Origin of the sequence: Mesorhizobium ciceri biovar biserrulae WSM1271 (genome assembly GCF_000185905.1) — a bacterium.
Classification (GTDB): domain Bacteria; phylum Pseudomonadota; class Alphaproteobacteria; order Rhizobiales; family Rhizobiaceae; genus Mesorhizobium; species Mesorhizobium ciceri.
In genome coordinates this window covers 2,267,190-2,489,430 of the sequence record NC_014923.1, presented here as the reverse complement: position 1 = coordinate 2,489,430, position 222,241 = coordinate 2,267,190, and the positions used below count along the sequence as shown (strand labels likewise).

Sequence of the window (222,241 nt, the reverse complement as noted above, 5' to 3'; positions counted from 1 at the left end):
CGAACAGCGGCGCGCCTGACCAGCCGCGCGCCATCGCGGTTCAGCGCATAGACGGCATCTTCCATGCCGTAGTCGGCCTGGGCGATCGAGGTCGAGGAGAAAGTATTGGTCTCCAGGATGTCGGCGCCTGCGATGGCGTATTGATAATGGATCTCCTCGATCGCCCCGGGCTGGGTCAGGATCAGGAGGTCGTTGTTGCCCTGCTGATGGCAGGCGCAGCCGGCGAAAGCCTCGCCGCGGAATTGGTCCTCGTTAAACCCGAGGCCCTGGATCTGCGTGCCCATGGCGCCGTCGAGAATGAGAATGCGTTCGCGCGCCGCCGCGGTGAGTGCAGCAAGCACCTCCGAGCCGTCGGGTTTTGCCGTGACGGGGCCGAACAATGCGTCCAGCGAGGCAGAATTCTGCGACATTTTTTATCCCTTTGGCGACAGGCCTTTTCATGTCACATAAGGATATCTTTATGTCAATATACGACAGATGCGCGTGATTGTCACCCACCCAACGCGAAGGCGGGTCCGTGGCGCCGGTTTCCGACGGACCTACGCTCTGTCGACGCTTGCCAGGAAGCGGGCGAGGACCGGATTGAAGCGATCCGGCGAATCCCAGAACGGCGCGTGGCCGGATTTGTCGAGCAGATGGGTCTTGCCTTCCCATAGATTGGAGAATTTCACAGCCGAGACGAAATCGGTGTTGACGAATGGCTCGTCGATGCCGTTCAGAACGGCGATCGGCGGCGTCTTGCCGGCCACGATCTCGCGCTGGTTCCGGCCGGTGCCGGCCGCGAACTTTTCGAACATCAGGCGCCGCGCCCGTCCATCGGTGCGCGCCACCGTGTCGATGAGAAACGGCTCGAACGGCTCGCCGCAAGTGCTGCGCGCATAGGCCTCCACGTCGGCGCCGGTGAAGGTCTCCTGCCCGGCGAGATGCATATGCGGGCTCGGCTTGAATCCGCTGCCGACCTCCTCGGGCGAGACAGGCGGCGTGCCGGTGATCATCAAGCCAAGCAGGCCGGGAAAGCGGTCGATCATCTCAAGCCCGATATGGCCGCCGAGCGACCAGCCGAAGACGATGGCCTTGTCGATGCCGAGCAGCCCGAGCACTTCGGTCATGGCATCGGCATAGCCTTCCATGCTGTAGGAACGCTCTGGATCGATCGCATCGCCGGACGCTCCATGGCCGGGCAGGTCGGGAGCGATGAGATGATATCGCTCGCCCAACGGGCCGTCCAACTGGTTGCGGAAAACGGCACTGGAAGATGAATTGCCGTGGATCAGCATGACAGCGGTTCCCTGGCCGCTGGTCTCACGCACCGCGATCTTGCCGTGGCTGGTTTCAAGGGTCTTCTGCGAGATCGTCATTATCCGCTCCGTCGGGACTTGCCCTGTTTTAATGCAGTTGCGCAGCAAAGCGCCACGGCTTCCATACCTTTGCGGGAACCTTGTTCCCGGCCAGATTGCGTTGAAAAAACCTTTTCAAATAAGAACAATTATGCGTAGATTGTCAATTATCCAACTCCCGATGAACGGGAGGAAAACAGGGAACAGCACGATGAAGCCCAAATCCGCCGCAAGTCGAATCCGCCATATGCTGATGAGCACGACGTTGATCGGCATGTTTGCCGCATCAGCCGCCCCCGCCTTTGCCGACGTCGTCAAGATCGGCCTGCTTGCGCCGCTCACCGGCCCTGCCGCGGCGGACGGCCAGGAATTCCAGCGCGGCGTGCAGATGGCCATCGACGAAGCGAACGCAGCCGGCGGCGTTGCCGGGGATACGTTCGAACTGGTGGTCGGCGACGTCAAGGATCAGTCCGCCGGCAACGTCACCAGCGCCGTCGAACGCCTGCTTGGCGATCCGGGCGTGCACTTCATGCTGACCGGCTATGCCAGCCTGACCAATTTCGAGATCGACAACATGGCCGAGGCGGAAATGCCCTACATGCTGGCGGCCACCTCGCAGCAGACCAGGGACATCATCGCGCCGAGCCCCGACAAATACATGTGCTGCTGGTCACTGACGCCTTCCTTCGACGCCTACAACACCGACGTCACCCTGTTCGTCGAGAAGCTCGCGGCCGACGGCAAGATCACCCTGCCGGCCAAGAAGGTCGCCATCATCTCGTCCGACAACGCCTATTCGAAGACCATCTCCGAAGGCATGAAGAAGACCTTCAAGGACAAGGGCTGGACCATCACCGTCGACGAGATCGTACCCTTCGGCGAAGTGACCGACTGGCGTTCGATCCTCGCCAAGGTGCGCGAGAACGTTCCCGATGTCGTCATCAACACCGACTATCTGCCGGGCAATTCGGCGTCGTTCCTCAACCAGTTCCTCGAGCAGCCGACCAAGAGCCTCGTCTTCCTGCAATACGCGCCGAGCGTTCCGGAATTCGTCGAGCTGACCGGCAAGAAATCGGATGGCGTCATCTACAACCTGCTCGGCGGCGCGCTGACGACGCCGAAGAACCCGCGCGCCGATGAGGTGGCAGCCAAGTTCAAGGCAAAATACGGCGTCGAGAGCGGCACCTACGGCGTCGGCCTCTACGAAATGACCAATGTCTATTTCGACGCGGTCAAGAAGGTCGGGGGTGCATCCGACCATGCGGCGATCATGAAGGCGCTGTCGGAGACGGACAAGCAGGTCGCGGAAGGGCGGCTGAAATTCGATCCCGCCACCCACCTTGCCACGCAGGGCGACGACTATATTCCGATCACCTTCTTCCAGATCTGGGATGGCCAGCGCACGCTGATCTCGCCGGAGAAATATGCCACCGGCGCCTTCAAGCTCCAGCCTTGGATGAAGTAGGGAATGGCCCTGCTTGAACTGGACGGCGTGTCGAAGGCCTTCGGTTCGCTGAAGGCCGTCGATGGCGTGTCGTTCAAGGTCGAGGCCGGCGAGATCTTCGGCATCGCCGGCCCGAACGGCAGCGGCAAGAGCACGCTGTTCAACATCATCACCGGCATCCCGTTCGGGCCCGACCGGGGCCAGATCCGCTTTGACGGCATTGCCATAAACGGCAAATCGGGACACGCCATCGCGCGCCTCGGCCTTGCCCGGACCTTTCAGCGCGAGACCAGCTTCGACGGGCTGACCGTGTTCGAGAACGCGCTGATCGGCGCCAGCTACGGCAAGCAGGAAAAGACAGCGGCCACGGCCCGCAATGCCGCCGCCGAGGCGCTGGAGTTCGTCGGCCTGGGATCCCAGTCGTTCGGCCGGCTTGCCGGCGAATTGTCCGTGTTCGAGCGCAAATGCCTGATGCTTGCCACGGCGATCGCCATGCAGCCGCGCATGCTCTTGCTCGACGAGCCGGCATCGAGCCTGACCAAGCCCGAGATCGAGACGTCGATCGGCCTGATCCGCCGCACCGCCGAACGCGGCATCACCATCCTGTTGATCGAGCACGTGCTGACTTTCCTGATGAGCCTTTCGCAGCATCTGCTGGTGCTCAACAATGGCCGCGTCCTGGCCGCCGGCGATCCGGCAGGCGTGATCGCCGATCCGCACGTCATCGAGGCCTATCTCGGCACGAGGAGGTCGGCGGCGTGAATCCCATTCTCAGCGTCGAAGGCGTCACCGCCGGCTATGGCCGCGTCACCGTGCTGCACGATATCTCGCTGGAGGCCGGGCGTTTCGGCAATGTCGGCCTGTTCGGCCCCAACGGCCATGGCAAGACGACGCTGCTGCGTGCGATCTCCGGGCTTCTGCAACCGAAGAGCGGCCGCATCCTGTTCGACGGGCAAGACATTGTCGGCCACAGCGCACGCGCCATCGTCGGCGCCGGCCTGATCCATGTGCCGCAAGGCAACCGGCTGTTTCCCGATCTCTCGATCGCCGACTGCATGGCGCTCGGCGCCTATTCGCCGCGGGCCCGGCCGCATGAGGCGGAAAACCGCGAAAAGGTGGTCAAGCTGTTCCCGAAACTGGCGGAACGCTGGCGCCAGCGCGTGCGCACGCTGTCGGGCGGCGAGCGCCAGATGGTGTCGATCGGCACGGCGCTGATGAGCCATCCGCGCCTGCTGATCCTCGACGAGCCGACGCTGGGGCTGGCGCCCAAGATCAAGGACGAGCTCTGCGCCTCCGTCATGGACATTTCGCGCGGCGGCGTACCGCTCATCGTCGTCGAGCAGGACATCGAATTCCTGCTGGAGCTGACGCAGCAACTCTACCTCGTCAACCATGGCGCCGTTGCGACCGAGATCAAGCCGGGCGAAAGCCTCGACCACGGCGAGATCATGTCGATGTATTTTGGCCATTAGGAAAATCCGAAGATGAGCGCATTGGCGGAAATCCTGTTCGGCGGCCTGTTCCAAGGCTCGCTCTACGCCATGATGGCGGTCGGGCTGGCTCTGGTCTGGACGACGATCGGCGTGTTCAATTTCAGCCATGGCGTGTTCATGATGCTGGGCGCCTACATCGCCTGGCAGCTGGTCGAACTCGGCCTGCCGGCGGCGGTCGCCTTTCCCATCGCCGTCGTCGTCATGGCCGGCGTCGGCTGGATCCTGCAGGCGAGTGTCGTGCGGCCGCTGATCGGCCGACCCAACATCGTGCTGGTCGTCGTCATCACCACGCTGGCAGCCGGGTCGCTGATCGAGAACGGCGCGCTGACCATCTGGGGACCGCGCTCGAAGCAGATCCCGGCGCTGATCACCGGCAACACCACCGTCGGCGGCGTCGGCGTCTCCCTGCACCAGATCGCCATCATCGTCATCACGCCGCTGATCCTGGCCGCACTTTGTATGTTCCTCAACCGCACGCGGCTCGGGCTGGCGCTGCGCGCCGTGGCGCAGAATGAAGATGCCAGCCATCTGGTCGGGCTGAACGTCACCGCGCTCTATGGGCTGGCCTTCGCCATTGCCGCGTCGCTTGCAGGCCTCGCCGGCATCTTCATGGGTGGCTATCGTTTCATGTCGCCGGTGATGGGCAGCGACCCGCTGCTCAAGGCGCTGATCGTCGTCGTCTTCGGCGGCATATCGAGCATCTCGGGACCGATCTTCGCCGCCTATCTGATCGGCTTCTTCGAGGCCGCCTGCAGCTATTATTTCGGCCTGTACTGGACGCCGGCGCTGCTGTTCGGCGTGCTGATCCTGACCCTGATGGTGCGCCCCGAGGGCATCTTTGCCAGCCGCTCCCGAGGCCTAGCATGACCGATACGACATCGCCGGTTACCCTTAGCCACACAGCGGCGGCAACCCCGATTGCTCCCGGCCGTACGCCGTGGAAGCAGGAGGCCATCGGCTTCGTGCTCGGCTTCGCCTTGCTGGCACTGCTGCCGTTGATCTTCGGCGACACCTATGCCCGCCACATCCTAATCATGGCCTTCATCTATGCGATCGTCGCCTCGAACTGGGACCTCAGCCTCGGCTATGGCGGCGTCTTCAATTTCGGCCATCTGGCGCTGTTCGGCATCGGCGTCTATGCCTACAGCCTGCTCACCAAGCTGGCCGAATTCGACCCGTGGATCGCGCTGTTTGCCAGCGGTGTCATCGCCACCCTGGCGGCGATCCTGGTGACCATCCCGATCCTGCGGCTGAAGGGCATCTACATCATCCTGGTCACTTTCGGCTTCGCGCAGCTGGTGATGCAGGTAATCATCAGCCAGTCCGCCATCACCGGCGGCACGCAAGGGTTGGTGCGCATTCCCGGGCTATACGTGTTCGACCACAACATGGTCCGTGACGGCAAATCAGCCTATTTCTACATCGCGTTGGCGCTGCTGGTGGCGAGTACCCTGTTCCTGCGCGTGTTCGTGCGCTCGCGCACCGGGGCCAGCATCGTCGCCTTGCGCGACAATGAGGAATACGCCATCAGCCGCGGCGTCTCGATCGTGCGCCAGCGCATGCTGACGCTTGCCGCGAGCGCCTTCTTCACCGGCATCGCCGGCGCCTTCTACGCCGCCTACCAGCGCAATGCCTCGATCGACGTCTTCGGCATGAGCCTTGCGACCATCATCCTGTCGATGGTGCTGCTTGGCGGCACCAGCACTATTTACGGCGCCATCATCGCCTCTTTCGTGCTGACGATCTTCGCCGAATGGATGGCCGATTTCGGCGCGTGGCGGCCGATGATCACGGCGGTGCTGATCATCGGCGTGATGCTGGCCTACCCGAGCGGCTTGGTCGGCATGATCAAGGCTTCATGGGGCGCCGTCGCCGGACGCCTGAAGCGCCCCGCCTGATCGGCTCGGAGCGGCGGCTCCGCCTCAGCGGATGCCGCACCAATCGATGACGGACGCCGCGATCACCTTGGCGGTCTCGACCACCGATTCGACCTCGACATATTCGTCGGAACCGTGAAAGCCGTCGCCCGACGGGCCGAAGATGACACCGTCGACGCCGGCGCCGGCATAGTGCGCGGCATCGCACACGGCGACGAAGCCACGCGCCTGCGGCGCCTTGCCGACTACCGCCTTGCGCTTCATCAGCGATATCACCAGCGGATGGTCGACCGGCGTGTTCATCGGCGGAAAATGCAGCCCGCCGAGCTCCCATTGGATCGCAGGCGGGTTGTCGCGCAGCCACGCATCGGTCTGCGCGAAATGGTGGACGAACGCCTCGAAATCGCGGCGGTAGTCGGCCGAATTCTCGTCGGGCAGGAATTTCATGTCGAGATCGAGCACCGCGACATCGGGAATGATGGCCGGGTTGGTCATCACGGTCGGCAGGCCGTGCTCGCCAAGGCCGGTGCCGCCATGCATGACGCCGATGTTGATGGTGTTCATGCCGAGCGGCAGCAGCGGATGCGATTTTGCTCGCGTCCGGTCCAGCTCATACTGGCGCACGGCGGCAATGAAGCGGGCGGCGATCTCGATCGCATTGACGCCCGGCTCCAGCCGGTCCTTGTCGTGGCGCTGCGGATAGATCTCGTTGTAGCGCAGCGCCGAATGGGCGTTGCGGCCACGGATCGTCACCCGCGCCCATTCCAGCCCGCCTTCGACCGGCAGGACATCGCCCCAGGTCGGTTCGGCGACCAGCACCGCCTTGGCGAGCTTGCCCTTCTTCACCGCGTCCATGGCGCCGAAGCCGCCGGCTTCCTCGTCGACGACCGAGTGGATGGCGAGCCGGCCCTGCAGCGTGATGCCCGCCTTGCGGATCGCGCGCGCGGCGGCGATGCAAGCGGCGACGCCGCCCTTCATGTCGACGGCGCCGCGGCCATAGAGCCGGCCATTGGTGATTTCGCCGCCGAACGGATCGACCGACCAGTCCTTCATCGCGCCGACCGGCACGACGTCGATATGGCCGCACAGGATCAGGCTGCGGCTCTCGTCTCCCGCCCATTCGCCGACCAGATTGGGCCGCCCGGGCAAGGCATCCCATTGCTCTGTCCTGAACCCGTCCTGCTTGAGGATCGGTTCGAGCAGCGCCTGGACATCCGCCTCGCGGTTGATCGCCGGATTGGGCTCGAATTTGGGGTTGACCGAAGGGATGCGGACCATGTCACGGGTCAGGCCGATCAACCAGTCGCGATCGGTCTCGATCTCAGCCTGCACGGCGTCGATGATGGTCTGGTTGTCGGGCATTGTCGCTTCCTTTTCTGCGTCGCGGCGCTTTGCATCGCTGCACTGAGCGCAACGACACTATTTCCTTGTGGCTTTGGATTTGGCGGCGTCGTCGGCCGATGACGATAGGACGGTATCGAGCGTGACCGCGTTGGCGCTGCGGATCTTCTCGATGTCCTCGATGCGCTTGCGCACCCCGGCGCCATGGCCCTCCAGCGCGTGGGCAAAGACGGTTTCCATCTGGGCAACGGCCGTCGCCAGCGTGTCGAACGGCGAGTTGGCGTCGATCGCCGCGACCATGGTCAGGTCCGCGATGTCAGATATCGGCGACAGCCAGACATCGGTGAACAGCAGGATGGAGACGCCGCGCTCCTTGGCCTGCTGGGCAAAGCTCACCACGTCCGACTGGTAGCGCCGGTAATCGAACACGACGAGGAGGTCGCGCTTGCCAAGGTCGATCAACAGGTCGAAATCGGCGGGACTCAACGAACCGATGTCGCGCACGCCGGAGCGGAACTGCAGGAGATAGCCGGCCAGCATGGAGGCGATATGCCGGCTGAACCGGCCGCCCAGCAGCACGACCTGGCCCTTGCTCTCGAGCAGCATGTTGACAGCGCGCGTGTAGGCCTGCACCGGCACAGCCGTGCGCGTACGCTCCAGGCTGTCGGAAACCGAATGGAAATAGGCAAGTGCGGTGCCTTCGCTGGAGCCGCCCGGACGCTTGGCCTCCATCATCAAAAGCGGCGAATGCAGCCTGGATTCGACTTCGGTGAGCAGGCGTGCCTGGAAATCGGCAAAGCCGACATAGCCAAGCTTGGTCATCAGCCGCGTCACGCTCGGGTCGCTGACGCCGGCGCGCCGTGCCAGCCGGGTTGCGGTGCCCAGCCCCGACATCGGGTAATCGGCGAGCAGGACCTGGACGATCTTCTCTTCCGCGGAGGTGAACGCCACGGTCGTGTTGGCCAGTTCTTCGCGGATCGACATGGTCATCGCCTATCGCTGACGGAAGATGATTATCTTACAATTTTGTGAAATGGTGTCAAATCTGGAAAAAGTTTTACAGGATTGAATCTAGCCGCGTAGATCGCCCGCATCCGCCAGAATCCAATCCTTGCTCACTGCCATATGCACTTTCGATCTCGCTTGAGTATCTTGGCGGCGAGCCTGGTTCTCACGGACCCCGTTTCGGGGCCGGTTGTTACGGACGTGAAGTGAGGGTCATAACCTCAATCCAAAACCCCATCAAAGCGTCATTGGTGAACTGGTGCCCGCCGAACACGGATCGTGACGAAGCTGAACTGGCATTCGAACTTTTTCGCCAGTTGATGCATCTTAAGTCCATGGGCTACGAAACTCATATCGTGCCGAGTGATGCCGAACTGGCCCTTGCCGCTCGGGGCGGCGATTGTGGTTGCCTCGGCCTGCTGCTGGAACGTCATCGCGCACGGCTCTATGCGATAGCGCTGAACATGCTCGGCTATGGGTCGGACGCCGAAGATGCTGTGCATGAGACTTTCCTGATCGCGCTGAGGCGCATCGGCGAACTCAAGGATCCGCAAGCCGTCGGTGGCTGGCTTCGCACTGTGTTGCACCGCTGTTGCCTACAACAATTGCGTCGAAGACGACGCGAGATCTTGACCGCCGACATTCCAGACCGCCCAGACGAACGCGCAAGCATTGAGGAGCGGCTGGAGAAAGTCGCGCTTCGCGAATGGGTTTGGGACGCCCTACGCAAGCTTCCCGAGCCGCTGCAGGCTACCGCCATGTTGCGCTATTTCGGAAGCTATCAGTCTTACGAGGAACTGGCCGCCATTCTGGGTGTCCCGATTGGGACGGTTCGCAGTCGTTTGTCGCAAGCCAAACGCAAGCTTGCCGAGATGCTGCTGGAAACGGCGGGCCTTGCCGACACAGAGGCTCGCTCGCAGTCTCGCGAGCGCCAGCGATTCTACTCCGAAATTTTCAATGGGCTCAACCAGCATGGCGAGCGTGACCGCTTCCTTGGGCACTTTGCAGAGGACCTGCATCTTGTCCGCGGGACGAGCAAACCAGTGCTGGGTCGCTCATTCCTTGCCTGGGAAGTCGACGCCGACACGGAAGCCGGCGTCCGCCTGGAACCGCAGCGCATTCTCAGCGCCAGCCAGGTCACTGTGATCGAGGGACTATTCGTCAATCCGCCGGAAGACCCTTTCCACTGCCCGCCGGGTGTCGTCCTGGTGATCTTTCAGCGAGACGGCAAGGCCCGACGCTTGCATCTTCATCTTTCGCCGCGTCCGCCTAGAATCGACGACGACTGATCGAACTTTTTCTCCCGTCCGTGACTCCTTACAGCACGCGGGCATCATCTGGCCCGGATGCAAATGGTTCCAGAGAGGAGAGAGATCATGTTCGCCTTCGCAGTTCCCCATGTTGCTTCCATCGCACACCACGGCGAGCTCGGGCCCAGCCGCTCGCGCCGCCTCCTTCACACGGCGTTCGCATCGACTGTCGTCTGCGCCACATTGTTGTCATCAGGCTTAGGCTGGGCCGGTCAGGCTGAGGTCGACGCCACCTATAAGGACGTCGAGCGGACGCTCGGCTCGGTGCCGACCTTTCTCCATCAGGTTTCAAAAGCAGCGCTGCCGGGCGCCTGGGCAGAGGTGAAGGCTCTGCAGTTCTCCAGCGAAACCGCCCTGCCGCCGAAGGTCAAGGCTCTGATCTCGCTCGCCGTCTCCGCACAAATTCCCTGCCAGTATTGCATCTGGGAAGACACCGAGAGCGCAAAACAGGCGGGCGCAACGGAGGACGAGATCGAAGAGGCCGTCGCAATCGCCGCTCTGTCACGGCACTGGAGCACAATCTTCAACGGCATGCAGGTCGACTTTGAGACCTTCAAGAAGGATCTCGGCGGCGACGCTCAGGCTGCCGCGCCTGCCAAGTAGCGCGAGCCTTGTCGGCACATTGTCGGAATTGGGGCCAGGCCGCGGCAACCGTCGTCGGCATCCTCGGACCGGAATAGGGAGTGGAATTCTCATTTTACAGGGAGGTAAAGATGCCAGTAGTCTTCGGAGAAACCGTCAGCACAGTCAAAGATATCGTGTCCGTGCTAAAGAAACACGGTGACGCGGTGCGTGGCACCTATCGTGCCCGCTACCGCTTCGACCCGCAATCAGGCGATCCTTACACAACACCGCTACTGGAGCGACCGGCGAGCCTCAAGGACAATTCGCCGACCGCCGTCTTTCCCTGGGAGCAGATCTTTGCCGCGGCGGCTGTGTGCGCCGGCTCGGATTATCCGATGCTGGCAGCGCATGCGGGGGTCGATCTTCGTTCGGTCGATTTCATCGCGGAAGGCGTGTTCGACCCGCGTGGCGAGTTCGACGGACTTGATGGGCTCACGGCGCCCGTGGACGCCCGGCATTGCTACGTGTCCCTGCACCTCAGCGCAACCGTGTGTTCTTCGGCGCCCCGCGCCGATCTGGAGAAAATTCATGAGCGCGCGATCTCGCACAACATGGTGCTTGGCGCCCTTAGAGGAATTCCCATGACCAGCGAATTGGTGATTCACCAGGCGTGATCCTTTTCGCAGAACTCGCCCGCTGGGCGGCCTGTGGCTTAGTCCCGCCGGTTGCGGCCGGCGGGGCCAAATATGCCTCGTGCACGTTTGCGCCGCCACCACGATCCTGGCAAGTTCGCGGGGCGATCTGCTCGAAAGGCAACGGATGGCGGCCGACAGCAACGAGCCGACTGCCCGCTGCAGTAGCGCGCTGCTCGCCAAGTGTTATAGCGCGGAAGGGTTCGGCATTGCGAATCCCGTGACCGCCCCGGCCATCGATATGGCGCAACACATTTCGATACTGGATCGAACGGTGCTTTCGCCCTCTATTTGAAACTGGCGATGGGCAGGAATTTCACCGCGGAGCCGGTGAAGCGGCGGTGATCGGACGTCCGTCCCCGCGGTTGGAATCCATCGAGATAGACATGCTCCGGCGCCGTGCGGATGAAATTGGCGGCAATCATGGGCGCCCCTGTTGATGCGGCCCCACCGGCAACAGCGCGATCTGCCTCGGAATCGGGGCGCCGCTGGACACGGTCGGCCTTGGGGTTCGCCCTGACGCGATCTTCTGGCTTTGACGCAGGCGCCGCGATCCGCTCGCCGGCCAGCCCGTCGTCGGGGTGATGCATGGCCAGCAAGACACCGATGGCATCGCCAGATTTGGCTGCTTCCAACTGGCGCGTCGGGCTTGACTGGCTTTCCGGCCGCCATGTCGGCAATGGGACGTTGAGCGCCATCATCTCCGGCGCGACGCTCGTGGCAGCGGCATCGGCATTCGCGGCGTCCGGCTTGGCAACGGCCAGCTCGGCCTGCGCCGTGGACGCGCCGGCGATTGCCAACGGTGCGGTTTCCGGGGTGGGAACGGGTGCCGTGAACTCGGCTCGCGGTGCGAAGGCCGGCAGCGGCACTGAGCCCGGCGCCATCGCCATGACGATCGCTTCAGGCGTCTTCCCCTTCTGCCCGGCAAGCGGTTCTTCGCCTGGATCGCTGGCAGCAATCTGGATGTCCGCCCGCTGGGCATCCTGCGGCGGCACGATAGCGATACCCTGTCCGGCCGGTCTGGGTTCGACGGACCTCGCCGGTTTGCGTGGCGCCGGCACCGCTTCGGCGACATCATCGGACTCGTCTGCGCCGCCCCCGCCCAAGAGCGTCGCCAGCAGGCCACGCGGCCTGCGTTGGCCGCCGTCGACGCTTGCCAGCTCGATGTTGGGCGTGCCGGCGCCCTTGCGCGATTTGTAGGCGGCAAACGCCTGCTCATAGCCGGGCAGCGGTTTGCCGTCGCTCGGCACATGCAGTGTGTTGCCGTTCGGAAATACCCTGGCGAGTTCCTGGCGGCTGATGCCCGGCCAATGCCGCACATTGCCGACATCCATGTGTATGAAAGGCGAACCGGAGGTGGGATAATAACCCACGCCGCCGCCCTGCATTTTGAGGCCGATGTCGCGCAGTTTCTTCAGCGACACATCCGGCAGGAAGAAGTCCATCGCGCGGCCAACCATGTGTTGGCTCTCCCGGGCCACACCCTTCGAGCGGCTGCGCAGCATGGCGTTCGTCGCCGGCGAACGATAGGCGCTGACCACATGGATATAGGCTGTCGAGCCGCTGGCGCGATAGGCCTGCCAGACAAGATCGAGCAGGCGCGGATCCATCTTCGTCGGTTCGTTGCGACGCCAGTCGCGCAGCATGAGATTGATCTTCTTCAATCCCGCCGGATCATAGCGCCCATTGCGCTTGAAGACGATTTCAGCCTTCTCTCCCGTATGGAGATGTTGAATCTTCAAAGCACGCGTCTCCGCGAACGCGCCGGTAGCGCACAGGCAAAGGAACGCTGCGATGATGGCAGGCAGGGTCCAAAGACGGGAAGCACCGGGGGCGTTTTGCACGTTTTCGCTCACGTTCATGCCTTGCACGTTCTTTTGTTTCGGGCGATTTAGATTTTCCGCCCAGATCAGGAGCCTTTCGGCCCTCTTCCTGACAAGCATGGATCTGACCGGCGAAGACGGGCATCCATGCCACAATACGTCATGTCGATGAATAGCATCTTGGTTAATGAATCGTGTCTTGCCGGAATGCGCTTCGGCTGGATTTGCCTGTGGCAGCCATTTTCTGAAGCAATGAACCGCTGATCGGGTCCGTCAGCACGAGGGCCGCGCCATCCCATGTACCCGCCTCGCCCTCGCAAATGCAGAGGACGATCGTGCGGCAACAGGGATGTTGGAAACTGGTGCTGCGAGAGAGGATTGAACTCTCGACCTCTCCCTTACCAAGGGAGTGCTCTACCACTGAGCTACCGCAGCCGCTGATGGCGGGGCTTCTGCCATATCGAACCGGCAAGCGCAAGGCCAAGTGCAACGCTTCTGTGAAAGGCTTTGCCGGATGGCTTTTAATGACATGGCAGTGCCACAATGTTGGCTATCCCTGAACAGCAAGCTGGTGGGTCGCCGGCGGGATGGGGCGATGGACGACAAGACAATTCCAGTGAAAAAGGATGGTCCACCGAAAAGCAGCGCAACAATCCGCAAGGATCGGCTGGCCGAGCAATTGCGCGCCAATCTGCAGAAGCGCAAGGCGCAGTCGCGCTCGCGGCGGACCGGCGAGGCCGACCTGCGCCCGGACGGGCTCGCTGCATCGAAGAAAATACAAAAGGATTAACTCAAATAGGTCACTCTTGGCCTGGGGTGGGCGAAATCCTATTTCTTGAACCAGATTGGCCAATGGTCTAGACGGGCCGCTACTCAAACGATTGAACCGGCCCTTTTTTGGCCGAGAGGGACGTTCTTCCATGGATCGCATCAGAATTGTCGGGGGCAACAAGCTCTCCGGAAGCATTCCGATCTCGGGCGCGAAAAACGCGGCGCTGCCTTTGATGATCGCCTCGCTTTTGACCGACGACACGCTGACGCTGGAAAACGTGCCGCATCTGGCCGATGTCGAGCAGCTGATCCGCATCCTAGGCAACCACGGCGTCGATTATTCGGTCAATGGCCGCCGCGAGAAGCAGAATGAGGGCTATTCGCGCACCATCAACTTCTCCGCCCGCAACATCGTCGACACCACAGCGCCCTACGAGCTGGTGTCGAAGATGCGCGCCTCGTTCTGGGTGATCGGCCCGCTGCTGGCCCGCATGGGCGAAGCAAAAGTGTCGCTGCCGGGCGGTTGCGCCATCGGCACGCGGCCGGTCGATCTGTTCCTCGAGGGCCTCCAGGCGCTGGGCGCTGATATCGACGTCGACACCGGCTATGTCATCGCCAAGACCCGGAATGGCCGCCTTGTCGGCAACCGCTATATCTTCCCGAAGGTCTCGGTCGGCGCCACCCATGTGCTGATGATGGCCGCGGCACTCGCCAAGGGCGAGACGGTGCTGGAAAATGCCGCCTGCGAGCCCGAGATCGTCAATCTGGCCGAGTGCCTCAACGCCATGGGCGCGAAGATTTCCGGCGCCGGCACGCCAACCATTGCCATCGACGGCGTCGAATCGCTCTCCGGTGCGCGCGTGCGCGTCATTCCCGACCGCATCGAGACCGGCACCTATGCGATGGCCGTCGCCATGACCGGCGGCGACGTCGTGCTCGAAGGCGCGCGTGCGGACCTGCTGCAGACCGCACTGGACGTGATCGCCCAGACGGGTGCGGAGATCACGCCGACCAATTCCGGCATCCGGGTGAGGCGCAACGGCGCCGGCATTTCGCCGGTCGACGTGACGACAGCACCCTTCCCGGCCTTCCCGACCGATTTGCAGGCGCAGTTCATGGGCCTGATGACCATGGCCAAGGGTAAGTCGCGCATCACCGAGACGATCTTCGAGAACCGCTTCATGCATGTGCAGGAACTGGCGCGGCTCGGCGCTCACATCACGCTTTCGGGCCAGACGGCGATCGTCGACGGCGTGCCGAAGCTGAAGGGCGCGCCGGTCATGGCGACCGATCTTCGCGCCTCTGTCTCGCTGGTCATCGCCGGCCTGGCGGCGGAAGGCGAGACCACGGTCAACCGCGTCTACCACCTCGATCGCGGCTTCGAGCGGCTGGAAGAAAAGCTGTCCAACTGCGGCGCGGTGATCGAACGGATTTCGGCGTAGCCCGCGACCTCGGCTCCTCTCTAGCAGCGCAGGAGATTGGCGAAATCCTTCGCGGCAGCGTCCTTCTCCCCGTCACTATCCGGGGAGAAGTGCCCGGCAGGGCGATGAGGGGCAGCGCAGAGCTGCAGCTGTTGGTGCGGTTGCACCGATCGCCAAGACCGCCTAACAGAAGGCTGAACAATCAACCTTCAGGTGCGAAATCCGTATGACCGCCCTTAAGCTTATCGCGCTCGACGACCAGGATCTGAGCATCGTTTCGGCTCATGTCCAGGATGCCGTGCTGAAAGTCAGCGACCTCGAATTCCTCCCCGCGGCCAAGCGTTTCCTGCTGACCATGAACCGTTTCGTCTGGGAGGCAAAATCCGGCCTGTTTCGCCAGCATAATGAGCGACGGCAGGCCGTGCTGCATTTCGACCGCGTGCTCGGGGCCAAGACCAGCGGTATTGACCGCGACAAGCCTGCCGAAGTCCTGTCGCTGCTGGCGATCAGCTTCATCGAGATCAGCAAGCCGGCCGGCATCGTCGAGCTGATCTTCTCGGGCGGCGGTGCGATCATGCTCGATGTCGAGTGCATCGAGGCCCGTCTTGCCGACATCGGCGGCGCGTGGGAAGCCACCTCGCGCCCCATCCACAAGGCCTGAGCGTCCGATGGCCATCACGCTTCGTCAGTCCGATGCCGATTTCGAGCAACGTTTCGCCGCCTTCCTCACGACCAAGCGGGAGGTCTCCGCCGATGTCGATGCCGCGGTGCGCGACATCATCGCGCGCGTGCGCGCCGAGGGCGACGCGGCACTGATCGACTATACGCGGAAATTCGATCGCGCCGATTTGACCGGCCTCGGCATTGCCGTGTCTAAGGAAGACATCGCAACCGCCTACGAAACGGCCGACCCAAAGACGATCGAGGCGCTGGAGTTCGCGCGCGACCGCATCCGCTCGCATCATGAACGGCAGCGGCCGAAGGACGATCGTTATACGGATGCCGCCGGCGTCGAGCTCGGCTGGCGTTGGACGGCGATCGAGGCCGTCGGGCTCTATGTGCCGGGCGGTACGGCGAGCTATCCGAGCTCGGTGCTGATGAACGCCGTGCCGGCCAGAGTGGCCGGCGTCGAGCGCATCGTCATGGTCGTGCCGGCGCCGGGCGGCATCATCAATCCGCTGGTGCTGGTGGCAGCGGACATATCAGGCGTGTCCGAAATCTACCGCGTCGGCGGCGCGCAGGCGATCGCCGCCCTCGCCTATGGCACCGAGACAATCCGGCCGGTCGCCAAGATCGTCGGCCCGGGCAATGCCTATGTCGCGGCAGCCAAGCGCCAGGTTTTCGGCACCGTCGGCATCGACATGATCGCCGGGCCGTCGGAAGTGCTTGTCGTGGCCGACGGCAGCAACGATCCGAACTGGATCGCTGCCGACCTGCTGGCCCAGGCCGAACACGACGCTTCGGCACAGTCGATCCTGGTCACCGACGATCCGGCTTTCGGCATCGCGGTCGAACAGGCGGTCGAGCGCCAGTTGCAGAGCCTGCCACGCGCTGAAACGGCAGCGGCGAGCTGGCGCGATTTTGGTGCCGTGATCCAGGTGTCGACCATCGACGCCGCGCTGCCGCTGGTCGATCGCATCGCCGCCGAACATGTCGAACTGGCCATCGACGACGCCGAGGACTTCCTGTCGCGGATGCGCAATGCCGGTGCGGTCTTTCTCGGCCGCCACACGCCGGAAGCCATCGGCGACTATGTCGGCGGCTCCAACCATGTGCTGCCGACGGCGCGCTCGGCGCGTTTCTCGTCCGGCCTGTCCGTGCTCGATTTCGTCAAGCGCACGTCGATCCTCAAGCTTGGACCGGAGCAGTTGCGTATCTTGGCGCCGGCGGCGATTGCGCTGGCCAAGGCGGAGGGTCTTGACGCGCATGGACGCTCCGTCGCCATACGGTTGAACATGTAGGCGGCGATGTCTGGCCCCGATCAAACCCGCGCCAGGCTGATCGATGTCGAACTCGATGAATCGATCGGCCGGTCAACGCCGGATGTCGAGCATGAACGCGCGGTGGCGATCTTCGACCTGATCGAGGAGAACAGTTTCCAGCCCGTCAATGACAGCGGCGACGGCCCTTACCGGCTGAAACTGTCGCTGGCCGAGCAGCGCCTGGTGTTTGCCGTTGCGCGCGAGGATGGCACCGCCGTCGTCACCCATATCCTGTCGCTGACGCCGCTCCGGCGCATCGTCAAGGATTACTACATGATCTGCGAAAGCTACTACGACGCCATCCGTTCCTCGACGCCGAGCCATATCGAGGCGATCGACATGGGCCGCCGCGGCCTGCACAATGAAGGTTCGCAGACGTTGATGGACCGGCTGTCCGGCAAGATCGACATCGACTTCGACACGGCGCGCCGGCTGTTCACGCTGGTCTGCGTGCTGCACTGGCGGGGCTAGCCCTGTCGCCCGGCGCCCTGCCCCGTTCGATCCTGTTCCTGTGCGGCATGAATGCCGTGCGCTCGCCAATGGCGGAGCAGCTGGCGCGCCGGATGCTGCCCGCCACCGTCTTTGTCGCTTCGGCCGGCGTTCGCGCCGGCGAGCGCGATCCGTTCGTCGATGCGGTGCTGGCCGAAGAAGATCTCACGCTGGGCGAGCGCCACCCAAGGACGATGGACGATCTCGAGGACGACTATTTCGACCTCATCGTCACGCTGGCACCCGAAGCGCACCACGCCGCACTCGAACTCACCCGCTCGCTCGCCGTCGAGGTCGAATATTGGCCGACGCCGGACCCGACCGACGCCGGTGGCACGCGCGAACAGATCATGGCAGCGTACCGGGACGTCCGCGAGCGGCTGAAGGTGCGCATAGGCCGACGTTTCTTGCTTCCAGAGGCAAAAAACGCGACGGATTAAGCGTGTTCACAAGCGGACGATTATCATATAGGTTCCGCCGAAATTCCGGCCAGGGTGCTGGAACTACCATCCAAGCAAAGGTATCGAATGCCGAAGGAAGAAGTCCTCGAGTTTCCGGGTGTCGTGACGGAATTGTTGCCGAACGCGATGTTCCGGGTAAAGCTCGAAAACGAACACGAAATCATCGCCCATACGGCCGGCCGCATGCGCAAGAACCGCATCCGCGTGCTGACCGGCGACAAGGTTCTGGTCGAGATGACGCCATACGACCTGACCAAGGGCCGCATCACCTATCGTTTCAAGTAAGCAAAGCCCGACTGGTCCGCGATGAGCATTTTGCAGAAGCTGGTGCTTGCCTCGGGTTCGCCGCGCCGAATCGAGCTCTTGCAGCAGGCCGGCATCGAGCCGGACCGCGTGCTGCCGGCCGATATCGACGAAACGCCGCTGCGTGCCGAGCATCCGCGCTCGCTGGCCAAGCGGCTGTCGAAGGAAAAGGCCGAAAAGGCGTTTGCGTCACTGAAGACCGAAGCCGACTATGCGCCGGGTTTCGTGCTGGCCGCCGACACGGTGGTTGCCGTCGGGCGGCGCATCCTGCCCAAGGCAGAAACCCTCGACGACGCTGCCAACTGTCTCGGGCTGTTGTCGGGCCGTTCGCATCGGGTCTATTCCGGCATCTGCCTTATCACCCCGGGTGGCAAGCTGCGCCAGCGCCTGGTCGAGACGCGGGTGCGTTTCAAGCGGCTGCCGCGCGAAGAGATCGACGCCTATATCGCCTCGGGCGAATGGCGCGGCAAGGCGGGCGGCTACGCCGTCCAGGGCCTCGCCGGCGCCTTCGTCGTCAAGCTGGTCGGCTCCTACACCAACATCGTCGGGCTGCCGCTCTATGAGACCATCGCGCTGCTGAGCGGCGAAGGCTTCAAGGTGCATGGCGGCTGGCTGGCGGGAACCCGGCTGTGAATTCCGATCCCAAAGTAACGCCCTTGCGCCCAAAGCGCCCCTGCCCCGAATGCGGCAAGCCCTCGGCGCGCGACAGCTTTCCGTTCTGCTCGACGCGCTGCAAGGACATCGACCTCAACCGCTGGCTGAAGGGCGCCTATGTCATCAAGGCCCGCGATGACGAGGAAGAGACGGATCCCGACGCTCCGAAATGAGGTCGTCAGGCGGCCTCGGTCTTGCGCGCCACCCGCGCCCAGCCCGGCAGCCAGTCGCCGTGAGCGGCCAAGAGATCATCGACCAGTGACCAGATCTGGTCGAGATCGAGTTCGGCCGCGGTGTGCGGATCCATCATCGCCGCGTGGTAGATGTGCTCGCGGTTCTCGGTCATCAGAGCCCGCACCGTCAGTTCCTGCACGTTGATGTTGGTGCGGATCAGCGCAGTCAATTGCGGCGGCAGGTCGCCTATATAGGTCGGCTGGATGCCGGAGGCATCGACCAGGCACGGCACTTCGGCGGCGCAATCGCGGGGCAGCGAGGTGATGCAGCCATTGTTGCGGACATTGCCGTAGATCACCGACGGCTCGCCGGTCCAGACTGAATTCATGATCGAGGAGGCATATTCCCGGGACTGCTCTACCTCGATGCGATCGGCCGAGCGATAGGCTTCAGCCTGTCCCTTCCAGCGCTCGATCTGCTCGATGCAGCGCTTGGGATATTCATCCAGCGGGATGCCGTATTTCTCGATCAGGTCGGGGCGGCCCTCCTTGATGAAATAGGGCGTGTATTCGGCAAAGTGCTCCGAGCTCTCGGTGACGAAATAGCCGAGCCTGGTCAGCATCTCGTAGCGCACCTTGTTGGGACAGCGCGGGTTCCAGCCGGGCTTGGGCGCGCGGCCTTCGCGATAGGCGCGCACGAGATCTGGGTAGAGGTCGCGGTAGGAACCGTCCGGCTGGCGATGCTCGAACTTCAGATAAAACGCCATGTGGTTGATGCCGGCCGAGCGATAGCGGATCTCTTCGTAGGGAAGGTCGAGGTCTTCAGCCAGTTCCATTGCCGTGCCCTGCACCGAATGGCAGAGGCCGACCTGCCTGATCGCAGGGTATTTCTCTGCTATCGCCCAGGTGTTGATCGCCATCGGGTTGACATATTGCAGCATGATCGCCTGCGGGCAGACGGCGAGCATGTCTTCGCACACCTTCCACAGATGCGGCACGGTCCTTAAGCCCCGCATGATGCCGCCGACGCCGAGCGTGTCGGCGATCGTCTGGCGCAGGCCGTATTTCTTCGGCACCTCGAAGTCAGTGACGGTGCAGGGCTCGTAGCCGCCGATCTGGAAGGCGACGACGACGAAATCCGCGCCGGCCAGCGCCTTGCGCTGATCCGAATGGGTCTCGGTCTTCGCCTTGACGCCAAGCGTCGCGATCAGCTTGTTGACGACAATGGCGCTCTCTTCCAGCCGCTGCGGATTGATGTCCATCAGCGCGATCGTTGCGCCGGACAGCGACGGGCGCTGCAGCACGTCGCCGACAATGTTCTTCATGAACACCGTCGAGCCGGCGCCGATGAACGTGATCTTGGGATTTCTTGCCATGCTAACCTCCGGCATATGTTCAGGCCACATCGAAAGCGGCCCTGACGAGCCGTTCGGTGTAAGCGGTCTTGGGATTGGACAGGATGTCGTCGACGGGGCCCTGCTCGACGATCTTGCCGTTCTGCATGACGATCACGCGATGGCACAGCGCACGCACCACCTTGAGGTCGTGCGAGATGAAGAGGTAGCTGAGGCCGCGCTCGTCCTGCAGCTTGCGCAGGAGGTCGATGATCTGCGCCTGGACGGAGAGGTCCAGCGCCGATGTCGGCTCGTCGAGCAGGATGAATTCTGGTTCGAGCGCTATGGCGCGGGCGATCGCAATGCGTTGTCGCTGGCCGCCGGAGAATTCGTGCGGAAACCGCGACAGTATATCGCCCGGCATGCCGGCGCTGACCAGCGCGTCGCGCACCCGTTCGACCCGCTCGCGCCGCGTCGCCCCTATGCTGTTGACGATCAGCCCTTCCTCGATGATCTGGCCGATCGTCATGCGCGGGTTGAGCGAGGAGAACGGATCCTGGAAGACGATCTGCATGCGCGAGCGCAACGGCCGCATCTCGGCCCGCGACAGGCCGTGGATCGGCTTGCCGTCGAAACGGATCTCGCCGCGCTTGGCGTCGATCAACCGGAGCAGGGCCTGGCCGAAGGTGGTCTTGCCGGAGCCGGACTCGCCGACCAGCCCCAGCGTCTCATGACGACAGAGTTTCAGGCTGAGATCGTCGACGGCGACCAATTCGCGCCAGTCGGGTTTCAGAAAGGTGCCGTGGCGCAGCATGAATGAGACGCGCACGCCGCTGGCCTCGAGAATGGTGCCACAGCCCTCCGGCAGCGGCTTCGGCTGCCCGTGCGGCTCTGAAGCCAGCAGCCGCCTCGTATAGGGATGCCGCGGGTCGGCGAACAGCCGTTCGGTGACGTTGTGCTCGCACATTTCGCCATGCTGCATGACATAGACGTAGTCGGAGAACTGGCGCACCACGGTGAGATCGTGGGTGATCAGGATCACCGCCATGCGCAGCTCTTTCTGCAGGCTGCGGATCAGGTTCAGGATCTGCGCCTGGACGGTGACATCGAGCGCCGTGGTCGGCTCATCGGCGATCAGCACGTCGGGATTGTTGGCCAGCGCCATGGCGATCATCACCCGCTGGCGTTGCCCGCCCGAGAGCTGATGCGGGTATTGTCTGAGCCGCGCGGCAGGATCGGGAATCTGCACGTGCTGCAGAAGTTCGAGCGCTCGCGCCCAAGCCTGTTTGCGGCTGACCTTACGATGCACCCGGATCGCCTCGACGATCTGGCTGCCGATCGTATAGATCGGGTTGAGCGAACTCATCGGCTCCTGGAAGATCATCGAGATGCGGTTGCCGCGCAGCTTGCGCCGGGCGCTCTCGGGAAATTTCAGGATGTTTTGCCCGTCATAACAGACGCTCGAGCCGGGCGACACGGTGGCGCGCCGCGACAGCAGGCCCATGACGGTGCGCGCCGTCACCGACTTGCCCGAACCGGATTCGCCGACGATGGCGATCGTCTCGCCGCGATAGAGCTGGAACGAGATATCCTTGACCGCTTCGACGACGCCATGCTCGACCTTGAAGGCCACGGCGACGTTGCGGGCATCGATGATCGGCTGGTCCTGGCGTCCGTCATGGTCGTGACGGACGATCGGTGCGAAGGATTCGGCGAGCGCGACGGACATCTGTGCCACCTCAATAAGGGTCGACGGCGTCACGCAGGCCGTCGCCCAGCGCGTTGAAGGCAAAGACGGTGACCAGCACGAAACCGACCGGCGACAGGATCCAGGGATAGGTGCCGATGACGGAATAGGTCGCGGTGTCCTGCAGCATCAGGCCCCACGAGATCAGCGGCGGCTTGACGGCGAAGCCGAGGAAACCGAGGAAGGATTCGAGCAGCACCACGGTCGGGATCGCCAGCGTCACGGCGACGATCACATGGCTCATCACATTGGGGAAGATGTGCTGCATGATGATGCGCCGGTCGGTGGCGCCGACCGCCATGGCGGCGCGCACATACTCGATCCGCGCCAGCGCCAGCGTCTTGCCGCGCACTTCGCGCGACATCTGCGCCCAGCCCAAGGCCGACATGACGATGATGACGAAAGCGAGGAAGACGTTGGTGGGAGCGGTGACCGGGATCAGCGTCGTCAGCGCCAGATAGAGCGGCAGTTGCGGGAAGGCGAGCACCAGTTCGACGAAGCGCTGCATCCAGACATCGAACCTGCCGCCGAAATAGCCGGAAACCATGCCGACGGTGGTGCCGATGACGGTGATGATGAAGACGACCGTCAGGGCGATCATCAGCGAGACGCGCGAGCCGTGGATGGCGCGCGACAGCACGTCACGGCCGAACTTGTCGGTGCCCAGGAAATGCACCGGCTGGCCGTCCAGCGAGCCGAACAGATGCCGGTCCGCCGGCAGCAGCCCAAACAGCTTGTAGGGCGCGCCATGCACGAAGAAACCGAGCAGCCTAGGATGATCATAGTCGGGGCCGACGACGGGCTGGAAAGTGACCGGATCGAGGTCCGCCGAATCGGCCAGCGCATAGACCCTCGGCCGTGCGGTGAAACCGCCGTCTCTGTCATGGAAGCTTGGCACCTGCGGCGGAGCGAAGCCGACATCCGTGACCTTCGGGTCCATTGGCGCGATGAATTCGGCGAATACGGCCATCACCAGCAGCAGCACGACGAGCCAGAGCCCGGCCATGCCGGTCCAGGAGCGCTTCAGCCGGCGCCAGACAAGCGCGATGTAGCTTTCGTTGCCATGCGCCGGTTTGGCGACGATGGGCCCTTCGGCAGGCAGCGGTGGAGGGGATGGATCGCGCGCCAGCATCTCAACGCTCCCCGAACTGGCGCACGCGCGGATCGAGCAGCACGAGCAGCATGTCGGCGATGATGTTGCCGACGATGAGCGTCGCCGACAGGACCATCATGAAGGTGGCGGTGACATAGACGTCGCCGACAGCCATGGAGCCGACGATCGCCGGGCCGACGGTCGGCAGTGCGAAGATGATCGCCGTCTCGATCTCGCCGGTCAGCATATAGGGCAGCACCACGCCCTGATACATGATGAGCGGATGCAGCGCGTTGGGCACGGCGTGGCGCATGACGACGGCAGCACCCGTCAGCCCCTTGGCCCTTGCCGTCTCGACATATTGCGCGTTCAGCGTATCGAGCAGATTGCCGCGCATGACGCGCATATTGTAGGCGAGGCCGCCGAAAGTGGCGATCGCCACCACCGGCCAGACATGTTTGACGAGGTCGACGAATTTGGCCCACGACCACGGCGCACCACCATATTGCGGCGAGAAGAATGAGCCGATCTCAGACACGTTGAACTGGAAGACCAGGAGATAGACGATGATCAGCGCCATCAGGAAGCGCGGCACCGTCATGCCGAGGAAGGAGATGGCCGACAGTGTCGAGTCGATCCAGGTGTATTGCCTTGTCGCCGCCCATATGCCGAATGTGATGCCCAGCACCGAGGCCAGCAGATGGCAGACCAGCGCCAGAAGGAGCGTGCGCGGCAGGCGCTCTCCGACCACATCGGCGACCGGTTTGTTGTAGTACAGGCTGTAGCCGAAATCGCCGCGGGTGACGATGCCGACGATCCAGTTGAGATACTGCACGGGCAGCGGCTTATCGAGGCCATGCTCGATGCGATAGGCCTTTGCCTGCGCGTCGGCCTCGGCAAAGGAAGCTCCACCCTGGTTGATCGCCTGCGAGCGGATGTAGTCGGCATAGTCACCCGGCGGCGCCTGGATGATGGCAAAGGTGGCCAGGCTCAAGATGGCGAGGACCGGGATTGCCGACGCTATGCGCGTGAGCAGGAATCGCAGCATGGACGGTTCATTTCCTTGTCTCGCCGATCGCGCCCTTGGTTGCGTCCGGAGGTTGGTTTGTCCGGCCGCGCCAGCGGCGCGGCCGGAGGTCTCTCAGTCAGGGAGGTAAACCTAATTCATCAGCCCCTTCTCTCCGGGTTTGCCGGGCAGCTCATCGGGGAACAATTCATATTTCGCCTGCTTGTCTGCGGCGACAAATACCCGTTCGCGGATGATCGAATCCTCGGCCCAGTTGAACATGAAGATCGGCGTGCCCTGCGGAATGTTCGAGAATCGCTTGTTGACGATCAGCGCGCCGGGATATTCCGTCAGGCCGACATTGTAGACGTGCTCCGTCGAGATCTTCTGGAATTGTTTCATCAAGCTGGCGCGCTGGTCATTGTCCTGCGTGGAGACGAACTTGTTGACGATGTCGACGAGGTCCTTTTCGAACGGCATCACATCGACCTCGCCATTTTCCGGCGCACGATGGTCCCAGCTGGTGCGCGGGCCGACAGGGGCAAGCTGCACGGTGTTCTGCACCACCGAGGTCAGTTCCTGTTCGTTGCGCCGGACCAGCCAATCGAAGCGGCCGGAGTATTGCGAAGCGTCCCGCTGGGTGCCGTTGAGGCCGTTGAGCACGACCCGCAGCCCGAGCTTTTCCATCTGGGCGACGACGCCTTCGGCAAGGCTTTTGTCGGTCGTGTAGTCGTTGTTGACCAGCATCACGATCTCGACATTCTTGCCGCCGGCGGTGCCGGAAGGGAAATTCACGAAGCCGTCGCCGTCCGTATCCTTGAGGCCGGCCTTGGCGAGTTCAGCCTTGGCGCCATCGAGGTCGAAGGGGTAGTAGACCGTCGAATTGCGGTCGTAGAAGCTGGTTCCTGACGACAAGCCGCCGGGATAGATGGCGGTGAACGGCCCCTTGACCAGCGAGTCGCCGAGCGCCTTGCGGTCGAGCGCCATGGTGACGGCCTTGCGGAAATCCTCGTTGCGGTTCAGCTCGCGGATCGCCTGGCCGCGTTCGTCCGGATTGCCCCAGCCATTGGCGGAAAAATTAAAGCGCAGATTGTAGCCGATGAGCCGCGGGCCGAAAGCAAGACGGGCAGGCGCGTTCGCCTCCGCCGCACGCTTCAGCGAGGCGACGAAGTTTTCCGGCTGCTCCAGATTGGAAAAATCAGCCGCGCCGGCCACCGCCTGGACGTCGCGATCGGCCCAGGTCGACAGCTTGTAGTGCAGTTCGTTGAGATAGGGCAGTTGATTGCCCTTTTCGTCGACCTTCCAGTAATAGGGATTGCGGCGCATGACGATGATGTCGTCCGGCCGGTATTCGACCGGGACCCAGCCGCCCATCACCGGCATGTTCATGAATTCCGGCGGGAAGGCATTCTTGAACTGATCGTAGGTGTTCTTCGAATATTTCGGATGCTGCGGCTTCAGGATGTGCGCGGGACCAGGACAGAAGGTGCCGTAGGCCATGGCATACAGGTACTGCTTCGGGAAGGCGTCCTTGAAGGTCCATTCGACGGTGTAGTCGTCGATCTTCTTCAACGTCGTGCCGACGCCGAAGGTTTCCGGCGTGGCGCCGTTCAGCGGCGAGACGTTGGGATCGACGACCTCGTCGTCCCAGTAGAACATGACGTCGTCGGCATTGAACGGCACGCCGTCCGACCACTTCGCGCCTTCGATGAGGTGCATGGTCAGCTTGTGGCCATCGCTCGACCAATCCCAGCTCCTGGCCAGGTTCGGCAGCGGCTCGGTGTCCTTGGCCTCGACCTGGAACAGCGGGGCGGTGCGCGTCAGGCATTCGGAGAGGCCGATGTCGATGCCGCCCCAGCCTTGCGTCTGACCGGCGCCGTAGTTCCAGCCTTCCGGCCGCCCGCCGATGACGTGGCGCATCGTATCGCCATAGACGCCGATGCCGTCTTGCATATTGCCCGTTTTGAAGACCAGCGGCTCCTTCGGCAGCCTGTCTTTCACCGGCGGCAGCTTGCCGGTCTTGACGTATTTCTCGGTGACCCAGTCGGGCTCGTGATATTCGGGAAGCGCCTTGAACTCCAGAATGGAGTCGCGCGCGACATAATTGATCTTGCCTTCGGCGGGAAACGGTGTTGGCGCCGGCGGAACCGTCGGCTCGGAAGCGTAAGCACTGAGTGCCGAGACCGAGACGCTCAGCGCCAGTCCGGCAGCAAGGCCGATATTGCGTAAATTCCTCACTGTCTCTCTCCCTCTTGTTGGTCCGGAGCGTTTGCACCCGCTCCGCCTCTCCTCGAATTCAAACGGCTTCGTGGCAGTGGATCCGCCTCCCATGGATCCACCATCACCGCATGAATTTCCAGCCGGCCCGTTTCAGCCGGCCCGTTTCAGCCGGCTTGCTTCAGCGCGGCTTTTTCGGCGCGCAATTCCTCGATCGAGCGAACGCTGCGCCGTGCGGCGCCCGCCCACTCGCGGGTCTTCACCTTGGATGTCGACAGCCGCTCCCTGGCGGCCGGAACCGCATGGGCGTATTGCGGCAGCCAGGCTGCCTGGGCGACGACCATTTCGTCGACCATCTGCCAAACCTCCTCCGGCGTCGAAACCGCGCCGACCAACGGGTCATGCAGCACGGCGAGCTTCAGAAGATCGATGTCGCCCGATATCGCGGCATGCACCGACATGCGCTGGACGTTGATCGAAGCGATGCAGGTGGCGGCGCAAGCCTCCGGCAACGTGATGCTGGCGGCCATGTTGATGCCGAAACGGTCGACGAAGCCCGGCGACTCGATGATGGCATCGTGCGGCAGGTTGGTGATCACCCCATTGTTCTTGACGTTGAAGTGGCCGCGATAGACGCGGTTGGTCTCCAGCGCCTCCAATATGTGGCTGGCATGCTCGTTGGAGCGTTTCTCGCGGTCGATCGGCTTGGACGCCGCTTCGAGGAACTGCGGATATTCCGTCTCGAACCAGTTGCGGGTTTCGGTGGAGTAGCGGAGATAGCCGCCGGTCTCGCCGTGAATCCAGTCGGACATATCGATCCAGCGCGTGATCTCGTCGGGACGTTTGCGGTACCAGGGCAGATATTCGGAAAGATGACCGTTGCTTTCGGTCGAATAGACGCCGAAGCGCTTCAGGACGTCGATGCGCAGCTTCTCCTGCCTGGAATAGACCGGATGCGCCTCGAAAGCGGCCACCAGTTCATCCTTGCCAATGGGGCGGCCGTTGAGGCGCAGATCGATGAACCAGGTCTGGTGGTTGATGCCGGAACAGACATAGTCGAGCTCCTGCGTGGACTTCGCGCCAAGCACCTCGGCGATCTGCTCGGCGCCGTGCTGGACGCCGTGACAGAGCCCGACAGTGTCGACCTTGCCGTATTCGATCGCCGCCCAGGTGTTCATCGCCATCGGGTTGGCGTAGTTCAGGAATTTGACGTTCGTCTCGGCGACCTCGCGTATATCCTTGCAGAAATCCAGGATCACCGGAATGTTGCGCTGGCCATAGAGAATGCCGCCGGCACAGATCGTATCGCCGACGCACTGGTCGATGCCGTATTTCAAGGGAATGCGGATATCGTCGGCGTAGGCTTCGAGGCCGCCGACCCGCACGCAGCTGATGACGTAGCGAGCGCCTTCGAGCGCCTTGCGGCGGTCGGTGGTCGCCGTCACCCTGGTCGGCAACCTGTTCGCCTCGACGATCCTGTCGAGGATCGCCTTGATCATCTGAAGATTGTGCTCGCTGACGTCGGTCAGCGCGAATTCGATGTCCTTGAATTCGGGCACGCACAGGATGTCGGTGAACAATTTCTTGGTGAAGCCGACGCTGCCGGCACCGATGATAGCGATTTTGAAACTCATCAGCCGCACCTCATTCCATTTCGAATTGCAGGCAAGGAATGACAATGGGAGGCTGTAGCCACATGCCGCGACATGTATGCAGGACAAGCCGGAAACCGGCTCGCCAACCTCCCTGTCCGCTCCTTGACTGCGGATCTCTCTCGCTTTTCGATGGGGATTATGCGCTTATTCGCGAGCGCGACCAGAGAAGGATTATGCTTTCAGGGGTAATTTTGTGCTGCATGATTTGATAGAACACGGACAGTCCATGCGCACGATCTCGCTGCCGCGCGGCCGCCAGCGCCTGCACGCCATGCCGACGAGCACGGGCTACGAAGTGCGCGAGGACGAAATCTACGACTGGGACGGCCGCAAGCGCGGTCAGACACCGTTCACCGTGCTCCAGCACACGATCAGCGGGACTGGCCGGCTGCGCTACGAAAACCGCAACTACCGCTTGCAGAAGAACGACACATTGCTGGTGCTGGTGCCGCACAACCACCGCTACTGGCTGGCTGGAGATGAGCGCTGGGAATATTTCTGGATTTCGATGAACGGCGAGGAAGCGCTGCGCATCCACAAGTCGATCCTCAGCGTCTCGGGTCCTGTATTTCGGCTGCAGCCGGCGACAATCGATCATCTTGCCGATTGCAGCCTGCGCCTGATCAAAGGCGCCGCTTCGCCGGGTGCTGCTTCCGCGATAGCCTACGAGGCTGCGATGGCGCTCTATGACGATGTCTTCGGTTCCCATGCCTTCGCCGAAAAACTAAGCGCCATGCAGCCGGTCATCGATCACATCAACGCCAATCTCGACAAGCCGCTGCCGGTGGCGGACCTGGTCCAGATCAGCGGCCTCAGCCGAGCCCATTTCTCACGCTGTTTCGCCGAGAGCGAAGGCCTGCCTCCGGCCGAGTTCGTGCTGCAGCAGCGCCTGCAACGCGCGGCGAAGCTGCTGACCAAAGCGGATTTTTTGCCGGTGAAGGAAGTCGCCATCCTATGCGGCTTCGAGGAAGCGAACTATTTTTCAAAGGTCTTCCGCCGCTGCTACGGCATCACACCGAGCCAGTTCCGCACCACAGGCATGTACGCGAATTTGCGGACTCCGGCCAGGCGCGGCGTCAGGGCGTTCGATGACGAGGCCTGACGCCGCCACGGTTAAACAGGCGGCCAACTAGGCAGCGCGCAGGCTGCCGCCGTCCAGCCATTCGAGATCGGCTTGCGAAAGCGTGATGTCGAGAGCGCGCAGGCTGTCGTCCAGTTCATCCAACGTGCGTGGCCCGATCAGCGGGATGGAGGGGAAGGGCTGAGCGAGCACATAGGCCAGCGCAATATGGATCGGGCTCTTGCCCAGTCTCGCGGCAAGTTCGATCGCCCGGTCGCGGCGGCCGAAATTCCGCTCGGAGTACCAGACCCGCACCAGCTCCTCATTGTCTTGCTTGTCGCGACCCGCCCGATCGGTGAAGAAGCCGCGCCCTTGGCTCGACCAGGCGAAATTCGGCATCTGCCTGGATGTCAGCCAGGCCTTCCACGCGTCCGTGGAGGACGTGACGCAGCCAGCCCAGATCGGCTCCAGCATTTCGGCCAGCGAGAAATTGTTGGACAGCGCACCGGGCTTTTGCTTGCCGGTGCGTTCGGCGTAGGCAATTGCCTCATCCATGCGTTCCATCGTCCAGTTCGAACCGCCGAACGGGCCGCGGATGCGGCCGGCCTTGACCTCGCGATCCATCGCATCGACGAATTCGCCGACCGGCACATCCGGATTGTCGCGGTGCATGAAGTAGACATCGACATGATCGGTCTGCAGGCGTTCGAGCGTCTGGTCGAGCTGCTTGCCGATCACATCAGGATAGCACAGCGGCGAGTGCGCGCCCTTGGCGATGACCACCGATTGCGCGCGCACGCCACGGTTTTTCAACCATTCGCCAAGCAGCTTCTCGGTATAGCCGCCGCCATAGACATAGCCGGTATCGAAGAGATTGCCGCCGGCCTCGAAAAAGGCATCGAGCAGGATCGAACCTGAGGAAAACGTACGGAAATCCTCGAAGCCGAGCGCCACCACCGATGCCGGCTTCGACAGGCCAGGAATGGTGCGCTTGGCGACCGCCGTGCCGCCGGACAGCAGCGGCCGGCCGGAGATGGTGTTGGTGCGTTGCTCGGCCTTCTCGATCCCGTATTCGAGGCCGGCTGCCGCCCGCCATTTGTCCAGCACACGCAAGGTGCCGAGGCTTTCCGCCCACGCCATGCCCGGCCAGGCGAATTCTTGGCCGCCGGCGAGGATCGCCTCGCCGGCTGCGTCGACCTCGAAGGAATAGACATGGCGCTTCTCGTCGACGCTGATGGTCTGGCGCGTACCATCGGAGGCGATGACGTCTATCCGGCCGAGACCGACATCGCGGTTGCCGCCGGCGAACCAGAAGTCCGGCACTTCGATGCGGCCCTTAGTGCCCAGGATGCGCAGGACATTGTCCTGGCTGAGCGAGATGCTGCAGGAGACTTCAGCGACAATGCCACCGGGGAAATGCAGCAGCACGGAGGCCCATTCGTCGACGCCGGACTGGCCCAGATGGGCGGTGCCGACCACCTTGTCTGGCTCGCTGAAGGGCTTTCCGACGGCCGCACCGGCAATCAGCCGGACCATCGAGACGGGATAGCCGCCGACATCGAGAATACCGCCGCCGGCGAGATCGTTGGCATAGAGCCGGTGCTGCGGCATGAAGCCCGGCATGGCGAAACCGAAGCTCGACTTGATCATCCTGATCTCGCCGATGACGCCGGACCTGATCAGCTCCACCAGCTTCTTGGTCTGCGGGTGCAACCGGTACATGAAGGCTTCGCCGAGGAATGTGCCGGCCTTGCGCGCGGCATGCATCATGGCGTCGGCCTCGAAGGCGGTCAGCGCCAGCGGCTTTTCGCACAGCACATGCTTTCCGGCCTCGGCCGCCTTGATCGCCCATTGCGCATGGCCTGGATGCGGTATCGAAATGTAGACGGCGTCGATGTCGGGGTCGGCGAGCAGCGCGTCGTAGCCGTCGAGGATACGGGCACCGGGAAAACGCTCGGCAAGCCCCGGCTTGGCGGGATTGCGTGCGCCGATGGCGACCAGCTTGCCGGTGTCCGAAGCGGCCACGCCACCGGCAAAGGACTGGGCGATGCTGCCCGGGCCGAGAATGCCCCAGCGAATGGGCGTGGTTGCGGTCATTGTCATTCTCCTTGAAGGCTGGAAAGGGCTGGCGGTCAGCGCAGCCGCAGTCCTTTTTCGTCGAACAGGTAGGATTTGCGGATGGAAACGGTGATCTCGGACGTGTCAGGGACCTTTGCCGCGTCGCGCTGGATCACCACGTCGTCACCGTTGGCCGTTCTGGCATAGAGGAAACTTGTGCCGCCCAGGTGCTCGATCACGTCGATGGCAACCACAAGGTCGGCGTCGCCTTCTCCGGCATTGCCGAAATGTTCGGGCCGCACACCGACAATGACCTTGCTGCCGATTTTTGGGCTGCCTATTTCGGGCGCAGTGCCAGTCAGCGGTTGCGTGATGCGGGTCTTCTCCTGGCCCGCCAGTTCGACCACGACGCCAGGTGCATCGTGCCCGACAACCCGGCCTTTGATGAAATTCATCTTCGGCGAGCCGACAAAGCCGGCGACGAACTGATTGTCGGGGTTGTCGTAGAGATCGAGTGGCTGGCCGATCTGCTCGATATGGCCGGCGCGCATCACGACGATCCTGTCGGCGAGCGTCATCGCCTCGGTCTGGTCGTGGGTGACATAGATCATTGTCGTGCCCAGTTCCTTGTGAAGCCGGGAGATCTCGACGCGCATCTGGACGCGCAATTCGGCGTCCAGATTGGAGAGCGGCTCATCGAACAGGAACACCTGCGGTTCGCGCACGATGGCGCGGCCGATGGCGACGCGCTGGCGCTGGCCGCCTGAGAGTTTTTTCGGGCGTCTGTCCATCAATTCGCTGATGCGCAGGATCTCGGCCGCCCGCTTCACCCGCCGTTCGGTGTCGGCTTTTGGATTGCCGGTCATGCGCAGGCCGAAAGAGAGGTTCTGTTCGACGCTCATATGCGGATACAGCGCGTAGGACTGGAACACCATGGCGATGCCGCGGTCGGCCGCCTCGACATCATTGACCACCTTGCCGCCGATGGCGATCTCGCCGCCGCTGATGTCCTCGAGCCCGGCGATCATCCTGAGCAGCGTCGATTTTCCGCAGCCGGAGGGGCCGACGAAGACGACGAACTCGCCGTCCTTGATGTCCATGCTGGCGCCATGGACGACCTCGAAGACGCCGAAGCGCTTGACGACATTGGTGAGCGTGACCGTTGCCATGCTGCCCCTTACTTGACCGCGCCGGCGGCAATGCCGGCGATGAAATGGCGCTGCAGCAGCACGAAGACGACCAGCATCGGCACCGTCAGCATTACAGCGCCCGCCATGATGCCGCCCCATGACACCTTGGTGAGGCCGATCAGCGTGCCGAGCGCCACCGGCGCCGTCATCGAACCAGGCTGGCTGTTGATCAAAAGCGGCCACAGATAATTGTTCCAGGAGGCGAGGAACAGGATGATGGCGAGTGCGGCCAGCATCGGCCGCGCCAAAGGCAGCGCGACAAAGAGGAAGATGCGCCACTCCTTCACGCCCTCGACGCGCGCCGCATCGAAGAGGTCGTCCGGCATCATCGAAAAACTCTGCCGCATGAACAGCACGCCGAGCGAATTGAACAGCGGCGGAACGATCAGCGCCACCCAGGTGTTGGCGAGCTTGAAGTCGCGCGCCACCATGATGAACTGCGGGATCAGCACGACCGCATAGGGCAGCGTTATGGTGCCCAGTATGATGGCGACAACCGCGCCCTTGCCGAAGAACTGGTATCGGGCCAGCGCCCAGCCGGCCATCGACGTCAGCAGCACCGACAGGATGGTGTAGGTCACCGCCACCGAGACCGAAATGCCGATGGCGCCGACGAAGTTCGTGTCGCGCTGCAGATTGTTGAAATTGTCGATGAAATTGCCGTGCGGCAAAAGCTCGATGCCGGGGCTGAAGATGCCGTTGTCGGGCATGGTCGAGAACACCACCATCATCCACAGCGGAAACAGCCAGATCAGCGCCAGCGGCGTCAGGAACAGATGCAGAGCGATGCTGCGTCCCAGCCTGGCGGAGGAGCGCGAACTCATTTCGGTTCCCTCGTCAGCCACAGCTGCGCCAGCGTGATGGCGATCGCCAGCCCGGCCATGGTGTAGGCGACGGCCGAGGCGTAGCCGAAGTTGAGCGACCGAAAGCCCTGGCGGTAAAGCAGCAGGCCAAGCGTCTCCGTGCCGCCGCCCGGCCCACCGCGCTCGGTGATCAGGAACGGCTCGGTGAACAGCTGCATGGTGCCGATGATCGACAGCACGAGACAGAACACGATGACCGGCTTCAGCAGCGGCAGGGTGATGTAGAAGAACTGCTTGAGCTTGCTGACGCGGTCGAGCGTCGCCGCCTCGTAGACGTCTTCGGGAATGGACTGCATGCCGGCGAGCAGGATGATGGCGTTGTAACCGGCCCAGCGCCAGGTCACCGCGATCATGATCAGCGCCATCGCCGGCGTGACGTTGGAGAACCAGTCGATCTTGGGCAGGCCGACGCTGTTCAGGAGCTTGTTGATGATGCCGAAATCGAGGTTGAACATCAGCCGGAACACCGCCGAATAGGCAACCTCGCCGACCACGACCGGGGCGAAGAAGGCGAAGCGGTAGAGGCCACGCGCCTTCAAGAGCGGCGAGTTCAAAAGCACCGCCATGACGAGCGCCAGCGAGATCATCACCGGCACCTGGATGACCAGGATGAGCAGCGTGTTCTTCAGGGCGTTGAAGAAGGCCGGATCGCCGATCAACCGGCCCCAGTTGAAGCTCGGCGCGAACCGCCACGGCACGGTGCGCGTCGCCTGGAAGGAGATCATGAAGGAGCTGATGATCGGCCACACCCAGAAGATCGCGAAGATCAGCAGATAGGGCGTGAGGAAGCGATAGGCCGTGGCGTTACGATTGCGCATCTTGCTCCTCCTTCTACCGCTTGTTGTTTCACGCCGTCGCCTGGGTCTTCCCTTCTCCCCTTGTGGGAGAAGGTGTCGCCGAAGGCGACGGATGAGGGGTGTTCCAGGGAACGCAAACGTCTCACTCCGCTGGAGCACCCGTCATCCGTCTCGGCGCTATCGCGCCGATCCACCTTCTCCCACAAGGGGAGAAGGAGAAGCGGTGATCAAGATTTGACGGGCAGTCCGGTCGCCGCCGCGATCTGGCTTGCGGCATCGTCGAGCGCCGCCTTGGCGTCCGGATAGCCGCCGGTCAGATACTTGGTCTGCACGGCGCGGACGATGATTTCGGCGTCGCTCTGGAACTGCGTGCCGCGGCTCGGAACAACCTTCGGCAAGGTGCCGAGAATGTCCTTCCATACCGCCTGGCCCCCCCAGTAAGACAGGCCTTGTGCGACATAGGGATCGTCGAGTGCCGAGACCAGGGACGGTACCAGGCCGAACTCCTTCAGCATCGTGATCTGGCCTTCATTGGTTCCGAGCGTGTATTTCAGATAGGCGTAGGCAGCCTCCTTGTTCTTGGAAGCCGAGGTGATGGCCAGCGAGGACCCGCCGAGATTGGCGGCGCGCGGCCCGTCGGCGGTGAGGCTCGGCATCAGATAGACGCCCCATTTGCCGTTTTCGCCGGCAGATTCGGTGCGAATGGTGCCCTCATACCAGCCGCCATAGATCTGGGTGGCGACGGTGCCGGCGGTGTTGTTGGTGATCTTGGTGCCCCAGTCGGCCGACGAGATGATGCCGGCGTCCTTCATCTCCTTGACCTTGGTCATGGCATCGACGCATTTGGGCTGGTTGACCGTGATCGATTGTCCGTCCTCGGAGAAATAGGCGCAGCCCTGTTCGTTGGAGATCATGCGGAAGAATTCCGAGTCGCCGTTGAAATCGGCATTGGTCATCGAGACGCCAGGATTGGCGGACTGGATTTTCTTGCCGGCGGCGATGAAATCGTCCCAGGTCTTGATCGAAGCCGGATCGACGCCGGCCTTTTCGTAGAAGTCGCGGCGATAAAAGGCGGCCACCGGGCCGGAATCCCACGGCATCGCGTAGGCCTTGTCGCCCACTTCCAGCTCGGTGCGCTTGAAATCAGGGAATTTTTTCTGGTCGTCGGCTGTGTAACCGAGCGTATGCAGGTCGACGAAGCAGTCGGGGAACTGGCTCCAGTAATTCTCGGCCTCGCCGTTCTCGATGGTGACGACATCAGGCAGCCCGACGCCGCCGGCGGCGCAGCCGGCGATCGACTTGTCGTAAGTCGGCTGGTTGCCGAGATCCTGGACCGTGACCTTGACGTCGGGAAATTGCTTGTTGAAGCCGGCAATGGTCGCTTTCAGCGATGAAGCCGCGACATTCCAGCTCCAGATGGTGATTTCGCCGGATTGCGCGAAGGCCGGGGCTGAGCCCAGGGCAAGCGCGAGCGCGGCGCAGGTCATTGTGATGCGCATTGAAATCCTCCCATTTCATTTGCTCTCTCACTGTGAGCGTGGCTAGACTATGCACCGGGCAAGGCCTGTCGCCGTCAAAGGGAATATGAAATTGGCGGAAAGTAAGATGCCTGAACGGCCGTTCTACCAGCCTGGGGCCAGCAGCGTGGAAGGCCTGCCGCTGCTCCTGCAGATGTTTCACACCAATCCGTTGGTGATGCTCAAGCCGCATTGGCACGCCCAGGTCGAGGTTAATTTCATCGTGCGCGGCAGCGTGCATTACCGCATGAACGACCACGAGATTTCGCTTTCGGCCGGCGAGATGTGCCTGTTCTGGGGTGGCCTGCCGCACCAGATGGACGATTTGTCCGACGACGCCATCTATGCCGGAGCGCATCTGCCGCTGGTGCATTTCTTCCGGCTGCACCTGCCCACGGATATAAGGCATCGGCTGATGACGGGCGCAACACTGGTGACATCAGCCACCGACCAGTCCGACAACCATAATTTCGAGCGCTGGAACCGCTACGCCCGGTCCGGCGACCAGGCCAAGGCCGAACATGCCGTCAACGAATTGCTGCTGCGGCTGGAGCGAGTGCGGTTCGAGCCCTATCGGCTGGTATCCGCAACTCCGACCGACCAGGAAACAGGCAGCCCCTTTGACCAGCAATCGTCGCGGAATGTCGGACGCATGTGCGATTTCATCGCCGAAAACTTCCTCTATGACATCGATTGCGTGAACATCGCCGCGGCCGCCGACATCCATCCCAAATACGCCATGAGCCTGTTCAAGAAATCCACCGGCATGACGCTCAATGAGTATGTGAACCTGTTGCGGCTGAGCTATGCGCAGGCGCTTTTGATGCATCAGGACGCCAATGTGCTGCGTGTCGCCATGGATTCAGGTTTCGGCTCGCTCAGCGCCTTCAACAAGTCGTTCCGCAAGCTCGCCGGCATGTCGCCTTCCGATTTTCGCCGCGGCGTGACCGGCGCCAGATAGGCGATGGCGACTTGCGGGCGCCCAGTGCCGCGAGCATTGCTGCGCCTCGACCGCCGGCTAAAAGACATGTGACGGCGTTTCAGCCTGCAATAGCGGCACGGACAAGAATGGCGAAGGCCGGATAGTGCCATGCCGTGCGCGATTCCGGCCCGCAAGCGGCATGGAAACCGGGGCGCCGCACGGCATCGCTTTTCCTGCCTGAAATCGCCACCTAGGCGCTGGACAGGCCGAATTCCCGTGCTATAACCCACGCGCTTTCAAGGGGCGCCCACGGCGCCTCGATGAATCCCGGCCTGCGAGTTTTCGTTTGCCGGAACAGGCCCAGATAGCTCAGTTGGTAGAGCAGCGGACTGAAAATCCGCGTGTCGGTGGTTCGAATCCGCCTCTGGGCACCATCCCCTCTTTTCCCGACACTCCCTTTCGCCGAAGCTTCTACGCTTCTGTTTCGGCAATTGCATGAAATTGTTGAGGATTTTGGAGCGCAAGGCGCGGTTGGTCGGGTTTTGTGGAATTTCGGCGTAGTTGGTCCAACGAGGCAGAGGGCTGGTATTTTCGCTGGTATTGGAGATCCTGATGGTATCGATGAGCCAAATGGAGGTCCCGAAAATGGCCCTTTCCGACGTAAAATGCCGAAATGCCCGACCCGTTTCCAAGCTCGTGAAATTGACCGATGGTGGCGGGCTCCAGCTTTGGGTGCAGCCTACCGGATCTCGCCTATGGCGCCTCGCCTATCGTTTTGGCGGCAAGCAGAAGCTTCTGGCGTTGGGCAGCTATCCCCTCATCTCCCTCGCTGAGGCACGCGAGGCGCGCGATACCGCCAAACGTCTCCTCCTACGTGGCATCGACCCCGCACTGGAGCGTAAGTTGCAAAAGGCTTCGGCAGAGGACACCTTTCGATCAATCGCGGAGGATTATGTCGACAAGCTGAAGAAGGAGGGACGTGCCGACCGGACCATCACCAAGGTCAAATGGTTGCTCGACTTTGCCTATCCAGCGTTTGGGGACAAATGCGTTCGGGAGATCGATCCGGTTACAATTCTTGCCGCTCTCCGCAGCGTGGAGGATCGCGGTCGATACGAGTCGGCCAGGCGACTGCGCTCCACGATTGGCAGCGTGTTTCGATATGCAATCGCAACCGCACGCGCCGATCTAGATCCGACGGTCGCCCTCAGGGGCGCACTCGTCGGTCCGACGGTCACGCCGCGTGCCGCGGTTACCGATCCTATGGCCTTGGGAGGCTTGCTGAGGGCGATCAATGCCTTTGACGGACAGCCTACAACCCGAGCCGCCCTGAAGCTGATGGCCCTGCTGTTTCCCCGCCCCGGCGAGTTGCGTGCGGCCGGATGGGACGAGTTCGATTTCGAAAGCTCGGTGTGGAGCATCCCTGAAGGGCGCATGAAGATGAGACGGCCGCACCGCGTACCACTTTCCAGGCAGGCCGTCGGGGTCCTAACCTCACTTAGACGAATCTCTGGTGGTGGATCGCTGTTGTTTCCTAGTGTTCGATCGGGCTTGCGTCCGATTTCCGACAACACGCTTAACGCGGCCCTTCGCCGTATGGGGTACGGCAAGGAAGAAGCTACCGCGCACGGTTTTCGAGCAACCGCATCAACTCTGCTGAACGAATGCGGAAAGTGGCATCCGGACGCCATAGAGCGGCAGTTGGCCCATGTTGAGAACAACGACGTTCGTCGCGCCTACGCCCGGGCAGAGCACTGGGAAGAGCGCGTAAAGATGATGCAATGGTGGGCCGATTATCTGGAAGAACTTGCGAGCAAAAACGCGCGGGTGCAAATTGCCGGCGATCGGAGACCGCTAAAACTGGCCGACCTATGGTCTGGCGACCCATTGACCAGGGCGAAGAGTGATTGAAGCGCCATACCACTGCACTGAACCCTTGAGAGGGTGATTCCTCCCACCTTCGGGCGCATCAACACTGCCCAATTTCCAGTGGCGCCCAAGCATTCTGACCCGAATTCAGCCCGCATGGCGGGAGGTAAAAGTGAGCTTTGCGCCCTCTTACCGGTCATTTCGGACGGTCGGAACCTTCACCTGAAAGCGGACATACTCGCCACCTCCGCACAGGCTGAGTTGGAAAGAAAGTACCAGATTCCTGCCGGTTCCGGACGGGACGAGATTTATTCAACCGAGCAAGAATCTCCAGATCTTCCTTCTCAATACCCGAGAAGGCGAAATCAGCGATTGAATCGTTTAAATTGATATCGATCTTAGCTCCAAATCCTATCGTTAGTACATTGAAATAGCGATTGGCAGCTGCTAGGTGTCGGCGTAATTACTTGGAGCGTGTTTTCTCGAATCCTGTTGGTAGGCCATGAGCGGAAGGTCGCGCGTCGATACGACTAGTGCGGAAGATAAATCAATTGGTTTCGACTACCAGTACTATTATTTTCTAAATGAGCTGCTGAACCTAAAAATCGGCCAAGTTGTGGGCTTGGAGGTTTTAGATGACGTTCATATCGAGCGTCCAGACGGCACTAATCTACTTGTCCAGCTGAAGCACACAGTTCAGACGAGTGCACATGGCGCTCCTATCAACCTTACGACGTTGGACAGCGATCTTTGGAAATCGATTTCGAACTGGTGCAAATTGATCATCGACCCGGCGGATGGACGGGCGTCGGTGGATTCTCAGCTTGCATTTCTTAAAAAGACTAGCTTCCTGCTCGCATCCAACAAGTCAGAAAATGACAAAAATGCCTTTCTGATATCCATTGAAACCTTCAAGGCTAGCACCAAAAGTCATGCTGAGCTTGTCGCTGAGATCACGTTGCTCAAGGCGAAAAGCAAAGACCAGGTGATTCAAGGTTACATCGATGACGTGCTCTCACTCGACGCCGCCGTGTCAGAGAGCTTTTTTGAGCACCTGTCGTTCGCTTTGGGGAAGGACGAAATCATCAACCTATGCAGAGCGTCCATCGCCGAGAAGCAGATACACCAATCACGTATTGACGACGTTTTTCACGCCATCGACTCAGAGGTACGGCAAAATTCCTATGCCACCGTCAAGGCAGGGCAGAAAATCACGATCAGCTTTGACGAATTCACCCAGAAATACCGACGATATTTCGATAAAGCTCGGAGCGGCGGTCTGCTTTTCAGAAGATTTCCGCCTGTTTTGCCGGACAGTCTACTCGACCAGACGTTCATCAAGCAATTGGTGGATATCAATGACATCTCAGAGGATAACGTTGAGTTCCATACGAAGTTCACCACCAGGCGGTTGCACTTTCGCGATAATATGGAACGACTGATCCAAGACGGGGATATCACCCAATCCGATATTGACGATTTGGAGGAAGAGGCTTCCGTCATTTGGGAAGGCAAGTTCCTTCAGGCCTACTCAGCCCAACAGTCAACTGGTGATGAGGGCGCATCTGCCCGTGCGATTGTCGGAGATTTGCGGCAGAGAAAACTGACGCTTGCTTCGCAGGAGCTTCCGATACCCATGAGTCATGGCGGGTTCTACGATCTCTCTGATCGACCGGTGATTGGCTGGTTGAGCGACTGGAAAGACCGCTACAAGTGAAGTTCAGTTCATATTACAATAATCTCGGGATCAATGCGTTCGCGATCTCCTCTGTGCTGAAAGAGGCGGGATTTCTAACGATCCCCCAAATTGCGTTGATCTTGCCAGTTGTGGCGCATCGTCAGATGGTAACAAAGCTTGCCAACGGCCGATTCAGATTTGCAAGTTTTGAGCAGTATCTGATCGATAACATCGAATTCTTCTACAATTTTAATGAGCGATACCTTGCGTCGCTTACTCCGACCGTCAATGCCCTGCAATTTTTGTATGAGATGGGCGTGCTTCAATTGAAGGACGACGGTGCGGTGGTAGCGTCTGACTTACCCTTCGACGCATCAATGGGCAAACGCGCCGAGCGCGTTAAGCGCGCGTCATCAAACATAGCTGCCCTGATTTCTGGCAATGCTGAAATTTTCTACCTCAATGCGAGGATCGAGCTATGAAATTCTACATCGAAAGCCTGTACCTGTGGCTCAATACCGAACAAAGAAGGTCCGTTACGTTCTTGCCGAACAAGGTGAATGTGATCACCGGAGACAGCCACACTGGTAAAACCGCCATCCTGGATATCGTAGATTATTGCATGTTCGCGAGCAAGCATCGTATTTCTGAGAGCATTATCAACGAAAATGTCGCCTGGTACGGACTGCGTATTCATGTGAACGATAAGGTCTATACGCTGGCGAGACGCGCACCGGCAGGAAAGACCACATCGTCTGATTACTACTTCTCGTCAATAGGGGAGGTGCCGGACTCCGTGCCCATACCGAATATCAGCGAAAGCGTCTTGAAGAAGCAATTGAGCGCTGACTTCGGCATCGACCAAGACGTCAAAATTCCTTTTGGCGGGAGAACGTTGCAAACCGGCTCTAGGGTGTCGCTGCGATACTTCCTGCTCTTCAACACGATCTCTCAAGATATAATCACGCATAGCGATCAGTTTTTCGACAAGCAGAACGAGCCTCGTTACCAAGAGGCCTTACCGCGCATATTCGACATTGCTGTGGGGATCGACACGGTCGAGAACATACTGAAGCGAGAGAAGCGGACGGAGTTGGAGCGAAGCCTCGCCCGCCTTGAAAAACTGACCGCGAAAACGCAGGAAAAGCGCGATCAGTTTAACGCCCAATTGGCTGAAACCGTCGCGCGGGCGAAGGGGTATGGACTAGTCGCCGACAATACAGACGCGGATGCTTCAGTCACCGCGCTGAAGCGAATGGTGACGGAGCGGGAGAGTGGCCCCGATCTGTATGTGTCCGCGCAGTATGAGGAGATTTCTTCGCAGCTATACCGAGTTTCTCGAAAGATCAGGGGGCTTCGCAAATTCGCTTCGGAGTATGGAAATCATAAGGTGACCCTCAAGGAGACAGCGGATAGCCTCCAGCCCGTTGAATATCTGATGAGGAACTACGAGGAGACGGTTCGGACATCCGTATTCGACGACATCCTCAGGAACCTTTCCGAGGGTCTACAGCAGATTAAAGACGCTACTGCGAGAAAGACGCCGTTGGACAGCAACATCTCCGAAATTATCAAGGCATTGGAATCTCAGCGCGAGAAGCTCGAAAAAGACCTTCAAGCCCTTCCCGCCGAGATGGAGAGCTTCGAGACCGATAAAGATAAGTATATCTTCATCGGCGAAACGAAGGCCAAGCTTGAGTTGTACGGCGATCTAGAGTCAGAAAAGGTTACAGACAACAGCGAGTTGATCGCAAACCTGACAGCTGAAATCGAAGACCTCGCTGTGTCACCTGTCAACGATCGGCAAGAGCTGTTCACCAGCGCCCTTGATGAAGCAATCCAGGATTATATTTCTCTAACGAAGGCAGCGCTGGGGAACTATGGCGAATATCGTTCCGCCTTCAATTATTCGGAAAAGAAGCTTCATCTGCGCAAGCCCAGAACAGCATCGACCGAGAACGTGGGCAGCAGTTCCAACCACATGTTCCTTCACCTGTTTCTGTTCCTTGGCCTGCATGAACTAGTTATGCGGAACGACGGCATTCACGTGGCACCGTTCCTGATTATTGATCAGTTCTCGAGGCCTTACTGGGGCGAGGATGATCGGAAGGATGGGGAGGGCGAGAAGGACGTCGACCAAAGCGATGTCGCAAAGGTCAAGTTGGCACTGGAGCTTTTGGACCAGTTCATCTCCACCGCAAATGAAATGGGAAAAGAGTTCCAGATGATCGTCTTCGAGCACATAAATCCGCGATATTGGGACGGGCTCAAGAACGTGCACCTAGTTGAAATTTTCCGAGATGGAAACGCCCTGATCCCGGTTTCCAGGGCGGACTAGGGCGTATCGGGCGCGAACGCCTGCAAATGTCCGCAATTGATCTGAAATATCAGCAAGCCTATTCTGGTGGCCGTTTTTGGTGAGACCAGCGCTGCCGTCGACCGTAGGGAGGTCGGGAGCGGTATGGCTGCTAGCCCATGATCGCTCGCCAGAACCAATCAGTCCGCTCCCGGCCCCGAACGCGACGTCCCGAGTAGTGGGTCGTTGATCGCCAGCTCAGCGAAAACCCTCCGCCGACTTGCCTATGGATTGCGCTCCTGCCGGAATGCACCCCGTTCACACGTTGCTGCCAATTTACGCCGAACGAACTAGTCAGGCCGGTTCCGCTTGACGAGGGTTTTCTTATTTTAGCCCAACACGATCTCCTCGCTACGAATTGGCAACTAGGATGTGGCTTTTGCGCTTCGATACCAACTCGCCTGGATTGCCAGGACCGAGGCAGCGTCCATGAAGAGTGACGCAATCTCGTATGCCCCACGAGGGCTATCTCGTGAGGAAGCGGCTCGTTACATCGGTGTCGGATCGACGCTTTTTGACGAGATGGTCGCCGATGGTCGGATGCCCCAGCCCAAGCGCATCAACAGCCGCGCTGTCTGGGATCGTGTCGCACTGGATATTGCTTTCACCTCGTTGCCGGACAAAGATACCGGCCTTCAAGAGCTGTTGGAACGAAGCAAACGGGACGTTGAAAAACGATAATACGCTTGTTGCGTATACGCTGTAGACGTAGTACGCTGATAGCTCGTGCGGAAGGGATGACGTGAACGAGAATGAGAAACTTGCGCAAGAAGTCAAAGCCTGGCGGGCAAAGGGGGGGGTCACTGCCGAAGCCGCGGCCAAGGCGCTGGGAATACCAAAGCGCACCTTTGAAGGCATAGAGCAAGGCAGAGGGTTCCCCTACCCTCTGCTCCTGCGCGTTGCAATCGAAAGCAAAACCCTTTCGCTGCAAGCGATGCTGGAGAACTCCCCGCGAGCTGATCACCGGCGGAGAAAGTCTGGAAGGAACGTTGATGGCTAGGCCCTTTAAGGATGCGCGCTATCCTGGGATCTCTTCGCGTATCAAGAATGGCAAGCTAACTTACCGCTACCGTGCAAAAGGCATGCCTGAAATCCAACTTCCCGGTAAGCCAGGAGATCCCGAGTTCGAGGTGGCTTACGAGAATGCCACGCAGGGCCAACATAAGAATGCTGTTATTATCGATTTGCCCGGTCGGGCACTGCCAAAAACATTTGGCCATGCCGCGCGTCGACTTGAGACCACGATGGAGTGGCTGGATTTTGATGAAGCAACGCAGCGGAAGAATGCGCGACTGATCGAGCGCTTTCTCAGCCTGAAGGTCGATCCTGCCTATCCGCTGACGTGGCGCGAAACGCCAGTCGAACACCTCGACGCGGATCGGCTTCGCGCCATAATTGAAGGCATCTTCAGAACAAACCGTACGGTCGCCAAACACATGTTGGTGGCCATAAAGAAGCTTGTATGGGTCGCGACCGACATCGAAAAATGGATAAAGCCGCAGGACGATCCCTCGTTGTCCATCCGCGTGCGAGTGCCCAAATCGACCAAGAACCCGGCCTGGCCGATCGCGATGCGCGAAACGTTCGAGGAGCGACACCCCGTCGGGACAGCCGCACGCACCTGCTACGCACTCGGCTTCTGGCTTGGAAATCGTCGCGGCGATATCGCTGCGCTTGCGTGGGATGATCTTCTAACCGAAGAGATTGAACTGTTCGATGGCTCGCTGGTGCTAATCGAGGCCTTTGATTTCCGACAGAAGAAGAACCGCAACCGCCACGGCGGGCGCGAGATGTTCATCCCAGTCGTAGACAAGCTGGCGGCAGCGCTGGATCCGCTTGACCGCTCGAAGGGGGGAACCGTCTTGAAGAACGGCTATGGCAACCCGTTTTCAGAAAAGAGCCTGTCGGGCATGATGCAGCACTGGACGCGGCAGGCGGGAATTCCTAGCGGCTACACGCTCCATGGCCTGCGCCGCACCTTCGGCACTTACCTCGCTGAATGCAACATCCAAGCGCGGGCCATAATGGAGGCTATGGGCCATTCCTCCATGGCGGTAACGGATGACTACGTGCGCGAGGCCAACAAGAAGCGGATCGCAGTTGATATTGCCCGTGCCATCAACGAGCGCGAGGCCAAACGCGACGCGATGAAGCGGCGAGCAAACCTGCGCATCGTCAGATAATCAAATTGAGTCGGAACAAACCGGGACCGTGGTCTTTGCTTTGGGCCCATAATGGGCCCAAAACGTTTTGGGCCCAGGGCGATTTTTGTCAACAAAATCAACGGTTATGGTGGGCCCGGAGGGACTCGAACCCCCAACCAAGCGGTTATGAGCCGCCGGCTCTAACCATTGAGCTACAGGCCCCACGCGGGCTGGATTAATGTTTTTCGCATCGCGGCACAAGGCTTTCCCGACGGGCTTCCCCAGATCGCCCAAATCAACCCATAATCGCGCTCTACGCGACGTCTGCGACTTGATCGCAGACCAAGGAGATTTTCATGACCAGACATCTTTTGCCTCTCGCGCTCGCCGCTGCAATCGCTTTTCCGGCGATGGCTGGAGCCACCGATCTGCCGACGCCGCCCCGCATCATCGTGTCGGGCGAAGGCGAAGCAACCGTGGCCCCCGATCTGGCGGTCCTGACGCTGAGCGTCATGCGCGAGGCCAAGACCGCGCGCGCCGCGCTCGACGCCAACAATGACGCCATGGCCGCCGTGATCGCGGCGATGAAGTCCGCCGGCATCAAGGACCGGGACCTGCAGACCGCCGGCATCCAGATCAACCCGCGCTACAACTACACCAACAAGCCGGACGGCAGCCAGGAAGCCGAACTCGTCGCCTATCAGGTGACCAACACGCTTTCGGTGCGGGTGCGCGATGTCGACAAGACCGGCGAGATCCTCGACAAGGCGGTGTCGCTCGGCGTCAACCAGGGTGGCGGCATCGCCTTCACCAATGACAACCCGGCAGCCACGGTCACCGAGGCGCGCAAGAAGGCGGTCGCCAACGCCATGGCCAAGGCCAAGACGCTGGCCGAGGCCGCAGGCGCCAGCCTCGGCCGGGTGCTCGAGATATCAGATCAGAACATTGCGCCGGCGCCGATGCCGATCAACGCCAAGGCCTTCGATGCCGCGGCGGGTGGCGCGGCTCCCGTGCAGGCCGGCGAGAATTCCTACAATGTCCAGGTGACCGTCACCTTCGAACTGAAGTAAGCGGCTCTGAGGATCCGTGGCTGGTCTTGTCCAGCCACCGATGCATCACCAGCCAATAGCACGCATGAAAAACCCCGCGGGATTGCTCCCGCGGGGTTTTTTCGAGCCACACCCTTCAAACGGAAAGGGGCTCCGCTAGTCCCAGCTGATCTTGCTAAAGATCATGCTGCCAGGCTGCCCCTCAAAGAGGGTCGGCCTTAATTGTCGAACCTCAGCGATAGATAACCGGGCAGCCGCGCTCGTTGGCGAACACCACCACGACACGGTCGCCGTCCTGACGGCCCGCCACCTTCACCGTGCGCCGGTTGACGTCGACGATGCGGACCCGGTGGAGGCCCATGCGTTCGGCCTTGTCGAGGGCGCGGTCCGGCGAACAGCCACGGCGCCAGTCGCCGCGGCGTTCATCACGGCGATGGCGATAACCGTCGTCACCGGTATAGACGCCGAAACGCGGGTCGTTGTTGTTGCCGAAGCCGAGATAGAGGCTGTCGGCGTGGGCGGGAACGGCCGCCAGCGTGCCGAGACCGACCAGGGCCGAAAGGGCTGCCGTCTTGATCGTGTTGAACATCGTCTTCTCTCCTTTTTGCGGGCCTTCGCCCGTCCTCGTGAACCGATGGGGGGAGAATGCGCTTGCCTGTCTGAACTCTTTACGAACCTGCCGTTCATCTCCGGTTCATATGGCGGGAAAAAGGAAGTTCCGGCCATTCGCCACCGTCCCCAGCCTTGGTGAAGGCCGGAATGCCTGACTCGGCGCCCTATTCCGAGCCCGCGGATTGGCCGGAAGTCGTGGAACGTAAGGCTGTTGCTCGCCGCCGCTGGTCCTACGGCTCCTCGTCCAGCACATAGTCAAAATAGTCTTCCGGCTCGGCAAGATCGGTTTCACTCGCCTTGACCCGGCCGCGCATCGAGATGCCGGCTTCATGCACGGTCTCGGCGCTGCCAGACACCAGCCGGTGCCACCAGTAGAGGTCGCGGCCCTCGGCAACCAGCCGATAGGCACAGGTACTGGGCAGCCAACTGATGGTTCGCACATTCTGCGGCGTCAGCCCGACGCAGTCGGGAACGCGCGCCAGCCGGTTGGCGTAGTCCGAACAGCGGCAGGTCTCGGCGTCGAACAGCCGACAGCCGACGCTGGTCCAGTAGATCTCGCCGGTGTCCTCGTCCTCAAGCTTTGACAGGCAGCATTTACCGCAGCCGTCGCACAGCGATTCCCACTCGGCCGGGCTCATCGCCTCCAGCGCCTTGGTTTTCCAGAATGGCGTTTCCATTTCCCGGATGTGGCCCCGGCCGCGGGCAAGGTCAAGCGCGGCAATGGTCGCAATTGCGGCTATCGCCAGGTGAATGACATGAAGTTGCCTTCAAAAGGTCGGTCAATCGCCCCGTACGGCCTCTATCCGTGCCAGACTGGAACCAATCGGCACAAGATCGGTTTCGGCAAGGATGGGACCCCACAAGGAGAATTTCGATGAAACGCCAACCACGGATTCTGGCAGGCACCGCACTTGGCCTGTTGATGGCATCCGCGCCGTTGGGCGCGTTCCCGCTTCAGGGAAGTGTCGCGTCCGGTCTTGCCCAGCGCACGGCAACCCCATTCATCCTGGCGCAAGCAGCATGCGCCGAGGGCGAATCGGCCGAGGCCTGCGCGCAGAAGCAGCAGGCGGAACCCGAACAGAAACACGAGCGCAGGAAGGCCGAGCCTGAACAGCAGGCCGCGCCTGCCCAGAGCGAGCAGCCCGCCGAGGAGCAGCAGCCACGCCGGAAGAAGCGCGACCAGCAGCAGCAGGCCGAGCAGGCGCCCGCCGAACAGGCCGCTCCCGCCGAAGAACAGCAGCCGCGCAGGAAGAAGCGTGACCAGCAGCAGCAGACCGAGCAGGCGCCGGCCGAACAGGCAGCACCCGCAGAGGAACAGCAGCCGCGCAGGAAGAAGCGTGACCAGCAGCAGCAGACCGAGCAGGCGCCGGCCGAACAGGCAGCACCCGCAGAGGAACAGCAGCCGCGCAGGAAGAAGCGTGACCAGCAGCAGCAGACCGAGCAGGCGCCGGCCGAACAGGCAGCACCCGCAGAGGAACAGCAGCCGCGCAGAAAGAAGCGTGACCAGCAGCAGCAGACCGAGCAGGCGCCGGCCGAACAGGCAGCACCCGCAGGGGAACAGCAGCCGCGCAGGAAGAAGCGTGATCAGCAGCAGCAGACCGAGCAGACGCCGGCCGAACAGGTCGCGCCGGCCAACGACAATCAGCCCGGCGAGCAGGCCCAGCCGCGCAAGAAGAACAGGCAGGATCAGCAAGCCCAACCTGAAGTCGCCCCGACGCCGAAGGAAGCTCCCGCTGGAGAGGCGACGGCCCCTGCCGGCGAGCAGCCGGCGGCCCAAGGCGAGCAGCCCCAGGACACGACGAAGAAGCACGGCAGGAAACCTGTTGGCGAGCAGCCGGCGACGGCCGAACAACCCACCACCGGCGAACAACCGGCCAATGGTCAGACGGCAGCACCGGCACAGGGCGAAAACCCGGTGCAAGGCGAAGCACCGGCCGATCCAAACGCCGCTCCCATCCTGGACAGCCAGAAGGACGTCGAGCGCAGGGGCGGCGGCCGCAAACGTGGCGACAAGAATGCTCAGCAGGATGGCGAGCAGCAGAATGGCGGGCAAAATGCCCAGCAAGGTGGCGATCAGGGCCGCAAGCCGGTGGCTGCTCCCGTCGACCAGGGTCCGCCGCCCACCGACGACAGGGCCGCACAGCAGGAGATCAAGCCCGAGAAGATCGTCCCGGTGACCGAGGAGAAGGGCACGCGCGTAGAGCGTGCGCCCGATGAGATCGCCCGCGATCGTCGGCGTCCGAAAGGCGTCGACGTCGTCAGGAAACTCGGCGATCGCGTCATCCTGCAGTTCAACAACCAGACATTTGTCCAGAGCAATGATGCCCCGCGCGTCACCCGCGGTGCCAAAGAAGTCTACTATGAGGATCTGTCGGGCGATCGCACCCGGGAAATCGTCGAGCGCGACAACGGTGTCCGGATCGTCACCATCCGCAACCGCTATGGCGACGTTATCCAGCGTTCGCGCATTGCGCCGGATGGACGCGAATATGTGCTGAGCTATGTCGACGAGCGGCACTATGAGGATGACAGCGACTGGCGTGATCCCGGCGACGACCTGCCGCCGATGCGGCTGACCATCCCGCGCCGGGAATACATCCTCGATTCCGAGGACGTCGAGAGCCCCGATGACTACTACGAGTTCCTCGAACAGCCCCCGGTCGAGAAGGTCCAGCGCCTCTATTCGATCGACGAGGTCAAGCGTTCGGCCCGCGTGCGCGACATCGCACGTCGCGTCGATCTCGACACGCTCAACTTCGAATTCGGTTCGGCCTCCATCTCCGACACCGAGGTGCAGAAGCTCGAGGGCGTAGCGACGGCCATGGAGAAGCTGTTGAAGAAGAACCCGGCCGAGACCTTCCTGATCGAAGGTCACACCGACGCGGTCGGCACACCGGAGGCTAACCTCGCTCTTTCCGATCGCCGTGCGGAAGCGGTGGCGGAGGCTCTGACCAATGCCTTCGGCATCCCGCCGGAAAACCTGACGACACAGGGCTATGGCGAGGAGTATCTGAAGGTCAACACGGCGGCGCCCAACCGCGAGAACCGCCGCGTCGCCATCCGCCGCATCACCTCGCTGGTGGCACCGGTCGCCAGCAACAATTAGGTCATGATTTCAAAATCATGACCCGGTTTGTGGAATCGGCAAGAGAAGCATCCACCCCCGGCACAACCGGGGGTGGATGGATGTGTCGGGTTCAACAAGAATTGTACGGGCATTAGATACGGCTCATTGAATCGCGAGCGCAGCCACCCCAGATTCGGTGCTGGGCGTTCCCTGCCCCGTCCCGACTCCAGCGGGACGCATTGAGCCCCGCCGGACCTTGTTCGGCGGGGTTTTTTGTCTTGCAAACGGTGGCGGCCTCGTCGAATACGGCCATTGCTGAGAGATCAACCCGCCGGAATCATCCCATGAAGCGTCTCGAACTCGCCATCGAATCGATCATTCTCGCTTCACGCTGGCTGCTCGTCGTTTTCTATATAGGCCTGGCCCTGGCATTGGCCGTCTATGCGCTGTCCTTCGGCAAGAAGCTCTATGAGTTCATTAGCCTGGCGTTCACGCTCGGTGACACCGACACCATCCTGAAGATGCTCGGCCTGATCGATGCCGCGCTGGTTGCCTCGCTGGTGGTGATGGTCATCATCTCGGGCTACGAGAATTTCGTCAGCCGCTTCGACGACCAGGACGGCGGTGTGCACTGGCTGGGCACCATCGATGTCGGTTCGCTGAAGGTCAAGGTTGCCTCGACCATCGTCGCCATCTCGTCGATCCACCTCTTGCAGGTGTTCTTGAACTCATCGTCCTACACGACCGACCAGTTGATGTGGCTGACCATCATCCATCTCGCCTTCGTCGTCTCGGCGCTCATGCTCGCCTATATCGACCGGCTGATGGGCCTGAGCAAAGGCAAGAAGGACGAGGCGTGAGCCTGCGCCTGCCGGACGTTGAATCAATCCCGCAGGAACGATGCCCTACCGCCTTGTTCGAGCAGGGCTTTCCCACGACTCTGCTGGTGGCGAAGGTCTTGGCTCGACGCCCGTCGCGTCAAAACGAACAGCTCTAGTAAATATTCCTGATCTTGCTGTCCGTGCGGGCAAACACCTCGTCGGGGACAAAAAAGTCGCCGGCCAGCGGCCCGGTCGCATCAGGCGCATAGATCGAGAAATCGCTGACGCCCTCGGCGCGCAGCACCTCTTCGTCGATGTAGAAGTTGCCGGTCGCTTCGCGCGCTGGCCGCATGAAGATGGCATGCGCAGCATCGGCCATGATGTCGGGCAAACGGCTCATTGCCGCCACCGTCGCGCCGCCCAGCAGATTGCGCACGGCTGCCGTGTCGATGGTCGAAATCGGCCACAGTGAATTGACGGCGATGCCGTCCTTGGCGAACTCGGCGCTCATGCCCAGCGTGCACATCGACATGCCGAACTTGGCCATCGTGTAGGCGACATGGTTCTTGAACCACTTGGCCTTCATGTCGAGCGGCGGTGCCAGATTCAGGATGTGAGGATTGCTGGCCAACTTCAGGTGCGGAATGCACATTTTGGACACCAGGAAGGTGCCGCGTGTGTTGATCTGATGCATCAGGTCGTAGCGCTTCATGTCGGTTTCCAGCGTGCCGGTGAGCTGGATGGCGCTGGCATTGTTGACGCAGATATCGATGCCGCCGAACTTTTCCACGGTCCTGGCGACCGCCTCGGCCACCTGTGCCTCTTCACGGATGTCGCACAGCACGGGCAGCGCCTTGCCGCCGGCCTGCTCGATCTCTTCTGCCGCGCTATAGATTGTGCCGGGCAGCTTCGGATGCGGTTCGGCGGTTTTGGCCGCGATCGTCACATTGGCGCCGTCGCGCGCCGCGCGCAGCGCGATCGCCAGCCCGATGCCGCGCGATCCGCCGGAGATGAACAGCGTCTTTCCCTTGAGCGACATTTCCTTGCGCCTCCCTTGCAACACGTCAGGCGCGAAGCTTTGCGCGGCGGGCGACCACAGCGCAAGACCCGACACGCCGGACACCGCGTTACGCAGCGTAGGGTTTATGACTAAACCAGCACCAGGCCCTGCCGCATCGCAGTGGCAATCGCGTCGGTGCGGTTGGCGGCACCGAGCTTGATCAGGATTGCGGCGACATGGAACTTCGCGGTGTGCACGGAAATGTTCAGCCGCCGCGCGATCACCTTGTTGGGTGCGCCCTCGGCCAGCAGCGCCAGCACTTCCGCCTCGCGCGGCGACAGCGAAGGACGGACGGCATGCTCGTCGGAGGCTTCATCTTCGAACGGCTCGCCATCGCCAGTATGGAAATCCTCATGGCGTCCGGTTCTGCGCTCGCCCGATACCCGATAGCCGGCCGCCGCCAGCCGCGCCGCCGCAGCGATCAACAAATCGTCCGCGCCCGTTTGGAGGACGGCCAACACCTCGCCCGCGGGCCGTTCGCCAGCGCGTCCCGATAGCAGAACCCGGGGAATGGCGGCCGGCACGGCACCGCCGCTGCTGTCGTCAACGATGGCGACGTCAGCCCTGCCGGCCACCACCGGCAGCAGGTCATCGCTCGCGGCCAGCGAGGCCGCCAGGCGCTCGGCGCGCGACGCATCGCCAAGCGCAATCAGCACCGCCAGCCGCCGCGAGACGGCACCGTCATGCATGATCCGGTCGCTGGTGAGCGTGTCCATGGATGCCCTCAGCTCAGCGGCTTTTCGCCGATGGTCAGCCCGACATCGCGCTTTTCGCCGCCGCGCACCACGCCGAGCGTCACCGAAGCGCCCGCACTGTCTGGTCCGAGCCTGCGGATCAGGTCGCGCGGGCCATGCACCGCCTCACCGTTCCACGCCACGATGATATCGCCGAGAGAGAGACCGGCGGCCTTGGCGGGACCATCGTCATCGAGGCTCATCACCATCGCGCCATGCGCGTCGCGGTCGCGTACCGGATGCAGGCCGGCGCCGAGATAACCGCGCGCGACATGGCCCTTTTCGCGCAGCGTCGCAACCGCCCGCTCGATCGTCTCGTAAGGCATGACCAGCGCCCGGTGGCGCGGCCCGAACAGCAGCATGCCGATCAGCGCACCCTTGGCGTCGAGAACCGGGCCGCCCTCGAAACGGCCGCCGGCACCGACGGCCAGATTGATGCGCCGGTCGATGGTGCCGCCGCGCATCGAGCGCCAGGCCGGACCGACTTCGCCTACCGAGCCCGAAACGGCCAGAGCCGACCCGTTGCTATTGCCGATGGCGACGGCAATGTTGCCTGGCCGCACCGCGTCAGCCCTGGCCAACGGCACGGCGTTGATGGCCGTAGCCGGCTTCAGCAGGGCAACGCCAGTCGACGGATCGCGGCCGACCAGTTCTGCCTTCACCGCCTCACCCGAGGCCAGCGTCAGCTCGATCTCCTCGCCGGCCTCGACAGCCTCCTCGGCGGTGACGAAATAACCGTCACGCCAGTGGAAGGCGCTTGCCGTGCGGTGATGATGCGTGGCGAAGCCAGCCGTTGCCGGTGCCGCCTGGGCGGCGAGATCGGCGATGGCTTGCGAAAACGCACTCAGATTGAAATCGCTCATATTGGTCTCCTGGGTTCATCCATGCCCCAGATATCGCTCGACAGCGCGTTCAGAGGTACTCGCCTGACGGCTAGTTGCCGGTTTGACTGGCCATCTGGTCAGGTCGCGGCGGTTCCAGCCGCTCCGCACATATAGTGCGTGTCGCCCAAAAGTGCTCAGCGGTTTTGGGACAACGACGCGCACAGGAAAAAAATCATCCTTTCGCCCGAAAATACGGAGCCCTTCCATGGCCCTCGCCGCAGCCAAATTCGAACCTGACGATACATTGCTCGACGCATATTCGACGACCGTTGCGGACGCCGTCGACCGCATCGGCCCGGCCGTCTGCCGCATCGAACGCGTCGGCGGCCAGGGCGGCCACGGCTCCGGCTTCGTCATCGCGCCGGACGGACTGGTCGTCACCAATTTCCACGTCGTCGGCGATGCCAGGACAGTGCGCGTCTCGATGCCGGACGGCGCCTCCCGCGAAGGCCGCGTGCTCGGCCGCGATCCCGACACCGACATCGCGCTGGTGCGCGCCGACGGCAGCTTTGCCGATGTCGCACCGCTCGCCGATTCCAAGCGGCTGCGGCGCGGCCAGATCGCCATCGCCATCGGCAATCCGCTCGGCTTTGAATGGACCGTCACCTCCGGCGTCGTCTCGGCGCTCGGCCGCTCCATGCGCGCCTCGACCGGCCGGCTGATCGACGACGTCATCCAGACCGACGCAGCGCTCAACCCCGGCAATTCCGGCGGGCCGCTGGTTTCGTCGGCCGGCGAGGTGATCGGCGTCAACACCGCCATGATCCATGGCGCGCAGGGCATCGCCTTCGCGGTCGCCTCCAACACCGCCAATTTCGTCATTTCGGAGATCATCCGCTTCGGCCGTGTCCGCCGCGCCTTCATCGGCGTCTCGGCCGACACTGCCAGTTTGCCGCGCCGCGCCGCCTTGTTGTCGCAAGTCTCGACCAGCACGGCGGTTCGCCTGCGCAGCGTCGAAAAGGACGGCCCGGCGGCCAAGGCCGGCCTGAAAGAAGGCGACATCATCGCCGCCATCGACGGCCGTCCTGTCACCGGCGTCGACGACCTGGTGCGCATGCTCGACGCCGAACGCATCGGCCGCGAGACGCTGTGCACCGTCGTGCGCCGCACCGGTGTCAGCCAGGTGACGGTGACGCCGGTGGCAAGGGCCAGTTGAGGCGGGCGCTCAGGCTCCCGCCACCCCTTCCGCATACTGCGCCAGAAACGCCTCGCTCGGCGGGATCGGCTTGATGACGTCGATCAGCACGCCATTGGGGTCCTTGGTGATGAAATGGCGCTGGCCGAAGGGCTCGTCGCGCAGCGAGCGCAGGATCGGCAGGCCGGCGGCGACGACGCGCTCATAGACAGCGTCCGGGTCGCGAACCTCGAAATTGATCAGCAGGCCCGAAGCGCGGCCCCGCCCCTCTTCCGGGATGGTCTCATGGTCGCCCTGGACGATGCCGAGATTGACTCTTCTGTCCTCCCCCGATTGCAGATGCACATACCAGTCGCTTTCGAACAGGGGCTGGAAGCGGAAATGCTTCACATAAAAGGCCGCCGTGCCGGCGACGTCGCCGGTCATCAGCACCGGGTAATAGCTCGTGGTCTTCATCTTTCCTTCTCCCGTCAATTAACATACAGTCTGCATGTAAACTGAATTAACATACAGGCTGCATGTATGCAACACGATTTCGCGCGTCGTTCCAACCGCGACCGCACCGAAGCGACGCGCGCCCACCTGATTGCCGCGGCGCGAAAGCTGTTCACGGAGAAATCCTATTCCGAGACCGGCACGCCGGAGATCGTCGCCGCCGCCGGCGTGACGCGCGGCGCGCTCTACCATCATTTTGCTGACAAGCAGGCACTGTTTGCTGCCGTGGTCGAGCAGGAGGCGGCAGCGGTCGCCGAGGAGATCGAGCGCGCCTCGCCGCCATCGCTGTTTGCCCATGACGCGCTGATTGCCGGCTCCGACGCCTATCTCGCCGCCATGCGCGCGCCCGGACGCACGCGGCTGCTGCTGCTCGACGGCCCGGCCGTGCTTGGCCGCGCCGCCATGGACGCGATCGACAATCGCCACGGCAACCGCTCTCTGCGAGAAGGGCTGGTCGCGGCGATGCGGGCGCAGACGATGACGAGATTGCCGGCCGACGCGCTGACCGCTCTGCTGGCATCCGCCTTCGACCGTGCCGCCCTGGCCATCGAGGCCGGCGCCTCGGCCGAGGACTACCGTGCCGTGCTCATGGCGCTGATCGATGGGCTGTCTCGTGCTCCTCATCCGGCACCTCGCCCGGTTCGAACTCGTTGAAGCAGCCGAGCTGGCGCTTGAACTGGTCGATCAGCCAGGCCGCCGCCGGCTTCGGACTGCGATCGCTGCGATGCATGGCAAACAGCGGCGAGCTCACCTCCCTGAAGGATTCGAGGTCGATCTCGACCAGCCGGCCGCTCGCCAGGTCGTCTGATATCAGCCAGCGCGGCAGCCCGCCCCAGCCCAGCCCCTCGCGCATCAGCATATGCTTGGTGCGGACATCCGTCAGCCGCCAGGTACGGTAGGCATAGACGCCGAAGTCGCGCCCCTTGGTGCGCTCCGACTGGTCGGTGACGACAAGTTGGGTGTGTTCGCGTGCATCCTCGATCGCCACCGGTTTCGGCAGCAAGGCCAGCGGGTGAGTGGGCGCGGCGGCCAGCACGATCGACATGAAGCCGATGCGCACAAGGTTCACGTCGACATCGCCCAGCAGGCCGCCAATGCCAAGGTCGGCCTGCCCGCTGACGACATGGTCGGGGATCAGGCCGAGCGTGCCGATGTGCAGCCGCAGCATCACGGTCGGAAACTGCGCCTCGAATGCCTTCAGCACCCGAACCAGCACCGGTGACGGCAGCGTCGCGTCGACCGACAGCGCGACCTCGGCCTCGAGCCCCTGGTGGTGGCCGTCGACGCGCGAGCGGATGCGCTGCAGCACGCCGATCATGCGCCGTGCGTCCTCCAGCATCGCCCGGCCGATCTCCGTCAATTGCGGCTCGCGCGTGCCCTCGCGATCGAACAGTTTCAGCCCAAGCTGTGCCTCGAGATTGGCGATGCCGTAGCTGATGACGGACTGTGCCCGGTTGAGCTTGCGGCCGGCGGCCGAGAAGCTGCCGGCTTCGGCGACTGTCACAAAGATCTGAAGTTGATCGAGCGTCGGGTTGGGCTGCATCGTTATATCCAACTTATGGATTGATCGTATAGAAAATATACCAGTTTATTGAATGGATCGAAAGCCCCATATCTGGCGGGACAAACCATTCCAACCGCTGGAGAGAGCCCAAAATGTCCATTCTTCTTGTCACTTCGAGCCCGCGCGGCGCTGCATCGCATTCGACCCGCATCGCCACCGAATTCGCCGAAAAGCTCGTCGCCGCCGATCCGTCGAACACGCTCGTCGTGCGCGACCTCGTCGCCAATCCGTTGCCGCACATCGATACCGACTATGCGACGGGCATCTATACCCCGGCCGAAGCGCGCACCCCGCGCCAGGCTGAAGTCGTCGGCGTCTCCGATGTCGTGCTCGACGAGCTATTCGCCGCCGACACGGTGATCCTGGCCACCGGCTTCATCAACTTCAACATCTCCTCGACCCTGAAGTCATGGGTCGACCACATCTCCCGCTCCGGCAAGAGCTTTGCCTATGGCGAGAACGGCCCCAAGGGTCTGGTCACCGGCAAGAAGGTCTATATCGTGCTGGCTTCCGGCGGCATCTATTCGGAAGGTGCGGCCGTGCAGTTCGATCACGCCATTCCCTACCTGCGTGGCGTGCTCGGCTTCCTCGGCATGACCGATGTCGATGTCATCCGCATCGAAGGCGTTGGCATGGGTCCTGACGCGGTGACAGCAGCGCTCGCCAAGGCGACCGCCAAGGTCGACGCCGTTGTGGCCGCCAGCCGGGACGTCGCGGCTGCCGCATAAGGCGCTGCGGCCACCCACCCGAAATTGAAAAAGGCAGGCGCGTACGCGCCTGCCTTTTTCTTGGCGGCGCGACAAAGTTACGTGTGGAAAATGGATGTATTGCGTTGGATAAATTGCAGCGCAACGCCATTGGTTATTCTGCTGTTCTGCGTTATCGGTCGCCGATGTTCCTTTCCGTCGCTACAACGCAACGTCCGGCCACAGATCTCGGCTTCTTGCTGCACAAGCACCCCGAACGTCTGCACGAGACTGACCTATCCTTCGGCAAGGCTTGGCTGTTCTATCCGGAAGCGACCGACGAGCGTTGCGAGGCCGTACTTCTGCTAGACGTCGACCCTATAGGGCTAGTGCGAGGCAAGGGGCAGGCAGAAGGCTTGTTGGACCAGTATGTGAACGACCGCCCGTATGCGGCATCGTCCTTCCTGTCAGTGGCATTGAATAAGGCGCTGCGAACCGCGATGACCGGCATATCAAAGGAACGCCAGCAACTGGCCGACAGCGACCTGCCGCTCGAAACCGTGGTGACCCCGCTGCCGATGCGCGGCGGCGAGGCTCTCGTGCGGGGTCTGTTCGAACCCTTGGGATGGTCCGTTGACCTGACGCCGATCGAAACTATTGGATCCAACACAGGCGGCCCCCGATACGGTCATCTTAGGCTGACCGGCACCGGCCGGCTAAGCAGCCTGCTCAATCACCTCTATGTCCTGATCCCGGTGATGGACGACGCCAAGCACTACTGGGTTGGCGAGGCCGAGATCGACAAGCTGCTGTCCAAAGGCGAAGGCTGGCTGGAAAACCACCCAGCCAAAGACCTAATCGTGCGCCGTTATCTGCGCAACCGGGGTGCGTTGGCCCGCATCGCCCTAGAGCGACTGGCTCCCGAGACGGCTGGTGAGGCCCTGCCTCCCGAAGCCCGGATTGCGCCCGAGGAAGCGCTCGAGGCGCCCATCCGACTGAATGACCTGCGCATGGACGCCGTGGTCCGAGCCATCCGCGCGACCGGCGCGACCAGTATTGCAGATCTGGGATGCGGCGAAGGCAAGCTTCTCTATCGGCTCGTGCGCGAACGATGGGTCCACAAGATGTTCGGACTCGACCCTGCCGTTCGTGAGCTGGAACGGGCTGCCAAGCGTCTCAAGCTGAACGAGTTCGGCGGACCGCCCGAAGGCCGTGTCACGCTGATGCATGGATCGCTGACATATCGCGACAGCCGCTGGGCAGAAGCTGATGTTGCCGTGTTGGTGGAGGTCATCGAGCATCTCGACGAAGACAGATTGCCCCTGATCGAACGTGTTGTCTTCGGCGAGACGGCGCCCAAAACCGTGATCGTGACCACGCCCAACGCCGATTATAACGCCTTGTTTCCCAATCTGGCTCCCGGCGCCTTTCGCCATCCGGATCACCGTTTCGAATGGAGCCGCGTTCGGTTTGAAGCCTGGGCGGCCCGGATCGGCAAGGCCTATGGCTACAGCGCCGCATTCAGCGACATCGGAGCCGTGCACCCAGTCCTGGGGGCGCCGACACAGATGGCGGTGTTCACCCGATGAGAGAGCCCGACAAGACCGATCTCGCCATCCCTGACTTCGCCCTGGTCGTGCTGATCGGATCGACGGGATCAGGCAAGTCGACCTTCGCCGCCAGGCACTTCCTGCCGACAGAAATCATCTCCTCGGATCGCTGCCGCGCGCTAGTCAGCGACAACGAGACTGATCAGGATGTCTCGGCAGATGCCTTCGATTTGGCGCGCGAGATTGCCAGCAAACGGCTCAAGTATCGCAAGCTGGCCGTCATCGATGCCACCAACGTGCGAGCCGCTGACCGCAAGGCCTGGATCGAACTTGCGCGCAAGTGGCACACCTTGCCGGTCGCCGTGGTCATCGATCCAGGTGTCGACGTCTGCGTCGCTCGCAACGCGTTGCGACCCGACCGGCCATTCGGCGCCGGCGTGGTCCAGCGCATGACCACCGAAATTCGCAAGGGCCTCGGCGGGCTGCAACGCGAAGGTTTCCGCCAGGTCTGGAAGCTTACCAGCGAGGCCAGTATCGACACCGCCAGGGTCACGCGCCAGCCATTGTGGACCGACAAGCGCGACCACCACGGTCCGTTCGATATCATAGGCGACATCCACGGCTGCGCCGATGAACTTCAGGCCTTGCTCGCTCAACTCGGTTACAGCGTCGCCTGGTCCGAGGATCATGGCGAACGAATCGTCGCTGTGACACCGCCGGAAGGCCGCAAGATCGTCTTTGTCGGCGACCTCGTCGATCGCGGTCCCAACGTGCCCGACACCTTGCGCATCGCCATGAGCATGGTCGCGGCCGGAGCCGCCTACTGTGTCCAGGGCAATCACGAACGCAAGCTCAGCCGTTGGCTGGAGGGCCGCAAGGTGACGATTGCCCACGGCCTGCAACAAACCATCGATCAGCTGGGCGCTCAGGATCGCGGCCTGCGAGAGGCTTTGCCGGCCTTCCTCGACAGCCTGCGCAGCCACGTCTGGCTGGATGACGGACGCCTCGCCGTCGCCCATGCCGGCCTCAAGGAAGAGATGATCGGACGTGGCTCCGGCGCTGTGCGCGAGTTCGCCCTCTATGGCGAAACCACTGGCGAAATCGACGAATTCGGCCTGCCCGTCCGTGCCGATTGGACTGCCGCCTATCGCGGCAAGACCGCCGTGGTCTACGGGCACACGCCGGTGCTGTCGGCCGAATGGGTCAACAACACGCTGTGTATCGACACCGGTTGCGTGTTCGGCGGCAAACTGACGGCCTTGCGCTGGCCGGAACGCGAACTGGTCGAGGTGCCGGCAATCCAGACTTGGTCCGAACCGGTGCGCCCACTAGGTGGGTCCTCCGGTCTGGGCAGATCGGCACAGGCCGACGCCGACGGGGTGCTCGACTATGAGGATGTCTCCGGTCGACGTTGGATCGAGACCGAACTGAGGGGCCGGGTCGTTGTGGCCGAGGAGAACGCGTCGGCAGCACTTGAGGTGATGAGCCGTTTCGCATTGTCGCCGCAGTGGTTGATGTATCTGCCACCGACGATGTCGCCATCGGAGACCAGCAGCCAAAGCGGCTGGCTGGAGCGCCCCGAGGAGGCCTTCGCCCATTTCCGCGAGCGTGGCGTCACCCAAATCGTTTGCGAGGAGAAGCACATGGGTTCGCGGGCAGTCATCGCGCTGTGCCGAGACGCACAGGCGGCGCGCGACCGGTTCGGGGTCCCTGGCGACGAGACCGGCGCGATCTGGACCCGGACCGGACGCTCCTTTTTCAACGGCACTGGCATGACGGAGGGCCTGCTCGCCCGCCTCCGCGCCAGAGTCGAGGCTGTGGACCTATGGAAGGAATTGAACAGCGATTGGCTGCTGCTGGACGCCGAGATCATGCCCTGGTCGGCCAAGGCCAGCAGCCTGATTGAAAGCCAGTATGCACCAGTAGCGACGTCTGCGGCCGCAGGCCTCCAAGCCAGTCGCGAGGCGCTGGCCCGTGCGATGGCGCGTGGCATCGATGCGGCCTCGCTGGACGCTCGCCTTGAGGACCGGGCCGCGCGCGCGGCCAGATACGCTACCGCTTGGGCGCCTTACGTGTGGCCTGTCTCGGGCATCGAGGACCTGAAGGTCGCACCATTCCACCTGCTCGCCAGCGAGGGACGTGTCTGGTTCGATCATGACCACGTTTGGCACATGACACTTGCAGAGCGCCTGGCTGCCGGCGTGGTAACGCGAACACAATGGCGGGTGGTAGATCTGGCCGACGCCGGCGCTTGTGCCGAGGCTGTTGCCTGGTGGGAGACGCTGACCGGCTCGGGCGGCGAAGGCATGGTGGTGAAGCCGCGCGACTTCGTCAGCCGGAACAAGAAGGGGGTTATCCAGCCGGCGCTGAAGGTGCGCGGCCGGGAGTATCTGCGCATCATATATGGCCCTGAATACGACGCACCGGACAATCTCGTGCGCCTGCGGGAACGAGGCTTAGGTGGCAAGCGTAGTCTGGCGCTCCGGGAGTTCGCGCTCGGTCACGAGGCGCTGAAGCGGTTTGTCGCCAGGCAGCCCCTACGGCGTGTCCACGAGTGTGTTTTCGGCGTCCTGGCGCTGGAGAGCGAGCCAATAGATCCAAGGCTGTAGTCTAGACTACCCAATGAAATGCCTGAGCAACCCCGCCGAAGCGACCCCGATCAGCACGGTCGGCAGCATGGAAAACCGCGTGGCGGCTGCCAGAGTAACAGCCAGCGCCAGAAGATCCGCCGGGGACTTCGATACAAAGGCCGGTGCGATGACAGAGATCAGCACGCAGCCGGGCGCAGCTTCCATCACAGCCGTGGCACGGGCGCCCAGCGTGCGGTTGCGCAGGACGACATAGCCGCCGATCCGCGTCAGGTAAGTGACGCCGGCCATCAGCACGATGGTGAGAAGGGTCACGGCATCAATCATGCATCACCCGCCATCAGCCAGGCCGCGACCAGACCCGACATGGCGCCGGCGGCGACATACCAGGCACCGGGAACGAAGAGATAGACCAGTGCTGCAACGACCAGGCTGACCAGCCAGGGCCGCGCCGCCGCCATACCCGTCCACATGCCGCGCATCAGCACCAGGAAGACAGCCGGGAACGCCATGTCAAAACCATAGGTCTCGACATGGCCGAGCATCGGACCGAGCAAGGCACCCAGCGTGGTGAAGGCCACCCAGGTGAGATACATCGCCAGCGCCGCGCCCATATAATAGCGCGGGCTGAAGGCCGGCGTGATGCCGGCTGCAGCACGCAGTTTGGCATCGGCCAAGCCCAGCGCCCAGCTTTCATCGCACATAAGGAAAAGCGCCGGAAACACCTTGCGCCGTGGCAGGTCGCGCAGGAACGGCGCCAGTGCCGCACCCATCAGCAGGTGACGGCTGTTGACCAGGAAGGTGATGGCGACGATGAGCACGATGTGCGGCGGCGACGTCCACAACTGGATCGCCGCGAATTCCGAGCCGCCGGCGAAGTTCAGCCCTGTCATGGCAGACAGTTCGACCGTGCTCAAGCCTTTCTGCGTGGCCTGGGCGCCAAGCACCAGCGCATAAGGGATGGTGCCGAACAGCACCGGCGCGCAGGACGCCACGCCACGGCGGAATTCGGATTTCGAACCATCTGCCACCGTCTCGACTGCCTGTGAAATGCTCATGTGTCTTCATCGGCTGACCTCGCGGCCGCCGCTTCCCTGCGTTTGAAATCAACTGATGTCGGCAGCAAACATACCGAAATCGGTCCGCAATTTGGTTGCGGAGATTGTTGTATTTCGCCCAATTCTGGCATTTTATGTTACAAATTTTCGAATAGATGGAATCTGTAGCCATGAAGCTGGATGAGATCGACAAGCGGATTCTGCGGGCGCTGCAGCGCGACGGCCGCATGGCCAACAATGATCTGGCCAATGAGGTCGGGCTGTCGCCATCGCCTTGCCTGCGTCGCGTGAAGCTGCTGGAGGAAGCCGGTGTCATCGACCGCTACGTCGCCGTGCTCAACCCGGCCAGCATCGGCAAGGGTCTGACCTTCTTCACCCGCATCTGGCTGAAGACGCAGGACGAGGACACGATCGAGCATTTCGCCACCGAAGTCGCCAAGCTGCCGCAGGTGATGGAGTGCTATCTGATGCTCGGCGATTGCGACGCCATGGTGCGCGTAGTGGCGGCCGGCATCGACGACTACCGCCGCTTCCAGTCGGAGCATCTGAGCCGCATCAAGGGCGTGCAGAACGTCAAGACCGACGTCCCCAGCCAGACGATCAAATACACGTCGGAACTGCCGATCTGATCTGCTGAAAACGGCGTCGGGCCAGACTGGATAAAAAATGCAACCGGATTGTAGGATCAGCCTCGCTGCCGGCGTCCTTCGGATGCAAGCAGCGCTGAGCGCTGCCCTCTGGCATGGGAGATTTGAATGAGCTTTTCCTATCGTTGGGTCATCGTCGCGGCTGGCGCGCTGATGTCCTGTGTCGCCATCGGGACGATGTTTTCGCTGGCGATCTTTCTCGAGCCGATGGCGATCGACACCAACTGGTCGCGCGCCGGCATTTCGAGCGCCATGACGCTCAACTTCCTGGTGATGGGCCTTGGCGGCTTCGCCTGGGGCGCGATATCGGACCGTTTTGGCGCCCGCATCGTCGTGATCTGCTCGGGCTGGCGCTGGTGCTGGCCAGCCGGGCCGGTTCGCTGCTGAGCTTCCAGATTACCTATGGCGTGCTGGTCGGCCTCGCGGCAAGCGCCTTTTTCGCGCCGATGATCGCGCTGACCACAGGCTGGTTCGACACCAACCGTAGCCTCGCCGTCTCGCTGGTCTCGGCAGGCATGGGCGTGGCGCCGATGACGATTTCGCCCTTCGCCCGCTGGCTGATCTCCGCCTATGACTGGCGCACCGCCATGTTCGACATCGGCATTACCGCCTGGCTATTGCTGTTGCCGGCGGTGCTGCTGGTGCGCCAACCACCAAAGCCCGTCATGGCCGATACCGGCTCCGCGCCGGTTGCCGAAGGCGCCGGCCTGACGGTCGGCAAGGCGCTGCGCTCACCGCAGTTCATCGTGCTGGGGCTGACCTTCTTTGCCTGCTGCGCGGCGCATTCCGGGCCGATCTTCCACATGGTCAGCTATGCCATGCTGTGTGGCGTCGCCCCCATGGCAGCGGTCTCGATCTACAGTGTGGAAGGCCTGGCAGGCCTCGGCGGCCGGCTCTTCTACGGCGTGCTGGCCGACCGGCTGGGCGTCAAGCCGGTGCTGATCGCGGGCCTGGCGATCCAGGCGATCGTCATTGCCGCCTATCTCTCGATCAGCCGGCTTGAGCAGTTCTACATGCTGGCCGTTATCTTCGGTGCCACCTATGGCGGCGTCATGCCGCTCTATGCGGTGCTGGCGCGCGAATATTTCGGCCAGCGCATCCTCGGCACCGTGTTCGGCGCCGCCACCATGCTGTCCAGCCTCGGCATGGCGCTGGGCCCGCTTGCCGGCGGCATGGTGTTCGACGCCTACGCCAACTATTCCTGGCTGTTCATCGGCTCGGCTCTTATCGGGCTCGGGGCGGTCGGCATCGCCATCGCGTTTCCGCCGCTACCGCGCAGGGAGTTGCAGCCGGCTTAGGCCGCGTCGATTTCCACACCTTGCTGGCCGGGCGCGCAATCAGCCTGGCCCGTTCGGTCCACTGCGGATCCTGTCCCCTGTTTCATCCGTTCCCCCTTGCGCGAGGCAGTTTACGGCCAACGTTTGCACCAAGCGATCTCGACTGAGCTCGCGCATCCAGTCCACGCCAGAGAGGACACCCTGATGGTCGCAAACTCGTTGCTTGGCGGTGCGGCCCTTTCCAACGGGCTTGGGCCTTGGGACTGGATTGCGGTGGCCCTGCTGTTCGGCATTGGCGGGCTGATCGTCTTCATGCTTTGGCCCTACCACCAATACACATTCCGCTTCGATCCCGAAGAGTTGCTTGATCAATATGTCGACGGCGACAGGCCGACGACGATGTCGGCCATGCGCCGCGCGCTTGCGCTTCGCATCAAGGCGGACATGGCCGGCAACTGGCGAATTATCCAGCGGCTGCGGGTGGCGCTGCAGATTGCGCTGCTGTTTCTGCTGCTCGATATCCTGGCCTGGCTTTTGGCGATTGCAGGCGTTTGAGCCGGAGGGCACACGGGTCCGCCACGGCCCGGCGCTTGCAGGACAGGCAACCCACGATGGATCGAAAAGCTTTCTTGAGCATTTAAGCTTTGGCTAATAGTAGCCCAGGAGAGAACCAATGAAAAAGACGCTGCTCATTTTGAGCCTGCTCATTCCGCTCTCGGCGTGCTCCCGTACAGAACAAGGCGCTGCCGTCGGCGGCTTGGGTGGCGCAGCAGTAGGCGCCGCGGTTGCCGGCGATCCTGTGCAAGGGGCGGTTGTTGGCGGTGCGGTTGGCGCGATAGCCGGGGCCGTCATCGGGCACGCCAGCGAAGCCGGCCAGTGCAGATATCGCGATCAGTATGGCCGGGTTTACGTTGCACGATGCCCGGAAGGTTACTGACCTGGAGGCGCGTGATCTCTTTCGATCACGCGCCTGCTCCGGAGGTGGGATAAGCGATGGGCTATCGGATCAAAGAACTGCTGGGTTGCTGGTTCGCCGTTGTCAGCGCTGCCGCGATGTATGCGGCATCCACCGCCGCGATCTCCGCCGCGCCTGTTGATGCCAAGACGATTGCCGATCACCTCTCATCGGTAAAGTCCATGTCCGGGGACTTCGTCCAGTCGGGTCCAAATGCGGAGAGGACCCGTGGCAGGTTTTTTCTACAACGCCCCGGCAAGATCCGATTCAACTATGCAGGCCAATCAGGGATCAGCGTGATTGCAGATGGCAAATCCCTGGTGGTTTATAACAGAAAGCTGAAGACATCGCGGCTGTATGCTCTCTCGAAGACGCCGCTTAAGCTGCTGCTCGACAATAAGGTCGACTTCTCCGGCAATCGCGTGAAAAGCGTCAGGGACGATGGCGCCCAAGTTACCGTCAAGCTGTCCGACAGATCGACCTTCGGCAATTCGAGCATCTCCATGGTGTTCGACAGTAAATCTCTCGATCTGCGCAGATGGAGCCTCACCGACGAGAAGGGACTTACCACAACGGTTAATATATCAAATGTGAAGCAGGGCGTTCGCGCTCCCGAGGGCACCTTCGTGATCGATTACACGGCAAACCGTGAATTCAACACGACCACGAAATAGCCGAAGCCGCGGGCATATTCCCTGGCCGGAACCAATGCGATCACCAGCGGTTTAGTCCATGAAGGGACCGGAACCGCAAAGGACGCGGCGCAATGATTGAAATTCACAGCATGGAAGCGGCCAAAGCCAGACTGCGTATAAGGAGAGCTGAGCACTCTTTGAAGTGCGCGAACGACTTGCTGGATGAGGAAGGTGGCGTCGCCCTCAATCTGGCATTGTGCAGCCGGATAAGAGCCGCGCAAAGGCACCTGATCGAGGCAAGGGCACGCCTGATGACGATCGATCCCGCCAGGACGAATTGACCCGCTGGTGGTCGCACGTCAACCCCTGAGCGATAGGTCTATCGTGGCGCAAGGCCCGGGCGGCGCTCGGTTCGGCGATGGTCCGGCCCTTACCCAAAAATCCGATCGCCCTGCTCGTCGACCAGTTGGATGCCCTTCTTGATCGAGATGTCGACGGCGTCGTCGAGCCCGGCAAAGCGGTCGGCGCGGATGAATTTGTGTTCCTTCACCACGCCGTCGATCTCCTTGGAGACGACGCCGCAGGTCTGGTACTGGCCATCGGCCTTGTAGGGCGTGGCGCTGATCAGAAAGCCCTTGTGCTCGACCTGCTTGGCTGGCGCTGCACTCGTCGGCTCAGCCGTCTGGGTTCCGCCGCCGCCACCGCCGAAAAGACGCTTCAGAAAAGACATCGGACTTCCTCCAACAGCATTCATCCCGCACCATGTAGAGTGACGCGGGATGAATTTCACTATCGGTCCTTGGGCCAGCGGGCAAGGGCTGCGTCCGGTCGGCTGGACGAGCTTACTTGTGCGACAGCGCTTCCAGCGCCTCGGCGGCGGCTTCGAGGATGGCGATGGCCTCGGCCTGCTTGTCGGCCGGGGCGTCGACGAAGTCGCCCAGAGCCGCGCGCAGCCGGTGACGGACTGCGCGGAATTCGTCGCGCGCTTCCGAACGATCCCCGCGGCCACCGCGGCCGCCACGACGCCCGCCCTCTTCGCTCTCGTCGTTCCAGCCGAACCAGTCGCGCGCCTTGGCCATTTTGCGGCCGAAGCGCTCAAGATGGTCGAGCACGCCGTCGATCATCTCGCGGTTGTCGGCGAGATGCGCCTGGCCCGCCTCGGTGATCGAAAACACCTTCTTGTTGCCGTCGGCGGCGGAGGCGGCATAGCCGGCCTCTTCCAGGAAGGTCAGCGTCGGGTAGACCACGCCCGGGCTCGGGCTGTAGATGCCGCTGGTGCGCTCTTCCAGGGCCTTGATGATGTCGTAGCCGTGACGCGGCGCTTCGGCCAGCAGCGACAGCGTGATCAGCTTGAGGTCGCCGTCGGCCAGCATGCGTCCGGCGCGGAACATGTCGCCCGGACCGCCGCGCCCGCCACCACGGCCGCCGTGGCCGAACGGGCCAAAGCCGCCGCCCCCTCTGCCACCGAATTTGCCGGCCATGTGCATGAACATGCGCTCGCCGAAATGACCGCGCCCGAAATGATTGTGTTTGTGCATTGATTGCTCCTTGAGTTGTATCTTACGATATATCTTAATTAGGCAAGTCAATCGATGGAGTCAAGATATATCTTACGATGTATCTGAATGCAGCACTAGCGGGCTCGATTTTCCAGTCTCGGCCGCTTCGTTGCGAACGGCGGCCACCGATAAATTCGGCTACCAGCGCCCCTTGCGCCGGTTCCAGGCATAGAGAAGATCGGCAAAGCGATCGTAGGCAAAGCGTGTCAGCGGCAAGGCAACCGGATTGCCGAACAGCGTCGCCAACCAGCCCTCGCCCGGCGTGACCTTCCATACCGCGATGGCGACATCGGCGCCGACCAGCAGTCGGCCCTCGGCATCGGTGGCGTGCAGCCGGCGGCGGATATCCTCAAGCGACGCGCCAAATCCGGCTAGCGCTGCCGGTTCAAAATTGATGTCTCGGAACTCGATCCGCCCAGCCTTGACCGCTTCGATCAGCCGCCGCTTCTGCCTGCTGATCCCGGCATCGCAGACCGGGCAGCGCGTATTGTACCAGACGGTCAACATAGTTCCGGCATTTGGTTGGTAGCGCAAACTTGAAGGACCACGAACGATCGGGCGCCGTCAAGACGTCGCTCGGTCGCTCGCGCGAAGGAGAATGTATCGGGCCAGCCGGTCCGGCCCTTCCGCTACGGGCTTTATCCGAGCGAGGTGACGATCTCGCGGTAGGCTAATTCGGGAAAGGCCTTCAGCGTCCGCGTCCTGACATTGCCGGCCGCCGCCAGCATCAGCGAGAAGCGCGCCAGCACCGCGTCGTCGGGCGCTTCGACCACCGCCACCATGTCGTATTCGCCCATGGTCAGGTAGAACGCCTTGAACGATCCGCCCATGTCTCCCAGCTGCTTTCTGGCGGCGTCGAGCCGCTTCGGTGACTCGCGCACGTTTCTGGCACCCTGCTCCGTCCAGTTCATCAGCACGATGTAGCTTGTCATGGCACACCTCCCTCCGGGGCCACGGAGCACGGCGGCTTCGCCGGGGCGGGCATCCGGCTTATCGCCCAGAAATGCATCCGACAGCGAAATTATCCTCCCGAAGGGCCCGGCCCGCAAGAGTGCGCCCCACAAACAAAAAAGGGCGCCATCGGCGCCCTTGAACTCTTTGCATCGGTAAGTCTCAGCTATCCAGGAAACTGCGCAGCTTGCGCGACCTGCTCGGGTGCTTGAGCTTGCGCAGCGCCTTGGCTTCGATCTGGCGGATACGCTCGCGGGTAACCGAGAACTGCTGGCCGACTTCTTCCAGCGTGTGGTCGGTGTTCATGCCGATACCGAAGCGCATTCTGAGCACGCGCTCCTCGCGCGGCGTCAGCGAGGCCAGCACGCGCGTGGTGGTCTCGCGCAAATTGGCCTGGATCGCCGCGTCGATCGGCAGGATCGCCATCTTGTCCTCGATGAAATCGCCCAGATGCGAATCCTCCTCGTCGCCGACCGGCGTTTCGAGCGAGATCGGCTCCTTGGCGATCTTCAAGACCTTGCGTACCTTTTCGAGCGGCATGGCAAGCTTTTCGGCCAGTTCTTCCGGCGTCGGCTCGCGGCCGATCTCGTGCAGCATCTGGCGCGAGGTGCGCACGATCTTGTTGATCGTTTCGATCATGTGCACCGGAATGCGGATGGTGCGCGCCTGATCGGCGATCGAACGCGTGATCGCCTGCCGGATCCACCATGTCGCGTAGGTCGAGAACTTGTAACCACGGCGGTATTCGAATTTGTCGACCGCCTTCATCAGGCCGATATTGCCTTCCTGGATCAGGTCGAGGAACTGCAGGCCGCGATTGGTGTATTTCTTGGCGATTGAGATGACGAGGCGCAGATTGGCCTCGACCATTTCCTTCTTGGCGATCGCCGCTTCGCGCTCGCCCTTCTGCACCTGGTTGACGATCTTGCGGAATTCCAGGATCGAGATCGCCGTTTCGGTGGCGAGGTTCTGGATCTCGGCGCGCAGGTCCTTGATCGCATCCTTCTCGTTCTTGGTGAATTCCTTCCAGCCGCGCGAGGTCAGGTTGCCGATCGAGCGCGTCCAGTTCGGGTCGAGCTCGGAACCCTGATATTCCTTCAGGAACTCTTCGCGACGCACGCCGTAGCTTTCGGCGAGCCTGAGCAGCTTGCCTTCGTTCTGCACCAGGCGCTTGTTGATGTCGTAGAGCTGCTCGACCAGCGCCTCGATGCGCGCCGTGTTGAGCGACAGCGACTTCACCGCCTTGATCAGCTGGTCCTTCAGCTCCTTCAGCCGGCGATCCTGGCTGGGCGACAGCGTGCCGGCCGCGGCCAGACGGTTCTCGACCTGCTGGTCCTGCAGCTTGCGCAGCTTTTTGTAGGTGTCGGCGATAACGTCGAGCGTCTCCATCACCTGCGGGCGGAGTTCCGCTTCCATCGCGGCCAGCGACAGGCTCGCTTCGTCCTCGTCTTCGTCGTCGTCATCCGTCAGCCCACGCGTATCGGCGCCGACATTGGTGATGTCGTCTTCGTCGTCGCGCGAACGGCGCGGCTTGTCCTCGACCTTGGCTTCCTCGACGCGCTCGACCACCGGCGCCTGCTTGGCCTCGGGGCCGGCATAGGTGGCTTCGAGATCGATGATCTCGCGCAGCAGGATCTTGGATTCGTTGAGTTCGTCGCGCCAGATGATGATGGCCTGGAAGGTCAGCGGGCTTTCGCACAGACCCGCGATCATCGTCTCGCGGCCGGCCTCGATGCGTTTGGCGATGGCAATTTCGCCCTCGCGCGACAAAAGCTCCACCGAGCCCATCTCGCGCAGATACATGCGCACCGGATCGTCGGTGCGATCGGTCGGTTCTTTCTTGGTGGTGGTGGCGGCGACCGCGGTGCCGGTCTGCTCAGCCAGCTCGTTGGCGTCTTCCTCGGCATCGGCCGCGGTGTCGGCGGCCTCGGGCTCCTCGCCCTGCTCGTCGTCCTCGACCACGTTGATGCCCATGTCGGACAGCATCGCCATCGTGTCCTCGATCTGCTCGGAGGTCACTTCCTCTGAGGGCAGCACCGAATTCAGCTCGTCCATGGTGACATAGCCGCGCTTCTTGGCGGCCTTGATCATCTTCTTGACAGCATCATCGGAAAGGTCGAGCAGAGGGCCATCGGTGGCGCCTTCGCGTTCGGTTTCGACCTCTTCCTTTTCCTTTGTCGCCATAGTCTTTATCTTCTCCTAGCGGCCGAACTTCAAAGCCGCGTAAGCTGTCGGACCAGTCAAATCGGATGCGCTCGCTTATGAAACGCGCTTCACCGGGCCAGTAACTGCATCAACTCGTTTCGTTTGGTGTATGTCGTTGCCCCAAAACCGGGTTTCCCCTTTTTGGGCGACATCCATTAAGTCCAGATTAACCCTGATATCTGTGGCAGGCGGGCTGCCTGTCCAGTGACCAGTACCTCACATCGCTTATTTCCCGTCGACGCGGGTTCGGGTTAACGTTTCGAATCGTCCTGATTCCGCCAATCTGCCAGAAGGTCAAGCGCCTCTCGCATGATTCGCATGAAAAAAGCGAATCAATTACCCGACTTAGCCCGTTACGCGCCATTTCGACGCGCAACGACGCTTTCTCAATTCACTCGCTTCCAACTAAGCTCGCCCTGCCCTGCCCGAGGAGACGCCAAACCCTTCGATCAGCGCTTCCGTGGCTTGCACATCCTGGAATTGCGCCTGAATTTCGATCAGGTGCCTGTAGTTTTCGTCTGTGGGATCGGTGGCGAGCGCCGCTTCCGCCTGTTTCAGTTCCTTATGTAAGGTGCGCGCGCTGCGCTGCAAGTGCAGCGCCTGGCTGAAAGCATCGCGGGCATCTTCAAGGGCGGCGGTCTCCAGCGCCGGCCATTGCCGCATCCGCCGGATCAACCCGACGGCCCGCTCCCAGATCTCGGCGCAGCCGGCGCGTTCGATCGTCGCAATCACCGCCTGCCGGTCATTGGCCATGTCATGCGCCATTGCATCGAGGATTGCCGCATGCAGCCGCCTCAGATCGGAGTTGGCGAGATCGAGAAACTCGATATGGGCGAAATTCTCGTCGATCAGTGCCGGATGGTTGACCAATGCGACGATGATCGTCGCCTCGCGCACCGACATCCCCTCGCCGCCGCGTTTGACCAAAGCCGACTGGCCGAGACTTTCGGTGATCGCAATGCGGCCGCCACCGCTCTTGGCGAACTGCCCGCCGGGAGCGGCTGCCTTGCCCTGGCCGCGCTGACCTGGCCGGCCGCCATCCTGACGCCCACTGCGCTGCGAGCCGAAGAAGCTCAGCACACGCTCGCGCATCTCCTGTTGATAATGGTAGCGGAGACTTTCATCGCGGATGCGGCTGGTCAGTTCGCGCAGCGTCTTCTCGAGCTCGGCCCGCCGCTCCGGCGTATCGAAGACGCCGCCCGCCGTCTCACGCATCCATAAAAGGTCGACCAGCGGCCGCGCCTCGGCCAGCACGCTACGAAACGCATCCGGTCCTTCGGCCTTGACCAGATCGTCGGGATCCTTGCCTTCCGGCAGCAGCGCGAAGCGCGCCGAGCGCCCGGCCTGCACAGACGGCAGCGCCATGTCGGCGGCCCGCCACGCGGCCTTCAACCCGGCCTTGTCGCCGTCGAAGCACAACATCGGCTCCGGCGCCATGCGCCACAGCAGCTCGAGCTGGTTCTCGGTGAGCGCGGTGCCGAGCGGCGCCACGACATTCTCGAAGCCGGCCTGCGCCAGCGCGATGACATCCATATAGCCTTCGACGGCGATGACCGTGCCGCCCTTGGCCAAGGCCTTGCGGGCGCGGGCGAAATTATAAAGCACGTTGCCCTTGTGGAAGAGCTCGGTGTCGGGCGAGTTCATGTATTTGGCCAGCGCATCGGGCTGCAGCGCGCGGCCGCCAAAGGCGATGATCTTCCCCCTGGAATCCGGGATCGGAAACATGATGCGGTCGCGGAACCAGTCATAGGAAACCGGGATGTCGTCGCCGTGGCGCACCAGTCCGCAGGCCTCGATATCGGCTTTCGGCACGCCCCTGGCGGCGAGATGCTCCTTCAGCGCATTGCGGCTGTCCGGCGCAAAACCGAGCCGGAACGATTGCTGCGTCGCCGGCGTCAGGCCGCGGTCGCGCAGATAGGCACGCGCCTTGGCGCCTTCCGGTCCCTGCAGCCGTTCCTGGAAGAAGGCGGTCGCCATCTCCATGACGTCGGTCAGGCTGGCGCGTTCCTTTTCGCGCCGCTCCTCCTGCGCGTCGCGGACCGGCATCGGCACCCCGGCCATGTCGGCGATCTTCTCGACCGCCTCGGGAAAGCTCATCCCGTCCAGTTCGGTGAGGAACTTGAAATGATCGCCCGAGACCGAACAGCCGAAACAGTGGTAGCGGCCCTTCTTGTCCTCGCAGTGGAAGGAAGGGCTCTTCTCGCCATGGAACGGGCAGCACGCCCAATAGTCGCCGCGTGGCGCATTGGTCTTCTTGCGGTCCCACGCGACGCGCTGGCCGATCACCGATGAAATCGGCACGCGGTCGCGTATCTCGTCGAGGAAGGCGGGTGGAAAGCGCATCGGGGAACTCGTTTCCCGATTATATAATCACGCCCGCGAAATCCGACGACCCTTAATGCGGGCCATACCCGGTTTCCACAGGCAAAAAGAAAGGCGGCCGTAGCGGGCCGCCTCCCTTTTCAATGTCCGGCAGGTGCCGATTAATGCGCGGCAAGCGCGCCGAAGATGACGCCGGAGAGGATGCCGACCAGCACATAGTCGTTGCCGACGCGGATCCATTCCTGGCCGCGGCCGGGGCGATGCAGGCCGTAGCGGCCATAGTCGCGGATCGGCTGATGGCGCTTCCAGCCGGAATATTTCTGGCCATGCCGCCAGTTGTTGCGCTTCACGACGACGACCTTCTTCTTGTAAACGCGCTTCCTCACATCGCTGTGGTGGCCGGGCTTCTGCCAGTCGACCTGGCTGTAGTTCGACTGCGGCGCGTTCGGCGCATTCAGCGGTGCGGCCTGGCCGGTGAGCGACGTGGCGGCCAGCATCGAGAAAGCGAGTGCGGAAAGGACGATGCGTTTCATGAGAAGTCTCCTTGGTTGTCGATATCGAAGCAGTAGCTGCCCATCGATGAACCGAAACTGAACGCACGCATTACAATTATGTAATGGATTCCTTGATTTACCCAAGGAAGCTGAACATGATCGCAAAGGCAGGAGCCAGTCGCACCGCAAACTCGGCCTATCCGCCGCTTCGCGCCCGCCCCGCAATGCAACCATTTGCGCGTCCGTCCATTCTCCGACACCGCCTGTCGCGCGGCAACGGCCCTTGAAATCGACAAGATTTTATTATCCGGCTAAAATATTCGAGCTATTATAAGTCACCGCCATGAACATGATTCGTTCCCTCGTTTTTCCTTCTGATCGCCACGCAAAACAGGGCGGGCGCCCTGTTTGCATGCGGGGGACGAAATGAGCGGGTCCGTCGTCCTTCTGCATCTGGCCGGCGCCGTGGCGCTGATGCTGTTTGCCACCCGCATGGTGAAGACCGGCGTTGAACGCGCCTATGGCGACGTGCTGCGCCATCGCCTCCGCGCCACCATGCGCAATCCGATCATGGCGGTGCTGGCCGGCACCGGCCTTGCCATCGCCCTGCAGAGCTCCACCGCCGTCACGCTGCTGGTCGGCTCCTTCGCCGGCTCTGGCATCGTCTCGGGCGCCGCGGGTCAATTGGCGGTGCGCGGCGCCGAGATCGGATCGGCGCTGGTGGTCAAGCTGCTGACCTTCGACCTCACCTTGCTGGTGCCGCTGTGCCTGATCACCGGCACGGTCATGTTCATGGCCACCGAGCGGCGCGACTGGCGCCAGTCCGGCCGCATCCTGGTCGGCATCGGCCTTCTGATCCTCTCGCTGGAGATGATCGGCCAGGCATCGGAGCCCCTGCGCAACAGCCAGCTCATGCCGGTCATCATCAACTACTTCTCGACCGATTCCATCACCGCCTATCTGCTGGCGGCACTGATCACCTGGCTGTTCCAGTCGAGCATCGCGGCGGTGCTGTTGATGGCGACGCTGGCAGGCCGTGGCCTGATCACGCCCGAACTTGGCGTCGTTCTCATCCTTGGCGTCAACCTCGGCTCCTCGATCATCGCGCCGATGCTGACCCGTTCGTCGAGCCCCGAGGTGCGCGTCGTGCCGATCGGCAATCTCCTGATGCGCGGGCTTGGCTCGCTGGTCATGCTGATCCTGGTCATGATCTTCAGGCCGCACTTCGCCTTTCTCGGTTCGACGGCGGCGGACCAGATCGTCAATGCCCACATCCTGTTCAATGTGCTGATCCTGCTCGCCGGCCTGCCGCTGGCAGGCTTCGTCTACCGCGCTTCGGAGAAGATCGTCGCACTTGGCACCAAGCCGGTGCCGGCCGCCTCGCTTGACGTCGTCGAGCTGTCCGCGCTCAACGAAAGCGCGCTCGACGTGCCGAGCCAGGCGCTGGCCAATGCCACCCGCGAGGTGGTGCGGGTCTGCGAGACGATCGAGATCATGCTCAAGCGTATCATCGAACTCTATGAAAGTGCCGACGCCGACAAGATCAAGGCGCTGGCCGCACTCGACGACCGCGTCGACCGCAAGCACGCCGCGATCAAGCTCTACCTCGCCAAACTGACCAGGAACCCGCTGACCGAGGACGAGGCGCTGCGCTGCCAGGAACTGATCGGCGCCTGCGTCAAGCTCGAGCAGGTCGGCGACATCATCGTGCGCAACATGCTGGTGCATGTGAAGAAGAAGTTCGAGCGCGGACTGGAATTCACCGACGAGGGCTGGGCCGAGCTGTGCGCCTTCCATGGCTCGGTTCTGGCCAATGCGCGGCTTGCCTTCAACGTTCTGGTGTCGCGCGATCCCGAGACCGCCCGTCAGCTGGTGCTGGAAAAGGACCGGCTGCGCGACCGCGAAAAGGAAACCAGCGCCAGCCATTTCGTGCGGCTGCGCGACGGCACCGCCAAGAGCGTCGAAACCAGCTCGATCCATCTCGACACCATCCGCGACCTGAAACAGATCAATTCGCTGCTGGCCTCGATGGCCTATCCGGTGCTTGAAGAGCGCGGCCTGCTGACGGGGTCGCGGTTGAAAGCGAGCTGAAGAATAGCAATCCCCCACGGGGCCTCCGGAGAGAGAGGAAGGGAGCGCGCTTGGATAGGTTCGCGCGCTTCCTTTACCCCGGCCATCTCCCCCACAAGGGGGGAGATTGGCGCTTCACCGCCTCGCCCCCACTGAAGAAAACCTAAACTCGCGACAAAAATTTCTGGATTGCCCGCAAAGCCCATCCGTGGTTTGAGGCGCTTCCAGCTAAGGCTTCCCCATGTCGCTTCCGCTCATCGCCCTGTTCATCGCCGCCTTTGCCTTCGGCACCACCGAATTCGTCATTGCCGGCGTGCTGCCGCAGGTGGCGCAAGGCCTGGGCGTCTCGGTTCCCTCCGCCGGCTATCTCGTCTCCGGCTATGCCGGCGGCATCGCCATCGGCGGCCCGCTGCTGGCGCTCGCCACCAAGTCATTGTCGCGCAAGACCTTGCTGCTCGGCCTCGCCATCGCCTTCACCATTGGCCAGGCGGCTTGCGCGCTGGCGCCCGATTTCACCTCGATGCTTCTGTTGCGCATTGCCGTGGCGGTCGCGCATGGCGCCTATTTCGGCGTCGCCATGGTCGTCGCCGTCGGTCTCGTGCGCGAGGACCAGCGCGGCATGGCTGTCGCCGTCATCCTGTCCGGCCTCACCGTCTCCAACGTCATCGGCGTGCCGGCCGGCACCGCGATCGGCAACATCTGGGGCTGGCGTGCGACTTTCTGGGTGATGTGCGCGCTGGGTGTCGCGGCAACGCTTGCCATGGCAGCCCTTTTGCCGCGCACCACCGGCTCATCGGCCAAGCCCGCCGGTTTCGCCCGCGAGGTCCGCGTGCTGGCCCGCCAGCAGGTCTGGACATCGCTGATCCTGATGCTGATGCTGATGATCGGCCAGTTCGGCCTGTTCACCTACATCACGCCGACACTGCTCGAAGTCACCGGTCTCGACGAGAACCTGGTGCCGTGGGTGCTGCTGCTCAACGGCGTCGGCGCAACCCTTGGAGTCTTCCTCGGCGGCAAGCTCTCCGACTGGAAGCTGATGCCGTCATTGATCACCATGCTGGCCCTGCAGGCGGTGACGCTTGGCGTGATCTATGCCGTCAGCCCCTATCCCCTGCCGATGGTTGTGGCGATCGTCATCTGGGGCGGTCTCAACTTCGCCATCGGCACGCCGATCCAGACCCGCATCCTGGCCTGGACCGCGGACGCCTCGAACCTTGCCTCGTCGCTCATTCCCTCCGGCTTCAATGTCGGCATCGCGCTGGCCGCTTCGTTGGGCGCCGCGATGCTGAACAGCGGCTATGGCTACCGCAGCCTGCCGCTGCTGGGCGCCATCGCCATGCTGGTCGCCGTGGCAGTGGCGCTCGCCTCTTATGTCTGGGAAGGGCGCAGCAACGCCACGCCGCCGCTGACAGCCCCAGCCGAGTAGATCACGATCCGGAAAGTGGACGCCGGTTTTCCGAAAAGATCGTGATCAACCAAAAGCACTTCACCCGCGCCAGCGCAGCAGGCGCATGGCGTTGGCGGTGACCAGCACGGTCGCGCCGGTATCGGCCAGGATCGCCGGCCACAGGCCGGTGATGCCCAAAATGGTGGTGACCAAGAACACCGCCTTCAGCCCCAGCGCCACGGTGATGTTCTGGCCGATATTGGCCATCACCGCCCGCGACAGTTTCACCATACGCGCGACGTCCATGACGCGGCCGTGCAGGATCGCCGCGTCCGCGGTCTCCAGCGCCACGTCGGTGCCGCCGCCCATGGCAATGCCAATGTCGGCGGCCGCGAGCGCCGGCGCGTCGTTGATGCCGTCACCGACCTTGGCGACCTTGAAACCCTCGCGCTGCAATTCGCCGACGATGCGCTGCTTGTCCTGGGGCAACAGCTCCGCCCGCGCCTCGATGCCGAGCGAAGCGGCGATGGCTTGCGCCGTGCGGCGGTTGTCGCCGGTCAACATCACCGCGCGGATGCTCTCGGCCTCCAGCGCCGCGATCCCGGCCGCAGCATCCGGCCGCGGCTCGTCGCGCATGGCAATCAGCCCGGCCACCACGCCATCGGCGACCAGCACTGACACCGTCTTGCCCTGGCCGTTGAGGCTGTCGACGGCGAGGCGCTGCGCTTGCGTCATGTCGGCGCGTTCGCCCGCCGCCTGGCCGGAGCCGAGGAAGACGGCGACGCCGCCAACGCTGCCCTCGACACCCTTGCCCGAGATTGCCTTCGCCGCGAGAGCCGGCGGCACCGGCGCCTTGTCGGCCTTGGCCCGGTCCAGGATCGCCATCGCCAACGGATGGCTGGAGCCCTGCTCCAGTGCTGCCGCCAGCGCCAGCACGGTGCGTTCATCCCTTCCATACGCCACGATGTCGGTGACGGCAGGCTTGCCTGCGGTCAGCGTACCGGTCTTGTCGAAGGCGACCGCCGTGATCCGGCGAAAGCCTTCCAGCACCGCACCGCCTTTCATCAACAGGCCACGCCGCGCACCGGTCGCAAGGCCCGCGGCGATTGCCGCCGGGGTCGAGATGACCAACGCGCAGGGGCAGCCGATCAGCAGGATCGCCAAGCCCTTGTAGATCCATTCGTTCCAGTCGCCGCCGGCAAGCAGCGGCGGCAACAATGCCACCAGCGCACCGACCGCCAGCACCGCCGGCGTGTAGGTGCGCGAGAAGCGATCGATGAAGCGCTCTGTCGGCGCCTTGGCCTCCTGCGCCTCCTCCACCAGCCGCGCGATTCGGGCGATGGTGTTGTCGGAAGCGGCCGCCGTCACCCGCACCTTGAGCACGCCATCGGTGCTGATCGTGCCGGCAAAGACGGCGTCCGTAGCGCCCTTGCGCTTCGGGGTGCTCTCGCCGGTCACCGGCGCCTCGTCGATTTCGCTCGCGCCCTCGATGATCTCGCCATCGGCCGGGATGCGGTCGCCCGGCCGCACCAGGATGATGTCGCCGACCGCAAGGTCTTCGGCGGGACACTCCGATGTGCCGCCTGCGCGCTCGACCAAGGCCGTCTTCGGCACCAGATCGGCAAGTCCCTGGATGCTCGCCCGCGCCCGGCCGGCGGCGACACCCTCCAGAAGCTCGCCGATCAGGAAGAGCACCACCACGGCGGCGGCCTCTTCAGTGGCACCGATCATCACGGCGCCTATCGCCGCGATGGTCATCAGCATCTCGATCGAAAACGGCGTGCCGGCCAATGCCGCCATCAGCGCGCGCCGTGCGATCGGCACCAGGCCGACCAACAGCGCGGCCAGGAACACCCCGCGTTCCGCCACCGGGAACAGATGGCCGATGCCGTATGCGGCGAGAAGCGCTGCCGCGCAGGCGAGCGTCAGCACCGCCCGGCGGGAACGCCACCACGCCTGCCCCGTCTCGGAATGGCCATGATCGGGATTGGGATCGTGGCTCGCATGATCGTGGCCTTCATGGTCATTGTGGACGTGATCGGCGTGCGCCTTGTCTGACATCGGCGATACATGTGCCTCGGCCCTGACGATGCCGTAGCCGAGCCGAGCAACCTGCTGCAGCACCCTGCCTTCCGGCAACGCGCCGCCATGGCTGACCGTCATGCTGGCACCGGTCACCGAAACCGAGACATCGGCGACGCCGTCTAGGCGACGCACCGCCGTATCGATCTTGGTTGCGCAAGAGGCGCAATCCATGCCGCCGATCTTGAACCGCGTCTGCCTGATTTTTACCTGGTCGAGGGGCGCCGTCATCACATCACCTGTCTGTCTTGCCCGCGGCGTCGCCGCATGGGTCTTGAACGCTGATGTCAGGCACTGTAATTGCTCTAGTCACTAGAGCTTCAAGAGGCAATTCATGTTTTCGATCGGTGATCTCTCGCGCCGCACCGGGGTCAAGGTGCCGACCATCCGCTACTACGAGCAGATGGGCCTTGTTGCCGCACCCGAGCGCTCGGAAGGCAACCAGCGCCGCTATTCCAGGCAGGAGCTGGAGCGGTTGGCCTTCATCCGCCACGCCCGCGATCTCGGTTTCGCCGTCGAGGACATCCGCTCTCTGATCGATTTGAGCGGCCACCCCGAGCAACCCTGCGGCCACGCCGACAAGATCGCCGAGGAGCAACTGATCTCGGTGCGGGAAAAGATTGCCCAGTTGAAGCGGCTCGAGGCCGAGCTCGAACGCATCGCCACGTGCTGCAATGGCCAGACGGTCGGCGACTGCTACGTCATCCGCGCGCTATCGGATCATGCGCTGTGCGCCGATGAGCATGGTTGAGATACATCCTACAGCTCGATCCGGAACCGCAAACTTTCCGCTCCGCCATAGGCGGCGTCCTCGAAAAAGCGTTCGACGAGCTTGCCGCCATTGGCCAGGATCACCTTGTGCGAGGCCGGATTGCCCGGTTTGGCGGTGATCTCGACGTGAGCCAGGCCGACCGCCCTCGCCTCCTCCAGCATCAGGCGCAGTGCCTGTGTAGCGTAGCCGCGCCGCCGCTTCCACGGCACCACCGCATAGCCGATATGGCCGAGCACATGCGGCGGCAGGTCCGACGTGCCCTTCTGCCAGCGAAAGCCGATCGAGCCCGACGCCTCGCCGTCCCAGATCCAGCGGCGGAAGCCTGGCAGGCGCGGCACCTTTTTGCCGTCGGGCAAGGTGATCGGACCGCCCCTGGCCTGGGGATCATCGAGGTCGGCGAGAAAAGCCACGGGATCCCTTTCGATTGCCGCAAGCTGCTCGCGCGTCGCTTCCAGCAATCGCACATTGTCCGGCGACCAGCCGCGTTCGAGTGCCGCCTTGTAGGACGGCAGATGTTCGAACGCGGGTTTGACGATTTCGATCATGGTGCACCGGTGCAGACGCGATACCCACAAAATAGCATGCTTGACCAAGGAGGCACGGTCCACCAAAGCGCGGCCCCATACGACAGAGGCCGCGCTCCCATCACTGGAAACGCGGCCCTGGCGTTGTGTCCTTGGGAGGACCGGCGATCCGGCGCGGCCGCGCCGGAGCACCTTTAGCGATCTCAGGCGATGTCGAAGCGGTCGGCGTTCATCACCTTGGTCCATGCCGCAACGAAATCCCTGGTGAATTTCGCCTTGGCGTCCGCCGACCCGTAGACCTCGGCAAGCGCGCGCAATTGGGCGTGCGAGCCGAAGATCAGGTCGGCACGGGTGCCGGTCCACTTGACCGCCTTGGTCTTGCGGTCACGCGCCTCGTAGACTTCGTCGGAGCCGGCGGCCGGATCCCAGACCGTGTTCATGCTGAGCAGGTTGACGAAGAAGTCGTTGGTCAACGTACCCGGCCGGTCGGTGAACACGCCGTGCTTCGAGTTGGCCGTGTTGGCGCCGAGCACACGAAGACCGCCGACCAGCACCGTCATTTCGGGTGCGGTCAGCGACAGCAATTGCGCCCGGTCGACCAGCATGGCTTCGACCGACATCGGCTGCTTGCCCCTGACATAGTTGCGGAAGCCATCGACTTTCGGCTCGAGCGCGGCAAAGGAATGGACATCCGTCTGTTCCTGCGAAGCATCCATGCGACCCGGCGTGAACGGCACCTTGGCCTCGTGGCCGCCATCCTTCGCCGCCTTCTCGACAGCGGCGACACCGCCGAGAACGAAGAGGTCGGCCAGCGAGATCTTTTTCCCGCCGGTCTGTGCCGCGTTGAACTCCTTCTGGATGGCTTCCAGCTTGGCCAGCACCTTCGACAGTTCCGCCGGCTGGTTGACCTCCCAATCCTTCTGCGGCGCCAGCCGGATGCGTGCACCATTGGCACCACCGCGCTTGTCGGAATTGCGGAACGTCGAGGCCGAGGCCCACGCCGTCGAGACCAATTCGGAAACCGACAGGCCCGATGCCAGGATCTTCGCCTTCAGCGACGCAATGTCCTGCTCGCCGACCAGTTCGTGGTCGACCGCGGGGATCGGATCCTGCCAGATCAGCTCTTCCTTCGGCACGAGCGGGCCGAGATAGCGAACGACCGGACCCATGTCGCGATGGGTCAGCTTGAACCAGGCGCGGGCAAAAGCGTCGGCGAACTGGTCCGGATGCTCGTGGAAGCGCCGCGAGATCTTCTCGTAGGCCGGATCGACCCGCAGCGCGAGATCGGTCGTCAGCATGGCAGGCGCGCGGCGCTTGGACGGATCGTGGGCATCCGGCACGGTTCCGGCGCCGGCGCCGCCTTTCGGCGTCCACTGATGCGCGCCCGCCGGGCTCGTGGTCAGCTCCCATTCGAAGTTGAACAGATTGTCGAAGAAGTTGTTGCTCCACTTGGTCGGCGTCGTGGTCCAGGTCACCTCGAGGCCCGAGGTGATGGCATCGCCGGCGATGCCCGTGGCATGCTTGCTCGACCAGCCGAGGCCCTGCGCTTCGATGCCGGCGCCTTCCGGCTCCGCACCCACAAGCGATGCATCGCCGGCGCCGTGGGTTTTGCCGAAGGTGTGGCCGCCGGCGATCAGCGCCACGGTCTCCTCGTCGTTCATGGCCATGCGGCCGAACGTCTCGCGAATATCGCGTGCCGAGGCCAGCGGATCCGGCTTGCCGTTCGGCCCTTCCGGATTGACATAGATCAGTCCCATCTGGACGGCGCCGAGATGGCCCTGGAGTTCGCGGTCGCCGGAGTAGCGCTTGTCGTCGAGCCACTTGGTTTCCGAACCCCAATCGACGTCCTGCTCGGGTTCCCAGACGTCGGCGCGGCCGCCAGCGAAACCGAAGGTCTTGAAGCCCATCGATTCCAGCGCGACGTTGCCGGTGAGGATCAGCAGGTCGGCCCAGGAGATCTTACGGCCATATTTCTGCTTGACCGGCCACAGCAGCCGGCGCGCCTTGTCGAGATTGGCATTGTCCGGCCAGCTGTTGAGCGGAGCAAAACGCTGCTGGCCGGCCCCGGCGCCGCCACGGCCGTCGCCGATGCGGTAGGTGCCGGCACTGTGCCAGGCCATGCGGATGAACAGCGGCCCGTAATGGCCGAAGTCGGCCGGCCACCAATCCTGCGAATCCGTCATCACCTGGTGCAGGTCCTTGATCACCGCATCGAGATCGAGCGACTTGAATTCCTCGGCATAGTCGAACTCTTCGCCCATCGGGTCCGAAAGGTTCGACTGCTGATGCAGAACGCCAAGGTCCAGTTGGTTCGGCCACCAGTCACGGTTCGTCCTGCTGGAGGATCCGTGCGCAACGGGGCATTTGCCGGCACTGGGATCATCGGTCTGTGCGTCCATGTTCTTCTCTCCGATCGTGGCTGAGTTGAGCTGTTCAACTGCTGCGTGAACAGGGACACAAAAATGTCCCTGTAGGCGGTCCGTTTCATGGCTGGCGCGATGACCTGAGCCCGATACGCGACCGAATATGTTGGATGTCCTGTTGCTGCGGGCATGCGCCTCACCAGGCGGTCCCGGCTGCTCCTCATCTTCGTTACGACTCCTATAGCAAAGCCGCTTGATTAATTTAAGTTGGATTTCCTGATTGCAGCGATAAGATGACATTATGACAAACCTGACGCTGAAGCAGCTGCGTTATTTCGAGGCGCTGGCCCGGCACAATCATTTCGGCCGCGCCGCCGATGCCTGCTCGATCTCGCAGCCCGCCATCTCGGTGCAGATCCGGGAGTTGGAGGAAACGCTGGGCACGGAGCTTTTCCAAAGAGGCCCACGCCAGGTCCGGCTGACCAATTTCGGCGAGGAATTCGCCTTGCGCGTCCGCGACATCCTGCGCTCGGTGGATGAGCTGACGGATCTGGCCCGCGCCTCGCGCGACCGGCTGGTGGGACGGTTGCGCATCGGCGTGATCCCGACGATCGCACCCTACCTCCTGCCTGCCATCATCGGCAACCTCGCCCGCATGCATGACGGGCTCGATATCCACGTGCGCGAAACGCAAACGCAGAAGCTGATCCAGGAACTGGCCGACGGCCGGCTCGACGCGGCCATCGTCGCCTTGCCGGTGTCGGAACCCTCGCTGACGGAAATCGTGCTGTTTGCCGAGAACTTCGTGCTGGTCCGGCCCGGCGAGGACGAGGGAAAGCCGGTCCCCAACCGCGAAATGCTGCGCGAGATGCGGCTGCTTCTGCTGGAGGAAGGCCATTGTTTTCGCGACCAGGCGCTGTCGTTCTGCAACATGCATTCGGCGCGGCCAAGGGAGTTGCTGGACGGCAGCTCGCTGTCGACCCTGGTGCAGATGGTCGGCGCCGGCGTCGGCGTCACCTTGATTCCCGAAATGGCCGTGCCGGTGGAGACGCGCTCGGCGGCGGTGTCTGTCGCCCACTTTGCCAACCCCCAACCGTCGCGGACGATCGGCATGATCTGGCGCAAGACAAGCCCGATCGCCAAACAGCTGATGCTTATATCCGAAGTGGTTCGCCAGGCGGCCGAAACGTTGCGCGCGCAGCACAATCCGGCATCGGTTGAGCTGAACCTGGTAGCAGCCGCCCAATGAAGGCTTGGCTGACCCGATCGTCAGCCTGCCGCGTGGAACCGGATCTCGCCCTTGTTCAGGAAGCAGGTCTTGTTGAACAGCGACAGATCCAGAGGGTTCGGCAACCGCACATCGCCGATATCGGGAACCGGCTTCTGCGCCGGGTCGTAGGACCGGTCGATCTGCGAGATGAAGACGAGGATCAATCCCCTGTCGCCGGCAAACGCTTTCAGCGTGCGAACCTGCGCCATCAGCTCCGGATTTTGCCGCTTCTGGTCGAGCAGTTGCAGATAGTCGATCACCACCAGCGTGCCGCGCGGCGCCGAGCCCAATGCCTTGACGATATAGTCGGCGCTGATGGCGTCGGAATTGTCGAACACGAACCGGTCGTTGAACTGCACCGGGTCTGCCCCGATGGCTCGAAACCGGTCGAGCACATCCCGCTGCGTATACTCCAGCGTGAAGAACACGCCCCGACTGCCGGACTTCATGGCTTCGATTGCCAGTTCGAGACTCATCAGCGTCTTGCCGTGGCCGGGTCGTGCACCCACCAGGACCAGATCGCCGGGCGCAAGTTGCGCAAACAGTGTGCCGGCAGGCGCCGCCCCGGCTGCCTTGGCCGCAAGCAGGCTCCAACTGGCGAAGCCTTCCCGTACTGCAACGCGGTCAAGCGCTTCGTGGAGCGGAATTTTGGCCTCGCGGGACAAAAGCCTGGCTTGACGCTTCAGATGATAGATGGGCGCGGACAGCTTCATGACAAACCTCCTGGTGCGAGCCGTTTTCGCAACCCCTCCTTATGCCAAGCGCTCGAACAGTTGGTTCGGTGATGAGAGAGCCCTGCATGGATGATGCTTTCCCGGCGGAGGGAGGAGGCGTGGGCCACGCCAGAATCAGATGATAGCTCAATCCCTGCGTATCGAAAATCGCGGACCTCTAGAGATCAGGTTCCGAACTCGCGGCTTTTCGCGATAGGAATTTTTTCTTGACTCCCTGCACTCAGCTATGGTATATATTTGTCCATGGTGCTGATTTGCGCCAATGGCCCGCCGCACAGGCGGGTTTTCGTTTGATGCTCCCGTCAGCCAACGCGCCGACGAGCTCGAAGGAACCCGCCAACCCGAGTTCGTTGCCCTGCTTCAAGGATGCGAAGACGTCCGCCGCAAGCCTGGAGCCAGCATGTCGGCGTAGGGCCGTTGCATGCGTCGACCTGCTTTGCGGATCTTCATGCGGGTACGCTAAACAAGATGTGTTTCGCCTGATAATGCGAGGCCATCTATGATCGATTCTCGCGGTAATACCGCAAGAAATCGCCATTCGCTTCGACAGGAGAATTGATCCGGTGCGGTTGAGATCTGTTTGTCTGGGCGTCGTCGCCAGCTTTTTCGTCGCCGTCATCGCCGTGACGGTGTCGGCTCGATCCTTTGCCGCATCATCTGACGTTCCGGCCTGGCTGCAGGCTCATGTCGGCAACAGCGACGGCCAGATCTCACAGATTGTCCTCGAACGAGCCCGCGCGCTTTATCGGAAGAAGGTCGCCCAAGGGGCCGTCAAGAACCCCTGCTACTTCGCCATGGATGCGACACGCCCCAGCGATCTGGGCAATGGCGTGCTCGGCCGCCGCTACTACGTCATCTGCGAGGGCAGCGAGTCCTTCCGCGCGATTTCGTCGGGTCATGGCAGCGGGCGGAATCTGAAGGGCGTCGTCGATTTTTCGAATGGCAAGCGGTGCGCTAGGAACTTCGGCAATGCGATGGATTCATCGTTGACGGCCGGCGGCGCCTATATGACCCGCGAGGCGAAAACCTCGTTCAAGGGTTATTACCGCACTGGTGCGAAACGGGACGTGGCTTTCCAGCGCACCTTCATCCAGTTCGACGGCGAAGGCGAAGCCGCGAACGCCAGGCAGCGGGTGATCGGCGGCCACGCGGCCCAGGTGCTGCACGGCCTGTGCCTGCGCAAAAATCCGAACAGCTCGCATGCCGACCATGACGGCTTCGTGCCGTTCGGCAAGCTGGTGGATTATGCCGGCGGTCGCAGCAATGGCTGCACCAGTTGGTCGCCGGCGGATGCGCAGCAGATTATCCCGATGGTCAAGGACAATCCGACGACGCTCTACATCTACCCGGAATCGCGCGACATCGCCGCGGTCGCAGCCAACCATTCACAGCCGGGCGCCTATTGGAACGCGTCCTGCCTGAAGGAAATCGGCACACCGAAATTCTGGCCGCGAAAGACCCTCGAGCCGATCATCGCCCAATACAGGAAGGATCATCCGGCACCGCCGCCGCAGCCAGTGCCGATTTGCACGCAGCCGTGACGTCCGCTTCGGCATGCGAACCATGCGCATTGATCAGCAACCCGTCGTGAACCGGTATCGATCCCGATCTCCGAGGTTTGCCAGCGTCTGACTCCCCGCGCGTCGTCGATGCCGGCAAGCCAAAGGCTGGGATCGGATCATTTGCGACCTCGGCGCGTTGGTCCCCAGAGACAACGCGCGCCCATGGCGCGGGCCGCCGCCGAGAAGGCCGCCGAAACGAAAGGCGCATCCGGTCGTTCCGCCGCCGCGCGCAAGGCAGTGCGGACCAAGGGTACCTGCGGCAGGAAGGAAGCGGCACAGAAGGCTGCCAGAACGCGAACACATCACGCTTACATTGAACGTCTACTTCGAGGACTGGCGCTCCGGGTGACGACTATGATCGAGAGGCGATCACATGGGTAATCGCCTGCGCCTCGCACCTTCCCGCCGCGTTGTATGTCGCGAACGGATCGGGAGTGGCTGAATGCTCCCGGCGAGGAGAGTTCCCGGTGCCGTGCCTGGCCGATTGGTTGGAACCAACGGCCTGCTCTCCAGTTAGAAAGCCAGCAAGTCTGGTTGTAGCCTTGCCGCCATGTGACCGACGGTTTCAAGGCCGCCGATTGAGCTTCGGAAGCGTGGAGAGCACGCTTGATGGAGAAAATCATGAACCAATGGTCAAATGCCAAGCTCTGTGACGTAGCAAATCTGGTCCTCGGAGCAATTCTCTTCTTCTCTCCATGGATATTCGCCTTCGCGGCGGGGACACAGTCCCAGAATGCCATGGGCAGCGGCATCGTGATTGTCGTGCTTTCGGTTGCCGCCCTCTTCGCCTTTGCTGTCTGGGAGGAATGGCTGAACCTCGTTGTGGGTCTTTGGGTAGTCGTGTCTCCCTGGGTGCTTGGATTCCAGGCAACCACAGCCATGGGCGTGCATGTTGTAATCGGCGTTCTGGTCGCGGTGCTGGCTGCGATCGAGCTGTGGATGATGAACCAGAACCCGCCGACGCAGTCTACGGCCTAGCAGGACTGGGCGTCCTTGCGGCGGCCTGATCGTGACGGATTGGCCGCCGACAAATTGGCATCCCGCTGGGTCGCCGATGACGGTGGAAAATCATCTGACAGTGGCCCCCTGGGAGGCCAGCGTGCCTGCCGCCGCCACCTCGGCTGCACAGCCGCTGACGACAGCCCTGCAGAAAGCGTCGCCGAAAGCCAGACAACAGGAGGTATGCCGACATGAAAGCAATCCGCATCCACGCCTTTGGCGGACCTGAGGTCCTTTCGATCGATCAGGTCCCCTCGCCTCAGCCGCTAGACGACGAGGTTGTGCTCAGGGTCCGCGCCGCAAGCGTCAATCCGATCGACTACAAGACCCGCGAAGGGTCGGTGAGCGAGACCCTGCCGGTCACGCTTGGGCGCGACGTATCCGGCACGGTGGAAATATGCGGTACGCGGGCGCATACGTTGAAGAAGGGCGACCCGTTGTTTGCGATGCTTGGTCATGACCGGGGCGGCAACGCCGAATATGTCGTGGTCAAGGCGACTGAGGCGGCTGCCAAACCGGATCGTCTAAGCCATGTCGAAGCCGCGGCGGTGCCGCTTGCCGGCATCACCGCATGGCAAGGCCTTTTCGATCATGGCGGCCTCAAATCCGGACAACGGGTTCTCATCCATGGCGGCGCCGGCGGCGTCGGTCATCTGGCGATCCAGCTGGCCAAGGCCGCGGGCGCGTTCGTCGCGACAACCGTTTCCGCCGAGGACGTCGTTTTCGTGCGTGAGCTTGGCGCCGATCAGACGGTCGACTACAAGAATCAGCGTTTCGAAGAGGTCGTCGATGCGGTCGACCTGGTGTTCGATCTTGTCGCGGGCGACACGCAGGAGCGCTCCTGGGAGGTGCTCAAGCCTGGCGGGACGCTCGTTTCCACGCTTTCCCAACCGTCGCAGGAAAAGGCAAACTTGCGTCGGGCGCGTGGCGTCTCCTACCTGGCCGAGCCGAATGCGGCGCATCTTGCCGAGATCGGCCGCCTCATCGAGGCCGGCAAGGTCACCCCCTTCGTGCAAGCCACCTACCCTCTTGGAGAGGTCGCCAAAGCGGAAGAACGGCTGGAAAATGAGCATGTGCGTGGCAAGATCGTGCTTGAGGTTTCCGCCTAGCGCGAGTTGATGCTCCTGCCCTCTCGGACGCGTTATCCGATCCGCGCCTTGCCGTCGCTGTCCGGCACGTTTGGAAACAGCACCTTCAGCTTGTGTTCCGCGCTTGCCCAACTGCGCCTGTGATGTTGCCACAGGCACCAGTTGCTCACCGCAAAAGCTAGAATGCCGACAGTCACGGCGAGACTGACCGTCGAGCCAACGACAACCTTGAGCATCACGCCGGCAAAGACACCGGCGATGGCACCGTTGACGACATTCACCATCCCTGCGGTTCCGGCGAACGCTTGCCAGGGCCTTGGCTTGAGGCCGACATCGGCCAGCAGAGCCGTTTGGTTGTCATGGGTGGAGTGAACCAGATAGCGCGCCATCGAAGGGGTGAGCTCGGTGTAGCAGTGCCTGATGCGTGCCATGCCGCGGGCGTGGACCATGTCTTCGATGGCCACCTGCACAGCCCTGACGAATGTCACCAGCCCAATGAAGTAGAGGCACGGCAACAGGATCAGGCTGAACAGCATGAAAGGAAGCCCCATCCTCGTCACCTGGGCCACGAAAGCAAGGGCGATCGTGGCGCTGGATACCGAAGTCAGGAACAAATTTGCGCGCTGATTCGCCTCCTGAATAGTCGCCGCCCTGGCGGTCCCCAGCACCAAATGCTCCGTCGTCATCATCTGCAGGAGTTGCTGTCGGTTCTCGCCTTCATTGGTTTTTGTCTTCCTTGCAGGCATCGCAAAAAATCCGTTCAGGACGCGCTCCCCCAACCAGCTCCTCAAAGCCGCCCACCCAGGAACGAACTGCTTCGGAAGGGGTTCCGGCGCAACCAAGACCGCTACCGTGGATCCCGGGGCAGAGCCGGATCACAGGCCGAGCCAATTTTGTCGACAGATAGCGAAACGATTGTCCCTGAGCATCGTTTCGAAACCAGACATGAATTTGATGAGGAGGCGATGATGAGCGCTACCGGTTTGGATGTCTTTGACAGGACGCTGCAGACAACCAACATCTGGCTCGACGAGATCATGGACGATCATGGTCCGGATCGGCGAATTGCATGGCACATATTGGGCGCGGTCCTGCGGACCGTAAGGGACAGGCTGCAGATCGGGCTTGCGGCCAAACTTGGGGCGGAACTGCCGCTCCTGGTGCGCGGCGCCTATTACGACCACTACCGGCCCGCAGCCGAGCCGGACAAAACGCGCTCCCTGGAAAACTTCTCGCAGCACATCGGCGAGGAATTGAAATCGATCCGCCCCGTCGATCCCGAGGATGCAGCACGCTCGGTATTCCGAGTTCTTGCACGGCATATTGATCTTGGCCAATCGGCTAAGGTGCGCGATGCGCTGCCGAAAGAAATCCAGGCGCTCTGGCCTGAAAGCCTCGGTGTCAAATAGAGATGGTACGAATCTGACGGCTCCCCGGACAGCCAGGCCGAGGCTGGCGCCCCTGTCGGGCGTCAGTCCCGCAAACGGTTGGCGGCATGATCCTGATGCTGCTCGGTCGCAACCTGCCTGGAGTCCAAACCGCGTTCTTTGGAATGCTGTGCCTTGTCGCGATTGGACAGAACCTTGTTTTCTTCGAGCTTGTCTTTTGGCGTCACGGTCATGGCGCCTGTGCCGGAACCCTTTCCTTGTGAACCTGCTCCGATGTGCTTCTTGCTGCCGCGTGCCATGGGCTGCCTCCAATCTATGACGAATGTTCCAGGAGCGTTGCTGGTCCGTGACGCGCTTTAGTCGTCGGCACGGTTCTTGTGATGGGCGCTTTCCTGATTCTTGCCGCGAAGCATGTTGCGGTCATCTGGATCGACGAGGTCCGGTGTATCGGTCCTCATGTCCGCTCCCTTGCGCAGTGCTTCGCGTTCCGCCGCTGATCGTTTCAGATCCGCCTCGGCATCAAAATCCTTGCCGGCGTTCTTTGTGTTTTCCCGCTCTTCAATGATGCGAATTTGTTGATCGTGGGTTTTGCGTCCAGTCATCGCTTTCCTCCGGCGTGTTCGTGTCGGCGCCCGAAAGTGGTGCGTCGCCGACCGTCTCTAAGGTCGGTTACGGCGTTTGCCTGGCCGAGCCTGCCTTCGTGCTGATAATGGCAAGGTGACGGGATCGTTCCGAAAGGCGTTGAAAAGCTTCTCGCCAGATGGCTCGGCTCGGCCCGGCGCTCACATTGACGCAGGCTCCGGCTGGCGCCCGCCCTTGTGAACCGCAGCGTCCTTTGAACGCTCGGCAACCGCCGGGCTGGTGCCGGATGCCTTTGCCGTCGCGGCACTCGGCTCCGCGCAGAAATCGATGACAGCCTGGATGAACTCTGCCGGATATTCGATGTTCGACAGATGGACCGCAGGCAGCACAACCAGCTTCGCGCCGGGCACCGTCGCGGCGATCAGCTCGCTGTGGCTGGCTGCCGTCACCGTGTCGTGCCGACCGGCGATCACCAGCGTCGGCCGGGGTATCAGTGCCACGGTGCGGCGAAGGTCCGCGTCGCGAACCGCCGCGAACAGACCCGCCAGGCCCTGCCGGTCGATAGCCAGCAGCATGGCGCGAAAGTCTTCGACCACAGGCTCGTTGGCGGCAACCAGCGACGCGGGGAACCAGTTGCTCAGGAACGTCTCAGCGGTTTCCGACATGTCCGGCGCCTGGCGCACCGCAGCGATCCGCTCGTCGAAATAGCTTGCCGGCGCCAGATGGGACGAGGTGTTGCTCAGGATCAGCCGGTCGATCCGCTCGGGCGCGTGGATGCCGAGCCACTGCGCGACGAACCCGCCGAGCGACAGGCCAAGGAAATGTACACGTTGCAGGTCGAGCGCATCGAGCAACTCGATGACGTCGCGGCCAAGCCGGTCCAGCGAATAGGCGCCGACCGGAACGCTCGATCCGCCATGGCCGCGAAAGTCGTAGCGCAGGACACGAAAATGCTTCGACAATTCGCCGACCTGCCTGTCCCACATGTGCAGCGTGGTGCCGATGGAATTCGACAGCACCAGCACCGGCTTGCTTGCGTCGCCGTCGAAGCGGTAGGCGATGCGCGTGCCGTCGCCCGTTGTGACGAAATTCAGCTCATTCATGATGAAGATTCCTTCTGGAACGTTGAACGAGACAGAGCCTAGCCGTGGAGCGATTTTGTTGATATTACAAAGATAAGACAAGCTCTGTAACAAAAACTGACATGGCCGAATTCACCCTGCACGATCTGCAATGCTTCGATGCGGTGGTCCGCACCGGCGGTTTTCAGCCTGCGGCGGCCATGCTGTATCGCTCGCACCCCGCGGTGTTCGCCGCCGTCGCCAAGCTGGAGCGACAGCTCGGCCTCGTCCTTTTGGATCGCAGCGGCTATCGCGTGCGTCCGACCGAGGCCGGGCTGTCGTTCCACCGCCGAGCGCTATCGCTGCTGCGCGAGATGGACGGTTTGCGCGTCCATGCCGCCCAGTTGGCGATGGGTGAGGAAAGCGAGATCCATGTGGTGATCGGCGACCTGTGCCCGCGCCCGCAGGTGCTGGGCATGCTCGGGCGATTCTTCGCACAGTTGCCCGGCACGCGCCTGCATCTGCATTTCGAAGCGGTGGGCGGCCCATGGGAGCGTCTCTTCGACGACGAAGCCGACCTGATCCTGCACTGGGTCGACAAGGGCGATGCGCGGGTGGAATGGGTCGATTTGTGCAAGGTGTCCTTCATTCCCGTGGTGGCGCCGGGCTTTCTGCCTCAGCGTATCGAGCAGCCGATCACCCCGGACCAGATGCAGGCACTCACCCAATGCGTCATGCGTGACAGCGCCCGCCATTCGCCACAACAAAACTATTCGCTGATCGAAGGCGCGCCGCAATGCCTCGTCGCCGACCAGGGCATGAAGAAGGAGATCATCCTGCAGGGCCTTGGCTGGGGCCACCTGCCCCGCTTCCTGATCGAGGAAGAACTGCAGGACGGACGCCTGCACTCCATTGCCGGCCGTCATCTGCCGGGCCGCACCGACGAACTGGTGGTGGCGCGCCGCCGCGACCGGCCGCATGGGCCGATCGCGAACCGGCTGTGGGATCATATCCAGCAGGAAGCGCCGGCATTGCGCCGTGTGCTCGAAGCGCCGAAATCCGCCGAGGAAGTCAGCGGCCAACCAGCCAGCGAAAAGCGCGACGGATGAACGTTTGAGCGTCCTCCGTCACTGGTTCGCCGTGCGCCATCAGCACTCTTTCGGCCGGCCATGTATGCGTTGAAGAGCGGCACGCGCGGCGCGCCGGTCGGTAAAGCCGGCGCGGAATTTTCGCGGCACTGAGGGCTCTGCGGCCACCATCAGATCCAGCCGGGCTACGAGCGCCCGCCAGCCCTTGAACCATCCGGCGTGGAAATGCTGGATCAGATCGGTGAACAACACTGTCCTGCTTGCGCGGTGGAAGAAGACAATCTCGGTGGTGATCCTGTTGCCGCGCACGACGACCTGGTCGAGATCGTCCGCCCAGTCGGCGGCAGGCGTATCGCCGAGCTCGCCGCAGAAGAGGATATCTCGGCGCTTTTCCCGCAGGCCGGGTGGCGCATAGACCTTGGCATCGGGATAGCCGCGCTGCCAGTCAGCGAGAAACACGTGGTGAAGCGAATTGGGCGGGATCAGGAAGCGCACCACGCCCAGAGCGTCCACATCGGCGCGCAGCTCGTTCGTGAGCTCTACCGGTGACCAGATGAACAAACCGCCCCCGGACAATCCGATAACGGCCATACGCGTGGGATAGTGAAAGCCGGCGGCCGCCGTGACGATCGGACCATCCGCAATCCAGATCCCAAGGCCGAATTCCTTGAGACTACCAGCCATTTGCACATTGCTTCCCATAGAGCCGCTTGAATTCCGATGCGCCACAGTCGACCCTTCGCGGGATTGGCGGCTGCCGCAATGCGGCGGTCACGCAGCAAAAGTTTACATATGTGTAAATTTACACTAGGGTATAAAAATGACAACCCCAAAGCGGACCGAACGGTCGCGAAGCCTCATCCTCGATGCCGCCGACCTGGCGTTTCGGGAGATGGGGTTTGCCAACACCTCGGTCGAGGAGATCGCGACGCGCGCCGGCTTGACCCGCAAAACGGTCTACAATCTGTTCAGTTCGAAAGAAGAAATCGCGTTGCGGCTCATCGCCCGCGTGGAGGCGGGCGATGCCGCCTACCGCGCCCGCATGGCGGCGAACGAAGATGTATTCGTCATGCTCGAGACAGTCTTTCTCGACAGCGCCGGCTGGTGCCTGGCCAATCCCTCGCTTGCCAGGCTGGCTCTTGCCCCCGCCGAGCGTCCGTCCCTGCAGCCGCCGCCCGACCGGCCCTCATTCCAGCGCCTGGTCCGGGACCTTCTGGTGCTCGGCCAACGGCAAGGTGTCATTCGCAGGGATGACGATGCCAATTTCATGGCGCTGGTCCTGCTTGGAATATACGGCCAGGCGATGCTTTCGGCGCTTTCGGCCGGGTCATTCAGCGAGGACGAGATCAGGCACCTCATCCGCATCGTCGTTGAAGGGATCGGCAAACGCTAACTACGCGAACCACTTGTCCGCCGATCTCCAAAGCGCCGCAGGAGTGCTCCCGGCCTTCGCTTCATTGGCTGCTCTTCGGAGCCTTGGCGTCCTTTGAACGCTCCGCGATAGCGGGGCCGGCCCCGGACGTCTTTTCGGTTGCGGCGCTCGGCGTGACTTGTCTTGGCGGGTTTTGTCCCTCCGACTGGCGGGTGCGGTCTTCCACTTCGCCCATCCGGCGGGTGAGCCCTATTCCGCCGGCAGGCTTCTCGTTGGCGGCCGCATCCTGGGAGAATTTATCGGAAGCGTCGGCACCGGTCTTTGCCGGATATTTCGTCGCACCGGTTTCATAGCGGGTTTCGTTCTCAGTCATGGCATCTCTCCAGTTGCATGACGGATAAACATCTCGGCGCTATCCGGGTTCCAATTCCTGGACTTGGATTCCGGACGGATCTGGATTCCGCCCGGTCGGCCACCCAAGCGACGAGATGAGCAGCACCCTACTGCAGCAGACCCTTGACGATGCCGCTCGCCTTGCCGAAATCCATCTGGCCGGCATATTTCTGCTTCAGTGCAGCGATCACCTTGCCCATGTCCTTCTGGCTGGCCGCACCGGTCGCGGCGATCGCCTCGCGCGCCGCCGCGGTTACCGCCGCATCGTCCAGTTGCGTCGGCAGGAAGGTGCGGATGATCTCCATCTCGCCGCGCTCCTGCGCGGCCAGTTCCGGCCGCTTGCCGTCATCGAAGGCTTTGGCCGATTCCTCGCGCTGCTTCACCATCTTGGCCAGGATCTGCAGGATCTCCTCGTCGCTGGCCGGCTCTTTGCCTGACCCGCGATTGGCAATGTCGCGGTCGTGAATGGCGGCCTGGATCAGCCGCAATGTCGGCAGCCGGTGCTTGTCCTGCGCCTTCATCGCGCTCTTCAGGGATTCGGCGATTTTGCCGCGCATGGTGCATTCTCCTTCGATCGGCGCGGACAATAGCGCCGCGGGCGAGCCAAGGCAAACTCTGATGTGCCGAGGCAAGCCACTGATTTCACTAGGCGAAATAAAATATGGCGGCATTTCGCATGATCATTGACCGCCCTGCCCCCTTCCCCTATGTACTGGGCCTTGCATGAACGGAAATTTGACTGCGTGGAAGCCGCGAAATCGCCGCTTCGCGCCGTTTGCCGCGCAGATGGCCCGCCGGGCCGGTTGCAGCGCGCGGCCTGACAGGAGTGCCGCATGGCCGAGATGACGCCCGCCTTGACCCCCGCTTGGGCCACGGAAAAGCCGACCGCCCTTCTGGTGCTGGCCGACGGCACCGTCATCGAAGGTCGCGGTCTCGGCGCCACCGGCTCCGCTGTCGCCGAAGTCTGCTTCAACACGGCGCTGACCGGCTATCAGGAAATCCTCACCGATCCGTCCTATGCCGGCCAGATCGTCACCTTCACCTTCCCGCATATCGGCAACATCGGCACCAATGACGAGGACATCGAGGATCTCAATCCGGTCGCCCGCGCCGGCGCCGTCGGCGCCGTGTTCAAGGCCGATGTCACCAACCCGTCCAACTACCGCGCCGGCACTGGTCTCGACCAGTGGCTGAAGAAGCGCGGCATCGTCGCTTTGTCGGGCATCGACACCCGTGCGCTCACCGCGCTGATCCGTGAAAAGGGCATGCCCAACGCCGTCATCGCGCATGCGCCCGATGGCGTGTTCGACATCGACGATCTCAAGCGCCGCGCCGCCGCATGGTCGGGCCTGATCGGGCTCGATCTCGCCAAGGAGGTCACGTCGGGCCAGTCCTCTGTCTGGCGCGAGACGCCCTGGGTGTGGAACGAAGGCTTTGGCGAACAGATCGAACCGACAATGCACGTCGTCGCCATCGACTACGGCGTCAAACGCAACATCTTGCGCCTGCTCGCCGGCCTCGGCGCCAAGGTCACCGTGGTGCCGGCCAAGTCCGGCGCCGAGGAAATCCTCGCCATGCAGCCGGACGGCATTTTTCTCTCCAACGGGCCCGGCGACCCGGAAGCCACCGGCGACTATGCCGTACCGGTCATCCGGGATCTGCTGAAGACCGACATCCCGGTGTTCGGCATCTGCCTTGGCCACCAGATGCTGGCGCTGGCGCTGGGCGGCAAGACCGCCAAGATGCACCAGGGCCATCACGGCGCCAACCATCCGGTCAAGGACCACACCACCGGCAAGGTCGAGATCGTCTCGATGAACCACGGCTTTGCCGTGGATGCCGACTCGCTGCCATCAGGCGTCGAGGAAACCCATGTCTCGCTGTTCGACGGTTCGAATTGCGGCATCACGCTGACCGGCCGGCCGGTGTTCTCGGTCCAGCATCACCCCGAGGCTTCGCCCGGCCCGCAGGATTCGCATTACCTGTTCCGCCGCTTCGTCAATTTGATCCGCGAAAAGCGCGGTGAGGAATTGCTGGCCGAACGGGCTTAGCGCGATCCGGTAGCGCCGCCCCTCATTGCCCTGCCGGGATGGCCCTCCCTGGTGAGCGCAATGCGGTTGTGACTCACACCTGTGCTCCATCCTCAGCGACATCGGTGGCGACATTCGTGCGCGCTGCCGGCCTCGCAACTTTCGTCACAAAGACGATGACCGCCAGCGTTAGGAAGCACGCTCCCAGCAGATAGGGCGCGCCGCCGAAGGTCACCGGCGCGTTTGGCCCGGTGAACCAGGAAAAGATCGCCGTGTAGAGCAGCGGCGTGATGATCGAGGTGATCGAGAAGATCGAGGTCATCGCGCCCTGCAGTTCGCCTTGCGCCGAAGGCGGCACCTTGGCGGCGGCGAGGCTCCTCAGCGGCGGGTCGGCCAGCGCTTCCAGGCAGCCGACGACGATCACCGCATAGATCATCCAGCCTTGCGACGCGAAGGCGTAGCCGAAGGCGCTGGCTGCCGTGAATGTCAGGCCGATGACCGCGGTCTTCCACTCGCCAAGCCTCGGGATGACGCGCGGCAGCACCGTCGCCATGACGATCGCGCCGCACAGGCCGAAGGCGCCGAGCGAGAAGCCGATCTGCTGCTCGCTCCAGCCATAGCGGTAGCTGGAGACGAACGACCAGACCGCCGGATACATCATATGCCCGAGCGTCATCAGGAAGAAGACAAGCCCGATCCAGCCGATGCCTTGATATTGGCGCATCTGCAGAAGCGTGCCGACAGGGTTGGCGCGTTTCCACTCGAAGCGGCGGCGGTGCTTGTCATCGAGCGTTTCCGGCAGGAAAAACAACGCGATGAGGAAATTCACGAAGGCGAGCCCGGCGGCGAAATAGAACGGCACGCGCGGCCCGAACGTGCCGAGCAGCCCGCCCAGAACCGGCCCGATGACGAAGCCGACGCCAAATGCGATGCCGAGCAGGCCGAAATTCTTAGCCCGATTGTCATCGTTCGAGATGTCGGCGATGAAGGCCGATGTCGTCGAATAGCTGGCGCCCGAAATGCCGGCCAGCACGCGCCCGATGAACAGCATCGGGTAGGACCAGGCGACGGCGCAGATCAGATTGTCGATGGAGAAGGTCAGCACCGATGCGAGCAGGATCGGCCGCCGCCCGAACCGGTCGCTCAAGCCGCCCATGATCGGCGCGAAGAAGAACTGCATCGCCGCATAGACGAAGAACAGCCAGCCGCCTTCGATCGCCGCGCCGCTGATGCTGACCCCGGTCAATTCCCGGAGATAGGCCGGCAGCACCGGCATGATCATGCCGAAGCCGATAATGTCGAGCAGCAGCGTGGTGAAGACGAGCGCAAGGCCCCGTCTGGCGGTTTTGGGGTCGATCATGCAGGATCAAGCTCCTCTGCTCGCCCTCAGGCGCAGGCGGACGCACCTTATAGGCGAGCTCGCGGAAAGGAACAATGCAGGAACAGGCCGAATCTATTCATCCTGACACCACCTGACGGCAGCATCGCCGGCAGGTGAAGCTCGACAACGGTCTGGTCAGATCGGCCCACTCAGCGTGTTGCAATCCGACAGCTTGCCGCTCTTGTAACCACGCGCCAGCCAGGTCTGCCGCTGCTGCGAGGTGCCGTGGTTGAAGCTTTCCGGCACGACATAGCCCTGCATCTTCTTCTGCAGCGTGTCGTCGCCGATCTGCTTGGCGGCGTTCAGCGCGCTTTCGATGTCGCCCTGCTCCAATATGCCTTTCTGTCCGGTGTAGTGGGCCCACACACCGGCAAAGCAGTCGGCCTGAAGCTCGATTCGCACCGACATCTGGTTGGCCTCGACCTCGCCCATGCTCTGCCGCATCTGGTTGAACTTGGACATGATGCCGGTCAGGTTCTGCACATGATGGCCGATTTCATGCGCGATCACATAGGCGCGGGCAAATTCGCCCGAAGCGCCGAACTGCTGGTCGAGTTGCTGGAAGAAGGTCATGTCCAGATAGACCTTGTGGTCGCCGGGACAATAGAACGGTCCGGCCGCCGCGGAGGCAAAGCCGCAGGCCGAACGGACCTGGCCGGAAAACAGCACCAGCTTGGGATCCTCGTAGGTCAATCCCTGCGACTTGAAGATGCCGGTCCAGGTGTCCTCGGTCTCGGCCAGCACGGTCGCCACGAACTGCTTCATCTCGTCATTGGCCGGTGTGGCACCGTTGTCCTGGCCGCTGTTGTCGGTGATCTGGCCGCCGCCGCCCGGCAGCAGGCCGCCGTCGCCGCCACCCAGGATCGTCGAAGGATCGAAGCCGAAATACCATCCGGCCAGCACCACCAGGATGACGAGGAAGATGCTGCCGCCGCCACCGGTACGGCCGCCGATCGGAATGCGGAACTGGCCACCGCCGCCGCCGAGTCCGCCGCCGCCGCTGTCGCTGCGGTCGTCCTCGATATTGTCACTCTGACGACGGCCCTTCCAGAGCATGGCAACTCCTCGTGCAGCAAACCTCCCCGTTGCTCCGGGGCACCAGACAATTATCCCAATGGTTGCGCCAAGTCACAGCATTTTTCGATGGCCTTTTTGGCCACACGGGTCGCCTTGCGGCCAAGTTCGTTGTGGCGAGCGGCTCGGCGTTGCAATCGTCCCCATGGCCTACAGCCGATCACGTAAGCCCGACAGAGAGCTAATCTTCCTGCTTGGCGCCGGCGCTCTTGCCGTCGGAGCTCTTCGAACGCTCCTCGAAACGCGCCGCGCCCTTTTTCAGCGGATGGCCGGTTTCGGCTTCGGTCTTGCGCTCATCCCTGGCCGCCGCCTGTTTCAGTCCCTCGGCTGCCTGCTTGCCCTTTGCCGCCGGCGTTTGTTCGATGCCCATCGTTTCCTCCTTTTCGCGCGCCAATCGCACGGATCTGGTGCAAACGTGTCTGGCGTGCGACGGTTCCGGCGACGCGGGAACTCTGGCGCTCAGCGCGCCGTCATCGCCTTGCGGAAGGCTTCCAGCGTCTCGGCGCTGACATGGTGCTCGATGCCCTCGGCATCGATGCGCGCTGTCTCCGCACTGACACCGAGCGAGCGCAAGAAAGCTTCCACCGTCTGGTGGCGGATGCGGCTTTCCTCCGCGACTTTGCGGCCGGCTTCGGTCAGGAACACGCCACGATAGGGCTTTCTCGACACCAGACCGTCGGCGCACAGCCTGGTCAGCATCTTGGCCACTGTCGGCTGCGCGACACCGAGCCGTGCGGCGATGTCGACCTGACGCGCCTCGTTGCCGTCTTCGATCAGGTCGGCGATCAGTTCGACATAATCCTCGACCAACGCACTGCGGCGCGCTTCGCGCTGCTGCCGGAAGCCCTCCGAATGAATTTCGGCGTCGAGCAGCGGCTCGCGCGGAACTGGTCTGTTCTTCAGCACCAATACGCGCTCCTCCCAGGACTATTTGCCATCCATGCTTTCATAGCACGGGCTCTGATTCTTCAGGCCGTTTATTTGCATTCCGCAACAGGTGCAACCGGGGCTTCCGATCGCCGTTTCACCCGATGACCGCCAGCCGGATAAAAAGCAACGACAATGAAATATAGCATATTGCATAATGTTGAGCCATGGCATAGCTTAAGCCAACATCGTCCAGTCTCGCGGAAAGCCCTCCTTCATGTCCGAAGCCGAAGCCACAGCCTCCCGTTCCTCATGGCGGTTCGCCAGGCCCGACGAGGACGAGCAGCCCAGCCTGCGCGAAGTCAATTCCTCTATCGCCGTGCCGAACTCGGGCGTCTGGTTCCGTCGCCTGTTCGCCTTCATGGGTCCCGGCTACATGGTCTCGGTCGGCTATATGGACCCCGGCAACTGGGCGACCGACCTCGCCGGCGGCGCCCAGTTCGGTTACACGCTGCTGTTCATCATCATGCTGTCCAACCTGATGGCGATCCTTTTGCAGGCGCTGGCGGCACGGCTCGGCATCGCCACCGGCCGCGATCTCGCCCAAGCCTGCCGGGCCTATTATCCCCGGCCGGTGAACTTCGTGCTGTGGATCGCCTGCGAGCTGGCCATCATCGCCTGCGACCTGGCCGAAGTCATCGGCACCGCGATCGCATTGCAGCTTCTGTTCGGCATTCCGCTGATCGGCGGCGCCATGCTGACGGCGCTCGATGCCTTCCTCGTGCTGCTCCTGATGAACAAGGGGTTTCGCTATCTCGAAGCCTTCGTCATCGCGCTTTTGATCATCATCTTCAGCTGCTTCGCCATCCAGATCTTCGTCGCCGCCCCGCCGGCCGGTTCGATCCTGCATGCCATGTTCGTGCCGTCGTCGGAAATCGTCACCAATCCGGCGATGCTCTACATCGCCATCGGCATCATCGGCGCCACCGTCATGCCGCATAATCTCTATCTGCACTCCTCGATCGTGCAGACCCGCGCCTATGAACGCACCGACAAGGGCAAGCGCGACGCCATCAAATGGGCAACGACGGACTCGACCATCGCCCTGATGCTGGCTTTGTTCGTCAACGCCTCGATCCTGATCGTGTCCGCGGTCGCCTTTCACAACACCGGCCACCAGGACGTCGCAGAGATCGGCCAGGCCTTCGAGCTGCTGTCGCCGCTGCTCGGCCTCGGCATCGCCTCGATCCTGTTCGCGGTGGCGCTGCTGGCTTCCGGCCTGAACTCGACGGTGACGGCCACGCTCGCCGGCCAGATTGTTATGGAAGGCTTCCTGCGCCTGCGCATCCCCAACTGGGCACGCCGGCTGCTGACGCGCGGCCTCGCCATTATCCCGGTGGTGGTCGTCACCGCGCTCTATGGCGAAAAGGGCACCGGCCAGTTGCTGGTGTTCAGCCAGGTCATCCTGTCGATGCAACTGCCCTTCGCGGTCGTCCCGCTGGTGCAGTTCGTCTCCGACAAGAAGAAGATGGGCAATCTCGCCATTCCGCGCGGCGTCGCAGCCCTTGCCTGGGTGGTCGCCGCGATCATCCTGGTGCTCAACTTCAAGCTGCTCTACGACACCATGTTCGGGGTCGGCTGAGTTCCGCTTCGCCTGGAAACCGGCTGCCCTCTGCGCAGGGGGCAGCCTCGCGACAAATCGGCAATCCGCGCTATGTTTTCCGGCATCATGACCCGGATCGAAGACATCAGGAAATTCTACGCGCGGCTGCTGGCCGCCAATGCCGGCTCGCCCGACCCACGTCTGGAAGCGGCTTTCGCCGACGTGCCGCGCGAAGCGTTTCTCGGTCCCGGGCCGTGGACGGTCGTCGCCGGCAACGGCAAGGTCACAACACCGAGCGCCGATCCGGCTCATATCTATCAGAACGTGCTGGTGGCGCTCGACGACGACAAGGGCATCAACAATGGCGAGCCATTCCTGCACGCCATGTGGATTGGAAAGCTTGAACCGAAACCCGGTGAGGCGGTTTGCCATATCGGCGCCGGCACCGGCTACTACACCGCCGTGCTGGCCCGGCTGGTTTCGCCAGGCGGCATCGTCACCGCTTTCGAACTCGACGAGAAGCTGGCCGATCTGGCGCGTCAAAATCTCGAAGCCTATGGCAATGCGACGGTGGTCCATGGCGATGCCGTGACGACGCCCCTGCCGCCATCCGACATCATCTATGTCAATGCCGGGGTCGCAGCGCCCCCGGCCGGATGGCTGAAGGCGCTGCGGCCAGGCGGCCGCATGATCTTTCCCTGGCGGCCGGCCGAGCGCGTCCCGCTGGCGGTGATGGTGACACGCACGCAAAAAGGCTTCGCCTGCGATCCGTTCATGCGGTCGTGGTTCATTCCCTGTGTCGGCGCCTCGGTCGCGGACCCCGCGGCGATGATCCCCACCGGCGAGCAGGCCGCGCGCAGCCGCTCGATCTGGCTGGCGCAGGACAGGGCGCCGGACGACACCGCCACCGCCATATCAGGCGATGTCTGGTTCTCGTCGGAAAATCTCCACACCGAGCCTCGCAAGCAACGGTGATTTTCCAAAATTTCGTCCTGTCCTGTCGGACCGGTGGCTCGTCGCCCGTCCTTGGGCTGAAGTCCGCCACGACGGCGTGGACCGAAGAACGGGAGCATTGGAATGAGAAAGATTATCTCTGCGACATTCGTCAGCCTCGACGGCGTCATGCAGGCGCCCGGCGGCCCGCAAGAGGATCCGGTCGGCGGCTTCAAGTTCGGCGGCTGGACCTTCCATTACTTCGACGAGGCGGGGGGCGCGGCGATGGATGAACTGTTCTCCAAGCCTTTCGCCCTGCTTCTCGGCCGCAGGACCTACGATATCTTCGCCGCCTACTGGCCATATCAGAAAGATCCGATCGCGGATGCCTTCAACCCTGCGACCAAATATGTCGCGACGCATCGGCCCGACACCCTCACCTGGCAGAACACGCAATCGCTCGGGCCTGATATCGTTGCGGAGTTGCGCCGCCTCAAGCAGGAGGATGGACCCGACCTGCTCATCCAGGGATCGGGCAACCTGATCCAAACGCTGCTCGCCAACGGGCTGATCGACGAGATCCGGCTGATGGTCTTTCCGCTGTTGCTGGGTAACGGCAAGCGGCTGTTCGGCGACAGCGCGATCCCGGCCGCCTTCAAGCTCATTAAGTCGCAGGCAACCGGCACCGGCGTCATCATGGCGACCTACGAACGCGCGGGCGAGGTCAAGGTCGGGTCGTTTGTCACGGGAGAGCCGTCGGAAGCCGAGCTCGAGCGGCGCAGGAATTGGAAGTAGCAGGACCTGGGTTCCTCGCCCCACGATGAAAGATCGACCCCCACTCCGTCGAGCTTCGCTCGACACCTCTCCCCCGGTTGACGGGGTAGAGGAACGGCGCGAACCTACCTCAGCTGGCACCTTTCCTCTCCCTCCGGAGGGGGGAGAGCGACGGGGGAGAGGAACCCCAGTTCTGAGAAGCTTCAAGCAGCGACTGGTCGCCGCGCCAGCCCTTCCCGTATATGCCGTGCGAATTCCTGCGCCGCGGGCCCTACCCCATGCCTCGGCAGATGCAGGTTGATGGCAAAATTCGGCAGCGGCGGCAGGCCGGACTCCGATGGCAATATGTCGAGATCGGCTGGCACCGTGGAGGCCAGCCAGGTGGTGACGGCGAGGTCGGAGCGCACCGTCGCGGTCGTCGCGTCGATGTTGCCGTTCTCGAACACGGTGCGCCACTCCAGCCCATGCTCACCGAGCGCCGCCAGCACAGCCGGCCGGAAAGCGCAGGTGTCGGCGACGATCGACACCGGCAGCGGCCGCTTGGCGCGGGCAACGCCGCCCTTGGCACCGACCCAGACCAGCCGGTCAACGACGAGGCATTCGCCGGCCGACGGGCCGGCGCATTCCTCGATCACGGCAAGGTCGATGGTCCCGGCCGCAAGGGCAGCAGTCAATTCTGGCGACGAGGCGCAGACCAGCGATATCTCGACCTGCGGATAGGTCTCGGCATAGGTCTTCAGCACCGGCGCCAGCAAGGTGCCGACAAGGTCGTAGGGCACGCCGAGCCGCACCTGGCCGGCCACCGGGCTCCCAGCCATTTCGGCCCAGATCTCGTCATTCAAGGCCAGCAGCCGCTTGCCCCTGCCGAATAGCTGTTCACCGGCGCGCGTCAGCCGCAAGCCGCGCCGGTCGCGCTCGAAGAGGCTCGAGCCGAACGCCTCCTCCAGCCGTTTGACCTGCTGGCTGACAGCACCTTGCGTCAGGTGCAGTGCATTGGCCGCCGCTGTCATGCTGGCCTTGTCGGCGACGGTGATAAAGGTGCGGATCAGCGCCATGTCGAGATTTCGGATCATGGTTGGCATTATGCTTGCTAATGTCAACCATAGCAAACATTGCATTTACTGAAGTTCGTGCGCAGCTACGATGGCAGCCCTCCCACCGAGGACGCCGCATGCTCGAGCCCATTTTCCCGCTCATCCTGTTTGCCATCGTCGCCACCACCACGCCCGGCATCGCCACGACCCTGTCGACGGCATCGGGCGCACAGTTCGGCTTTCGCCGTTCCGTACCTTTGCTGATCGGCAGCGCCGCCGGCCTCGCCACGGTGACGAGCGCCGCCGCCGCCGGGCTCGCCGGCCTGCTGCTCGCCGTGCCCTCGCTGCAACTGGCGATGAAGGTCACCGGCTCACTTTATCTCGTCTGGTTGGCGATCAAGATCGGCCGCAGCGGACCGCCTAATCTGGATGTAACCATGGCCAGGCCGAACAGCTTTCTCGGCGGCGCCGGCATTCAATGGATGAACCCGAAGGGATGGGCGATGGGACTGGGCGCCGCGGCGTCGTTCGCGGCATTGGCCAGCGGACCGATGCAGCTCGCGCTGCTGCTCGGCGCCACTTTCGGCCTCGCGGCCGCCGCCTCGCTTTCACTGTGGTGCGTGGCCGGCATGGTGCTGGCGCGGCTGCTCAAGACCGAATGGCAATGGCGCGCGCTCAACATCGTGCTGGCACTGGTGCTGGCCGCCTCGATCATTCCGATGTGGCGGTCGGCGTAGACGGCCACGGAATGGGTACAAGACGCCAAGTCCTGCAAGGTCAGCGCAGGAGCCCCACCCGGGCCTTCGGTCCGACCTCCCCACAAGGGGGAGGTAGGGAGCGCGCCTTTTCCAAGCCTCAAGGAGGGCGGCGCGCGCCCCTAACCTTCCCCCTTATGGGGGTCCGAAGGACGGGTGAGACCCGTGGCTCGCCCCGGCAAATCGCTGCGAAGCAGCGGGGTGGGGGTCCTGGTTCGCAAAGCGAACCAGCCTCTCAAACGTCAAACCCCGTAACGCGCCGCCGGCTTGTCGGCGTGCAGGCTGCCGTAGAAGGCTTGCCGGGCGCCGAGGAATGTGTCGAGCTTGGCCGCATCGGCAAGCGCGGGCACGGTGACCGCCTCGCCTTTGGCCAAGCCGACAAGTGCGGCATCGACCATGTCGTCGGCGGTCATGATGATCTCCTTCGGAACGTTTGCGATATCGGTGCCGGCAAGTTCCCAGAAATCGGTCCGGGTCGCGCCCGGCAGCACCACCTGCACCTTCACATTGGTGCCCTCGACCTCACGGTGCAGGGCTTCGGTGAAGTTGACCACATAAGCTTTGGTGCCGCTGTAGATGCCGCCGAAGGAGGTGTCGAAGGCGAGCACCGAGGCGATGTTGACGATGCCGCCGCGGTTGCGTGCCAAAAGCCCCGGCAGCACGGCGCGGGTTAGACGCGTCAAGGCGATGGTGTTGACCTTGATCATGCGCTCGGCCGCGTCGACATCGGCGGTGGCCACGACGGCCTGGCCGCCGATGCCGGCATTGTTGACCAGCAGTGTGATGCTCTCGTCGGCTGTTACAGCTTGCTCGACGCGGCGCACATCATCGTCGTTTGCAAGATCGGCGCTGATCACGCCGACCTTGCGGCTATAGGTCTGGCGCAGCTTCCCGGCCAGTTCCTCCAGCCGGTCGGCGCGCCGCGCCACCAGCACCAGATCGTAGCCCTGCCCCGCCAGCCGGTCGGCATAGACCGCGCCGATGCCCGACGAAGCACCGGTGACGACCGCCGTGCCCTTGTTGCCCTGTCCACTCATTGTCCTGTTCCTTCTTCAACTGATCTTGTTCGTTTCGAATGACCCCCGGCACCGTGGCATCTGCCGCGCTGCCGGAAAGCCGCTTGATCTGATTTAGTGGCATATACCACTAATCGTGAAGTAGGCATATGCCACTATCTTGTCAATGAGACGGGCGGGGATTATTTGAGGGGAGCAGCCGGGCCTCATTCGCCGGCGCCAGGGACCATCATGTCAAAGGACAGCCTGCCCGGCCTCACGCTCTGCAACAACGCCGCGCTGCGCCGCGCGGCGCGCAAGCTCGGCAAGTTTTATGATGATGTGGTGGAGCCGTCAGGCCTCAAGGCGACGCAGCAGGGCCTGCTTTACCAGATCCATATGGGCGATGAGCCGGCGATGGGCGCCATCGCCACGTCGCTGATCATGGACCTGTCGGCGCTCGGCCATACGCTGAAACCGCTGATCCGCGACGGCTATGTCGAGACCTTCGCCGACCCGGAGGACCGCCGCGTCAAGCGTGTACGACTGACGCCAAAGGGCCTGGACAAGCTCGAGGAAGCGATGAAACTGTGGCAAATCGCCCAGCAGCGCTTCGAAGATGTCGTCGGCAAGGACAAGGCCGAAGATTTGCGCGCGGCTCTGGATGAGATCGCCGCGCTGGATTTTGATCTGCCGCCGGCCACGCCCTAAGGCCAGCGTTTGCCAAAGACTCTACTCGGCAGGCATTTCTACAGGCCGAGCCGCCCAGCGGCCGGCGACCACGACGCCAAGCCCGACGATCGGGAAGATCGCGGCGACCAGGCCGAGATCGGCCGGCGCGCCGTAGCGCAGCACGGCACCACCGACCACGGCACCCAGCGCCACGCCGAGATAGAGCGCCGAGGCGTTGAGCGACAGCACGATCGGGGCGGCATCGGGCGCCAGCTTGATGATGCGGCTCGCCTGCGCCGGCGGGAACGCCCAGCCGACGATGCCCCACGGCACCATCATCGCCATCAGCGCCGGCCCGGCAATATGGTGCGGCAGGAAGGTCGGGATGACCGACAATAAGACCAGCATGGCTGCACTCAGCGCCAGCGACCAGCCGACGGTGCGGGTCGCGCCGAACCGGTCGGCGGCCTGGCCGCCGCCAATGTTGCCGATGACGGCGCCGACGCCGAAGGCGAGCAGCATGCCGGGCAGCGCGATCTGGCTGAGACCGCCGCCCTCGATGGCAAGCGGCGCGACATAGGCAAAGACGGTGAAGGCGCCGATCAGCGCCAGCACTGTCGTCAACAGGATCGGCATCACGCCGGGACGCAGCGCTGCCGCCAGCCTGCGCTTCAAGGGCAGCCTGGTGCCAACGATGCCCTGCGGCAGCCGGTACCACAGGATCGCGCCCGCAAGCGCGCCAAGGCCGGCGATGGCAAAGAAGGTGCCGCGCCAGCCGGCGACGGTGGCAACGAGCGCGCCCAGCGGCGCACCGAGCGCAACGGCCACAGTGGTGCCGCCGACGACGACGGCGATGGCACGCGCCCGGTGATGATCATCGACCAGCGCCACCGCCGTGCCTTGCGCAGTTGCGGCGAACAGGCCCGACGACAGCGCCATGACGATGCGCGCGACCAGCAGCAGTTCGAAGGAGGAACTCAAGGCGGCGGCGATGTTGCCGATGACGAAGAACACCAGCGTCCACAGGATGACGCGGCGCCGGTCCCATTCGCCTGTCAGCGTCGCCAGGATCGGCGTGCCGACCGCATAGGCGAGCGCGAAGGCGGTAATCAGCGTGCCGGCCAGCGGAATGGAGATGCCGGCATCCGCCGCGATGTCGGGCAGAAGGCTGGAGATGACGAAGCCTTCGGTCGAGATCGTGAACGATCCGAGCGCGAGCCAGAAGAGGCGCTTGTCCATGGCGGGATGTCCTTAGTTCAAAAGTTATTGAACAATTGGACATAACAGGGCATCATGTCAATGAAGCCAGGGAAAAATAGCTGAACCTTCCTGACAGCCCTGTGTCAGCACAGGCCGGGCGGGGTTCGCGCGAGACGGAGAAAGGCCACGTGGAGCCAACAATGATGGATGCGTTGAAATCGGACCCGACTGTGCTTAGTTTCGAGCCATGACCTTGCCACACCCCAATACGGACCAGATCAGCCTGCCGATCGTGCTTGGCGTGCTCGGCGACCCGACGCGGCTTGCCATCGTGCGCTATCTCGCCAGCAAGCAGGGCGTGCCGCTGAACTGCAGCCAGTTCCTCGATTTCGGCTCGAAGACCAATCTGAGCTACCACCTCGCCAAATTGCGCGAGGCCGGCGTCACCCGCGCCGAGGTGGTCGGCACCAACCGCATGATCACACTGCGCCGCGCCGATCTCGACGCCCGCTTCCCCGGCCTGCTCGACAGCGTCATCGCCGCCGCCGGCGACGATCCCGCACTGCCGGCGGTTGGCGGCCACGATATCGAAGTGCACGCCCGACCCTGAAGGATTTGGGTTCCTCGCCCACGAACGTGGGGAACAGGAAAAGCGGCGTCACACAGGAGCTTCCCGAAAATGCGCATCGCCGTCCTCGCCGATATCCACGGCAATGTGCTGGCGCTCGACGCCGTGCTTGACGACCTGCGCCGGCGCGGCGGCGCCGACCTGACCGTCAATCTCGGCGACAGCGTTTCCGGCCCGCTATGGCCACGCGAAACGATGGAACGGCTGCAGGCGCTGAACCTGCCGACGGTGCGCGGCAACCACGACCGCCGTGTTGCCGCCGACCCCGCTGATGACACCATGTGGCCCTCCGACGTCTATGCGCAGGAGCGGCTGACCGAGGCACAGCGCCAGGTGCTGTTCGCCCAGCCGTTGACGCTGGAGATCGCACCCGGAATCATCGCTTTCCACGCCCGTCCCGACCATGACGAGAAATATCTCACTGATACGATAGTCAATGGCCAGCTGGTGCGCGCGCCGCTGACGGCGATCCGGCGGCGGCTGAAGGCGCTCGACCCGGCTTGCCGCATCGCGCTGTGCGGCCACAGCCACCGCGCGGAACTGATCCGCGTCCCCGACGGTCCCGTCATCTTCAATCCGGGCAGCATCGGCTGCCCTGCCTATGACGATTCCACGCCGCCGGCGCATGTCTCCGAGCAGGGCTCGCCGCATGCGCGCTACGGCATCGTCACCTCGGGCAGCAACGGCCAGCCCGACGGCTTCGAGGCCATCGCCGTCGACTACGACCACGAGGCGGCCGCAAGGCAGGCCGAACAAGCGGGCCGGCCGGAATGGGCTCACGCGCTCAGAACCGGGTTCATGCCCCTGCCCGGCTGAAGGCTGGCGAAACGGCGGCCCGAATTTTCGGGCTTACATGGCGCCGCGTCGTCCCTTATAAAACCGGCCGGGCTTGCGGCGGGCTCGATCCGCCGCGGCACGGTATCAGCGCACGGCCAAACGATGAGGCGCACAGTTACGCTCCGAACAATCCTCCATGCGCTGATTGCTGCTCCGCTGCTGATGACGGCGTGGCCGGTGATTGCCCCCGCTATGGCTGAAGAGATGGCCCAAGAGGCGCCGGAGCTCGTCATCTCCGTCGTCACCGGCCTGGCGCCGGACGACCTTCTCAAGGTCCGCACCACCGCATCGCCGGTCGCCACGGTCGAGGCGCGGCTGAGCAGTGGCGACATGGTCACCAATCTCGGCTGCAACGACATCAACGGCTACAAATGGTGCAAGGTCGAGAGCACGGGCAAGGAGAAGCTGAGCGGCTGGGCGCCGGCGCGCTATCTCATCCCCCTCAATCCGAACCCCTATGTCGAAGGTGAGCCAAGACCGGCCGGTGCGCCGGTGGTTGCCTCCACCGGCAGTGGGGCCGAGCAGGCCTCGGCGCCAGATCAATCGCAGGCCATCGGCTCGGCCAACAGCCCTCAGGTCGCACCGCCCGACCTGACAGCCCGGCTTGGCGGCGCCGGTCCGGCAGCCGAAAGCACGTCGAAATCGCCTGAGGAAATCGGCCACGCCGCCATGCAGGACGCGTACCTACTGGCGCTGGCGGCGCCTGACGTCCCGCTTGATTCCGCTCCGACGCCGGCTTCTGGCCCCGAGATTCCCTGCGCCCGCTATGTCGGCCAGCCGATGGAGCGCTGCAAGGTCAGCGTGGTGCACAGCGCCGACAAGGCGAACATCACTGTGACCTGGCCCGATGGCGGCACGCGCATCATCTCCTTCCGTGCCGGCCAGCCGGCCGGTTCCGACGCGCCCGGCGACTTCCGCTTCACCAGGGAAGGCAGCCTCAACATGATCCGTGTCGGCGTCTCGGAGCGGTTTGAGATCACGGATCAGTTGGCGCTGGGGAATTAGAATTCAGGGGAGTAAGGGAGCAGGGGAAAAAGGGAGTATGTTTGGAATTCTCTCGAACCCACCCTATTCCCCTATTCCCCTATTCCCCTATTCCCCTATTCCCCTATTCCCCTATTCCCCTATTCCCCTATTCCCCTATTCCCCTATTCCCCTATTCCCCTATTCCCCTATTCCCCTATTCCCCTATTCCCCTATTCCCCTATTCCCCTATTCCCCTATTCCCCTATTCCCCTATTCCCCTACCTCGCATTTTCGGGGTTACATCAGTCAAAACTCTTCCCTATAAGGCCCTCCTAGCCTGATACCAGAATCGCGAGCACAACCGGCCGGGTCTTCCCGTCCCGGTTTTTTGTGCAAGCCGCCCGCCGAACGGACCTTTGACATGCCAAGACGCACTGACATCAAGTCGATCCTGATCATCGGGGCCGGCCCCATCGTCATCGGCCAGGCCTGCGAGTTCGACTATTCCGGCACGCAGGCCTGCAAGGCGCTGAAAGAGGAAGGCTTCCGCGTCATCCTGGTCAATTCCAACCCGGCCACCATCATGACCGACCCGGAACTGGCCGACGCCACCTATATCGAGCCGATCACGCCTGAAGTGGTGGCCAAGATCATCGCCAAGGAGCGGCCCGACGCGCTGCTGCCGACCATGGGCGGCCAGACCGCGCTCAACACCGCTCTGTCGCTGCGCCGCATGGGCGTGCTCGAGCGCTACAATGTCGAGATGATCGGCGCCGATGCTACCGCCATCGACAAGGCCGAGGACCGCGCGCTGTTTCGCGAGGCGATGAAGAAGATCGGCCTGGAAACGCCGAAGTCGATGCTGGCCAACGCCACCGACGTCAAGAACACCGACCGCAAGACGCATGAGGCCGAGCGCGCGGCGCTCAAGGCCGAGAAGCCGGCCGATCTCGACGCCGCGCTCGATGCGCTGGAAACCCGCTGGAACCTCGGCGAAGGCGACCGCAAGCAGCGCTATATCAGCCATGGCATGGCGATCGCCGCCCAGGCGCTCGACCATGTCGGCCTGCCGGCCATCATCCGCCCGTCCTTCACCATGGGCGGCACCGGCGGCGGCATCGCCTACAACCGCGCCGAATTCTACGAGATCGTCCAGTCCGGCCTCGACGCCTCGCCGACCACCGAAGTGCTGATCGAGGAGAGCGTGCTCGGCTGGAAGGAGTACGAGATGGAGGTCGTCCGCGACAGAGCGGACAATTGCATCATCGTCTGCTCGATCGAGAACATCGACCCGATGGGCGTGCATACGGGCGACTCGATCACCGTCGCCCCTGCCCTGACGCTGACCGACAAAGAATACCAGATGATGCGCAACGCCTCGATCGCGGTGCTGCGCGAGATCGGCGTCGAGACCGGCGGCTCCAACGTACAGTTCGCCGTCAACCCGGCCGATGGCCGCCTCGTCGTCATCGAGATGAACCCGCGCGTCTCGCGTTCGTCGGCCCTGGCCTCCAAGGCGACCGGTTTCCCGATCGCCAAGATCGCCGCAAAGCTCGCCGTCGGCTACACGCTGGACGAGCTGGAGAACGACATCACCGGCGGCGCGACGCCAGCCTCGTTCGAACCGAGCATCGATTACGTCGTCACGAAGATCCCGCGTTTCGCCTTCGAGAAATTCCCCGGCGCCGAGCCGGTGCTGACCACCGCCATGAAGTCGGTCGGCGAAGTCATGGCCATCGGCCGCACCTTCCAGGAATCGCTGCAGAAGGCACTGCGTGGACTTGAAACCGGCCTCACCGGTTTGGACGAGATCGAGATCCCCGGTCTCAGCCATGGGGGCCTCGGTTCCGCCAACCATGCCGACGACCGCAACGCCATTCGTGCGGCGCTCGGCACGCCGACGCCCGACCGGCTGCGCATGGTGGCGCAGGCGATCCGCATGGGCACCTCGCTGGAAGACGTGCACGCCATGTGCAAGATCGACCCGTGGTTCCTCGAACAGATCGCCGGCATCGTCGCCATGGAAGCCCGCATCCGCGAGCACGGCATTCCCGAGGACGCCGTCAACCTGCGCATGCTGAAGGCCATGGGTTTCTCCGATGCCCGCCTCGCGTCGCTGACGAAGACCGACGCCGAAGTGATTCAGAAAGCTCGCGAAAAGCTCGACGTTCATCCGGTTTATAAACGCATCGACACTTGTGCGGCCGAGTTCGCCTCGCCCACCGCCTACATGTACTCGTCCTATGAAGTGCCGTTCGCCGGCGCGCTGGCCAACGAGGCGCAGGTGTCATCGCGCAAAAAGGTCGTCATCCTCGGCGGCGGGCCGAACCGCATCGGCCAGGGCATCGAGTTCGATTATTGCTGCTGCCACGCCGCGTTTGCGCTGCGCGACGCCGGCTATGAAGCAATCATGATCAACTGCAACCCCGAGACCGTGTCGACCGACTATGACACGTCAGACCGGCTCTATTTCGAGCCGCTGACGGCGGAAGACGTGCTGGAGATCCTGCGCGCCGAACAGGCCTCGGGCGAACTGGTCGGCGTCATCGTCCAGTTCGGCGGCCAGACGCCGTTGAAGCTGGCGGACGCGCTGGAGAAGGCCGGCATTCCGATCCTCGGCACTTCGCCCGACATGATCGATCTGGCCGAAGACCGTGACCGCTTCCAGAAGCTGCTGCACAAGCTCGGCCTCAGCCAGCCGAAGAACGGCATCGCCTATTCGGTCGAGCAGGCCCGACTCGTTGCCGGCGAGCTCGGCTTCCCGCTGGTGGTGCGCCCGTCCTATGTGCTCGGCGGCCGCGCCATGCAGATCATCCATGACGAGGGCATGCTGCAGACCTATCTGCTCGACACCGTGCCCGGCCTGGTGCCGGAGGACATCAAGCAGAAATACCCCAACGACAAGACCGGCCAGATCAACACGCTGCTGGGCAAGAACCCGCTGCTGTTCGACACCTACCTATCCGGCGCCATCGAGGTCGATGTCGACTGCCTCTGCGACGGCAAGGCGACCTTCGTCTCCGGCATTTTGGAGCACATCGAGGAAGCCGGCATCCATTCGGGCGACAGCGCCTGCTCGCTGCCGGTGCACTCGCTGCCTTCGGAACTGGTCGACGAGCTGGAGCGCCAGACGGCAGCCCTTGCCCGCGCGCTCAATGTCGGCGGGCTGATGAACGTGCAGTATGCGATCAAGGACGGCACGGTCTATGTGCTGGAGGTCAATCCGCGCGCATCGCGCACCGTGCCCTTCGTCGCCAAGACCATCGGCCGGCCAATTGCCAAGATTGCCGCCCGCATCATGGCCGGCGAGAAGTTGGAAGACGCCTTCGCCCATTACGGCGCCATGCCCGACCCCAGGAACCCCGGCCACATCGCGGTCAAGGAAGCCGTGTTCCCCTTCGCCCGTTTCCCCGGCGTCGACATATTGCTCGGCCCGGAAATGCGCTCGACCGGCGAGGTCATGGGCCTCGACCGCGATTTTGCGCTGGCCTTCGCCAAGAGCCAGCTCGGCGCCGGCGTCGACCTGCCCCGCTCCGGCACGCTGTTCGTCTCGGTGCGCGACGAGGACAAGAAAGGCATATTGCCAGCGGTGAAGCGCCTCGCCGGCCTCGGCTTCAAGGTGCTGGCCACCTCGGGCACCGCCCGCTTCCTCGCCGAAAACGGCGTCGTCGCCGAGAAGATCAACAAGGTTCTGGAAGGCCGCCCCCACATCGAAGACGCCATCCGCAACCGCCAGGTGCAGATCGTCTTCAACACGACGGACGGCCAGAAGGCGGTGTCGGACTCCAAGTCGCTACGGCGCGCGACGCTGATGCAGAAGGTGCCGTATTATACGACACTGTCCGGTGCTGCCGCGGTGGCGGAGGCGATTGCGGCGCTGAAGGCGGGGAGTTTGGAGGTGCGGCCGCTGCAGGAGTATTTTGCTTAGAGCTGTATTCTCCCCGTTCAACGGGAGAAGGTGCCGGCAGGCGGATGAGGGGCAGCGGCTACTCAGGCTCATTTTGAACTGGAACTGGCAATTCGCGTAAAAGTCTTAAGACGTCATCGTAACGCGACCTTTGCAAAACCCTCATCCGTTCGATGAGTGAAGGAACTTGAGCCTCTCCCATACGATTTTGGACGAAACGGATTTTGCTATCGGACCTGCCGTAGACGAACTTGTCGGCGGCACCGACAACAGCAGCGTTCGTGGCGCTTACCAGCTTGTCTTCCCCAATACGCTTAATGTTTTCAATAAGAGCTCGGTCGTTGACCCCAACGAATAGCTTTCTCGGCCCAATTGGCACGATGACGTGCGATTCTGCGCTCCCGAGTACGTTAGTATAGATTACTGCTCGATCCGAAGTCAGGAGCTCGTGGATAGCTCTATCCACCGTCAACACTGACCACTCCATCGCTGCCAATCCAGATATCAATCTTTCGTTCGACATCAAATTTTTTGCGTGCCTGATGGTACGAGGCGCAGCTTTCGCTAGGAATTCGTCAGTCATTTGCTCGAAAGTTCTAGCCTCATTTTCGGGTTTTAGTGCCTGAAAGATATTCTCAAAACCCGGAGCGATTGTCGAAGACAGCTCTGTGATGTTTTCGCGCAGCATTCTAATATCCGAGGGCATTCGCGATAAAAGCGTGGCGATAAAACCCGACCAAGCGAGGCGTTGTGCAACCGAGAATTCTCCACCGTTAAGCATGGTCTTAAGCGCATCAGCAGCCTTGCTATCGATTGGGGAGAGAAACTCGCGCTCCATCTCATGCGCGACTTCGTCAGGAAGACCTTGAATGGCGTAAAGCCTCGATATGTAACCAGTGCCCTCTGGGTGAACTCGTTTAGGCTTCACCTGATTGCCGAAGGCTTACTGAATTCGATCAACCGACCATCAGTTTGAGCCCAGCGTTTCAAGTAGAAGACGGGCAAGAAATGGTGCTTGATCGGTTGACTCGCTCGCATTCACGTCACTCTGGAAATCTATAAATCAAAAAAGGATCAACCTGTAACATGTCCTCACGTTGCCGCGACGTCTACGAATGTTTGAACAGCTTCACCAAATTGAAACGAGGAAGTGACACAGCCAAGATTCAAGTTACGGTGACGCTTTGAGTCTTTGGGTGGGCACATGTCAACGAAACTGGTACGCCAGAAGGTTGCGGAATTCCTGAAATCAGACGGCCCTGGAGTGCTCTGCATCCGAGGCAATTGGGGCACCGGCAAGACCTACACTTGGAATGATGAGCTGGAGAAAGCTGCAAACGTCAAGGGCGGTATAGGTTTAGAAAAATATGCCTATGTGTCTCTCTTTGGGCTGAACAGCATCGAGGAAGTGCAGCGCCAAATTGCGACCCAGACGATCAAGCGAGAACGGATAGGCCAGCCTTTCGATGCGACCAACCTTACCGCTGCCTACGAAGACGGTGTGACGCTTGTAAAGAAGTTAGCTGGCCGGTTCGGCGGCTTCTTAGGCGATGGTTACTATGGTGCCGCTGCATCGCTAATGACACTGCTTATTCGCAATCGCCTCATTTGCATAGACGACCTTGAACGCAAGGGAGAGCACCTGCGGAGTGGGGACGTTCTTGGGCTAATTTCGCAGTTGACGGAGGAGCGTCATTGCAAAGTAGCCCTTCTGTTGAATGACGAGCGACTGGATGATCGCCCGCAGTTTGAGCGATTCCTTGAGAAGGTTGTCGACCTCAATCTGCGCTTCATACCTTCCGCAAGTGAATCCGCTGCGACCGCTCTTGATAACCTCAAAGCTACTCCAATTCCGACGGATGACGTGCGCGAGCAAACTATCCTGCTCGGAATCGATAATATTCGCGTCATTCGGAAGATCTACAGTCTCGTAAGCGACATAGCTCCGATGCTCAAAGATTATAAGTCTGGCGTGTTGAAGGCGGTAACGAAATCACTGGTGCTATTCGGATGGTGTAACTATCAACCTGAGATGGCTCCGACCCTGAATTTCTTAAAGGCGATTGGAGAGTATTCCTTCGCGACGCAGCCCCCGAACGAAGAAGTTGCGAAGCTGCGGGAAAAATGGGAGCCGAAATTAAGGCAATATGGCTACACCCACACTGACGATTTTGACCTGGTCCTAATGGACGGCATTATCAATGGGTATTTCGATCCAACGGTGGTGGCTGTTTACGCGACCGAACTCAACAAAATCGAGCAGTCCGCTGAGGCGAACGCCAAGTTGGAAGAGGCGTGGGATTCATATCGCAACTCGTTCGATGACAATGGAGAGGAATTAGTCGTTGAGCTTATGGAGTGCTTTGAGGCGAACGCGCAGTTTTATTCATTGGGCACTACATCGCAACTCATCGACTTGTTTGGCAGAATTGGGCACAAGGAAGAAGCGAAAAAGGTTTTTGACCTCTATGAAAAGGCGCACGATGGCGATGTGAGTGCTTTTGACGTTGAGCGTCTTTTCCGGTTTGGCATGGAACTGCCCAAGGACATCCTTGCAAGGGTCACGAAGGCTAGAGAGGGCGTTAAGCCTAACCTCTCCAATGATGCGCTTTTCTTAGGTTTGAAAGAGGCTGGATTCGGTTCGGATATCGCAGCGCAATTGGCAAAACTGCCGGTAGAGGAATATGTGCGGGTGCTCACGAGCCATCGCGGCGAGGAGCTTAGGAAAATCCGTGAAGGCCTTACGGACTATCTCAATGTCTCAAACCCAACCAATATCGCCATTGAAATCATGTATCGGGCAGCCGATGCACTCCAGATAATAGCAGCACGAAGCCCTCTGGACAGCGCCAGAGCCCACACTTGGCAGTTGATCCAATGGCAGAAAAAGTTTGGACGGCTGCCAGATGTAGAGCTGCCTGTTGATCCAAAGGCGACAGAGGCAACGGAAGAGGCTGCGCCTGCCGCTTAATTGGTTGGACGCCTATGGCGAAGTGCATTTGTTGGTGTCGCGATTTTTATGCCACCGCCACACACTCAATCTCGATATCAAACTCCATCGGCCACGACGCCACCGGCACAAAACTGCGCGCCGGCGGGTTGGTCGAAAAATACCTGGCATAAACACGGTTGATGGCGTTGTAGAAGCCGGAATTGACGGCGTAGATGCGCACCATCACCACATTGTCGAGCGAGGTGCCGGCCGCTTCCAGGCAATGTTTCAGCGCCTTCAGCGACGCCTCGGTCTGCACCTCGATGTCGCCGCGCACCATCTCGCCGGTCACCATATCCACCGGCGGCGTCGCCGAGATGAACACGAAGCCGTTGGCCTTGACCGCTGTCGAGCAGGGAAGGCCGAGCGCCCGCACCTTGTCCGACATGACGGGGACTTCGATGATTTCTTTCTTCATGGCAAATCTCCCTTGTTTGCAGGGAGCTTATCCCCGCACTGGCGGAACGCCAGCGCCGTTCTTCCCTTCTCCCACAGGGGGAGAAGGAAGATGCGGCGCTAGAGAAAACCGATGAACCGTCCGGCGAACAGCACCGAAGTCCACAGCAGTATCGAGAGCACAGCCAGGATGGTGCTGCCGGCCAGCTCGTCACCGCCTCTGGCGAAGCGCAGGAAGGTGAAAAAATTGACGCCGGCGAGAAGGATGAGTGCCATCTTGGCGAGGAAAACCGGCATCGCCGCATAGGTGCCCGCCTTGACCGAAAACAGCAGCGAGCCGGTGACGAGCGCACCCGCGAACGCACTTAATGCAATGCGGCGCAGCAGCGCGACGAATGCGGCTTGCGGCAGCGAACGGAAGGCGCCGCAGATCCTGAGGTCCATGAGAACGACGCTGGTCAGCAGCGCACCGATCGACATGATGTGGAGCGCATTGACTATGGGATAGGCGATGAAGGAAGCCTTCAGCCACCGCGCCAGGGCAAGTTGCTCGATGCCGGCGAAAAAATCCGTCATCTAGGCCGGCGGCACGCGGTCGGGATAGACATCATATGTTTTGCCGTTGACGATGAGGCGCACTGCTTTCATGCGCTTTTCGCTCGCCTCGAGCGAGCGGTTGCCGATCGCGGTCACCTCGTCGCCGATTTTGGCCACCTCCTCCGTGAAGCCGGCGGCGATGGTGCGTGATGGCGGCGCCATCTCCACCCGCCAGGCCTCACCCTCGGCGTCGACATCCAGCGTGGCGTGCGGATTGCCGATATAGATGGCCGTGATCTTGCCCTTGAGTTCGAAAAACCCATCCTGTGTCCACGACCAGCCATGATGGGCATAGGCCGCGGTGCCGGCGGCAAGCATCACGGCCGCCGTCAGCGCGACGCTGCGAATTGCCTTGAACTGCATCGCTCGTCTCCTCGGTTCATCCCGCAGGCACTTGAGAGTAGGACACGGCGCGGCAACGTCAAATCATATCGAGCGAAAGACCGGACCGCCAAGCGCCCGCCCAATCGCCGGCATGACGCCTTGTTAATGACACCCATGCGCGCCACTCTCTCTTTCCTGGCCGTTCTTCCCCTGGGCTGAAGATCGGACTCCCATCGGAAACGAGGCGAACATGAGCAGCATGAGAGACCGTCAGGAAGGCTTCGAAAAGAAGTTTGCGATGGACGAGGAAACGAAGTTCAGGGCCATGGCGCGCCGCAACAAGCTGCTCGGCCTGTGGGCCGCCGAACAGCTCGGCAAATCCGGTGCTGACGCCGACGCCTATGCCAAGGAAGTCGTGCACGCGGATTTCGAAGAGGCAGGCGACAACGATGTGTTCCGCAAGGTCCGCGCCGACTTCGACGCGGCGGGCATCGCCCAGTCGGATGCCCAGATACGCACCGCCATGGAAACCCTGCTGGTGACCGCGGTCGAGCAGATCAGGTCGACCTGAGCGCCGCTCAGCCTTGATCGGTAGGGCGTGCCGTCCTTAAGGCACAGGGCCACATTGTGGTGTTGGTTGGCCAAGCGGGCTGGCTTCCATCGTAGCGCTCTACGGCGCCCCCCTCTGTCCTGCCGGGCAGGACAGAGGGGGGCGCCATAGTGAACCGCCCTCACCCCTGATGGGCGGCGGCCAGTTCCTTCACGTGTTTTTCGTGCATCTGCAGCGTCGGCAGGGTTTTCTTGGCGAATTCCTTCATTGCCGGGTCGTCGCCGGATTTCGCATAGCCGCTGAACAGCGCGACGGCTTCCTTGTGAGCGTTGGTCTGCATCTCGATGTATTTGGCCTGGAACTGATCGCCGCTGGCGCTCTTCAGCTCATCGAGCATCTTCTGCTCCTTGGGCTGCAGGGCCGGACCGGACGGTGCGGTGGCCGAGGTTGTCTGGCCCTGGGCAAGCGCCGCCTTGAATTCCTCGCCGGCCTTGGTGTGATCGGCGATCATCTGTTTGGCGAACGCCTTGACGTCGGCGTCGGTCGCCTGTTGCTCGGCGAGCTTGCTGGACTCGATCTCGAACTCATTGGCGCTCGGCACCGTCTTGATGAAGGTCGAAGTGTCGACCTTCGTCGTGGCGGCGAGCGGCGTGGTCGTGGCGGTCGTGTTCGACTGGGCAAAGGCCGGCGCGCCGGCAAGCAATGCTGCTGCGGTCAGAATGGTAAGCGTTTTCATGGCATGTCTCCGGTTGGAATTGTCCCTCGGACAATCCAACGTCGCTTGGGCACTCCGGTTGCAGGTCATGAGGAAGAAGCCTGCGCATGTCGCCTCGATCGGCCCGAACCGCGGCGGCTGACCAGAGCTGCCTTTCAGTGGCAACACGCCTCGCCATATTGCAGCTGCTCGTTCCAGTTTGGACGCCCCTCAGGCGTGAAATCCATCAGGTTCCAAAGCGTTTCGCAGGTGCCGAGGCCACGCGGATCCTGACCGGGCTCCGTCGGTGCGAAATCCAGTTCCGAACTCCAGAAATGGCGTATGCCGTCGGGGTCGCGGTGAAACACCGACAGCAGCGGGATCTGTGAGCCGTCGGCCGCCTCCGCATTGTAGTCGCGCTTGAAGCTGTTGGCCGCCGAAGACACCAGCCGCATGTTGCGCCAGCCCCGATCTCGACCGAGCGTGACCAGGTTTTCGAGCGCGGTCTTGCCCACCACCGCGAAATTGAAGCCGGCCGCCTGGAGATGCCCGACCGCGCCGTCGAACTGATCGAGCAATGCCGTGCAGGACGGACATGGCTGGTCCGGTCGGGCGAGCTTCGCCGTGCCGCCGCTGGTCGCCACATCGCGCTTCTCCTGCGGGTGGCGCGGGAACATCATGTTGTAGAGGATCAGGCTGTCCTTGCCGGGCGCGAACAGCTCCGACAGCCTTGTCTTCGCGGGCTTGCCGTGGGCATCCAGTGCGTCGAATTCATAGTCCTGGCGGATCAGCCCGCCCGGCGGCAGCGCGCGCCGGGCCTCGGCGACCTCTTCCATGGCGCGGCGCAGCTCGATTTCCTTCTTCAGCAATTTTTCGCGCGCGGTGCGGTATTTCGCGGATTCGTTGGGAAAGGTGATCATGATCGGCTCCTTCAAGTCGCAGCGCCGGCGTCCCGGCGCGGTTGCTCTGCGACCCAAGGACGTTTGGCGGCGATCGGCTCCGACATTTATTGCGCATGGTGATATGTCGTAATCCCTGTTCGGGCAGCGTGATCCGGGGGACGAAATGCACGACGACGAGATCGATCTGCGCTGCCCGCAAGTGGTGGCCGACAATGCCGCCAAGGGCCTCAGACTGCGCGGAGAATTCGGCCGCGGCGGCACCGAGATCGGCGTCGCCCGCGCCACCGAACTGAAGAACCGGGAAAAGCTCGCGCCCTCCACCATTCGCCGCATGGTCAGCTATTTCGCCCGCCACGAGGTCGACAAGCGCGGCAGAAATTACGGCAATGAGCAGAACCCTTCGGCCGGCTACATCGCCTGGCTGCTGTGGGGCGGCGATGAAGGCCGCACCTGGGCGCTTGATCTCAAGCAGAAGATAGGCAACGCGCCGGACATCTGACAACGGTCCGAACTACGCTGACCGCTCCTCACCCCTTCACCCCGCCGGCGGTGAGGCCGGAGACGATCTTGCGCTGGAAGATCAGCACCAGCACCACCAGCGGCACCGTGACGATCACCGAGGCCGCCATGATGTTGCCCCAGGGGATCTCGAACTGCGAGTTGCCGGAGAGCAGCGCGATCGCGACCGGCACGGTCCGCTGTGCGTTGTTGGAGGTGAAGGTCAGGGCAAACAGGAACTCGTTCCACGCACCGATGAAGGCCAGCAGGCCGGTGGTCGCCAGCGCCGGCCACATCAGCGGCAGGAAGACCCGGGTGACGATGATCCACGGCGTCGCGCCGTCGAGGATCGCCGCCTCCTCGACCTCGACCGGCAGGTCCCGGACGAAGGTGGTGAGCACCCAGACGGTGAACGGCAAGGTGAAGATCATGTAGGAGAAGATCAGCGCGGACAGCGAATTGTAGAGGCCGAAGATGCGGACCAGTTCGAACAGCCCGGCCAGCAGCGCCACCTGCGGGAACATCGACACCGACAGGATGATGAACAGCAGGGCCGAGCGGCCGCGGAATCGAATGCGCGCCAGCGCGTAGGCTGATGTGACGCCGAGCAACAGCGACAGCGCGACGACTGCGCCGGAGACGAAGAGCGAGTTCGCGAGGTTGCGCACGAAGGCGCCCTCGATCAGCACGTTTCTGTAATTGGCGAAACTGATCGTCGTTGGCCACAGATCAGCCCGGAACAGATCGGTCCCGGATTTCAGGCTGGTGACGATCGCGTAATAAAACGGGAACACCGCGACGAAGACGATTGCCCCGACCAGCAGGTAAAAGGCCGTGCGCTTCACGATCCACATCTCAGCGGTCCCCGTCCAGGCTGATCCGGCCGATCCGGATGGTGACGATGGTAAGCAGAGCGAGAATGAGGAAGAGCAGGGTCGAGGCGGCGGAGCCATAGGCGAACTTGTCGAACTCGAACAGGTTCTCGCGGGCGAACACCGACATCGACTTGGTGTGCACATTGTTGGGCGTCAGCACATAGACCAGGTCGAAGATGCGCAGTGCATCGAGCGCGCGGAAGATCACCGCCACCAACAGCGCGGGGCGGATCAGCGGCAAGGTCACCCGCCAGAAGATCTGCCAAGGGTTGGCGCCGTCGAGCCTGGCGACCTCGATGATCTCCCTCGGCAGCATCTGCAGCGCGGCCAGGATGAGCAGCGTCATGAATGGCGTCGCCTTCCAGATATCGACGATGAGGACCGCCGCCATCGCGGTGTCGGCGTTGGCCGTCCAGGCGATCTTGGTGCTGATCAGGCCAAGATTGAGCAGCACCACATTGATGATGCCGAACTGGTCGTTGAGCATCCATTGCCACATCTTCGCCGAGACGATCGTCGGGATCGCCCAGGGGATCAGGATCGCCGCCCTGACGATGCCGCGGCCTCTGAATTCGGCGTTGAGAACCAGGGCAACGATGGTGCCGAGGATGGTCTCGCAGGTCACCGAAATCACGGTGAAGCGCACCGTGTTCCAGACGGCACGCCACCAGACAGGGTCGACCAGCAACCCGTCATAGAGGGTCCGGCCGCTTGGCATGTGAAGTACCGAAAAGTAATTGGCGAAGCCGACCCATTGGCGCGCGTCGAGATCGGCCAGCGAGGCGTCGGTGAAGCTGAAATAGACCGTGCGGGCAAGCGGCCAGCCGGCCGCCGCGGCGAGCACCAGAAGCATTGGCGCCAGGAAAAGCCACGCCGAGCGAACGCGCTGTGCCCTCAACGGCGCATGCGCGGCCTTGGCTGTTTCCGGTTTCATCCCTGTCATCTCGCTCCACTCGCTGCGGTCCCGCCGGCCGGCTGTCCCAGTATCGTCACCAGCCTCGACCCTTCAGCTTGGTCAGCGTCGCTTCGAGGTCGGCTAGATTGTCGGCGGCAGTGCCGTCGCCCGAGAGAATGTTGTGAACGGCGTTCCAGAACTGGCTCGACGCCTCGTTGTATTTGATCCTGGTGGCGGCCGAGGGGCGCGGCACCGCATTGAGAAAGATCTGCTTCCAGCGCGGAATAATCGGGTGTTGCCTGGCGATGTCGGCATCGTCATACAGCGCCTGGATGGTCGGCAGATTGGACGTCTTCAGCGCGCGGTATTTCTGCATCGCGGGCGAGGCAATGAACTTGACCAGCTCGATCGCGGCATCCGGATGCTTCGAATATTTGGAGACCGCGAGGTTCCAGCCACCCAACGTCGCGACCGGTCGGGCGCCTTCGCCGGTGCCGGCCGGCAGCGGCGCCACGTCGAACTTGCCCTTGATCGGCGAGCCCTCGCCGTTGCCGAGCGCATAGGCATAGGGCCAGTTGCGCATGAACACCGCGTTGCCGGTCTGCCAGACGCCGCGCGATTCCTCTTCCTGGTAGGCGAGCACGCCGGGCGGCGCGATGGTCCCAACCCAGCCCTTGACCATATCGAGCACCGCCGCCGCTTTTGGATTGCTGATGGAGATGGAGCCGTCCGGCTCGATGATCTGGCCGCCGCCATTCGACATCACCCATTCGAGCGCGTCGCAGGTCAGCCCCTCATAGGCGTTGCCCTGAAAGACGAAGCCCCAGATATCCCGATTGCCGGCTGCACGTTCCTTATCCATGACCAGCCTGGCGGTGTCCGCCAGTTCCTTCCAGGTGGCCGGCACCTTGGCGCCATATTTGTCGAGGAGATCCTTGCGGTAGTAGAGCGCCGGCGCATCGGTGAAGATCGGCAAGGCGACGAGCTTGCCGTTGACGGTCTGTGACTGGATGATCGATGGGAAATGCTCGGCCACGACGTCCTTGGTCGCCGCGGTCAGATCCACGAGCTGGCTGGCGAGCTGCGGTGCCCAGATCACGTCCGTCTGGTAGACGTCGATGTCGCTGTTTCCCGCGGCGAGCCAAAGCCGGTATTGGCCGAACTGGTCGGTCCCGGACGTCGGCATGACGACGATGCTGACCTTGTTACCGCTGTCTTTCTCGTAACGGTCGAGGATCTCGCGCAGCACCTTGATGCCGTCGCCGGTATCGCCCGACACCATCGACAGCTCGACGGCCCGCGCCGGCGTACCAATCAGCATGGCGGCGACGCCGAGCGCCAGGAATGCGTGAGAAAACTTCATGGTGATGGATGTCCCTCCGCAGCCGGCGACAGGAAACACTCCACGCGCCGGCAGCTTGTCGGACCCCGCCTTCCATTGAATGCGAAGCGGCGCTTTGGGTTCCCAAATCGCGCCGTTCCTGCGTGAGGCGACACCCATCAGGGGGTGTTGAGATTCAGGTCAGGCCGAGTCGAAAATGGTGGTTTCCGAGAACCGGAGCGGAGCGTACTTTTGGGTACGTGAGCACCGGAAGCGCAGGAAGCCATCATTTGCAGGCCGGCATCACCTGAATATCAGCACACCCTAGCCTTCCCAGGCGACAGGCATCATCCCCAGCCGCTCATAGAGCCGGACGGCGGCGGGATTCTCGATCGTGTTGGTCTTGAGGTCGACATGGTCGGCGCCGCGTTCGCGAAAAACGGCGAAGGCGTGCCACATCAGCGCTTCGGCAACACCCTTGCCGCGCGCCTCGGGATGAACGGCAAGATCCTTGACGAAGGCGCGGGTCCAGCACAGCGCCGCCGCCGCCAGCCGGCCCTTGGCGTCGATGACGAGGAAGCACAGCGCCGGGTCGAATTCGGGATCGTCCGCGATACGCGGCCACCACTCGTCGAACGGACCATCGGCGCCGTCATCGAACACTTCCGTCAAAAGCGCATGCAGGGCGGGCGCGTCACCAGGCTCGAAACTGCGCATGACAAAGCCGTCGGGCCAGTGCGGCGGAACCAGCGTCTCGTCGAGGATCTTGCGCAGCCGGATGTCGTTCAGGGCCGGCGGGCGCGGTTCAGGCATCGCGCTCAGGCGTCGGGTTGCAGGCGACGGCGCTGGCGGTCGCGGCCAAGGCCGGTCGCCTCGAGCAGGCCCTTGCGCTTGGCGTCGTAATAATAGCCGGTCTGATAGAGCCAGTCGGCCTTCTTGGCGTTGCCGCCGGCCACCAGCCAGGCGCCGCGCAGATATTTGACCGCGTATTTTAGATTGGTTTCGGCGTCGAACAGGCCCTTGGCCGGTCCGTCATAGCCCATGCCGCGTGCCGTCGCGTGCTTGATCTGCATCAGTCCCCAATGGCCGTTGTTGTAGGCTTTCGGGTTGAAGGTGCTCTCGCGGTTGACGACATGGCGCACCAGGTCCACCGGCACCTGGTAGATCGCCGCATATTTCTCGATCAGCCGCTCGACATCGCCACGCACGCCCGTCGCGTGTTCTTCCTGCACGGGCCCTGCCGGAAACTGGACCAGGGCCGCCGGGTTCTGCGGCACGACATAGGCGACCTGCTGGACGCCGGGCATGCGGTCGCCCTTGGCGGTTGCCGGCACGATCAGCCCCGCGGTCGTATAAGTCTCGGCCGCCTTGACCGGTTCGTTCGCATTTGCCGGCGGCGGCGCCTGCCAGGCATTGGCGGTCATAACCGCAGGCACGGCTGGTGCCGCCGGTGTCGATCCGGCAAAAGCGGCGGTCGCCGCAGCCGGCTGTGCGGCGGGATCGGGCGGCAGCTCGGCCGTCTGAACGGGGGCGATCCCCGATGATTCCGGCAGCACCGAAACCGTCTCCGGCAGAGGCACGGTGAAGCCGGCATCAGCGCCGGCGGCGGTCGCTGTTTCGGTGAGAGCAGGCGCGGACTTCATCTGCGAGGTCGACGTGCAGCCGCTGATGCCGGCGGCGGCCAGGATCACGCCGATCGCGATAAGGTTGAGTTTTGCTGGCAAGCCGCGCTCGGGTCCGGTTTGTCGGGTTGTTAAGAAATCCCTTACACCAGCGATTCAGGCCGGGCAATCGGGGCGATCAGGTGGTTTTCGGGTGGCGAGACGCAGGCGGCGATGCCATATTGTTCCGGATATGTACTGGGACGAATCCCGGATTTCGCCACTTTGCGGGAAGGAACGCATCATGGTCACGACAGCTTCGATCACGGCCGGCCACGCAGTGTTAGAAACAGTGATCGGTTTCATGGGCATTGCCTGGAGCGAAAAGGGCCTGATCCGGCTCTGCCTGCCCGAACGCAGCCGCGAAGCGGTGGAACGGCGCCTGCTGCGTCACGGTGGCGTTTCCGCTTCCACGGCGCAGCCGCCATGGGTGGTCGAGCTGATCGCAGCGATCAAGGCCTATGCGGCGGGCGAGGATGTCGATTTCTCCGCCGTACCGGTCGATCTCGACGGCGTCGACGATTTCCGCCTCGCCATTTACGACGCGGCGCGAAAACTCTCCTTCGGCGAAACCACCACCTATGGTGAGCTGGCCAAGACCGCCGGCCATGCCGGGCTCGCCCGCGAAACCGGGGCCGCCCTTGGCGCCAATCCGGTGCCGCTGGTCATCCCTTGCCATCGCATCCTTGCCGCCGGCGGCAAGATCGGCGGCTTCTCGGCGCCGGGCGGCTCGGTCACCAAGGAGAAGATGCTGGCCATGGAAGGCGTGCGCGTCGGCCCGCCGCCCCCGGCGCAGGTATCGTTCGGGTTTTGAGCGGCGGCCGGCGCTGGCAGAAGGCCTGGATCAGTACATCGGTCGCTTATTGACCGGGTTGGCGGGCACCGGCTGCATCACGTCCCAATGCTCGGCGATCTTGCCGTTTTCAACGCGAAAAATGTCCACGATGACGGTCTCCGGCATGTTGCCTGCCTTCGGTTGAACGACCTGGGTCATGACGAGGTCGCCTTCGGCGATCACCCGCTTGAAGTCGACTTTTTGTTTTGGCCAATTGGCGACACCCATGCTTTCGAGAAGCTTTTTGACCGAGTCTCGGCCATCCGTCATCGTCGGGTTATGCTGAATGTAAGCCTCGGCCCAATAGCGGTCCAGCGCGGCAAGGTCATGGTCGCCGAACAGCGCCTGATAGGCTTTCAGGACAAGCGTCCTGTTTTTTTGAGTCAATTCATGCTGTTGCAGCACCTGCTTGACCGGCTTGGTGTTTCCCGCATGCGCCGCGGCCGTGAGCGCCGCGACGGCGAAAGCGGCCGCCGCGAAGGATTTAAGTTGCAGCACGGATGTCTCCCTCGGTTGCTTCGGTGTCAGGCCAGTGCGCGCGCAACGAGCACCGTATCGACATACTGCCGCATGCGGATGATCTTGCCGTCCCGCAGTTCGTAGAGATGAGCGAAGGGGGCCGTCATGGATTTTCCCGTCGCCTTATATGTACCGGAATACACGCCGAAGGCCGCCACCCGGTCGCCATCGGCAATGAAGCTGTGCACGTCGGCGTGGTATCCGATCCACTCCGAGCCGAGCCGCTTGAAGACCCCCTGCATCAGGGCCTCGATGCCGACATAGGTGCCGGCATAGGGGAATCCTTCCGCCTCGGTCCATTCGATGTCGGCGGAAAGAACGGCCAGCAGATTGCGGCCGTTCTCCTCGGAAGTTCCCTCGTAGGTTCCACGGATCAAATCGAGGTTCGTCGCCATGTCAGCCCCACTTCATCTCGCCCTTGGCGACCTTGGATCCGACATCGAGGGCGACGCCCATACCGAGGCCGGGGAAGCGGGTCTCCATGGCGGCCTTCAACGCGGCGCTGTCTGCCGCCTTGTCCAGTTCTTCCTCGAAGGTGAGGAGATAGGACTTGGTGAACTCCACCGCCGAAGGACCGATCGCGGCATCGGGGGCCATGTGGCCGGGCACCACGACAGCGGGCCTGCGGGCGGCAATCGCGTCCAGCGTCTTGATCCAGGCGGCACGGCTTTCCCTGGTCTGCGTGTCGGCGGTCCAGACGTGAACGCCCGAGAAGATCATCACCCCGCCGAAAACGGCATTGAGTGACGGCACGAACAGATAGCGGCGGTTGGCCAATCCTTCTTCCGCATTGACGATCTCTACAGTCTCGCCATCGACCGTCAGCGTTGCGCCGTCGAATGCCTCGGGGAGGACGATGTCGGAAAGCGCCTGCGGGCCATTTTCCTTCAGTTGCGGACCCCAGACGGCGAGCTTCTTCTCCACATTGCCCTTGATGGCTTCCAGCGTGGCGGAGGCAGCGATGACTTTTGCCTCCGGGAAGGCGTCCCGCACCGGCTTCAGGCCGAAGTAGTAATCGGGATCGGACTGAGTGACATAGATGAAGGTCAGCTTCTTGCCGGTGGCCTTGATGGCATCGGCGAGCGCCTTGCCGTCCGGATAGGTGAAGCCGCCGTCGATCAACAGGGCTTCGCTCGGCCCCGACAGCAGCACCGGCGCACGGAAGAAACCGTTTGGACCCGCCGGGAAGTGTTTCCAGCCAAGCTTAGCGCCGGCGGCCTGGCCGCTGTCGATGGGCGCGAAAACGGCGGTTGCGCCGAGGGCCAATGAGGTCTTCATGATCTGTCTCCTCGTGAACATGGAATATCTCCGTTGAATGAAAGGGATCGGGTGCGGCTACGGGCCCGCAGGGCGGACGGTAGACGGCACGGTAAGCCCTCTGGATTAATCAATAAATTGGCCGTAATAATACAAACTGTATGTTGAAAGCTTACAATGAGCCTTCGTGGTGGAATCGATAAACCTCAATCGCCTCGCCTATTTTGCCACCGTGGTCGACGCAGGTTCCTTTACCCGCGCGGCCGAGCGGCTTGGCATCACGAAAACAGTCGTCAGCCAACAAGTCGCTCGCCTCGAGGCTGAGCTGCGGACCACGCTTCTCGTGCGCACGACGCGAAGGGTCGAGCCGACGGAAGCAGGCCGTCTTCTGCATGCACGCTGCGTTCTGATCCTGCGGGATGTCGAAGAAGCGGTCGCCGAGGTTGGCGAGGCCAACGCCGAGGTGGCCGGTGTGCTGCGTGTTTCCGCGTCCAATGACTATGGCGCGATCGTGCTGGCCCCGATCGCCGCCCGCTTTCGCCAGAGATTTCCGGCCTGCGGCGTCGAACTGGTCATTTCCGATGCCATAATTGACTTGATCGGCAACAAGATCGACCTGTCCATCCGGGTTGGCTGGCTGGATGACTCCAGCCAGCAGGCGCGACGCATCGGCACCTTCCGGCAAATCCTGGTCGCGTCGCGGGATTTCGCGGCCGGGATCAGGGTGGACAAGCCGGAAGATCTTTCTTCCTTGCCGCTCGTTGCCAATGCCGTGCTTCGCAAGCCGTTCACCTGGAACTTCACCCGAGGCGATTCCGAGCCGCGCACCATCACCCTGCGCGAGGCGTTCTCCATCAACTCGACGCCCGCCGTACTGGAAGCGACGCTCGCCGGCGGCGGACTGGCAGTTCTGCCGGACTATCTCGTCGTCAACTATCTATCGCAGGGGCGCCTCGTCCACGTGCTCCCCGACTGGGCGCTGCCCTCCGGCGGCATTCACGTGGTCTATCCGGCGGCGCGCTTTCGCCCGCAAAAGGTGACGCAATTCGTATCCATGCTCACGGAGCATATCCGGGATTGAGAGCAATGGCTGCCGGTCGACAAGCGCTAGTTGTTATGGAAGAACCGCCGGCGGAAATGCCGGTCGTTATCCGGCCGCTTGCAGTTGTAGACCGGGCAGGACTTTGTGTCGGCGCTCGGTACGTAGGCTCGTGTCCTCACCTCGCCCATGCTGCAGAATCGCTGGTTCTGCACATAGCGGTCGTAGAGCGGCAGTCCCGGCACCCGCTTCGACTGGTAGCGCAGGATGACCGCCCCCTGCCGGGCGATCGTCGCCTGAACCTTGCCGCAGCTCATACGCGTCGGGTCGTAGCGCGAGATCGCCTGAGCCTGAGCGGCGACAAGCGTCAGGCAGGCGGCAAGCAGAATGGTTTTCATGGTCCTCTCCCTGATCCGCCGCCCAGGGACGTCGCGATCCGTCGTGACGCTCTCACGCGATTGGGGCGGCCATTGGGCAGCGCCCTGATCACGGCTTTCTCACACAGTCTTGTTTTTTGTGCGAAAGCAGCCTATATGCCTTCCATTGATATTTCGGCCGATCGATCCGGGCCTCGCGATAATCGCGTTTGCTGACGTCTATCTCCAAAATCTCGATGCACACCGGCTGGACCTCGGTCCGGTCAATCTAAAGCAAATGTGAAGGACTATCTAAATGGCAACTGGAACGGTCAAGTGGTTCAACGCCACCAAGGGCTTCGGCTTCATTCAGCCTGACGCGGGCGGCGCGGACGTATTCGTCCACATCTCCGCTGTCGAGCGTGCTGGACTGTCGACCCTGGTCGAAGGCCAGAAGATCAACTTCGAGATCGAGCAGGACCGCCGCACTGGCAAGTCGTCCGCTGGATCTCTGAGCAAGGCAGCCTGATTTTGCGATAGCGCGCGCCGGGCGAGAGTTCGGGGCGCGCGGCAAGTCACGGATGTACTGACAGTCGCGCGAGAAGCGCGCTGGAGCGGAAAGACCCGACAAGCTGGATCAGCAGATAGCTGCCAGCCCGGACCGGACGCTCCCGATCAGGCTACCAAGCATGGGAAGGCGGGATTTATCCCGCCTTTTTTGCTGTCTGGGTTAGGTGGCGCAGCCCGCACTATGGTTCCAACTTGTGGTACTTTTAGCCCAGTAGTGGTACCATTCGGCCATGACCAAACTTGAGCAGATCGAAAAATCCGTCGCCGAACTGAGCCCCGAGGAACTGAAGGCGTTTGCCGCCTGGTTCGAGGCGCTCCAGGCGGATATGTGGGACCGGCAGATGGAAGCCGACGCGAAGGCGGGCCGTTTGGACAGGCTTGCCGAACAGGCGCTGGCTGACCATCGCGCTGGTCGGACGCGGCCTCTGTGAACCACGTCGCCTCTCCATCGTTCTGGGAGGCTTATGAAAAACTGCCATCGTCAATCAGAGCAAAGGCGGACAGGCGTTTTGCCCGACTGCGTTCCGATCCTTTTCATCCCTCACTGCATTTCAAACAGGTCGGTCGCTATTGGTCGGCGCGAGTTGACGAAAACTATCGGGCTGTTGCCATACGCAACAATGAAGATGTGATCTGGTTCTGGGTCGGCACCCACGCCGACTACGACCATTTGTTGAAATAGCCCCTCCTTCAGGAGGAGAAGGCTACCCCACCCACTCGATCGGCACATGCCCCGGATCCGCTTCCACGCGGCCAAGCCATGCCGACACCGCCGGATAGGCGTCGAGCTGGAAACCGCCCTGCTCCGCCGTATGCGTATAGGCATAGAGCGCGATGTCGGCGACGCTGAGCGCGCTGCCAGCGAAGAAGGCATTGTTTTCCAGATGCCTGTTCATCACGCCGAGCGCCTTGTTGCCGCGCTCCAGCGTCACCGCCAGCCGCTCCGGGGTCGCATCCCCAGCACGTTCGGGAAAGGTCAGCAGCGCCTTGCGCACGGCGATGTAGGGCTCGTGGCTGTATTGTTCGAAGAACAGCCATTGATACGCGAGCCCACGCTCATACCTGTCCGCCGGCAGGAAGCGTGTGCCTTCGGCGAGATAGAGCAGGATGGCGTTGGATTCGGCCAGCCGCCGGCCATCGTCGAACTCGAGCAGCGGCACCATGGCGTTCGGGTTCTTGGCGACAAAGTCGGCTTTGCGTGTGTCGCCTGTGTGCGAACTCACCTCGACGTTGGTGAAGGCCAGGCCAAGCTTCGCCATCAGCAGACGCGGCTTGTAACAATTGCCGCTGTCGATCATGCCGTAAAGTATCATGGCTGTTCCCCCGAGCACTGTCTCCGCGCGATTATCGCAGCGGCGGCGGACTCAACCAATGATTTGTTTTGTCGCGACGATCAGCGCCGCTGATGTGTGAATAGTGGCGCCCCTAGCCGAACAGCGGGACGACATTGCCGCCGGTACTCAGCAGCGTGTCGATGTTCAGTGGCTCTTCCTCGAAAACGGTCCCCGCCAAGGCTGGGCGGGCGAGGAGAAAACCCTGCAGCAGGTCGACGCCGCCTTCGAGCGCGACGCGCAGATGGGTGGGCTGCTCGATGCCTTCGACCAGCACCTTGGCGCCGCGGTCATGCAAGCTGGAAACCAGCGGGCGGAAGAACCGTTCGGCGGCAGCGTGGCGACAGAACTCCGCGAACCAGGTGCCGTCGATCTTGACGATGTCGGGCTTGAGCAGGCTCACCCGCTCCTCGGTCGAGTGCCCGGTGCCGAAATCATCGATGGCGATGCGGATGCCGTCGCGCCGCATTTCGCGCACCAGCCGCGCGAGAAGCGCGTCGTCCGCCGCCTGTTCGGTGATTTCGCAGACCAGCATGGCCGGCGCCAGGCCGAACTCGCCGAGATGCCTGGTCATCAGGCGAATCTCGGCCAGTGCCCGCCCGGCATGGTCGTTGATCAACGGATTGTAGTTGAAGAACAGGTCGAGCCCGTCGACGCCGATATTGCGAAAATTCCTGAGATGCAGCGCCCGGCACATGGTTTCCACAAACAGCCGGTCCGAGACGGCAACGCTTTCGAAGAACATCTTTGGCGCGCCGGGGCGGCCCGCACGGTGCGGCTCGATCAGGGCTTCGGCCGCGACCGCGTGAAGGAACCGGCCGCGCGGCGCGAAAATCGGCTGATAGGCGCTGCGCAGCCGGAACTCGCCATACATGCCGTATTCGATGCCGACTTCGTCGACCCGGATCGCATCGCCGACATTGCGCCGCCGATCACCTCTCATGTCGCCACGCGGCGCCCAAAGGCCTTGACCGGCCGCGCCGAAGGCGTTGCCACGGCAGCAGCCGACGTGTCGACGGCGGCAGCGACAGGCGCCTGCCCGGCCTTGTCGAAGACGCCAAAGCTGGTCGGCGCCAATTCGGGTCGCGCCAGCACGAAACCCTGCACCATCGACGCACCCGATTTCTCGGCGAGCTCCAGTTGCCAGCCCTCCTCGATGCCTTCGAACACCGTATGGATGCCTTGCTCCTCGAAGTTCTTCACCATGGTGGTCAGCAACGCGAAGCCGGCGCCGGACTCCATCAGTTGCGTGATCCAGTAGGCATCGAACTTGACGATATCCGGCTTCAACTCCTTGACCCGGTTGATGTCGGAATCGTCGGCGCCATAATCGTCGACGGCGATGCGAAAACCGTTGGCTCTCAGTGCCGCGACGAAACCGTGCAAGGCTTCCTGCGACGCCGATCGCTGCTCGGTCACCTCGCAGACGACGCGGCGCGGGTCGATGCCGGCCTCGTGCAGCACGAGCCGCATTTCGCGCAAGGCAGCGTCGGCAACAGTGCGTTCGGTGAACACCGACGGGTCGAAATTAACAAAGATCGACGCTTCCCGCGGCAGGCAGGCACCGGCGTTGAGAAGATGCAGCGTCCTGGTCAGCGCCTCGATATGCAGCCGGTCGGCGGCCGGACAGGTCGAGAAGAAATTCATCGGCGATTGTGGCTCGCCGTCGCGGAACGGTCGGATCAGCCCTTCGAACGCGACCACCGACAGCTTGCCTTCCTTGAAGGCGAAGATCGGCTGGAAAGCGCTTTGCAACGTGTAGATGCCCCAGACACCGGTGGAGGTGCCGTCGTCCTGACGGATGATGTGGGCAAGCCCGACGCTGCGCGACACGGTTCCTCGCTCCGCAATTGGTCTGCGATCCTGCCACTCAAGCCTCTACCGCTCGTTAATGAATTTATTGTTGCCGACTCCGGGTCCGATCACAGCTCCTTGAGACCTGGATCAGCCGACAATGCTTGCGTTGCGCGAAATCATGCGACATGAGAAGCGCCGCGGTCGCTCCTGGCCGCGCCGATCTTCCATGGAGACGTCAAGCTCATGGCCTTTCTTGCCGACACCCTTTCGCGCGTGAAGCCTTCCGCCACCATCGCGGTCACGCAGAAAGCGCGCGAGCTGAAAAATGCCGGCCGTGACATTATTGGCCTCGGCGCCGGCGAGCCGGATTTCGACACGCCCGACAACATCAAGAATGCGGCAATCGAGGCGATCCGCCGCGGCGAAACCAAGTATCCGCCGGTTTCGGGCATCGTGCCGCTGCGCGAGGCGATCGCAAAAAAGTTTAAGCGCGAGAACAATCTCGACTACAAGCCCGAGCAGACCATCGTCGGTACGGGCGGCAAGCAGATCCTGTTCAACGCCTTCATGGCGACGCTGAACCCCGGCGACGAGGTCATCATTCCTCGCCCCTACTGGGTCAGCTACCCCGAGATGGTGGCGATCTGCGGCGGCACCTCCGTGTTTGCCGACACCTCGATCGACAACGGCTTCAAACTGACCGCTTCCGTGCTGGAAAAGGCGATCACGCCGAAGACCAAATGGCTGCTGATGAACTCGCCGTCGAACCCGTCGGGTGCCGCCTATACCGAGGCCGAACTGCGCGCTCTGGCCGACGTGCTGTTGAAGCATCCGCATGTCTGGACGCTGACCGACGACATGTACGAGCACCTGACCTATGGCGATTTCGTCTTCAAGACCATCGCCGAGGTCGAGCCTAAGCTCTACGAGCGCACGCTGACCATGAACGGTGTGTCGAAAGCCTATGCAATGACCGGCTGGCGCATCGGTTATGCGGCGGGCCCGGTCCAACTGATCAAGGCGATGGACATGATCCAGGGTCAGCAGACATCGGGCGCCTGCACCATCGCGCAATGGGCATCCGTCGAGGCGCTGAATGGCCCGCAGGCTTTCATCGCCAAAAACAAGGCGATCTTTCAAGGCCGTCGCGACCTCGTCGTCTCGATGCTCAACCAGGCGCGCGGTATCACCTGTCCGTCGCCGGAAGGGGCCTTCTATGTCTATCCCTCCTGCGCCCAGCTGATCGGCAAGAAGACCAAGGCAGGCAAGCCGATCGACACCGACGAAACCTTCTGTTCGGAATTGCTCGAAGCCGAGGGCGTCGCGGTGGTGTTCGGCTCGGCCTTCGGCCTCGGCCCCAACTTCCGCATCTCCTACGCCACCTCGGAGACGCTTCTGGAGGAAGCCTGCACGCGCATCCAGCGCTTTACGGCTTCGCTGACCTGAGCGGCGCGCTTTGAACGCAGAACCCGGCTTCACTGCCGGGTTTTCAATGGGCCGTCAGCCTCACGCCTCGTGCTTGGTCTCTTTGGCCGAGCGCGCCTCGGCCGGCGCCAGCACGGCAACCAGCAGTGCGGCGGTGAGGAACGCGCCTATCGCTGCCGTCAGCATCGCGGCATGGAAGCCGCCGGCATAGGCGGCAGCATAGAGTTCATGCACGCCGCTTTCGCCCATCGCCGCATCGGTTGCGAAATCATGCCGCGAAATTGCAGCACGGGCGACCGCTTCCGCGTTGGCGACACCGGCATCGCCGAGATACCCGGTCAAAAGGTTGGTTGCCCGCATGCTCATCAAGGCGCCGAGCAAGGCGATGCCGATGGCAAGACCGCTCTGGCGGGTGGCATTGATGACCGCCGACACCATGCCCGAGCGTTCGCGCGGCGCATAGGACATGGCGGCAGCGCTGCCGGTCGGGATTGCAAGCGCATTGCCGAGGCCGCCGATGGCGAACAGAAGGCACAGCGTCGCGTAGGACGTCGAAGGACCGGCCCAGCACATGCCGAGCATGGACAGGCCGATAGCAACATAGCCGATGGTCATCAGCGCGGAGTGACCATAGCGCGCGCTCAGCCTGCCGATCCACGGCGACACCACGATCTGGACGATGAAGGTCGGCGCCATGCGCAGGCCGGTCTGCGTCGGCGACCAGCCCTGCACCTGCTGCAGGAACATCGAGAAGAAGAAGACGCTGGAATAGGAGGTGAAGCCGAGCGCGAACGAAGCGACATTGGCGACGGCAAAGCGGACGTCACGGAAGAGGCCAAGCGGCAGCATCGGCCGTGCCGTGCGCGCCTCGAAGCCGAGGAAAGCACCCAGGCCGACGACACCTGCGATGAGCGCCGTGACCGTCCTTGGCTCGCCCCAACCATTCTCGCCGGCCGAGATCAGGCCAAAGGTCAGCGCCCCCAGCCACAGGATGCTGAGAGCCAGGCCGACGAGATCGAGATGGGCATGTTCGGGATGCGCCGTCTCGTTGATCGAAGCAGCACCGAGCGCGATCGTGATCAGACCAAGCGGCAGGTTGATCAGGAAGATGCTTTGCCAGCCGACGGTCTCGACCAGGATGCCACCGAGGACGGGACCAACGAGCAGAGAGGTGGCGGCGAACGACGCCCAGCCGCCAATGACGCCGGCGCGCTGGCGCGCATCGGGAAAGGCTTGCGTCAGGATCGACAGCGCGCCTGGAATGAGCAGCGAGCCGGCGATGCCCTGTACGACCCGGCCGGCCAGCAGCACCGGCAAATTGGGCGCGACGGCGCAGATCAGCGAGCCGGCCACGAAGATGCCGACGCCGGCCAGCCATGAGCGCTTGCGGCCATAGCGGTCGCCGATCAGGCCGGACGACAGCATGAAGGCCGACAGGCACAGCGTGTAGGCGTCGACCACCCATTGCAGGCCGCCGAAATCGGTTTGCAACGCCTGCTGGATGGTCGGCAGCGCGACATTGACGATGCTGACGTCGAGCAGAGCCACGAACGAACCAAGATAGACAGCGGCGACCAGGGGCAAACGGTGCTTTGACATGGCTAGTCCGGACGTGAGTTTCGCAAATTACTGACCGACGGTCAGTTGAACGGGCGGCATGGCGCTGTCGATCCGGCGTCGCCGCGAGTCGCCCTCTTCTGAAAATGTTGCGGCTGGAATAGAAGCCGGGTTCCTGCGGACTGAGCATTCAGCCGTCATATTGTTCCGATGTCACCGCTTCCAGCCAGTCGGCATGGACATCGTCGAGCGCCTCCTGCATGGCGATATGCGTCATCGCCGATTTCGGCGCCGCGCCATGCCAGTGTTTTTCGCCAGGCGCGAACGAGATGACGTCGCCGGCCCTGATCTGCTGGACCGGGCCGCCCCACGTCTGGGCAAGCCCGGCGCCCACCGTCACGTAGAGCGTCTGGCCAAGCGGATGCGTATGCCAGTGGGTGCGCGCGCCCGGCTCGAAGCTGACCAGCGTGGCTCGCAGCCGCGCCGGCGCCTCTTTCTCGATGATCGGCGTCTGCAGCACCCGGCCGGTGAAGTATTTTTCCGGCGCGATGACGGTCGGCACGCTGCCGCAGGCAATGATCTTCATGGGTCGATGGTCCTTCAAAACAGCGGGCGACGGGTCGCCAGCTTCAGTTTCCGCCGATATCGGCCGACGTGCAACAGCTTCCGGCTGCCAGCCCCCTATATGGCCAGCACGGGTCCACGGCCGAGCAAAGGATTTCTATTTTCCTTGCCCTGCCGGCAAACAAGTGGGACGATGGCTTTGGGCAGGTGGACTTGAAAAGAACCCCGCCCGCGACGGTCGAACAGGCCGGCCGCCGCTCAGGACCGATTGACCACGCCTGAACCATGCATGCCAGTCGGTCCTACGGGAAACGCCTGAGTGGAGGTCAGTCATGGGTACTCGCGCCGGAGGACGACGCACGGGACCGAAATGCATTGCCATAGTCGGTCCCTTCGCAAGCGGTAAGACGACACTTCTCGAAGCCATATTGGCCCGTACGGGCTCAATTCCCCGACAAAATCCCGTTTCATCAGGCAACACCGTTTCGGATCATTCGCCCGAGGCGCGCGCCCACGCCATGAGCGTCGAGGCGACGATCGCCACCACCGAATTCATGGGCGAGCAGATCACCTTCGTCGACTGTCCCGGCTCCATCGAATTCTCGTTCGAAGCCGAACCGGTGCTGGCCGCCTGCGACCTCGCAGTGGTCGTGGCCGAGGCCGATGAAAAGAAGATCCCTGCCCTGCAACTGATCATGCGCAAGCTCGACGATCTCGGCGTGCCGCGCATCCTGTTTCTCAACAAGGTCGACAAGGCAATCACCGGCGTGCGCGACACGCTGAAGATGCTGCAGCCGGCCAGTGCCGTGCCATTGCTGCTGCGCCAGATTCCGCTGCGCAAGGACGGCGTCGTCATCGGTTCGATCGACTTGGCGCTGGAGCGCGCCTACATCTATCGCGAATATGCCGAAAGCGAGGTAGCGCAGATTCCCGGCGACGAGAAGGCGCGCGAGCTCGAAGCGCGTTTCTCGATGCTGGAGACGCTGGCCGATCATGATGACCAGTTGATGGAACAGCTGCTCGAGGAGATCGAACCGCCCAAGGACGCGATCTTCGACGATCTCGCCGCCGACCTGCGCGACGGCGCGGTGACGCCGGTGCTGATCGGCACCGCCGAAAAAGGCAACGGCGTGCTGCGTCTCCTGAAGGCGATCCGCCACGACGCGCCTGACATCGAGGCGACCCGCAAGCGGCTCGGTGCACCCGACGGCGCGGCTACCCTGGTCCAGGTGATGAAGACCATCCACACCTCGCATGGCGGCAAGCTGTCGGTGTCGCGCATCCTCTCCGGCCAGGTCGTCGACGGTTCCGAACTCTGGCTGCCCGGCGGCGACACGGCCAAGGTTTCCGGCATCTACCGGATGCTCGGCAAGGACCAGTCCAAGCTCTCCATCGCCAAGGCCGGCGATACGGTCGCGCTGGGCAAGCTGGACGAGGTCAAGACCGGCCAGACGCTGAGTTCGGCCAAGGGCGGCATCAAGCCGCTCGTCCAGTTCGAGCCGCCGCAGCCGGTCTTTGCCTTCGCGCTCCGTCCCAAGGAGCGCAAGGACGAAGTGAAGATGTCGGCTGCCATCCAGCGGCTGGCCGAGGAGGACCCCTCGCTCAGCCTGCGCCACAACCAGGACTCGGCTGAAACCGTGCTGTCGGGCCATGGCGAGATGCATCTGCGCGTGGTGCGCGAGCGGCTGGAAGGCAAGAACCAGATACCGGTCGAAGGCCATCCGCCGGCGGTGCCCTATCGCGAGACGATCCGCAAATCGGCGCAACAGCGCGGCCGTCACAAGAAACAGTCCGGCGGACATGGCCAGTTCGGTGACGTGGTGATCGAGATCAAGCCGCTGCCGCGCGGCTCCGGCTTCCAGTTCACCGACACAATCACCGGCGGCGTCGTGCCCAAGACCTACATCCAGTCGGTCGAGACCGGGGTGCGCGACTATCTGAAATCCGGGCCGCTGGGCTTTCCGGTCGTGGATGTCGCAGTCAACCTGTCGGACGGCTCCTACCATGCGGTCGATTCCTCCGACATGGCCTTCCAGATGGCGGCCAGGCTGGCAATGAAGGAAGGCATGGCCGCGTGCTTGCCGGTGCTCCTGGAGCCTGTGATGAAGGTCGAGATCGTCACACCCTCCGACGCCACCTCGAAGATCATCGCTCTCATCCCGCAACGGCGCGGCCAGATACTCGGCTACGACGCGCGGCCTGGCTGGCCAGGATGGGATGTCGTCGAGGCAACCATGCCGCAAGCCGAGATCGGCGACCTGATCATCGAGTTGCGCTCGGCGACCGCGGGCGTCGCCAGCTACCGTGCCGTCTTCGACCACATGGCCGAACTCACCGGCCGTCTGGCCGACGAGGCGATGAACACCAACGGCAAGGCTGCCTGATGGCGTAGCGTTCCTCTCGAACCTGATTCGAGGGGGACAAAAGAAAACGACGTCCGGCGGGGACCGGACGTCGTTTTGTTCGCGGACCGTTTCCTTGGGAGGTAAAACGGCAGGTCCGCCGCATTTGGTGCCGCCGAGTTCGGCGGAAAAAACGGTTCGGACGCGGTAGCCGCCTGAGCCCGGGCCGTACGAGTGATGCCCCCATCTCCCGTCCGAACCACACCGCGTCCTATGATCCACATAGCAGGTCGCGGGCGCCCGGGCTATGTTACCAGAGGTTACATGTCACCGTTACGTGGCAATTGTGATGGAATTTTTTGCCGGCCCAGCAGAGCACAGGCAACAAAAAAGCCGGATCAATGAAGATCCGGCTGAGTTTGATTGGAGTGCCTGTTAAGGCTAACCTCCAGAGGGGAACACTCGAGGGCGCTAATGGGAGGAGAACGCGCCCAGGAGATGATCTATATATGTGCTCATCATGCCCAAGAAACAAGCATCTATTTTGCAACACACGCATGCAAAAAGACGCAGGCTGTGGTCTAACCCATTCCAGAAGCCAATAGGACCAGCAGAATCGTCGAAATGGGCCGCCGAATCGGGCAATTGCAACTACAGAATCGCCGATCTCGGCTGGCTTTCGGCTCAAAATGCCAAAACCGGGCAATGATGTGGAAGCAGGCAGCAGGCGTGCATTTCTAAGGCAATCGGGAGGAAGCAGCCAATGCGGACGTTTTCGGCGATCGCCGGCAGTGCGGCCTTCTTCATCGCGGCGCCCTGCGTGGTTGCCGGGCTGGTGCCCTGGCTGTTGACCGATCGCTGGGGCTTGCCGTGGTCTGGTCTGCCGGGCTTTGTTCCTGCCGGCGGGCTTCTGATCGCCGTCGCGATCGCAGCACTGCTGCATGCCTTCGGTCGATTCGCGCTTGAGGGCCTCGGCACGCCCGCTCCGGTCGCGCCAACCGAGAGGCTGGTGATCGGCGGCATCTACCGTCATGTCCGCAACCCGATGTATGTCGCCGTGCTGTCGATCATCCTCGGCCAGGCATTGCTGTTCTCGAGCTGGACGCTGGCCGCTTATGCGGTCATCGGCGCGATCGCCATGGGCTCTTTCGTGCGGTTCTACGAGGAGCCGACTTTGGCTCACCGGTACGGCGCCGAATACGACGCCTACCGCCGCAACGTGCCCGGCTGGCTGCCTCGACTGTCGCCCTGGCGGGGGTAGGTGAAACCGGCAGCGCCGTCTCAGGGCATGTTGAGGCTCAGGTCGGGCCAGGCAATCGACATGTCCTTAGAATGACCAGCTTCTCGCCTTGGCGATGATAAAGTCCCGGAACACGTGCAGCTTGGCCTGGTTCTTCATCGCGTCCGGATAAGCAAAATAGGTGTCGAAAGACGGCACCTCGGTCTCCGGCAGTAGCTGCACGAGGTCGGAGTCCTTGCTGATCACATAGTCGGGCAGCATGGCGATACCGGCACCGCCCTGCACCGCCCGCTTGATCGACAATATGTCGTTGATCTGCAGCGTCGGCACCCTTTGCCCGCCTTCGAAATCACCGACCGTTTCCAGCCAGTTCAGCTCCGAGAGATGCGACGGCACCGGCACGCCGAAGGTGACGATGCGATGGGCCTTCAGCTCGGCGACGGAAGACGGCCTGCCATGCTTGGCGACATAGGATGGGGCCGCGTAGAGGTGGAAATGCACGGTGAACAGGCGGCGCTGGATCAGGTCCGGCTGCTGCGGCTGGCGCAGCCGAATGGCGCAATCGGCCTGGCGCATGGTGAGATCGAGCTCCTCGTTGGCGAGGATCAACTGCAGGCTGATTTCAGGATAGAGTTCGATGAATTCCTGCACCCGCTCGGTTAGCCAGCCGGCGCCCAGCCCCACCGTCGTCGTTACCCGCAGCACGCCCGACGGGCGATCCTTGGTCTCGGTCAGCCGGGACTTGATGGTCTCCAGCTTCATCAGCACGTCATGCGCCGTGCGAAACAGCATCTCACCCTGCTCGGTCAACACCAGCCCGCGGGCGTGGCGGTTGAACAGCGGCACGCCGACATCATGCTCGAGCGCGCTGACCTGCCGCGAGATCGCCGATTGTGACAGATGCAATGTCTCGGCCGCATGGGTAAACGACCCCGCCTCCGCCGCAGCGTGAAACACGCGTAGCTTGTCCCAGTCCAACGCCATGATTCCCCTCGTTCTGTTTTGGCGTCTGAATGAAAAATCAGGCTTTTACACGGCGTTTCTAAGCCGCTCTCTGAACTCTCTACTCGGCCGCTTCGCGATGCACTTCGATGCCGGCCAGATACTTCTCCGCCTCGAGTGCGGCCATGCAGCCAAGCCCCGCTGCCGTCACCGCCTGGCGGTAGATATCGTCGGTCACATCGCCGGCCGCGAACACGCCCGGCACATCGGTGCGGGTCGAATCCGGCGCCGTCCACAGATAGCCGTTCGGCTTCTGCTTGAGCTTGCCGGCGAACAGTTCAACCGCCGGCGCATGGCCGATGGCCACGAACACGCCGTCGATCTTGAGGTGCGACACCTCGCCGGTCACCGCATGCTTGAGCTTCAGCCCCTCGACCGAGGGCGGCAGCGGCGTCTTGCCGGGCCGACCGGTGATCTCGTCGACGATCGTGTCCCAGATGACGCGGACATTGTCCTTTTTCAGAAGCCGCTCGCGCAGGATACGTTCGGCGCGAAAATCGCTGCGCCTGTGGATGACCGTCACGCTCTTGGCGAGATTGGACAGATAGAGCGCCTCTTCCACCGCCGAATTGCCGCCGCCGATCACCGCGACATCCTTACCCCGGTAGAAGAAGCCGTCACAGGTGGCGCAGGCCGAGACTCCAAAACCCATAAAGTCCTGCTCGGTCGGGATGCCCAGCCATTTCGCTTGCGCGCCGGTGGCGATGATCAGCGCGTCGGCGGTGTAGGTGGTGCCGGAATCGCCCTTGGCACGGAACGGTCGCACGTTGAGGTCGACCTCGGTGATGATGTCGTTGATGATGTCGGTGCCGACATGCTCGGCCTGTTTCAGCATCTGCTCCATCAGCCACGGACCCTGGATCGGGTCGGCGAAGCCGGGATAGTTCTCGACATCGGTGGTGATCATCAACTGCCCGCCCTGCTGCAGGCCGGCGACCAGCATCGGCTTCAGCATGGCGCGGGCGGCATAGACCGCCGCCGTATAGCCGGCCGGGCCGGAACCGATGATGAGAACGGGCGCGTGCTTGGTGGTCATCTAAAGCCTCTGCGGAGGGCTGCCGGCAATTGCGGCATGGAAAACTCGATCATTGTCGCGCGTAATGTAAGTGTTGCCCACGACACCAGCAAGGCAAGTTGGAGTTCGTCCCCGGAAAGCTTTGTCGCACCTGTCGGCCGCTGATCCCGCGAAATATTCCGGGCGAAGGATGGAATGGACAGCGAAGTCGTTTAATTACAAAATCACGCAAGATTCTTGCGTATTACTCCTCATGATCGAGAGCCCCCATGCCGCTCAAGGCCGACCTCGACGCCATCGACTGGAAGATCCTGCGCGAATTGCAGGGCGACGGCCGCATGACCAATGTCGAACTGTCGAACCGTGTCGGCATTTCGGCTCCGCCATGCCTGCGCCGCGTCAAGCGCCTGGAGGAAGCCGGCATCATCCGTGGCTACCGTGCGTTGCTCAATGCACCAGCGCTCGGCCTCGATGTCGTAGCCTTCTGCCTTGTCGGCCTGCATCATCAGGCCGATGCCGAGCTGCGCATCTTTGCCGAGCGCACCCGCGGCTGGCCGATCGTACGCGACGCCTGGATGGTGTCGGGCGAATCCGACTTCCTGCTGCATTGCGTGGCGAGCGACCTCGGCGCCTTTCAGAGCTTCGTCATCGAGGAACTGACCTCGACCCCGAATGTCGACACGGTGCGAACCGCGCTCACCATCCGCCGGGTCAAGGACGAAGGGCTGGTCTCGTTCGCACAGCCTTGAGCCGGTTGAAACGCAGCAGGCTTTCGCCGATGCGGCTTGAGCGCCCCGCCATATCAGCGCCGCTTTGGCATTCGATAGACTCTTCCGTGAAGCCGGATGTTCTGCCGTAGCCGCCTTGTTGGTTTCCTAGAGCAATTCCAGAAAAAGTGTGTAACGGTTTTCCCGGGGAAAGCGCATAGCGCTTTCGGGATTGCGTAAACAAGTGGCGCAGGGCAGCCCAATTCCGAGAATTGTGTGCCGTGGGGTGGGACGATGACTCGATTTTCTAGCCCGGTTTCGGCGCTGGTCATCTGTATGGACGAGGCCGACATGATCGGCCAGTGCCTGGAAAGCGTCGACTTCTGCGCCGAGATCATCGTCGTCGATTCGGGCTCGACGGACCGCACTCTGGACGTCGTTCAGGAGTTCATCGCCAACGGCTACCCGATAAGGCTGTTTCACAATGACTGGTCGGGTTTCCCGCGCCAGCGGCAGTTCGCGCTCGACCATGCCAGGCAACCATGGTGTCTTTCGATCGATCCCGACGAGCGCGTCGACGATTCACTGCGCCAGGCCATCGTGGCGGCCACGCGGACCGCCAACAGCGGCATCGACGGCTGGTACATTCGCCGCCGCGACTGGCTGAAAGGCTATGGCTATGCGCATCGCTGGGTGCTGCACAACCGGCTTCTGCGGCTGTTTCGCCGGGAAGTCGCCACCATGGACCTCACCTCGCGGGTCCATGAATCCTTCGTTGTGCCGGGCGAGACCCGCACGATCGAAAGCGGCGTGTTGCTGCATCGCCGCGAAATATCCGTCAATGACGACCTTGCCAGGGCCAATACCTATTCCGGCCTCAAGGTCGCCACGCTGGTCGAGAGAGGTAAGAAGCCCGGCCTGATACGGTTGGTGCTGTCGCCGTTCGGCAACTTCTTGAAGTTCTACCTGGCCAAGCGCTACTTCCTATGCGGTCGGCACGGCTTCATCTACTCGATGTCGGTGATGATCTATTCCTATGCCACCGAGGCCAAACTGTACGAGGCTTCGCAAGACAAGGAGCGGGCCTAGAGCATTTCACCGTTTCACGGAAACGGCGATCTGCTCTAACTCTTTGTTTTGACGCAATTCTCGACGGAAAACCGCTTCACACTTTTCCTGGAATTGCTCTAGCCCATCACCGCTCGCCCGGCGCGGCACCCAGTGCCGCTATTGCGGCGAGCAGGCCATCGAGATCGCCCCGGCCCCGTAGCGGCCAAGTCTCGAATCCTCCTTGACTGGACTGTTCGCCGTCCACCAGCCAGCCCTGCGAAAGGCCGGCGCGTTGTCCCGCTTCCATGTCGGCCTTCTTGTCGCCGACAATCAGCGAACGCCGCAGATCGAGCCGGAGACGCCTGGCCGCCTCAAGCAGCATGCCCGGATTGGGTTTGCGCATCGGATGATCTGCGACCGCGAGCGGGCCGGAGCCCGCCTCGTGATAAGCGCAGGCAAGGACCATATCCACGAATGCACTGTCGGCGCGCAGCAGTTCGAGCACGCGGCCGTTGACGGCAGCGAAATCGCTCCAGCCGAAATAGCCGCGCGCAATGCCGGACTGGTTGGTTACGACGATGACGGGAATGCCAGCCCCGTTGGCGGCGGCTATCACCGCGGCTATATCCGCGCGCAGCACCATTTCGGCTGGATTATCCGGATAGCCCGTATCGACATTGATGGTGCCGTCGCGATCGAGGAACAGCGCCGGCGAGCCGGCGGCGAACACCCTTGAGCCGATCTGCTCGACCCATAGGCCCGGCTCCGCCAGCGGATAGCGGCCAGAGGTCGTGGGATCAGCCATTGCTGAGGCGCGCTTCGACCACCTCGCACAGATGATGATAAAGGCACAGATGCCCCTGCTGGATGATCGGCGTCGAAGTCGACGGCACGTTGAGCAGGATATCGGACAGAGGCTTCAGCTTGCCGCCGGTGTCGCCGGTCATGCCGATCACCGTCATGTCCATCCTCCGTGCCTGTTCGGCGGCGGCGAGGATGCTCGGCGAATTGCCGCTGGTAGAGATTGCCAGAAGCACGCCGCCGGCCGCGCCATGCGCCTCGACCTGGCGCGAAAACACCGTGTCGAAGCCATAGTCGTTGCCCCAGGCGGTCAGCACCGCTGCATTGGCCGGCAGCGCGATGACATTGTAGGCCTTGCGCTCCTTGAGAAAGCGGCCGACCAGTTCGCCGGCAATGTGGATGGCGTCGCTGGCCGAGCCGCCATTGCCGGCGATGAGCAAGGCCTTCCCCGACGAAAGCGCCGTCACCACCGCGCTCGCTGCCTGCTCCATCTCACCGGTCAGGTCCCGTTCGACCATGGCTGATATGGCAGCCGCCGAGCGGACAAGGTAATCGTTCAAGTCGGACATGAAACCCTCAGTTTGTGGTGCCGCCGGCGCGCAATTTGCCAATGGTGTTGGTGGTGCTTTTGCCGGCGACGAGATCGACCAGCACGACGCGGCCGCCGGCCTTCTGCACAGCATCGGCGCCGACCACGGTGTCGACCGTGTAATCGGCGCCCTTGACCAGTATGTCGGGCAGCAGCGCTTCGATCAGCGCCAGCGGCGTATCTTCCTCGAACACCACGACCGCGTCGACCGAGGCCAGCGCTGCCAGCACGCAGGCGCGGTCGTGCTGGTCGTTGACCGGCCGGCCGGCGCCCTTCAGTCGCCGCACCGAGGCATCGCTGTTGAGGCCGAGCACCAGCCGGTCGCACTGGCTGCGCGCCGCGTGCAAGAGGCTGACATGGCCGGCATGCAGGATGTCAAAGCAGCCATTGGTGAAGCCGACGCTCAGCCCCTCTTCCTTCCACGCCGCCACCATGCGGGCGGCCGATGTGGCGTCGAGGATGGCGTCCTTGTGGGCCGTCGGCCCATGCGAACGGAACAGCGCGCCGGTGAGTTCCTCGACCGTCAGCCGCGCGGTGCCGCGTTTTCCCACCACGACGCCACCGGCGGCATTGGCGATCGAAGCGGCCATGACCGTATCTGCGCCTACGGCCAGCGCCAGCGCGAAGCTCGCGATCACCGTGTCGCCGGCGCCCGAAACATCGAACACTTCGCGCGCCTGGGTGGCGATGTGGCGCGCCTCGTCTGGGCCGACCACGCTCATGCCCTTTTCGCTGCGCGTCGCGACGACGAAATCGAAACCATGTGCCGAAATCAGCTCGCGTGCGGCAGCCACGATCTCGTCATCGGCGAACACCGCATGGCCGACGGCCTCGCCGAGTTCCTTGCGGTTGGGGGTGATGGCGGTCGCCCCGGCATAGCGCGCGTAATCGCGGCCCTTCGGGTCGACCAGCACCGGCTTTCCAGCCTCGCGGCAGATGGCGATCAAGTCGCCGGCGACGCCGTCGAGCAGGATGCCCTTGCCGTAATCGGACAGGATGACGATGTCGGCGCGCGCCAGCGCGGTGCGGAAATGCCGGATCAGGCCGGCTCGCTCCGCGGCGCCGAGCGGCTTGATCTCCTCTTCATCGAAACGCAGCACCTGCTGGTTGAGCGCGCTGAAGCGGCTTTTGGACGAGGTCATGCGACCACGCTCCTGCGCAAGGCCCGCCGTATCGGCGCCAAGCTCGCCGAGCATCCGCACCAGACTGTCGCCCGCCAGATCGGCGCCGATTACGGAAACGGGAACAGCGGCAGCGCCGAGCGAAACGATGTTGGCCACGACGTTGCCGGCGCCGCCCATGGTCGAGGTCTCGCCGCGCCCGTGCAGCACCGGGATCGGCGCCTCCGGCGAGATCCGCTCGATGACGCCGTTGACGAAACGATCGAGGATGAAATCGCCGACCACCAGCACGGTGGCCTGGCCGAACCGCGCAATGGCGCGGTGCAACGGTTCGGGAGAAGGCGGATTGTGCTTGATCATGTCAGTGGCAACGCGAGGGTAAGGCAAATCTCAATCGTGCTGAAAATTGTCAATTTACGGGCCGGATCGTTCATGCCTGCCGATATACCGCAAATTCACGCAGCGCAACGGCAGGGGGATGATTCCGGCGGCCTCGGGCGGTCAGCTCTTCTGCAAGGCGACATGGACACCGAGCCCGACCAGCACCGCCCCTCCCGCCCGCTGCATCAGCCGCTGTGCGCGGCTCGAACGCCGCAGACGGCCGATCACGGCGCCCGCCAGGAACACGCAGACGATATCGGCCGAGGAGAACATCAGATTGACGATCGTGCCGAGCACGACGAACTGCAGCCAGACCGGAAACGCCGCCGAGGCGTCGATGAACTGCGGCAGGAACGCCATGAAGAAGATCGCTGTCTTCGGATTGAGCACCTCGACGGTGATGCTCTCGAAAAAGGCGCGCCGCGCCGATTTGCGCTCGATCGCGGGCAGCGCCGCATCGCCGTCCGCGCGCTTGCGAAACAGCGAGACGCCAAGCCAGATCAGATAGAGCGCGCCGACCAGCTTGACCGCCAGGTAGAGCGTCGGCACGGCATGAAACAGCACCGACAGCCCGGCAGCCGCTGCGAAAACATGCACGTAGCCGCCCAGATGAATGCCAAGTGCCGCCGTCAGGCCGGACCAGCGGCCGCGCGCCATCGTCTGCGCGGCGGCATAGAGCATGGCCGGGCCGGGAATGTAGGCGAAGATCGCCGTGGTGGCGAAAAACGCGATGAGCAGTTCGGTCGATGGCATTTTTGGTCCCTCACGATCGTGCTCTGTTCTGTCGATTCAGTCCGCGCGCGGGATGGCTTTGGACTTACCCGTGCGGACAACCGCAGTAAAAGCGAACATAATTTTCTTGTGAAATGACGGGCTGAACGCGCCGATTCGCGCACCCGGCTCGAAATAGGCTGACGTTTCCAGAATATCATGATTGTACTCGTCGACCATGACCCAAAGGGGGAAAGGGTCGAGGCCCGCACGGTGGCGTTCAATTTCCGGGATGCTGACGGCAACGCGATCATGGCCCGGCTGCGTGGAAGTGATTGCAAGGACGAAGAGGTTCGTGCCGCCGGCTTTCCCAGGAAGGACAGCCACAAAGGCCACAGGCCGTGACTTCCGGCCTTCGGTCTCGCCGTCTCCGTGTTGGCGATGCCAAAGATAGGATATCGCCGGACGTCCGCAGCGGCGGGTTTAATCACGGTCCAATTCCGCGGCGTATTCCTCGAGCATCTCGACATGTTCGGACGGGGCGTCCTCCGCAGCGTAGACGCGGCGGCTATCGTTGCCGAAGCGCGCTTCGTAGGCCTCGATGCTCATCAGGACGTATCTCGGCTTGTTGTGGCGAGTGATGGAGACCGGCTGCTGGCTGGCAGCTGCAAGCACATCTCCAAGATTCTGTTTCAGATCGGTCGATGGATAGTTTTTCATGGGATGCCCCGTTTTGTCCATAATAGACAAAACAGACAAAACAGACAAGCGCATAAAAATGGCAGCCCAGGCGCATGCACCTGACTTTATCGACAGCCCGCCTAGCCTCCCCTATAAGGGCCGGAATCGCAAGCAACCAGAGGCCCTTTATGATCATCGTCACGGGCGGCGCCGGCATGATCGGCTCCAACATCGTCGCCGCGCTGAATGCCGAGGGGCATGACGACATCCTCGTCGTCGACGACCTCACCGACGGCCACAAAACAGCCAATCTCGCCGACCTGCAGATCGCCGACTATCTCGACAAGGATGATTTCCTGCCCCGCATGGAGGCTGGCTCGCTCGGCCGCATCGAGGCCGTGTTCCACCAGGGCGCCTGCTCGACCACCACCGAGTGGAACGGCAAATTCATGATGGAGGTGAATTACGCCTTCTCGAAACGGCTGCTGCATGCAAGCCAGGCGTTGCGCGTGCCTTTCCTTTATGCCTCCTCGGCTTCCGTCTATGGCGGCGGCTCGGAGTTCCGCGAGGATCCCGCGCTGGAGCGGCCGCTCAACGTATATGCCTATTCGAAAAAACTGTTCGACGACTACGTCAGGCGAACCGTGTTCGCCGGGCAGGCCGACCATTCACAGGTCGTGGGCCTGCGCTACTTCAACGTCTATGGCCCGCGCGAAGCGCACAAGGGCGCCATGGCCTCCGTCGCCTTCCATCTGTTCAACCAGGTCGAGCGAGGCGAGAACCCGAAACTGTTCGGCGCCCATGACGGGTTCGGACCCGGCGAACAAAGCCGCGACTTCATCCATGTCGGCGATGTCGCCGACGTCAATCTGTGGCTGTGGAAACAGGGCTCAAGCGGCATCTTCAATTGCGGCACCGGCCGTGCCCAGCCCTTCCGCGCCATCGCCGAAACGGTGATCGACACGTTGGGTAAAGGGGAGATTGAATTCATCCCCTTTCCCGACCATCTCAAGGGCAGCTACCAGAGCTTTACGCAAGCTGATATGTCCCGTTTGCGCGCGGCCGGTTACAATGGCCAATTCCGGACAGTGGAAACCGGTGTCAGAGACTATGTCGAATGGCTGAAAGCCCAACGATCCTCGTGATCGGCCCACGCTGGGTGGGCGACATGGTGATGGCGCAGTGCCTGTTTTCGGCGCTGAAGGAGTTGCATCCCAACGCCGCCATCGATGTGCTGGCGCCGGCCTGGGCAGCACCCCTGGTCAAGCGCATGCCCGAAATCCGCCAGCAGATCGATTTTCCGCTCAAACCCGGCGCGCTCGAATTCACCCATCGCCGCCGCTTCGGCCGCCTGCTGCGCGGCCGCTACGACATGGCCTATATCCTGCCGGGCAGCTGGAAGTCGGCGCTGATTCCGTTCTTTGCCCGTATTCCGCGCCGTGTCGGTCATCTGCGCGAGATGCGCTATGGCCTGTTGACCGACATCGTGCCATTGCCCGACAGCATCAAACGACGCACCGCGCAGGCCTATTTCGGCCTTGCCCAGGGCGGTAGTTTCCGGGCGCCACGGCTTGGCGTGGACACGAAAAACCAGGTCGACCTGCTCGGCCGTTTTGGGCTGGCGCCGCGGAAATTCGTGGCCCTGATGCCCGGCGCCGAATTCGGCCCGGCCAAGCGCTGGCCCAGCGAAAGCTATGCCGGGCTTGCCCGCAATTTCATGGGTAAAGGCTTGAAGGTTGCGCTGTTCGGCTCGAAGAACGACCGCGACGTGACGGCGGAGATCGCAGCCCTGGCCCCCGGCGTCGTCGATCTCGCCGGACAGACGCGGCTGGAGGACGCCATCGACCTGATATCCGCCGCAAGGCTGGCGGTGTCCAACGACAGCGGGCTGATGCATGTCGCGGCCGCCGTCGGCACGCCGATCGTTGCCGTCTACGGCTCGACCTCGCCCGAGAACACGCCCCCGCTGGCGGAGCGCCGCGAACTGGTCTGGCTCGGCCTGTCGTGCTCGCCCTGCCACCGGAAGGTCTGTCCGCTCGGCCACCTCAACTGCCTGATGACGCTTGAAGTCGGCCAGGTCGCGGCAGCTGCGGACCGGCTGCTGGAAATCCCGGCCGCGGCATGAAGGTGCTGATCGTCAAGACGTCGTCGATGGGCGATGTCATCCACACCTTTCCGGCGGTCGAGGATGCCCGTCGCCACCGCCCGGACCTGACCTTCGACTGGTGCGTCGAAGAGGCATTCGCCAGCATCGCCGCGCTGCACCCCGCGATCGACGGTATCCACACGGTGGCGATCCGGCGCTGGCGCAAGGCGCTGCTCGATGGCGCCACCTGGCGCGAGGCGGCCGCCCTGCGCCGCACCTTGCGAGATTGCCGCTACGACCTCGTCATCGATGCGCAAGGCCTCTTGAAATCGGCTCTGGTTGCAAGACAGGCGGGCTCCCCCATTGCCGGCTTCGACCGCTCCAGCGCGCGCGAACCGTCTGCGACGCTATTCTACGATGCCACTTATCCCGTCCCGCGCGACCTGCACGCCATCGAACGGACACGGCGGCTGTTCGGGCTGGCGCTCGGCTATCAGCCCGATCTTTCGACCCTGGACTCCGGCATCGTGCCGCCCGCCGGCACTCTGGCGGGCACGTCTGGAAAAACCGCCTTCCTGCTGCACGGCACCAGCCGCGAAGACAAGAAATGGCCGGCCGAAGACTGGATCGGAACCGCGCGCCTGCTGGCTGAACGTGGGATGACGCCGGTCACCACATGGTCGAACGAGCGCGAGAAGGCCGTGGCCGAAGCCATTGCCAAGGCAGTGCCATCGACAGTTGTGGTGCCAAAGTCACCGCTGGCCGACATCGCTGCGTTCATCGGCTGCTCGGAACTGGTCATCGGCGCCGACACCGGGCTGACCCATCTCGCCAGCGCCTTCGGCCTGCCAACGGTTGCGGTGTTCCTGGCGACCGAGCCCGGGTTGACGGGTCCGCGCGGGCAATATGCGTCAACGCTTTTGGCCGCGCCTGGGGAGCGTGTGATGCCGGCGGAGGTGGTGGCGGAGGCAGAGAGGCTACTGGAGCTTAGTCAGGCCAGCACCGGCTGAGATTGATTTAATCAATCGATTCAAATGGAAAGGTCTGCGCGGCCCCTCATTGCCCTCCCGGGCATTTCTCCCCGTAAACGGGGAGAAAGAGGCTGGCCGCAACGCCGGCGCTTCCTTGCAAGGCTGAAAATTGGCGAAACCATAGATGACGGCGTCCTTCTCCCCGTTCACAGGGAGAAGATGGCGGCAGCCAGATGAGGGGCGGCGCGGCGTTTGTGATTCAAAAAAAGCCTTAATAGCCGGGCTTTCGACCCCCTAAATAAACTGCACCTGGACGATCTCATACCCCCTGGCACCGCCGGGCGCATTGACCTCGATGGCGTCGCCGACTTCCTTGCCGATGAGCGCACGCGCGATCGGCGAGGAGATCGAGATGCGGCCGGACTTCACGTCCGCCTCCTGGTCGCCGACGATCCGGTAGGTCTTCTTTTCCTCGGTGTCCTCGTCAACCAGCACCACGGTGGCGCCGAACTTGATCTTGTCGCCGCTGAGCTTGCTGACGTCGATCACCTCGGCGCGCGCAATATAATCTTCAAGCTCGTTGACGCGGCCCTCGTTGAGGCTCTGCGCCTCTTTGGCGGCATGATATTCGGCATTTTCGGACAGGTCGCCATGCGAGCGCGCTTCGGAGATCGCCTCGATGATGCGCGGCCGCTCTTCCTGCTGGCGCCAGCGCAGTTCTTCCTTCAATGACGCGAACCCCTCGCCTGTCATCGGGACCTTGTTCATGATGCCTGCCTTTCCTGCTGCCACCCCCGCGTATCGGGGAAAGCCTTGTCGATGGGTACAAAAAGAAAACGGGTCCGGCAGCCTCGAGCTTACGGAACCGTTTCACCGCAATTTCCCTGAATATAGCAATGTCAGCGGGTTTTTCACGCCCAAAAATCGGTTTTGCTAAAATCATCCCCGTTTTCATCAGTCGGGGGCGATGAATGAGACCGGGGGCAACAAAAAACGGCCGCGATCGCTCGCGGCCGCTTGGAAGAGCCCTGGGATCTTTTCAGCTTCTCATGAAATGGTCGATCTGCTCGGCCAGCATGCCATATTCACGCGAACCCTTGCCGGTCCGCTTCTCGATTTCCATCAACTGCTGCTGGGCGCCGGCCAGATCGCCGATCTGCAGATGCGCTTCGCCGAGATATTCGCGCACCAGCGTGTAGTTCGGATCGATGCGCAGCGCTTCCTCGTAATAGCCGAGGCCGACGGTGACGCGGCCGGAATGGCGGTGCGAATAGCCGAGATAGTTGAGGATGCGCGGATCCTGCTTGTTGGCGGCGAGGCTGAGCACGGCAATCGCCTCGTCATAGCGCCCGGCCATCGCCAGCGCGTGGCCTGCATCATAGATGCTGTCGTCGTCGAGCATGCCTTCCTGGGGCGCGACGCACTTTTTCTTCTTCTTGTCCCAGACCTGGCCCTTCTTGCACTGGGTGACGGTTTCGTCACCGCCGCTGCCGCCGCTGCCGGCGGCGTACACGGGAACAGCGAGGAACTGCAGCGCGAGAAGCGCGGTCGCAGCCTGGATCAGCATTCTTTTATGCATCGAAACCTCCTGGAGGGGTGAGAATGCAATACTAACGCCGGTCGGCTTGCGTTTCATCCCGGAAAAATGCGGGCGGGAGAACATCAGGTGACGGATGCCGCAAATCCGCTATCATCCGGCAAACGACCTGAGGGAGACGGCCCTTGCAGCGGCGGCTTGAAAAGGACTGGGAGCTTTCGATCGGCCCCGACACGGTGCGCCTGTTCATCCTCAAGGCCAAGGCACTGAGTGCGGCCGTCAATGAAGACTATGCCGATGGCGCCGAGCACGAGGTCGAACTCGACGGCGAGTCCCATGTCAACCATCACCATGACGGCCTTGCCGAGGAAAGCTCCGAGAACCTGACCGAAGAAGAGCTGCGCGAGCTGATCAACGACCTCAATGTCGACGAAGCAGCCGAGCTGATCGCGTTGGCCTGGGTCGGTCGCGGCGACTACGACGCCACCGAATGGGCGGACGCGCTGGCCGCCGCGCGCGAACGCGCCAACAAGCGCACCGCGAAATACCTGCTTGGCATGCCGCTGCTCGCCGACTGGCTGGAGGAAGGGCTGGAAGCGATCGGTGCGTAACGGAGCGGTTACCGTTCGTGATGCGGCCAAGGCAACCACCTTGCGTCGGCGCCGTTGAGGGCGATGGGGTCGATCGTCTTTTCCCGAATATGCAGGATTGCGTTGACCGTGGCCGTCACGGCCTTGCTGGTGATGCCGGTCGAGGCGAGACATCGCCATCGGCATCATAAGCCCCCGACGCCGCGGGTCGAGCAGCCGCTGACACCACGAGCCGACCAGCCCCTGAAACCAAGGGGCGGAAAGCGTTTGAAACCACGGCGCCACCGGCAGGTCACGCCAAAGCAGACACAGCAGAAAACGCAGACATCGCTGCCCTCGCCTGCCGATGTTCCCGTGCCCGAACCCGGCACTCCGATAACCCAACCCGCCATTCCGGTGCCCGAACCACGCCCGGCGGACGCACCAAAGGCTGAAGCTGCAAAGACCGAGGAGCAAAAGCGCGTAGGGCCGAAAGCCGCGGAAGCGCCCGACCGTTTCAAGGAAGAAAAATCCCACCAGGAAAAGCAGGCACGTCCCGAGCCATTGGCTCCGGAGCCATCAACCGGGGAAAACGAGCCGGAGCCGCCGGACGTCGCGCCAACGCCGACACGAAAGCCTGACATTGCAGAACCCGAGGCCCAGCCGCCAACCGTCGCCCCGCAGCCACCGCAAAAGCCGGCCGACGCGGACGAGGAGAAGATGCTGCCCGATCCGCGCTCGGCCGACGTGCCAGATGAAAAAATGCCGGCCGAGGAAGTCGCATGCCGCGAACGGCTAAAGACGCTCGGCGTCGAATTCGAAGAGCACAAGGCGGAAAGCCAGCCCGAAATCGGCTGTTCGATCCCCTATCCCATCGTGCTGAAGACCCTTGGAAAGTCGATCGCGATTGCCCCTGGAACCGAGCTCAACTGCAAGATGGCCGAGGCGACGGCGCGTTTTGCCGCCGATGTCATCCAGCCGGCGGCGAAAGCCGAATTCGGTGCGGACCTGAAATCGATCGGCCAGGCATCGGCTTTTGTCTGCCGGCCACGCAACGGCACACGAAAACTGTCGGAACACGCGTTCGGCAACGCGCTCGACATCGCCAGCTTCACGCTGTCGGACGGCAAGAAGATCGAGGTCGGCCCGGCGCCGCCGGAGAAAGACGCCAAATTCCTCAACAATGTTCGCAAGGCCGCCTGCGGACCCTTCAAGACGGTGCTCGGCCCAGGCGCCGACGCCGATCATTCCCTGCATTTCCATCTCGATCTCGAACCGCGCCGTCATGGCGGAACGTTCTGCCAGTGATCATGGCTGATCCAGGCCGCGTGCCGCAATTCGGCCGCAGGCATGAACGCGGACGCTGAGTTTTCCTTTACCCTTGATCGTTAAAATGCCGAATATCCATCAACGGGATTCCGCCAATGGCCGGCAAATTTCGGGCCGTGTTTTTCGCCACCGCGCGCCAGTCAAAATATGCAGCAATGCTGACCGCCGGTCTGGCGCTGGCGGCGCTTTCCGCCTGCAACACCGGCAGTGTGCTGTCGCTGCAGCCGGCCGTCGACGTCGGCGCGCAGACGGCTGCCGTGCCGCAATATGCCGGCATGCAGAAGCTTGTCCCTTCCAATCCGTACATGACGCAGGCCGCTTATCCGCGCATGGACGAGCCGATGTCGCCCGTCGAGCAGATGCCGGCCAGCGAAACCGACTGCCGTCAGCAATTGAAGCGCCTCGATGTCGCCTACACCGATCTGGCGCCGATCCATGAAGGCCAGTGCGGCATCGATTATCCGGTCAAGGTCTCGGCCATCGGCAACATCCAGATGAAACCCGCCGCAACCCTGACCTGCGACATGGCAGCTACCTTTGCCGGCTGGACGAAGAACGAACTCGTTCCCTCCGCCCGCTGGCGTTATTTCTCCGGCGTCAAGACCATACACCAGGGCTCCAGCTATTCCTGCCGCCGGATTGCCGGCGAAGGCGTCCTGTCCGAACACGGCAAGGGCAATGCGCTCGACGTCATGAGCATCGAGCTCAACAATGGCGACGACATCGACGTGCGCAAGCCCGGCCTGTTCGCCTTCCGCACCCGCGGCTTCCTCAACAATGTGCGCGCCGACGGCTGCCAGTACTTCACCACCGTGCTCGGCCCCGGCTACAATTACGACCACCGCAACCATTTTCATTTCGACATCAAGAACCGCAAGAACGGTTATCGCGCCTGCCGTTAGATCGGTGCCGGGTATCCTTTGCCTGAATGCCATGACAACGCCTAATGTGATGCCGGAACATTTGAGCGGCATTCATGAGTCAACGAAGCGTTCGGCGACGCATTATGATCTGGGCGGCGACCTTGTTGGCCGCGTATCTGGCGCTCGCCTATTTCGCCGCACCGGAATTCTGGACGTTCCGCGATCGAGGTTTTCGCACGCATCGCTTCGAGATGCTGACGCACACGTCGCAAGGCATTCCGGGCGACCCGATCAATGTCGGCCTTGTCGGCACGCAGAAGGAGGTGGTCCACGCCTTTGCCGTCGCCGGCTGGGACACCGCCGACGCCGTCACCCTGAAGACCGCGATCGAGATCGGTGAAAGCGTGCTGTTCGACCACCCCTATCCCGATGCGCCGGTCAGCAGGCTGCTGTTCGATGGCCGTGCCCAGGATCTCGCCTTCGAAAAGCCGGAGGGCATCAGCGCCGACCGACGGCATCATGTCCGCTTCTGGCAGACCGATGCAAGCGGCGACGATGGCCGGCCGCTGTGGCTGGGCTCGGCCAGCTTCGATCGCGGCGTCGGCTTCAGCCACGACACCGGCGCCGTCACCCACCATATCGGCCCCGACATCGACGCCGAGCGCGATTTCCTGATGCGCGACCTGGCCACTGCCGGCATGCTGCTCTCGACCAGCGACATATCGGGCGTCGGCGCCACCAAGGCGGGACGCAATGGCGGCGGCGATCCCTATTTCACGGACGGCGAGGCAATTGTCGGCGTGTTGAAGCAGTTGCCATGACATCGCAAAAGTCAGGTCGTCGTGATCACGATCTTGCCGAACGGCCCTTTCTCCAGATGTTGCAAGGCCTGCGGCACCTCATCGAAGCCAAAAACCTTGTCGATGACCGGCTTGATCGCCAGCGCCTCGATCGCCTGATTCATACGCTCGAAAGCACGGCGATGGCCGATCGACAGGCCCTGCACGGTGATGCGGTTGCGCATGAAGGGCAGGATGGGAAAGCTGAGCTCCATCGCGCCCAGCAGGCCGATGATCGACAGCCGGCCGTCGGCGGCCAGCGCGTTCAGCGATCGCCGTGCATTGTCGCCGCCGACCATTTCCAGCACGTGGTTCACGCCCAGCCCGTTCGTCAGCTCACGCGCGGCATCGTCCCAGGCCGGTTGCGTGCGGTAGTTGATCCCTTGCCAGGCGCCAAGCTTTCTCGCCCGCTCAAGCTTTTCATCACTGCTTGAGGTGACGATGGCGCGCAGGCCGAACGCAGTGGCGAACTGCAGCGCAAACAGCGACACGCCGCCGGTGCCCTGGATCAGAATGGTCTGACCCGGCACCGGTTTGGTCGCCTCGGCCATGGCGAACCAGGCCGTCAGCGCCGCGATCGGCAATGTCGCGGCCTCGATGTCGCCGAGCGACAGCGGCGCCAGCACCGCGGCGTCCTCGCCGAAGATGACATGATCGGAAAGCATACCCGACAGCGACGACCCCAGCGTGTGCTTATGCAGCACCGGCGGTGCGTCGCCATCCGGCCAATCGGCGATCACCTGGCCAAGCACGCGCTGGCCGACCTGAAAGCGGCTGACGGCACTGCCGACGGACACCACTTCGCCCACCGCGTCGGATGTCGGCACGAAGGGAAAGGCAAGGTCGGGGATCAGCACGCCGTCCACGATCATCTTGTCCTTGTAGTTGAGCGATACGGCCTTGGTCCGGACCAGCAAATCGTGCGGCCCTGGCTCGGGCACCTTGCCTTCCACCTGGCTTAGCCTCGACAGGCCAAAACCGCTCATCTGCCAGGATCTGTTGATTGGGGTGCTCATGTCGTCTCGCGCTCCGTGCATTGATGCCAGGCGAGACATTTATGCCTTTCGACTATAGAAAATAGTGCTTCCGTGCGGTATAATTTGACACTGATTGCGGACTAAAAGTCGACAATAGGAAATTGCCATGGAAACGGCCGACCTGCAAGGCACCGTTGCGTTTGTTCAGGCGGTGGAGGCCGGCAGCTTCACTAGCGCCGGCGAGCGGCTGCATGTGACGAAGTCGGCGATCGGCAAATCGATCGCGCAACTGGAGCAGAGGCTCGGCGTTCGCTTGCTGAACCGCACCACCCGCAGTCTCAGTCCGACCAGCGAAGGCATCAGCTACTATGAAGCCTGCGTCCGGGCCCTGGCCGAGATCGAAGCCGCACAGTCGCTGCTCGCCTCGCGTCGGCAGGTCCCGTCTGGCCGGCTTCGGGTCGACGTGCCGCTGGCCTTCGGCCGACGCTGCGTCGCTCCCGTGCTGTTCGAGATTTCGAGGAAATTTCCGGACCTGACGGTTGAAATCTCCTTCAATGACCGCCGCGTCGACCTGATCGAGGAGGGCATCGACCTGGCGATCCGCATGGGCGAACTCGACGACAGCCTGTCGCTAGCGGCCAGGCGCCTCTATGCTCAGCGCTCGGCCATATGCGCGGCTCCCGACTATCTCGACAGGCACGGCCGGCCGCAATCGGTCGAGGATCTCGCCGATCACAGCGTCATTGGCTACGGTCGCGAGGGCATCGTCCGCCCCTGGGTGATCAGACATTCCGACGGCCATCTCGCAACCTTCGTGCCCAAGGCGCGGCTCGTTCTCGGCCATGGCGAACCGATGCTGGATGCGGCGCTCGCCGGCTGCGGCATCGCCTTCCTGCCGACATGGCTGGCCGCCGACAGCCTCAAAAGCGGCGATCTCGAAATGGTGCTGTCGGACTGCCTGGTCGAGAACATCGTCGTGCATGCCGTCTGGCCGGTGACGCGCGCGCTCACGCCAAAGGTGCGGGTTGTCGTCGACGCCCTCGTCGAACATTTTTCGGCGCCGCCCTGGGATGCCGCGTGAGCGAAATACCGGTCATTTCTCAAAAATCACGCCGGACTATTTTCGAAGACCGCGCCGCAATGCTATTGACCGCTCATGTTATACGTCGAAATCGCTATCGTGGTCGTCCTCATCTGCGTGAACGGCCTTTTGTCGATGTCCGAGCTCGCCATCGTCTCGTCGCGCCCGGCCAGGCTGAAAGCGATGATCGACCGCGGCACCAATGGCGCCGGCCGCGCCCTTGATCTTGGCTCAAATCCCGGCAAGTTCCTGTCCTCGGTGCAGATCGGCATCACCTTGGTCGGCGTCCTCTCCGGCGCCTTTTCCGGCGCCACGCTCGGCGAACGGCTGGCGCAGTTCCTGGCTTCGACCGGCATCCGCGAGACTGTCGCCGACCCGCTCGGCGTCGGCATCGTCGTTGCTATCATCACCTATTTCTCGCTGATCGTCGGCGAGCTGGTGCCCAAGCAGATCGCGTTGCGTGATCCCGAGCGGGTCGCCGCCAGGGTCGCTCCGGCGATGACCATCCTCGCCACGGTGTCGGCGCCGCTGGTCTTCCTGCTCGACTTCTCCGGCCGCACCATATTGTGGCTGCTCGGTCAGCGCGGCGAAAGCGAGGAAAAGGTCACCGACGAGGAGATCAAGATGCTGGTCGCCGAGGCCGAGCATCACGGCACCATCGAATCCGACGAGCGGCGCATGATCGCCGGCGTCATGCGGCTTGGCGACCGCGCCGTGCGCGCGGTGATGACGCCGCGCACCGAAGTCGACTGGATCAATCTGCAATCCGACGAGGCGGCCATCCGCAAGCTGCTCATGGAAACCCAGCATTCGCGCCTGCCGGCAGGCGACGGCGGCGTCGACGTCATGGTCGGCGTCGTCCAGACGCGTGATGTGCTGGCCGCACTGCTTGCCGGCCGCGTGCTCGATCCGCGCAGGCATGTGCGCGCAGCCCCCATCGTCTACGACCAGGCCGACGCGCTCGATGTGCTGCAGAAGCTAAAGGAATCCGACGTGCCGATGGCGCTGGTGCATGACGAATACGGCCATTTCGAAGGCATCGTCACCCCGGCCGACATTCTGGAAGCCATCACCGGCGTGTTCCGCGCCGACACCGACGCCGGCGACGAGGAAAACGCGGTCAAGCGCGAGGACGGCTCGTGGCTGCTCGCCGGCTACATGCAGGCCGACGAGATGGCCGACATTCTCGGCATCGACCTGCCGGAAAACCGCGATTACGAAACCGTCGCCGGCTATGTGCTGTCGCATATGCACCATCTGCCGGCGACTGGCGAATGCGTCGACGCGCAGGGCTGGCGCTTCGAGGTGGTCGATCTCGACGGCCGCCGCATCGACAAGCTGATCGCCACCCGCCTGGCCGGCGCCCCGGTGCGCTGACGGTCGACGCATTTGCGGCATTTCGCTCTATCGTTCCCAGAAGGACTTGGCGATCTCTCCCTCGACCTGCTGTATCGTCAGGCCGATATCGTCGATCAGATGCGGATTGTCCTTCGACATTTGCCTGAGCTGCCAGCGAAAGCGTATCCGCTCGCGCCAAGTCCGATCGTGCCAGCTCGCGATGATGCTTCGCAGGGTCTTCAGGAGCCGGCGCGATGCCGGCCGCACAGGCGTTCCCGGCCGCGCTGCACAAGTGAGGGTATTGGTCATGGCAACCTCCATATGGTTTGAGGGCCTGGGCTCTCGATGGGGTTGAATTCTGCGCGATACGGACGGCGCCGTAATTAAGCCCTCCCAAATAGTTCCCAAAACTTCCAAACGAGCTAGAGCGGCCCTATAGATGCGCCTATGCAGGGATCGCGTTTTGCCTTTGGTCCGTTCGTGCTTGATCCGCGTGCGGGAACGCTGCTTCGGAACGATGTCCCCGTTGCCGTCGGCTATCGCGGGCTGAGCCTGCTTGCGGCACTCGTCGGGCGGCCCGGCGAAATCCTCGGAAAAGCCGAACTGATGGACGCCGCGTGGCCGGGCACGGCCGTCGAGGAAGGCAATCTCACCGTCCAGATCGCGCAGCTGCGCAAGCTGCTTGGCCCCGTCGGCGACAACGGCGAATGGATATCCACCGTTCCGCGCGTCGGCTACCGTTTCACGGGGGCCGTCGAACAGCTGGGCGAGGCCAGGCGAAAACCCTTGCCGCTGCCCGACAAACCGTCGATAGCCGTGCTGCCCTTCGTCAATTTCAGCAACGATCCCGAGCAGGATCCCTTCGTGGATGGGTTGACGGAAGACCTGATCACCGACCTGTCCAGAATCTCCGGCCTGTTCGTCATCGCCCGCAACTCGACCTTTGCCTACAAGGGAAAAGCGATGGACGTGCGCGAGATCGCCGGGGATCTTGGCGTGCGCTACCTGTTGGAAGGCAGTGCAAGACGCGCCGCGGGGCGCGTGCGCATCAACGCACAGCTGGTCGACGCGATGAGTGGCGATCATCTGTGGGCGGAACGCTTCGATCGCGGCCTGGAGGATATCTTTGCCGTTCAAGACGAGGTGACGGCCAAGATCGTGGAAGCGCTGCTTGGCCGGCTGCGCGCGCCGCCGCCGCGCAATCGGCCGCGAAATCTGGAGGCCTACGACCTCTGCGTGCGGGCGCGAAAGCTGATCGACGACTCGCCGCAGATGGCGCAGGAAGCGCATCTGATGCTGACGCGCGCGGTGTCGCTCGATCCTGATTATGCCGAGCCCTATCGTTGGCTTGCCATGAACCACTGGATGGGACAGGTGCATTGGGGCGGACCAACCGAGGCTGCCCGCAGCGTTGCCCTGGAGCTGGCGCGCAAGGCGGTGGCGATCGATCCCAACGACGCCGGTTGTCGCTGGATCCTGGCTTATCTGCTTGCTTATGAGCGCAGCTTCACTGAAGCGGATGCGGAATTCGCCAAAGCGATCGAGCTCGACCCGAACGAGGCCGACACCTGGGCGGCATTGTCCGACATCGCGGTCCTGGCCGGACGGGTCGAAGAGGGCCTCGAGCACATCGGCAAGGCGTTCCGGCTGAACCCGTTTCCGGCGAGCTGGTACTATCTGACGCTCGGCCAGGCGCAATATGCGGCGCGCGACTACCAAGCCGCGATCGAGACGTTGCGCCGTGACGAGACCTATCGCACAAGCTCACGCCGTTTCCTGGCGGCAAGCATGGCCCAACTCGGCCGGCTCGACGAGGCGCGCGCAGAGGCTGAACTGTTCCTCGTCGGCAACCCGCATTTCACAACCCATCACTGGGCGACGACCGAGCCATTCCGCGACGCCGCTACGCTCGAGCATTTCGTCGATGGTTTTCGCAAGGCCGGTCTTCCGGAGTGACGCGCCGGCATCCGGCCCGCCCGCAGCAAAGGCGACGTGGTGCGCTAACCCAGTCTAGACGTCGGTATGATCTCGGTGGCGCGACACCTTCTCGCGGTTGCCGCAGGTACGCATGCTGCACCAGCGCCGCTTGCCACCTCGCGACGTATCGAGGAAAAGCCAGCCACAGCGAGGGCAGGAATGCAGCCTGTCGCGCGGCAGGGTGAAGAACGCTTCGATGGACAGCATGGCCAGCAACGCGGTGACGGCGTCCGGATCGCGCCACCGGCCAAGGGCAAGCTCCGGCCTGGTGCCATCCAGCTCGATAGACCCGGCGGCAAGCGAGCTTGCCGTGCGCGAGAACAACACGCCGAGCGGTTCGACCGCAGACGGTTTGCCCGCGGCGATTGGATCGAAAACCTGAAATGACGCCTCCCGCATTTCGCGGACTCCTTCCACGAACCGCCCATCCGCTATCTCGGCAACGGCCTGCGCCTGACGATCGTCGGCAAGCCCTGAGGCGCTGAACCAGTTCGCAACATCCCGGACGGACTTGAAGAGTTCATTGTCTGTTGCCGGCGCCCGCCGGTCGAACACGGCGTTCGACAGGTCCAAAGCGGGATGCCCGCCTATGAAGTGATCCGGTACCCATTCGGTGTATTCATCGCCCATGGAACATAACCTCATTAACCGGATTATACGGTTACATGTAACCACTATCATACGGATACGTGGTGTCAAAGCCAGCGCGTCGCCAGATCGGCGCGGAACCCCTGGGAGGGAGAGGATGTGCAGCAATCGTTACAAGACCCGCCACGAAACCATCAATGTCGACGGCCTCGACATCTTCTACCGTCATGCCGGCGATCCCGGCAGACCGGCAATCCTGCTGCTGCACGGATATCCGACTTCGTCGCACGTCTATCGCAATGTCATCGAACCGCTGGCGGAGACAGCCTATGTGGTGGCGCCGGATCTGCCCGGTTTCGGCTTTTCGTCCGCCCCTTCCATCGATGCCTATGACTACACGTTCGACAACCTGGCCAGCACGATCGAAGCCTTCATCGAGGCCCTCGGCCTCCAGCGATTCTTCCTCCACATCACTGACTTCGGCACGCCCGTCGGCTATCATCTCGCCACACGGCGGCCGGATCGCATCCTCGGCCTGATCGCCCAGGACAGCAACGCTCATGACGAGGGGCTGGGACCGGAATGGGACGCGCCGAAGGCGTTCTTCGCCGAACCGACTGAAGAAAACCGCGCCAGACTGCCGGACTGGATGAATTTCGAGGGGACCCGAAACCAATATATCGGCGGTCTCCCCGAGCGTCTGAAAGTGTTGTTTCCGCCCGAGGGTTGGTATCTCGATACGGAGCGCCTGGCGAGGCCCGGCAACACCGACATTCAGTTCGAACTCTTCACCGATTATGGCTCGCACATCGCGCGCTTCCCGGCCATCCAGGCCTATCTCCGCGACCAACAGCCAGCATGCCTGGTGCTGTGGGGGCGCCACGACGCCTTCTTCGCGCTGGACGAGATCATGGCCTACAGCCGCGATCTCGACGCCGTCGAAATCCATGTCTTTGAGAGCGGGCACATGCTTCTCGAAACGCATCATCGCCAATGCGCGGCTCTCATCGCTCACTTCATGCACGAGGTGGAGACTGGGGTATTTCGCGATCCTGCGGGGCGTTGAACGTCGACGTTCAAACCGCCACTTCGATGGGCTCGGCAAGCCTGGGATTGGCCCGCGCGGCGATCAGGCAGCCGGCGACGATCAGGCACGCTCCCGTCAGCGTGGTCCAGGTCGCCTCCTCGCCGAAGAAGAACCAGCCAAGCGCGACCGCCCAGATGAAGGCCGAGTATTCCGTCGGGATCAGATATTGCGCTTCGGCGCGGGCGTAGGACCAGCTCATCAGGAATTGCCCGGCGAGCGACAGCACCGTCACCCCGGCCAAAGGAAGCCAAAGATCGCTCGGCAGGGCGACGGCAAGCCAGGGTGCCGCGAGGCCGAGCAGGATGGCAACGCAAAGGTTCTGGAACAGCATGATCTCGATCGGCTTGGCCAACTGCGCCTGTTGCCGGGCGAGGATCAGATTGTATCCGTAGAACACGGTTGATACGAGCACCGCTGCCGTGCCGAGCATGGCGTCCTGCGAATAGTCTGCCTGCCCGAACTGGCCGGCCATGATGATGGCGACGCCGGCGATGCCGGCCAACGATGCCCAGACAGCCTGGCGTCGGATCCGTTCGCCCAGCAGCAGCGCGGCGAGAAACAGCGCAAACAAGGGCGCCACGAAGCTGAGCCCGATCGCCTCCGCGAGCGGCAGCCTGGCCAAGCCCCAGAAGAAGGATATCAGCACGACGCCGACAATTGCGGCACGCAGCGCATGCAGCCTCAGCACCGGAATGGTCGGCTTTAAGCGTGGTCCCGCCAACCAGGCTGCGCCCGCGACCACGGCCGCGACCATGCTGCGCCACAGCAAGGTGTTGTAGACCCCGACCGCGATGACCAGGATCTTCATCGCCGCATCCATCCCGGACAGCAGGAAGATCGCAAGCGCGCATACGAGCACCGGGATCATCGGGGAAACGGCGCCGGTCAGGCTGGATGTCTTCACGGCTTCACTCATGTGACGGATCGCAGCCGGATATATCAGGGCAAGGGTCGCGACCAGATGGCAGCCCGGTCGATGTAGCAGTCCAACCCCGATTGGGCCGAGGCTATCGTGACATCAGGGTATCAGCACCATGCCGGCGAGTTGAACGAAACGGACCGCCTCGCCGACTGCATCATCCGGCCACGGCAGGCGACGCACGCACCCATGGCACAGATCGAATTGAGCGGGCGGGTTGCCGACGCGGCTGGCCCGTCGCATGTTGCCGGTTGTCTGCAGACGGATCGGAAAAAATGCACCGCATGGCTTCGGGCGACCTTTATCAGACCTACGATCTTGGTGACTTGCGCATCACCTCCTTGCGCGATGGCTATGTCGACATGCCGATCGGACGGCTTCGGCAACCCGGCGACAAGCCATTTGGCGATGAATTGCCGCAACAAGTCGCATTGGTTGGTGGTCAACTCAGACTGTCCGTCAATGCCTTCGCGATTGACGATGGAGACGGAATCATCCTGATCGATACCGGTGCCTCGAACGCCTGGCATCCCACCATGGGCCGACTTCCCGAGGCGCTGGACGAAGCTGGCATCGATGCCGGACGAGTCCGTGCCGTCTGTTTCACCCACACCCATCTCGACCACATCCATGGTCTTGTGCTTGCCGACGGCCGCGACGCTTTCCCGCGCCTGGCGCGTTTGCTCGTTCCCGGGGAAGAACTCGGCTTTTTTCGCGCCGAAGCGCGGCTCGAACGATTTCACAGCATGGCGGAACCCTTCGAGGCCGGAGACCGTATCGGGACACATGTCGACATTGTCGAAGCCCATGGCCATGAAGCGGGACACAGCTGCTTTCGTGTTTCGAGCGGTGGCGAACGCATTCTGATTTGGGGCGACACCGTTCACGTCCCATCGCTTCAGTTCGATCGACCTGAGGTGACGTGGGAATTCGATGCCGATCAGGACCAGGCGCGCGAAAGCCGGTTGCGGTTGCTGGCGCTTGCTGCCGACGATCATGTTTCGTCGCCGGCGCGCATCTGGATTCGCCCGGTATCGGCCGCGTCGTCCGATCCGGCGCCAGCTTTCGGTTTGAGCCGCTATAATTGAAAAAGGGCGGCGCAAGCGCCGCCCCGGATCCTTGGGAGGATAATTCGAACCGGCGGTCAGGCCGCCTTGACTTCCTCGGCGACGGCGTCGGCCTGACGCGCTGCCTTGAGCACCTTGGCCCACCAGGCAACGTCGTTGACCAGCGCCGTGGCGGCCTGGTTCAGATGCTCGAGGTCTTCCAGCTTCTTCTCGCCCTGGCGGACGGCGAGGAAATCGCCCCAGGCGATATGGACGGCCGACTTGACCGGCGCCATCTGCAATTCGACGGCATGAAGGCGGAGCTGTTCGACGGCGCGAGCGCCACCGACGCTGCCATAGCCGACGAAGCCGGCCGGCTTCTTGTTCCATTCGTTGGCGGCGTAGTCGATGGCATTCTTCAGCACCGCCGTCGGGCCATGATTGTATTCGGCGGCGGTGAAGATGAAGCCGTCGAATTCGGCGACCTTCTTCTGCCAGCGCTGTGCCACTTCGTTCTGCGACGGCGCCCATGCGGAGGATGCGACTTCGTCGAAGAACGGCAGCGGGAAGTCGCGAAGGTCGACGATCTCGACATCGATGTCGGCATGCGACTTGGCGATCTTGGCGATCCATTGGGTTGGCACATCGGCGAAACGAGCGGCGCGCGTCGATCCGACGACGATGGCAATTTTGGGTTTGGACATAAGGGCTCTCCTTGCACGAAGTACTGGTATCATTTGGATACCTGCGCTATATGAGATACTGCAAACGCGATGCACAAGAAGGCACTTTTTTGTTACCGAGGCACCCACACCGCTCCGAAGACTGCCGCGCCATCTCGGAAATCCTGCAGCGCGTCGGCGACAAATGGACCGTTCTGGTCGTCGGCAAGCTGGGCGACGGACCGCTGCGTTTCAACGAATTGCGCGCAGCCGTCGGCGGCATCTCGCAGAAGATGCTGACCACCACCTTGCGCGGGCTGGAGCGTGACGGCTTCGTCACCCGCACCGTGTTTCCAACCATTCCGCCGCGCGTCGATTATGAGCTGACCGAGCTCGGCCACGAGCTGCTGATCCCCGTCAGCGCACTGAGCGAATGGGCGCGCGCCAACACCATGCGCGTCAAGGCGGCGCGCGAAAAATTCGACGGCGCCCGCGTCTGAAACCCTTGCGCGGCAAGGGATTCAGCCCCGCACGCAACATCCGGCTTGTCTGATCGGAAATTCTATCTCGGCTGCGCGGATCGTGCCCGGATGCAAGCGCCGTTTTGGCTGGCGGATTGCCGCTCATGCGGTCCCCTGACGGCTGCCGCTCAGGCTCCTGATGCGCGCACATCGCATCGCGCGGCGGCACAGGTATCACACCGTGCGCCCCGCTCGCCGGGAGCCTGTCCTCCATGCGTGCAGGCGACGCGCGAGATGTCTTCCTTCACCTCCGCGTAAGCGGTCACGCCGAGCAGGCAGGTCGTCGCGACCAGGGCTGCCACGAGCCAACCGTTCAGCAGATGTTGACGCATTGTCTCTCCTCCGATTGCAGCAGGATCGGGCTTGGAGGCAACCGTTGGATGTCACGAAAAGCGCCTCCCGCACGGGCGCTGTTACAAATGACCAAGCCTGGGAGAAACGGCTTGCGTCAGCCTTCGGCGGGAACCGCTTTCGGCTTGCCCTCGCCATCCAGCGCCACCATAACGAAATCGGCATGGGTGACCTTCTCCATCAGGTCGGAGAGGTAGCGCTGCGCCCAGGCCTCGACCTTGAGCGTCATCGAAGTGCGGCCGACGCGCTCGACATGGGTGTAGATGCACAGCGTGTCGCCGATCTTCATCGGCTTGGCGAACGACATTTCCTTGACCGCCGCCGTCACGACGCGGCCCTTGGCGCGCTCGGCGGCGCGGATGCCGCAGGCCAGATCCATCTGCGCCATCACCCAGCCGCCGAAGATGTCGCCCGCCGCATTGGCGTCCGAAGGCATGGCCAGGGTGCGCAGCGTCAGATCGCCAAGCGGCCGTCCTTCAGCGTAGTGCACCATGCGAGAAATCCTTCGAGACTGGCTGCCCTCGATCCCGTATCGTCACGGCGCCAGAAGGTCAACGAGCTACGGCATGGCCATAGGCTCCGACTGGCAAAAGACCTGCGACAGCCGGCGCGCGGTGTCGGCAGCCTTTTTGCCGGGCAGCTTTTTCACGATAGGAATTTTTTCTTGACTGGGTGCCCTCAGCTATGGTACATTTTTGCCTATGGTGCTGATTTGCGCCAGTGACCTGCCGCACAGGCGGGTTTTTCGTTTGCTCCGTCAGCCAACACACCGGCGAAGGTTTCCGAGGACCGGTTAACCCGAGTTCGTAGACCCTGGGCATGGCCATGGGACGGCAGTTCGCATCACCGGCGAAGGTCGATCAAAAATAGCGCCTGAGGTTCGTGCGAATACGATCGAGCACGCTGTCCCCGGAAAGGTCCGGCGAGAATTCCTTGCCGGTGATCGCCTCATAAGCCTGCGCGTAAACCCGCGAGGCCTGTTCGACGATCTCGGCCGGTATCTCAGGTACCGGGTCGCTGTAGGGGTTGCAGCGCGCCGAGACCCACGACCGGACGAAATCCTTGTCAAAACTCTCCGGCCGGCAGCCGTCGGCGAGCGCCTGTTCGTAGCTCGATGCGATCCAGTACCGGCTGCTGTCCGGGGTATGGATTTCATCGGCAAGAATGATGGTCCCGTTCCTGTCGGTGCCGAATTCGTACTTCGTGTCGGCCAGGATCAGGCCGCGCTCGGTGGCGCGCTGCTGGCCGCGGGCGAACAGCCGCAAAGCGTAGCCGGACACGATGTCCCACTGCGCCTGCGTGAGAAGACCCTGTTCGAGGATCTCGGCTTTCGACAGCGGCTCGTCATGGCCGCCATGCGCGGCCTTGCTGGTCGGCGTGATGATCGGCTCGGCCAGTCTTTCATTGTCGCGCAGGCCGTCCGGCAGGCGGATACCGTACATGTCGCGGTCGCCGCGCTTGTAGCGCGTCAGGATCGAGGTGCTGGTGGTTCCCGCCAGATAGCCGCGCACGACGATCTCGACCGGCAGGATGTCGAGCCTCGTGCCGACGACGACGTTCGGGTCGGGGTATTCGAGAACATGGTTCGGACAGATATCGGCGGTTTCCTCGAACCAGTAGCGCGCCGTCTGGGTCAGTATCTCGCCCTTGTAGGGGATCGAGGTCAGGATGATGTCGAAGGCACTGAGCCGGTCGGTGGCGATGATGATGCGCCGGCCATCCGCCAGATCGTAGTTTTCGCGGACCTTGCCGCTGTAGTGGCCCGGCAGTTCGGGAATGAACGCGTCAGGGAGGGTCCGCATATGATTTCCTGCCTTCCGCAGAGTGGGCCAGAGCATAATTCCGAAAAGTTATGCGCCAAGATAGTGCCATCGCATAGGCTGTCGGGACGATAGATATCAAGCGCGATTGTCGGGAATCCCCGCAAACCTGATCGGTTCGACGGTCGCTTTTTTCACAACTGATGCCGGATGGCGCGGCGACTTCGGAATGCCGTCGCGTCTAGGCTGCAGCCAATTTTTCGGAGCCTCCCATTTCCATCATGCAGACCTATGATTTCATCATCGTCGGCTCCGGCTCGGCCGGCTCAGTCCTGGCTGAAAAACTGTCGGCCTCGGGGCGCTTCTCGGTGCTGGTGCTGGAGGCCGGCGGCAGCGACCGCCGCTTCTACGTGCAGATGCCGCTCGGCTACGGCAAGACCTTCTTCGATCCCGGCGTCAACTGGAACTACAAGGCCGAGCCGGACCCGGGGCTCGCCGGCAATGCCGACCACTGGCCGCGCGGCAAGCTGCTCGGCGGTTCGAGCTCGATCAACGCCATGGTCTGGATCAGGGGCGCGCGCGAGGATTTCGATGCCTGGGCCGCCGCCGGCAATCCCGGCTGGGCCTATGACGATCTGCTGCCCGCCTTCAAGGCGCTCGAGGACAACCAGGCCGGCGCAGACCAATGGCGCGGCGTCGGCGGCCCGCTGCATGTCACAGACTGTTCGGGCGCCGTCCACCCGCTGACCAAACGCTATCTCGCCGCCGGCCAGCAGGCCGGCCTGCCCTTCAACCCGGATTTCAACGGCGCTGCCCAGGAAGGCGTCGGCGTCTACCAGATCTCGACCCGCAACGGCCGCCGCATGTCGGCGGCGCGCGCTTTCCTGCGCCCGGCGATGAAGCGCGCCAACGTCCGCGTCGAGATGAAGGCGCTGGCGACCAGGGTGCTGTTCGAGGGCAAGCGCGCCGTCGGTGTCGAATACCAGCAGAACGGCGAGACGAAGTCGGCGCGTGCCGGCCGCGAAGTTATCCTGTCGGGCGGCTCGGTCAACTCGCCGCAATTGCTGCAGCTGTCCGGCGTCGGGCCCTCCGCGCTGCTGAAAGGCCTGGGCATCCGGATGGTCCAGGCCAACGAGAATGTCGGCGCGCATCTGCAGGATCATGTCGGCATCAACTACACCTTCAAGGGCAAGCTGCCGACGCTCAACCAGACGCTGCGTCCCTGGTGGGGCAAGCTGCTGGTCGGCATGCAATATATCCTGACCCGTTCGGGCCCGCTGTCGCTGTCGATGAACAATGCCGGCGGCTTCTTCCGCACCGACCCGGCGGCGACGCGGCCCAACATGCAGCTCTATTTCCAGGCATTCTCGACCGTCATTCCCAAGAGCGGCGAGCGTCCCATCCTGACGCCCGACCCATGGCCGGGCTTTTCCATCGGCCTGTCCAACTGCCGCCCGTCGAGCCGTGGCGAGATCATGATCCGCTCGGCCAATCCGCGCGAGTACCCCAGGATAACGGCCAATGCCTACTCCACCAATGCCGATGTCGAGGAGATGCTGGCGGCGGTGAAATTCGTCCGCAAGATCGCCTCGATGCCTGCCATGGCCGAGATCATCGAGGAAGAGGTTTTGCCAGGCCCGTCAATCACTTCCGATGCAGACCTGATTCAGGATTTCAGGAAGCGCTCGGGCACTGTCTATCATCCGGTCTCGACCTGCCGCATGGGGCCCGATCCGGCGCGCGCCGTCGTCGACCCGCGTCTCAAGGTGCACGGCATCGACGGCCTGCGCGTCATCGACGCCTCGATCTTCCCCGACAACATCACCGGCAACACCAACGCCGCCTCGATCATGACCGGTTGGAAGGGCGCCGAACTGGTTCTGGAGGACCAAAAATGAAGATCACCGACGTCAAGACCTGGGTTGTCGACAATCCGCCGCCCGGCATCGGCGGCAAGTATTTCATCTTCGTCAAGTTGACCACCGATGGCGGCGTCGTCGGCTATGGCGAGGCCTACAACGCCACCTTCTCCGCCCATGTTACCGCCCGGATGGTCGAGGACATGGCCGAGCGCTATCTCGTCGGCCGCGATCCGCACGACATCGAGAACTTCTTCCGCCGCGCCTATTCGTCCGGCTTCACCCAGCGGCCCGACGTGTCAGGCATGGGCTGCTTCTCGGCGCTGGAAATGGCCTGCTGGGACATCATCGGCAAGGAGGCCGACAAGCCGGTCTACAAACTGCTCGGCGGCCAGGTGCACGAAACGCTGCGTTCCTACACCTATCTTTACCCGCACACCGGCAGCGTCCACTCCGAGGATGCGCACGGCAAGAACGTCTACAACGACCCCGATCTCGCCGCCGCCTGCGCGCTCGAATATGTCGAACAGGGGTTCAACGCCGTCAAACTGGACCCGGCCGGCCCCTACACCGCCTTCGACGGCCACCAGCCGCGTCTTGTCGATATCGACCTGTCCACCCGCATGATCAAGGCGATCCGCGAGGCGGTCGGCACCCGCGCCGACATCCTGTTCGGCACGCACGGCCAGTTCACAGCGTCCGGCGCGCTGCGCATGGCGCGCGCCATCGAGCCCTATGATCCCTTGTGGTTCGAGGAGCCGGTGCCGCCTGACATGCCCGAAGTCATGGCGCAAGTGGCCCGCGCGACCTCGATCCCGATCGCCACCGGCGAACGGCTGACCACCAAGTTCGAGTTCGCCCGCGTCATCGAGAACCGCGCCGCGACCATCCTGCAGCCGGACCTCGGCCGCTCCGGCGGCATTCTCGAAACCAAGAAGATCGCGGCGATGGCCGAGGCCTACCACATCCAGATCGCCCCTCACTGCTATTGCGGGCCGATCGTCGGTGCGGCCAACATCCAGCTGGCGGTGACGCTGCCCAATTTCCTCATCCTGGAATCGCTGAAGCAGTGGGACGGTTTCCACGCCACGCTCTTGAAGAAGAAGATCGAGTGGCAGGACGGCAATGTCATCCCCTCGAAGGAGCCCGGCCTCGGCGTCGAGTTGAACGAAGCGGTCTGCGACGCGCATCCCTATACGGGCAAGGACCTGCATCTGCAGATGATGCAGACGCCGCTGATGCCGTGAGCGAAAGCTACGCCTTCATCGGGCTTGGCCATCTCGGCGGCAACCTTGCCGCCAGCCTGATCCGCAACGGCTTTGCCGTCACCGTCTTCGACCGCGATCCGGCCGCCGCCGAGCGCCTGGTGGTGCTCGGCGCCACTACCGCGAGCAGCCCGGCCGAGGCCGCCGCCCGGGCCGGCAAGGCCATCACGTGCCTGCCTTCGCCCAAGGTCAGCGAAGCGGTGCTGGCCGGACCCGGCGGATTGCTGGAGGGCCTGCCCCAAGGCGGCACCTGGATCGAGATGTCCACCAACGGCCGCGACGAGATTCTTCGCCTTGCGGCCCTCGCCTCGGCCAGGGGCGTCGAGACGCTGGAATGCCCAGTCACCGGTGGCGTGCATCTGGCGGCGGCTGGCAAGATCACCGCGCTGGTCGGCGGCGATCCAGCGCTCTACGAACGTCATCAGCCGGCCATCGAGGCGATGTGCGCAAAGTCGTTCCTGATGGGTCCGGTCGGCTCGGCGGCGGTGATCAAGGTGATCACCAACATGCTCGCCTTCATCCATCTCGTCGCCGCCGGCGAGGCGCTGATGTTGGCCAAACAAGGCGGGCTCGACCTCGCCCAGTCCTACCATGCCATCTCAGCCTCCTCCGGCAACAGCTTCGTCCACGAGACCGAAAGCCAGCTCATTCTCAACGGCTCCTACGACATCGGCTTCACCATGGACCTGGCGCTGAAGGACCTCGGCTTCGCGCTGGCGATGGGCAGGGAATTCAGACTGCCGCTCCAACTGGCGCCGCTTGTGAGTGAGATTTTCCAGATGGGCAAACAGGAATATGGCGGCAGCGCCTGGTCCACCCAGATCGTCAAATTGCTCGAGGATGCCGTCGATACCGACCTGCGCGCGCCCGGTTTTCCGGCCAAGCTGGAACTCTGACATCAGCCAGTTATCAAGCGATTTCAGGACGTTGGATTGATGGGCGGATTCATCTGAATCAATCTGTCAACGGCTTGATTCAGTATCTGAGCGTCAATGCACCCGGCAGGATCTCGAAGGTCGCGGGTATGCGTCCCGGCGACTCGCCGTCTATATCGACCAGAGCGCCATTCTCTGACGCATCGCCGAGCGGCTCGACCACCACTTTCCTGCCGCGCAGGATGGTGATCGCCGGATGGTTGCGGTGCCGGCCGCCATAGAGCAGCCGGATGTCCCAGATCAGCTTCAGCTTGCCGGCGGCGCGCAGGATGACGATGTCGAACTGCCCGTCGGTGATTTCGGCATCCGGCGCGATCATCATGCCGCCGCCGAAGAACTTTCCATTGGCGACCGCCACCAGCGCCATGCGCGCTTCGACGGGTGCGCCGTCGTCGACCGTGATCCTGACGTCCTGAAAACGGTAGCGGATGAACTCCACCACGGTGCGCCACAGGAACAGTGCCTTGGCCGACATCCTGCCCTTGCGCTTGTCGGCATTGACGGCGCGGTCGGTGGCGCCGGAAAGTCCCAGACTGGCGATGTTGATGAAGTGCCGGCTGGCCAGCGCGCCGTGATCGTCGATGTAGCCGATGCGCCCGGCATCGACCTTGCGGCCCTTGGCTTCGGCCAACCGCTTCAGCACGGCATCCACCTCTTTCGGCAGGCCGAGCCCGCGCGCGAAATCGATGCCGGTGCCGCACGGCAACAGGCCAAGTTCAGTGATCCGGCCGCTCTCCTGGGCCGCCTGCAGAAGCCCGTCGGCCACTTCGCTGGCGGTGCCGTCACCGCCGGCCGCAATCACCAGATCGAAGCCAATCATTGCGAGATCGATTGCCAGCCTTTCGGCATCGCCTTCGGCCTGCGTTTCGCGCAGCTCGAATTCGCCGAAATGCTTTTTCAGCGACACGGCAACATCAGGCCAATGCCGTTTCAGCCGGCCGCCACCGGCAATCGGGTTGAGAACCACTCCGACTTTCAAAATACCCGCCCTCCCCGGCGCCGGACATGCAGGTCCGATCCTTTGCCGGCATTGAAGCCCGCGACCACCGGCGGAGCAAGGGGCGCTGTCGGCTCGTACGCAAAAAAGCGGGCGGGCTGTCTAAAGCAGCCGGCGCTCGAATTCCCCGGTTTGTGGCTAACGATCCCCGGTAATCCCGCTATCCACAGGGCAGCGGCCATTCCCCAGGACCCTTACTCGGCGTACGTTAAACCCATCTCAGGCGGCTACCGATCATCAAGCCGAAAGGCGAAGTGAAAGGCGGATTTCCTGAGGCCCGTACGGCCCGAAGCGAGAGCAGGCTTGCCTGTTTCGAGGGACGGAGCCGAGACCTACGGGGCCGCGGAAAGCGTGCCAACGCCTACGGCGGACCGATGCTGCCATGAAGGACGGCAAAAACCTTCGATGGTGCGCAGGGCAAAGCTCGCAAGGGTGGAGACCGGCGTGGTCCCGAACGGACGCTGCTCTCGGGCGGCGGACTGGCAGGACCGTCAAAATCAAGGCCGGCAAGGCGCGACGACTTTACGGAAGTTGCTGCCGCGACCGTGTCCTGATCTGACAGGGAGGCGCTGGGAGAAATCCCGGCGCCGACTGTCTTTTTGGCCCCCCGATGCCCTTTGGCGGCGATCTTGCGAGCGCCGCTTCTCCACGCGCTAAAATCGGTTAGTATCGCCTGGTCAGAGCCCGTTTGAAAACGCGCTCTGCCGAGTCGGATGGCGTGGTTTTCGAGAACCGAAGCGCAGCGGACCTTTGAGTCCGTGAGCATCGGAAGCGCAGAAAACCGCGTCAGGCGGCCGGCAGAGTAGCGTTTACAAATGGGCTTGTAGAAGGGGGATACTTCATGACGCTCGTCCAGAAGCTTGCCGTTGCCTATGCCTTCCTATTCTTCGGCGTCGTCGCCATCGGCTACATACCGGCCTTCAACGATGCCGACGGCAATCTGTTCGGCCTGTTCTCGCTGCAATGGTACGATGATCTGCTGCACGCCTTCTCCGGCGTCTGGGCGCTGGCCGCCGCCTTCATCTCGCACCGCCAGGCAGTGTTCTATTTCAAGCTGTTCGGCTCGGTCTACCTTTTCGACGGCGTGCTCGGGCTGGTCACCGGTTCCGGCTGCCTCGATGCCGGTATCTTCATCAACGGCTTCCGCTCTCTCAACGATATCGAATTCCCGGCCCGCTTCTTCGCCAACCTGCCGCACATCGTCATCGGCGGCTTCGCCGTCTATGTCGGCTTCCGGCTGGCCAGGCGCGTACACGACCACTTCGCCACGGCCTGATCGGGCATGTTCCTGTTCCGCTGGCTGAAGCGCCTCATCAAGACGATCCTCTGGCTGATCGTCGTCGTCATCCTCATCCCGATCGCCGGGCTGAGCTACGGCTTCCTGACGACGTCGTCGCTCGACAAGACGCCGCTGCCCGGCATTGCCGACGGCGCCCCGCCTAAGGCGCTGGCCGACAAGGTCCGCGCCGAGATCCCCGGCTACCAGCGGCCGGAGGAATCGACCTTCCTCACCTATCCGGAATGGGCGATCGTCTACGCCGCACGCGAATATGCCGGCTTCGTCGACAAGGACCAGCCGAGCGGCTTCCCCTACTGGTCCTATATCGGCCGCTTCTGGCAGGACTACGCCATGGTCATCCGCGCCAGCGCTCCCTACAAATTCAACTATGCCAACCACCAGATGCTGGTCATCATCGGCACCAGCCACTCGATCGAGCATATATTGCAGTGGGCCTATGAGAACACGGTCGGCCGCATCACCGAGGCGACAACGGCCAAGCGCACCGCCGCCGACATTTATCAGGCCAAGGTCGCGGCGGACTATGCCGCGTTTCTCGACCAGGTGCCCTGGTATCAGTTCCCGTATGCCGACAAGCGTGCCGGCCTGTTTGCCGTGCAGCCGGTGCCGGGCGACAGCTCCGTCCGCACCGGCGAACGCAAGCTGGCGTTCGGCCTCGCCGACACCATCAAGCAGGGCTATGCCGACCTGATAAAAAAGGCCCTCGCTGCCACGATGGACCCCGCCTTGCTCGACATCCATGTCTGGGCCAAGGGGCCCGTCGGCGAAGCCACGCGCAACGAGCCCGACACCTTGCTCGAACGCGACATGGGCGCTGACGGCACCATCTTCGTCACCAGGCGCTATCAGGTCTTCACCGAAATGATCCTGCGCCTGATCGACAAGGGCGTCTCCTTCGTCGAGATCGGCGGCAATGACGAGATCATGGCCACGGTGCTCTCCACCGATACGATCGCCATTCCCGAAGGCATGCACATCCTGTTCAGCTATCCGCTGCCGGCCGATCAATCCACGCGCCGCACCGGCATGATCGTTGCCGTGCGCAAACTGCATCTCGTGCTGCCGGCGCTGATCAAGTCCGGCGCCAGGCTCGAACACGTCTACGATTACTGAGGCCTTTCGGTCACGCCCGGCCAAGATTAGGCATTTCCTGGCCTCCGCCACGCCCATTCCACAATCGCGGCCAAATCCCGCCTTGTTCGCGCGCGAAGGAATGGGAAGAAATGGAAGGGCTGCCGGGGGGCATCTCGAAGGGACAAGACCGTGATCAAGACCGCCCTTGTCGCCATGACCATTGTCGGCTGCGACTGCGACGCCAAGCTTTGCGAATATATCGGCGAGACGCCGGCCAAATGGTCGACCGTCGCCGAGTGCGAAGCGGCGATGAAGAGCCAGATGCTGCACGAGCGCAATTTCAACTATCCGCTCGTCTCCGGCATTTGCCGCACGAAGGGTTCGTCGTCCTCCTCGCAACTGGCCGCGACCGCATCGCGCCCCGAACTGAAGCCCGCCAGCCGCGTCGTCAGAACCGAAAGCCCGCTGCCGCCGGAACTCAGCCACCGGCCGAGCGTCTCGGTCGGTTCGCCGACGACCGCCATGGAAGCCGACGCCGCCCGGCCCGTCGCCTATGAACAGGTGGTCGATGGCGGAACCGGTGTGCTCTATCGCACCAAGAACGGCTACGCCGTGGTCAAGACCGACCTCGGCCGCGCCGCCTCGGCAACCGCCGACGCCGCGAAGCGCTCTGTGAACTGGCTGGCTGGCCTGATGCCGAAGGGGCTGTAGGCCCGCTGGCGTCTCGGTTCGACGACCGCGTGATCAGGCAGGCACATAGGTCAACCTGATCACGTCGTCGCCAATCAAATCGCTGGCCACAAAGCGAAGCGGCGGCCGGGGGCCGGCGAAGAATGGCTTGCCATGACCAAGCACGAACGGATGGAGGTAGAGTTGGTACGCATCGACAAGACCAAGGTCGGTCAGGCTTCGCGCCAGGCCTGGTCCAGAAACTGAAATCTCCCCGACGAGCTCAGCCTTAAGCCCGCGTATCACCGCCTCGACGTCATCCGCGACAAGTGTTGCGTTGGGGCCGGCCGACTTCAGAGAGCGCGACACAACCCACTTCGGTTGGCTCCGCCACGCCGCCGCGAATTCATGCGCCTCCGCGCTCCACTCAGGACTATCTTCGTCCCAATAGCGCATGACCTCGTACATGCCGCGACCGTACACACTGCCGCTCAGATTGCGCACTTGCTCTATCCAGTGACGAAAGATCGTCGGGCCCGACGGCATTTTCTGGTGGTCGACATAGCCGTCGAGTGACTGGTTCATTCTGAAAATGAGCTTCGCCATGCTGCAGGATCTCCAACCCGGGGTCTTCAGAATAACTTGAGCCGCCGTTACGCAAAACCCCAGCCGAAATCCAAACTGAGACACGATCCTAGTCCGGCCTGAACCTGACTTTCAGGCTCTGCCAGAACTTGTCGACAAGCGGCTTTTCGGTCGCTGCATCCTCGCCGGCAATGCGGGTGATGAACAGCAGCCCCCGATCGGCCAGACCGAAGCCGACGATCTCGAAATCGGCGGTGTCGGTGCGTGTCTTCACCTCGGCCCGGATCCCGGTCAATTCCTTGCCGTCGGCGAGTTTGCGCGTGGTCGGCCCCTGCGTCAGCTTGGCGCCGGCCTGCACCGATTCCCTGGTCATCTCCTGCAGCATCAATTGGTTGAGCGACACCGGATTCATGGCGCCATATTCCTGCACGACGACGATCGTGCCCAGCGCCGAGGCCATCAGATACTGCGTGATGTCATCGCCGAGATCGGTCTTGGTCACCGAAATGCCGCTGGGATGGACGAAGGAGAAGTCGCTGCCTGAAAAGGTGGCGAAGTCGTTGCGCGCGAGCGTCACCTCGCTCTGCTTGCCGCCGGGCAGCGTCACATCGGCGCTCTCGCCGGGATCGATATCGACCGTCACGCCGTCGATGGTCAGCTTGAAGGCCTTGAGATCCTCGCCTCCGGCAGGGCCAGCGCACAGCGCGATGAGGATGAGTGCCGCCGCCGATACCATCCGCATGGCTGTTCTCCTGCTTCTTACGACACCCCGCTCAGCGCCTTGATGGCACGGTAGAAGGTCGAGGAAAACAGTTCCGTCGGGTCATACTGCCGCTTCGCCGCCAGGAAGGCCGGCAGTTCGGGATAGGAGGCCAGCAATTCCCTGGCCGTATAATGCAGCTGGTAAGGCAGGAAGAAGCGCCCGCCATGCTTGATCGTCACGTCGATCAGCGCCCGCGTCAGCGCCCGCATCCTGGCATTGCCGTCGGCATCGGTCGGCTGGTTGACGTAGAGCACCAGCGAATAGGCCGGCTCCGGCGCGTAGGTCAGCGCCACATCCTCCCTGTGGACGATGCGCACCGAAGCATTGAGCACCGGCAGCGTCTGCTTGCGCAGGATCTCGCGCGCTTCCGCGATGAATTCGACATAGGCGGCACGCGGAATAAAATATTCGTGCAGGATGTCGGTCTCTTCCATCTGATCGTTGAACAGATAGGGCACCGAATCGTGCATCGGGTTGTTGCGGGTGACGAGACAGGCCTCGCCCTCGGCCATGGCCGAGGTGCGCGCCACCGTGCAGCTTTCGAATTTCGGCTCCAGTGTCTTTTCGGTGAACCATTTCAATTCCTGGAACAGGCTGCCCCATTTCGCCAGGTTGATGATCACCCGCTTCAACCCGACCGATCCCGGTTCGCCGATCTCGGGCTGATCGGCCGGCGGCCGCTCGGCCACCTTGTCGTAACGGTAGACGATCATGTCCTCGAGGAAATTGCCGGGCGCCGTCGACAGATGGCCGTAGAACAGGCCGATATCCTTGTTCGGCTCCAGCACCTTGGCGAAGAATTCCGGAAAATCGTCCGATTTGATGATTTCGCGCGAGGTGCGGTAGACGGCGTTGTCGACGATATCGAGCGTCGCCTCCAGCACCACGCCGAACAGGCCGTAACCGCCGACGACGTGGCGGAACAGATCGGTGTTCTCGGTCGGCGAGCAGGTCGTCACCGAACCGTCGGCCAGCATCACCCGCATCGAGCGGATCGAGCCCGCCACCGAACCCGCCTGGTGGTCCATGCCATGCGCATTGACCGACAGCGAACCGCCGACCGAGAAGATGTCGGTCGACTGCATCGCCTTCACCGCGAACTGCGGATGCAGAAGGTTCTGGATGTCATGCCAGCGCGCGCCCGGCTGCAAGGTCATGGTCTTGGCCGCCGCATCGACGGTGACCCTGTTGAACTTTCTGAGGTCGAGCACCAGCGCGTTGTCGTCGAAGGCATGCCCGCCCATGGAATGGCGGATGGCGGCCAGCGATATTTTCAGCCCATTGGCACGCGCGAAGGCCAGGGCCTTGGCGATGTGCTCGTCCCCGCTGACCTCGACCACGCCGTAGACCGGCGTCATCGACAGGCCGCTGGCATCGTTGATGTCACCACCCTTTGCCGACCAGGGCAGTGACGCATCGAAGGCCGGCGCATTGTCCAGCGGCTTCAGAGGCAGCGCGAAGCCGTCTATATCGGCTATCCGTCCTGCGTTCTTCGGCCCCGAAGGTCCGCGTGCCAGCCGCGCCACCGTGTTGCCGCCCCACAGCACCGCGCCGCCGACGACAGCCGCACCCAGCAGCAATCGCCGCGACAGGCGAAACCCTTTTTGCTCGTCGGCCATGACTATCCCCCGCTGGCCAAGGGATAGCGCGGCTCTTTGGCAAAAACCATAGCGGCGCCGCCGGGACGGCGTTTTGCCTGGCGTCGAGGGTGGAGGGCACGAAATGGCCGGTCCCCTGAGGACCGGCCAGAATGGAACAGGGTCTGAAATTGCGTCAGCAGGCTTGCCGACGAACGACGCTGACGCCTTACGAGGCCTTCTTGATCGACGTCACGATGCCGGTCTTGTCATCGACGGTCACCGCCACCTTGGCGCCGACCTTCAGTTTCCCGATCGTCGCTTCGGGCGACAGCTGGTAGATCTTGCCGTCGTCGAGGGTGATCGACTTGGTCGTCGGATCGACGGCCTGGATGGTGCCCTGAACGGTCGCGGCATAAGCGGTGCCGAGGAAGGCGAGCAGAGCAGCGGTGGTTGCGAGGGTCTTCTTCATTGGTAAGCACTCCGTGCTGTTTCACTTTTCCGGACCGCCGCCTTGGGAAACGACAGCACCGGACGGCCTGAAACTGGACGGAAAGCGCACCCTCCGCAAATCACGTTGGGTGAATTTTCGCAAACAATATCATAGGCTTAATTCCGACACATTATCTGCGACCGAGATCATTTCAGGCCGCTTCGGCTCCCCCAATGAACGCACTTCTGTCCGCGAAAAGAGTCACTTGGCCGATTGTGACGGCCGGCTTTCGATCACCACGCAGCCGCCGCAATCCATCTCGGGCGGCATCACGAAACAGAGCGCTGACCGATCGTCGATACACATTTTGTTTCGCGGATCAGTTCAAAAACCGCCACGCCAACGCTGATCAAACTCGCGCTACGGTTGCAAACCGACGTCGAATGCGGGATGGTGTCGACCGTTGACATGAAGGGGGGCCTTCCATGAAGCTTGCAGTCCGGACTGCGATGTCCCTGATGCTGGCGCTTGCTCCAGGATTGGCCGGCGCACAAGCCACGGATCCGGGCGACGACAAAACAATTATCTTCACTCCCGGCGACCCAGAGATGGCAGCGGCCACCGCGCAGGCGCTCGCCAGCCTGGACGACTTCCTGGCACTGTCCGAGGCGCCTCCCGCCGACACAGAGAGGTTCAAATTGAAGGTCAAGGTACGGGACGGCAACGTCACCGAACACTTCTGGGTCATACCGTTCCGCCGCACCGAAACCGGATTTGTCGGCATATTGGCAAACCAGCCGGAGGAAGTGCACAACGTCGTCCTCGGCCAGAACATAGAATTCACCAGGGACGATATTTCCGACTGGGGATACACACGCGGCGGACGTCAGGTCGGCAGCTTCACCGTGTGCGTCATGTTCAACAAAATGTCGAAAGAAGAGGCGGACTACATGCGTGACAAATACGGCTTCGAGTGCTGAAAGCGCAGCCCGATCAACCCGCTTCGTCCTTCGCGCCGATCTTGCGCACAAGTGCCGCCGTCGCCAGCATCGCGCCCATGTCCGATATCATCGGCGCGACATGCCTGCTGTAGTCGAGCGGCACCGAAATATCCGGCAGCTCGAAGAAGTTCTTCGTCTGCGGCAACAGTAGGAAACCATCGCTGCCGTTGAGCGCGACGCGGGCTGGGTCGTCCGGCCAGGTTTCGCCAAGCCATTTCAGCGCCTGCGCCAGCCGGCCGCTCACCAATGGCTGTGCCGCCCCGAGATTGTCGGTGCGGAACTCGTAGGCGGCATCGAGCAAAGCATCGCCGCTGGACAGCTCTTGCAGCTTGCTGGCAAATATGCCTCGAAAGAAGCTGATCACCGCGTTGGTCCGCCGCGTCGCCACCAATATGCCGGGAAACGGCGCGATGGTCTCGAAAGCGACGATGACGCCCTGGAAGGCGGTCGAGGAGCCCTTGCCCGACCCTTCCCGCAGATGCGCCTCGTACAGTTCGAACGGAAACCCCTCATAGCGGCCCGCCACGATGTCGTCGAACGCCTGCCGGTTGAACGGACCAACCGCCGTGCGCGGCAACCGGTCGAAGGAATTCGGCGTCACGCCATGCTGGTAGCGCATGTCGGCGATGAAGCCGAATATGATCGGCAGCAGCGTCTCGCGGAACGATTGCTGCAGCCGCGTCGCCGGTTTCCTGGCCTGGAAATAGAGCAGGATCGAAGCCGCGAAGCCGATCACATAGAGAAATACATGCGGCGTCGAGACCCATTGCTCGTTGGGGTCGGCGACCTTGTTGAACAGCCAGGCGACCAGCACCACGGCCACCAGCACCAGCCCCACGAACACCGGCACCCGCCAGCGCACCTGCCGGACCGCCGAAGCCCTCGCCGCTTCATAGGCCTCGATGTCTTTCCGGATGCCGGCGATGACCGTTTCACTCGGCATGAAATCCGCTGATTCCACCGCTACCCCCGCAATCCTGCCTCTGCGGGAGCATGATAGTTGGTTTTGCAAGGGCCGCCAGATGGTTAAGCGGGAACGCCTTCATCGGTTGGTGGAGAAGGGAAGACCGCTTTCAGTCGCTCCGCGACCCTGTCACGCATTCGGCCCTCCAAAGCCTCCACCAACACCAGCCGCTCGTGGTCGCCAGCGCGCAGGCGCATGAAGGGATGCATCCGGTAAGACGCGATCCTGCCGCGCGTACCGGCATCGGCACTGACATCGACAATGAGGATAGAGCCGATGCGGCCCGGCCATGGCTGCCGGGCAAAGGCGGTACCGAGGAAATCGCCGAGCCCATAGGCGACGATCGTCCCGTCAATCTTTTCCACCGGCTGCACGACATGGGCATGATGGCCGGCGATCAGCCTGACGCCCTGCCCGGCCAGCCGCCTGGCCAGCGCTCGCGTCCCGTCGCGCGGAAAATGTCGGAACTCCCAGTCCCAATGCGGCACGGCGCAGAGAAGGTCCAAGCCAGCGGGTGGCCAGTTCGCCGGATCGCTGTCCATCGAAACGCGCCCGGCAAACAGTTTTTCATCGGCGTTCCGCCACAGCGTGAAGGCGGCGAAGCCGATATCAAGCGATCCAACCTGAATCGGCACAACCGGACCGTCGGCCAGGCCGATCGTGCGGATGCCGAGCCGCAGCAACGCCGCGATTGTCTCGTCGAAACCGGCGATGCCCTGATCCAGCACATGGTTGTTGGCCAGCGACAGCACGAGTTTTTCGCGCGCAACACCAACCGCCGTCAGCGCCTCGGCCAGGAACGGCTCGCTCATCGCATGATGCGTGCCGAGCCTTGTGCCCAGCACCGCGCTTGGCCTGTCCACAACAGGGCTTTCGCAATTGCCGATCACCAGATCGGCAGCGCCGAGCAGCGCCTTGATCGCCGGATCGCAATCCGGCGCGCTGCGGTTGGCCACCGCCGAGATGTCGCCGACAAAGGCAAGCCGCACCGCTTGCTTCGGCGGTGGATCCATCAGCGTCCCGGCCATCGGCGCAAAGTCTTGAGCGTCGCCGGCCAGTGACGGCTTCAGGAAACGCGGCAGCCAGGACAGCTTGTAGGAAAACGGATAATTCGACACGCGATGCCCAATTGTTTGCCCTGTGTAGACCGTCCGCGGGGCGGGTTGAAGCGCGACGCTGCAAATGGTGTATGTTTGCACTGCGCGACAAACATTGGGGGGAAAAGATGACACGACTGGCAGGCCTGCTGACATCCGCTTTCATTCTGCTCCTGCCGCTGTCTTCCGCGTCGGCGGCAATGCCAGAAGCGGCAACCACATTGTTTGAGGCGAAGACCGTGGCCGCGCGCGACACCGCTCTCTCGACGCTGGAGGCTGCCGCGCCAAAAGACCCGGCATCCGCCTATGCGGCCGGGGCGGGCGAGTTCTTTACCGCACTGGAGATCCTGGCCACCGGCCTGCACCGTCATGGTTTCGAAAGCCCGCAATCCTTCATGCTGCCGCTGATGCGGTTGCCGGTGCCCGACAATCCCAATCCCGAGCCGCTCACTTACGAGCAGTTCCGCGCCATCCTGGTCGGCTTCCGTGACCGGCTGGAGAAATCCGCAGCCACGTTTGCCTCGGTGCCGCCCGATGCCGATATCGGCATGGTCATCGATCTCACCCATGCCGGCATCGACCTCAACGAGGACGGCACCATCGCGCCGGACGAGAGCATGGCGGCGATCATCGCCTCACTCTCGCGCGGCGGTATCTCGTCGGACGCCGCCGCCCCCACGCTCACCTTCCGCTTCGACCGCGCCGACGGCTACTGGCTGCAGGGCTATGCCGAGTTCCTGATGGCGCAGGCCGATTTCTGGCTTGCGCATGATTTCAGGAGCACCTTCGACGGCTCGTTTCACATGCTGTTCCCGCGCGCCAAATTGCCGCTGCAGGATATTCTGGTGCCGCCGGCCGGCGACATGGGCTCGAGCATCTTCTCCTCGGAATGGCGCATCGCCGATTTCATCTCGATGGTGCATCTCGTCAACTGGCCGGTGATCGAACCGGAGCGCCGGCAAGCAGCGCGCCGCCACCTGCTGGAAATGATCCGGCTGTCGCGCGAGGACTGGAAGGCGATCCGCGCCGAGACCGACAATGACCGCGAATGGCTGCCTGGACCGCAGCAGAAGGGCGAGAACCCGCTCACCGGCCTCGAAGTCGGCGAGGAGCAGGTCCAGGCCTGGCTCGCCGCCTTGACCATGGCCGAGGATCTCCTGGAGGGCCGCAAGCTGCTGCCGCATTTCCGCGTCACCGCCAGTACTGGGCTTGGCATCAACATGAAGCGCTTCTTCGACGAGCCAAAAAACTTCGATCTCGTGCTGTCGATCACCGGCCCGGCCATCGCGCCCTACCTCCAAAGCGGCGAGCTCGCGACCAGCGACGATTTCGACCAGATCCAGCGCCAGTTCGGCGGCGGCGGGTTTTTGACGTTTGCGCTTTGGTTCAACTGAGGGTGGGCCGTTTGAGGCCGCCTTCCCGCGAGAAATCTAGCATAGCAGGCAACAGTTTTACCGGAAACACGCGCGCCTTTTGTAGGCAGGTCTGCCGGCAGTCGGTTCGCTGCATACACCGCGCGGAGGCGCTGCGTAAAAATTAGCAGTGGCTGTTTTGCTTGACTCGGCCGCCAAAAACAGGCAGCAAAACCAGGTCGGAAGGGCGACAACACCACTTTCCTGGCCGTGGACGAAGGCTGATTTGGCCAAAATCCACATCTCGTCGTTGGTTTTGAGAGGAATTGATTAACCAACTTTGTCCATATTTTGAAGCAATCGGCAACCAACTACAGACGCGGCAAACGCGTCGGGGACCACCTGGGATCACTCACAGAATGGTCGTCGCGGCTCTCAAGGCCAGTACGGGGAAACCGATTGAAGCGAGATTGGTTGCATGGCGTTGTTGAGTACACACAAAAAAAACCGGGGACAGCGTGAGGGCGGCGAGTTCGTCGATGCTCCACGTTCCCCTTCCTTCAACGCTGGCCGGGTGGCCCGCTGGGTCGCGCTGCCTTGCGTCAGCACCGCCATCGGCCTTTGGTTGATCGGCACCATGGCTGGCCTCAGTTCCGTCGGCGCCTCTCTATCGGCAACTTCGGTTGGCCTGCCCCAGACACTGTCGACACCGGGATCGCTCGCACTTGCCGATCCGCTGAAACAGCACTTTTTGAAAGCACCCTTCGTGCTGGCCAACGCCAATGGCGGCACTCAGGCCCTGCATGATCATTCGGTGCAGTGCGGCGCCAGCTGTTTCAAGCTGGCCAGGGTAAGCGCGCGGGCGGAAAAATCCGAACGTCTTGTAGCGCAGGCAAAGCCGATGTCCGCCGCCGTGAAGTCGAAGGCGCAGGAGCGCTTCGAACGCATGGAAGCGTCGCTTTCGCCGATGAAGCTGGCCGCTGCCTTTGCCGACGCCGGAAAGCCTGCCGCCAGTGCCAACACCCGCCCGGTGATCTCCACAGTCGCACCGCGAATTGCCGAGGCGTCGTTGGTGCCCTCCGTCCAGGTCACAGCCAGCCTGTCCGATAACATGCCAGTTCCGGCGGCCGAACGTTTCGCCCGGCTGGATACCGACTCGGTGGTCGTTCAGACCGCACCGCCGCCGATGGGCTTTGCCCAATCCGGTACGCCGGACAATTCGCAGTTGGCGCTTGCTCTGGTGCAGTCCCTGCCGGCCAATGACGAGGCGTTCGCCTCACCGCTGCCGATCGAGGAATCGTCAGCCGATGTCGTGGTTTCACCCGTCGAAACCCAGCAGGATCAACCCGGCGATGCCGCCTCCCTGCCGGACGCTCTGACCGACGACGTGCCGTTGCCGACCCGGCGTCCGCAATTCGACGCGCCGCAGCCCAAAGTGGTCCAGCAGGAGCCTAAGTCCGTCCAGCAGCCGAAATCCGTTCAGCAGCCGAAGCCGGCACGCGAGACGGTCCAGCAGGCCCAGCCGGCAAAACCGACGCGGCAAGGCCGGCCGGCCGATGGCGGCGATGTGCTGGCCTATGCCAAGCCCGACACCCCGTCGGGCGGCCTTGGCAAGGCGTTCAGGAACCTCTTCAACTCGCCAGCCGCCAGGAGCGGAGCCGGCAATGGCGTCGCCGTGTACGACATCAGCAGCGCGACCGTCTACATGCCTGACGGCTCGAGGCTCGAGGCGCATTCAGGCATCGGCGCCATGGCGGACCAGCCGCGTTATGCCGACCAGAAGAATCGCGGACCGACGCCGCCCAACACCTACAATCTGTCGATGCGCGAGTCGCGCTTCCACGGAGTGGAGGCCTTGCGCCTGACACCGGTCGATGGCCGCAACAAATACAATCGCAACGGCCTGCTGGCCCATACCTACCTGCTCCGGGGCCGCTACGCCCAGTCGAGCGGCTGCGTCGCCTTCAAGGACTATGCGCGCTTCCTCGCCGCTTTCAAGAAGGGCAAAATCAAACGCCTCGTCGTGGTGCCGCGCCTGAACGGGTCGGCGACGCAGGTCGCATCAGCCGCCAGGGGCGTGTAACGACAAGAGGCTTTCGGGCGCCTTCCCGCTGCTCCTGACAGCCTGCTGTCAGGAGCAGCGCTGTCCGGCACGCCTCTCCCCACCGCGCTCTTTCCATTTTGGCCAGGAAATCCCATATTCGGGACATGGCCAAATCTCCCGATCAGAAAACGCCGCCGACGGCGAATGACGACCGCGCCGCGCCGAAGCGGCGCAGCCCGCTGACCGATTTCCTCGACGCCTCCGAGCCGCTGCACAAAGGCGGCTTCGCCGAGATGCCGCAGCCGGAGCTCTCTGGCACGCCGCTGACCGGTTCGATCGCGGATTGGGCCGAGCAGATCGAGCAGGAAGCCGAAAACGAAGGACGTCTTGTCGCCAAGGGTGACGGCGGCAAATCGCCGAAGCCGTCGAAGAAGATACCCGAGCGCTCAAGCTCGCCGGGGCGCAGTTCGCGCGGCACCTCGATGGGTGGCGCGGCGTCAGCCAGGGAGCGCACGGCAGCCGGGCTCAATCCGGTCGCCGGCCTCGACATCTCGCTGGAGGACGCCGAGACCATGGCCTCGGGCAGCGTCACCGCGACGGTGGCGGCACTGTCGGCGCTGATCGAATCCGGCAATCCGCTGCACAAGGACGGCGTGCTGTGGACGCCGCACCGCCCTGCCCGCCCCGAAAAATCCGAAGGCGGCATCGCCATCAAGATGGTGTCGGAGTTCGAGCCGGCCGGCGACCAGCCGACCGCGATCAAGGATCTGGTCGAAGGCGTCGATAACAACGACCGCACCCAGGTGCTGCTCGGCGTCACCGGCTCAGGAAAAACCTTCACCATGGCCAAGGTGATCGAGGAGACGCAGCGCCCTGCCTTGATCCTGGCGCCGAACAAGACGCTTGCCGCGCAGCTCTATTCCGAGTTCAAGAAATTCTTCCCGGAAAACGCCGTCGAGTATTTCGTCTCCTACTACGATTATTACCAGCCGGAAGCCTACGTCCCGCGCACCGACACTTTCATCGAGAAGGAATCCTCGATCAACGAGCAGATCGACCGCATGCGCCACTCGGCGACGCGTTCGCTGCTTGAGCGCGACGACGTCATCATCGTCGCCTCTGTGTCCTGCATCTACGGTATCGGCTCGGTCGAAACCTATACGGCGATGACCTTCCAGATGCAGATCGGCGACCGGCTCGACCAGCGCGCGCTGCTCGCCGATCTCGTCGCCCAGCAGTACAAGCGGCAGGACATCAACTTTGTCCGCGGCTCGTTCCGCGTGCGCGGCGACACCATCGAAATCTTCCCGGCCCACCTGGAAGACCGCGCCTGGCGCATCTCGATGTTCGGCGACGAGATCGAGCAGATCACCGAATTCGACCCGCTGACCGGCCAGAAGACCGGCGAGCTGAAAAGCGTCAAGATCTACGCCAATTCGCACTATGTGACGCCGCGCCCGACGCTGAACCAGGCGATCAAGTCGATCAAGGAAGAGCTCAAGCACCGGCTGGTCGAACTCGAACGCGCCGGCCGCCTGCTTGAGGCACAGCGGCTGGAACAGCGCTGCCGCTTCGACCTCGAAATGCTGGAAGCCACCGGCTCGTGCGCCGGCATCGAGAACTATTCGCGCTATCTCACCGGCCGCCAGCCGGGCGATCCGCCGCCGACACTGTTTGAGTACATCCCCGACAACGCACTGGTCTTCATCGACGAAAGCCATGTCACCGTGCCGCAGATCGGCGGCATGTATCGCGGCGACTTTCGCCGCAAGGCGACGCTGGCCGAATACGGCTTCCGTCTGCCGTCCTGCATGGACAACCGGCCGCTGCGCTTCGAGGAGTGGGATGCCATGCGCCCGCTTTCGGTCGCCGTCTCGGCGACCCCTGGCGCCTGGGAGATGGAACAGGCCGGCGGCGTCTTCGCCGAGCAGGTCATCCGTCCGACCGGCCTGATCGATCCGCCGGTCGAGGTCCGCCCGGCCAAGAGCCAGGTCGACGATGTCGTCGGCGAGATTCGCGATACCACCAAGGCCGGCTACCGCACCTTGGTCACCGTGCTGACCAAGCGCATGGCCGAGGATTTGACCGAGTATCTGCATGAGCAGGGCATCCGCGTCCGCTACATGCACTCCGACATCGATACGCTGGAGCGCATCGAGATCCTGCGCGATCTGCGCCTCGGCGCCTTCGACGTGCTGGTCGGGATCAATCTTCTGCGCGAAGGCCTCGACATTCCCGAATGCGGCTTCGTCGCCATTCTCGACGCCGACAAGGAAGGTTTCCTGCGATCGGAAACCTCGCTGATCCAGACCATCGGGCGCGCCGCCAGAAACGTCGACGGCAAGGTCATCCTCTATGCCGACCAGGTGACCGGCTCGATGGAACGGGCGATGGCCGAAACCAACCGTCGCCGCGAAAAGCAGATGGAGTGGAACGCGGCCAACGGCATCACACCGGAATCGGTCAAGTCGCGCATCTCCGACATTCTCGATTCGGTCTACGAGAAGGACCACGTCCGCGCCGATATCTCGCAGTTCACCGACGGTGCCGGCGCCATGATGGGCAACAACCTCAAGGCCCATCTCGACGCGATGGAAAAGCAGATGCGCGATGCCGCGGCCAATCTCGACTTCGAGAAGGCGGCCCGCATCCGCGACGAAATCAAGCGCCTGCGTGAGATGGAACTGTCCATCTCCGAAGACCCGCTGGCCAAATACGCCGACATGGAAAGCCCGGCCTCCGGCCGCGAAAAGGGCAAGCACAACAAGGGCGTGGCCAAACATCGTACAGCAGAGGAACAGGAGCGTTTTCGCAAGCTCGACGCAGCGCGTGCCGCCGAAGAGGCAGCCAAGGCTGCCCGGCCCAACCTCTTCCGCAAGCCTGATCTCGACGAGATGGGCGCCGATGGCACTGTGCCGGTGAAAAAGCCGCTGTTTTCGAAACCCTCGATCGACGACATGGGTCCAGGTACCGACATGCCGACGCCGGCCGGCGCGGTGTCACGCTCGCTGTTCAAGAAACAGTCGGCCGAAGAGGCGCACGGCTCCGACTTCGGCATTCCCGGCGACGTCACCAAGCCACTGTTCAAGAAGAACTCGCTCGATGAAATGACTGTACGGCGGACGGAAAAGCCGGTCGAAGGAAAAGTGCCGGCCAAGCCGCAGTCAATCTCCCCCCAAGTGGGGGAAATGCCCGGCAGGACAGGCGCGAAGGAACGCGACGATTCCGCTAAGCCAATCGTTCGCCAGCGCGCCGGCATCGGCTCATACGAGGATCCAGGCGACGCCCGCCGCGACAAACGCCGGCCGGGGAAGACGGGACGGCCGGGACGGTAGGAAGCTGCAGCATCGAGCCTGCGATCGGTTGCGGATTTCAGATGCCGCCGCTTAGAATGAGTGATGGTCGTCGTTCGCAGACTTGATGAAGAGGAGTTCAAGGCTTGCTTTGCCGAGCCGATGACGAATATCACCGCGACGGCGAATGCTGTCGTAGACATATGGTCCTATGTCGACGCGCTAAATCTGGACGAAGTCGGCGTGCCCTATTTGAACGACGTCCATTATGTTTACCGGGACGTTCAAAACCGGTTTGATCAAGTTTTGATTGGCACCGGCAGGTTCAACGCCCTGCTTGTGATCGTTGTCGATCTCGGCAGAAGCGCGGTGTTCGGGCATTTCCTACTCGATCTCAACAAAGAATATGGACTAAGCGGCGGCTACTTGAGACCTGTCTGATCCGGCCCCTTGACCTGTGAAGCTCAATTAATCCGCTGGGCCCAATCAGCTGGGTAGCACAATGGTCAGGGCAGGCGGAATATGCTCCCGCGACGGGATATCCAGCCAACCAAGGTTTGATCGATGCGACAGCGAGGCAAACTCCATATCCTCCCCCTAATCTTAGGCAGCAAGGACACGCCTTTGCGGGCCGGAGCTGATCTCGGTCGGGTCCAGAAACATCTTGGCTTTCCTAAATGGCTATATGTCTATCAGGATCAGCCGTGCGGCTTTCTTCTAGGTTATGGCGATCTGGAAATCGACATTTTGACCAGGCGCAATCGAGCACGCGTCCATCGCATCAGCATCAAACTTTGGCACATGCCTGATGTCCCCAAGCCTTTGCCTTTGAAATGGAGCGGCAACAGCCAAATCGATCTCGATGGCTTTGGCCCGGCAATGACGATTTCGGCCGCCAGGACGCTCCTCGCAGGTCTAGGACTGCAAGCCGAGGAATATAAGGTGGAAAGCGTATCTGAAACTGTCCGCCGGCTCGTGCTCCCCCACGCCGAGCTTCATTTCTTCAAGGGACCGGAAGAACCGATCCTGATGGAGTTTCACTTCCTGACACCGCAGGAAATCCAGCGAACTAAGGGTGACTGGGTAATCCGCCCGCGAGATTAAGGCCTGCCCGCAGAGCATCTACTTGCCATCCGCCCCGCCTTTGGTGTAATCGCTCCCCACACTCGAACGTCTCGAAAGGAGGGCTCACGTGTTTGATTTTTCTCGTCACCATCGTCAGCGTGGCCCGATTTCTGCCCTGCGAGCTAGCTTGCAGGGCTGACCAGGGACGGTCCGGGTTTTTCCCGCTTCGATTTTTTGGTCTGCCCTTCGTGGTGCGTAATGCCGAGCCTGATGGCCGGAAAGCGCACCGTCAAAGTGGACCGGAGTAGTCTCCGGCAAGACCAGAGAAATCAAAATGGCCCTGATCAGCCTCAAATCCCTCGGCGTCACCATGAGTGCGTCGCTGTTTGCCAATCTCGACCTCACCATCGGCACCGGCGACCGGCTCGGCATTGTCGCCGCCAATGGCCGCGGCAAGTCGACTTTGCTGAAATGTCTGACCGGCGGGATTGAGCCGACCTCCGGTGACATCACCCGCACGCGCGGCCTGCGCGTCGGTCATGTCGAACAGTCGGTTGCCCAGGCCCTTCTCACCCGTACGTTCCGGCAGGTGGTGGCGGATGCCTTGCCGTCCGAGCAGGCCGAAAGCGAGATGTGGCGTGTCGACGTGGTTCTGGATTCACTCGACGTGCCCGAGCCGATGCGCGAGCGGCCAATGCAGGCGCTGAGTGGCGGCTGGCAGAGGCTTGCGCTAATCGCACGCGTCTGGGTCACCGATCCGGACGTGCTGTTGCTCGACGAGCCGACCAACCATCTCGACCTTGTCCGCATCAGCCAGCTCGAAACCTGGCTGAACACGCTGCCGCGCGAGGTGCCCGTCGTCATCGCCAGCCACGACCGCGCCTTCCTCGACGCCACCACCAACCGGACCCTATTCCTGCGCCCGGAACAGTCGCCGGTGTTTGCCCTGCCCTACTCCCGCGCAAGACAGGCGCTCGACGACGTCGACGCCTCGACCGAGCGCAAGTTCCAGCGCGACATGAAGGCGGCGCAGCAATTGCGCCGGCAGGCGGCCAAGCTCAACAACATCGGCATCAATTCGGGCAGCGACCTTTTGACGGTGAAGACCAAGCAGCTCAACCTGCGGGCCGAAAAACTGGAAGAAGCGGCCGCACCGGCGCACCGCGAAAAGTCGGCGGGTGCCATAAAACTGGCCAATCGCGGCACCCACGCCAAGGTGCTGATCACGCTCGACGACGCGGCTGTGGAAACACCCGACGGCACCCCGCTGTTTCGAACCGGCAAGCGCCATATCTGCCAGGGCGACCGCATCGTGCTGCTCGGCCGCAACGGCGTCGGCAAGTCGCGCTTCGTCACCCTGATCCGCAATGCCATTGTCGAACCGGACACGGTGCCGAATGTGAAGGTGACGCCGTCGACGGTGCTAGGCTACAGCGACCAGGCGCTGTCGGGCATCAGCGGCGACGACACGCCGCTGATGCTGGTCTCGCGCCGCTACGATGTCGGCGAGCAGCGTGCCCGCTCGCTGCTGGCAGGCGCCGGCGTGGTCATCGAGATGCAGGAGAAAAAGATCGGTGCGCTGTCCGGCGGCCAGAAGGCGCGGCTGATGATGCTGGCGCTGAGGCTCGCCAATCCCAACTTCTATCTGCTGGACGAGCCGACCAACCATCTCGACATTGACGGCCAGGAAGCCCTGGAAGCGGAACTGCTGGCACATCAGGCAAGCTGTGTGCTCGCCTCGCACGACCGCTCCTTCATCCGCGCCATCGGCAACCGCTTCTGGCTGATCGAGAAACGGCGGCTGACCGAAGTCGAAGACCCAGAGGATTTCTTCCGCTCGGTGGCGGAGGGCGCTGGCTAATCGGTGAACAAAACTGCCGATGAAGTTCCGGCCTGTCGAGCGCAGGCCGGAGTTTCGTATCATGTTACGAGACGTCTTCTTGACTTCCGAAGCGTATCATGCCATGGTACGCCACTCGGGTCGACAAGATGATACGCTCCTTCAAAGACAAGACCAGCGAAGCCGTTTCGAACGGCAAGGCTCCGAAGGGCTTCCCATCGGACCTTGTCCGCTCAGCCCAGCGGAAGCTGTTCATGATCGACAACGCCGCCGAACTGTCGGATCTGAAGACCTCCCGGCAACAGGCTTGAGCCGCTGAAAGGTAACCGTGCGGGCCAGCATTCGATCCGCATCAACGATCAATTCCGCGTCTGCTTTGGTGGGTGGAAGGGCAAGCGGAGGATGTTGAAATCACCGACTATCATTGAAGAGGGTTCAAAATGCTGAACATCAACCCACCTATCCATCCCGGAGAAATTCTCCGTGAGGAATATCTCGTGCCGCTCAATCTGAAGCCTTACACGCTGGCCAAAAAGCTGCATGTGCCCCGCACACGCATCGAGCGCCTGGCCAGCGAGACGACACCGGTAACGCCCGACACCGCTTTGCGCCTTGCGAAGTTCTTCGGAACCACGCCGCAGTTCTGGATGAATATGCAGGCGAGCTACGACCTCGCCGTAGAGGGAGAGGCGAAGAAGGCCGATCTTGAAACAATCGAACGTCTACAACCGCGGCCTGAAGTAATCGCGTTAGCAACAACCCGCTTCAAGCAGGCTGCGGAGCTAGCGATAAAAAAATCTCGGCGGTCTGTCGGATAGCCTCAGCCCGTCGCGTCCTTGGGATGCCGACACGATGATGCCGGCCCAACCCAGGGAGAATTATCATGTCGGTTCTTTCGTCCATCGGTCGCATCGCAACCCGGTATGCGGCAGCGCGCGCTCGTCACCGCAGCGAACGCGTCCTGCGTTCACTGCCTGCCTCGCTGCGCAAGGATATCGGGTTTCCGGACGTCTTCGATGCGCAAAACGGCCGCCGCCCCTGACCTCGCGGGGCGCCAGTCAGTCATGCGTATCGCCCGAAAGCGGCGTCGCCTGCATCGATACGCGTTTTTCGAAAGCCTCGAACCAGCGCGTCAGCAGTGCCCGTGAGCGAAAAGGCGGAAGGTGACGGAACGCCATCCAGGACAGCGTGGTGGCCAAGGCGATGTGGCCGATATGGAGCGGCGCCTCGTCGTCCAGCGTGCTCTCGATCCAGTCGTAGCTCGCCTCGATCTTTTTCCGGTATCCGTCGGCGAGAGCACCATAGCGCAACTTTTCGGGTCTCCTTTCCGTCTCCCAGCGCAAGGCTATACCCGTCTGCGCCAGGCCCTGGGCGACCGCCTGCAACCGCAATGCCTGCCAGCGCGCCTCGCCGTCCTGCGGCAGCAGCTTGCGACCGTCATGCAGCGTGTCGAGATAGGCGCAGATGACATCGGAATCGAAGATCGGCGACGCGTCGGGCCGCAACAGCACCGGCACTTTGCCGAGCGGGTTTTCGGCGTAGACGCGGGCATTGCGCAAGGTCGGACTGGTCTCGTGATGAATGACCTCCAGCCGATCGGCAATGCCAACCTCGTGGGCGAAGACGAGCGCCTTGCGCGCGAAGGGTGAGTGGGTCTGATAGTAGAGGATCATTGTCGTCCCAGGATTTGAAGAGGCGTTCGCCTGATCCATCTGTTCTAGCCTGCGAGCCGAGAGAATTGCGCTCTGATTGGGCGCGGTCGACGCAAGTTCGTTTCACGCCTCTCGTCCAACTGCGGCTGCGTGGCCTGTCCAGGGCCGGTCGGTCAAAAAAATCTGCCGGCCATGTAGGACCGCCGGCACCTCATCCGTCCTTTGGCTCGCAAGGCCAAACGCAAAGAGGAACAACAGATGACCGATCAGACCCCCGTTCAGCCCGCGGCCAAAGTGCTCGGCGGATTGACCCCCTATCTGCAGCTGGATGGCGCCTTCAAGGCTGCCGAATTCTACAAGAAGGCCTTTGGTGCCGAGCAGGTCTTTGCCTATCCGGCGGACGAAAAAGGCCGCACCATGCACATCCACCTCCACATCAACGGCTCGACGCTGATGCTCTCCGACTTCTATCCCGAAAACGGCATGCCTGCCGTCAAGCCGCAGGGTTACACCATGCAGCTTCACCTCGGCAGCGACGACATCGAAGCCTGGTGGAAGCGCGCCGTCGATGCCGGCTGCGAAGTCGCCGTGCCGCTCCAGATCATGTTCTGGGGTGACCAGTGGGGCAATATGCGCGACCCGTTCGGCGTCGAATGGGCGATGAATGCGCCGGTCAAGAAAGCCTGATCTATCGCCAATGGCGAAGTCCCTCACCGGCTGGCGTCGGTGAGGGATTGTGAACTTCCAGGAGGAGACCCACAATGTCCTATGTCGATGGCTTCGTGCTTGCCGTGCCCAAGGCAAATCTCGATGACTACAAGAGGCTGGCCAATCTCGCAGGCCCTATATGGAAGGAACACGGCGCGCTCGCCTATGTCGAATGCATCGGCGACGACGTGCCCTATGGCGAGGTCACTTCGTTCCCGCGCGCCGTGCAGGCCAAGGACGACGAGATCGTCGTCTTCGCCTGGGCCGTCTATGAGTCGCGGGAGAGCCGCGATGCCGTCATGGCCAAAGTGATGGCAGATCCGCGCCTGAAGGCCGATTGGGCGGACATGCCGTTCGACGGGAAGCGCATGATCTTCGGTGGCTTCACGCCATTCATAGAGCTTTGAGCAGCCGGTAGCAGATTGGCAGAAGCCCCTCAGCTTCGTCATCCTAGGACGAAGCAGGAGCGAAGCTCCGTCGTGAAGACCCTAGGGTGACGACGCGGGTGCTTAGGCCAATCTCTAAGGCCACGATCAGCTAGAGAGCGTTGCGCTAATCCAGCCTGTCCAGAAGCGGCTTCAGCCGGTCACCATAGCGCTTCCATAGATCGACCGACCCCTGATACATCGGCTGGCGCACCTGTGCGGCTGAAGCCGTGCGCACCGGTCGGTCGGTCTCGTGGAACGATAGTGCCGCGTCGTCCCAGGGCAGGCCGAGATGGGCGATCAATGCCCGCGTCTGGCCTTCCTGGTCGGCGACAAAATCCTCGTAGCGTACATCGTGCACGACGCCTGGCAGCACCGTGTGCCAATGCTTCATGATGTCGGTGTAGAGATTGTGGAAGTCGGCGAGCTCGCCGAGATCGTAGCCATAGCGATGGCTGTCACCGCGGAAATGCACCTTGTAGATCGACAGGCAGGTGGCCGCCGCATCGCGCGCGCAGTGGATGATCCTGGCCTTCGGCATCATCATGTGGATGAAGCCGACAAGCAGGAAGTTGCCCGGCATTTTGTCGGTGACGTGGCGCATGTTCGGATAGCGGGCATGGAGCATGTCGAGATAGGCTTGGCCTGCCTCGGCAAAATCCGAATCGCCCGTATCCGATACGCCCCATGGGAAGCCACCCGGCATGGTCGCCGGGAACTGCCTGCCGACCGCCTTCTTCAAGATGCTGAGCTCGCCTGCGCCATAGACCTGCGGATGGCTGGCGATGATCTGCTCGACCAGCGTCGTGCCCGAACGCGGCATGCCGACGATGAAGATCGGCGTGTCGTCGCTGATTGAGCTGGGCCTGTGCTTCTCGAAGAAGCCGGCATCGAAGGTGGCCTTCATCGCCTCGAACTCGGCCCGCGTCCTGGCCTGGTCGTAGTCGATGCCTTTGCGGCGGATCGCATTGCCCTCGGCGAAATAGTCGAAGGCCCGGCCATAATCCCTGAGATCGTCATTCGCCTTGCCGAGTCCGAAGGACAGCTGCATGCGCGCCAGGCTGTCCTGCGGCGCCTTGGCATGCTGGGCTTCCATGCCCCCAAGTTCGCTGTCGCGCTCCTTCTGGCGCTTGACCTGCGTCAGCATCAGCCAGGCTGTGGCCATGGCGGGGTTGATCGCCAACGCCTGCCGGAACAGGTCGGCCGCCTCGTCGAGCTTGCCCTTTTCCATCAACCCGACGCCGAGCCCGTGCAGCAGGTCGGCATCCTTGGGTCGGATCGCCAGCGCTTCGCGGAAGGCAGCCAGCGCCTCATCCAGCCGCCCGGCTTCCTGCAGGGTTTCGGCAAGCCCGATGCGGGCGCGCACATGAAATGGGTTGCGTGCAACCGTGCCGCGATAAATCTCTTCGGCCTCTTCGAACTGGCCGACCTGTTTCAGCGATGAGCCGAGATTGTCGCGCGCCGCGAGTTGGTCCGGCCGCAGATCCACTGCGCCGCGGAAGAAATCGATGGCCGCAGCAGGGCGGCCGAGGTCGCGCATCACCGTACCGAAATTGTTGAGGAAATCGGGATTCGTCGGCTGCAGGCTCACCGACCGTTCGATGAGATCCAGCCCTTCTTCGCTGCGCCCGGTCTGGTGGAGCAGCAGTCCCAGGAAATGCGCCGCGGCCGCGTGCTTGGGCTGACGCGCCAGCACCTGCCGGTAGATCGTCTCAGCCTCTTGCCGGCGCCCGGCCTGATGCAGTTGCAACGCCTGCTGCACATACTGGTCGAGGCCCAGCGGCGGCTGTCCGCCTGCGCCAGACCTGGCTCCCGCACCCGCCGCTCGTCTTTGATCTCTGTTGATGGGAAACCTACCGTGTTTTATCCGCCTGTGGCGATCTAGGCCATCGGCGCCGCAGGTTCAAGGCTTCGCTTGCTGTCTCGTCCTTTCGTCGGTGCGGAAAGATCAAATCAGCACACCGCGATCCGGCCCCAGCAAATCTGGCTCGAGGCCACGGAGCGCGCGTTCATCGATATCAACTCGGCCCGCTCAACGCTCGTTCGTGCCCGCGAACTTGGCCACGCAGTGGCAATCGACGACTTCGGCACCGGCTACTCCAGCCTGTCCTATCTCGAGGGGCTGCCGCTCGATGCGCTCCTAATCGACAAATCGTTCATCGATACGATCAGCACGAATTCCGCCACCAATTCCGTCACCGCGCATATCATCGACATGGCCAAGACACTAAAGCTGAAGATCGTTGCCGAAGGCGGGGAAACGCAGGCGCAGGCCGACTACCTCGCGGCGCGCGACGTCGACTACGGCCAGGGCCGGCTGTTTGCCAGACCCATGCCCGCGTCCGAGTTCGTCGCCGACTGTCGCCGGTGAAACCGACGGCTTGATGATTGTCTTCCTCAACGAGGCGCAGCGTTCTCAGCACGGCCCGTCGCCAACGACGCGATAGTCCGCGGCACGGGCTTCGCAGGAATTGGGGAAGGTGCGCATCTCGCCATGCCGGCGCGCGCACACCGGCGCATATTCGCGGGTGCAGAACGTCTGCTCTTCACCACCGCCGCCGCCGCCACCGCCGCCACCGTCGCGGCACGGACCGTCGCGCACGATGCGGTAGCCGGCCCGGTCGGCAAGACAGGCATTGGCGAAGGTCTGGCGATCGCCGCCGCGCCGGGCACAGACCGGCTCGTACTGCTTGCTGCAATATTGCGGTTCCGGCCGGGGCGGACGCGGACGCGGCCCTGGTCCGTCATCGACGACGACGGTGCAGGCGGCAAGAAGTGCCGACAGCAACAGGATGACAAAACCCTGCCGCGAAAAGATTGCCGCCAGATATTTCATGATGATCTCCCACGATCGCGTCCCCGGTTGCCGATCCTCGCCATTCCCTTGCCAAATGCAACCCCCGTTTGCAGCCCTTTCAGTCGGAAACGCGCTGGGGCTGTAGGCGGCGTCGACTTCCTCGGCCACCTCGACATCTGGCCCATTCGTGGCCCGGTTCTGGCCGATGACCCGGCCGGCAAGCAAGCCTATGCCGAGCCCATCGATGCTCAGGTCAGTCGATTGATGCGTCGGGACGCGCCAGTACGGCGGCCCGCGGCGGTATCTTGCAACCATCACGTTTCCGTGCGATAAATTCCGTGTTCGGGCATTTGCGACCCGGAGAGCGGAACGTTTTGGACGACCTTTCCCCGATACTGTGAATCTCTGACGGCCCCGTTTTCGGCGGGGGGTTTGACCATGCGCCAATGCATGACTGCCGAAGCAACCACCGGGAACTGCCCTTTGCGCCAGGCGGCGGGCGGGACCACCAAAGACTGAACGGGTGAAGGAGTTTCCCCAATGGCCCAGACCGGCACCGTTAAATTCTTCAACGCGACCAAAGGCTTCGGTTTCATCACGCCCGATGGTGGCGCCAAGGATGTGTTCGTCCATATCTCCGCGATCGAAGCTTCCGGCTTGCGCACGCTCGTTGACGGCCAGAAGGTCACCTTCGACGTCGAGCCGGACCGCATGGGCAAGGGCCCCAAGGCCGTCAACCTCCGCGCAGCCTGAGCCATCGGCGCGCCGCATGTCACTTAGACGTGCGACGGAGGCTCCATGCCTGCACCTGGCCTGGAGAGGGATCTGAATTTTGAAAGGCGCGGCGATCTTCGTCGCGCCTTTTCCTTATCGAAGGCGCGGGCCAGTGATGTCGCCCAAGCGGCCGGGTTCTGGGCAACGACTTGCATAAAAACAAAGACCCGAAGCATGCCGCAACGTGCTTTAGACGCCCGCAAAACTTTCTCTTGCCGATGACGCTAAAATAAAGGACAAATTTCCACTCGGGCATTTGCCGGCCCGAGACTGGAGTTTATGGGACAAAGGAGCTTCCCATGCCGCAGACCGGCACCGTCAAATTCTTCAATCATGCCAAGGGCTTCGGCTTCATCACGCCCGATGATGGCGCGAAGGATGTTTTCGTCCATATTTCAGCTGTGCAGGCGTCCGGTCTTCCCGGCCTCGAGGATGGGCAGAAAGTGTCGTTCGATACCGAGCCGGATAAGCGCGGCAAGGGTCCCAAGGCCGTCAACCTGTCGGTCGGCTGAGCCGGCTCCGAACCGGCGCTCCCGGGCAGATCGCTCCCTCGAGAGCCTGTGATTTTTGACGTCCGTTTTGAATAAACACGTTAAAATCCGTTCAGCCCCCGTTCAGCCACGGTCGCATATTAGTCTTCGGTAAAGCCGGACCGCATCCCCGAAACTGCACGGGCCGGAACGAAGGAGACCGACATGAACCGAATTTTCAAAACCGCCGTCCTGGCCGCTGCCGTGGCCGCCACCACGCTCACGGCCTTGCCCGCCGCCAATGCGCGCGACTGGCGCCGTCATCATGGCCATCATGGCAATGGCGATGCCATTGCCGCCGGCGTGCTCGGCCTCGCGGCCGGGGCGCTGATCGGTGGCGCATTGGCCAATGACCGCCCGCCGCCCGACGCTGACCGCTACTACGATGACGGTTACTACGATCGTGACGTCGTGGTGCGCCCGGCCCCGGTCCGCCGCTATTATGCGGAGCCGCGGGTGGTCTACGCCAATCGTTATGCCGAACCGTGGACGCGTGACTGGTACGAATATTGCTCGGACCGCTACCGCAGCTTCAATTCCCGTACCGGCACGTTCACCGGCAATGACGGCGAACAGCATTTCTGCACTGCCAACTAACCAAGGGCTTCCCTGCCCCAAAACAGAAAAGCGCTGACCGCAAGGCCAGCGCTTTTTTGTTGTGGTCTCTACAATGTCAACGGTCTGCTTGAGGCTGATGAAAAACAGCAACGGTTCCGAGCCTGGTTCAAGTCAAAAAAGGATTGGTCCGCCTCTCCTCGCCAAAACGTCCGCCGGGACCGTGGCCACAGATGAAGCCGATGTCGTCGCCGAGCGGCAGGAGCTTGTCCTTGATCGAAGCGATCAGCGCCGCGTGGTCGCCGCCCGGCAGGTCGGTGCGGCCGACCGAGCCGCGGAACAGCACGTCGCCGACATGGGCGAACTTGGCTGCGCCGTTGTAGTAGACGACGTGACCGGGCGCATGGCCGGGGCAGTGCAGCACCTCGAACACATGGCCGCCGAACGACACGGTCTCGCCTTCGGCCAGGAACCGGTCGGGCACGCAGTTGCGCGCTCCGGCGATGCCGTAGCGCTTGCCCTGGTTTTCCAGATTGTCGAGCAGCGACTTGTCGGCCTCATGCGGACCGATGATCTCGACGCCGAGCGCCTCCTTCAACTCCATTGCACCGCCGGCATGGTCGATGTGGCCATGCGTTATCCAGATAGCTCCGGCTGAGATCGCATTGTCCTTCAGCACCGCCAGTACCTTGTCGATATCGCCGCCCGGATCGACGACGACGCCATGCTTGTCATCCATGTCGAACAGGATGGTGCAATTCTGCTGGAACGGTGTGACCGGCACGATGCCGGCATTGAGCTGACCCATGATCGTCCTTTCGATGTTCACGGGTGATGTAGAGGTGCCGACAAAGGGCGTCCACCCTCGAAAGACGAACAGTTAGTAGCCCCAAAACGGAAATGGGCGGCCGAAGCCGCCCATTTGGAAAGACCGAAACGGCCTGCTTACTTCTTCATGGCGCCCATGACCGCACCGAGAATGGCGGTCAGGATCGCGCCGCCGCCGGCGCCGCCGACGATGTTCTGCAGGTTCAGCGCGCTGCCGAGACCGCTCGTTGCTGCTGCCGCAGCCGCCGGATCGACCGCACCGCCACCCAGCAGGCTGCCGAGGATCGCCGCACCACCGACGCCGCCAATGGCTCCGCCCAGGATTTTGGGAAGCTGACCCATCGCCGCCGTCTTGAGCGCCGCACCGACCGCCTGACCACCAATGATGCCAGTAATCACCTGTATGATGATCGGAAGAAGCGTGTTCATGTCCATATGATTAGTCCCTCCATAGCTGTCAGCCTCCCGGGCCGACACCATCATGAGACGCCGAATTGGACGAAAGTCAAATGCAGAAACGCTGAAATAAAAGGGGCGGCCCGAAAACCGCCCCTACTTCTTAAAAAAGCTGTGACTTTCGTTATTCTGCGGCGATCGCGTGCTTGGGCTGAACGGCCGCAGAATAGTCATTCATAAGATTCTTGGCTATTTCGCCGACCTCGAATCGGTAAGGCCCGATCTCCGAAACCGGCGTCACTTCCGCTGCCGTCCCGGTCAGGAAGCACTGCTCGAAGCTTTCCAGCTCTTCCGGCAGGATGGCGCGTTCAATTACCTCCAGGCCGCGATCCTTGGCCAACCCGATGACCGTGCGGCGGGTGATGCCGTCGAGGAAGCAGTCGGGCTTGGGTGTGTGGATCTTGCCGTCCTTGACGAAGAAGATGTTGGCTCCGGTCGCTTCGGCGACCTGGCCACGCCAGTCGAGCATCATGGCGTCGGCATAGCCCTTGGCCTCGGCGGCGTGCTTGGACATGGTGCAGATCATGTAGAGCCCGGCGGCCTTCGACTTGGAAGGCGCGGTGCGCGGGTCGGGCCGGCGCCATTCCGCCACATCGAGACGGATGCCTTTCAGCTTCTGCGCAGGATCGAAATAGCTCGGCCATTGCCAGATGGCGATGGCGCAGTTGATGCGGTTGTTCTGCGCCGAGACGCCCATCTGCTCACTGCCGCGCCAGGCGATCGGCCGGACATAGGCGTCCTGGAAACCCTGCTTCTTGAGAAGCGTGGAAGAGGCGTCGTTGAGTTCGGCCACCGAATACGGGATCTTGAAACCGAGCAGGCGTGCCGATTCATGCAGGCGCTCGGTGTGTTCGTTGAGCTTGAAGATCTCGCCGCCATAGGCGCGCTCTCCCTCGAAAACAGCGCTGGCGTAATGCAGCCCGTGCGTCAGCACATGGATCTTGGCGTCACCCCATTGGACGAATTCGCCGTTCATCCAGATGAAGCCATCGAGTTGATCGAAGGGAACGGATGCCATGGTAACCTCCCACGGGCGGCAGCCCGGATAGTTGTATCGTTGTGTGTTTCGTGTCGGCCGCCCAAAGCGGCTTTTATGGTGGAGCGTAGGCGGATAATTGCGCTCTGGCAAACTTAGGAAATTCCGGAAAAACCGGCTTCCCTTGCCTTTTCGTTCGCAATCCGCCCAAAAGCTTGTCAAAAATTACCATTGCAGGGAAATTACGTCAATAGTACTGACATAATCTCTCTTTCCCACGGAGAAATAATGACGGATCGAAGCCCAGCCGCCGGAAAACCGATCAGGACCGCAATGTCGGTCGAGGACGGCATCGACTTCGCCATCATCGAGCTGCTCTTCTTTGCCTATCGCGACTTCACCTCCGATCCGGACCAGATCCTGGCCGATTACGGCTTCGGCCGGGCCCACCACCGGGTGCTGCATTTCGTCAACCGCAGGCCGGGCCTGACGGTCGCCGAACTGCTCGACGTGCTGAAGATCACCAAGCAGAGCCTGGCCCGTGTGCTCAAGCAACTGATCGACACCGACCATATCGTGCAGTTGCAAGGTCCGCGCGACCGCCGCCAGCGCGAACTTTATCCGACAGCCAAAGGCCGTGCGCTGGCGCTGGCGCTGGCGCGGCCACAGTCGCGCCGCATCCATGCTGCATTGGGGGATTCCGGAGTAACCGAACGGACCTTGGTGGAACGGTTCCTCGAAGCGATGGTCAATCCGGAACTGAGGGCGCAGATCGACGTTGGGTCCGCAAAAATGTCAGGGAAAAGCCATGGAGAGCACTGAACGGGTCGATCACGCGGCCGCGCCGGACGACGACGCGCCGCATCTGCTTGTCGTCGACGACGACACCCGCATCCGCAATCTTCTCAAGCAGTATCTGACCGAAAATGGCTTTCGCGTCACCGTTGCCGGCAATGCCGGCGAAGCCAGGCGCAAGCTTGCCGGCCTCGACTTCGACCTTCTGGTGCTGGACGTCATGATGCCCGGCGAGACGGGCGTCGACCTGACCAAGTCGCTGCGGGCCGAAAAGAACGTACCGATCCTGATGCTCACAGCGCTGTCGGAGACCGACAGCCGCATCTCAGGGCTGGAGGCTGGCGCCGACGACTATCTGCCAAAGCCGTTCGATCCGCGCGAGTTGATCCTGCGCATCAACAACATCCTGCGCCGCGGTGGCCCGGCGACCACGCCCAAGGTCGAGCAGTTGGTCTTCGGCCCCTACACCTTCCAGATCGCCCGGCGCGAATTGAAGCGTGGCGGCGAGGCGTTGAAGCTGACCGATCGCGAGCAGGAGATCCTGGCGATCTTCGCCGCGCGGGCGGGCGAGACGATACCCCGCCACGAGCTTGTCGGCGACGATTCGGAAGTCGGCGAGCGCACCATCGACGTCCAGATCAACCGGCTGCGCCGCAAGATCGAGCGCGATCCGTCCAATCCGGTCTGGCTGCAGACCGTACGCGGTATTGGGTATCGGCTCAGCGTGGAATAGAATGCCGCCTGCGGCCGGCTGAACGGCTGCGGGCAAACGAAAAGAGCGAATGGCAACCACGGAACTGGAACAGCCGGGCAATGGCGGCTTGAGCGCACGCGCCGCGCGGACGCTGAAGGCGGTGCCGCGCGCCTGGAACCGCTTCTGGCGCCTCGTCTCGCTCTATATGCCCAAGCGGCTCTATGCCCGCTCGCTGATCATCGTCATCGCGCCGATGATCCTGCTGCAATCGGTCGTCGCCTTCGTCTTCATGGAACGTCACTGGGCAACCGTGACGCAGCGCCTGTCGCAGGCCACCGTGCGCGACATCGCCGCCATCATCGACCTGATCGAGACCTATCCGCGCGATGCCGACTACACCAACATCATCCGCATCGCCCAGGACCGCATGCAGCTGAAGGTCGACCTCTTGCCGCCCGACCCACTTCCCGCGCCCGGTCCAAAGCCGTTTTTCTCGATTTTGGATGATGTTCTCTCGTCCGAGATCACCCGCCAGATCAACCGCCCGTTCTGGATCGACACGGTCGGCAACTCCAACATCGTCGAGGTGCGCGTGCAGCTCGAGGGCAAGGTGCTGCGCGTCTTCGTGCGCCGCAGCCAGGCCTATGCCTCGAACACCCACATCTTCCTGATCTGGATGGTCGGCACCTCGCTGGTGCTGCTGATGATCGCCATTCCCTTCCTGCGCAACCAGATCCGGCCGATCCTGATGCTTGCCGAAGCCGCCGAAAGCTTTGGCAAGGGCCGGCCGATGCCGCGCGATTTCCGGCCGCGCGGCGCCGAGGAGGTTCGCCGCGCCGGCTTTGCCTTCATGCAGATGCGCGAGCGCATCGAACGCCAGATCGAACAGCGCACCGCCATGCTGACCGGCGTCAGCCATGACCTCAGAACCATCCTCACTCGCTTCAAGCTGCAGCTGGCGCTTTCCGGCGGCAAGGCCGAGACCAAGGCAGCGCTCGACCAGGACATCGACGACATGCAGTCGATGCTCGAAGGCTATCTGTCCTTTGCCCGCGGCGAAGCTTCGGAAGACGCCGGACGGTTCGATCTCGAGGCCTATTTCGAAAAGCTCGACGAGGAAGCCAGGCTGCGCAAGCGTAAGCTGTCGACGACGCTTGCCGGCGATCACGATGTGCATGTGCGGCCCAATGCCTTTGCCCGGCTGATGTCCAACGTCATCGGCAACGCCTTCCGCTATGCCAAGACGGTGGAGGTCAACGCCACCCATGGCCGCGGCTCGCTGCTGGTCACCATCGACGACGATGGTCCGGGCATTCCCGCCGACCGACGCGAAGACGTGTTCAAGCCTTTCGTGCGGCTCGACGAGGCCCGCAACCTCGATGCCAGCGGCACCGGGCTCGGCCTGTCGATCGCCCGCGACATCGCCCGCTCCCATGGCGGAGACATCACTCTTGAAGACAGCCCGCTCGGCGGACTGCGCGCCATCATCAAGGTTCCGGCATAACCGGGCACGATTGCGAAAAGTGGAACCGGCTTCATCCGCCCGTCATGAAACCATGATCAAGAGCGCGCATGAAGCGCGCGACCTCAATTGATTCGGCCTTGCCGCCTATCTTCGACCCCGTACCTGTCCGGGTGCGCTGGAGCGAAGCGAGAGCAGCAGGCTGGTCGCCGTTCCGGCATCGTCTCAAGGCAACCGTCGACCTTTCAAGCAAAGGGCCGCCATGCGCATACTGATGGTCACCGATGCCTGGCGCCCGCAGGTCAACGGCGTCGTCCACACGTTGGAGCGGCTCACCGAGACGCTGAAATCCTTCGACGTCGCGGTGGATTTCCTGACGCCCAATATCTTTCGCACCCTGCCCTTGCCGACCTATCCCGACATCAGGCTGGCGCTGACCACGCCCGGCCATGTCGCGCGCCTGATCGACGCCGGCAAGGCCGACCACATCCACATCGTCACCGAAGGACCGCTGGGCATCATGGCGCGGCGCTATTGCCGCAATGCCGGCCGTCCATTCACCACCAGCTATCACACGCGCTTTCCCGAATATCTCAGCGCCCGCCTGCCGGTGCCGGAAAGCTGGGCCTATCGCTGGCTGCGCGATTTTCATAATTCCGGCCAGGGCACGCTGGTGGCCACCCAGTCGCTCGCCGACGACCTTTCCGCGCGCGGCTTCACCAAGCTGCGGCCATGGACGCGCGGCGTCGACACCGACCATTTCCGCCCGGACAGGAAGAAGGACCTCGGCTTCCCCGGCCCGATCTTCCTCTGCGTCGGCCGCGTCGCCATCGAAAAGAACCTGGGTGCTTTCCTCGACCTCGACCTGCCCGGCAGCAAGGTGATCGTCGGCGAAGGCCCCGAGCTTGCCAGACTGAAGGCGAAATATCCGCAAGCGCATTTCCTCGGCCATCGCCCCAACGACGAACTGGCCGAGATCTATGCCTCGGCCGACGTCTTCGTCTTCCCGAGCCGCACCGACACGTTCGGCAACGTCATCATCGAGGCACTGGCCAGCGGCACGCCGGTTGCCGCCTATCCGGTGACCGGGCCGATCGACATTGTCGGCGATGGTTTTGGCGGCGCGGTCTCCAACGATTTGCGCGAGGCCTCACTCGCCGCGCTCAACGTCGACCGTGCCGAAGCCCGCGAACGCGCCATGCGCTACAGCTGGAAGGCCTGTGCGGAAATGTTCCTCGACACGGTCGAGGAAGCACTGGGCACACGGCGAAAGCTGGCGGCCTGATCGTGCTTTTCGTTATCCAAGGGCGAAGCTGACACACCGCCACGGATGACAAAGCGCGGCGACGCACAATCAACCGTTAGTCTGCCACGGCACCTTGTTTCAAAGGGATGGTTCGGCGTGACGTATTGTGCGACTTCGGAGCCATGACCAAGTCAGATTGATAATTGTCGGCGACTCAAAATTTACCATTTCTACCTACATTGTGGCATGCTCGAAGCAACAGCCAGCAACAAAATCAACAGTTACACGAGCCATTTCATCAGGCCCGAAGGTATCTTGCTGATAGTTCTGCTGGTGGTGGCTTTCTTGCCCGTACTGCTCGTCGACATACCCGCTATGGCAGACTATCCAAATCATCTCGCAAGAATGTCGATCCTGATGCGCGCCGGTACGCCCGAAGCCCATCCCTATTATGAAGCCGCGTGGGCACCCTACCCTAATCTAGCCATGGATCTCGTCGTCCCGTTCGCTGGGCGCTTGATCGGGATCGAACTGGCATCAAAGCTTTTCTATCTAGTCTCGCAAATGCTGGTCGTCAGCGGGGCAATGGCCGTCGGAGCGGCCGCACAGGGGCGTGTGATCCTCAGCGGCTTCGTCGCTTCGCTCTTCCTCTACGCCATGCCTTTCGCTTTCGGATTCGTGAATTTTGAATTTGGACTGGGGATCGTTCTTTGGTCCATCGCGGTTTGGATTTGGCTTGCGGAAAGACCTTTGCCGCTGCGCCTTGCGATCCACGCCGTCTTCGTCCTGGTTCTGTATATCTCTCACCTATTTGCCCTCGGCCTGTATGGCATTGTGGTGGGGCTGTACGAACTCTCCCGCTGGCCAGACCATATTGAGAATTGGAAACGCACGATCTTGCTGGTTGCCGGAATGGCTGCTCCGGTCGTCGCAGTTGGCGCCCTGGCGCTCGCCTACGGCGGCAAAGTGGGTGGCGAAGGAACCGAATGGGCCCTGTCGGCGAAATTGTTGGCGCTGGTTCAAGTCAACGGCTTCAGCAGATACACTTCCTCAGCTGTGACCGTGGTGCTGGTCATTCTCAGTTACCTTGCGGTGAAGCACAGGATGGTGGCGGTCTCTCGCGTCGGCTGCTGGATAGGCTTTGGGCTCTTGTGCCTGTTCATTGTCATGCCGTTTCGCGTTGTGGACACGGCCTTTGTCGACGGGCGCGTCCTTCTGGCGCTTATTCTGATCCTGCCAGCCTTCGTCACGATCAAGCGTCCGCAAGACTCGCGTGGAACACTTCTCGTCGCGCTGGCGTTTGGCGCCGGGCTTGCAAACAGTGGCATCGCGATCTGGGCCCAAACGTCGTGCCGCAGCGAATATCGTGCCCTTATGACCGCGTTCGACGCCATTCCAATGGGTTCGCGAATCCTTACCGGCCAGAATGGCCTTCCAGACGACCCGCCAACGAATCTGCTCCTTTATCCAATGTACAATGCTGCCGCGTTGGCCGTAGTCACACGCAATGCACTGATGCCAACGCTGTTCACCTATCCGGGAAAACAGCCGGTCAGGCCCCGGCCGGAAGTGGCAAACCTGACCGTTCCGCAAGGCGGGCCTATCCCGATGTCTGAGCTGGAGGCCTACGCCGCCGGTGCATTACCACCGGTCGAGGCGGCGTATGCAGCGCATTGGACCCGTGACTTTGACTATCTGCTGGTAATCGCGCCGGAGCGCAGCCCGCCACGACACGGCAACCTTGAATTAATCGCCGAAGGCAAACAGTTCAAATTTTACAGAATAAGGAAATTGGTCGACGCGGACAGGAAAAGCGGATGATGTCCACGCGCGACACTCCTGTCACGACATGGCATGAAATTCATGCTGAAGCATCTGCCGAAAGGATTATCAATCCATCCCGGTTCGCGGGGGATTCCGATCCCCAGTTGAGACCCTAAAACAACCGCCCGCCATCCGGCACCTTACGCTCGATCGCGCCGAGCACCACGGCGCCCTCTTCGTCGGGAAAGCCGAGAGTGAGCACTTCCGACATGAATGGACCGATCTGGCGCGGCGGGAAATTGACCACCGCGAACACCTGCCGGCCGATCAGCGTCTCCGGTGTATAGTATTTGGTGATCTGCGCCGACGATTTCTTGATACCGATGCCGGCGCCGAAATCGATCTTCAGCTTGAACGCGGGCTTGCGCGCCTCGGGAAACGGCTCGGCCTCGACGATCGTGCCGGCGCGGATGTCGACACGATCGAAATCGGCAAAACTGATCTCGGGCTTGCGCTCGGTGTTCGAACTCATCTTGGTCTTGTCTGCCTTAACGGGGACTCAGGCGTTGCCGTAGGTCTCGAACAGCACACCGGCCAGGGCGTCCTTGGCCGAGGTTCCCGACCAGACGACGAACTGGAACGCCTGGAAATAGCATTCGCAGGCTTCCAGCGCCGACGACAGCAACACTTCGACCTGCTGGCTCGACGGCTCGACCCCGCCGGCCAGCAGCAGCGACTGGCGGAACATGATCGCGCCCTCCTGCTCCCAGAGGTCGAAATGGCCAAACAGCATCTGCTCGTTGATCAGCGACAAGAGCCGCATCACTTCCAGCGTGCGGGTCTCCGGCACCTTGATATCGAAGGCGCAGGCCAGGTGCAGCGCCTCGAAATCCTCCATCCACGAAAAGGAGACGTGATAGTCGGTCCAGCTTCCGGCAACCGAGATCGAAATCTCGTCGTCGCCGGCCCGCTCGAAGGACCAGTCGTTGTTGTGGGCCACCTGCTCGATAACATCCACCGGATGGATTTCGCGGGAGAATTCGAGTTCGAGAAGTTCCATGGAATGCTTCCTGTCGTTCTGTACGAGCGCCGCCACACGCTCCGCGGGAGGGCACACACAACGAACAATCTTGTCTAGAACTCGGACGGCCAGGACTTTCTTCGCGCAAAGACGACTTCTCGACGCAAAGACCCCAGACCGGACCCCACCGCCCGGTCGCATGATCCTGCTCCGAATCATGCAACAAATTCAGTCTATTGATCGGGAGTCGCGTGAACAGCCCAATTTTTCGCACTGCGTCATTCGCATGTGGAAAGCCGCTGTCACAAAGATTCATGCAATGCCGTTAAGCGATTCACGGCAAAGCGCTTTTCAGGATCGGGCTATGTGGAAAAGTTTAACGATTATTTTTTTGTGCGCGGCTTGGCGGCCGTCGCTGGTGTGGCGTCGCCGGCCAGTTCTGCAAGCTTCGCCTCGAGCGCCTCGATGCGGGCGGCAAGGCGGGTATTCTCTTCCCGCGCTTTGGCGGCCATCTCGCGCGCGGCTTCGAACTCTTCGCGCTGCACCACGTCCATCGTATTGAGAATGCGCTCGGCCTGCCCCTTGAAGGCGGTCTCCACCTCACGGCGCACGCCCTGGGCGGCGCCGGCGGCGTCGGTCATCAGCTTGGCGAATTCATCGAGAATGCGGTTCGGTCCGGTCGACATGGCAAATCCTCGCGCTTGCACAAAATTGACGTAGTGGCGCCGCGCGTCGAATGCAAGCTTGTTGCACCTTGCTGCGGCATCAAGTCGAGTGCGCCCACCTTGCCTTGACCCTGCCAAAACCCTGCCGCATGGTCCGCGCCCAAACACGCTCGCAACCGAGAGTTCCCCGTTGAACGAATATTTCCTGCTGCCGCTGGCCTCCCTGCCCTTCCCCAACATCAACCCGATCCTCATCCAGATCGGGCCGCTGGCGGTGCACTGGTATGGCGTCGGCTATATCGTCGGCATCCTGTTCGCCTGGTGGTATGCCAAGCGGCTCGCCGCCAATGCCAGGCTGTGGCCGAACGGCGTCCTGCCGATGAAGCCGGAGGATCTCGACGATTTCATCGTCTGGGCGGCCATCGGTGTCGTGCTCGGAGGCCGCACCGGCTATGTGCTCTTCTATGATCTGGCGCGCTACATCGCGCACCCGCTCGATATCTTCGCCGTGTGGCAGGGCGGGATGTCGTTCCATGGCGGCCTGCTCGGCGTCATCCTCGCCATGACGCTGTTTTCCATCAAGCGCGGCATCCGCACCTGGTCGCTGTTCGATGTCGTGGCGGCCGGCGTGCCGGTCGGCCTCGGCCTGGTGCGCGTCGCCAACTTCATCAATTCCGAACTGTGGGGCCGACCAACCGACGTGCCCTGGGCGTTCGAGTTTCCCAATGGCGGGCCGTTTGCCCGTCATCCGAGCCAGCTTTACGAGGCGCTGCTCGAGGGTGTGGTGCTGTTCCTCGTGCTGCGCATTCTCACCCATTCGCGCCTCAGGCTGAAGACGCCGCGCTTCGTCGGCGGCGCCTTCATCTGCGGCTATGGCCTGTCGCGCATCTTCGTCGAGTTCTTCCGCGAGCCTGACCAGCAGCTCGGCTATCTCCTCGGCACCAACTGGTTGACCATGGGCATGATCCTGTCGTCGCCGATGGTGCTGGCCGGCATCTGGGCGATGCTGACCGCCAAGCCGGTGGCACAGCCGCAGCCGGCATGACACGGCTGAAGACCCGCATCGTCGACCTGATCGAGGCCCTTGGGCCGCTTCCCGTCAACGAGTACATGGCGCTGTGCCTGTTCGACCCGGCGGACGGCTACTACACGACGCGCGAGCCCTTTGGTGCGGGCGGCGACTTCGTCACCGCGCCGGAGATCAGCCAGATGTTCGGCGAACTGGTCGCGGTCTGGATGTACCAGGTCTGGGCAGCGAGCGGCCGGCCACTGCCGGTCACCATCGCCGAGATCGGACCCGGCCGCGGCACGCTGATGAAGGACATGCTGCGCACGCTGTCGCGGCTCGATCCTGACCTGGCCAACGGCGCCACCTTCGCCATGATCGAGACAAGCCCGCGCCTGACCGAGGTGCAAAAAAAGACGCTTGGCGTCACACCCTTCGCGGTTGGCTGGCACGAAACCATCGAGACCTTGCCGCAACAATCGCTGTTCATCGTCGGCAACGAACTGTTCGACGCAGTGCCCATCCGCCAGTTCATCCGCGCCGGCGCCGGCTGGCGCGAGCGCATGGTCGGCCTCGACGAGACCAACGACCTTTGCTTCTTCGCCGGCGCCGGCTCGGTCGACCCGACGCTGCTGCCCGCCGATGCCGCTGACGCGCCGCAAGGTGCGATCGCCGAAGTGGCGCCTGCCCGCACCGCGCTGATGGCAACAATCGCCGAGCGCATATCCAGGCATGGTGGCGCCGGCCTGTTTCTCGACTACGGCCATTTCCAGCCGGGTGTCGGGGACACCCTGCAGGCCTTGCGCAGCCACGATCACGAAGATGTGCTGGCCAATCCCGGTGAGGCCGACCTCACCTCCCACGTCGATTTCGCCGCCCTTGCCGCGATCGCGCGTGCACATGGCCTCGAAGCCCATCTGACGACACAGGGCGATTTCCTGCTCGGCATGGGCATCCTCGAGCGCGCCGGCCGGCTTGGCGCCGATGCCGGCCAGGCGGCGCGCGAAAGGATCGCCGGCGACGTCGAGCGCCTCGCAGGGCCGCAAGCCATGGGCGAGCTGTTCAAGGTGCTTGCGGTGCTGCCTCGCGGCGTGGCGGTTCGGCCCTTTGCCGAGGCGGATTGACTTTTTACCGCCGCCCCTCCCAATCTCCCGTCCGCGCTTTGCAGCCTGTTCTCGACCAAGCACCTTCTTCTTGACGAAACCGCCCACACGGACAACAACGCCCGCATGCTGAATCAGACCAAACCGGATCCCGTTCGGTCGCCGCTGCTGGACGAGGCGCAGGCACAAGGCATCCGCCACGGCTATTTCACCCGCGTCGGCGGTGTTTCCGGCGGCATCTATCAGGGCCTCAACATCGGCACCGGATCGGATGACGACCAGGTGCTGGTGGCTGAGAACCGCGCCCGTGTCGCTGCCTGGATGGGCGTGCCGGCAAGGCATCTGTTGACCGCCTGGCAAATCCATTCGCCCGATGTCGTCATCGCCAAGGAGCCCTTTGCCGGCGAGCGCCCCAAGGCGGACGCCATCGTCACCGACCGGCCGGGCATCGCCATCGGCGCCTCGACCGCCGATTGCGGTCCCGTGCTGTTCGCTGATGCGCAGGCGCGCATCATCGGCGCCGCGCATGCCGGCTGGAAAGGCGCGTTCACCGGCGTGCTCGAAAACACCATCCTGGCGATGGAAAGCCTCGGCGCCCGGCGCCAAAACATCGTCGCCGTGCTAGGCCCCTCCATCGGCCCGCGAAACTACGAGGTCGGCCCGGAATTCGTCGCCCGCTTTGTCGAAGCCGACGCCGAAAACATCCTCTATTTCGCTCCGTCCGCCAATGCCGGCCATGCGATGTTCGACCTCAACCGCTACACGGTTGACCGGCTGGCCAAGGCAGGCGTGACGGCTGAGGGCCTAGACCGCTGCACTTACGCCGAGGAAGGCCTGTTCTACTCCTATCGGCGCACCACGCATCGCAAGGAGCCCGATTACGGCCGGCAGGTTTCGGCAATTGTCTTGGAGAGGGAATAATGGCGCTGCATTTTGAACGATCTGAATTTGACGCGCGGCGCGACCGGCTGATCATCGAGATGGCCGAAAAGAAGCTCGACGCCATCCTGCTGTTCGCGCAGGAAAGCATGTATTGGCTGACCGGCTACGACACGTTCGGCTTCTGCTTCTTCCAGTGCCTGGTGGTCAAGGCCGACGGTTCGATGGTGCTTCTGACCCGCTCGGCCGACCTGCGCCAGGCGCGTCAGACCTCGATTATCGACAACATCGTCTTGTGGACCGACCGCAACGGCGCCAATCCTGCGGTCGACCTGCGCAATCTGCTCAACGAACTCGACCTGCTCGGCGCCCGCATCGGCGTCGAATACGACACCCACGGCCTGACCGCCTTCAACGGCCGCCGCCTGGACGAGCAGTTGCAGACCTTCGGCCAGATCGCCGATGCGTCCGGCATTGTCGGCCGGCTGCGCCTGTTTAAGAGCCCGGCCGAGATAGCCAAGGCCGAGAAGGCCGCCAATCTCTCCGACGATGCGCTCGACGCGGCACTGCCGCTGATCAAGCAAGGCGGCGACGAAGCTCTGATCCTGGCCGCCATGCAGGGCGCGATCTTCGCCGGCGGCGGCGACTATCCGGCCAACGAGTTCATCATCGGCTCCGGCGTCGATGCGCTGCTGTGCCGCTACAAGGCCGGCCGCCGCAAGCTCACCAAGAACGACCAGCTGACGCTCGAATGGGCCGGCGTCTTCAACCACTACCATGCGCCGATGATGCGCACGGTGCTGACCGGCAAGGTGTCGAAGCGCCATCAGGAACTGTTCGACGCCGCCCGCGCAGCACTCCTGGCTGTCGAGAAGGCGATGATGCCGGGCAACAGCTTCGGCGACGTCTTCGATGCGCATGCCCGCACCATGGAGGCACACGGCCTGACCAAGCACCGGCTGAACGCCTGCGGCTATTCGGTCGGCGCCCGCTTCACCCCGTCCTGGATGGACATGCCGATGTTCTACCAGGGCAATCCCGAACCGATCGCGCCCAACATGACGCTGTTCGCCCATATGATCATCATGGACTCCGACACCGAGACGGCGATGACGCTTGGCCGCACCTACCTGACCACCGAATCCCAGCCCAGGCCGCTGTCCCGCCATGATCTCGACTTGATCGTAAAGTGAATCCACAGTGGGAGGCGTTCTTCGCCAAGGAGTTAGAAGGCAAATGAGACGATCGCATGTGACGACCGTGTCATTGCTTGTGGCATTGGCTCTTGCTGCCTGCACCAACGCAAAGGACGTGCTCGAACCGTCGGCGATCACCCCGCCGGCGACGTCGACCCAGACGCTGCCCGCAACGTCAGGCAACACGGCGGCGACGGTTCCGGCCGGGCCCGCCACCAGCACGTCTGGCGCTCCCGCAACCGCCGCCGCCCCGGTCACATCAGCCCAAAGCGCTGCCATCCTGTCGAAGACCCGCTTGCAGATCGCGCCGATCGTAGGCGCTTCGGTGGAAGCTGCGACACCTCTGACGGCGGAGTTGCAGACCCGTGCCAGGCAGCGCGGCATCACTCTCGCCGGCAGCGCCGACCAGACCGTGACACATGTGCTGAAAGGCTATTTCTCGACGATGTCGGAAGGCGCCGACACCACCGTCATCTATGTCTGGGACGTCTATGACCCCGCTGGCAACCGGCTGCACCGCATCAATGGCCAGCAGAAGGCTCCGTCGGTCAATTCCGGCGGCAGCGCGGGCGGCGACAGCTGGAAGGGGATCTCGCCGGCCACCATGCAGGCGATCGCCGACCAGACCATCGACCAGTTCGCCGCCTGGCTCGGCGGCAAGGCGGGCTAGAGGCATCGGACCCCAAAGTGGAGACGGTTTTGGGAAAATCCGATGCCCAATGAGAAGAAGGACCAGCACAAATCCCGTGCTCCCTGTTGCAGTCCGGCGATGGCGCGGAGCTTTCTTGAGTTTAGCCGGCGGATTCCCGATCTCGGCGCTTGCAATACCAGCGCGGGCCGCTAAAAGCCCGGTTAAAGGGCGCAAGCGAGTCCGTCAGGCCTCATCATCCTCCACCAGGAACCGTGCATGAAACTCTTCGCGGGCAATTCCAACAGGGTGCTGGCCGAAGCAGTCGCCCGGTACCTCAATGTCCCGCTGGGCAAAGCCACGGTCAGGCGCTTCGCCGACCAGGAAATCTTCGTCGAAATCCAGGAAAACGTGCGCGGCGAAGATGTCTTCATCCTGCAGTCGACCTCGTTTCCGACCAACGATCATTTGATGGAACTGCTCATCATGATCGATGCCTTCATGCGCTCCTCGGCCAAGCGCATCACGGCGGTCATCCCTTATTTCGGCTACGCCAGGCAGGACCGCCGCGCCTCCGGCCGCACGCCGATCTCGGCCAAGCTGGTTGCCAACATGATCACCCGCGCCGGCGTCGACCGCGTTCTGACGCTCGACCTGCATGCCGGCCAGATCCAGGGCTTCTTCGACATCCCGACCGACAATCTGTTTTCCGTGCCGGTCATGGCCCGCGACGTGAAGGCCAAATACAAGCAACTCGGCAACGTCGTGGTGGTTTCGCCCGACATTGGCGGCGTGGTCCGCGCCCGTGCGCTGGCCAAGCGCTTCGATGCGCAACTGGCCATCGTCGACAAGCGCCGCGAACGGCCGGGCGAATCGGAAGTCATGAACATCATCGGCGCGGTCGCCGGCAAGGATTGCCTGCTGATCGACGACATCGTCGATTCCGGCGGCACGCTGTGCAATGCCGCCGATGCACTGCTGGCCAACGGCGCCACCAGCGTCACCGCCTACATCACCCACGGCGTGCTGTCGGGCGGTGCCGTTGCCCGCATCAGCGGCTCGAAGCTGCAGGAACTGGTGATCACCGATTCCATCCAGCCGACCCAGGGCGTGCTCGACGCGCCCAACATCCGCGTCATCTCGATCGCCGACCTGATGGGCGAAGCCATCTCGCGCACGGCGACTGAGGAATCGGTGTCCAGCCTGTTCGACTAAACCCGCCTGCCCTTAAGGCGCGGAGCTTTCCAACCGAACCGGGCCGATCAGGCGACGAGCGACCTCGACGTTCTCGCGTGCGCCGCGCATATAGCCGCGCGGCGAGGTCCCCAGCATGCGCTTGAACATGGTGATGAAGGCCGGCACGCTGTCATAGCCGAGATCAAGCGCCACCCTGGTGATCGGCTCGCCGTCCGCCAGCCTGGGCAGCGCCGCGAACAGGCAGGCCTGCTGGCGCCATGTCGACAGCGACAGGCCGGTCTGGCGCTGGAAGGCGCGCGTGAAGGAACGGCGGCTCATGCCGGCTGCATCGGCCCACTCGTCGATGGTCGCATGCGGCGACGGTGCTGCGACGAAGCGTCGGCACAGCGCCGACAATCTTGGATCGGACGGAAATGGCAGCCCGAGAGGCCGTTCCGGCAAGGTCGGGATTTCGTGCAGCAGAAGGTTCATGATCAGCCCACCGCGTCCTTCCAGAACGCCGCCTTGCGGGAGCTTCTCCGATTCCACGATCAGGCTGTGCATCAGGTCGGTGACGCCGACGACGCGCAAGCCTTCGGGCAGCCCGGGGATCGCCTGTGGCATGACATAAACCGAACGCATCGAGACGTCGCCCAGCATCTCGACGGAATGCTCGGTGCCGGCTGGAATCCACATCGCGTGGTCGGGCGGCACCATCCAGCGCCCGTAGCGTGTCGTCACCAGCACCACACCGACAAGCGCATGCAAGAGCTGGCTGCGGCTGTGGCGGTGCTGTGGCACGCGGTAGCCGTCAGGATATTCGGTCGGCAATGCCACCGCCGGCCCGGCCACTTGCTCAAGCCACTGCCAGCGGCTCTCGTGCAACTGGCCGAGATTGGCATTGCCAGCGTGAAAGACTTCTTTGCCGTGCGGCATCTAGTTATGGCCCACTTGCGAAACTATTGGACCAAACCACGAAAGAAGTCGTCTCGCAAGCGGCTTATAAGGCACCGTCCCTAGGGTGGCCGCAAGGAGCGTCCGCCAGTTGCCTGCGGGCGTGCCCGCCAAAAAGACCACGGAGCCTACCTTGACCGATACGACAGCAGCCAGCGTCGCCCCACCGGCGAGCGCCAGTCACGCCTCAGCCCAGGCGACGGCCTTCACCGTCATCCTGGCGGTGAGCTTCTGCCACTGCATCAACGACATCATGCAGTCGCTGCTATCGGCCATTTACCCGCTCCTGAAAGAGAATTATGGCCTCGATTTCTGGCAGATCGGCTTGTTGACCTTCACTTTCCAGGTGACCGCATCCTTGCTGCAGCCGCTGATCGGCATGATCACCGACAAGCGGCCGATGCCCTATTCGCTGCCCTACGGCATGGCGTCGTCGCTGATCGGCTTGATCGTGCTCGCCTATGCCGGGCATTATTCGCTGCTGCTGATCGGTGCCTCGCTGATCGGCATCGGCTCGGCGATCTTCCACCCGGAATCCTCGCGCATCGCCCGCTTCGCTTCCGGCGGCCGCTTCGGCCTGGCGCAGTCGCTGTTCCAGGTGGGCGGCAATTTCGGCCAGTCCATGGGGCCGCTGCTGGCGGCCTTCATCGTCGTGCCGTTCGGCCAGACCAGCATTTCCTGGTTCGCCGTCGGCTCGCTGATCGGCATCATCGTTTTGTGGCAGGTCGGCGGCTGGTACAGCCGGCTGCGTGCCGCGCAGGGCACCCGCAAGGCGGCGAGCTTCGTTTCGCCCTTCCCGCGCCGCAAGGTGATGAATGCATTGATCGTGCTGACACTGCTGGTTCTGAGCAAGAATGCCTACATCGCCAGCCTCGCCAGCTACTACACCTTCTATTCCATGCACAAGTTCGGCGTTTCTGTGCAGATGAGCCAGGTCATGCTGTTCCTGTTCCTCGGCGCCTCGGCGCTGGGCATCCTGCTCGGCGGCCCGTTCGGCGACCGCTATGGGCAAAAGGCGATGATCTGGTTCTCCATCGTCGGCGTGCTGCCCTTCACGCTCGCCCTGCCCTACGCCAATCTGGAATGGACGATGGTGCTGACGGTGCTGATCGGCCTGATCCTCTCCTCGGCGTTCTCCAACATTGTCGTCTTTGCGCAGGAGCTCGTGCCGGGTCGCGTCGGCATGATCGCCGGCATCTTCTTCGGCTTCGCCTTCGGCATGGGCGGCATCGCGGCGGCCGTGCTCGGCGTCGTCGCCGACATGAAGGGCATCGATTTCGTCTTCCAGATCTGCTCCTATTTGCCGTTCCTTGGATTGCTGACCGTGTTCCTGCCCAACATGAAGGAAGCGCGCAAGGCGCAGGCGGCCGCCTAGATCAGGCCTGAAACCCACGCAAGGAAAAGCACCCGCCGGACGGCGGGTGCTTTTTTCGTTCCAACGGCCTATGCTTTGAAGAAGGCCAGCAGGTCGGCGTTGACGATGTCTGCATGGGTCGTGGCCATGCCGTGCGGGAAGCCCTTGTAGACCTTGAGCTCGCCCTCCTTGAGCAGCTTGATCGTCAGCAGCGCCGAGTCCGCGATGGGAACGATCTGGTCGTCGTCGCCGTGCATGACCAGCACAGGCACGTCGATCGCCTTCAGATCCTCGGTGAAGTCGGTTTCCGAAAAGGCCTTGATGCAATCATAATGCGCCTTGGTGCCGCCCATCATGCCCTGGCGCCACCAATTGTCGATGACGCCCTGCGATACCTCTGCGCCCGGGCGGTTGAAGCCGTAGAACGGACCTGATGGAACGTCGCGGAAGAACTGGGCGCGATTGGCTGCCTGCGCGGAGCGGAAGCCGTCGAACACTTCGATCGGCAGGCCGCCGGGATTGGCGGCAGTCTTGAGCATGATTGGCGGCACCGCGCCGATCAGCACCGCCTTGGCGACACGGCCGCCGGCGCCATACTTGGCGACATAACGCGCCACTTCGCCGCCGCCGGTCGAATGGCCGACATGGATGGCGTTCTTGAGGTCCAGATGGGCTGCGAGTTCCGCGACGTCGGCGGCATAGGTGTCCATCTCGTTGCCGATATCCGTCTGGGTCGAGCGGCCATGGCCTCGGCGATCATGGGCAATGACACGGTAGCCCTGTGACACGAAGAACAGCATCTGGGCGTCCCAATCGTCGCTGCTCAACGGCCAGCCGTGATGAAAGACGACAGGCTGCCCGGTCCCCCAGTCCTTGTAGTAAATCTGCGTTCCGTCCCTGGTGGTGATCGTACCGCTGCCGGAGCCGGGCTTGGTTTGCGAGGTCATCTCAATCTCCTTCTGGTTATTTTCGCGATAAACAATATCGCGATAACGACATAGCTAACGCGGCCTAAAACCCTTGTCCACACAAATATGTATCGCGATATCATTTTTCGTGGTATCGAAATGATGCCCACATTGGCAAAAGGAATGCGCCGTGCCTCTCCCGTTGGACAATCAGCTCTGTTTCACGCTCTATGCCACCAGCATGGCGATCAACCGCACCTACAAGCCGATGCTGGACGAGATGGGCATCACCTATCCGCAGTACCTGGTGTTGAACGCGCTTGGAGAGGCCGACGGCATGTCGGTCGGCACCATCGCCCATCGGCTCGCTTTGGAATCGAGCACCGTCACGCCGCTGGTGAAGCGAATGGAGCAGGCCGGGCTGGTGACCCGCCAGCGCAGCCAGACCGACGAACGCCAGGTGCAGGTCGATCTGACATCAGCCGGGCGCGCACTGCTTGTCCAATGCAACTGCCTGAACGAAGCCTTGGTCGAACGCTCGGGCATGACGCTGACTGAGCTCGATGCGCTGAACCGGCAGATCCAGGCGTTACGCGCCGCGTTGACCGGCGACCGCTAGCACGGCTTGACGACGGCTAGCCAAACGTCGGAAGAGGCCACCATCATGCGGACTTAAGCACGGCAAATGGCCGTTTGCGCATGGCTCGCTTTGCCTGGAAACTGACGGCGGGAGCGGGACGGCCGACATGGAAGCCCTGGATCTTGTCTATGCCGAATTCGCGCATAAGGGCCATCTGCTCGTCTGTCTCCACCCCTTCGACCAGGATTTTGTGGCCGCGATTTCGAACCAGGGTGATAATGTCCTGCAGCATCGCCTTGCCGCTCGGGGAGCTGCAGTCATGCAGAAACGAGCGATCGATCTTCACCGTATCGAAATCGATCAGGCGAAGCCACGAAAGACCCGCGAAGCCGGTCCCGAAATCATCAAGCCAGATCTTGATCCCGAGCAGCTTCAGGTCGCTGATGCAGCGCAGGATGTCGGAGTGCATCTCCATCTCCAGCCCTTCGGTGATCTCGAAGGCCAGCCTGTTGCCTGCGACACCCGTCTCGCCCAGAATTGTCGCGACCGACGTCGCGAAGCCCGGTGTCTTGAGCTGGATCGGGGAGACGTTGACACTGACGACACGGACGTGGTCGTCCGCCAGCAGTTCGGCGCACACTGTCCTTATCGCCCAGCGCCCGAGTTCCAGGATCGCGCCGGTCCGTTCGGCGACCGGAATGAACAGGCTCGGCGGAACCGATGTGCCGTCGAGCATCTTGAGGCGCATCAGAGCCTCCACCGCTTCAACCCGGTCCGATTTGACATCCTGGATAGGCTGGTAAACGAGTGAAACGAGATTCTGGCCGATCGCGATCTTCAGCAAAGCCGCAATATTCTCGCTCTCGTCACTGCTTTGCGGGTCGGTTGGATCGAACAGCCGGGCACAATTTCGGCCGCCGGCTTTTGCCAGATAGAGAGCGCGATCGGCCTCGTGAATGATTTTCTCCAGCTTGGCCCCGGTCTGCGTCCGGGTGAATGCGGCGCCAACGCTTACCGTTACGATCGAGACGCCGTCGCGCCGCAGTTCGTGCGTCAGAGCCAGGTTCTCCACCGTGCTGCAAATGGCTTCCGCAATGTCCAGGATCTGCTCCTTTTTCTCCATGCGAGCCAGGACGATGAACTCTTCGCCGCCGTAGCGGCCGATGGAGCCATTATACTGTTTGATCATATCGCTAAGGGCATTGGCGACATGGATCAGGCAGCGGTCGCCTTCCTGATGGCCGTAGCAGTCATTGAACTTCTTGAAGAAGTCCACGTCGATGAGGATCGCCCCAAAGCTGGTGCCGACCTTTTGCCAATCGTTCCAGTAGTCTCGCAGCTTCTCGTCGATCGCGCGCCGGTTCTCCAGACCCGTGAGCGGATCGGTCCGCGACAACCTCAGCAGGGCCTTGCCGCGTTCGGTCGCCTCATTGTGCTGGATCTTGGCTTCCAGGGCGTTCAGGAAGACGTTGTAGCGTTCCTCGTTCAGTTTCCAGTTCACATATGAGGTGAACGTGAAACAAGAAACATAGAAAGCCCCAAATACCATTTTGTATATGAGGGTTGATGGAACAAAGTAATTTACGATATAAAGTATACATAAGATTATTGTCGAGGTTACGATAGAAAGCTTGAAATTGAATGTAAAGAAAAGATTGGCGCTCATCATGAATATGGTCCCAAAGACCATATAGTAAGAGACGCTTTCCTTGTCCGCGCCCATAATCGCCGGACACAGCCAACCAACATAGCCAAAGATGATGGCCCCGGCGCAGGTCACGTCGAGCCATTCCGTCCCGACGCCGTGGCGAAGCTGCGCTTCCAGGATCAAAAGCGCGCTCAAGCCGACCGCGAAGCGCGCCGTGATCGTATAGGCGGCCACATCCGGGATCAGCAGCAGATCCGTTGCCGAAAACAAGAGATAGATCGCAACTGCGATCCAAAGCCCTGGCCTGGCTTCCCCTCTTCGCGTCGCCCGGGCTTCGGTGCGGTAGAGGGCGCGAAGTTCGTCGGCCCCCAGTTCGTAGCGCGGCTCGTACGGCTCCGCATCAACCGTATCGGCCAATGCGGATGACACGTGTTCGTTCATCACAATCGACCCCTTTTGAAAGGGATTTTGTTTTCCGAACTCATTTCCAGCTTCTGCCCCCACGCGGGCCGGCTCCTTGGGACGCGACGGCGATTGCGAACGCCGGGCAAACAAATGCAATCGCGCAAGACAAGTTTCCGTTAACTCGAACCCGGAATCCGGCTCGGAAGCTGATTAACCAACGAACATGGTTGGCGGGAAATTAATCATAAACCTAAAATGCCGTCGGCCCGACATTGGCAAAGGGAGCATTCTACGCAATAAGTTAACCGACTGTTAACTATGGAGTGATGGCGTGCAGACCGTTCTTGATGGCAAAAGCTTGATTACTGCCGAGATGCTCGCCGGCACGCTGCCTCGGGGAAAGATCGAGCATCATGGCGAAGCGTTCGAAACCGCGCGCGCGGAGCTTGCCCTCATTCTCCA

General features: G+C 62.6%; 226 protein-coding genes, 3 tRNA genes and 4 pseudogenes (2 of these 233 only partly in view). 124 read left to right on the top strand and 109 right to left on the bottom strand.

The features are described from left to right. A protein-coding gene (gene metH, locus MESCI_RS11995) for a methionine synthase (RefSeq protein ID WP_013530215.1) crosses the window boundary here: on the bottom strand, positions 1-410 show its beginning. 3,400 nt of this gene lie to the left of the window's left edge; 410 of the gene's 3,810 nt are visible here — the first part of the coding sequence; its start codon is at positions 408-410; its stop codon lies beyond the left edge, outside the window. A 129-nt stretch (positions 411-539) separates the two neighbouring features. Continuing rightward, positions 540-1,358, bottom strand: coding sequence for an alpha/beta fold hydrolase (locus MESCI_RS11990; protein ID WP_013530214.1), 819 nt, complete (start codon positions 1,356-1,358; stop codon positions 540-542). 190 nt (positions 1,359-1,548) lie between these two features. Here MESCI_RS11990 and MESCI_RS11985 point away from each other — a divergent pair, with 190 nt between their 5' ends. The 5 genes from MESCI_RS11985 to MESCI_RS11965 are packed head-to-tail and all read left to right on the top strand — an operon-like array spanning position 1,549 to position 6,172. Next, positions 1,549-2,802, top strand: coding sequence for an ABC transporter substrate-binding protein (locus MESCI_RS11985; RefSeq protein ID WP_013530213.1), 1,254 nt, complete (start codon positions 1,549-1,551; stop codon positions 2,800-2,802). Positions 2,803-2,805: 3 nt separating this feature from the next. Further along, a complete protein-coding gene (locus MESCI_RS11980; RefSeq protein WP_013530212.1) occupies positions 2,806-3,543 on the top strand; it encodes an ABC transporter ATP-binding protein in 738 nt (245 codons plus the stop codon). Next, positions 3,540-4,253 carry an ABC transporter ATP-binding protein gene (locus tag MESCI_RS11975; protein ID WP_013530211.1) on the top strand — a complete coding sequence of 238 codons (714 nt, stop codon included), beginning with the start codon at positions 3,540-3,542 and terminating at the stop codon, positions 4,251-4,253. Before MESCI_RS11980 ends, MESCI_RS11975 begins: the two co-directional genes overlap by 4 nt. A 12-nt stretch (positions 4,254-4,265) precedes the next feature. Continuing rightward, positions 4,266-5,141: a branched-chain amino acid ABC transporter permease gene (locus MESCI_RS11970; RefSeq protein WP_013530210.1), complete on the top strand. Its 876-nt coding sequence runs from the start codon at positions 4,266-4,268 to the stop codon at positions 5,139-5,141. Beyond that, positions 5,138-6,172, top strand: a complete 1,035-nt coding sequence (locus MESCI_RS11965; protein ID WP_013530209.1) for a branched-chain amino acid ABC transporter permease — start codon at positions 5,138-5,140, stop codon at positions 6,170-6,172. Before MESCI_RS11970 ends, MESCI_RS11965 begins: the two co-directional genes overlap by 4 nt. A gap of 24 nt (positions 6,173-6,196) precedes the next feature. On the opposite strand, the gene MESCI_RS11960 is transcribed toward MESCI_RS11965, so the two are convergent. Continuing rightward, a complete protein-coding gene (locus tag MESCI_RS11960) occupies positions 6,197-7,513 on the bottom strand; it encodes a M20 family metallopeptidase (protein WP_013530208.1) in 1,317 nt (438 codons plus the stop codon). 57 nt (positions 7,514-7,570) lie between these two features. Continuing rightward, entirely contained in the window at positions 7,571-8,476 is a 906-nt protein-coding gene (locus tag MESCI_RS11955) for a MurR/RpiR family transcriptional regulator (RefSeq protein ID WP_013530207.1), read from the bottom strand. A 227-nt stretch (positions 8,477-8,703) separates the two neighbouring features. Between MESCI_RS11955 and MESCI_RS11950 the strand changes: the two genes are divergently transcribed. The 3 genes from MESCI_RS11950 (at position 8,704) to MESCI_RS11940 (ending at position 11,045) form a co-directional block, all read left to right on the top strand. Beyond that, positions 8,704-9,786, top strand: coding sequence for an RNA polymerase sigma factor (locus MESCI_RS11950; protein WP_164745812.1), 1,083 nt, complete (start codon positions 8,704-8,706; stop codon positions 9,784-9,786). 87 nt (positions 9,787-9,873) lie between these two features. Next, positions 9,874-10,410: a carboxymuconolactone decarboxylase family protein gene (locus tag MESCI_RS11945; RefSeq protein WP_013530205.1), complete on the top strand. Its 537-nt coding sequence runs from the start codon at positions 9,874-9,876 to the stop codon at positions 10,408-10,410. 110 nt (positions 10,411-10,520) lie between these two features. Beyond that, a complete protein-coding gene (locus MESCI_RS11940; RefSeq protein ID WP_013530204.1) occupies positions 10,521-11,045 on the top strand; it encodes an OsmC family protein in 525 nt (174 codons plus the stop codon). A gap of 305 nt (positions 11,046-11,350) precedes the next feature. Here the strand turns inward: MESCI_RS11940 and MESCI_RS11935 are convergent, their stop codons facing one another. Both MESCI_RS11935 and MESCI_RS11930 read right to left on the bottom strand, forming a co-directional pair. Further along, positions 11,351-12,925, bottom strand: a complete 1,575-nt coding sequence (locus MESCI_RS11935; RefSeq protein WP_164919886.1) for a peptidoglycan L,D-endopeptidase MepK — start codon at positions 12,923-12,925, stop codon at positions 11,351-11,353. Between the two features lie 321 nt (positions 12,926-13,246). Next, positions 13,247-13,321: transfer RNA gene (locus tag MESCI_RS11930), tRNA-Thr, on the bottom strand. A gap of 94 nt (positions 13,322-13,415) precedes the next feature. Between MESCI_RS11930 and MESCI_RS11925 the strand changes: the two genes are divergently transcribed. From MESCI_RS11925 to yacG, 9 genes are all read left to right on the top strand, one after another. Beyond that, positions 13,416-13,676 carry a hypothetical protein gene (locus MESCI_RS11925; RefSeq protein WP_024504781.1) on the top strand — a complete coding sequence of 87 codons (261 nt, stop codon included), beginning with the start codon at positions 13,416-13,418 and terminating at the stop codon, positions 13,674-13,676. Positions 13,677-13,806: 130 nt separating this feature from the next. Next, complete coding sequence (gene murA, locus MESCI_RS11920; protein ID WP_013530201.1) at positions 13,807-15,099, top strand: UDP-N-acetylglucosamine 1-carboxyvinyltransferase; 1,293 nt, start codon at positions 13,807-13,809, stop codon at positions 15,097-15,099. Between the two features lie 205 nt (positions 15,100-15,304). After that, complete coding sequence (locus MESCI_RS11915) at positions 15,305-15,739, top strand: DUF2948 family protein (protein ID WP_013530200.1); 435 nt, start codon at positions 15,305-15,307, stop codon at positions 15,737-15,739. 7 nt (positions 15,740-15,746) lie between these two features. Further along, positions 15,747-17,039 (top strand): histidinol dehydrogenase, encoded by a 1,293-nt coding sequence (gene hisD, locus MESCI_RS11910; RefSeq protein ID WP_013530199.1) that lies wholly within the window; start codon positions 15,747-15,749, stop codon positions 17,037-17,039. A gap of 6 nt (positions 17,040-17,045) precedes the next feature. Further along, positions 17,046-17,531 (top strand): UPF0262 family protein, encoded by a 486-nt coding sequence (locus MESCI_RS11905; protein ID WP_013530198.1) that lies wholly within the window; start codon positions 17,046-17,048, stop codon positions 17,529-17,531. Further along, positions 17,519-17,989: an arsenate-mycothiol transferase ArsC gene (locus tag MESCI_RS11900; RefSeq protein WP_013530197.1), complete on the top strand. Its 471-nt coding sequence runs from the start codon at positions 17,519-17,521 to the stop codon at positions 17,987-17,989. The genes MESCI_RS11905 and MESCI_RS11900 overlap by 13 nt, the downstream gene beginning before the upstream one ends. Positions 17,990-18,076: 87 nt before the next feature. Next, on the top strand, positions 18,077-18,295 hold the full coding sequence (infA, locus tag MESCI_RS11895; protein WP_006200926.1) for a translation initiation factor IF-1: 219 nt from the start codon (positions 18,077-18,079) through the stop codon (positions 18,293-18,295). Positions 18,296-18,316: 21 nt separating this feature from the next. Then, positions 18,317-18,946 (top strand): Maf-like protein, encoded by a 630-nt coding sequence (locus MESCI_RS11890; RefSeq protein ID WP_013530196.1) that lies wholly within the window; start codon positions 18,317-18,319, stop codon positions 18,944-18,946. Continuing rightward, positions 18,943-19,140 carry a DNA gyrase inhibitor YacG gene (gene yacG, locus MESCI_RS11885; protein WP_013530195.1) on the top strand — a complete coding sequence of 66 codons (198 nt, stop codon included), beginning with the start codon at positions 18,943-18,945 and terminating at the stop codon, positions 19,138-19,140. Before MESCI_RS11890 ends, yacG begins: the two co-directional genes overlap by 4 nt. A gap of 5 nt (positions 19,141-19,145) precedes the next feature. Here the strand turns inward: yacG and melA (MESCI_RS11880) are convergent, their stop codons facing one another. The 6 genes from melA (MESCI_RS11880) to melA (MESCI_RS11855) all read right to left on the bottom strand — a co-directional run bounded on the left by melA (MESCI_RS11880) (position 19,146) and on the right by melA (MESCI_RS11855) (position 28,171). Next, on the bottom strand, positions 19,146-20,516 hold the full coding sequence (gene melA / locus MESCI_RS11880; protein WP_013530194.1) for an alpha-glucosidase/alpha-galactosidase: 1,371 nt from the start codon (positions 20,514-20,516) through the stop codon (positions 19,146-19,148). Between the two features lie 19 nt (positions 20,517-20,535). Beyond that, positions 20,536-22,203 (bottom strand): ABC transporter ATP-binding protein, encoded by a 1,668-nt coding sequence (locus MESCI_RS11875; protein WP_013530193.1) that lies wholly within the window; start codon positions 22,201-22,203, stop codon positions 20,536-20,538. Positions 22,204-22,213: 10 nt separating this feature from the next. Beyond that, a complete protein-coding gene (locus MESCI_RS11870) occupies positions 22,214-23,353 on the bottom strand; it encodes an ABC transporter permease (RefSeq protein ID WP_013530192.1) in 1,140 nt (379 codons plus the stop codon). Position 23,354: 1 nt separating this feature from the next. Further along, on the bottom strand, positions 23,355-24,362 hold the full coding sequence (locus MESCI_RS11865; RefSeq protein WP_013530191.1) for an ABC transporter permease: 1,008 nt from the start codon (positions 24,360-24,362) through the stop codon (positions 23,355-23,357). A 111-nt stretch (positions 24,363-24,473) separates the two neighbouring features. Continuing rightward, a complete protein-coding gene (locus MESCI_RS11860) occupies positions 24,474-26,558 on the bottom strand; it encodes an ABC transporter substrate-binding protein (protein ID WP_013530190.1) in 2,085 nt (694 codons plus the stop codon). Between the two features lie 146 nt (positions 26,559-26,704). Beyond that, positions 26,705-28,171, bottom strand: coding sequence for an alpha-glucosidase/alpha-galactosidase (gene melA / locus MESCI_RS11855; RefSeq protein WP_013530189.1), 1,467 nt, complete (start codon positions 28,169-28,171; stop codon positions 26,705-26,707). A gap of 247 nt (positions 28,172-28,418) precedes the next feature. Between melA (MESCI_RS11855) and MESCI_RS11850 the strand changes: the two genes are divergently transcribed. Further along, positions 28,419-29,294, top strand: coding sequence for an AraC family transcriptional regulator (locus MESCI_RS11850; protein WP_013530188.1), 876 nt, complete (start codon positions 28,419-28,421; stop codon positions 29,292-29,294). Positions 29,295-29,321: 27 nt separating this feature from the next. On the opposite strand, the gene MESCI_RS11845 is transcribed toward MESCI_RS11850, so the two are convergent. The 5 genes from MESCI_RS11845 to MESCI_RS11825 all read right to left on the bottom strand — a co-directional run bounded on the left by MESCI_RS11845 (position 29,322) and on the right by MESCI_RS11825 (position 35,659). Beyond that, positions 29,322-31,349 carry an aldo/keto reductase gene (locus MESCI_RS11845; RefSeq protein ID WP_013530187.1) on the bottom strand — a complete coding sequence of 676 codons (2,028 nt, stop codon included), beginning with the start codon at positions 31,347-31,349 and terminating at the stop codon, positions 29,322-29,324. Between the two features lie 35 nt (positions 31,350-31,384). After that, positions 31,385-32,479, bottom strand: a complete 1,095-nt coding sequence (locus MESCI_RS11840; RefSeq protein ID WP_013530186.1) for an ABC transporter ATP-binding protein — start codon at positions 32,477-32,479, stop codon at positions 31,385-31,387. Positions 32,480-32,487: 8 nt separating this feature from the next. Next, complete coding sequence (locus tag MESCI_RS11835) at positions 32,488-33,324, bottom strand: carbohydrate ABC transporter permease (RefSeq protein WP_013530185.1); 837 nt, start codon at positions 33,322-33,324, stop codon at positions 32,488-32,490. Next, positions 33,321-34,181 carry a carbohydrate ABC transporter permease gene (locus MESCI_RS11830; RefSeq protein ID WP_013530184.1) on the bottom strand — a complete coding sequence of 287 codons (861 nt, stop codon included), beginning with the start codon at positions 34,179-34,181 and terminating at the stop codon, positions 33,321-33,323. The genes MESCI_RS11835 and MESCI_RS11830 overlap by 4 nt, the downstream gene beginning before the upstream one ends. A 206-nt stretch (positions 34,182-34,387) precedes the next feature. Further along, on the bottom strand, positions 34,388-35,659 hold the full coding sequence (locus MESCI_RS11825) for an extracellular solute-binding protein (protein WP_013530183.1): 1,272 nt from the start codon (positions 35,657-35,659) through the stop codon (positions 34,388-34,390). An 85-nt stretch (positions 35,660-35,744) separates the two neighbouring features. On the opposite strand from MESCI_RS11825, the gene MESCI_RS11820 reads away from it, so the two are divergent. The 9 genes from MESCI_RS11820 to MESCI_RS11780 all read left to right on the top strand — a co-directional run bounded on the left by MESCI_RS11820 (position 35,745) and on the right by MESCI_RS11780 (position 44,685). Beyond that, on the top strand, positions 35,745-36,638 hold the full coding sequence (locus MESCI_RS11820; RefSeq protein ID WP_024504770.1) for a helix-turn-helix domain-containing protein: 894 nt from the start codon (positions 35,745-35,747) through the stop codon (positions 36,636-36,638). Between the two features lie 319 nt (positions 36,639-36,957). Beyond that, a tRNA-Phe gene (locus MESCI_RS11815) sits at positions 36,958-37,033 on the top strand. Between the two features lie 211 nt (positions 37,034-37,244). Continuing rightward, entirely contained in the window at positions 37,245-38,510 is a 1,266-nt protein-coding gene (locus MESCI_RS11810) for a tyrosine-type recombinase/integrase (RefSeq protein ID WP_013530181.1), read from the top strand. A gap of 460 nt (positions 38,511-38,970) precedes the next feature. Next, entirely contained in the window at positions 38,971-40,185 is a 1,215-nt protein-coding gene (locus tag MESCI_RS11805) for a hypothetical protein (protein WP_013530180.1), read from the top strand. Beyond that, entirely contained in the window at positions 40,182-40,628 is a 447-nt protein-coding gene (locus MESCI_RS11800) for a three component ABC system middle component (RefSeq protein ID WP_013530179.1), read from the top strand. Before MESCI_RS11805 ends, MESCI_RS11800 begins: the two co-directional genes overlap by 4 nt. After that, complete coding sequence (locus MESCI_RS11795) at positions 40,625-42,484, top strand: DUF3732 domain-containing protein (protein ID WP_013530178.1); 1,860 nt, start codon at positions 40,625-40,627, stop codon at positions 42,482-42,484. The genes MESCI_RS11800 and MESCI_RS11795 overlap by 4 nt, the downstream gene beginning before the upstream one ends. 447 nt (positions 42,485-42,931) lie before the next feature. Next, the gene (locus MESCI_RS11790; RefSeq protein WP_013530177.1) at positions 42,932-43,183 is read left to right on the top strand and encodes a helix-turn-helix transcriptional regulator; all 252 of its coding nucleotides are present in this window, start codon (positions 42,932-42,934) and stop codon (positions 43,181-43,183) included. A gap of 61 nt (positions 43,184-43,244) precedes the next feature. Beyond that, positions 43,245-43,502, top strand: coding sequence for a helix-turn-helix domain-containing protein (locus MESCI_RS11785; RefSeq protein WP_081285649.1), 258 nt, complete (start codon positions 43,245-43,247; stop codon positions 43,500-43,502). Continuing rightward, positions 43,495-44,685 carry a site-specific integrase gene (locus MESCI_RS11780; protein WP_013530176.1) on the top strand — a complete coding sequence of 397 codons (1,191 nt, stop codon included), beginning with the start codon at positions 43,495-43,497 and terminating at the stop codon, positions 44,683-44,685. The genes MESCI_RS11785 and MESCI_RS11780 overlap by 8 nt, the downstream gene beginning before the upstream one ends. Positions 44,686-44,792: 107 nt before the next feature. Here MESCI_RS11780 and MESCI_RS11775 read toward each other — a convergent pair. Next, positions 44,793-44,868 (bottom strand) — tRNA-Ile (locus tag MESCI_RS11775). 134 nt (positions 44,869-45,002) lie between these two features. Here MESCI_RS11775 and MESCI_RS11770 point away from each other — a divergent pair. Beyond that, entirely contained in the window at positions 45,003-45,716 is a 714-nt protein-coding gene (locus tag MESCI_RS11770; protein ID WP_013530175.1) for an SIMPL domain-containing protein, read from the top strand. A 211-nt stretch (positions 45,717-45,927) separates the two neighbouring features. Here MESCI_RS11770 and MESCI_RS11765 read toward each other — a convergent pair whose 3' ends face one another. Together MESCI_RS11765 and MESCI_RS11760 are read right to left on the bottom strand one after the other, a co-directional pair. Continuing rightward, on the bottom strand, positions 45,928-46,284 hold the full coding sequence (locus tag MESCI_RS11765; RefSeq protein ID WP_013530174.1) for a hypothetical protein: 357 nt from the start codon (positions 46,282-46,284) through the stop codon (positions 45,928-45,930). A 253-nt stretch (positions 46,285-46,537) separates the two neighbouring features. Continuing rightward, entirely contained in the window at positions 46,538-46,984 is a 447-nt protein-coding gene (locus tag MESCI_RS11760; RefSeq protein ID WP_013530173.1) for a YcgN family cysteine cluster protein, read from the bottom strand. Between the two features lie 197 nt (positions 46,985-47,181). Between MESCI_RS11760 and MESCI_RS11755 the strand changes: the two genes are divergently transcribed. Beyond that, positions 47,182-49,413 (top strand): OmpA family protein, encoded by a 2,232-nt coding sequence (locus MESCI_RS11755; RefSeq protein ID WP_013530172.1) that lies wholly within the window; start codon positions 47,182-47,184, stop codon positions 49,411-49,413. 305 nt (positions 49,414-49,718) lie between these two features. Beyond that, positions 49,719-50,234 carry a TIGR00645 family protein gene (locus tag MESCI_RS11750; RefSeq protein ID WP_013530171.1) on the top strand — a complete coding sequence of 172 codons (516 nt, stop codon included), beginning with the start codon at positions 49,719-49,721 and terminating at the stop codon, positions 50,232-50,234. 133 nt (positions 50,235-50,367) lie between these two features. On the opposite strand, the gene MESCI_RS11745 is transcribed toward MESCI_RS11750, so the two are convergent. The 3 genes from MESCI_RS11745 to MESCI_RS11735 all read right to left on the bottom strand — a co-directional run bounded on the left by MESCI_RS11745 (position 50,368) and on the right by MESCI_RS11735 (position 52,852). Next, the gene (locus MESCI_RS11745; RefSeq protein ID WP_013530170.1) at positions 50,368-51,234 is read right to left on the bottom strand and encodes an SDR family oxidoreductase; all 867 of its coding nucleotides are present in this window, start codon (positions 51,232-51,234) and stop codon (positions 50,368-50,370) included. Positions 51,235-51,344: 110 nt separating this feature from the next. Next, on the bottom strand, positions 51,345-51,971 hold the full coding sequence (locus tag MESCI_RS11740; RefSeq protein ID WP_013530169.1) for a helix-turn-helix transcriptional regulator: 627 nt from the start codon (positions 51,969-51,971) through the stop codon (positions 51,345-51,347). An 8-nt stretch (positions 51,972-51,979) separates the two neighbouring features. Next, complete coding sequence (locus tag MESCI_RS11735) at positions 51,980-52,852, bottom strand: S1C family serine protease (RefSeq protein ID WP_013530168.1); 873 nt, start codon at positions 52,850-52,852, stop codon at positions 51,980-51,982. A gap of 226 nt (positions 52,853-53,078) precedes the next feature. Between MESCI_RS11735 and MESCI_RS11730 the strand changes: the two genes are divergently transcribed. Beyond that, positions 53,079-54,029 carry a S1C family serine protease gene (locus MESCI_RS11730; protein WP_013530167.1) on the top strand — a complete coding sequence of 317 codons (951 nt, stop codon included), beginning with the start codon at positions 53,079-53,081 and terminating at the stop codon, positions 54,027-54,029. A 9-nt stretch (positions 54,030-54,038) separates the two neighbouring features. Here MESCI_RS11730 and MESCI_RS11725 read toward each other — a convergent pair whose 3' ends face one another. After that, positions 54,039-54,464 carry a VOC family protein gene (locus MESCI_RS11725; RefSeq protein WP_013530166.1) on the bottom strand — a complete coding sequence of 142 codons (426 nt, stop codon included), beginning with the start codon at positions 54,462-54,464 and terminating at the stop codon, positions 54,039-54,041. 66 nt (positions 54,465-54,530) lie between these two features. On the opposite strand from MESCI_RS11725, the gene MESCI_RS11720 reads away from it, so the two are divergent. Next, positions 54,531-55,157, top strand: coding sequence for a TetR/AcrR family transcriptional regulator (locus MESCI_RS11720; protein WP_013530165.1), 627 nt, complete (start codon positions 54,531-54,533; stop codon positions 55,155-55,157). On the opposite strand, the gene MESCI_RS11715 is transcribed toward MESCI_RS11720, so the two are convergent. Continuing rightward, positions 55,090-56,046 carry a LysR family transcriptional regulator gene (locus MESCI_RS11715; RefSeq protein WP_013530164.1) on the bottom strand — a complete coding sequence of 319 codons (957 nt, stop codon included), beginning with the start codon at positions 56,044-56,046 and terminating at the stop codon, positions 55,090-55,092. The two genes, MESCI_RS11720 and MESCI_RS11715, sit on opposite strands and share 68 nt — an antisense overlap. Positions 56,047-56,159: 113 nt before the next feature. Here MESCI_RS11715 and MESCI_RS11710 point away from each other — a divergent pair, with 113 nt between their 5' ends. The 3 genes from MESCI_RS11710 (at position 56,160) to MESCI_RS11700 (ending at position 60,912) form a co-directional block, all read left to right on the top strand. After that, positions 56,160-56,795 carry an FMN-dependent NADH-azoreductase gene (locus MESCI_RS11710; protein WP_013530163.1) on the top strand — a complete coding sequence of 212 codons (636 nt, stop codon included), beginning with the start codon at positions 56,160-56,162 and terminating at the stop codon, positions 56,793-56,795. Between the two features lie 104 nt (positions 56,796-56,899). Next, a complete protein-coding gene (locus MESCI_RS11705) occupies positions 56,900-58,342 on the top strand; it encodes a 3' terminal RNA ribose 2'-O-methyltransferase Hen1 (RefSeq protein WP_244514334.1) in 1,443 nt (480 codons plus the stop codon). Then, positions 58,339-60,912 (top strand): polynucleotide kinase-phosphatase, encoded by a 2,574-nt coding sequence (locus tag MESCI_RS11700; protein ID WP_013530161.1) that lies wholly within the window; start codon positions 58,339-58,341, stop codon positions 60,910-60,912. The genes MESCI_RS11705 and MESCI_RS11700 overlap by 4 nt, the downstream gene beginning before the upstream one ends. Before the next feature lie 6 nt (positions 60,913-60,918). Here MESCI_RS11700 and MESCI_RS11695 read toward each other — a convergent pair whose 3' ends face one another. Next, entirely contained in the window at positions 60,919-61,218 is a 300-nt protein-coding gene (locus MESCI_RS11695; protein ID WP_013530160.1) for an AzlD family protein, read from the bottom strand. Continuing rightward, positions 61,215-61,949: an AzlC family ABC transporter permease gene (locus MESCI_RS11690; RefSeq protein ID WP_013530159.1), complete on the bottom strand. Its 735-nt coding sequence runs from the start codon at positions 61,947-61,949 to the stop codon at positions 61,215-61,217. The genes MESCI_RS11695 and MESCI_RS11690 overlap by 4 nt, the downstream gene beginning before the upstream one ends. 170 nt (positions 61,950-62,119) lie before the next feature. On the opposite strand from MESCI_RS11690, the gene MESCI_RS11685 reads away from it, so the two are divergent. The 6 genes and pseudogenes from MESCI_RS11685 (at position 62,120) to MESCI_RS11660 (ending at position 65,804) form a co-directional block, all read left to right on the top strand. Then, positions 62,120-62,578 carry an Lrp/AsnC family transcriptional regulator gene (locus tag MESCI_RS11685; RefSeq protein ID WP_013530158.1) on the top strand — a complete coding sequence of 153 codons (459 nt, stop codon included), beginning with the start codon at positions 62,120-62,122 and terminating at the stop codon, positions 62,576-62,578. Between the two features lie 126 nt (positions 62,579-62,704). Continuing rightward, a pseudogene (locus MESCI_RS11680) lies at positions 62,705-63,894 on the top strand (MFS transporter). A 183-nt stretch (positions 63,895-64,077) separates the two neighbouring features. Further along, positions 64,078-64,428 (top strand): hypothetical protein, encoded by a 351-nt coding sequence (locus MESCI_RS11675; protein WP_013530157.1) that lies wholly within the window; start codon positions 64,078-64,080, stop codon positions 64,426-64,428. A 118-nt stretch (positions 64,429-64,546) separates the two neighbouring features. Beyond that, positions 64,547-64,810: a YMGG-like glycine zipper-containing protein gene (locus MESCI_RS11670; RefSeq protein WP_013530156.1), complete on the top strand. Its 264-nt coding sequence runs from the start codon at positions 64,547-64,549 to the stop codon at positions 64,808-64,810. Between the two features lie 56 nt (positions 64,811-64,866). Further along, entirely contained in the window at positions 64,867-65,502 is a 636-nt protein-coding gene (locus tag MESCI_RS11665) for an outer-membrane lipoprotein carrier protein LolA (protein WP_013530155.1), read from the top strand. Between the two features lie 92 nt (positions 65,503-65,594). Next, positions 65,595-65,804 (top strand): hypothetical protein, encoded by a 210-nt coding sequence (locus MESCI_RS11660; RefSeq protein WP_013530154.1) that lies wholly within the window; start codon positions 65,595-65,597, stop codon positions 65,802-65,804. A gap of 89 nt (positions 65,805-65,893) precedes the next feature. On the opposite strand, the gene MESCI_RS11655 is transcribed toward MESCI_RS11660, so the two are convergent. The 7 genes from MESCI_RS11655 to MESCI_RS11625 all read right to left on the bottom strand — a co-directional run bounded on the left by MESCI_RS11655 (position 65,894) and on the right by MESCI_RS11625 (position 73,033). Next, complete coding sequence (locus tag MESCI_RS11655; protein WP_013530153.1) at positions 65,894-66,193, bottom strand: HlyU family transcriptional regulator; 300 nt, start codon at positions 66,191-66,193, stop codon at positions 65,894-65,896. Positions 66,194-66,305: 112 nt separating this feature from the next. Then, positions 66,306-67,001, bottom strand: a complete 696-nt coding sequence (locus MESCI_RS11650) for a PadR family transcriptional regulator (protein ID WP_013530152.1) — start codon at positions 66,999-67,001, stop codon at positions 66,306-66,308. A 159-nt stretch (positions 67,002-67,160) separates the two neighbouring features. Further along, positions 67,161-67,529, bottom strand: coding sequence for a thiol-disulfide oxidoreductase DCC family protein (locus tag MESCI_RS11645; protein WP_013530151.1), 369 nt, complete (start codon positions 67,527-67,529; stop codon positions 67,161-67,163). Positions 67,530-67,660: 131 nt separating this feature from the next. After that, a complete protein-coding gene (locus MESCI_RS11640; protein ID WP_013530150.1) occupies positions 67,661-67,954 on the bottom strand; it encodes a GYD domain-containing protein in 294 nt (97 codons plus the stop codon). A 181-nt stretch (positions 67,955-68,135) separates the two neighbouring features. After that, entirely contained in the window at positions 68,136-70,157 is a 2,022-nt protein-coding gene (rpoD, locus tag MESCI_RS11635; protein WP_013530149.1) for an RNA polymerase sigma factor RpoD, read from the bottom strand. Between the two features lie 426 nt (positions 70,158-70,583). After that, the gene (dnaG, locus tag MESCI_RS11630; protein ID WP_013530148.1) at positions 70,584-72,521 is read right to left on the bottom strand and encodes a DNA primase; all 1,938 of its coding nucleotides are present in this window, start codon (positions 72,519-72,521) and stop codon (positions 70,584-70,586) included. 140 nt (positions 72,522-72,661) lie between these two features. Then, positions 72,662-73,033: an RcnB family protein gene (locus MESCI_RS11625; RefSeq protein ID WP_013530147.1), complete on the bottom strand. Its 372-nt coding sequence runs from the start codon at positions 73,031-73,033 to the stop codon at positions 72,662-72,664. Positions 73,034-73,420: 387 nt separating this feature from the next. Between MESCI_RS11625 and MESCI_RS11620 the strand changes: the two genes are divergently transcribed. Together MESCI_RS11620 and MESCI_RS11615 are read left to right on the top strand one after the other, a co-directional pair. Beyond that, positions 73,421-75,085 (top strand): Na/Pi cotransporter family protein, encoded by a 1,665-nt coding sequence (locus tag MESCI_RS11620; protein ID WP_013530146.1) that lies wholly within the window; start codon positions 73,421-73,423, stop codon positions 75,083-75,085. Between the two features lie 220 nt (positions 75,086-75,305). Beyond that, positions 75,306-76,490, top strand: a complete 1,185-nt coding sequence (locus MESCI_RS11615) for an MFS transporter (RefSeq protein ID WP_013530145.1) — start codon at positions 75,306-75,308, stop codon at positions 76,488-76,490. A 60-nt stretch (positions 76,491-76,550) separates the two neighbouring features. Here the strand turns inward: MESCI_RS11615 and MESCI_RS11610 are convergent, their stop codons facing one another. Beyond that, positions 76,551-78,764 (bottom strand): heavy metal translocating P-type ATPase, encoded by a 2,214-nt coding sequence (locus tag MESCI_RS11610; RefSeq protein ID WP_013530144.1) that lies wholly within the window; start codon positions 78,762-78,764, stop codon positions 76,551-76,553. A 103-nt stretch (positions 78,765-78,867) separates the two neighbouring features. Between MESCI_RS11610 and MESCI_RS11605 the strand changes: the two genes are divergently transcribed. Then, positions 78,868-79,284: a MerR family transcriptional regulator gene (locus tag MESCI_RS11605; protein ID WP_013530143.1), complete on the top strand. Its 417-nt coding sequence runs from the start codon at positions 78,868-78,870 to the stop codon at positions 79,282-79,284. A gap of 8 nt (positions 79,285-79,292) precedes the next feature. Here MESCI_RS11605 and MESCI_RS11600 read toward each other — a convergent pair whose 3' ends face one another. After that, positions 79,293-79,850, bottom strand: coding sequence for a GNAT family N-acetyltransferase (locus MESCI_RS11600; protein ID WP_013530142.1), 558 nt, complete (start codon positions 79,848-79,850; stop codon positions 79,293-79,295). 182 nt (positions 79,851-80,032) lie between these two features. Then, a complete protein-coding gene (katG, locus tag MESCI_RS11595; RefSeq protein WP_013530141.1) occupies positions 80,033-82,228 on the bottom strand; it encodes a catalase/peroxidase HPI in 2,196 nt (731 codons plus the stop codon). A gap of 265 nt (positions 82,229-82,493) precedes the next feature. On the opposite strand from katG, the gene MESCI_RS11590 reads away from it, so the two are divergent. After that, positions 82,494-83,441 (top strand): hydrogen peroxide-inducible genes activator, encoded by a 948-nt coding sequence (locus tag MESCI_RS11590; RefSeq protein WP_013530140.1) that lies wholly within the window; start codon positions 82,494-82,496, stop codon positions 83,439-83,441. Positions 83,442-83,461: 20 nt separating this feature from the next. On the opposite strand, the gene MESCI_RS11585 is transcribed toward MESCI_RS11590, so the two are convergent. Further along, entirely contained in the window at positions 83,462-84,175 is a 714-nt protein-coding gene (locus MESCI_RS11585) for a DNA helicase (RefSeq protein WP_013530139.1), read from the bottom strand. 584 nt (positions 84,176-84,759) lie between these two features. Here MESCI_RS11585 and MESCI_RS11580 point away from each other — a divergent pair. The 3 genes from MESCI_RS11580 (at position 84,760) to MESCI_RS11570 (ending at position 87,866) form a co-directional block, all read left to right on the top strand. After that, positions 84,760-85,737, top strand: coding sequence for a hypothetical protein (locus tag MESCI_RS11580; protein WP_013530138.1), 978 nt, complete (start codon positions 84,760-84,762; stop codon positions 85,735-85,737). A 642-nt stretch (positions 85,738-86,379) separates the two neighbouring features. Further along, complete coding sequence (locus tag MESCI_RS11575) at positions 86,380-86,736, top strand: SPW repeat protein (protein ID WP_027162069.1); 357 nt, start codon at positions 86,380-86,382, stop codon at positions 86,734-86,736. 212 nt (positions 86,737-86,948) lie between these two features. Next, positions 86,949-87,866, top strand: coding sequence for an NADP-dependent oxidoreductase (locus tag MESCI_RS11570; protein ID WP_013530136.1), 918 nt, complete (start codon positions 86,949-86,951; stop codon positions 87,864-87,866). A gap of 32 nt (positions 87,867-87,898) precedes the next feature. Here the strand turns inward: MESCI_RS11570 and MESCI_RS11565 are convergent, their stop codons facing one another. Further along, positions 87,899-88,591, bottom strand: a complete 693-nt coding sequence (locus MESCI_RS11565; RefSeq protein WP_013530135.1) for a hypothetical protein — start codon at positions 88,589-88,591, stop codon at positions 87,899-87,901. Positions 88,592-88,813: 222 nt separating this feature from the next. On the opposite strand from MESCI_RS11565, the gene MESCI_RS11560 reads away from it, so the two are divergent. Further along, positions 88,814-89,254 (top strand): DUF2267 domain-containing protein, encoded by a 441-nt coding sequence (locus tag MESCI_RS11560; RefSeq protein ID WP_013530134.1) that lies wholly within the window; start codon positions 88,814-88,816, stop codon positions 89,252-89,254. 62 nt (positions 89,255-89,316) lie between these two features. On the opposite strand, the gene MESCI_RS11555 is transcribed toward MESCI_RS11560, so the two are convergent. From MESCI_RS11555 to pcaD, 3 genes are all read right to left on the bottom strand, one after another. After that, positions 89,317-89,532: a hypothetical protein gene (locus MESCI_RS11555; RefSeq protein WP_013530133.1), complete on the bottom strand. Its 216-nt coding sequence runs from the start codon at positions 89,530-89,532 to the stop codon at positions 89,317-89,319. 57 nt (positions 89,533-89,589) lie between these two features. Next, on the bottom strand, positions 89,590-89,835 hold the full coding sequence (locus MESCI_RS11550) for a hypothetical protein (RefSeq protein ID WP_013530132.1): 246 nt from the start codon (positions 89,833-89,835) through the stop codon (positions 89,590-89,592). 180 nt (positions 89,836-90,015) lie between these two features. Beyond that, positions 90,016-90,918, bottom strand: a complete 903-nt coding sequence (gene pcaD, locus MESCI_RS11545; RefSeq protein WP_013530131.1) for a 3-oxoadipate enol-lactonase — start codon at positions 90,916-90,918, stop codon at positions 90,016-90,018. A gap of 101 nt (positions 90,919-91,019) precedes the next feature. On the opposite strand from pcaD, the gene MESCI_RS11540 reads away from it, so the two are divergent. Then, complete coding sequence (locus MESCI_RS11540; protein WP_013530130.1) at positions 91,020-91,985, top strand: LysR family transcriptional regulator; 966 nt, start codon at positions 91,020-91,022, stop codon at positions 91,983-91,985. A 39-nt stretch (positions 91,986-92,024) separates the two neighbouring features. Here the strand turns inward: MESCI_RS11540 and MESCI_RS11535 are convergent, their stop codons facing one another. Continuing rightward, on the bottom strand, positions 92,025-92,666 hold the full coding sequence (locus MESCI_RS11535; protein ID WP_338048513.1) for a DUF4336 domain-containing protein: 642 nt from the start codon (positions 92,664-92,666) through the stop codon (positions 92,025-92,027). Between the two features lie 118 nt (positions 92,667-92,784). On the opposite strand from MESCI_RS11535, the gene MESCI_RS11530 reads away from it, so the two are divergent. After that, positions 92,785-93,357: a TetR/AcrR family transcriptional regulator gene (locus MESCI_RS11530; RefSeq protein WP_013530128.1), complete on the top strand. Its 573-nt coding sequence runs from the start codon at positions 92,785-92,787 to the stop codon at positions 93,355-93,357. Between the two features lie 61 nt (positions 93,358-93,418). On the opposite strand, the gene MESCI_RS11525 is transcribed toward MESCI_RS11530, so the two are convergent. Next, a complete protein-coding gene (locus MESCI_RS11525) occupies positions 93,419-93,709 on the bottom strand; it encodes a hypothetical protein (RefSeq protein WP_013530127.1) in 291 nt (96 codons plus the stop codon). 127 nt (positions 93,710-93,836) lie between these two features. Then, positions 93,837-94,286 (bottom strand): GatB/YqeY domain-containing protein, encoded by a 450-nt coding sequence (locus MESCI_RS11520; protein WP_013530126.1) that lies wholly within the window; start codon positions 94,284-94,286, stop codon positions 93,837-93,839. 276 nt (positions 94,287-94,562) lie between these two features. Here MESCI_RS11520 and carA point away from each other — a divergent pair, with 276 nt between their 5' ends. Then, on the top strand, positions 94,563-95,780 hold the full coding sequence (gene carA / locus MESCI_RS11515) for a glutamine-hydrolyzing carbamoyl-phosphate synthase small subunit (protein WP_013530125.1): 1,218 nt from the start codon (positions 94,563-94,565) through the stop codon (positions 95,778-95,780). A gap of 73 nt (positions 95,781-95,853) precedes the next feature. Here carA and MESCI_RS11510 read toward each other — a convergent pair whose 3' ends face one another. The 4 genes from MESCI_RS11510 to mntR form a co-directional block, all read right to left on the bottom strand. Beyond that, positions 95,854-97,119: a TCR/Tet family MFS transporter gene (locus tag MESCI_RS11510; protein WP_013530124.1), complete on the bottom strand. Its 1,266-nt coding sequence runs from the start codon at positions 97,117-97,119 to the stop codon at positions 95,854-95,856. 156 nt (positions 97,120-97,275) lie between these two features. After that, complete coding sequence (ypfJ, locus tag MESCI_RS11505) at positions 97,276-98,196, bottom strand: KPN_02809 family neutral zinc metallopeptidase (RefSeq protein ID WP_013530123.1); 921 nt, start codon at positions 98,194-98,196, stop codon at positions 97,276-97,278. Between the two features lie 199 nt (positions 98,197-98,395). After that, positions 98,396-98,584 carry a hypothetical protein gene (locus MESCI_RS11500; protein WP_013530122.1) on the bottom strand — a complete coding sequence of 63 codons (189 nt, stop codon included), beginning with the start codon at positions 98,582-98,584 and terminating at the stop codon, positions 98,396-98,398. Positions 98,585-98,673: 89 nt separating this feature from the next. Further along, positions 98,674-99,123 (bottom strand): manganese-binding transcriptional regulator MntR, encoded by a 450-nt coding sequence (mntR, locus tag MESCI_RS11495; RefSeq protein ID WP_024504117.1) that lies wholly within the window; start codon positions 99,121-99,123, stop codon positions 98,674-98,676. A 235-nt stretch (positions 99,124-99,358) separates the two neighbouring features. Between mntR and MESCI_RS11490 the strand changes: the two genes are divergently transcribed. From MESCI_RS11490 to MESCI_RS11480, 3 genes are all read left to right on the top strand, one after another. Further along, positions 99,359-100,723 carry an Nramp family divalent metal transporter gene (locus tag MESCI_RS11490; RefSeq protein ID WP_013530120.1) on the top strand — a complete coding sequence of 455 codons (1,365 nt, stop codon included), beginning with the start codon at positions 99,359-99,361 and terminating at the stop codon, positions 100,721-100,723. 87 nt (positions 100,724-100,810) lie between these two features. Further along, a complete protein-coding gene (locus MESCI_RS11485) occupies positions 100,811-101,659 on the top strand; it encodes a protein-L-isoaspartate O-methyltransferase family protein (protein WP_164919884.1) in 849 nt (282 codons plus the stop codon). A 102-nt stretch (positions 101,660-101,761) separates the two neighbouring features. Further along, positions 101,762-102,412, top strand: a complete 651-nt coding sequence (locus MESCI_RS11480; protein ID WP_013530118.1) for a dihydrofolate reductase family protein — start codon at positions 101,762-101,764, stop codon at positions 102,410-102,412. A gap of 182 nt (positions 102,413-102,594) precedes the next feature. On the opposite strand, the gene MESCI_RS11475 is transcribed toward MESCI_RS11480, so the two are convergent. Further along, a complete protein-coding gene (locus MESCI_RS11475) occupies positions 102,595-103,464 on the bottom strand; it encodes a LysR family transcriptional regulator (protein WP_013530117.1) in 870 nt (289 codons plus the stop codon). A gap of 98 nt (positions 103,465-103,562) precedes the next feature. Here MESCI_RS11475 and MESCI_RS11470 point away from each other — a divergent pair, with 98 nt between their 5' ends. Then, positions 103,563-104,162, top strand: a complete 600-nt coding sequence (locus MESCI_RS11470) for a LysE family translocator (RefSeq protein WP_013530116.1) — start codon at positions 103,563-103,565, stop codon at positions 104,160-104,162. Positions 104,163-104,422: 260 nt separating this feature from the next. Here the strand turns inward: MESCI_RS11470 and MESCI_RS11465 are convergent, their stop codons facing one another. Then, a complete protein-coding gene (locus MESCI_RS11465; protein WP_013530115.1) occupies positions 104,423-105,217 on the bottom strand; it encodes an SDR family NAD(P)-dependent oxidoreductase in 795 nt (264 codons plus the stop codon). A 210-nt stretch (positions 105,218-105,427) separates the two neighbouring features. Between MESCI_RS11465 and MESCI_RS11460 the strand changes: the two genes are divergently transcribed. Continuing rightward, entirely contained in the window at positions 105,428-105,886 is a 459-nt protein-coding gene (locus tag MESCI_RS11460) for a MarR family winged helix-turn-helix transcriptional regulator (RefSeq protein ID WP_013530114.1), read from the top strand. Positions 105,887-105,907: 21 nt separating this feature from the next. Here MESCI_RS11460 and MESCI_RS11455 read toward each other — a convergent pair whose 3' ends face one another. Then, the gene (locus MESCI_RS11455; protein ID WP_013530113.1) at positions 105,908-107,086 is read right to left on the bottom strand and encodes an MFS transporter; all 1,179 of its coding nucleotides are present in this window, start codon (positions 107,084-107,086) and stop codon (positions 105,908-105,910) included. Between the two features lie 208 nt (positions 107,087-107,294). On the opposite strand from MESCI_RS11455, the gene MESCI_RS11450 reads away from it, so the two are divergent. From MESCI_RS11450 to carB, 4 genes are all read left to right on the top strand, one after another. Continuing rightward, positions 107,295-107,657, top strand: coding sequence for an ArsR/SmtB family transcription factor (locus tag MESCI_RS11450; protein ID WP_013530112.1), 363 nt, complete (start codon positions 107,295-107,297; stop codon positions 107,655-107,657). 69 nt (positions 107,658-107,726) lie between these two features. After that, the gene (locus MESCI_RS11445) at positions 107,727-108,491 is read left to right on the top strand and encodes a metallophosphoesterase family protein (RefSeq protein WP_013530111.1); all 765 of its coding nucleotides are present in this window, start codon (positions 107,727-107,729) and stop codon (positions 108,489-108,491) included. 123 nt (positions 108,492-108,614) lie between these two features. Then, positions 108,615-109,517, top strand: a complete 903-nt coding sequence (locus MESCI_RS11440; RefSeq protein WP_164919883.1) for an SH3 domain-containing protein — start codon at positions 108,615-108,617, stop codon at positions 109,515-109,517. 382 nt (positions 109,518-109,899) lie between these two features. After that, on the top strand, positions 109,900-113,406 hold the full coding sequence (gene carB / locus MESCI_RS11435) for a carbamoyl-phosphate synthase large subunit (protein WP_013530109.1): 3,507 nt from the start codon (positions 109,900-109,902) through the stop codon (positions 113,404-113,406). Between the two features lie 58 nt (positions 113,407-113,464). On the opposite strand, the gene MESCI_RS11430 is transcribed toward carB, so the two are convergent. Further along, entirely contained in the window at positions 113,465-114,313 is an 849-nt protein-coding gene (locus MESCI_RS11430; protein WP_164919882.1) for a DUF4238 domain-containing protein, read from the bottom strand. 276 nt (positions 114,314-114,589) lie between these two features. On the opposite strand from MESCI_RS11430, the gene MESCI_RS11425 reads away from it, so the two are divergent. Then, positions 114,590-116,356, top strand: a complete 1,767-nt coding sequence (locus MESCI_RS11425; protein ID WP_013530108.1) for a hypothetical protein — start codon at positions 114,590-114,592, stop codon at positions 116,354-116,356. 46 nt (positions 116,357-116,402) lie between these two features. Here the strand turns inward: MESCI_RS11425 and MESCI_RS11420 are convergent, their stop codons facing one another. The 3 genes from MESCI_RS11420 to MESCI_RS11410 form a co-directional block, all read right to left on the bottom strand. Then, on the bottom strand, positions 116,403-116,795 hold the full coding sequence (locus tag MESCI_RS11420) for a Rid family hydrolase (RefSeq protein WP_013530107.1): 393 nt from the start codon (positions 116,793-116,795) through the stop codon (positions 116,403-116,405). A gap of 98 nt (positions 116,796-116,893) precedes the next feature. After that, entirely contained in the window at positions 116,894-117,349 is a 456-nt protein-coding gene (locus MESCI_RS11415; RefSeq protein ID WP_013530106.1) for a hypothetical protein, read from the bottom strand. After that, positions 117,350-117,733, bottom strand: a complete 384-nt coding sequence (locus MESCI_RS11410; protein ID WP_013530105.1) for a DUF6152 family protein — start codon at positions 117,731-117,733, stop codon at positions 117,350-117,352. 211 nt (positions 117,734-117,944) lie between these two features. Here MESCI_RS11410 and MESCI_RS11405 point away from each other — a divergent pair, with 211 nt between their 5' ends. Beyond that, positions 117,945-118,265, top strand: a complete 321-nt coding sequence (locus tag MESCI_RS11405; RefSeq protein WP_013530104.1) for a DUF1476 domain-containing protein — start codon at positions 117,945-117,947, stop codon at positions 118,263-118,265. 160 nt (positions 118,266-118,425) lie between these two features. Here MESCI_RS11405 and MESCI_RS11400 read toward each other — a convergent pair whose 3' ends face one another. Further along, a complete protein-coding gene (locus MESCI_RS11400; protein WP_013530103.1) occupies positions 118,426-118,980 on the bottom strand; it encodes a DUF4142 domain-containing protein in 555 nt (184 codons plus the stop codon). Positions 118,981-119,114: 134 nt separating this feature from the next. Continuing rightward, complete coding sequence (locus MESCI_RS11395; RefSeq protein WP_063170314.1) at positions 119,115-119,858, bottom strand: DUF899 family protein; 744 nt, start codon at positions 119,856-119,858, stop codon at positions 119,115-119,117. A 145-nt stretch (positions 119,859-120,003) separates the two neighbouring features. Between MESCI_RS11395 and MESCI_RS11390 the strand changes: the two genes are divergently transcribed. After that, positions 120,004-120,339, top strand: a complete 336-nt coding sequence (locus MESCI_RS11390; protein ID WP_013530101.1) for a hypothetical protein — start codon at positions 120,004-120,006, stop codon at positions 120,337-120,339. Positions 120,340-120,367: 28 nt separating this feature from the next. Here MESCI_RS11390 and MESCI_RS11385 read toward each other — a convergent pair whose 3' ends face one another. From MESCI_RS11385 to MESCI_RS11365, 5 genes are all read right to left on the bottom strand, one after another. Continuing rightward, on the bottom strand, positions 120,368-121,192 hold the full coding sequence (locus MESCI_RS11385; protein ID WP_013530100.1) for a carbohydrate ABC transporter permease: 825 nt from the start codon (positions 121,190-121,192) through the stop codon (positions 120,368-120,370). Position 121,193: 1 nt separating this feature from the next. Beyond that, positions 121,194-122,147, bottom strand: coding sequence for a carbohydrate ABC transporter permease (locus MESCI_RS11380; protein ID WP_174299059.1), 954 nt, complete (start codon positions 122,145-122,147; stop codon positions 121,194-121,196). A 55-nt stretch (positions 122,148-122,202) separates the two neighbouring features. After that, on the bottom strand, positions 122,203-123,471 hold the full coding sequence (locus MESCI_RS11375; RefSeq protein WP_164919881.1) for an ABC transporter substrate-binding protein: 1,269 nt from the start codon (positions 123,469-123,471) through the stop codon (positions 122,203-122,205). Between the two features lie 282 nt (positions 123,472-123,753). Further along, complete coding sequence (locus MESCI_RS11370) at positions 123,754-124,242, bottom strand: GNAT family N-acetyltransferase (RefSeq protein ID WP_013530097.1); 489 nt, start codon at positions 124,240-124,242, stop codon at positions 123,754-123,756. A 5-nt stretch (positions 124,243-124,247) separates the two neighbouring features. Further along, complete coding sequence (locus MESCI_RS11365) at positions 124,248-125,153, bottom strand: lytic transglycosylase domain-containing protein (protein WP_013530096.1); 906 nt, start codon at positions 125,151-125,153, stop codon at positions 124,248-124,250. A 181-nt stretch (positions 125,154-125,334) separates the two neighbouring features. Between MESCI_RS11365 and MESCI_RS11360 the strand changes: the two genes are divergently transcribed. After that, positions 125,335-125,904, top strand: a complete 570-nt coding sequence (locus MESCI_RS11360; protein WP_013530095.1) for a methylated-DNA--[protein]-cysteine S-methyltransferase — start codon at positions 125,335-125,337, stop codon at positions 125,902-125,904. 30 nt (positions 125,905-125,934) lie between these two features. Here the strand turns inward: MESCI_RS11360 and MESCI_RS11355 are convergent, their stop codons facing one another. From MESCI_RS11355 to MESCI_RS11345, 3 genes are read right to left on the bottom strand one after another with little or no spacing between them, the layout of a single operon-like run. Then, positions 125,935-126,423 (bottom strand): nuclear transport factor 2 family protein, encoded by a 489-nt coding sequence (locus MESCI_RS11355; protein ID WP_013530094.1) that lies wholly within the window; start codon positions 126,421-126,423, stop codon positions 125,935-125,937. A 26-nt stretch (positions 126,424-126,449) separates the two neighbouring features. Next, positions 126,450-126,839 carry a nuclear transport factor 2 family protein gene (locus MESCI_RS11350; RefSeq protein WP_013530093.1) on the bottom strand — a complete coding sequence of 130 codons (390 nt, stop codon included), beginning with the start codon at positions 126,837-126,839 and terminating at the stop codon, positions 126,450-126,452. Between the two features lies 1 nt (position 126,840). Next, positions 126,841-127,743, bottom strand: coding sequence for an MBL fold metallo-hydrolase (locus MESCI_RS11345; protein ID WP_164919880.1), 903 nt, complete (start codon positions 127,741-127,743; stop codon positions 126,841-126,843). Between the two features lie 148 nt (positions 127,744-127,891). Between MESCI_RS11345 and MESCI_RS11340 the strand changes: the two genes are divergently transcribed. Then, a complete protein-coding gene (locus MESCI_RS11340) occupies positions 127,892-128,782 on the top strand; it encodes a LysR family transcriptional regulator (RefSeq protein ID WP_164919879.1) in 891 nt (296 codons plus the stop codon). A 26-nt stretch (positions 128,783-128,808) separates the two neighbouring features. Here MESCI_RS11340 and MESCI_RS11335 read toward each other — a convergent pair whose 3' ends face one another. Continuing rightward, positions 128,809-129,138, bottom strand: coding sequence for a hypothetical protein (locus tag MESCI_RS11335; RefSeq protein ID WP_013530090.1), 330 nt, complete (start codon positions 129,136-129,138; stop codon positions 128,809-128,811). A 274-nt stretch (positions 129,139-129,412) separates the two neighbouring features. Between MESCI_RS11335 and MESCI_RS11330 the strand changes: the two genes are divergently transcribed. From MESCI_RS11330 to MESCI_RS11320, 3 genes are all read left to right on the top strand, one after another. Next, the gene (locus MESCI_RS11330; protein ID WP_010910991.1) at positions 129,413-129,625 is read left to right on the top strand and encodes a cold-shock protein; all 213 of its coding nucleotides are present in this window, start codon (positions 129,413-129,415) and stop codon (positions 129,623-129,625) included. 271 nt (positions 129,626-129,896) lie between these two features. Then, positions 129,897-130,097, top strand: a complete 201-nt coding sequence (locus MESCI_RS11325; RefSeq protein ID WP_013530089.1) for a hypothetical protein — start codon at positions 129,897-129,899, stop codon at positions 130,095-130,097. Then, positions 130,094-130,348, top strand: a complete 255-nt coding sequence (locus MESCI_RS11320) for a type II toxin-antitoxin system RelE family toxin (protein WP_013530088.1) — start codon at positions 130,094-130,096, stop codon at positions 130,346-130,348. The genes MESCI_RS11325 and MESCI_RS11320 overlap by 4 nt, the downstream gene beginning before the upstream one ends. A 22-nt stretch (positions 130,349-130,370) precedes the next feature. On the opposite strand, the gene MESCI_RS11315 is transcribed toward MESCI_RS11320, so the two are convergent. The 3 genes from MESCI_RS11315 to MESCI_RS11305 form a co-directional block, all read right to left on the bottom strand. Continuing rightward, positions 130,371-130,979 carry a glutathione S-transferase family protein gene (locus MESCI_RS11315; protein ID WP_013530087.1) on the bottom strand — a complete coding sequence of 203 codons (609 nt, stop codon included), beginning with the start codon at positions 130,977-130,979 and terminating at the stop codon, positions 130,371-130,373. A 112-nt stretch (positions 130,980-131,091) separates the two neighbouring features. Continuing rightward, complete coding sequence (locus MESCI_RS11310) at positions 131,092-131,940, bottom strand: EAL domain-containing protein (RefSeq protein ID WP_013530086.1); 849 nt, start codon at positions 131,938-131,940, stop codon at positions 131,092-131,094. Then, the gene (locus tag MESCI_RS11305; protein ID WP_013530085.1) at positions 131,937-132,830 is read right to left on the bottom strand and encodes an EAL domain-containing protein; all 894 of its coding nucleotides are present in this window, start codon (positions 132,828-132,830) and stop codon (positions 131,937-131,939) included. Before MESCI_RS11305 ends, MESCI_RS11310 begins: the two co-directional genes overlap by 4 nt. Positions 132,831-133,037: 207 nt before the next feature. Between MESCI_RS11305 and MESCI_RS11300 the strand changes: the two genes are divergently transcribed. Continuing rightward, positions 133,038-134,240: a pyridoxal phosphate-dependent aminotransferase gene (locus MESCI_RS11300; RefSeq protein ID WP_013530084.1), complete on the top strand. Its 1,203-nt coding sequence runs from the start codon at positions 133,038-133,040 to the stop codon at positions 134,238-134,240. A gap of 60 nt (positions 134,241-134,300) precedes the next feature. On the opposite strand, the gene MESCI_RS11295 is transcribed toward MESCI_RS11300, so the two are convergent. Both MESCI_RS11295 and MESCI_RS11290 read right to left on the bottom strand, forming a co-directional pair. Further along, entirely contained in the window at positions 134,301-135,818 is a 1,518-nt protein-coding gene (locus tag MESCI_RS11295) for an MFS transporter (RefSeq protein WP_013530083.1), read from the bottom strand. Between the two features lie 148 nt (positions 135,819-135,966). Then, positions 135,967-136,362: a (R)-mandelonitrile lyase gene (locus MESCI_RS11290; RefSeq protein WP_013530082.1), complete on the bottom strand. Its 396-nt coding sequence runs from the start codon at positions 136,360-136,362 to the stop codon at positions 135,967-135,969. Positions 136,363-136,672: 310 nt separating this feature from the next. On the opposite strand from MESCI_RS11290, the gene MESCI_RS11285 reads away from it, so the two are divergent. Further along, positions 136,673-138,724: an elongation factor G gene (locus tag MESCI_RS11285; RefSeq protein WP_013530081.1), complete on the top strand. Its 2,052-nt coding sequence runs from the start codon at positions 136,673-136,675 to the stop codon at positions 138,722-138,724. 721 nt (positions 138,725-139,445) lie between these two features. Next, complete coding sequence (locus MESCI_RS11280; protein ID WP_013530080.1) at positions 139,446-139,943, top strand: methyltransferase family protein; 498 nt, start codon at positions 139,446-139,448, stop codon at positions 139,941-139,943. Positions 139,944-140,009: 66 nt separating this feature from the next. Here the strand turns inward: MESCI_RS11280 and MESCI_RS11275 are convergent, their stop codons facing one another. Both MESCI_RS11275 and trxB read right to left on the bottom strand, forming a co-directional pair. Beyond that, the gene (locus tag MESCI_RS11275) at positions 140,010-140,906 is read right to left on the bottom strand and encodes a LysR family transcriptional regulator (RefSeq protein ID WP_013530079.1); all 897 of its coding nucleotides are present in this window, start codon (positions 140,904-140,906) and stop codon (positions 140,010-140,012) included. A 79-nt stretch (positions 140,907-140,985) separates the two neighbouring features. Continuing rightward, a complete protein-coding gene (trxB, locus tag MESCI_RS11270) occupies positions 140,986-141,960 on the bottom strand; it encodes a thioredoxin-disulfide reductase (protein ID WP_013530078.1) in 975 nt (324 codons plus the stop codon). A gap of 248 nt (positions 141,961-142,208) precedes the next feature. On the opposite strand from trxB, the gene MESCI_RS11265 reads away from it, so the two are divergent. Both MESCI_RS11265 and MESCI_RS11260 read left to right on the top strand, forming a co-directional pair. Beyond that, on the top strand, positions 142,209-142,688 hold the full coding sequence (locus tag MESCI_RS11265; RefSeq protein ID WP_013530077.1) for an Lrp/AsnC family transcriptional regulator: 480 nt from the start codon (positions 142,209-142,211) through the stop codon (positions 142,686-142,688). Between the two features lie 252 nt (positions 142,689-142,940). Next, on the top strand, positions 142,941-143,735 hold the full coding sequence (locus MESCI_RS11260) for a glycosyltransferase family 2 protein (RefSeq protein WP_013530076.1): 795 nt from the start codon (positions 142,941-142,943) through the stop codon (positions 143,733-143,735). A 106-nt stretch (positions 143,736-143,841) separates the two neighbouring features. Here the strand turns inward: MESCI_RS11260 and MESCI_RS11255 are convergent, their stop codons facing one another. The 6 genes from MESCI_RS11255 to MESCI_RS11230 form a co-directional block, all read right to left on the bottom strand. Then, the gene (locus tag MESCI_RS11255) at positions 143,842-144,501 is read right to left on the bottom strand and encodes an HAD-IIIA family hydrolase (RefSeq protein ID WP_013530075.1); all 660 of its coding nucleotides are present in this window, start codon (positions 144,499-144,501) and stop codon (positions 143,842-143,844) included. Next, entirely contained in the window at positions 144,494-145,066 is a 573-nt protein-coding gene (locus MESCI_RS11250) for a D-sedoheptulose-7-phosphate isomerase (protein ID WP_013530074.1), read from the bottom strand. The genes MESCI_RS11255 and MESCI_RS11250 overlap by 8 nt, the downstream gene beginning before the upstream one ends. A gap of 7 nt (positions 145,067-145,073) precedes the next feature. Beyond that, on the bottom strand, positions 145,074-146,567 hold the full coding sequence (gene rfaE1, locus MESCI_RS11245; protein WP_013530073.1) for a D-glycero-beta-D-manno-heptose-7-phosphate kinase: 1,494 nt from the start codon (positions 146,565-146,567) through the stop codon (positions 145,074-145,076). A gap of 141 nt (positions 146,568-146,708) precedes the next feature. Next, positions 146,709-147,341 carry a LysE family translocator gene (locus MESCI_RS11240; protein WP_013530072.1) on the bottom strand — a complete coding sequence of 211 codons (633 nt, stop codon included), beginning with the start codon at positions 147,339-147,341 and terminating at the stop codon, positions 146,709-146,711. Between the two features lie 36 nt (positions 147,342-147,377). Then, the gene (locus MESCI_RS11235) at positions 147,378-147,695 is read right to left on the bottom strand and encodes a hypothetical protein (RefSeq protein WP_013530071.1); all 318 of its coding nucleotides are present in this window, start codon (positions 147,693-147,695) and stop codon (positions 147,378-147,380) included. 87 nt (positions 147,696-147,782) lie between these two features. After that, the gene (locus MESCI_RS11230; protein WP_013530070.1) at positions 147,783-148,019 is read right to left on the bottom strand and encodes a type II toxin-antitoxin system Phd/YefM family antitoxin; all 237 of its coding nucleotides are present in this window, start codon (positions 148,017-148,019) and stop codon (positions 147,783-147,785) included. Positions 148,020-148,168: 149 nt separating this feature from the next. Between MESCI_RS11230 and rfaD the strand changes: the two genes are divergently transcribed. From rfaD to waaC, 3 genes are read left to right on the top strand one after another with little or no spacing between them, the layout of a single operon-like run. Continuing rightward, positions 148,169-149,125 (top strand): ADP-glyceromanno-heptose 6-epimerase, encoded by a 957-nt coding sequence (rfaD, locus tag MESCI_RS11225; RefSeq protein ID WP_013530069.1) that lies wholly within the window; start codon positions 148,169-148,171, stop codon positions 149,123-149,125. Next, complete coding sequence (gene waaF / locus MESCI_RS11220) at positions 149,098-150,105, top strand: lipopolysaccharide heptosyltransferase II (RefSeq protein ID WP_013530068.1); 1,008 nt, start codon at positions 149,098-149,100, stop codon at positions 150,103-150,105. The genes rfaD and waaF overlap by 28 nt, the downstream gene beginning before the upstream one ends. Continuing rightward, a complete protein-coding gene (gene waaC, locus MESCI_RS11215) occupies positions 150,102-151,076 on the top strand; it encodes a lipopolysaccharide heptosyltransferase I (RefSeq protein WP_013530067.1) in 975 nt (324 codons plus the stop codon). The genes waaF and waaC overlap by 4 nt, the downstream gene beginning before the upstream one ends. Before the next feature lie 255 nt (positions 151,077-151,331). Here the strand turns inward: waaC and greA are convergent, their stop codons facing one another. Further along, positions 151,332-151,805 (bottom strand): transcription elongation factor GreA, encoded by a 474-nt coding sequence (greA, locus tag MESCI_RS11210; RefSeq protein WP_013530066.1) that lies wholly within the window; start codon positions 151,803-151,805, stop codon positions 151,332-151,334. Between the two features lie 271 nt (positions 151,806-152,076). Next, positions 152,077-152,616 (bottom strand): tetratricopeptide repeat protein, encoded by a 540-nt coding sequence (locus MESCI_RS11205; RefSeq protein ID WP_013530065.1) that lies wholly within the window; start codon positions 152,614-152,616, stop codon positions 152,077-152,079. A gap of 143 nt (positions 152,617-152,759) precedes the next feature. Between MESCI_RS11205 and MESCI_RS11200 the strand changes: the two genes are divergently transcribed. The 4 genes from MESCI_RS11200 (at position 152,760) to MESCI_RS11185 (ending at position 156,156) form a co-directional block, all read left to right on the top strand. Next, positions 152,760-153,185 carry a DUF3775 domain-containing protein gene (locus MESCI_RS11200; RefSeq protein ID WP_013530064.1) on the top strand — a complete coding sequence of 142 codons (426 nt, stop codon included), beginning with the start codon at positions 152,760-152,762 and terminating at the stop codon, positions 153,183-153,185. Positions 153,186-153,317: 132 nt separating this feature from the next. Further along, on the top strand, positions 153,318-154,451 hold the full coding sequence (locus MESCI_RS11195; RefSeq protein WP_164920023.1) for an extensin family protein: 1,134 nt from the start codon (positions 153,318-153,320) through the stop codon (positions 154,449-154,451). Positions 154,452-154,567: 116 nt separating this feature from the next. Next, complete coding sequence (locus tag MESCI_RS11190) at positions 154,568-155,374, top strand: extensin-like domain-containing protein (protein WP_013530062.1); 807 nt, start codon at positions 154,568-154,570, stop codon at positions 155,372-155,374. Between the two features lie 74 nt (positions 155,375-155,448). After that, on the top strand, positions 155,449-156,156 hold the full coding sequence (locus tag MESCI_RS11185) for an LssY C-terminal domain-containing protein (protein ID WP_013530061.1): 708 nt from the start codon (positions 155,449-155,451) through the stop codon (positions 156,154-156,156). Positions 156,157-156,167: 11 nt separating this feature from the next. Here MESCI_RS11185 and MESCI_RS11180 read toward each other — a convergent pair whose 3' ends face one another. Continuing rightward, a complete protein-coding gene (locus tag MESCI_RS11180; RefSeq protein ID WP_013530060.1) occupies positions 156,168-157,190 on the bottom strand; it encodes a zinc-dependent alcohol dehydrogenase family protein in 1,023 nt (340 codons plus the stop codon). A 127-nt stretch (positions 157,191-157,317) separates the two neighbouring features. Here MESCI_RS11180 and MESCI_RS11175 point away from each other — a divergent pair, with 127 nt between their 5' ends. Both MESCI_RS11175 and MESCI_RS11170 read left to right on the top strand, forming a co-directional pair. After that, positions 157,318-158,232, top strand: a complete 915-nt coding sequence (locus MESCI_RS11175) for a LysR family transcriptional regulator (protein WP_013530059.1) — start codon at positions 157,318-157,320, stop codon at positions 158,230-158,232. 75 nt (positions 158,233-158,307) lie between these two features. Then, positions 158,308-159,609, top strand: a complete 1,302-nt coding sequence (locus MESCI_RS11170) for a hemolysin family protein (RefSeq protein ID WP_013530058.1) — start codon at positions 158,308-158,310, stop codon at positions 159,607-159,609. Positions 159,610-159,636: 27 nt separating this feature from the next. Here the strand turns inward: MESCI_RS11170 and MESCI_RS11165 are convergent, their stop codons facing one another. After that, the gene (locus MESCI_RS11165; protein WP_013530057.1) at positions 159,637-159,879 is read right to left on the bottom strand and encodes a DUF1127 domain-containing protein; all 243 of its coding nucleotides are present in this window, start codon (positions 159,877-159,879) and stop codon (positions 159,637-159,639) included. A 138-nt stretch (positions 159,880-160,017) separates the two neighbouring features. Between MESCI_RS11165 and MESCI_RS11160 the strand changes: the two genes are divergently transcribed. Then, the gene (locus MESCI_RS11160; RefSeq protein ID WP_013530056.1) at positions 160,018-161,526 is read left to right on the top strand and encodes a winged helix-turn-helix domain-containing tetratricopeptide repeat protein; all 1,509 of its coding nucleotides are present in this window, start codon (positions 160,018-160,020) and stop codon (positions 161,524-161,526) included. A gap of 54 nt (positions 161,527-161,580) precedes the next feature. Here the strand turns inward: MESCI_RS11160 and MESCI_RS11155 are convergent, their stop codons facing one another. Then, on the bottom strand, positions 161,581-162,177 hold the full coding sequence (locus tag MESCI_RS11155; RefSeq protein WP_013530055.1) for a CGNR zinc finger domain-containing protein: 597 nt from the start codon (positions 162,175-162,177) through the stop codon (positions 161,581-161,583). Between MESCI_RS11155 and MESCI_RS11150 the strand changes: the two genes are divergently transcribed. Continuing rightward, positions 162,176-163,201 (top strand): alpha/beta fold hydrolase, encoded by a 1,026-nt coding sequence (locus MESCI_RS11150; protein ID WP_245268609.1) that lies wholly within the window; start codon positions 162,176-162,178, stop codon positions 163,199-163,201. The two genes, MESCI_RS11155 and MESCI_RS11150, sit on opposite strands and share 2 nt — an antisense overlap. Positions 163,202-163,211: 10 nt before the next feature. On the opposite strand, the gene MESCI_RS11145 is transcribed toward MESCI_RS11150, so the two are convergent. After that, entirely contained in the window at positions 163,212-164,138 is a 927-nt protein-coding gene (locus tag MESCI_RS11145; protein WP_013530053.1) for a DMT family transporter, read from the bottom strand. A 287-nt stretch (positions 164,139-164,425) separates the two neighbouring features. On the opposite strand from MESCI_RS11145, the gene MESCI_RS11140 reads away from it, so the two are divergent. Continuing rightward, a complete protein-coding gene (locus MESCI_RS11140; protein WP_245268607.1) occupies positions 164,426-165,229 on the top strand; it encodes an MBL fold metallo-hydrolase in 804 nt (267 codons plus the stop codon). 56 nt (positions 165,230-165,285) lie between these two features. Here the strand turns inward: MESCI_RS11140 and MESCI_RS11135 are convergent, their stop codons facing one another. Further along, positions 165,286-165,891 carry an NADPH-dependent FMN reductase gene (locus MESCI_RS11135; protein WP_013530052.1) on the bottom strand — a complete coding sequence of 202 codons (606 nt, stop codon included), beginning with the start codon at positions 165,889-165,891 and terminating at the stop codon, positions 165,286-165,288. 89 nt (positions 165,892-165,980) lie between these two features. Here MESCI_RS11135 and MESCI_RS11130 point away from each other — a divergent pair, with 89 nt between their 5' ends. Further along, positions 165,981-166,349, top strand: a complete 369-nt coding sequence (locus MESCI_RS11130) for a winged helix-turn-helix transcriptional regulator (protein WP_024504168.1) — start codon at positions 165,981-165,983, stop codon at positions 166,347-166,349. A 149-nt stretch (positions 166,350-166,498) separates the two neighbouring features. Here the strand turns inward: MESCI_RS11130 and MESCI_RS11125 are convergent, their stop codons facing one another. The 3 genes from MESCI_RS11125 to MESCI_RS11115 all read right to left on the bottom strand — a co-directional run bounded on the left by MESCI_RS11125 (position 166,499) and on the right by MESCI_RS11115 (position 168,523). Next, positions 166,499-166,702, bottom strand: coding sequence for a hypothetical protein (locus MESCI_RS11125; protein WP_013530050.1), 204 nt, complete (start codon positions 166,700-166,702; stop codon positions 166,499-166,501). A gap of 116 nt (positions 166,703-166,818) precedes the next feature. Further along, a complete protein-coding gene (locus MESCI_RS11120; protein ID WP_013530049.1) occupies positions 166,819-167,214 on the bottom strand; it encodes an acyl-CoA thioesterase in 396 nt (131 codons plus the stop codon). 367 nt (positions 167,215-167,581) lie between these two features. Then, positions 167,582-168,523 carry a phosphoribosylaminoimidazolesuccinocarboxamide synthase gene (locus MESCI_RS11115; RefSeq protein WP_013530048.1) on the bottom strand — a complete coding sequence of 314 codons (942 nt, stop codon included), beginning with the start codon at positions 168,521-168,523 and terminating at the stop codon, positions 167,582-167,584. A gap of 239 nt (positions 168,524-168,762) precedes the next feature. Here MESCI_RS11115 and MESCI_RS11110 point away from each other — a divergent pair, with 239 nt between their 5' ends. The 3 genes from MESCI_RS11110 to MESCI_RS11100 are packed head-to-tail and all read left to right on the top strand — an operon-like array spanning position 168,763 to position 172,501. Next, on the top strand, positions 168,763-170,379 hold the full coding sequence (locus MESCI_RS11110) for a GMC family oxidoreductase (protein ID WP_013530047.1): 1,617 nt from the start codon (positions 168,763-168,765) through the stop codon (positions 170,377-170,379). Continuing rightward, positions 170,376-171,587 carry a mandelate racemase/muconate lactonizing enzyme family protein gene (locus MESCI_RS11105; protein WP_013530046.1) on the top strand — a complete coding sequence of 404 codons (1,212 nt, stop codon included), beginning with the start codon at positions 170,376-170,378 and terminating at the stop codon, positions 171,585-171,587. Before MESCI_RS11110 ends, MESCI_RS11105 begins: the two co-directional genes overlap by 4 nt. After that, on the top strand, positions 171,584-172,501 hold the full coding sequence (locus tag MESCI_RS11100) for an NAD(P)-dependent oxidoreductase (RefSeq protein ID WP_013530045.1): 918 nt from the start codon (positions 171,584-171,586) through the stop codon (positions 172,499-172,501). Before MESCI_RS11105 ends, MESCI_RS11100 begins: the two co-directional genes overlap by 4 nt. A 79-nt stretch (positions 172,502-172,580) precedes the next feature. On the opposite strand, the gene MESCI_RS11095 is transcribed toward MESCI_RS11100, so the two are convergent. After that, positions 172,581-173,519: a diacylglycerol/lipid kinase family protein gene (locus MESCI_RS11095; protein ID WP_013530044.1), complete on the bottom strand. Its 939-nt coding sequence runs from the start codon at positions 173,517-173,519 to the stop codon at positions 172,581-172,583. A gap of 859 nt (positions 173,520-174,378) precedes the next feature. Between MESCI_RS11095 and MESCI_RS11090 the strand changes: the two genes are divergently transcribed. From MESCI_RS11090 to MESCI_RS11080, 3 genes are all read left to right on the top strand, one after another. Next, positions 174,379-174,813 (top strand): DUF4383 domain-containing protein, encoded by a 435-nt coding sequence (locus tag MESCI_RS11090; protein WP_013530043.1) that lies wholly within the window; start codon positions 174,379-174,381, stop codon positions 174,811-174,813. Between the two features lie 6 nt (positions 174,814-174,819). Next, a complete protein-coding gene (locus MESCI_RS11085) occupies positions 174,820-175,950 on the top strand; it encodes a hypothetical protein (RefSeq protein WP_013530042.1) in 1,131 nt (376 codons plus the stop codon). A gap of 150 nt (positions 175,951-176,100) precedes the next feature. Further along, positions 176,101-176,622 carry a hypothetical protein gene (locus tag MESCI_RS11080; protein ID WP_013530041.1) on the top strand — a complete coding sequence of 174 codons (522 nt, stop codon included), beginning with the start codon at positions 176,101-176,103 and terminating at the stop codon, positions 176,620-176,622. 33 nt (positions 176,623-176,655) lie between these two features. On the opposite strand, the gene MESCI_RS11075 is transcribed toward MESCI_RS11080, so the two are convergent. The 4 genes from MESCI_RS11075 to MESCI_RS11060 form a co-directional block, all read right to left on the bottom strand. Next, positions 176,656-177,186 (bottom strand): dihydrofolate reductase family protein, encoded by a 531-nt coding sequence (locus MESCI_RS11075; protein WP_013530040.1) that lies wholly within the window; start codon positions 177,184-177,186, stop codon positions 176,656-176,658. An 88-nt stretch (positions 177,187-177,274) separates the two neighbouring features. Further along, a complete protein-coding gene (locus MESCI_RS11070) occupies positions 177,275-177,907 on the bottom strand; it encodes a hypothetical protein (protein ID WP_013530039.1) in 633 nt (210 codons plus the stop codon). A 17-nt stretch (positions 177,908-177,924) separates the two neighbouring features. Then, positions 177,925-179,547 carry an FAD-binding oxidoreductase gene (locus MESCI_RS11065; RefSeq protein WP_013530038.1) on the bottom strand — a complete coding sequence of 541 codons (1,623 nt, stop codon included), beginning with the start codon at positions 179,545-179,547 and terminating at the stop codon, positions 177,925-177,927. A 187-nt stretch (positions 179,548-179,734) separates the two neighbouring features. Next, on the bottom strand, positions 179,735-179,977 hold the full coding sequence (locus MESCI_RS11060; protein ID WP_013530037.1) for a DUF1344 domain-containing protein: 243 nt from the start codon (positions 179,975-179,977) through the stop codon (positions 179,735-179,737). A 13-nt stretch (positions 179,978-179,990) separates the two neighbouring features. On the opposite strand from MESCI_RS11060, the gene MESCI_RS11055 reads away from it, so the two are divergent. Together MESCI_RS11055 and MESCI_RS11050 are read left to right on the top strand one after the other, a co-directional pair. Next, positions 179,991-180,347: a hypothetical protein gene (locus tag MESCI_RS11055; protein WP_164919878.1), complete on the top strand. Its 357-nt coding sequence runs from the start codon at positions 179,991-179,993 to the stop codon at positions 180,345-180,347. Positions 180,348-180,423: 76 nt separating this feature from the next. Beyond that, positions 180,424-180,918 carry a YegJ family protein gene (locus tag MESCI_RS11050; protein ID WP_013530036.1) on the top strand — a complete coding sequence of 165 codons (495 nt, stop codon included), beginning with the start codon at positions 180,424-180,426 and terminating at the stop codon, positions 180,916-180,918. A 13-nt stretch (positions 180,919-180,931) separates the two neighbouring features. On the opposite strand, the gene MESCI_RS11045 is transcribed toward MESCI_RS11050, so the two are convergent. Both MESCI_RS11045 and MESCI_RS11040 read right to left on the bottom strand, forming a co-directional pair. After that, complete coding sequence (locus tag MESCI_RS11045) at positions 180,932-181,882, bottom strand: DUF3137 domain-containing protein (RefSeq protein WP_164747158.1); 951 nt, start codon at positions 181,880-181,882, stop codon at positions 180,932-180,934. Positions 181,883-181,965: 83 nt separating this feature from the next. Beyond that, entirely contained in the window at positions 181,966-183,021 is a 1,056-nt protein-coding gene (locus MESCI_RS11040) for a CapA family protein (protein WP_013530034.1), read from the bottom strand. A 107-nt stretch (positions 183,022-183,128) separates the two neighbouring features. Here MESCI_RS11040 and MESCI_RS11035 point away from each other — a divergent pair, with 107 nt between their 5' ends. From MESCI_RS11035 to MESCI_RS32250, 9 genes and pseudogenes are all read left to right on the top strand, one after another. Beyond that, entirely contained in the window at positions 183,129-184,394 is a 1,266-nt protein-coding gene (locus MESCI_RS11035; protein ID WP_013530033.1) for a hypothetical protein, read from the top strand. A 436-nt stretch (positions 184,395-184,830) separates the two neighbouring features. Continuing rightward, positions 184,831-186,435 carry a DUF2778 domain-containing protein gene (locus tag MESCI_RS11030; RefSeq protein WP_013530032.1) on the top strand — a complete coding sequence of 535 codons (1,605 nt, stop codon included), beginning with the start codon at positions 184,831-184,833 and terminating at the stop codon, positions 186,433-186,435. A 125-nt stretch (positions 186,436-186,560) separates the two neighbouring features. After that, positions 186,561-189,731, top strand: a complete 3,171-nt coding sequence (uvrB, locus tag MESCI_RS11025) for an excinuclease ABC subunit UvrB (RefSeq protein ID WP_013530031.1) — start codon at positions 186,561-186,563, stop codon at positions 189,729-189,731. A gap of 63 nt (positions 189,732-189,794) precedes the next feature. Further along, positions 189,795-190,130 carry a hypothetical protein gene (locus MESCI_RS11020; protein ID WP_013530030.1) on the top strand — a complete coding sequence of 112 codons (336 nt, stop codon included), beginning with the start codon at positions 189,795-189,797 and terminating at the stop codon, positions 190,128-190,130. 183 nt (positions 190,131-190,313) lie between these two features. Further along, a complete protein-coding gene (locus MESCI_RS11015; RefSeq protein ID WP_164919876.1) occupies positions 190,314-190,793 on the top strand; it encodes a hypothetical protein in 480 nt (159 codons plus the stop codon). Positions 190,794-191,088: 295 nt separating this feature from the next. Beyond that, positions 191,089-192,615 carry an ABC-F family ATP-binding cassette domain-containing protein gene (locus MESCI_RS11010; RefSeq protein ID WP_013530028.1) on the top strand — a complete coding sequence of 509 codons (1,527 nt, stop codon included), beginning with the start codon at positions 191,089-191,091 and terminating at the stop codon, positions 192,613-192,615. A 128-nt stretch (positions 192,616-192,743) separates the two neighbouring features. Beyond that, a pseudogene (locus tag MESCI_RS11005) lies at positions 192,744-193,022 on the top strand (type II toxin-antitoxin system RelE/ParE family toxin). A 12-nt stretch (positions 193,023-193,034) separates the two neighbouring features. Continuing rightward, a pseudogene (locus MESCI_RS32580) lies at positions 193,035-193,319 on the top strand (HigA family addiction module antitoxin); the annotation flags it as partial. Between the two features lie 158 nt (positions 193,320-193,477). Further along, positions 193,478-193,636, top strand: a complete 159-nt coding sequence (locus MESCI_RS32250) for a hypothetical protein (RefSeq protein WP_013530026.1) — start codon at positions 193,478-193,480, stop codon at positions 193,634-193,636. Positions 193,637-193,652: 16 nt separating this feature from the next. Here the strand turns inward: MESCI_RS32250 and MESCI_RS10995 are convergent, their stop codons facing one another. Then, entirely contained in the window at positions 193,653-194,267 is a 615-nt protein-coding gene (locus MESCI_RS10995; protein ID WP_013530025.1) for a glutathione S-transferase family protein, read from the bottom strand. A 237-nt stretch (positions 194,268-194,504) separates the two neighbouring features. Here MESCI_RS10995 and MESCI_RS10990 point away from each other — a divergent pair, with 237 nt between their 5' ends. Both MESCI_RS10990 and MESCI_RS10985 read left to right on the top strand, forming a co-directional pair. Continuing rightward, positions 194,505-194,933, top strand: coding sequence for a VOC family protein (locus tag MESCI_RS10990; RefSeq protein ID WP_013530024.1), 429 nt, complete (start codon positions 194,505-194,507; stop codon positions 194,931-194,933). Positions 194,934-195,007: 74 nt separating this feature from the next. Next, positions 195,008-195,361, top strand: coding sequence for a DUF1428 domain-containing protein (locus MESCI_RS10985; RefSeq protein WP_013530023.1), 354 nt, complete (start codon positions 195,008-195,010; stop codon positions 195,359-195,361). A 145-nt stretch (positions 195,362-195,506) separates the two neighbouring features. Here MESCI_RS10985 and MESCI_RS10980 read toward each other — a convergent pair whose 3' ends face one another. Then, positions 195,507-197,129, bottom strand: a complete 1,623-nt coding sequence (locus MESCI_RS10980; protein ID WP_244514230.1) for a tetratricopeptide repeat-containing sulfotransferase family protein — start codon at positions 197,127-197,129, stop codon at positions 195,507-195,509. A gap of 195 nt (positions 197,130-197,324) precedes the next feature. Here MESCI_RS10980 and MESCI_RS10975 point away from each other — a divergent pair. Next, positions 197,325-197,750 (top strand): annotated as a pseudogene (locus tag MESCI_RS10975) (EAL domain-containing protein); the annotation flags it as partial. A 45-nt stretch (positions 197,751-197,795) separates the two neighbouring features. Here the strand turns inward: MESCI_RS10975 and MESCI_RS10970 are convergent. Then, positions 197,796-198,215, bottom strand: coding sequence for a Kazal-type serine protease inhibitor domain-containing protein (locus MESCI_RS10970; protein WP_013530021.1), 420 nt, complete (start codon positions 198,213-198,215; stop codon positions 197,796-197,798). A gap of 501 nt (positions 198,216-198,716) precedes the next feature. Here MESCI_RS10970 and MESCI_RS10965 point away from each other — a divergent pair. From MESCI_RS10965 to MESCI_RS10955, 3 genes are all read left to right on the top strand, one after another. Next, positions 198,717-198,929, top strand: a complete 213-nt coding sequence (locus MESCI_RS10965) for a cold-shock protein (RefSeq protein ID WP_006202520.1) — start codon at positions 198,717-198,719, stop codon at positions 198,927-198,929. 320 nt (positions 198,930-199,249) lie between these two features. Then, positions 199,250-199,462: a cold-shock protein gene (locus MESCI_RS10960; protein WP_013530020.1), complete on the top strand. Its 213-nt coding sequence runs from the start codon at positions 199,250-199,252 to the stop codon at positions 199,460-199,462. A gap of 183 nt (positions 199,463-199,645) precedes the next feature. Next, entirely contained in the window at positions 199,646-200,077 is a 432-nt protein-coding gene (locus MESCI_RS10955; protein WP_013530019.1) for a BA14K family protein, read from the top strand. A gap of 127 nt (positions 200,078-200,204) precedes the next feature. On the opposite strand, the gene MESCI_RS10950 is transcribed toward MESCI_RS10955, so the two are convergent. The 3 genes from MESCI_RS10950 to MESCI_RS10940 all read right to left on the bottom strand — a co-directional run bounded on the left by MESCI_RS10950 (position 200,205) and on the right by MESCI_RS10940 (position 202,337). Next, a complete protein-coding gene (locus MESCI_RS10950; protein WP_013530018.1) occupies positions 200,205-200,843 on the bottom strand; it encodes an MBL fold metallo-hydrolase in 639 nt (212 codons plus the stop codon). A gap of 137 nt (positions 200,844-200,980) precedes the next feature. Next, complete coding sequence (locus MESCI_RS10945; protein ID WP_013530017.1) at positions 200,981-201,298, bottom strand: hypothetical protein; 318 nt, start codon at positions 201,296-201,298, stop codon at positions 200,981-200,983. A 145-nt stretch (positions 201,299-201,443) separates the two neighbouring features. Beyond that, positions 201,444-202,337: a branched-chain amino acid aminotransferase gene (locus MESCI_RS10940; protein WP_013530016.1), complete on the bottom strand. Its 894-nt coding sequence runs from the start codon at positions 202,335-202,337 to the stop codon at positions 201,444-201,446. Positions 202,338-202,583: 246 nt separating this feature from the next. Here MESCI_RS10940 and MESCI_RS10935 point away from each other — a divergent pair, with 246 nt between their 5' ends. From MESCI_RS10935 to MESCI_RS10915, 5 genes are all read left to right on the top strand, one after another. Next, on the top strand, positions 202,584-203,117 hold the full coding sequence (locus MESCI_RS10935) for a MarR family winged helix-turn-helix transcriptional regulator (RefSeq protein ID WP_024505623.1): 534 nt from the start codon (positions 202,584-202,586) through the stop codon (positions 203,115-203,117). Beyond that, complete coding sequence (locus MESCI_RS10930; RefSeq protein ID WP_013530014.1) at positions 203,104-203,823, top strand: response regulator; 720 nt, start codon at positions 203,104-203,106, stop codon at positions 203,821-203,823. The genes MESCI_RS10935 and MESCI_RS10930 overlap by 14 nt, the downstream gene beginning before the upstream one ends. Before the next feature lie 49 nt (positions 203,824-203,872). After that, the gene (locus MESCI_RS10925) at positions 203,873-205,288 is read left to right on the top strand and encodes an ATP-binding protein (RefSeq protein ID WP_013530013.1); all 1,416 of its coding nucleotides are present in this window, start codon (positions 203,873-203,875) and stop codon (positions 205,286-205,288) included. Between the two features lie 220 nt (positions 205,289-205,508). Further along, the gene (locus MESCI_RS10920) at positions 205,509-206,531 is read left to right on the top strand and encodes a glycosyltransferase family 4 protein (RefSeq protein ID WP_013530012.1); all 1,023 of its coding nucleotides are present in this window, start codon (positions 205,509-205,511) and stop codon (positions 206,529-206,531) included. A 207-nt stretch (positions 206,532-206,738) separates the two neighbouring features. After that, positions 206,739-208,313: a hypothetical protein gene (locus MESCI_RS10915; RefSeq protein WP_013530011.1), complete on the top strand. Its 1,575-nt coding sequence runs from the start codon at positions 206,739-206,741 to the stop codon at positions 208,311-208,313. A gap of 115 nt (positions 208,314-208,428) precedes the next feature. Here the strand turns inward: MESCI_RS10915 and MESCI_RS10910 are convergent, their stop codons facing one another. From MESCI_RS10910 to MESCI_RS10900, 3 genes are all read right to left on the bottom strand, one after another. Next, the gene (locus MESCI_RS10910; protein ID WP_013530010.1) at positions 208,429-208,788 is read right to left on the bottom strand and encodes a tRNA-binding protein; all 360 of its coding nucleotides are present in this window, start codon (positions 208,786-208,788) and stop codon (positions 208,429-208,431) included. 27 nt (positions 208,789-208,815) lie between these two features. After that, positions 208,816-209,316 (bottom strand): type III secretion system chaperone family protein, encoded by a 501-nt coding sequence (locus MESCI_RS10905; protein ID WP_013530009.1) that lies wholly within the window; start codon positions 209,314-209,316, stop codon positions 208,816-208,818. A gap of 344 nt (positions 209,317-209,660) precedes the next feature. Beyond that, on the bottom strand, positions 209,661-209,963 hold the full coding sequence (locus tag MESCI_RS10900) for an accessory factor UbiK family protein (protein ID WP_013530008.1): 303 nt from the start codon (positions 209,961-209,963) through the stop codon (positions 209,661-209,663). A gap of 169 nt (positions 209,964-210,132) precedes the next feature. On the opposite strand from MESCI_RS10900, the gene lgt reads away from it, so the two are divergent. The 6 genes from lgt (at position 210,133) to MESCI_RS10870 (ending at position 215,969) form a co-directional block, all read left to right on the top strand. Further along, the gene (gene lgt, locus MESCI_RS10895) at positions 210,133-210,987 is read left to right on the top strand and encodes a prolipoprotein diacylglyceryl transferase (RefSeq protein WP_013530007.1); all 855 of its coding nucleotides are present in this window, start codon (positions 210,133-210,135) and stop codon (positions 210,985-210,987) included. Further along, the gene (locus MESCI_RS10890; RefSeq protein ID WP_013530006.1) at positions 210,984-212,072 is read left to right on the top strand and encodes a class I SAM-dependent methyltransferase; all 1,089 of its coding nucleotides are present in this window, start codon (positions 210,984-210,986) and stop codon (positions 212,070-212,072) included. The genes lgt and MESCI_RS10890 overlap by 4 nt, the downstream gene beginning before the upstream one ends. Before the next feature lie 105 nt (positions 212,073-212,177). Next, positions 212,178-212,972 (top strand): peptidoglycan editing factor PgeF, encoded by a 795-nt coding sequence (pgeF, locus tag MESCI_RS10885; RefSeq protein WP_013530005.1) that lies wholly within the window; start codon positions 212,178-212,180, stop codon positions 212,970-212,972. Further along, positions 212,972-214,123, top strand: a complete 1,152-nt coding sequence (locus MESCI_RS10880) for a M24 family metallopeptidase (protein ID WP_013530004.1) — start codon at positions 212,972-212,974, stop codon at positions 214,121-214,123. Before pgeF ends, MESCI_RS10880 begins: the two co-directional genes overlap by 1 nt. A 43-nt stretch (positions 214,124-214,166) precedes the next feature. Further along, positions 214,167-214,796 carry a hypothetical protein gene (locus MESCI_RS10875; protein ID WP_013530003.1) on the top strand — a complete coding sequence of 210 codons (630 nt, stop codon included), beginning with the start codon at positions 214,167-214,169 and terminating at the stop codon, positions 214,794-214,796. A gap of 237 nt (positions 214,797-215,033) precedes the next feature. Further along, positions 215,034-215,969 (top strand): ribose-phosphate pyrophosphokinase, encoded by a 936-nt coding sequence (locus MESCI_RS10870; protein WP_013530002.1) that lies wholly within the window; start codon positions 215,034-215,036, stop codon positions 215,967-215,969. A 12-nt stretch (positions 215,970-215,981) separates the two neighbouring features. Here the strand turns inward: MESCI_RS10870 and MESCI_RS10865 are convergent, their stop codons facing one another. After that, positions 215,982-216,866 (bottom strand): AraC family transcriptional regulator, encoded by an 885-nt coding sequence (locus MESCI_RS10865; RefSeq protein WP_013530001.1) that lies wholly within the window; start codon positions 216,864-216,866, stop codon positions 215,982-215,984. 151 nt (positions 216,867-217,017) lie between these two features. Here MESCI_RS10865 and MESCI_RS10860 point away from each other — a divergent pair, with 151 nt between their 5' ends. Then, positions 217,018-218,259: an MFS transporter gene (locus MESCI_RS10860; protein WP_063170320.1), complete on the top strand. Its 1,242-nt coding sequence runs from the start codon at positions 217,018-217,020 to the stop codon at positions 218,257-218,259. A gap of 68 nt (positions 218,260-218,327) precedes the next feature. Here the strand turns inward: MESCI_RS10860 and MESCI_RS10855 are convergent, their stop codons facing one another. Further along, a complete protein-coding gene (locus MESCI_RS10855; RefSeq protein ID WP_013529999.1) occupies positions 218,328-219,185 on the bottom strand; it encodes an alpha/beta fold hydrolase in 858 nt (285 codons plus the stop codon). Positions 219,186-219,336: 151 nt separating this feature from the next. Between MESCI_RS10855 and MESCI_RS10850 the strand changes: the two genes are divergently transcribed. Then, positions 219,337-219,765, top strand: coding sequence for a MarR family winged helix-turn-helix transcriptional regulator (locus MESCI_RS10850; RefSeq protein ID WP_013529998.1), 429 nt, complete (start codon positions 219,337-219,339; stop codon positions 219,763-219,765). Positions 219,766-219,808: 43 nt separating this feature from the next. Here MESCI_RS10850 and MESCI_RS10845 read toward each other — a convergent pair whose 3' ends face one another. After that, positions 219,809-221,815, bottom strand: a complete 2,007-nt coding sequence (locus tag MESCI_RS10845) for a putative bifunctional diguanylate cyclase/phosphodiesterase (RefSeq protein WP_013529997.1) — start codon at positions 221,813-221,815, stop codon at positions 219,809-219,811. Positions 221,816-222,110: 295 nt separating this feature from the next. On the opposite strand from MESCI_RS10845, the gene MESCI_RS10840 reads away from it, so the two are divergent. Next, positions 222,111-222,241, top strand: partial view of a methyltransferase gene (locus MESCI_RS10840; RefSeq protein ID WP_013529996.1) — the 5' portion only. 904 nt of this gene lie beyond the right edge of the window; 131 of the gene's 1,035 nt are visible here — the first part of the coding sequence; the start codon lies at positions 222,111-222,113; its stop codon lies beyond the right edge, outside the window.

Excerpts from the sequence above, each read along its gene's own strand:
- MESCI_RS11990 (WP_013530214.1), bottom strand. The coding sequence starts at position 1,358 with ATGACGATCTCGCAGAAGACCCTTGAAACCAGCCACGGCAAGATCGCG.
- MESCI_RS11985 (WP_013530213.1), top strand. The coding sequence starts at position 1,549 with ATGAAGCCCAAATCCGCCGCAAGTCGAATCCGCCATATGCTGATGAGC.
- MESCI_RS11980 (WP_013530212.1), top strand. The coding sequence starts at position 2,806 with ATGGCCCTGCTTGAACTGGACGGCGTGTCGAAGGCCTTCGGTTCGCTG.
- MESCI_RS11970 (WP_013530210.1), top strand. The coding sequence starts at position 4,266 with ATGAGCGCATTGGCGGAAATCCTGTTCGGCGGCCTGTTCCAAGGCTCG.
- MESCI_RS11965 (WP_013530209.1), top strand. The coding sequence starts at position 5,138 with ATGACCGATACGACATCGCCGGTTACCCTTAGCCACACAGCGGCGGCA.
- MESCI_RS11960 (WP_013530208.1), bottom strand. The coding sequence starts at position 7,513 with ATGCCCGACAACCAGACCATCATCGACGCCGTGCAGGCTGAGATCGAG.
- MESCI_RS11955 (WP_013530207.1), bottom strand. The coding sequence starts at position 8,476 with ATGTCGATCCGCGAAGAACTGGCCAACACGACCGTGGCGTTCACCTCC.
- MESCI_RS11945 (WP_013530205.1), top strand. The coding sequence starts at position 9,874 with ATGTTCGCCTTCGCAGTTCCCCATGTTGCTTCCATCGCACACCACGGC.
- MESCI_RS11940 (WP_013530204.1), top strand. The coding sequence starts at position 10,521 with ATGCCAGTAGTCTTCGGAGAAACCGTCAGCACAGTCAAAGATATCGTG.
- MESCI_RS11935 (WP_164919886.1), bottom strand. The coding sequence starts at position 12,925 with ATGAACGTGAGCGAAAACGTGCAAAACGCCCCCGGTGCTTCCCGTCTT.
- MESCI_RS11925 (WP_024504781.1), top strand. The coding sequence starts at position 13,416 with ATGGCAGTGCCACAATGTTGGCTATCCCTGAACAGCAAGCTGGTGGGT.
- murA (WP_013530201.1), top strand. The coding sequence starts at position 13,807 with ATGGATCGCATCAGAATTGTCGGGGGCAACAAGCTCTCCGGAAGCATT.
- MESCI_RS11915 (WP_013530200.1), top strand. The coding sequence starts at position 15,305 with ATGACCGCCCTTAAGCTTATCGCGCTCGACGACCAGGATCTGAGCATC.
- hisD (WP_013530199.1), top strand. The coding sequence starts at position 15,747 with ATGGCCATCACGCTTCGTCAGTCCGATGCCGATTTCGAGCAACGTTTC.
- MESCI_RS11905 (WP_013530198.1), top strand. The coding sequence starts at position 17,046 with ATGTCTGGCCCCGATCAAACCCGCGCCAGGCTGATCGATGTCGAACTC.
- infA (WP_006200926.1), top strand. The coding sequence starts at position 18,077 with ATGCCGAAGGAAGAAGTCCTCGAGTTTCCGGGTGTCGTGACGGAATTG.
- MESCI_RS11890 (WP_013530196.1), top strand. The coding sequence starts at position 18,317 with ATGAGCATTTTGCAGAAGCTGGTGCTTGCCTCGGGTTCGCCGCGCCGA.
- melA (WP_013530194.1), bottom strand. The coding sequence starts at position 20,516 with ATGGCAAGAAATCCCAAGATCACGTTCATCGGCGCCGGCTCGACGGTG.
- MESCI_RS11875 (WP_013530193.1), bottom strand. The coding sequence starts at position 22,203 with ATGTCCGTCGCGCTCGCCGAATCCTTCGCACCGATCGTCCGTCACGAC.
- MESCI_RS11870 (WP_013530192.1), bottom strand. The coding sequence starts at position 23,353 with ATGCTGGCGCGCGATCCATCCCCTCCACCGCTGCCTGCCGAAGGGCCC.
- MESCI_RS11865 (WP_013530191.1), bottom strand. The coding sequence starts at position 24,362 with ATGCTGCGATTCCTGCTCACGCGCATAGCGTCGGCAATCCCGGTCCTC.
- melA (WP_013530189.1), bottom strand. The coding sequence starts at position 28,171 with ATGAGTTTCAAAATCGCTATCATCGGTGCCGGCAGCGTCGGCTTCACC.
- MESCI_RS11850 (WP_013530188.1), top strand. The coding sequence starts at position 28,419 with ATGCGCACGATCTCGCTGCCGCGCGGCCGCCAGCGCCTGCACGCCATG.
- MESCI_RS11845 (WP_013530187.1), bottom strand. The coding sequence starts at position 31,349 with ATGACCGCAACCACGCCCATTCGCTGGGGCATTCTCGGCCCGGGCAGC.
- MESCI_RS11840 (WP_013530186.1), bottom strand. The coding sequence starts at position 32,479 with ATGGCAACGGTCACGCTCACCAATGTCGTCAAGCGCTTCGGCGTCTTC.
- MESCI_RS11835 (WP_013530185.1), bottom strand. The coding sequence starts at position 33,324 with ATGAGTTCGCGCTCCTCCGCCAGGCTGGGACGCAGCATCGCTCTGCAT.
- MESCI_RS11830 (WP_013530184.1), bottom strand. The coding sequence starts at position 34,181 with ATGCGCAATCGTAACGCCACGGCCTATCGCTTCCTCACGCCCTATCTG.
- MESCI_RS11825 (WP_013530183.1), bottom strand. The coding sequence starts at position 35,659 with ATGCGCATCACAATGACCTGCGCCGCGCTCGCGCTTGCCCTGGGCTCA.
- MESCI_RS11820 (WP_024504770.1), top strand. The coding sequence starts at position 35,745 with ATGAAATTGGCGGAAAGTAAGATGCCTGAACGGCCGTTCTACCAGCCT.
- MESCI_RS11810 (WP_013530181.1), top strand. The coding sequence starts at position 37,245 with ATGGCCCTTTCCGACGTAAAATGCCGAAATGCCCGACCCGTTTCCAAG.
- MESCI_RS11805 (WP_013530180.1), top strand. The coding sequence starts at position 38,971 with ATGAGCGGAAGGTCGCGCGTCGATACGACTAGTGCGGAAGATAAATCA.
- MESCI_RS11795 (WP_013530178.1), top strand. The coding sequence starts at position 40,625 with ATGAAATTCTACATCGAAAGCCTGTACCTGTGGCTCAATACCGAACAA.
- MESCI_RS11790 (WP_013530177.1), top strand. The coding sequence starts at position 42,932 with ATGAAGAGTGACGCAATCTCGTATGCCCCACGAGGGCTATCTCGTGAG.
- MESCI_RS11780 (WP_013530176.1), top strand. The coding sequence starts at position 43,495 with ATGGCTAGGCCCTTTAAGGATGCGCGCTATCCTGGGATCTCTTCGCGT.
- MESCI_RS11770 (WP_013530175.1), top strand. The coding sequence starts at position 45,003 with ATGACCAGACATCTTTTGCCTCTCGCGCTCGCCGCTGCAATCGCTTTT.
- MESCI_RS11765 (WP_013530174.1), bottom strand. The coding sequence starts at position 46,284 with ATGTTCAACACGATCAAGACGGCAGCCCTTTCGGCCCTGGTCGGTCTC.
- MESCI_RS11760 (WP_013530173.1), bottom strand. The coding sequence starts at position 46,984 with ATGGAAACGCCATTCTGGAAAACCAAGGCGCTGGAGGCGATGAGCCCG.
- MESCI_RS11755 (WP_013530172.1), top strand. The coding sequence starts at position 47,182 with ATGAAACGCCAACCACGGATTCTGGCAGGCACCGCACTTGGCCTGTTG.
- MESCI_RS11750 (WP_013530171.1), top strand. The coding sequence starts at position 49,719 with ATGAAGCGTCTCGAACTCGCCATCGAATCGATCATTCTCGCTTCACGC.
- MESCI_RS11745 (WP_013530170.1), bottom strand. The coding sequence starts at position 51,234 with ATGTCGCTCAAGGGAAAGACGCTGTTCATCTCCGGCGGATCGCGCGGC.
- MESCI_RS11740 (WP_013530169.1), bottom strand. The coding sequence starts at position 51,971 with ATGGACACGCTCACCAGCGACCGGATCATGCATGACGGTGCCGTCTCG.
- MESCI_RS11735 (WP_013530168.1), bottom strand. The coding sequence starts at position 52,852 with ATGAGCGATTTCAATCTGAGTGCGTTTTCGCAAGCCATCGCCGATCTC.
- MESCI_RS11730 (WP_013530167.1), top strand. The coding sequence starts at position 53,079 with ATGGCCCTCGCCGCAGCCAAATTCGAACCTGACGATACATTGCTCGAC.
- MESCI_RS11725 (WP_013530166.1), bottom strand. The coding sequence starts at position 54,464 with ATGAAGACCACGAGCTATTACCCGGTGCTGATGACCGGCGACGTCGCC.
- MESCI_RS11720 (WP_013530165.1), top strand. The coding sequence starts at position 54,531 with ATGCAACACGATTTCGCGCGTCGTTCCAACCGCGACCGCACCGAAGCG.
- MESCI_RS11715 (WP_013530164.1), bottom strand. The coding sequence starts at position 56,046 with ATGCAGCCCAACCCGACGCTCGATCAACTTCAGATCTTTGTGACAGTC.
- MESCI_RS11710 (WP_013530163.1), top strand. The coding sequence starts at position 56,160 with ATGTCCATTCTTCTTGTCACTTCGAGCCCGCGCGGCGCTGCATCGCAT.
- MESCI_RS11700 (WP_013530161.1), top strand. The coding sequence starts at position 58,339 with ATGAGAGAGCCCGACAAGACCGATCTCGCCATCCCTGACTTCGCCCTG.
- MESCI_RS11695 (WP_013530160.1), bottom strand. The coding sequence starts at position 61,218 with ATGATTGATGCCGTGACCCTTCTCACCATCGTGCTGATGGCCGGCGTC.
- MESCI_RS11690 (WP_013530159.1), bottom strand. The coding sequence starts at position 61,949 with ATGAGCATTTCACAGGCAGTCGAGACGGTGGCAGATGGTTCGAAATCC.
- MESCI_RS11685 (WP_013530158.1), top strand. The coding sequence starts at position 62,120 with ATGAAGCTGGATGAGATCGACAAGCGGATTCTGCGGGCGCTGCAGCGC.
- MESCI_RS11675 (WP_013530157.1), top strand. The coding sequence starts at position 64,078 with ATGGTCGCAAACTCGTTGCTTGGCGGTGCGGCCCTTTCCAACGGGCTT.
- MESCI_RS11670 (WP_013530156.1), top strand. The coding sequence starts at position 64,547 with ATGAAAAAGACGCTGCTCATTTTGAGCCTGCTCATTCCGCTCTCGGCG.
- MESCI_RS11665 (WP_013530155.1), top strand. The coding sequence starts at position 64,867 with ATGGGCTATCGGATCAAAGAACTGCTGGGTTGCTGGTTCGCCGTTGTC.
- MESCI_RS11660 (WP_013530154.1), top strand. The coding sequence starts at position 65,595 with ATGATTGAAATTCACAGCATGGAAGCGGCCAAAGCCAGACTGCGTATA.
- MESCI_RS11655 (WP_013530153.1), bottom strand. The coding sequence starts at position 66,193 with ATGTCTTTTCTGAAGCGTCTTTTCGGCGGTGGCGGCGGCGGAACCCAG.
- MESCI_RS11650 (WP_013530152.1), bottom strand. The coding sequence starts at position 67,001 with ATGCACAAACACAATCATTTCGGGCGCGGTCATTTCGGCGAGCGCATG.
- MESCI_RS11645 (WP_013530151.1), bottom strand. The coding sequence starts at position 67,529 with ATGTTGACCGTCTGGTACAATACGCGCTGCCCGGTCTGCGATGCCGGG.
- MESCI_RS11640 (WP_013530150.1), bottom strand. The coding sequence starts at position 67,954 with ATGACAAGCTACATCGTGCTGATGAACTGGACGGAGCAGGGTGCCAGA.
- rpoD (WP_013530149.1), bottom strand. The coding sequence starts at position 70,157 with ATGGCGACAAAGGAAAAGGAAGAGGTCGAAACCGAACGCGAAGGCGCC.
- dnaG (WP_013530148.1), bottom strand. The coding sequence starts at position 72,521 with ATGCGCTTTCCACCCGCCTTCCTCGACGAGATACGCGACCGCGTGCCG.
- MESCI_RS11625 (WP_013530147.1), bottom strand. The coding sequence starts at position 73,033 with ATGAAACGCATCGTCCTTTCCGCACTCGCTTTCTCGATGCTGGCCGCC.
- MESCI_RS11620 (WP_013530146.1), top strand. The coding sequence starts at position 73,421 with ATGAGCGGGTCCGTCGTCCTTCTGCATCTGGCCGGCGCCGTGGCGCTG.
- MESCI_RS11615 (WP_013530145.1), top strand. The coding sequence starts at position 75,306 with ATGTCGCTTCCGCTCATCGCCCTGTTCATCGCCGCCTTTGCCTTCGGC.
- MESCI_RS11610 (WP_013530144.1), bottom strand. The coding sequence starts at position 78,764 with ATGACGGCGCCCCTCGACCAGGTAAAAATCAGGCAGACGCGGTTCAAG.
- MESCI_RS11605 (WP_013530143.1), top strand. The coding sequence starts at position 78,868 with ATGTTTTCGATCGGTGATCTCTCGCGCCGCACCGGGGTCAAGGTGCCG.
- MESCI_RS11600 (WP_013530142.1), bottom strand. The coding sequence starts at position 79,850 with ATGATCGAAATCGTCAAACCCGCGTTCGAACATCTGCCGTCCTACAAG.
- katG (WP_013530141.1), bottom strand. The coding sequence starts at position 82,228 with ATGGACGCACAGACCGATGATCCCAGTGCCGGCAAATGCCCCGTTGCG.
- MESCI_RS11590 (WP_013530140.1), top strand. The coding sequence starts at position 82,494 with ATGACAAACCTGACGCTGAAGCAGCTGCGTTATTTCGAGGCGCTGGCC.
- MESCI_RS11585 (WP_013530139.1), bottom strand. The coding sequence starts at position 84,175 with ATGAAGCTGTCCGCGCCCATCTATCATCTGAAGCGTCAAGCCAGGCTT.
- MESCI_RS11575 (WP_027162069.1), top strand. The coding sequence starts at position 86,380 with ATGAACCAATGGTCAAATGCCAAGCTCTGTGACGTAGCAAATCTGGTC.
- MESCI_RS11570 (WP_013530136.1), top strand. The coding sequence starts at position 86,949 with ATGAAAGCAATCCGCATCCACGCCTTTGGCGGACCTGAGGTCCTTTCG.
- MESCI_RS11565 (WP_013530135.1), bottom strand. The coding sequence starts at position 88,591 with ATGCCTGCAAGGAAGACAAAAACCAATGAAGGCGAGAACCGACAGCAA.
- MESCI_RS11560 (WP_013530134.1), top strand. The coding sequence starts at position 88,814 with ATGAGCGCTACCGGTTTGGATGTCTTTGACAGGACGCTGCAGACAACC.
- MESCI_RS11555 (WP_013530133.1), bottom strand. The coding sequence starts at position 89,532 with ATGGCACGCGGCAGCAAGAAGCACATCGGAGCAGGTTCACAAGGAAAG.
- MESCI_RS11550 (WP_013530132.1), bottom strand. The coding sequence starts at position 89,835 with ATGACTGGACGCAAAACCCACGATCAACAAATTCGCATCATTGAAGAG.
- pcaD (WP_013530131.1), bottom strand. The coding sequence starts at position 90,918 with ATGAATGAGCTGAATTTCGTCACAACGGGCGACGGCACGCGCATCGCC.
- MESCI_RS11540 (WP_013530130.1), top strand. The coding sequence starts at position 91,020 with ATGGCCGAATTCACCCTGCACGATCTGCAATGCTTCGATGCGGTGGTC.
- MESCI_RS11535 (WP_338048513.1), bottom strand. The coding sequence starts at position 92,666 with ATGGGAAGCAATGTGCAAATGGCTGGTAGTCTCAAGGAATTCGGCCTT.
- MESCI_RS11530 (WP_013530128.1), top strand. The coding sequence starts at position 92,785 with ATGACAACCCCAAAGCGGACCGAACGGTCGCGAAGCCTCATCCTCGAT.
- MESCI_RS11525 (WP_013530127.1), bottom strand. The coding sequence starts at position 93,709 with ATGACTGAGAACGAAACCCGCTATGAAACCGGTGCGACGAAATATCCG.
- MESCI_RS11520 (WP_013530126.1), bottom strand. The coding sequence starts at position 94,286 with ATGCGCGGCAAAATCGCCGAATCCCTGAAGAGCGCGATGAAGGCGCAG.
- carA (WP_013530125.1), top strand. The coding sequence starts at position 94,563 with ATGGCCGAGATGACGCCCGCCTTGACCCCCGCTTGGGCCACGGAAAAG.
- MESCI_RS11510 (WP_013530124.1), bottom strand. The coding sequence starts at position 97,119 with ATGATCGACCCCAAAACCGCCAGACGGGGCCTTGCGCTCGTCTTCACC.
- ypfJ (WP_013530123.1), bottom strand. The coding sequence starts at position 98,196 with ATGCTCTGGAAGGGCCGTCGTCAGAGTGACAATATCGAGGACGACCGC.
- MESCI_RS11500 (WP_013530122.1), bottom strand. The coding sequence starts at position 98,584 with ATGGGCATCGAACAAACGCCGGCGGCAAAGGGCAAGCAGGCAGCCGAG.
- MESCI_RS11490 (WP_013530120.1), top strand. The coding sequence starts at position 99,359 with ATGTCCGAAGCCGAAGCCACAGCCTCCCGTTCCTCATGGCGGTTCGCC.
- MESCI_RS11485 (WP_164919884.1), top strand. The coding sequence starts at position 100,811 with ATGACCCGGATCGAAGACATCAGGAAATTCTACGCGCGGCTGCTGGCC.
- MESCI_RS11480 (WP_013530118.1), top strand. The coding sequence starts at position 101,762 with ATGAGAAAGATTATCTCTGCGACATTCGTCAGCCTCGACGGCGTCATG.
- MESCI_RS11475 (WP_013530117.1), bottom strand. The coding sequence starts at position 103,464 with ATGATCCGAAATCTCGACATGGCGCTGATCCGCACCTTTATCACCGTC.
- MESCI_RS11470 (WP_013530116.1), top strand. The coding sequence starts at position 103,563 with ATGCTCGAGCCCATTTTCCCGCTCATCCTGTTTGCCATCGTCGCCACC.
- MESCI_RS11465 (WP_013530115.1), bottom strand. The coding sequence starts at position 105,217 with ATGAGTGGACAGGGCAACAAGGGCACGGCGGTCGTCACCGGTGCTTCG.
- MESCI_RS11460 (WP_013530114.1), top strand. The coding sequence starts at position 105,428 with ATGTCAAAGGACAGCCTGCCCGGCCTCACGCTCTGCAACAACGCCGCG.
- MESCI_RS11455 (WP_013530113.1), bottom strand. The coding sequence starts at position 107,086 with ATGGACAAGCGCCTCTTCTGGCTCGCGCTCGGATCGTTCACGATCTCG.
- MESCI_RS11450 (WP_013530112.1), top strand. The coding sequence starts at position 107,295 with ATGACCTTGCCACACCCCAATACGGACCAGATCAGCCTGCCGATCGTG.
- MESCI_RS11445 (WP_013530111.1), top strand. The coding sequence starts at position 107,727 with ATGCGCATCGCCGTCCTCGCCGATATCCACGGCAATGTGCTGGCGCTC.
- MESCI_RS11440 (WP_164919883.1), top strand. The coding sequence starts at position 108,615 with ATGAGGCGCACAGTTACGCTCCGAACAATCCTCCATGCGCTGATTGCT.
- carB (WP_013530109.1), top strand. The coding sequence starts at position 109,900 with ATGCCAAGACGCACTGACATCAAGTCGATCCTGATCATCGGGGCCGGC.
- MESCI_RS11425 (WP_013530108.1), top strand. The coding sequence starts at position 114,590 with ATGTCAACGAAACTGGTACGCCAGAAGGTTGCGGAATTCCTGAAATCA.
- MESCI_RS11420 (WP_013530107.1), bottom strand. The coding sequence starts at position 116,795 with ATGAAGAAAGAAATCATCGAAGTCCCCGTCATGTCGGACAAGGTGCGG.
- MESCI_RS11415 (WP_013530106.1), bottom strand. The coding sequence starts at position 117,349 with ATGACGGATTTTTTCGCCGGCATCGAGCAACTTGCCCTGGCGCGGTGG.
- MESCI_RS11410 (WP_013530105.1), bottom strand. The coding sequence starts at position 117,733 with ATGCAGTTCAAGGCAATTCGCAGCGTCGCGCTGACGGCGGCCGTGATG.
- MESCI_RS11405 (WP_013530104.1), top strand. The coding sequence starts at position 117,945 with ATGAGCAGCATGAGAGACCGTCAGGAAGGCTTCGAAAAGAAGTTTGCG.
- MESCI_RS11400 (WP_013530103.1), bottom strand. The coding sequence starts at position 118,980 with ATGAAAACGCTTACCATTCTGACCGCAGCAGCATTGCTTGCCGGCGCG.
- MESCI_RS11395 (WP_063170314.1), bottom strand. The coding sequence starts at position 119,858 with ATGATCACCTTTCCCAACGAATCCGCGAAATACCGCACCGCGCGCGAA.
- MESCI_RS11390 (WP_013530101.1), top strand. The coding sequence starts at position 120,004 with ATGCACGACGACGAGATCGATCTGCGCTGCCCGCAAGTGGTGGCCGAC.
- MESCI_RS11385 (WP_013530100.1), bottom strand. The coding sequence starts at position 121,192 with ATGTGGATCGTGAAGCGCACGGCCTTTTACCTGCTGGTCGGGGCAATC.
- MESCI_RS11380 (WP_174299059.1), bottom strand. The coding sequence starts at position 122,147 with ATGAAACCGGAAACAGCCAAGGCCGCGCATGCGCCGTTGAGGGCACAG.
- MESCI_RS11375 (WP_164919881.1), bottom strand. The coding sequence starts at position 123,471 with ATGAAGTTTTCTCACGCATTCCTGGCGCTCGGCGTCGCCGCCATGCTG.
- MESCI_RS11370 (WP_013530097.1), bottom strand. The coding sequence starts at position 124,242 with ATGCCTGAACCGCGCCCGCCGGCCCTGAACGACATCCGGCTGCGCAAG.
- MESCI_RS11360 (WP_013530095.1), top strand. The coding sequence starts at position 125,335 with ATGGTCACGACAGCTTCGATCACGGCCGGCCACGCAGTGTTAGAAACA.
- MESCI_RS11350 (WP_013530093.1), bottom strand. The coding sequence starts at position 126,839 with ATGGCGACGAACCTCGATTTGATCCGTGGAACCTACGAGGGAACTTCC.
- MESCI_RS11345 (WP_164919880.1), bottom strand. The coding sequence starts at position 127,743 with ATGTTCACGAGGAGACAGATCATGAAGACCTCATTGGCCCTCGGCGCA.
- MESCI_RS11335 (WP_013530090.1), bottom strand. The coding sequence starts at position 129,138 with ATGAAAACCATTCTGCTTGCCGCCTGCCTGACGCTTGTCGCCGCTCAG.
- MESCI_RS11330 (WP_010910991.1), top strand. The coding sequence starts at position 129,413 with ATGGCAACTGGAACGGTCAAGTGGTTCAACGCCACCAAGGGCTTCGGC.
- MESCI_RS11325 (WP_013530089.1), top strand. The coding sequence starts at position 129,897 with ATGACCAAACTTGAGCAGATCGAAAAATCCGTCGCCGAACTGAGCCCC.
- MESCI_RS11315 (WP_013530087.1), bottom strand. The coding sequence starts at position 130,979 with ATGATACTTTACGGCATGATCGACAGCGGCAATTGTTACAAGCCGCGT.
- MESCI_RS11310 (WP_013530086.1), bottom strand. The coding sequence starts at position 131,940 with ATGAGAGGTGATCGGCGGCGCAATGTCGGCGATGCGATCCGGGTCGAC.
- MESCI_RS11300 (WP_013530084.1), top strand. The coding sequence starts at position 133,038 with ATGGCCTTTCTTGCCGACACCCTTTCGCGCGTGAAGCCTTCCGCCACC.
- MESCI_RS11295 (WP_013530083.1), bottom strand. The coding sequence starts at position 135,818 with ATGTCAAAGCACCGTTTGCCCCTGGTCGCCGCTGTCTATCTTGGTTCG.
- MESCI_RS11290 (WP_013530082.1), bottom strand. The coding sequence starts at position 136,362 with ATGAAGATCATTGCCTGCGGCAGCGTGCCGACCGTCATCGCGCCGGAA.
- MESCI_RS11285 (WP_013530081.1), top strand. The coding sequence starts at position 136,673 with ATGGGTACTCGCGCCGGAGGACGACGCACGGGACCGAAATGCATTGCC.
- MESCI_RS11280 (WP_013530080.1), top strand. The coding sequence starts at position 139,446 with ATGCGGACGTTTTCGGCGATCGCCGGCAGTGCGGCCTTCTTCATCGCG.
- MESCI_RS11275 (WP_013530079.1), bottom strand. The coding sequence starts at position 140,906 with ATGGCGTTGGACTGGGACAAGCTACGCGTGTTTCACGCTGCGGCGGAG.
- trxB (WP_013530078.1), bottom strand. The coding sequence starts at position 141,960 with ATGACCACCAAGCACGCGCCCGTTCTCATCATCGGTTCCGGCCCGGCC.
- MESCI_RS11265 (WP_013530077.1), top strand. The coding sequence starts at position 142,209 with ATGCCGCTCAAGGCCGACCTCGACGCCATCGACTGGAAGATCCTGCGC.
- MESCI_RS11260 (WP_013530076.1), top strand. The coding sequence starts at position 142,941 with ATGACTCGATTTTCTAGCCCGGTTTCGGCGCTGGTCATCTGTATGGAC.
- MESCI_RS11255 (WP_013530075.1), bottom strand. The coding sequence starts at position 144,501 with ATGGCTGATCCCACGACCTCTGGCCGCTATCCGCTGGCGGAGCCGGGC.
- MESCI_RS11250 (WP_013530074.1), bottom strand. The coding sequence starts at position 145,066 with ATGTCCGACTTGAACGATTACCTTGTCCGCTCGGCGGCTGCCATATCA.
- rfaE1 (WP_013530073.1), bottom strand. The coding sequence starts at position 146,567 with ATGATCAAGCACAATCCGCCTTCTCCCGAACCGTTGCACCGCGCCATT.
- MESCI_RS11240 (WP_013530072.1), bottom strand. The coding sequence starts at position 147,341 with ATGCCATCGACCGAACTGCTCATCGCGTTTTTCGCCACCACGGCGATC.
- MESCI_RS11230 (WP_013530070.1), bottom strand. The coding sequence starts at position 148,019 with ATGAAAAACTATCCATCGACCGATCTGAAACAGAATCTTGGAGATGTG.
- rfaD (WP_013530069.1), top strand. The coding sequence starts at position 148,169 with ATGATCATCGTCACGGGCGGCGCCGGCATGATCGGCTCCAACATCGTC.
- waaF (WP_013530068.1), top strand. The coding sequence starts at position 149,098 with ATGGCTGAAAGCCCAACGATCCTCGTGATCGGCCCACGCTGGGTGGGC.
- waaC (WP_013530067.1), top strand. The coding sequence starts at position 150,102 with ATGAAGGTGCTGATCGTCAAGACGTCGTCGATGGGCGATGTCATCCAC.
- greA (WP_013530066.1), bottom strand. The coding sequence starts at position 151,805 with ATGAACAAGGTCCCGATGACAGGCGAGGGGTTCGCGTCATTGAAGGAA.
- MESCI_RS11205 (WP_013530065.1), bottom strand. The coding sequence starts at position 152,616 with ATGCATAAAAGAATGCTGATCCAGGCTGCGACCGCGCTTCTCGCGCTG.
- MESCI_RS11195 (WP_164920023.1), top strand. The coding sequence starts at position 153,318 with ATGCCGGTCGAGGCGAGACATCGCCATCGGCATCATAAGCCCCCGACG.
- MESCI_RS11190 (WP_013530062.1), top strand. The coding sequence starts at position 154,568 with ATGGCCGGCAAATTTCGGGCCGTGTTTTTCGCCACCGCGCGCCAGTCA.
- MESCI_RS11185 (WP_013530061.1), top strand. The coding sequence starts at position 155,449 with ATGAGTCAACGAAGCGTTCGGCGACGCATTATGATCTGGGCGGCGACC.
- MESCI_RS11180 (WP_013530060.1), bottom strand. The coding sequence starts at position 157,190 with ATGAGCACCCCAATCAACAGATCCTGGCAGATGAGCGGTTTTGGCCTG.
- MESCI_RS11175 (WP_013530059.1), top strand. The coding sequence starts at position 157,318 with ATGGAAACGGCCGACCTGCAAGGCACCGTTGCGTTTGTTCAGGCGGTG.
- MESCI_RS11170 (WP_013530058.1), top strand. The coding sequence starts at position 158,308 with ATGTTATACGTCGAAATCGCTATCGTGGTCGTCCTCATCTGCGTGAAC.
- MESCI_RS11165 (WP_013530057.1), bottom strand. The coding sequence starts at position 159,879 with ATGACCAATACCCTCACTTGTGCAGCGCGGCCGGGAACGCCTGTGCGG.
- MESCI_RS11160 (WP_013530056.1), top strand. The coding sequence starts at position 160,018 with ATGCAGGGATCGCGTTTTGCCTTTGGTCCGTTCGTGCTTGATCCGCGT.
- MESCI_RS11150 (WP_245268609.1), top strand. The coding sequence starts at position 162,176 with ATGGAACATAACCTCATTAACCGGATTATACGGTTACATGTAACCACT.
- MESCI_RS11155 (WP_013530055.1), bottom strand. The coding sequence starts at position 162,177 with ATGGGCGATGAATACACCGAATGGGTACCGGATCACTTCATAGGCGGG.
- MESCI_RS11145 (WP_013530053.1), bottom strand. The coding sequence starts at position 164,138 with ATGAGTGAAGCCGTGAAGACATCCAGCCTGACCGGCGCCGTTTCCCCG.
- MESCI_RS11140 (WP_245268607.1), top strand. The coding sequence starts at position 164,426 with ATGGCTTCGGGCGACCTTTATCAGACCTACGATCTTGGTGACTTGCGC.
- MESCI_RS11135 (WP_013530052.1), bottom strand. The coding sequence starts at position 165,891 with ATGTCCAAACCCAAAATTGCCATCGTCGTCGGATCGACGCGCGCCGCT.
- MESCI_RS11125 (WP_013530050.1), bottom strand. The coding sequence starts at position 166,702 with ATGCGTCAACATCTGCTGAACGGTTGGCTCGTGGCAGCCCTGGTCGCG.
- MESCI_RS11120 (WP_013530049.1), bottom strand. The coding sequence starts at position 167,214 with ATGGTGCACTACGCTGAAGGACGGCCGCTTGGCGATCTGACGCTGCGC.
- MESCI_RS11115 (WP_013530048.1), bottom strand. The coding sequence starts at position 168,523 with ATGCGGACCCTCCCTGACGCGTTCATTCCCGAACTGCCGGGCCACTAC.
- MESCI_RS11110 (WP_013530047.1), top strand. The coding sequence starts at position 168,763 with ATGCAGACCTATGATTTCATCATCGTCGGCTCCGGCTCGGCCGGCTCA.
- MESCI_RS11105 (WP_013530046.1), top strand. The coding sequence starts at position 170,376 with ATGAAGATCACCGACGTCAAGACCTGGGTTGTCGACAATCCGCCGCCC.
- MESCI_RS11090 (WP_013530043.1), top strand. The coding sequence starts at position 174,379 with ATGACGCTCGTCCAGAAGCTTGCCGTTGCCTATGCCTTCCTATTCTTC.
- MESCI_RS11085 (WP_013530042.1), top strand. The coding sequence starts at position 174,820 with ATGTTCCTGTTCCGCTGGCTGAAGCGCCTCATCAAGACGATCCTCTGG.
- MESCI_RS11075 (WP_013530040.1), bottom strand. The coding sequence starts at position 177,186 with ATGGCGAAGCTCATTTTCAGAATGAACCAGTCACTCGACGGCTATGTC.
- MESCI_RS11070 (WP_013530039.1), bottom strand. The coding sequence starts at position 177,907 with ATGCGGATGGTATCGGCGGCGGCACTCATCCTCATCGCGCTGTGCGCT.
- MESCI_RS11065 (WP_013530038.1), bottom strand. The coding sequence starts at position 179,547 with ATGGCCGACGAGCAAAAAGGGTTTCGCCTGTCGCGGCGATTGCTGCTG.
- MESCI_RS11060 (WP_013530037.1), bottom strand. The coding sequence starts at position 179,977 with ATGAAGAAGACCCTCGCAACCACCGCTGCTCTGCTCGCCTTCCTCGGC.
- MESCI_RS11050 (WP_013530036.1), top strand. The coding sequence starts at position 180,424 with ATGAAGCTTGCAGTCCGGACTGCGATGTCCCTGATGCTGGCGCTTGCT.
- MESCI_RS11045 (WP_164747158.1), bottom strand. The coding sequence starts at position 181,882 with ATGCCGAGTGAAACGGTCATCGCCGGCATCCGGAAAGACATCGAGGCC.
- MESCI_RS11035 (WP_013530033.1), top strand. The coding sequence starts at position 183,129 with ATGACACGACTGGCAGGCCTGCTGACATCCGCTTTCATTCTGCTCCTG.
- MESCI_RS11030 (WP_013530032.1), top strand. The coding sequence starts at position 184,831 with ATGGCGTTGTTGAGTACACACAAAAAAAACCGGGGACAGCGTGAGGGC.
- uvrB (WP_013530031.1), top strand. The coding sequence starts at position 186,561 with ATGGCCAAATCTCCCGATCAGAAAACGCCGCCGACGGCGAATGACGAC.
- MESCI_RS11020 (WP_013530030.1), top strand. The coding sequence starts at position 189,795 with ATGGTCGTCGTTCGCAGACTTGATGAAGAGGAGTTCAAGGCTTGCTTT.
- MESCI_RS11010 (WP_013530028.1), top strand. The coding sequence starts at position 191,089 with ATGGCCCTGATCAGCCTCAAATCCCTCGGCGTCACCATGAGTGCGTCG.
- MESCI_RS32250 (WP_013530026.1), top strand. The coding sequence starts at position 193,478 with ATGTCGGTTCTTTCGTCCATCGGTCGCATCGCAACCCGGTATGCGGCA.
- MESCI_RS10995 (WP_013530025.1), bottom strand. The coding sequence starts at position 194,267 with ATGATCCTCTACTATCAGACCCACTCACCCTTCGCGCGCAAGGCGCTC.
- MESCI_RS10990 (WP_013530024.1), top strand. The coding sequence starts at position 194,505 with ATGACCGATCAGACCCCCGTTCAGCCCGCGGCCAAAGTGCTCGGCGGA.
- MESCI_RS10985 (WP_013530023.1), top strand. The coding sequence starts at position 195,008 with ATGTCCTATGTCGATGGCTTCGTGCTTGCCGTGCCCAAGGCAAATCTC.
- MESCI_RS10970 (WP_013530021.1), bottom strand. The coding sequence starts at position 198,215 with ATGAAATATCTGGCGGCAATCTTTTCGCGGCAGGGTTTTGTCATCCTG.
- MESCI_RS10965 (WP_006202520.1), top strand. The coding sequence starts at position 198,717 with ATGGCCCAGACCGGCACCGTTAAATTCTTCAACGCGACCAAAGGCTTC.
- MESCI_RS10960 (WP_013530020.1), top strand. The coding sequence starts at position 199,250 with ATGCCGCAGACCGGCACCGTCAAATTCTTCAATCATGCCAAGGGCTTC.
- MESCI_RS10955 (WP_013530019.1), top strand. The coding sequence starts at position 199,646 with ATGAACCGAATTTTCAAAACCGCCGTCCTGGCCGCTGCCGTGGCCGCC.
- MESCI_RS10950 (WP_013530018.1), bottom strand. The coding sequence starts at position 200,843 with ATGGGTCAGCTCAATGCCGGCATCGTGCCGGTCACACCGTTCCAGCAG.
- MESCI_RS10945 (WP_013530017.1), bottom strand. The coding sequence starts at position 201,298 with ATGGACATGAACACGCTTCTTCCGATCATCATACAGGTGATTACTGGC.
- MESCI_RS10940 (WP_013530016.1), bottom strand. The coding sequence starts at position 202,337 with ATGGCATCCGTTCCCTTCGATCAACTCGATGGCTTCATCTGGATGAAC.
- MESCI_RS10935 (WP_024505623.1), top strand. The coding sequence starts at position 202,584 with ATGACGGATCGAAGCCCAGCCGCCGGAAAACCGATCAGGACCGCAATG.
- MESCI_RS10930 (WP_013530014.1), top strand. The coding sequence starts at position 203,104 with ATGGAGAGCACTGAACGGGTCGATCACGCGGCCGCGCCGGACGACGAC.
- MESCI_RS10925 (WP_013530013.1), top strand. The coding sequence starts at position 203,873 with ATGGCAACCACGGAACTGGAACAGCCGGGCAATGGCGGCTTGAGCGCA.
- MESCI_RS10920 (WP_013530012.1), top strand. The coding sequence starts at position 205,509 with ATGCGCATACTGATGGTCACCGATGCCTGGCGCCCGCAGGTCAACGGC.
- MESCI_RS10915 (WP_013530011.1), top strand. The coding sequence starts at position 206,739 with ATGCTCGAAGCAACAGCCAGCAACAAAATCAACAGTTACACGAGCCAT.
- MESCI_RS10910 (WP_013530010.1), bottom strand. The coding sequence starts at position 208,788 with ATGAGTTCGAACACCGAGCGCAAGCCCGAGATCAGTTTTGCCGATTTC.
- MESCI_RS10905 (WP_013530009.1), bottom strand. The coding sequence starts at position 209,316 with ATGGAACTTCTCGAACTCGAATTCTCCCGCGAAATCCATCCGGTGGAT.
- MESCI_RS10900 (WP_013530008.1), bottom strand. The coding sequence starts at position 209,963 with ATGTCGACCGGACCGAACCGCATTCTCGATGAATTCGCCAAGCTGATG.
- MESCI_RS10890 (WP_013530006.1), top strand. The coding sequence starts at position 210,984 with ATGACACGGCTGAAGACCCGCATCGTCGACCTGATCGAGGCCCTTGGG.
- pgeF (WP_013530005.1), top strand. The coding sequence starts at position 212,178 with ATGCTGAATCAGACCAAACCGGATCCCGTTCGGTCGCCGCTGCTGGAC.
- MESCI_RS10880 (WP_013530004.1), top strand. The coding sequence starts at position 212,972 with ATGGCGCTGCATTTTGAACGATCTGAATTTGACGCGCGGCGCGACCGG.
- MESCI_RS10875 (WP_013530003.1), top strand. The coding sequence starts at position 214,167 with ATGAGACGATCGCATGTGACGACCGTGTCATTGCTTGTGGCATTGGCT.
- MESCI_RS10870 (WP_013530002.1), top strand. The coding sequence starts at position 215,034 with ATGAAACTCTTCGCGGGCAATTCCAACAGGGTGCTGGCCGAAGCAGTC.
- MESCI_RS10865 (WP_013530001.1), bottom strand. The coding sequence starts at position 216,866 with ATGCCGCACGGCAAAGAAGTCTTTCACGCTGGCAATGCCAATCTCGGC.
- MESCI_RS10855 (WP_013529999.1), bottom strand. The coding sequence starts at position 219,185 with ATGACCTCGCAAACCAAGCCCGGCTCCGGCAGCGGTACGATCACCACC.
- MESCI_RS10845 (WP_013529997.1), bottom strand. The coding sequence starts at position 221,815 with ATGAACGAACACGTGTCATCCGCATTGGCCGATACGGTTGATGCGGAG.